At 44.1% G+C, this 230,686-nt stretch carries 212 protein-coding genes, 2 pseudogenes and 2 riboswitches (2 of these 216 only partly in view); of the genes and pseudogenes, 145 read left to right on the top strand and 69 right to left on the bottom strand.

Going from position 1 to position 230,686, the window contains the following annotated elements:
* Window positions 1-702 (bottom strand): annotated as a pseudogene (locus tag E4663_RS12000) (nuclease-related domain-containing protein) (its annotated part extends 87 nt beyond the left edge of the window); the annotation flags it as partial.
* Between the two features lie 241 nt (window positions 703-943).
* Between E4663_RS12000 and E4663_RS11995 the strand changes: the two are divergent.
* The 5 genes from E4663_RS11995 to E4663_RS11975 are packed head-to-tail and all read left to right on the top strand — an operon-like array spanning window position 944 to window position 5,872.
* Window positions 944-1,894: a hypothetical protein gene (locus E4663_RS11995; RefSeq protein ID WP_135327788.1), complete on the top strand. Its 951-nt coding sequence runs from the start codon at window positions 944-946 to the stop codon at window positions 1,892-1,894.
* Between the two features lie 5 nt (window positions 1,895-1,899).
* Window positions 1,900-2,547: a DUF4129 domain-containing protein gene (locus tag E4663_RS11990; RefSeq protein WP_135327787.1), complete on the top strand. Its 648-nt coding sequence runs from the start codon at window positions 1,900-1,902 to the stop codon at window positions 2,545-2,547.
* Window positions 2,534-3,637 carry a DUF4350 domain-containing protein gene (locus E4663_RS11985; RefSeq protein WP_158290487.1) on the top strand — a complete coding sequence of 368 codons (1,104 nt, stop codon included), beginning with the start codon at window positions 2,534-2,536 and terminating at the stop codon, window positions 3,635-3,637. The genes E4663_RS11990 and E4663_RS11985 overlap by 14 nt, the downstream gene beginning before the upstream one ends.
* Window positions 3,634-4,563 carry an AAA family ATPase gene (locus E4663_RS11980; RefSeq protein WP_135327785.1) on the top strand — a complete coding sequence of 310 codons (930 nt, stop codon included), beginning with the start codon at window positions 3,634-3,636 and terminating at the stop codon, window positions 4,561-4,563. Before E4663_RS11985 ends, E4663_RS11980 begins: the two co-directional genes overlap by 4 nt.
* Entirely contained in the window at window positions 4,514-5,872 is a 1,359-nt protein-coding gene (locus tag E4663_RS11975) for a DUF58 domain-containing protein (RefSeq protein WP_135327784.1), read from the top strand. The genes E4663_RS11980 and E4663_RS11975 overlap by 50 nt, the downstream gene beginning before the upstream one ends.
* 194 nt (window positions 5,873-6,066) lie before the next feature.
* On the opposite strand, the gene E4663_RS11970 is transcribed toward E4663_RS11975, so the two are convergent.
* Window positions 6,067-7,047, bottom strand: a complete 981-nt coding sequence (locus E4663_RS11970) for a stage II sporulation protein M (protein WP_135327783.1) — start codon at window positions 7,045-7,047, stop codon at window positions 6,067-6,069.
* Between the two features lie 97 nt (window positions 7,048-7,144).
* Here E4663_RS11970 and E4663_RS11965 point away from each other — a divergent pair, with 97 nt between their 5' ends.
* The 12 genes from E4663_RS11965 (at window position 7,145) to E4663_RS11915 (ending at window position 18,115) form a co-directional block, all read left to right on the top strand.
* Window positions 7,145-7,933 carry an RDD family protein gene (locus E4663_RS11965; RefSeq protein WP_135327782.1) on the top strand — a complete coding sequence of 263 codons (789 nt, stop codon included), beginning with the start codon at window positions 7,145-7,147 and terminating at the stop codon, window positions 7,931-7,933.
* Window positions 7,934-8,094: 161 nt separating this feature from the next.
* Window positions 8,095-8,238 carry a hypothetical protein gene (locus tag E4663_RS19800; RefSeq protein ID WP_158290486.1) on the top strand — a complete coding sequence of 48 codons (144 nt, stop codon included), beginning with the start codon at window positions 8,095-8,097 and terminating at the stop codon, window positions 8,236-8,238.
* Window positions 8,239-8,444: 206 nt separating this feature from the next.
* Window positions 8,445-9,632 carry a carboxylate--amine ligase gene (locus tag E4663_RS11960; RefSeq protein WP_079477675.1) on the top strand — a complete coding sequence of 396 codons (1,188 nt, stop codon included), beginning with the start codon at window positions 8,445-8,447 and terminating at the stop codon, window positions 9,630-9,632.
* 34 nt (window positions 9,633-9,666) lie between these two features.
* Window positions 9,667-11,214, top strand: a complete 1,548-nt coding sequence (locus E4663_RS11955) for a Mur ligase family protein (RefSeq protein ID WP_135327781.1) — start codon at window positions 9,667-9,669, stop codon at window positions 11,212-11,214.
* Between the two features lie 40 nt (window positions 11,215-11,254).
* Complete coding sequence (cuyB, locus tag E4663_RS11950) at window positions 11,255-11,962, top strand: cysteate racemase (protein WP_079477677.1); 708 nt, start codon at window positions 11,255-11,257, stop codon at window positions 11,960-11,962.
* Between the two features lie 26 nt (window positions 11,963-11,988).
* The gene (locus E4663_RS11945; RefSeq protein ID WP_079477678.1) at window positions 11,989-12,189 is read left to right on the top strand and encodes a hypothetical protein; all 201 of its coding nucleotides are present in this window, start codon (window positions 11,989-11,991) and stop codon (window positions 12,187-12,189) included.
* A gap of 402 nt (window positions 12,190-12,591) precedes the next feature.
* Window positions 12,592-13,485, top strand: coding sequence for a permease-like cell division protein FtsX (gene ftsX / locus E4663_RS11940; RefSeq protein ID WP_079477679.1), 894 nt, complete (start codon window positions 12,592-12,594; stop codon window positions 13,483-13,485).
* A gap of 46 nt (window positions 13,486-13,531) precedes the next feature.
* Complete coding sequence (locus E4663_RS11935) at window positions 13,532-14,839, top strand: murein hydrolase activator EnvC family protein (protein WP_241657187.1); 1,308 nt, start codon at window positions 13,532-13,534, stop codon at window positions 14,837-14,839.
* 383 nt (window positions 14,840-15,222) lie between these two features.
* Window positions 15,223-15,588: a rhodanese-like domain-containing protein gene (locus E4663_RS11930; RefSeq protein ID WP_135327780.1), complete on the top strand. Its 366-nt coding sequence runs from the start codon at window positions 15,223-15,225 to the stop codon at window positions 15,586-15,588.
* A gap of 12 nt (window positions 15,589-15,600) precedes the next feature.
* A complete protein-coding gene (locus E4663_RS11925; RefSeq protein ID WP_135327779.1) occupies window positions 15,601-15,960 on the top strand; it encodes a rhodanese-like domain-containing protein in 360 nt (119 codons plus the stop codon).
* 389 nt (window positions 15,961-16,349) lie between these two features.
* Window positions 16,350-17,525: a ParM/StbA family protein gene (locus tag E4663_RS11920; RefSeq protein WP_079477682.1), complete on the top strand. Its 1,176-nt coding sequence runs from the start codon at window positions 16,350-16,352 to the stop codon at window positions 17,523-17,525.
* Window positions 17,526-17,536: 11 nt separating this feature from the next.
* Window positions 17,537-18,115, top strand: a complete 579-nt coding sequence (locus tag E4663_RS11915) for a hypothetical protein (protein ID WP_135327778.1) — start codon at window positions 17,537-17,539, stop codon at window positions 18,113-18,115.
* Window positions 18,116-18,143: 28 nt separating this feature from the next.
* Here the strand turns inward: E4663_RS11915 and E4663_RS11910 are convergent, their stop codons facing one another.
* Window positions 18,144-18,392 (bottom strand): DNA alkylation repair protein, encoded by a 249-nt coding sequence (locus E4663_RS11910; protein ID WP_135327777.1) that lies wholly within the window; start codon window positions 18,390-18,392, stop codon window positions 18,144-18,146.
* Window positions 18,393-18,571: 179 nt separating this feature from the next.
* Between E4663_RS11910 and E4663_RS11905 the strand changes: the two genes are divergently transcribed.
* The 8 genes from E4663_RS11905 to E4663_RS11865 all read left to right on the top strand — a co-directional run bounded on the left by E4663_RS11905 (window position 18,572) and on the right by E4663_RS11865 (window position 26,593).
* On the top strand, window positions 18,572-19,111 hold the full coding sequence (locus tag E4663_RS11905; protein ID WP_135327776.1) for a hypothetical protein: 540 nt from the start codon (window positions 18,572-18,574) through the stop codon (window positions 19,109-19,111).
* A complete protein-coding gene (locus E4663_RS11900) occupies window positions 19,086-19,742 on the top strand; it encodes a response regulator (protein WP_135327775.1) in 657 nt (218 codons plus the stop codon). Before E4663_RS11905 ends, E4663_RS11900 begins: the two co-directional genes overlap by 26 nt.
* A gap of 1 nt (window position 19,743) precedes the next feature.
* A complete protein-coding gene (locus E4663_RS11895; protein WP_135327774.1) occupies window positions 19,744-20,172 on the top strand; it encodes a hypothetical protein in 429 nt (142 codons plus the stop codon).
* Window position 20,173: 1 nt separating this feature from the next.
* Window positions 20,174-21,514, top strand: a complete 1,341-nt coding sequence (locus E4663_RS11890) for a PAS domain-containing sensor histidine kinase (protein WP_193554847.1) — start codon at window positions 20,174-20,176, stop codon at window positions 21,512-21,514.
* A 322-nt stretch (window positions 21,515-21,836) separates the two neighbouring features.
* On the top strand, window positions 21,837-22,310 hold the full coding sequence (locus E4663_RS11880) for a cytochrome c oxidase subunit II (RefSeq protein WP_079477690.1): 474 nt from the start codon (window positions 21,837-21,839) through the stop codon (window positions 22,308-22,310).
* Window positions 22,307-23,965, top strand: a complete 1,659-nt coding sequence (locus tag E4663_RS11875) for a b(o/a)3-type cytochrome-c oxidase subunit 1 (RefSeq protein WP_193554846.1) — start codon at window positions 22,307-22,309, stop codon at window positions 23,963-23,965. Before E4663_RS11880 ends, E4663_RS11875 begins: the two co-directional genes overlap by 4 nt.
* A gap of 196 nt (window positions 23,966-24,161) precedes the next feature.
* Window positions 24,162-24,461, top strand: coding sequence for a YrhK family protein (locus E4663_RS11870; RefSeq protein ID WP_079477691.1), 300 nt, complete (start codon window positions 24,162-24,164; stop codon window positions 24,459-24,461).
* Window positions 24,462-24,694: 233 nt separating this feature from the next.
* Window positions 24,695-26,593 carry an LTA synthase family protein gene (locus tag E4663_RS11865; protein ID WP_135327773.1) on the top strand — a complete coding sequence of 633 codons (1,899 nt, stop codon included), beginning with the start codon at window positions 24,695-24,697 and terminating at the stop codon, window positions 26,591-26,593.
* Between the two features lie 390 nt (window positions 26,594-26,983).
* Here the strand turns inward: E4663_RS11865 and E4663_RS11860 are convergent, their stop codons facing one another.
* The 7 genes from E4663_RS11860 to E4663_RS11830 all read right to left on the bottom strand — a co-directional run bounded on the left by E4663_RS11860 (window position 26,984) and on the right by E4663_RS11830 (window position 31,053).
* Window positions 26,984-27,760 (bottom strand): sulfite exporter TauE/SafE family protein, encoded by a 777-nt coding sequence (locus tag E4663_RS11860; protein ID WP_079477693.1) that lies wholly within the window; start codon window positions 27,758-27,760, stop codon window positions 26,984-26,986.
* A gap of 107 nt (window positions 27,761-27,867) precedes the next feature.
* The gene (locus E4663_RS11855) at window positions 27,868-28,095 is read right to left on the bottom strand and encodes a sulfurtransferase TusA family protein (RefSeq protein ID WP_135327772.1); all 228 of its coding nucleotides are present in this window, start codon (window positions 28,093-28,095) and stop codon (window positions 27,868-27,870) included.
* Between the two features lie 66 nt (window positions 28,096-28,161).
* Entirely contained in the window at window positions 28,162-29,292 is a 1,131-nt protein-coding gene (locus E4663_RS11850) for an MBL fold metallo-hydrolase (protein ID WP_135327771.1), read from the bottom strand.
* Window positions 29,293-29,332: 40 nt separating this feature from the next.
* The gene (locus tag E4663_RS11845; RefSeq protein ID WP_079477696.1) at window positions 29,333-29,899 is read right to left on the bottom strand and encodes a sulfurtransferase TusA family protein; all 567 of its coding nucleotides are present in this window, start codon (window positions 29,897-29,899) and stop codon (window positions 29,333-29,335) included.
* 46 nt (window positions 29,900-29,945) lie between these two features.
* Window positions 29,946-30,242 (bottom strand): rhodanese-like domain-containing protein, encoded by a 297-nt coding sequence (locus E4663_RS11840; RefSeq protein ID WP_135327770.1) that lies wholly within the window; start codon window positions 30,240-30,242, stop codon window positions 29,946-29,948.
* 14 nt (window positions 30,243-30,256) lie between these two features.
* On the bottom strand, window positions 30,257-30,736 hold the full coding sequence (locus E4663_RS11835) for a DsrE/DsrF/DrsH-like family protein (protein ID WP_135327769.1): 480 nt from the start codon (window positions 30,734-30,736) through the stop codon (window positions 30,257-30,259).
* 59 nt (window positions 30,737-30,795) lie between these two features.
* On the bottom strand, window positions 30,796-31,053 hold the full coding sequence (locus E4663_RS11830) for a metal-sensitive transcriptional regulator (protein WP_135327768.1): 258 nt from the start codon (window positions 31,051-31,053) through the stop codon (window positions 30,796-30,798).
* Window positions 31,054-31,246: 193 nt separating this feature from the next.
* Between E4663_RS11830 and E4663_RS11825 the strand changes: the two genes are divergently transcribed.
* Window positions 31,247-31,969, top strand: coding sequence for a DUF421 domain-containing protein (locus E4663_RS11825; protein ID WP_241657186.1), 723 nt, complete (start codon window positions 31,247-31,249; stop codon window positions 31,967-31,969).
* A 23-nt stretch (window positions 31,970-31,992) separates the two neighbouring features.
* On the opposite strand, the gene E4663_RS11820 is transcribed toward E4663_RS11825, so the two are convergent.
* Complete coding sequence (locus E4663_RS11820; protein WP_135327767.1) at window positions 31,993-32,376, bottom strand: DUF302 domain-containing protein; 384 nt, start codon at window positions 32,374-32,376, stop codon at window positions 31,993-31,995.
* Window positions 32,377-32,549: 173 nt separating this feature from the next.
* Window positions 32,550-32,665, top strand: a riboswitch (SAM riboswitch).
* Window positions 32,666-32,751: 86 nt separating this feature from the next.
* Here E4663_RS11820 and E4663_RS11815 point away from each other — a divergent pair.
* From E4663_RS11815 to E4663_RS11775, 9 genes and pseudogenes are all read left to right on the top strand, one after another.
* Entirely contained in the window at window positions 32,752-33,780 is a 1,029-nt protein-coding gene (locus E4663_RS11815) for a methionine ABC transporter ATP-binding protein (protein WP_135327766.1), read from the top strand.
* On the top strand, window positions 33,770-34,432 hold the full coding sequence (locus E4663_RS11810) for a methionine ABC transporter permease (protein ID WP_079477702.1): 663 nt from the start codon (window positions 33,770-33,772) through the stop codon (window positions 34,430-34,432). Before E4663_RS11815 ends, E4663_RS11810 begins: the two co-directional genes overlap by 11 nt.
* Before the next feature lie 12 nt (window positions 34,433-34,444).
* On the top strand, window positions 34,445-35,272 hold the full coding sequence (locus E4663_RS11805) for a MetQ/NlpA family ABC transporter substrate-binding protein (protein ID WP_135327765.1): 828 nt from the start codon (window positions 34,445-34,447) through the stop codon (window positions 35,270-35,272).
* Window positions 35,273-35,285: 13 nt separating this feature from the next.
* Complete coding sequence (locus E4663_RS11800) at window positions 35,286-36,473, top strand: M20 family metallopeptidase (RefSeq protein ID WP_135327764.1); 1,188 nt, start codon at window positions 35,286-35,288, stop codon at window positions 36,471-36,473.
* 68 nt (window positions 36,474-36,541) lie between these two features.
* A complete protein-coding gene (locus tag E4663_RS11795; RefSeq protein ID WP_135327763.1) occupies window positions 36,542-37,285 on the top strand; it encodes a Cof-type HAD-IIB family hydrolase in 744 nt (247 codons plus the stop codon).
* A gap of 137 nt (window positions 37,286-37,422) precedes the next feature.
* Window positions 37,423-38,571: an acyl-CoA dehydrogenase family protein gene (locus E4663_RS11790; protein WP_135327762.1), complete on the top strand. Its 1,149-nt coding sequence runs from the start codon at window positions 37,423-37,425 to the stop codon at window positions 38,569-38,571.
* Window positions 38,572-38,583: 12 nt separating this feature from the next.
* Window positions 38,584-39,744 (top strand): annotated as a pseudogene (locus E4663_RS11785) (thiolase family protein).
* A complete protein-coding gene (locus E4663_RS11780) occupies window positions 39,741-40,508 on the top strand; it encodes a 3-hydroxyacyl-CoA dehydrogenase (RefSeq protein WP_079477708.1) in 768 nt (255 codons plus the stop codon). The pseudogene E4663_RS11785 and the gene E4663_RS11780 overlap by 4 nt, the downstream one beginning before the upstream one ends.
* A 76-nt stretch (window positions 40,509-40,584) precedes the next feature.
* Window positions 40,585-42,141 carry a fatty acid--CoA ligase gene (locus E4663_RS11775; RefSeq protein WP_135327761.1) on the top strand — a complete coding sequence of 519 codons (1,557 nt, stop codon included), beginning with the start codon at window positions 40,585-40,587 and terminating at the stop codon, window positions 42,139-42,141.
* A gap of 142 nt (window positions 42,142-42,283) precedes the next feature.
* On the opposite strand, the gene E4663_RS11770 is transcribed toward E4663_RS11775, so the two are convergent.
* Together E4663_RS11770 and ligD are read right to left on the bottom strand one after the other, a co-directional pair.
* Window positions 42,284-42,532, bottom strand: a complete 249-nt coding sequence (locus E4663_RS11770) for a DUF3953 domain-containing protein (RefSeq protein ID WP_079477710.1) — start codon at window positions 42,530-42,532, stop codon at window positions 42,284-42,286.
* 133 nt (window positions 42,533-42,665) lie between these two features.
* Window positions 42,666-44,426: a DNA ligase D gene (ligD, locus tag E4663_RS11765; RefSeq protein ID WP_135327760.1), complete on the bottom strand. Its 1,761-nt coding sequence runs from the start codon at window positions 44,424-44,426 to the stop codon at window positions 42,666-42,668.
* Window positions 44,427-44,535: 109 nt separating this feature from the next.
* Here ligD and ku point away from each other — a divergent pair, with 109 nt between their 5' ends.
* From ku to E4663_RS11745, 4 genes are all read left to right on the top strand, one after another.
* Window positions 44,536-45,372 carry a non-homologous end joining protein Ku gene (gene ku, locus E4663_RS11760; protein WP_135327759.1) on the top strand — a complete coding sequence of 279 codons (837 nt, stop codon included), beginning with the start codon at window positions 44,536-44,538 and terminating at the stop codon, window positions 45,370-45,372.
* Window positions 45,373-45,474: 102 nt separating this feature from the next.
* Window positions 45,475-45,654, top strand: a complete 180-nt coding sequence (locus tag E4663_RS11755; RefSeq protein WP_079477713.1) for a hypothetical protein — start codon at window positions 45,475-45,477, stop codon at window positions 45,652-45,654.
* A complete protein-coding gene (locus E4663_RS11750) occupies window positions 45,647-46,240 on the top strand; it encodes a Fic/DOC family protein (RefSeq protein WP_135327758.1) in 594 nt (197 codons plus the stop codon). Before E4663_RS11755 ends, E4663_RS11750 begins: the two co-directional genes overlap by 8 nt.
* 154 nt (window positions 46,241-46,394) lie before the next feature.
* Complete coding sequence (locus E4663_RS11745; RefSeq protein ID WP_135327757.1) at window positions 46,395-48,041, top strand: PucR family transcriptional regulator; 1,647 nt, start codon at window positions 46,395-46,397, stop codon at window positions 48,039-48,041.
* 31 nt (window positions 48,042-48,072) lie between these two features.
* Here E4663_RS11745 and E4663_RS11740 read toward each other — a convergent pair whose 3' ends face one another.
* Window positions 48,073-49,827, bottom strand: a complete 1,755-nt coding sequence (locus E4663_RS11740) for a methyl-accepting chemotaxis protein (RefSeq protein WP_135327756.1) — start codon at window positions 49,825-49,827, stop codon at window positions 48,073-48,075.
* Window positions 49,828-49,977: 150 nt separating this feature from the next.
* The gene (locus E4663_RS11735; RefSeq protein WP_135327755.1) at window positions 49,978-50,880 is read right to left on the bottom strand and encodes an aldo/keto reductase; all 903 of its coding nucleotides are present in this window, start codon (window positions 50,878-50,880) and stop codon (window positions 49,978-49,980) included.
* A gap of 320 nt (window positions 50,881-51,200) precedes the next feature.
* Between E4663_RS11735 and E4663_RS11730 the strand changes: the two genes are divergently transcribed.
* The 6 genes from E4663_RS11730 to E4663_RS11705 all read left to right on the top strand — a co-directional run bounded on the left by E4663_RS11730 (window position 51,201) and on the right by E4663_RS11705 (window position 57,252).
* Entirely contained in the window at window positions 51,201-52,406 is a 1,206-nt protein-coding gene (locus E4663_RS11730) for a M24 family metallopeptidase (RefSeq protein WP_135327754.1), read from the top strand.
* A gap of 38 nt (window positions 52,407-52,444) precedes the next feature.
* Window positions 52,445-53,641, top strand: a complete 1,197-nt coding sequence (locus tag E4663_RS11725) for a cystathionine gamma-synthase family protein (protein WP_079477719.1) — start codon at window positions 52,445-52,447, stop codon at window positions 53,639-53,641.
* A gap of 118 nt (window positions 53,642-53,759) precedes the next feature.
* Window positions 53,760-53,966, top strand: a complete 207-nt coding sequence (locus E4663_RS11720) for a hypothetical protein (protein WP_135327753.1) — start codon at window positions 53,760-53,762, stop codon at window positions 53,964-53,966.
* Between the two features lie 533 nt (window positions 53,967-54,499).
* Complete coding sequence (locus E4663_RS11715) at window positions 54,500-55,210, top strand: CAP domain-containing protein (RefSeq protein ID WP_079477720.1); 711 nt, start codon at window positions 54,500-54,502, stop codon at window positions 55,208-55,210.
* A 55-nt stretch (window positions 55,211-55,265) separates the two neighbouring features.
* Window positions 55,266-55,946 carry an SGNH/GDSL hydrolase family protein gene (locus tag E4663_RS11710; RefSeq protein ID WP_135327752.1) on the top strand — a complete coding sequence of 227 codons (681 nt, stop codon included), beginning with the start codon at window positions 55,266-55,268 and terminating at the stop codon, window positions 55,944-55,946.
* Window positions 55,947-56,001: 55 nt separating this feature from the next.
* Entirely contained in the window at window positions 56,002-57,252 is a 1,251-nt protein-coding gene (locus tag E4663_RS11705) for an NAD(P)/FAD-dependent oxidoreductase (RefSeq protein WP_135327751.1), read from the top strand.
* Window positions 57,253-57,277: 25 nt separating this feature from the next.
* Here E4663_RS11705 and E4663_RS11700 read toward each other — a convergent pair whose 3' ends face one another.
* The gene (locus E4663_RS11700) at window positions 57,278-57,496 is read right to left on the bottom strand and encodes a hypothetical protein (RefSeq protein ID WP_241657185.1); all 219 of its coding nucleotides are present in this window, start codon (window positions 57,494-57,496) and stop codon (window positions 57,278-57,280) included.
* A 301-nt stretch (window positions 57,497-57,797) separates the two neighbouring features.
* Between E4663_RS11700 and E4663_RS11695 the strand changes: the two genes are divergently transcribed.
* The 5 genes from E4663_RS11695 to E4663_RS11675 all read left to right on the top strand — a co-directional run bounded on the left by E4663_RS11695 (window position 57,798) and on the right by E4663_RS11675 (window position 63,695).
* A complete protein-coding gene (locus tag E4663_RS11695) occupies window positions 57,798-59,507 on the top strand; it encodes an ABC transporter ATP-binding protein (RefSeq protein ID WP_135327749.1) in 1,710 nt (569 codons plus the stop codon).
* On the top strand, window positions 59,508-61,313 hold the full coding sequence (locus tag E4663_RS11690) for an ABC transporter ATP-binding protein (RefSeq protein WP_135327748.1): 1,806 nt from the start codon (window positions 59,508-59,510) through the stop codon (window positions 61,311-61,313).
* A gap of 60 nt (window positions 61,314-61,373) precedes the next feature.
* Window positions 61,374-62,264, top strand: coding sequence for a vanadium-dependent haloperoxidase (locus tag E4663_RS11685; RefSeq protein WP_079477726.1), 891 nt, complete (start codon window positions 61,374-61,376; stop codon window positions 62,262-62,264).
* A 263-nt stretch (window positions 62,265-62,527) separates the two neighbouring features.
* Window positions 62,528-62,980 carry a cupredoxin domain-containing protein gene (locus E4663_RS11680; protein ID WP_079477727.1) on the top strand — a complete coding sequence of 151 codons (453 nt, stop codon included), beginning with the start codon at window positions 62,528-62,530 and terminating at the stop codon, window positions 62,978-62,980.
* Between the two features lie 64 nt (window positions 62,981-63,044).
* The gene (locus E4663_RS11675) at window positions 63,045-63,695 is read left to right on the top strand and encodes a LysE family translocator (RefSeq protein WP_135327747.1); all 651 of its coding nucleotides are present in this window, start codon (window positions 63,045-63,047) and stop codon (window positions 63,693-63,695) included.
* A gap of 50 nt (window positions 63,696-63,745) precedes the next feature.
* On the opposite strand, the gene E4663_RS11670 is transcribed toward E4663_RS11675, so the two are convergent.
* On the bottom strand, window positions 63,746-65,299 hold the full coding sequence (locus E4663_RS11670) for a PTS transporter subunit EIIC (protein ID WP_135327746.1): 1,554 nt from the start codon (window positions 65,297-65,299) through the stop codon (window positions 63,746-63,748).
* A gap of 77 nt (window positions 65,300-65,376) precedes the next feature.
* Window positions 65,377-66,732, bottom strand: a complete 1,356-nt coding sequence (locus E4663_RS11665; protein WP_135327745.1) for a 6-phospho-alpha-glucosidase — start codon at window positions 66,730-66,732, stop codon at window positions 65,377-65,379.
* Window positions 66,733-66,872: 140 nt separating this feature from the next.
* On the opposite strand from E4663_RS11665, the gene E4663_RS11660 reads away from it, so the two are divergent.
* Window positions 66,873-67,583: a GntR family transcriptional regulator gene (locus E4663_RS11660; RefSeq protein WP_135327744.1), complete on the top strand. Its 711-nt coding sequence runs from the start codon at window positions 66,873-66,875 to the stop codon at window positions 67,581-67,583.
* A gap of 55 nt (window positions 67,584-67,638) precedes the next feature.
* On the opposite strand, the gene E4663_RS11655 is transcribed toward E4663_RS11660, so the two are convergent.
* From E4663_RS11655 to E4663_RS11635, 5 genes are all read right to left on the bottom strand, one after another.
* A complete protein-coding gene (locus E4663_RS11655) occupies window positions 67,639-68,466 on the bottom strand; it encodes a carbohydrate ABC transporter permease (RefSeq protein ID WP_079477729.1) in 828 nt (275 codons plus the stop codon).
* Between the two features lie 17 nt (window positions 68,467-68,483).
* Entirely contained in the window at window positions 68,484-69,800 is a 1,317-nt protein-coding gene (locus E4663_RS11650) for a carbohydrate ABC transporter permease (protein WP_079477730.1), read from the bottom strand.
* Between the two features lie 77 nt (window positions 69,801-69,877).
* On the bottom strand, window positions 69,878-71,221 hold the full coding sequence (locus E4663_RS11645) for an ABC transporter substrate-binding protein (RefSeq protein WP_079477731.1): 1,344 nt from the start codon (window positions 71,219-71,221) through the stop codon (window positions 69,878-69,880).
* Between the two features lie 23 nt (window positions 71,222-71,244).
* The gene (locus E4663_RS11640; RefSeq protein ID WP_135327743.1) at window positions 71,245-72,261 is read right to left on the bottom strand and encodes a LacI family DNA-binding transcriptional regulator; all 1,017 of its coding nucleotides are present in this window, start codon (window positions 72,259-72,261) and stop codon (window positions 71,245-71,247) included.
* A 196-nt stretch (window positions 72,262-72,457) separates the two neighbouring features.
* Window positions 72,458-72,919 carry a GNAT family N-acetyltransferase gene (locus E4663_RS11635; RefSeq protein WP_135327742.1) on the bottom strand — a complete coding sequence of 154 codons (462 nt, stop codon included), beginning with the start codon at window positions 72,917-72,919 and terminating at the stop codon, window positions 72,458-72,460.
* A 117-nt stretch (window positions 72,920-73,036) separates the two neighbouring features.
* On the opposite strand from E4663_RS11635, the gene E4663_RS11630 reads away from it, so the two are divergent.
* The 9 genes from E4663_RS11630 (at window position 73,037) to E4663_RS11595 (ending at window position 84,793) form a co-directional block, all read left to right on the top strand.
* Complete coding sequence (locus E4663_RS11630; RefSeq protein WP_135327741.1) at window positions 73,037-74,344, top strand: lysine N(6)-hydroxylase/L-ornithine N(5)-oxygenase family protein; 1,308 nt, start codon at window positions 73,037-73,039, stop codon at window positions 74,342-74,344.
* Window positions 74,345-74,763: 419 nt separating this feature from the next.
* The gene (gene argC / locus E4663_RS11625) at window positions 74,764-75,801 is read left to right on the top strand and encodes an N-acetyl-gamma-glutamyl-phosphate reductase (RefSeq protein ID WP_079477735.1); all 1,038 of its coding nucleotides are present in this window, start codon (window positions 74,764-74,766) and stop codon (window positions 75,799-75,801) included.
* A gap of 21 nt (window positions 75,802-75,822) precedes the next feature.
* Window positions 75,823-77,049, top strand: coding sequence for a bifunctional ornithine acetyltransferase/N-acetylglutamate synthase (argJ, locus tag E4663_RS11620; RefSeq protein ID WP_135327740.1), 1,227 nt, complete (start codon window positions 75,823-75,825; stop codon window positions 77,047-77,049).
* A complete protein-coding gene (argB, locus tag E4663_RS20050) occupies window positions 77,018-77,821 on the top strand; it encodes an acetylglutamate kinase (protein ID WP_241657183.1) in 804 nt (267 codons plus the stop codon). Before argJ ends, argB begins: the two co-directional genes overlap by 32 nt.
* Window positions 77,822-78,979, top strand: coding sequence for an acetylornithine transaminase (locus E4663_RS20045; protein WP_193554844.1), 1,158 nt, complete (start codon window positions 77,822-77,824; stop codon window positions 78,977-78,979).
* Window positions 78,980-79,100: 121 nt separating this feature from the next.
* Complete coding sequence (locus E4663_RS11610; protein ID WP_135327739.1) at window positions 79,101-80,165, top strand: carbamoyl phosphate synthase small subunit; 1,065 nt, start codon at window positions 79,101-79,103, stop codon at window positions 80,163-80,165.
* Window positions 80,158-83,166, top strand: a complete 3,009-nt coding sequence (gene carB / locus E4663_RS11605) for a carbamoyl-phosphate synthase (glutamine-hydrolyzing) large subunit (protein WP_135327738.1) — start codon at window positions 80,158-80,160, stop codon at window positions 83,164-83,166. The genes E4663_RS11610 and carB overlap by 8 nt, the downstream gene beginning before the upstream one ends.
* Window positions 83,163-84,119 carry an ornithine carbamoyltransferase gene (gene argF / locus E4663_RS11600; protein ID WP_079477741.1) on the top strand — a complete coding sequence of 319 codons (957 nt, stop codon included), beginning with the start codon at window positions 83,163-83,165 and terminating at the stop codon, window positions 84,117-84,119. Before carB ends, argF begins: the two co-directional genes overlap by 4 nt.
* Window positions 84,120-84,301: 182 nt before the next feature.
* Window positions 84,302-84,793 carry a GyrI-like domain-containing protein gene (locus E4663_RS11595; protein ID WP_079477742.1) on the top strand — a complete coding sequence of 164 codons (492 nt, stop codon included), beginning with the start codon at window positions 84,302-84,304 and terminating at the stop codon, window positions 84,791-84,793.
* Between the two features lie 34 nt (window positions 84,794-84,827).
* Here E4663_RS11595 and E4663_RS11590 read toward each other — a convergent pair whose 3' ends face one another.
* Window positions 84,828-86,228, bottom strand: coding sequence for a Na+/H+ antiporter NhaC family protein (locus E4663_RS11590; RefSeq protein ID WP_079477743.1), 1,401 nt, complete (start codon window positions 86,226-86,228; stop codon window positions 84,828-84,830).
* Between the two features lie 134 nt (window positions 86,229-86,362).
* Between E4663_RS11590 and E4663_RS11585 the strand changes: the two genes are divergently transcribed.
* On the top strand, window positions 86,363-86,803 hold the full coding sequence (locus E4663_RS11585; protein ID WP_079477744.1) for an SRPBCC family protein: 441 nt from the start codon (window positions 86,363-86,365) through the stop codon (window positions 86,801-86,803).
* A gap of 97 nt (window positions 86,804-86,900) precedes the next feature.
* Window positions 86,901-88,037 carry a DEAD/DEAH box helicase gene (locus E4663_RS11580; RefSeq protein WP_135327737.1) on the top strand — a complete coding sequence of 379 codons (1,137 nt, stop codon included), beginning with the start codon at window positions 86,901-86,903 and terminating at the stop codon, window positions 88,035-88,037.
* 32 nt (window positions 88,038-88,069) lie between these two features.
* Here E4663_RS11580 and E4663_RS11575 read toward each other — a convergent pair whose 3' ends face one another.
* Window positions 88,070-88,684, bottom strand: coding sequence for a hypothetical protein (locus E4663_RS11575; RefSeq protein WP_135327736.1), 615 nt, complete (start codon window positions 88,682-88,684; stop codon window positions 88,070-88,072).
* Between the two features lie 207 nt (window positions 88,685-88,891).
* On the opposite strand from E4663_RS11575, the gene E4663_RS11570 reads away from it, so the two are divergent.
* Both E4663_RS11570 and E4663_RS11565 read left to right on the top strand, forming a co-directional pair.
* Entirely contained in the window at window positions 88,892-90,112 is a 1,221-nt protein-coding gene (locus E4663_RS11570) for a sensor domain-containing diguanylate cyclase (RefSeq protein WP_135327735.1), read from the top strand.
* A gap of 101 nt (window positions 90,113-90,213) precedes the next feature.
* The gene (locus E4663_RS11565) at window positions 90,214-91,614 is read left to right on the top strand and encodes an amidase (protein ID WP_135327734.1); all 1,401 of its coding nucleotides are present in this window, start codon (window positions 90,214-90,216) and stop codon (window positions 91,612-91,614) included.
* A gap of 355 nt (window positions 91,615-91,969) precedes the next feature.
* On the opposite strand, the gene nagZ is transcribed toward E4663_RS11565, so the two are convergent.
* Complete coding sequence (gene nagZ, locus E4663_RS11560; RefSeq protein ID WP_135327733.1) at window positions 91,970-93,220, bottom strand: beta-N-acetylhexosaminidase; 1,251 nt, start codon at window positions 93,218-93,220, stop codon at window positions 91,970-91,972.
* A gap of 222 nt (window positions 93,221-93,442) precedes the next feature.
* Between nagZ and E4663_RS11555 the strand changes: the two genes are divergently transcribed.
* From E4663_RS11555 to E4663_RS11545, 3 genes are all read left to right on the top strand, one after another.
* Window positions 93,443-94,483 (top strand): ATP synthase beta subunit C-terminal domain-containing protein, encoded by a 1,041-nt coding sequence (locus E4663_RS11555; protein ID WP_135327732.1) that lies wholly within the window; start codon window positions 93,443-93,445, stop codon window positions 94,481-94,483.
* A 114-nt stretch (window positions 94,484-94,597) separates the two neighbouring features.
* Window positions 94,598-94,990, top strand: a complete 393-nt coding sequence (locus tag E4663_RS11550; RefSeq protein ID WP_079477749.1) for a GntR family transcriptional regulator — start codon at window positions 94,598-94,600, stop codon at window positions 94,988-94,990.
* The gene (locus tag E4663_RS11545) at window positions 94,987-96,099 is read left to right on the top strand and encodes a DUF1648 domain-containing protein (RefSeq protein ID WP_135327731.1); all 1,113 of its coding nucleotides are present in this window, start codon (window positions 94,987-94,989) and stop codon (window positions 96,097-96,099) included. The genes E4663_RS11550 and E4663_RS11545 overlap by 4 nt, the downstream gene beginning before the upstream one ends.
* A gap of 132 nt (window positions 96,100-96,231) precedes the next feature.
* On the opposite strand, the gene E4663_RS11540 is transcribed toward E4663_RS11545, so the two are convergent.
* Window positions 96,232-96,852 (bottom strand): response regulator, encoded by a 621-nt coding sequence (locus E4663_RS11540; RefSeq protein WP_135327730.1) that lies wholly within the window; start codon window positions 96,850-96,852, stop codon window positions 96,232-96,234.
* A complete protein-coding gene (locus tag E4663_RS11535) occupies window positions 96,833-98,188 on the bottom strand; it encodes a sensor histidine kinase (RefSeq protein ID WP_241657182.1) in 1,356 nt (451 codons plus the stop codon). Before E4663_RS11535 ends, E4663_RS11540 begins: the two co-directional genes overlap by 20 nt.
* A gap of 194 nt (window positions 98,189-98,382) precedes the next feature.
* Here E4663_RS11535 and E4663_RS11530 point away from each other — a divergent pair, with 194 nt between their 5' ends.
* From E4663_RS11530 to E4663_RS11520, 3 genes are read left to right on the top strand one after another with little or no spacing between them, the layout of a single operon-like run.
* Entirely contained in the window at window positions 98,383-98,976 is a 594-nt protein-coding gene (locus tag E4663_RS11530; RefSeq protein WP_135327729.1) for an anthranilate synthase component II, read from the top strand.
* A complete protein-coding gene (gene pabB / locus E4663_RS11525) occupies window positions 98,973-100,721 on the top strand; it encodes an aminodeoxychorismate synthase component I (RefSeq protein ID WP_135327728.1) in 1,749 nt (582 codons plus the stop codon). The genes E4663_RS11530 and pabB overlap by 4 nt, the downstream gene beginning before the upstream one ends.
* On the top strand, window positions 100,718-101,086 hold the full coding sequence (locus E4663_RS11520) for a thiol-disulfide oxidoreductase DCC family protein (protein WP_135327727.1): 369 nt from the start codon (window positions 100,718-100,720) through the stop codon (window positions 101,084-101,086). Before pabB ends, E4663_RS11520 begins: the two co-directional genes overlap by 4 nt.
* 43 nt (window positions 101,087-101,129) lie before the next feature.
* On the opposite strand, the gene E4663_RS19795 is transcribed toward E4663_RS11520, so the two are convergent.
* Window positions 101,130-101,291 carry a hypothetical protein gene (locus E4663_RS19795; RefSeq protein WP_158290485.1) on the bottom strand — a complete coding sequence of 54 codons (162 nt, stop codon included), beginning with the start codon at window positions 101,289-101,291 and terminating at the stop codon, window positions 101,130-101,132.
* Window positions 101,292-101,450: 159 nt separating this feature from the next.
* Between E4663_RS19795 and E4663_RS11515 the strand changes: the two genes are divergently transcribed.
* On the top strand, window positions 101,451-102,269 hold the full coding sequence (locus tag E4663_RS11515) for an STAS domain-containing protein (RefSeq protein ID WP_135327726.1): 819 nt from the start codon (window positions 101,451-101,453) through the stop codon (window positions 102,267-102,269).
* Between the two features lie 304 nt (window positions 102,270-102,573).
* Here the strand turns inward: E4663_RS11515 and E4663_RS11510 are convergent, their stop codons facing one another.
* Window positions 102,574-103,458, bottom strand: coding sequence for an NAD(P)-dependent oxidoreductase (locus E4663_RS11510; protein ID WP_135327725.1), 885 nt, complete (start codon window positions 103,456-103,458; stop codon window positions 102,574-102,576).
* A 55-nt stretch (window positions 103,459-103,513) separates the two neighbouring features.
* Window positions 103,514-104,524 carry an NADP-dependent oxidoreductase gene (locus E4663_RS11505; RefSeq protein ID WP_079477757.1) on the bottom strand — a complete coding sequence of 337 codons (1,011 nt, stop codon included), beginning with the start codon at window positions 104,522-104,524 and terminating at the stop codon, window positions 103,514-103,516.
* A gap of 123 nt (window positions 104,525-104,647) precedes the next feature.
* Between E4663_RS11505 and E4663_RS11500 the strand changes: the two genes are divergently transcribed.
* On the top strand, window positions 104,648-105,367 hold the full coding sequence (locus tag E4663_RS11500; RefSeq protein ID WP_135327724.1) for a GNAT family N-acetyltransferase: 720 nt from the start codon (window positions 104,648-104,650) through the stop codon (window positions 105,365-105,367).
* Window positions 105,368-105,385: 18 nt separating this feature from the next.
* Here the strand turns inward: E4663_RS11500 and E4663_RS11495 are convergent, their stop codons facing one another.
* Window positions 105,386-105,751, bottom strand: coding sequence for a DUF779 domain-containing protein (locus E4663_RS11495; RefSeq protein ID WP_135327723.1), 366 nt, complete (start codon window positions 105,749-105,751; stop codon window positions 105,386-105,388).
* Between the two features lie 20 nt (window positions 105,752-105,771).
* Entirely contained in the window at window positions 105,772-107,292 is a 1,521-nt protein-coding gene (exaC, locus tag E4663_RS11490; RefSeq protein WP_135327722.1) for an acetaldehyde dehydrogenase ExaC, read from the bottom strand.
* A gap of 177 nt (window positions 107,293-107,469) precedes the next feature.
* Here exaC and E4663_RS11485 point away from each other — a divergent pair, with 177 nt between their 5' ends.
* Entirely contained in the window at window positions 107,470-108,345 is an 876-nt protein-coding gene (locus E4663_RS11485; protein ID WP_135327721.1) for a 5'-3' exonuclease, read from the top strand.
* A 34-nt stretch (window positions 108,346-108,379) separates the two neighbouring features.
* On the opposite strand, the gene E4663_RS11480 is transcribed toward E4663_RS11485, so the two are convergent.
* The 4 genes from E4663_RS11480 to E4663_RS11465 form a co-directional block, all read right to left on the bottom strand.
* Entirely contained in the window at window positions 108,380-109,645 is a 1,266-nt protein-coding gene (locus tag E4663_RS11480) for a helix-turn-helix domain-containing protein (protein WP_135327720.1), read from the bottom strand.
* A gap of 129 nt (window positions 109,646-109,774) precedes the next feature.
* The gene (locus E4663_RS11475; RefSeq protein WP_079478451.1) at window positions 109,775-110,410 is read right to left on the bottom strand and encodes an SDR family oxidoreductase; all 636 of its coding nucleotides are present in this window, start codon (window positions 110,408-110,410) and stop codon (window positions 109,775-109,777) included.
* A gap of 66 nt (window positions 110,411-110,476) precedes the next feature.
* Window positions 110,477-111,442 carry a PD-(D/E)XK nuclease family protein gene (locus E4663_RS11470; RefSeq protein ID WP_135327719.1) on the bottom strand — a complete coding sequence of 322 codons (966 nt, stop codon included), beginning with the start codon at window positions 111,440-111,442 and terminating at the stop codon, window positions 110,477-110,479.
* 20 nt (window positions 111,443-111,462) lie between these two features.
* Entirely contained in the window at window positions 111,463-111,765 is a 303-nt protein-coding gene (locus tag E4663_RS11465; RefSeq protein WP_079477765.1) for an MGMT family protein, read from the bottom strand.
* Between the two features lie 90 nt (window positions 111,766-111,855).
* On the opposite strand from E4663_RS11465, the gene thiD reads away from it, so the two are divergent.
* Together thiD and E4663_RS11455 are read left to right on the top strand one after the other, a co-directional pair.
* On the top strand, window positions 111,856-112,659 hold the full coding sequence (thiD, locus tag E4663_RS11460) for a bifunctional hydroxymethylpyrimidine kinase/phosphomethylpyrimidine kinase (RefSeq protein ID WP_079477766.1): 804 nt from the start codon (window positions 111,856-111,858) through the stop codon (window positions 112,657-112,659).
* Between the two features lie 2 nt (window positions 112,660-112,661).
* The gene (locus tag E4663_RS11455; protein WP_135327718.1) at window positions 112,662-113,285 is read left to right on the top strand and encodes a Type 1 glutamine amidotransferase-like domain-containing protein; all 624 of its coding nucleotides are present in this window, start codon (window positions 112,662-112,664) and stop codon (window positions 113,283-113,285) included.
* A 95-nt stretch (window positions 113,286-113,380) separates the two neighbouring features.
* On the opposite strand, the gene trhO is transcribed toward E4663_RS11455, so the two are convergent.
* The 4 genes from trhO to E4663_RS11435 form a co-directional block, all read right to left on the bottom strand.
* The gene (trhO, locus tag E4663_RS11450; protein ID WP_079477768.1) at window positions 113,381-114,322 is read right to left on the bottom strand and encodes an oxygen-dependent tRNA uridine(34) hydroxylase TrhO; all 942 of its coding nucleotides are present in this window, start codon (window positions 114,320-114,322) and stop codon (window positions 113,381-113,383) included.
* Window positions 114,323-114,420: 98 nt separating this feature from the next.
* Window positions 114,421-115,770: an MFS transporter gene (locus E4663_RS11445; RefSeq protein WP_135327717.1), complete on the bottom strand. Its 1,350-nt coding sequence runs from the start codon at window positions 115,768-115,770 to the stop codon at window positions 114,421-114,423.
* A 153-nt stretch (window positions 115,771-115,923) separates the two neighbouring features.
* On the bottom strand, window positions 115,924-116,472 hold the full coding sequence (locus E4663_RS11440; RefSeq protein ID WP_135327716.1) for a cysteine hydrolase family protein: 549 nt from the start codon (window positions 116,470-116,472) through the stop codon (window positions 115,924-115,926).
* Window positions 116,473-116,522: 50 nt separating this feature from the next.
* On the bottom strand, window positions 116,523-117,716 hold the full coding sequence (locus tag E4663_RS11435; protein WP_079477771.1) for an MFS transporter: 1,194 nt from the start codon (window positions 117,714-117,716) through the stop codon (window positions 116,523-116,525).
* A gap of 329 nt (window positions 117,717-118,045) precedes the next feature.
* Here E4663_RS11435 and E4663_RS11430 point away from each other — a divergent pair, with 329 nt between their 5' ends.
* The 6 genes from E4663_RS11430 to E4663_RS11405 all read left to right on the top strand — a co-directional run bounded on the left by E4663_RS11430 (window position 118,046) and on the right by E4663_RS11405 (window position 124,751).
* Window positions 118,046-118,534, top strand: coding sequence for a PTS sugar transporter subunit IIA (locus tag E4663_RS11430; RefSeq protein ID WP_135327715.1), 489 nt, complete (start codon window positions 118,046-118,048; stop codon window positions 118,532-118,534).
* 18 nt (window positions 118,535-118,552) lie between these two features.
* Entirely contained in the window at window positions 118,553-119,968 is a 1,416-nt protein-coding gene (gene treP / locus E4663_RS11425) for a PTS system trehalose-specific EIIBC component (RefSeq protein ID WP_079477773.1), read from the top strand.
* Between the two features lie 96 nt (window positions 119,969-120,064).
* Complete coding sequence (treC, locus tag E4663_RS11420) at window positions 120,065-121,747, top strand: alpha,alpha-phosphotrehalase (RefSeq protein WP_135327714.1); 1,683 nt, start codon at window positions 120,065-120,067, stop codon at window positions 121,745-121,747.
* A gap of 22 nt (window positions 121,748-121,769) precedes the next feature.
* Window positions 121,770-122,486, top strand: a complete 717-nt coding sequence (gene treR / locus E4663_RS11415) for a trehalose operon repressor (protein ID WP_135327713.1) — start codon at window positions 121,770-121,772, stop codon at window positions 122,484-122,486.
* A gap of 226 nt (window positions 122,487-122,712) precedes the next feature.
* Window positions 122,713-123,228, top strand: a complete 516-nt coding sequence (locus E4663_RS11410; protein ID WP_135327712.1) for a DUF6933 domain-containing protein — start codon at window positions 122,713-122,715, stop codon at window positions 123,226-123,228.
* 116 nt (window positions 123,229-123,344) lie between these two features.
* Window positions 123,345-124,751 (top strand): MBL fold metallo-hydrolase, encoded by a 1,407-nt coding sequence (locus tag E4663_RS11405; RefSeq protein WP_135327711.1) that lies wholly within the window; start codon window positions 123,345-123,347, stop codon window positions 124,749-124,751.
* A 37-nt stretch (window positions 124,752-124,788) separates the two neighbouring features.
* On the opposite strand, the gene E4663_RS11400 is transcribed toward E4663_RS11405, so the two are convergent.
* From E4663_RS11400 to E4663_RS11395, 3 genes are all read right to left on the bottom strand, one after another.
* The gene (locus E4663_RS11400; protein WP_135327710.1) at window positions 124,789-125,430 is read right to left on the bottom strand and encodes a DUF429 domain-containing protein; all 642 of its coding nucleotides are present in this window, start codon (window positions 125,428-125,430) and stop codon (window positions 124,789-124,791) included.
* Between the two features lie 96 nt (window positions 125,431-125,526).
* Window positions 125,527-125,652 (bottom strand): hypothetical protein, encoded by a 126-nt coding sequence (locus tag E4663_RS20265; protein WP_277752113.1) that lies wholly within the window; start codon window positions 125,650-125,652, stop codon window positions 125,527-125,529.
* On the bottom strand, window positions 125,649-126,938 hold the full coding sequence (locus E4663_RS11395; protein ID WP_135327709.1) for a helix-turn-helix domain-containing protein: 1,290 nt from the start codon (window positions 126,936-126,938) through the stop codon (window positions 125,649-125,651). Before E4663_RS11395 ends, E4663_RS20265 begins: the two co-directional genes overlap by 4 nt.
* 225 nt (window positions 126,939-127,163) lie before the next feature.
* Between E4663_RS11395 and E4663_RS11390 the strand changes: the two genes are divergently transcribed.
* Window positions 127,164-128,747, top strand: coding sequence for a M4 family metallopeptidase (locus tag E4663_RS11390; protein ID WP_135327708.1), 1,584 nt, complete (start codon window positions 127,164-127,166; stop codon window positions 128,745-128,747).
* A 155-nt stretch (window positions 128,748-128,902) separates the two neighbouring features.
* Window positions 128,903-130,852, top strand: a complete 1,950-nt coding sequence (locus E4663_RS11385; protein ID WP_079477781.1) for an aconitate hydratase — start codon at window positions 128,903-128,905, stop codon at window positions 130,850-130,852.
* A 42-nt stretch (window positions 130,853-130,894) separates the two neighbouring features.
* Here the strand turns inward: E4663_RS11385 and E4663_RS11380 are convergent, their stop codons facing one another.
* The 4 genes from E4663_RS11380 to E4663_RS11365 form a co-directional block, all read right to left on the bottom strand.
* Window positions 130,895-131,845, bottom strand: coding sequence for a ring-cleaving dioxygenase (locus E4663_RS11380; RefSeq protein WP_135327707.1), 951 nt, complete (start codon window positions 131,843-131,845; stop codon window positions 130,895-130,897).
* A 71-nt stretch (window positions 131,846-131,916) separates the two neighbouring features.
* Complete coding sequence (locus E4663_RS11375; RefSeq protein WP_135327706.1) at window positions 131,917-132,633, bottom strand: YqjF family protein; 717 nt, start codon at window positions 132,631-132,633, stop codon at window positions 131,917-131,919.
* Between the two features lie 78 nt (window positions 132,634-132,711).
* Complete coding sequence (gene sda, locus E4663_RS11370) at window positions 132,712-132,864, bottom strand: sporulation histidine kinase inhibitor Sda (protein ID WP_079477784.1); 153 nt, start codon at window positions 132,862-132,864, stop codon at window positions 132,712-132,714.
* Between the two features lie 25 nt (window positions 132,865-132,889).
* Window positions 132,890-133,417, bottom strand: coding sequence for a helix-turn-helix domain-containing protein (locus E4663_RS11365; RefSeq protein ID WP_135327705.1), 528 nt, complete (start codon window positions 133,415-133,417; stop codon window positions 132,890-132,892).
* Between the two features lie 297 nt (window positions 133,418-133,714).
* Here E4663_RS11365 and E4663_RS11360 point away from each other — a divergent pair, with 297 nt between their 5' ends.
* The gene (locus E4663_RS11360; RefSeq protein WP_079477786.1) at window positions 133,715-134,326 is read left to right on the top strand and encodes a trimeric intracellular cation channel family protein; all 612 of its coding nucleotides are present in this window, start codon (window positions 133,715-133,717) and stop codon (window positions 134,324-134,326) included.
* Between the two features lie 35 nt (window positions 134,327-134,361).
* On the opposite strand, the gene cysK is transcribed toward E4663_RS11360, so the two are convergent.
* From cysK to E4663_RS11345, 3 genes are all read right to left on the bottom strand, one after another.
* Complete coding sequence (cysK, locus tag E4663_RS11355) at window positions 134,362-135,291, bottom strand: cysteine synthase A (protein WP_079477787.1); 930 nt, start codon at window positions 135,289-135,291, stop codon at window positions 134,362-134,364.
* An 86-nt stretch (window positions 135,292-135,377) separates the two neighbouring features.
* Window positions 135,378-136,010: a YpmS family protein gene (locus E4663_RS11350; protein ID WP_079477788.1), complete on the bottom strand. Its 633-nt coding sequence runs from the start codon at window positions 136,008-136,010 to the stop codon at window positions 135,378-135,380.
* Between the two features lie 15 nt (window positions 136,011-136,025).
* Window positions 136,026-136,949 carry a GDSL-type esterase/lipase family protein gene (locus E4663_RS11345; RefSeq protein ID WP_135327704.1) on the bottom strand — a complete coding sequence of 308 codons (924 nt, stop codon included), beginning with the start codon at window positions 136,947-136,949 and terminating at the stop codon, window positions 136,026-136,028.
* A gap of 174 nt (window positions 136,950-137,123) precedes the next feature.
* On the opposite strand from E4663_RS11345, the gene E4663_RS11340 reads away from it, so the two are divergent.
* A complete protein-coding gene (locus E4663_RS11340; protein WP_135327703.1) occupies window positions 137,124-139,397 on the top strand; it encodes an ATP-dependent DNA helicase in 2,274 nt (757 codons plus the stop codon).
* A gap of 66 nt (window positions 139,398-139,463) precedes the next feature.
* Here E4663_RS11340 and E4663_RS11335 read toward each other — a convergent pair whose 3' ends face one another.
* Window positions 139,464-140,912 (bottom strand): Eco57I restriction-modification methylase domain-containing protein, encoded by a 1,449-nt coding sequence (locus E4663_RS11335; RefSeq protein WP_135327702.1) that lies wholly within the window; start codon window positions 140,910-140,912, stop codon window positions 139,464-139,466.
* Window positions 140,913-141,038: 126 nt separating this feature from the next.
* On the opposite strand from E4663_RS11335, the gene E4663_RS11330 reads away from it, so the two are divergent.
* The 3 genes from E4663_RS11330 to E4663_RS11320 all read left to right on the top strand — a co-directional run bounded on the left by E4663_RS11330 (window position 141,039) and on the right by E4663_RS11320 (window position 143,337).
* Window positions 141,039-141,524 carry a carboxymuconolactone decarboxylase family protein gene (locus E4663_RS11330; protein WP_135327701.1) on the top strand — a complete coding sequence of 162 codons (486 nt, stop codon included), beginning with the start codon at window positions 141,039-141,041 and terminating at the stop codon, window positions 141,522-141,524.
* Between the two features lie 120 nt (window positions 141,525-141,644).
* The gene (locus E4663_RS11325; protein ID WP_135327700.1) at window positions 141,645-142,238 is read left to right on the top strand and encodes a biotin transporter BioY; all 594 of its coding nucleotides are present in this window, start codon (window positions 141,645-141,647) and stop codon (window positions 142,236-142,238) included.
* A 73-nt stretch (window positions 142,239-142,311) separates the two neighbouring features.
* Complete coding sequence (locus E4663_RS11320) at window positions 142,312-143,337, top strand: PQQ-dependent sugar dehydrogenase (protein WP_135327699.1); 1,026 nt, start codon at window positions 142,312-142,314, stop codon at window positions 143,335-143,337.
* A gap of 28 nt (window positions 143,338-143,365) precedes the next feature.
* Here the strand turns inward: E4663_RS11320 and E4663_RS11315 are convergent, their stop codons facing one another.
* Entirely contained in the window at window positions 143,366-143,770 is a 405-nt protein-coding gene (locus E4663_RS11315; RefSeq protein WP_079477795.1) for a hypothetical protein, read from the bottom strand.
* Between the two features lie 151 nt (window positions 143,771-143,921).
* Between E4663_RS11315 and E4663_RS11310 the strand changes: the two genes are divergently transcribed.
* The 17 genes from E4663_RS11310 to E4663_RS11230 all read left to right on the top strand — a co-directional run bounded on the left by E4663_RS11310 (window position 143,922) and on the right by E4663_RS11230 (window position 164,192).
* The gene (locus E4663_RS11310; RefSeq protein ID WP_241657181.1) at window positions 143,922-145,010 is read left to right on the top strand and encodes a M24 family metallopeptidase; all 1,089 of its coding nucleotides are present in this window, start codon (window positions 143,922-143,924) and stop codon (window positions 145,008-145,010) included.
* A 191-nt stretch (window positions 145,011-145,201) separates the two neighbouring features.
* Window positions 145,202-147,475, top strand: a complete 2,274-nt coding sequence (locus tag E4663_RS20320) for a nucleotide sugar dehydrogenase (protein WP_338323630.1) — start codon at window positions 145,202-145,204, stop codon at window positions 147,473-147,475.
* Between the two features lie 2 nt (window positions 147,476-147,477).
* On the top strand, window positions 147,478-148,632 hold the full coding sequence (locus tag E4663_RS11300) for a glycosyltransferase family 4 protein (protein WP_241657180.1): 1,155 nt from the start codon (window positions 147,478-147,480) through the stop codon (window positions 148,630-148,632).
* The gene (locus E4663_RS20315) at window positions 148,625-149,845 is read left to right on the top strand and encodes a NeuD/PglB/VioB family sugar acetyltransferase (RefSeq protein WP_135327697.1); all 1,221 of its coding nucleotides are present in this window, start codon (window positions 148,625-148,627) and stop codon (window positions 149,843-149,845) included. The genes E4663_RS11300 and E4663_RS20315 overlap by 8 nt, the downstream gene beginning before the upstream one ends.
* Window positions 149,846-149,857: 12 nt before the next feature.
* A complete protein-coding gene (locus E4663_RS11290; protein ID WP_421803688.1) occupies window positions 149,858-151,003 on the top strand; it encodes a DegT/DnrJ/EryC1/StrS family aminotransferase in 1,146 nt (381 codons plus the stop codon).
* A 13-nt stretch (window positions 151,004-151,016) separates the two neighbouring features.
* Window positions 151,017-152,372 (top strand): tyrosine-protein kinase domain-containing protein, encoded by a 1,356-nt coding sequence (locus tag E4663_RS11285; RefSeq protein WP_158290484.1) that lies wholly within the window; start codon window positions 151,017-151,019, stop codon window positions 152,370-152,372.
* Between the two features lie 15 nt (window positions 152,373-152,387).
* Complete coding sequence (locus E4663_RS11280) at window positions 152,388-153,581, top strand: O-antigen ligase family protein (protein ID WP_135327695.1); 1,194 nt, start codon at window positions 152,388-152,390, stop codon at window positions 153,579-153,581.
* Window positions 153,559-154,815: a lipopolysaccharide biosynthesis protein gene (locus E4663_RS11275; protein WP_135327694.1), complete on the top strand. Its 1,257-nt coding sequence runs from the start codon at window positions 153,559-153,561 to the stop codon at window positions 154,813-154,815. The genes E4663_RS11280 and E4663_RS11275 overlap by 23 nt, the downstream gene beginning before the upstream one ends.
* Window positions 154,812-155,927, top strand: a complete 1,116-nt coding sequence (locus E4663_RS11270; RefSeq protein ID WP_135327693.1) for a polysialyltransferase family glycosyltransferase — start codon at window positions 154,812-154,814, stop codon at window positions 155,925-155,927. The genes E4663_RS11275 and E4663_RS11270 overlap by 4 nt, the downstream gene beginning before the upstream one ends.
* A 123-nt stretch (window positions 155,928-156,050) precedes the next feature.
* Entirely contained in the window at window positions 156,051-157,103 is a 1,053-nt protein-coding gene (locus tag E4663_RS11265) for a nucleotidyltransferase family protein (protein ID WP_135327692.1), read from the top strand.
* The gene (locus tag E4663_RS11260; RefSeq protein ID WP_135327691.1) at window positions 157,096-157,791 is read left to right on the top strand and encodes an acylneuraminate cytidylyltransferase family protein; all 696 of its coding nucleotides are present in this window, start codon (window positions 157,096-157,098) and stop codon (window positions 157,789-157,791) included. Before E4663_RS11265 ends, E4663_RS11260 begins: the two co-directional genes overlap by 8 nt.
* A 49-nt stretch (window positions 157,792-157,840) precedes the next feature.
* Window positions 157,841-159,244, top strand: coding sequence for a nucleotide sugar dehydrogenase (locus tag E4663_RS11255; RefSeq protein WP_206663487.1), 1,404 nt, complete (start codon window positions 157,841-157,843; stop codon window positions 159,242-159,244).
* The gene (locus E4663_RS11250) at window positions 159,241-160,227 is read left to right on the top strand and encodes an NAD-dependent epimerase/dehydratase family protein (protein WP_079477807.1); all 987 of its coding nucleotides are present in this window, start codon (window positions 159,241-159,243) and stop codon (window positions 160,225-160,227) included. Before E4663_RS11255 ends, E4663_RS11250 begins: the two co-directional genes overlap by 4 nt.
* Window positions 160,224-161,372, top strand: a complete 1,149-nt coding sequence (gene neuC, locus E4663_RS11245; protein WP_135327689.1) for a UDP-N-acetylglucosamine 2-epimerase — start codon at window positions 160,224-160,226, stop codon at window positions 161,370-161,372. The genes E4663_RS11250 and neuC overlap by 4 nt, the downstream gene beginning before the upstream one ends.
* 6 nt (window positions 161,373-161,378) lie before the next feature.
* Window positions 161,379-162,476, top strand: coding sequence for an N-acetylneuraminate synthase (neuB, locus tag E4663_RS11240; RefSeq protein WP_135327688.1), 1,098 nt, complete (start codon window positions 161,379-161,381; stop codon window positions 162,474-162,476).
* Window positions 162,477-162,490: 14 nt separating this feature from the next.
* Window positions 162,491-163,396: a polysaccharide deacetylase family protein gene (locus tag E4663_RS11235; protein WP_206663486.1), complete on the top strand. Its 906-nt coding sequence runs from the start codon at window positions 162,491-162,493 to the stop codon at window positions 163,394-163,396.
* A 1-nt stretch (window position 163,397) separates the two neighbouring features.
* On the top strand, window positions 163,398-164,192 hold the full coding sequence (locus E4663_RS11230; RefSeq protein ID WP_135327686.1) for a formyltransferase family protein: 795 nt from the start codon (window positions 163,398-163,400) through the stop codon (window positions 164,190-164,192).
* Window positions 164,193-164,539: 347 nt separating this feature from the next.
* Here the strand turns inward: E4663_RS11230 and E4663_RS11225 are convergent, their stop codons facing one another.
* From E4663_RS11225 to E4663_RS11215, 3 genes are read right to left on the bottom strand one after another with little or no spacing between them, the layout of a single operon-like run.
* Entirely contained in the window at window positions 164,540-165,544 is a 1,005-nt protein-coding gene (locus E4663_RS11225; protein ID WP_158290483.1) for a lipid II:glycine glycyltransferase FemX, read from the bottom strand.
* Between the two features lie 2 nt (window positions 165,545-165,546).
* Window positions 165,547-166,317, bottom strand: a complete 771-nt coding sequence (locus E4663_RS11220) for a GNAT family N-acetyltransferase (protein ID WP_135327684.1) — start codon at window positions 166,315-166,317, stop codon at window positions 165,547-165,549.
* Between the two features lie 15 nt (window positions 166,318-166,332).
* Window positions 166,333-168,138 carry a polysaccharide biosynthesis protein gene (locus tag E4663_RS11215; protein WP_135327683.1) on the bottom strand — a complete coding sequence of 602 codons (1,806 nt, stop codon included), beginning with the start codon at window positions 168,136-168,138 and terminating at the stop codon, window positions 166,333-166,335.
* Between the two features lie 246 nt (window positions 168,139-168,384).
* Between E4663_RS11215 and E4663_RS11210 the strand changes: the two genes are divergently transcribed.
* The 10 genes from E4663_RS11210 (at window position 168,385) to E4663_RS11165 (ending at window position 177,779) form a co-directional block, all read left to right on the top strand.
* Complete coding sequence (locus E4663_RS11210; protein ID WP_079477815.1) at window positions 168,385-168,729, top strand: lmo0954 family membrane protein; 345 nt, start codon at window positions 168,385-168,387, stop codon at window positions 168,727-168,729.
* Window positions 168,730-168,749: 20 nt separating this feature from the next.
* A complete protein-coding gene (locus tag E4663_RS11205; protein ID WP_079477816.1) occupies window positions 168,750-169,391 on the top strand; it encodes a PspA/IM30 family protein in 642 nt (213 codons plus the stop codon).
* 70 nt (window positions 169,392-169,461) lie between these two features.
* Window positions 169,462-170,175 carry a cell wall-active antibiotics response protein LiaF gene (liaF, locus tag E4663_RS11200; RefSeq protein WP_079477817.1) on the top strand — a complete coding sequence of 238 codons (714 nt, stop codon included), beginning with the start codon at window positions 169,462-169,464 and terminating at the stop codon, window positions 170,173-170,175.
* Complete coding sequence (locus E4663_RS11195) at window positions 170,172-171,212, top strand: sensor histidine kinase (protein WP_135327682.1); 1,041 nt, start codon at window positions 170,172-170,174, stop codon at window positions 171,210-171,212. Before liaF ends, E4663_RS11195 begins: the two co-directional genes overlap by 4 nt.
* Complete coding sequence (locus E4663_RS11190) at window positions 171,209-171,838, top strand: response regulator transcription factor (RefSeq protein ID WP_135327681.1); 630 nt, start codon at window positions 171,209-171,211, stop codon at window positions 171,836-171,838. Before E4663_RS11195 ends, E4663_RS11190 begins: the two co-directional genes overlap by 4 nt.
* 265 nt (window positions 171,839-172,103) lie before the next feature.
* Window positions 172,104-172,811 carry a ribose 5-phosphate isomerase A gene (rpiA, locus tag E4663_RS11185; protein WP_241657179.1) on the top strand — a complete coding sequence of 236 codons (708 nt, stop codon included), beginning with the start codon at window positions 172,104-172,106 and terminating at the stop codon, window positions 172,809-172,811.
* Between the two features lie 82 nt (window positions 172,812-172,893).
* Window positions 172,894-174,417, top strand: coding sequence for an RQC-minor-2 family DNA-binding protein (locus tag E4663_RS11180; protein ID WP_135327679.1), 1,524 nt, complete (start codon window positions 172,894-172,896; stop codon window positions 174,415-174,417).
* A gap of 505 nt (window positions 174,418-174,922) precedes the next feature.
* Window positions 174,923-175,567, top strand: coding sequence for a DUF4166 domain-containing protein (locus tag E4663_RS11175; protein ID WP_135327678.1), 645 nt, complete (start codon window positions 174,923-174,925; stop codon window positions 175,565-175,567).
* Window positions 175,568-175,581: 14 nt separating this feature from the next.
* Window positions 175,582-176,418 carry a tryptophan 2,3-dioxygenase gene (kynA, locus tag E4663_RS11170; protein WP_079477822.1) on the top strand — a complete coding sequence of 279 codons (837 nt, stop codon included), beginning with the start codon at window positions 175,582-175,584 and terminating at the stop codon, window positions 176,416-176,418.
* Window positions 176,419-176,516: 98 nt separating this feature from the next.
* Entirely contained in the window at window positions 176,517-177,779 is a 1,263-nt protein-coding gene (locus tag E4663_RS11165) for a polysaccharide deacetylase family protein (protein WP_135327677.1), read from the top strand.
* A gap of 82 nt (window positions 177,780-177,861) precedes the next feature.
* Here the strand turns inward: E4663_RS11165 and metX are convergent, their stop codons facing one another.
* The gene (gene metX / locus E4663_RS11160; RefSeq protein ID WP_135327676.1) at window positions 177,862-178,923 is read right to left on the bottom strand and encodes a homoserine O-acetyltransferase MetX; all 1,062 of its coding nucleotides are present in this window, start codon (window positions 178,921-178,923) and stop codon (window positions 177,862-177,864) included.
* A gap of 71 nt (window positions 178,924-178,994) precedes the next feature.
* A riboswitch (SAM riboswitch) is annotated at window positions 178,995-179,104 on the bottom strand.
* Between the two features lie 138 nt (window positions 179,105-179,242).
* Between metX and E4663_RS11155 the strand changes: the two genes are divergently transcribed.
* The 3 genes from E4663_RS11155 to E4663_RS11145 all read left to right on the top strand — a co-directional run bounded on the left by E4663_RS11155 (window position 179,243) and on the right by E4663_RS11145 (window position 181,229).
* Window positions 179,243-179,440, top strand: a complete 198-nt coding sequence (locus E4663_RS11155) for a DUF2188 domain-containing protein (protein ID WP_135327675.1) — start codon at window positions 179,243-179,245, stop codon at window positions 179,438-179,440.
* Window positions 179,441-179,520: 80 nt separating this feature from the next.
* The gene (locus tag E4663_RS11150; RefSeq protein WP_135327674.1) at window positions 179,521-180,762 is read left to right on the top strand and encodes an NAD(P)/FAD-dependent oxidoreductase; all 1,242 of its coding nucleotides are present in this window, start codon (window positions 179,521-179,523) and stop codon (window positions 180,760-180,762) included.
* An 11-nt stretch (window positions 180,763-180,773) separates the two neighbouring features.
* The gene (locus E4663_RS11145) at window positions 180,774-181,229 is read left to right on the top strand and encodes a hypothetical protein (RefSeq protein ID WP_135327673.1); all 456 of its coding nucleotides are present in this window, start codon (window positions 180,774-180,776) and stop codon (window positions 181,227-181,229) included.
* A 326-nt stretch (window positions 181,230-181,555) separates the two neighbouring features.
* Here the strand turns inward: E4663_RS11145 and E4663_RS11140 are convergent, their stop codons facing one another.
* On the bottom strand, window positions 181,556-182,401 hold the full coding sequence (locus E4663_RS11140) for a TetR/AcrR family transcriptional regulator (protein ID WP_135327672.1): 846 nt from the start codon (window positions 182,399-182,401) through the stop codon (window positions 181,556-181,558).
* Between the two features lie 119 nt (window positions 182,402-182,520).
* On the opposite strand from E4663_RS11140, the gene E4663_RS11135 reads away from it, so the two are divergent.
* Window positions 182,521-185,667, top strand: a complete 3,147-nt coding sequence (locus tag E4663_RS11135) for an efflux RND transporter permease subunit (protein ID WP_135327671.1) — start codon at window positions 182,521-182,523, stop codon at window positions 185,665-185,667.
* A 277-nt stretch (window positions 185,668-185,944) separates the two neighbouring features.
* Entirely contained in the window at window positions 185,945-186,910 is a 966-nt protein-coding gene (locus E4663_RS11130) for an NAD(P)/FAD-dependent oxidoreductase (RefSeq protein WP_135327670.1), read from the top strand.
* 370 nt (window positions 186,911-187,280) lie between these two features.
* Here the strand turns inward: E4663_RS11130 and rarD are convergent, their stop codons facing one another.
* Window positions 187,281-188,231, bottom strand: a complete 951-nt coding sequence (gene rarD, locus E4663_RS11125; RefSeq protein ID WP_421803675.1) for an EamA family transporter RarD — start codon at window positions 188,229-188,231, stop codon at window positions 187,281-187,283.
* A gap of 123 nt (window positions 188,232-188,354) precedes the next feature.
* Entirely contained in the window at window positions 188,355-189,944 is a 1,590-nt protein-coding gene (locus tag E4663_RS11120) for an FAD-dependent oxidoreductase (RefSeq protein ID WP_135327669.1), read from the bottom strand.
* A 143-nt stretch (window positions 189,945-190,087) separates the two neighbouring features.
* On the opposite strand from E4663_RS11120, the gene E4663_RS11115 reads away from it, so the two are divergent.
* From E4663_RS11115 to cls, 7 genes are all read left to right on the top strand, one after another.
* Entirely contained in the window at window positions 190,088-191,332 is a 1,245-nt protein-coding gene (locus E4663_RS11115) for an EAL and HDOD domain-containing protein (protein ID WP_135327668.1), read from the top strand.
* Window positions 191,333-191,474: 142 nt separating this feature from the next.
* Entirely contained in the window at window positions 191,475-192,653 is a 1,179-nt protein-coding gene (megL, locus tag E4663_RS11110) for a methionine gamma-lyase (protein ID WP_135327667.1), read from the top strand.
* Between the two features lie 120 nt (window positions 192,654-192,773).
* The gene (locus E4663_RS11105; protein WP_079477834.1) at window positions 192,774-193,268 is read left to right on the top strand and encodes a PTS sugar transporter subunit IIA; all 495 of its coding nucleotides are present in this window, start codon (window positions 192,774-192,776) and stop codon (window positions 193,266-193,268) included.
* Window positions 193,269-193,426: 158 nt separating this feature from the next.
* A complete protein-coding gene (locus E4663_RS11100) occupies window positions 193,427-194,371 on the top strand; it encodes an aminoimidazole riboside kinase (protein ID WP_135327666.1) in 945 nt (314 codons plus the stop codon).
* A gap of 11 nt (window positions 194,372-194,382) precedes the next feature.
* A complete protein-coding gene (locus tag E4663_RS11095) occupies window positions 194,383-195,837 on the top strand; it encodes a glycoside hydrolase family 32 protein (protein WP_135327665.1) in 1,455 nt (484 codons plus the stop codon).
* Window positions 195,838-195,923: 86 nt separating this feature from the next.
* Complete coding sequence (locus tag E4663_RS11090; RefSeq protein ID WP_135327664.1) at window positions 195,924-196,466, top strand: transcription repressor NadR; 543 nt, start codon at window positions 195,924-195,926, stop codon at window positions 196,464-196,466.
* Between the two features lie 131 nt (window positions 196,467-196,597).
* A complete protein-coding gene (gene cls / locus E4663_RS11085; protein ID WP_193554848.1) occupies window positions 196,598-198,040 on the top strand; it encodes a cardiolipin synthase in 1,443 nt (480 codons plus the stop codon).
* A gap of 123 nt (window positions 198,041-198,163) precedes the next feature.
* On the opposite strand, the gene E4663_RS11080 is transcribed toward cls, so the two are convergent.
* Complete coding sequence (locus tag E4663_RS11080; RefSeq protein ID WP_079477839.1) at window positions 198,164-199,297, bottom strand: S1C family serine protease; 1,134 nt, start codon at window positions 199,295-199,297, stop codon at window positions 198,164-198,166.
* Window positions 199,298-199,537: 240 nt separating this feature from the next.
* Between E4663_RS11080 and E4663_RS11075 the strand changes: the two genes are divergently transcribed.
* From E4663_RS11075 to E4663_RS11065, 3 genes are read left to right on the top strand one after another with little or no spacing between them, the layout of a single operon-like run.
* A complete protein-coding gene (locus tag E4663_RS11075) occupies window positions 199,538-200,218 on the top strand; it encodes a response regulator transcription factor (protein ID WP_079477840.1) in 681 nt (226 codons plus the stop codon).
* Window positions 200,215-201,534, top strand: a complete 1,320-nt coding sequence (locus E4663_RS11070; RefSeq protein WP_135327662.1) for a sensor histidine kinase — start codon at window positions 200,215-200,217, stop codon at window positions 201,532-201,534. The genes E4663_RS11075 and E4663_RS11070 overlap by 4 nt, the downstream gene beginning before the upstream one ends.
* Window positions 201,535-201,590: 56 nt before the next feature.
* A complete protein-coding gene (locus tag E4663_RS11065; protein ID WP_079477842.1) occupies window positions 201,591-202,112 on the top strand; it encodes an acyl-CoA thioesterase in 522 nt (173 codons plus the stop codon).
* 392 nt (window positions 202,113-202,504) lie between these two features.
* On the opposite strand, the gene E4663_RS11060 is transcribed toward E4663_RS11065, so the two are convergent.
* The 3 genes from E4663_RS11060 to E4663_RS11050 all read right to left on the bottom strand — a co-directional run bounded on the left by E4663_RS11060 (window position 202,505) and on the right by E4663_RS11050 (window position 206,158).
* Window positions 202,505-203,218 (bottom strand): ABC transporter ATP-binding protein, encoded by a 714-nt coding sequence (locus E4663_RS11060; RefSeq protein ID WP_079477843.1) that lies wholly within the window; start codon window positions 203,216-203,218, stop codon window positions 202,505-202,507.
* A gap of 1 nt (window position 203,219) precedes the next feature.
* The gene (locus E4663_RS11055) at window positions 203,220-204,803 is read right to left on the bottom strand and encodes an ABC transporter permease (RefSeq protein ID WP_135327853.1); all 1,584 of its coding nucleotides are present in this window, start codon (window positions 204,801-204,803) and stop codon (window positions 203,220-203,222) included.
* Window positions 204,804-205,033: 230 nt separating this feature from the next.
* On the bottom strand, window positions 205,034-206,158 hold the full coding sequence (locus E4663_RS11050) for a Fe(3+) ABC transporter substrate-binding protein (RefSeq protein ID WP_079477845.1): 1,125 nt from the start codon (window positions 206,156-206,158) through the stop codon (window positions 205,034-205,036).
* A gap of 271 nt (window positions 206,159-206,429) precedes the next feature.
* Between E4663_RS11050 and E4663_RS11045 the strand changes: the two genes are divergently transcribed.
* Window positions 206,430-207,872 (top strand): alanine/glycine:cation symporter family protein, encoded by a 1,443-nt coding sequence (locus E4663_RS11045; RefSeq protein ID WP_079477846.1) that lies wholly within the window; start codon window positions 206,430-206,432, stop codon window positions 207,870-207,872.
* Between the two features lie 70 nt (window positions 207,873-207,942).
* On the opposite strand, the gene E4663_RS20080 is transcribed toward E4663_RS11045, so the two are convergent.
* Window positions 207,943-208,098, bottom strand: a complete 156-nt coding sequence (locus tag E4663_RS20080) for a hypothetical protein (RefSeq protein ID WP_206663485.1) — start codon at window positions 208,096-208,098, stop codon at window positions 207,943-207,945.
* A 44-nt stretch (window positions 208,099-208,142) separates the two neighbouring features.
* On the opposite strand from E4663_RS20080, the gene E4663_RS11040 reads away from it, so the two are divergent.
* The 5 genes from E4663_RS11040 to E4663_RS11025 all read left to right on the top strand — a co-directional run bounded on the left by E4663_RS11040 (window position 208,143) and on the right by E4663_RS11025 (window position 215,502).
* Window positions 208,143-210,038: an ABC-F family ATP-binding cassette domain-containing protein gene (locus E4663_RS11040; RefSeq protein WP_135327661.1), complete on the top strand. Its 1,896-nt coding sequence runs from the start codon at window positions 208,143-208,145 to the stop codon at window positions 210,036-210,038.
* A gap of 696 nt (window positions 210,039-210,734) precedes the next feature.
* On the top strand, window positions 210,735-211,979 hold the full coding sequence (locus tag E4663_RS11035) for an aminopeptidase (RefSeq protein WP_421803760.1): 1,245 nt from the start codon (window positions 210,735-210,737) through the stop codon (window positions 211,977-211,979).
* A 148-nt stretch (window positions 211,980-212,127) separates the two neighbouring features.
* Entirely contained in the window at window positions 212,128-213,606 is a 1,479-nt protein-coding gene (locus tag E4663_RS11030; RefSeq protein WP_241657178.1) for a phytoene desaturase family protein, read from the top strand.
* Between the two features lie 60 nt (window positions 213,607-213,666).
* On the top strand, window positions 213,667-213,840 hold the full coding sequence (locus tag E4663_RS19970) for a hypothetical protein (RefSeq protein WP_168927345.1): 174 nt from the start codon (window positions 213,667-213,669) through the stop codon (window positions 213,838-213,840).
* Window positions 213,841-213,981: 141 nt separating this feature from the next.
* On the top strand, window positions 213,982-215,502 hold the full coding sequence (locus E4663_RS11025; protein WP_135327658.1) for a BCCT family transporter: 1,521 nt from the start codon (window positions 213,982-213,984) through the stop codon (window positions 215,500-215,502).
* A 37-nt stretch (window positions 215,503-215,539) separates the two neighbouring features.
* Here E4663_RS11025 and kynU read toward each other — a convergent pair whose 3' ends face one another.
* Window positions 215,540-216,820, bottom strand: coding sequence for a kynureninase (gene kynU, locus E4663_RS11020; RefSeq protein ID WP_135327657.1), 1,281 nt, complete (start codon window positions 216,818-216,820; stop codon window positions 215,540-215,542).
* Between the two features lie 44 nt (window positions 216,821-216,864).
* Window positions 216,865-219,009 carry a DNA helicase RecQ gene (gene recQ, locus E4663_RS11015; RefSeq protein WP_135327656.1) on the bottom strand — a complete coding sequence of 715 codons (2,145 nt, stop codon included), beginning with the start codon at window positions 219,007-219,009 and terminating at the stop codon, window positions 216,865-216,867.
* 118 nt (window positions 219,010-219,127) lie between these two features.
* Between recQ and E4663_RS11010 the strand changes: the two genes are divergently transcribed.
* The 4 genes from E4663_RS11010 (at window position 219,128) to E4663_RS20165 (ending at window position 223,492) form a co-directional block, all read left to right on the top strand.
* Window positions 219,128-220,060: an NADP-dependent oxidoreductase gene (locus E4663_RS11010; protein ID WP_135327655.1), complete on the top strand. Its 933-nt coding sequence runs from the start codon at window positions 219,128-219,130 to the stop codon at window positions 220,058-220,060.
* Between the two features lie 140 nt (window positions 220,061-220,200).
* Window positions 220,201-221,661, top strand: a complete 1,461-nt coding sequence (locus tag E4663_RS11005; RefSeq protein ID WP_135327654.1) for a circularly permuted type 2 ATP-grasp protein — start codon at window positions 220,201-220,203, stop codon at window positions 221,659-221,661.
* Window positions 221,651-222,613, top strand: a complete 963-nt coding sequence (locus E4663_RS20170; RefSeq protein WP_241657177.1) for an alpha-E domain-containing protein — start codon at window positions 221,651-221,653, stop codon at window positions 222,611-222,613. Before E4663_RS11005 ends, E4663_RS20170 begins: the two co-directional genes overlap by 11 nt.
* 21 nt (window positions 222,614-222,634) lie before the next feature.
* The gene (locus E4663_RS20165) at window positions 222,635-223,492 is read left to right on the top strand and encodes a transglutaminase family protein (protein WP_241657176.1); all 858 of its coding nucleotides are present in this window, start codon (window positions 222,635-222,637) and stop codon (window positions 223,490-223,492) included.
* A gap of 179 nt (window positions 223,493-223,671) precedes the next feature.
* On the opposite strand, the gene brnQ is transcribed toward E4663_RS20165, so the two are convergent.
* A complete protein-coding gene (gene brnQ / locus E4663_RS10995) occupies window positions 223,672-224,991 on the bottom strand; it encodes a branched-chain amino acid transport system II carrier protein (RefSeq protein WP_135327653.1) in 1,320 nt (439 codons plus the stop codon).
* A 306-nt stretch (window positions 224,992-225,297) separates the two neighbouring features.
* Here brnQ and E4663_RS10990 point away from each other — a divergent pair, with 306 nt between their 5' ends.
* Window positions 225,298-227,169 carry a cation:proton antiporter gene (locus E4663_RS10990; RefSeq protein ID WP_135327652.1) on the top strand — a complete coding sequence of 624 codons (1,872 nt, stop codon included), beginning with the start codon at window positions 225,298-225,300 and terminating at the stop codon, window positions 227,167-227,169.
* Window positions 227,170-227,215: 46 nt separating this feature from the next.
* Here the strand turns inward: E4663_RS10990 and E4663_RS10985 are convergent, their stop codons facing one another.
* Window positions 227,216-227,398 carry an SE1832 family protein gene (locus E4663_RS10985; protein WP_176140533.1) on the bottom strand — a complete coding sequence of 61 codons (183 nt, stop codon included), beginning with the start codon at window positions 227,396-227,398 and terminating at the stop codon, window positions 227,216-227,218.
* Window positions 227,399-227,511: 113 nt separating this feature from the next.
* On the opposite strand from E4663_RS10985, the gene E4663_RS10980 reads away from it, so the two are divergent.
* The 4 genes from E4663_RS10980 to E4663_RS10965 all read left to right on the top strand — a co-directional run.
* Window positions 227,512-228,366, top strand: coding sequence for a GNAT family N-acetyltransferase (locus E4663_RS10980; RefSeq protein ID WP_135327651.1), 855 nt, complete (start codon window positions 227,512-227,514; stop codon window positions 228,364-228,366).
* A gap of 203 nt (window positions 228,367-228,569) precedes the next feature.
* A complete protein-coding gene (locus tag E4663_RS10975) occupies window positions 228,570-229,127 on the top strand; it encodes a TRAP transporter small permease (RefSeq protein WP_135327650.1) in 558 nt (185 codons plus the stop codon).
* Between the two features lie 30 nt (window positions 229,128-229,157).
* Window positions 229,158-230,423: a TRAP transporter large permease gene (locus tag E4663_RS10970; protein WP_079477860.1), complete on the top strand. Its 1,266-nt coding sequence runs from the start codon at window positions 229,158-229,160 to the stop codon at window positions 230,421-230,423.
* Between the two features lie 36 nt (window positions 230,424-230,459).
* Window positions 230,460-230,686, top strand: partial view of a DctP family TRAP transporter solute-binding subunit gene (locus E4663_RS10965; RefSeq protein WP_135327649.1) — the start only. Its footprint extends 859 nt past the window's final position; the window shows 227 of its 1,086 coding nt (coding positions 1-227); the start codon lies at window positions 230,460-230,462; its stop codon lies off the right edge, out of view.

Genomic DNA, 230,686 nt, shown 5'->3' with positions numbered 1-230,686 from the left:
TCCGCACCACTCATAAACCACACGGGTTCGGGTTCTCATGTTCGGGAAAAGGATTTGAAGTTCTCTTACAGACCTCATCACGGCTTCTGAAAAAGGTTCCCTCCTACCACAACCTCTGCAAATACAAAACCTTCCTTCTGTTACCATAGGCAATGACCGACACCCCACACAACAAACCCCTTTCTTAAGAGAATCGAAATCATAGTCTGGTACATAACGGATAGGCATCTTAGTATGATGCAGCGCGCGCAGTTTATCACCGAGTTTCAGGTGACGAGGCGTCAGAGGATCCAATTTCGACATGATGGATTCAAGAAATGATTCGACTTGAGACGGATAGATGATGGGGAGGCCCATAGGAGCTTGGTACAGCATGAACGAAGGGTTTACAAAAATGACGTAGCTTTCTATTTTCATAGAATAACCGAGCTTCTTCAACAGCTGACTAAACAAGGAGTGCGATCGTTGCAATTGATGAAGTGGGTTCGTAAGTTCGGTATTGGGCATTCGGTGGAATTGCTCCTCTTGGTAAACGTGGTTTCCTTCATAATTCTTCACTTCGAACAAATAAGCTTTCGCAGAAGTCACCAAGACGGAATCGACTTGAAAAATAGAGTGATTGTGCGTCAATAAAAGGTCGTTTAATACATATTGATCGGGCTTTATCATAGGTTGGAGGAGATGGTCGAAAAGCTGCTCTCCTTGGTAGCCCTTATGAAGGTCTAGGTGGTATTTATCTTCCTATGAAGATAATCTCATTCGAGGCTTCAATGTTTCAAAGAGTAGGAGTTGTGGAGGTTTGGTTCGAGGCTTATGTTTCAAGCATCATCTTCCTTTCTTATGGCTTCCCTTTTCATTATATAAAAATGGTCACATTTGTAAAAGTTTAGAAATAAAAATGATAGAATAGCTTTATAGACAAAGAAAAGGAGTGGACACACAAATGGATCAAATTAAAACAAAGCCAAGGTCCGTGGGAGAGAGTCTGGATCAGACGTTCCGATTGGCAAAAGCCAACTTCAAGTCTTATTTCCTCATTCTCCTCTTCTTGATGGGCCCAGGCTTCCTCATTAATTACATATTTCTCTTCATGGGCGGTGCTGGTTTATTAACAGGTGATAAAAGCACAACCTTAATCGCTAGTCTTAATTCCGATACACAGGCGGCGGGTGTAGAACAGTTTGTTTTAGATAATTTGGGAAGCAATATGCATTTACTGTTTCTCGTTCTGACGACGCTCGTGAGTTTTGTGCTTATTCCGATGGCTCATGCTTCTGTCTTAGTCGGTACGATCCGTTCCATGAAGCAAGAGTCGTGGACTGTTTCGGAAGTCATTAAGCTTGCCTTCTCAAGATTTTGGCCTTTGATTGGAAGTACGCTGTTGTTCGGTGTCATCGTTTTTGCCTTTTTCTTCGTTACTTTCATCATTATTTTCTTTGCTGGGTTCAGTACGTTTTCTGGAGGGAACGGGCTAGCTGCGATTATTATCTCGATTATTTTCTTCTTGGCGTTTCTAGTGGCGGCTGCCTTCTTCGCCATTAAGCTGAGCATGTTCTTTGCGGCGACCACTTTTGAAAAATTAGCACCTGGCTTTGCAAAGAGCTGGAAACTGACGAAGGGACGCTTCTGGGCGACGTTCGGTTTCTTTGCGGTAATTCTAATTATCAACTTCCTTGTCTCTGTCCTATTCGAAGGAGTTGCCTCGCTGTTACTTGGAACGAGTGTACTGTCCACGGTACTTATGAACCTCGGAACGATTGTGACGACCTTGTTCTTAATGGTAGGGTATGCCGTCATATATGCAGACTTAAGAACGCGTAATGAAGCGAGTGATTTGAAGGATATGATTTCTGACTACAAATCTGATGATTCAACAGTGTCTACGGAACAGTGATTCCTATGAGTGTCCAATCCGATTCGAAACAGCAGATTGAGAGAATCTTGGAACAAGAGGAATATCAAGCTTATGAAAAAGTGCAGGAAGGGCCTGTCCAGTCACTGAGAGAAATGGTGAGAAAGTGGCTGGAGGACCTCCTTCAAAACCTATTCCCGAATGCTTCGCTCAACTCTCCGGGAGTCGAAGGACTCATATATTTAATTGGCTTATTCGGCATTGGACTGCTTCTTTTTCTGATCGTTCGTCTCGTACAGTCTACGAAGCGTCAATCAGAACTGAAGAATAGCGCTCCGCTCCGTCACAGCAGTCATTTGGAATGGTCCTACTTGGAACATCTGGAAGAAGCGGAAAAATTCGAGCGTGAAGGAGACCTGAAAGAAGCGACGAGGCACGCTTTTCTTGCTCTCCTGCTTAACTTGAACGAACGGAACTACATAGCTGCTCGCGTCTTTAAATCCAATGGCGAATACGTAGAAGAGTTAGCAAAATCGGACCGCACACTCGCGCTTTCTTTCCGAGAACTTGCGGTGTTCTTCGATCAGGTGGCGTATGGGAATCAATCGACTACAGAAGAGCAATACCGTTCTTATGATCAGAAGGTTCGAACATTGATTGAGTCAGGGAGTGAGGATGCTTATGAAAGCCAATAAGAAAACATGGCTCCTCATTGCTCTGGGAATGTTCATTCTTGTGGTGGGAGCATTACTCGCATCTTTTAATGAACCGAAAAGTTACTCCCCTTACTTAACCCAGTCTCCTTCCCCTACAGGAAGCAAAGCATTTTATGAATTTGCGGATAAGGAACATGAAGTGAGTCGCTGGACGGCCCCACCAGAACGATTACCAGATACTTCCGGTGCGGTGCTTTTTATGATTGAACCATATTACACGCTAAGTACCGAGGAACAAAGACTTTATGAGCGCTGGATGGAACAGGGGAATACCATCATTCTCATGAAGCAAAATCCGACCGGCTTGTTTGATAGGAAAACAGAGATGCTCAATCAAGTGGAGGGACAGTCGACGGCTACTGGGTTCGGAGGAACGTATGAGGTGAATGTCGAACAAGCCTTCCGCTTACTGAAAGAAGATAACGATGAAGTCATTTTGAAAGATTCCTATGGTGCTCTCGTTGTTGAACACTCTTATGGAAGCGGGGAGCTGCTAGTTTCGATGAGTCCGCAGTGGTCGCAGAATGGAAGGATTATGGAAAGCGATCACGCCTATATTATGGAGCAATTGTTGACGAGAGGTACGGAACAGATTCTATTTGATGAGTACATACACGGCTCAGAAAATGTCCCTACGGCTTTTACGATTTATCCGAAGTGGATCCTCGTTTTAGCCCTGCAACTGCTCGTATTTGCTGTACTCTGGCTTTGGTATAAAGGGAAGCGGTTCGGTCCGATTTACACTCCTCGGAAGTATGCTGTCCGCTTCGGGGATGAACGCCTCCACGCCTTGTCTGCTTGGTACATGCGAGGAGGGTTCTACCAAGAATCAGTAGATATCCAGGAAGAATACCTTCGTAGAATAATCGAGAGGCGTTATGGAATCAGACAAGATAAAAGTTGGTCCGAAATCCGAGAAGCCCTTGCGAAATATCAAACTACAGAGCAACAGAAACGCTGGAAGGACTACACAGAAGGACTCGATGGCAGCAATTCAATCCAGAAATCAGACTATTTAAAGTGGAGTAAAAAGCTCGATGATCTTAGGAAAGAGGTGGAGCAGTCATGAATGAAAAGTTAACAACTTTGATGGATGAATATGAAAAGCATATCATTGGTCAGACTCACAATATGAAACTGATGCTGTCTTCCATTTTAGTAGGAGGACATGTCCTCCTGGAAGGCGTCCCCGGAACCGGGAAGACACAGATGGTACGAACACTTGCGAACCTGCTTGGAGGAGACTTCAAGCGCATCCAGTTCACTCCGGACCTGCTCCCTAGTGATATTACCGGAAGCATGATTTACAACATGAAAGAAGGTACCTTCGAAACACTCAAAGGTCCCGTCTTCACGAATGTGTTATTAGCGGATGAGATCAATCGTACTCCTGCAAAAACCCAAGCTGCGTTACTGGAAGCGATGGAAGAAAAGCAGCTGACCATTCAAGGAGATACGTATCATTTGCCGGAGCCATTCTTTGTTGTCGCCACTCAAAACCCAATTGAATCGGAAGGAACGTATCCATTGCCAGAAGCGCAGCAAGACCGTTTCTTATTCAAGTTACATATCGACTTTCCTGAATTCGATGAGGAAGTGACCGTACTTAAACAGGCGGTTGAGTCTTTGCGGAGCACGCCTTACTCTTCACCTGTAATGGACTTGGAAACCTTTCTTTCTATCAGTCGTGAAATAGAAGAGGTGTCGATTGAAGCCTCCGTATACGAATATATGATGTCAATTGTCAGACAAACAAGAGAAGCCGATGCTATTCGCTACGGTGCAAGTACACGTGCGGGTATTGCGATTGCAAGGGCTGCTAAGGCTTGGGCTTATTTGAGCAGTAGGGGCTATGTCACACCGGATGATGTCAAAGCTGTTTCGATCCCGGCTTTACGTCACCGTATTATCCTGGCTCCTCACATGGAACTGGAGGGATCGACACATGACCAAGTCATTCAAGGCCTTGTGGGATCTGTTCCTGTTCCGCGATAAAGGATTTGTTCCGACCGAACGATTGTTACTGATTATTGCTGTGCTTTCTGCAGTAAGTATTGGCGCATCTGTACTCGGAAGTTCCTGGTCCGTGATCGCAGCCTTGAACATAGGAGTAATCGCTGTGAGTCTGTTTGATTTAGGCTTGTCTCCAAAAAAGAAAGATTGGACCATTCAGCGGAATGTGGAGGACGAACTGGAGAGAGGATTGGAAGCGGAAGCCGGTTTAACAGTGCATAACCGTTCTATGTATGATGCGCATATCCGAGTCATCGATCAATTTCCGGACACCTTCTCCCATCCTTTTCCCATTCGTGACCGTGTACCTGGAGGGAAGACGTTAACTTTACGCTATCCATTTGTACCAAATGAACGAGGTGATTATTCACTTCGAGAACTGTACGTGCGCTATCGGTCTCGTTTCGGACTATGGGACAAACAGATGAAAATAAAGGACGAAAGTAATGTCAAGGTTATTCCGGACTTGTCAGAGAGTCGACAGTTCCTGGAGGATGCACAGCGCTATCTTTTATATGAAGGAGAGCGTGTTCGTAAACGTAAGCAAGGGGCGGGAGAGTTTTCGAAGATTCGTAACTATGTCGTCGGGGACGACTTGAGGATGATCAACTGGCGTCAGACGGCAAAACTGCAGGAACTGATGACAAATGAATATGAACCAGAACACGGCAAGTATATTACGCTGTTAATTGACTGCGGAAGGATGATGGGGGTAGAGCTTTCAGAAGGGAACCGCCTCGATGTTGCGCTTGAGGCAGCGATTACTGTCGCGACGGCCGCATTGAAAAAAGGCGATGCTGTAGCGGTGATGGCATTTTCGAAAGAACTAGAAGTGTATGTACCGCCAGCAAAAGGCATGAACCACCTTCAGACTATCCTAAAGCAAGTTTACGGCTTGAAAGCACAGAAGGCAGAGTCCAATTACACAGAGCTTTTTCGTCAAGTGGAAACGGTGCAGAAGAAGCGGAGTTTGTTAGTCCTGTTCAGTGATATCGATACGCTCGTACATGAAGAGGCTAATATGTTCTATTTGCAAAGGCTGAGGAAGAGGCATGTGTTTTTGATGCTTGGTGTGGAGGATCATGTAACGAAACAAAAGGCATTTCAGCCACCAAGTTCTACACGAGAGACGATGGTGAAGAGCATGGCGCAAAAGCACTTGCTGGACAAAGCGTCAGAAGTAAGTAAGTGGGAGCGTCAGGGCATGCAGATGATTGAAGCACCTGAGGATAAGCTGGCCGTGACAGCGGTAAGCCACTACATCGATGTCATCAATCGAGGGCTAGTTTGAAGCATGTTTACCGGTTCTGATATATAAAATGTAGAGCCGTGGGGTGGAAAATAGGTCGCGTTCCGGCGGACGCCGAACCTCATCGGGCTAACGCCCTGAGGGGTATCGTCGTTGTCCGTGCACCCCACTCTACGCGGTTTATGAGAACAGAACCTCTCGCTAATGGTACTTTTACACAAGCCTAGGGCATTCTCTTACCTAAATACCGATCGATTATTGACTTGAAGATCTTTCTGACGTCGATACTGTCCGATGCTGATATAAATGGCTAACCCGATCAGGGTGATGAAGGCAACGGCATATTTCGCTTCAAGTGAAATGGCTGCAGGTGTAATGAAGCCTTCGATCAATCCTGCAATAACAAACATCGGGAGTGTTCCGATCAAGAGGATAACGGAGCGATAGGCTTGCTCTTTTAACTGAATGATCCGTGAGAGATGTCCAGGCACAAAGAGTTTGTAACCGGTAAGTAACCCCGCGCCACCTGCAATGAAAATGGCGGTCAGTTCAATGATTCCGTGCGGCACAATATAAGCCCAGAACTCATAGGATTTACCGGCATGCATAAACATTGCGGCAATGGCACCGACGATGACGCCGTTATAGATCAATACATAGACAGTTAGAATCCCGAACGTAATTCCACCTGCGAAAGCGAGGAAGGCGACGCGGATGTTGTTGGTCATGATCTGAACACTCATCATGGATGAATCGACGGCCCCGTCCTGTTCTCCGAGTCTTTCCGGATCAAAGCCTTGTGCCATTGATTCAGGTAGGACAGAATACACGTTCATAGGATCCTGTAATACAGCCAGAAAAGCGGCTGTTCCTCCGAGAAGAAAGAGGAACATGGCGACAAGCACGAACTTCCATTGCTCTACGAAAATGCCGATGAATGTCCTTCCGAAAAAGTGTTTAAGCTGTTTCACGTTTGAAACCCGGTCTTGATAAAGGGTGTTATGTGCTTTGGAGACGAGGTCGTTCAAGTACAACGTCACCTCATCTCCTGGGAAGTACGTCTGACTGTAGGATAAGTGCTGAGCCGTCTTTTGATACAAACGCTGAAAAGCCTCGATGGATTCTGGGGAATGTTTCTTCTTATGTATAGTGGTGAGAAGTTCTTCTAACTGTTTCCACTCGTGTCTGTGCTGTTTGATAAAAGATTTATAATTCATAGACTCACCTTTTGTGTGCAAGAATTTTACATTTGATTTCATTATAAAGAAGCTGTTTCTAGAAAGAAACTGTTTTAACGAAGAAAGGAGTGGAGAGATGAGTCAGGAAGAATGGAATATTGAAACACCTGAACATGTATCGGTTCGTGTCCGGTTGGCTGGTCTTGGCAGCCGTGCAGCTGCGTTGATCATTGACACAGCCTTGATCACGCTCATTTATATCGGTCTTGGCGCCGTTTTGCTGTTCTTCGAAAACAACCTTCGAGTATTTTTCTACGAGAGAGGTAGTATCCTCCTAGCCATCGCTCTCTTAATTATCTTTTTGGTGAACTGGGGGTATTTCTTCTTCACCGAATGGCTCGCAGGCGGGAAGACATTAGGGAAAAGGCTTCTCGGTATTCGGGTAGTCGACGACCAGGGAGGGAGTCCGACGACGCTTTCTATTCTTGTTCGCAACTTACTACGTGTGATAGATATGTTGCCTGCTTATTACCTGCTTGGTATGATTATGGTTTTTTCACACCCGAAACATAAACGTCTTGGCGATTTGATGGGTGGGACCTTGGTCGTCTATGACGGTCATAAGAAGCGGAAAGAATCGAAGTTGGAAAAAGAAATCCAAAAGCGTGTAATAGAAGCGTTCCCGGAAGAAACACTGACTTTACATGCTTTCCAAAAGAAAGAATGGAACCTTTTGAAGACTTATGTGAATCGATTCTTCACTATGTCCTCTTCCCAGCGGAAGGCTGTCACGTATGAAGTCGCAAACCTCCTATTCCCGAAAGTAGGAATTGATGTGGTAGGAAAAGACGAGCAAGAACTCGAGGACGACTTGCTCAGGCTATATATTACCGTACGAGAAGAGTGGCAGATTACTCCCTTTTGAAGAGTAAATGCTCGTACGGAATAGTATAGAGAGGTTAAACAGAGAAATATCAGTTTTCTATTTACAACAGTGTAAATTTTGATATTATATACTAGGATTTAATGAAATTTACCCAATAGTTAAGGAAAGGGGAATATAGCGCTATGCTTACTTCTCTGTATATGTTGTCACTAACTGTTTTGCTTACGTTCCTAGTTATGTACGCTGCAGATAAGGTTGTCCGTCGTTTCAAACGATTCAATAAACAAACGGCATCATCCGAATCGGTTCACACGGAAGTTGAATTCACGCAGTCGTTGAAATAATATCGTCTTTAGTCCTCGGTACCCGAGGACTATTTTTTTGGTTTTCTTTCAAAAGTTTTGAGAACACTGCCCTATTCCAATTTCCTCTGATTTTCCTTATCATTTTTTTACTGTATGGATTATGGTAAAATGAATATGTTTATAGACGGTTAGAAACGGTGTAAAGAAGCCGTTCAAAATAGTATGCAACGTGAAGGAGTTTATTGATGAAAAATAAAGCGGTTGTTCTCGGTGCCAATTATTATATCGGTCTCAGTACCATTCGCTGTCTCGGCGTCCACGATGTTCACGTAGCAGCAGTGGATTATGCTTGGGAAGGTGCTTATGGTTTAGAGTCTAAGTATGTATCGGAAGCATTGATCGGTCCTCATTACAAGGAAGATCCAGAAGGGCTGGTTGCCTTTTTAACGGATTATGCGAAGCAACAGTCGGAGACACCCGTGTTAATTCCGACAGCTGATCCTTATGTAGAGTTTGTAGATGCTCATTTAGTGGAATTAAAGAAACATTTCCTGATTCCACAAACTGAGCAAGGACTATATACGAAAATAATGGATAAAGGAACATTACATACACTGGCTTCGGAGCACGGTGTCGCGGTTCCGGAGACGGTGGAAGTAGATGAGGAGAACTTTGTTCAGAAAGTAAATGAAACCATTCAGTACCCTTGTCTCGTCAAACCAGTGGATTCCCCTTCTTTTGTTTCGAAATTCAGAAGGAAGCTCTTCAAAGTTCATAACGAAGAGGAGCTGCTTGAAAAGGTTGGACAGGCGAAAGACGCTGATATTGAAGTGATTGTTCAGCGCATGATTCCTGGTTTTGACGATCATATGTACACGTTCGATGCGTATTTGAATCAAGAGGCAAAAGTGACGCACTGGATGACGTGTCAGAAACTGCGTCAGTTCCCAGTCAATTACGGTGCTTCCGTGTACACGCAGCAGAAGCATGTCCCGGAGCTGTACGATCTAGGGGCGAAGTTTTTAGAGGGAATCGGTTATAAAGGCTTTGCAGAAATCGAGTTCAAAAAAGATGCAGAGACCGGCCGCTTCTATTTAATTGAAATCAACGTACGAATTACAAACTTAAACAACCTTTTATATAAAGCGGGGTTGAACATTCCTTATATCACTTACCGAGATCTGATAGGAGAGCCACTTGAACCGAAAGCGATACAGGAAGACCAGAACCTTGTATTCTGGTACGCATACGAAGATCTGCTTGCCGTTCGGGAGTATATCAAAACTGGACAGCTATCGCCTAGTCATGTATTCCGCTCCTATTTCCGTCCGAAGGCTCATGCGATTTGGGACCCGAAAGATCCAAAGCCAGCAGTCGCGTTCGGAAAGAAATTGGCAGGGCTCGTGGTAGGGAAAGTCACCAAGAAAAACTAGACAAGCATAATTATGAGCAGGGAAGGTAGATAGTATGGCAAAACTGAACGAGTTGCTACAATCCATTCACGTACTAGAATCATGGAATGAGACAAATTTGGACATTACAGGCCTCGCTTACAACTCAAGAAACGTCGAAGCTGGGCAAATTTTTGTTTGTATTAAAGGTTTTAAAACCGACGGGCATGCGTATATATTAGAAGCCGTATCTAACGGAGCATCTGCAATTATTGTCGAAGATTATCAAGAAGGATGGGACGACATCCCTCAATACCGTGTAGCGGACAGCCGCGCGGCTCTTGCTGCACTGAGCGATGCATTCTACCGCCACCCGTCCCAATCCATGAAAACAATCGGAATCACGGCTACAAACGGAAAGACTTCCACTTCTTTCATGACCAATTCGATTCTGGAAGAGCATGCACTGAAAACTGGATTGATTGGAACCGTAGTTGTGAAATTCGGAGACTATTCCGAGCCTACCAAATTGACTACGCCGGAGTCGCTTGACCTGCATCATTACTTTGCACAGATGAGGGATCAAGATGTTTCTCACGTCACCATGGAAGTGTCCTCTTCTGCGCTTGACCTTAAGCGTGTAGGCAGTGTTGACTTTGACATCGTGACACTGAATAACATCAGCCGGGAGCACATCGATCTTCATGGTTCCTTTGAGGAGTACTTCAACAGCAAGGCGAGTTTAATAAGGGAAGCAAAAGAAGACGCCTGGGCGATTCTGAACTTGGATGATGAATACTCGGCATCTTTAGTAGACGAAACGAAGGCTAATTTGTTAACGTTCAGTGTAGAAACGGGAGATGGCGACTTAGTATGCCGCAATCTCGATCTTTCCACCGGTCGTGCGAAATTCGATGTGGAAATTCGTAAGAGCTTTACCGTCGGTGCGACGACATATGAGCCGATGACTTTCTCGATTGAGTTGTCTACACCGGGGTATCACTCCGTGTACAATTCTATGGTAGCCGTCGCGGTCGGGCTTCTTAATGAGATACCTCTTGAAACCATCCAGAAGGGTCTGAAGGCCTTCGGTGGGGTGGAACGCCGTTTTGAGATGGTGTTTGAAGATGATTTCAAGATTCTTGATGATCACTTTGCAAACTACGGAAACATCAACGTCACGTTGAGTACGTTACAGCAGATGGATTATAATGATTTGAAGCTTGTCTATGCAATCCGTGGGAGTCGCGGAGTCACCGTGAACCGCGAGAATGCCGAAGCTATTGCAGAATGGGCTCCCGAGCTCGGCCTTACCGAGGTGATCGCCACGTTAAGTGATGATTACACAACAGGTAAAGACCGAGTGACAGAAGAAGAAGTGGAAGTTTTCCAAGAAGTGATGAGAGAAGCAGGCATTCACGTTGATTTTTATAAAGAGCTAGATGATGCGATTGAAAAAGGACTATCAGAGGTTAAAGCCGATGATGTTGTGTTGTTAGCTGGTTGCCAAGGGATGGACCCCGGAGCAAAAATCGCACTCGAACAATTAAACAAAGCGAGACCAGAAATGGATGAAGAAGAACTATTCAAGCCGCTGAAAAATAGAGTGGCAGGCATTTCGTAACATCTAAGAACTGTTCAGGTCTATCGCAAGGAGGCATTACATGAACGACAAAATCATAGGCATTCTCGGGGGGATGGGACCTGAAGCCACAGCTGAGTGTTATTTGAAGATCATACGCGCGACGAATGCATCGAAGGACCAGGAACATTTCCGAGTCATCATCGACAGTAATGCAAAGATTCCGGATCGAACTGAAGCAATTGCTGGGAACGGTCCGAATCCAGTACCCGAGATGATAGATGCCGCTAAGAATCTGGAGAAGTTGGACGTCGATGTCGCATGTATTCCTTGTATGACAGCTCATTACTTCATTGAAGAAGTGCAGAAGGAAATCTCGTATCCATTGATGAACGCATTTCTGGAAACGAAGAAATATATCGAAGACATCCATCCGAAAGCAGCAAAAGTTGGTGTGTTAGCGACGACTGGAACATTGGAGTCTGGTCTTTTTGATAAATATCTGAGTGATATGGATGTTGTCTACCCGACATCATTAACACAGCAAAACAAAGTGATGCAGGCGATTTATGGTCCAAATGGAATTAAGAGCGGCAACACAGATGGCGAATCGCTTCACCTACTTCAAGAGGCTTCAAAAGAGTTAATTGAAAACGGAGCGGAAGTGATCATTTCAGGTTGCACAGAGATAGGGCTGGTATTGAAGCCCTACCATGTAACGGTCCCTGTTATCGATCCCATGGAAGTCGTTGCGAATGTTGTGGTGAAAGAAACGGTTTACCAAAAATAATGCTTCACTGACAGGGAGTGCGGAAAATGAAAAAGCAAGATTTCCAACAGTTTCTCTTAGAATCGTTCCGTGATGGCGTGTACAAGCGAGAGTTGCGCTTATCCAAGCAAGAAGTGGAAATGATTCGTCAGTATTACCCTTCTGCTTCTGTAGTGGAAACAGGTAAACAAAAGCAGAAAGCATGGTATGAAGTACGTTTGATAGCCAAAAGTAAACAGACCCAATAAAGATATAATTTATCAAAGACAGCTCGGAAATCGGGCTGTCTTTTTTTATCCCCTCCACCTCTGTAAATAATAGTTATATTAGTGGTTCTAAAGACCTTTACAGCTGTCAAGAAGAGTCGACAATCTCTATAATTATGTAACGTTATGAAACACAAATGTAATAATAAATTGTCTTTTATTAGCGAATTTCTTTGTTATAATGAGAGGGTACTGCACAAAACGACAAGAAATACATAAGATGTACATCTTAGATTGACAGAATGAGCTCGAAAAAGAGAAGTGATGAAGCACATATAAGAACGTATACCTTACAGGTGTAGGTCATCTTGTCGAATTTCGTCATTTCATGTCGATTGATGTCATCTTTATACACGATCGACGAAAGCAAGAGGTGTCCAAAATATGAAAATGAAGACGTTCGGTCGCCACGGAAAAGAAGGATTCAAGAACTTAACTAGAAATTCATGGATGACAGTAGCATCCGTTTCAGCCGTAACAGTCACGCTTTTACTCGTCGGAGTATTTGCAGCCATTTTATTGAACTTGAACGATATCGGAGCTCAGATTGAGGAAGATGTAGAAGTCCGTGTGTTTATAGATTTAACAGCAGATGAAGATCAACGGGATAATTTAGAACAGCAGATAGCGGACATGTCCAAAGTATCTACTGTTGAATTCCAATCGAAAGAAGAAGGCCTTGATAAATTGATCGACAGTTTAGGTGGGGAAGGGAAAGTCTTTGAATCTCTGAAAGAAGAGAACCCGCTTAATGATGTGTTCATTGTTCAGACAGAAGAGCCGGAAGACACGATTGAAGTAGCAAAATCCATAGAAGATCTCCAAAGTGTTGAAAAGGTGGAGTACGCGGAAGAAACCGTCGAACGTCTTTTCAATGTCATGGACATCGCTCGTAATGTTGGACTAGCTATCATTGCAGGATTATTGTTCACCGCAATGTTCTTAATTGCGAACACAATCCGTATTACGATTGTAGCCCGTAAGCGGGAGATCGGAATTATGAAAATGGTCGGAGCCACGAACTGGTTCATACGCTGGCCATTCCTAATCGAAGGAATTCTCATTGGCGTGTTGGGGTCTGTGATTCCTATAGCGATTGTCATCTTCGGATACGATTTCCTTTACACTGAAATTCAAACCCGTTTCCCAACGTTGTTTATAGATATATTACCTGTTTATCCTTTCGTGTTGAGAGTGTCCGCACTCCTCCTTCTAATGGGAGTCACTATCGGATTATGGGGTAGCTTTACGTCGATTCGCAAGTATTTGAAAGTATAGAGACAACAAGACTGGATAACTAATAGATTTGGGGGAGGAAGACCGAGTGAAGTTTAAACTGTTTGTTGCCGTCATGACCGTGAGCCTTGCCATATCCGGGTTCTTCTCAAGCCCTGCACTGGCTAACTCTTTAGATGATAAACTTGAAGAGAACCAGAATAAGCAATCAGCCAACCAAGAGAAAAAGGCTGAAACAAAAGAAGAGCTTGAAAATGTGAAAGAACACCAGGAACAAGTGAATGCTGAAATTGCCCGCCTAGATAACCAGATCATGGAGGCACGTGAGAAAATCAGCACGAAAGAATCAGAGATCAAAAAGACACGTGAGAACATTGAGCAATTGAAAAAAGAAATCGCTGAATTGAAGAAGCGTATTGCAGAACGCGATGAATTATTGAAAGACCGTGTAAGGTCGATGCACCAAAACGGTGGTGCCATCGATTACATAGACGTCTTAATGGGAGCCGAAAGCTTCGGTAACTTCCTAGAACGCGTCGTTAGTCTCAACACCATTGCTGAACAGGACCGCGAAATCCTAGAACAGCATAAAGCCGATAAAGAAGCCGTTGTATCGAAAAAAGCAAAAGTAGAAGAAGAACTTGCATCTCTTGAAGATAAGTTAGATGAACTGAAAAGCCTTAAAGCAGAACTCGATCGTAATAAAGAAGAGAAAGACCAGTTACTACAATCGCTAGAACGTGAAGAAGAAGAGCTGCATAATCACGTTATGGATATTGAAGAAGAAAACGCAACACTCGCTGCTCAAGAGTCAGCTATCAAACAAGAAATCGAACGCCAGCGTAAAGAAGCCGAGCGTAAGAAGCGAGAAGCTCAGAAAGCACGTGAGGAAGCTGAAGCAAGCTCTCAGTCAACCTCAAGCTCTGACTCCAGTAACAGCTCTAGTTCCAGTTCCAGTGCTAGCTATCAATCTTCTGGAAACTCAACCTTTGCATGGCCTGCTAATGCTGGAACGTCATCTGAGTACGGATACCGTGTTCACCCGATTTATGGAACGAAGCGCCTTCACTCAGGTATTGACTTAGCCGGTGGTGGAACAATTCCAATTCACGCATCAGCTGACGGAACAGTTATCCGTTCTTACTATTCTTCTAGTTATGGGAACGTCGTGTTTATTGCCCACCAAATCAATGGACAAACATTCACGACGCTGTATGCTCATATGAGAAGTACGCCAGCAGTATCCGCTGGTCAAACGGTCAAACAAGGTCAATTCCTTGGTAATATGGGAAGTACAGGAGATTCTACCGGACAGCACTTACACTTCGAAATCCACGAAGGGTCTTGGAACGGCAGTCGCTCGAACTCTGTGAACCCACGTAAATACTTGCCATAATCATGGCTATAAAGAGCTGATCCTCCAGAAGGGGATCAGCTCTTTTTTGTCTAAAAACAATTACATAGAGCTTTCACTAGTAGGGATGAAACACAGTAGTATGTTAGACCTTCCGGAGCGACAGTAAGCACAACGTACTAACTTAATAAGGCTTGCACCTTCTTTGAGTTTTTCTTTATTTAAAGGCTACTAGAACGGTTTTGTAGGAGGTTTTAATACTAGACTCCTATAAAAGAGTGTTGAAGCTGTGAAGGACACCTTAGTAAGAATAAATAAACCAAACGAACTAAATGTGCCCATTTATGATGCGAGCAATACCGTTGACACTTATACCCTTGTAGGTATATGATGAATAAGGATTATAGTTAGAAAGGAAGATCTAAATGAGTATTGTTGCAATTGGAATTGGTGTTTGTGTGCTATTGTTCTTCCTAAATCGTTATATGCCCGTTACCGGTGTAAAGCCGTTACAAATAGAAGAATGGGATGATGAAGTGGTGCTCTTAGATGCAAGAGACTATCAGACATCCAGTCGTGATATAGTCCAAGATGCTTACTGCATTCCGCTTTCTTACCTGAATCGTCATCACCGGGACTTACCAGATAAAGAGATTGTCCTTATCGTTCGAGACCATGTAGAGAAAAACTTATGCACGAGATTGTTACGTAGAAAAGGATACCGTGTTGTAGGATATACATTAGCTTGCGATGTGGAAGATCAACAAGTTCCATGCATTTGTGGAGAGTAGGGGGGAAGAATTATGGATTTGTTTCAATGGGTTATTGCTCTAGTGTTTGTATTTCTTATTGTGAAGTGGCTTATGCCTGCTAAAGGGATATCTACTATATCTGGAGCAGAAGTGCAGCAATTAACGAAGGATAAAAAGACGCAGTTCATCGACGTCAGAACGACTGGTGAGTTCAAACGTAACCACAGAAAACCTTTTAAGAATATCCCGCTTTCCGATCTTAATAAACGGTCGAGCGAGTTAAATAAAGAAGAAAGCATTGTTTTACTATGTCAGAGTGGCATGAGAAGTATGAAGGCAGCGAAGCAGTTGAAAAAGCAAGGGTTCACGAAAATTATAAACGTGAGAGGCGGCTTAGGAGGCTGGCAGTAGAGTGAAAAAGACTTCACTCTATTTTTTTTGAAAAAAATTAAGAAAAAAACAAAACTTAGCCCGGCTTCTAATACAGGGAGAATAGAACAAAGTCCGTGATTTTGTGGAGAAATATGTATAATTATTCGGGATAATGTAGACGTACACATATATGTATTCTTGCAAACAAATTGTGTACAATATGTTTGCAAATACGTTTACTTGTGTACAAAAGCGTATGCAGGCTGTTATATCAATGTGTTTGCGTGTTTGTACTCAAGTAAACGTTATTGTACACATGTAAGCAAAATTGGGTACACCGAATGGCGCATTGACTATTTTTTGATAGTTTATTAGATTTAACTTAGTAAGATCCAAAATCTAGTAACTTCTCAAAGGAGAGCTGATTCATGACAAAATCAAGAATTGCTGCGGTTGATGTAGGAAACGATGCGGTGAAGGCAAACTTTGGAAAACTCGAGTCTTCTTTATATATTCCGAACGTTATTGCAAGAGATTTAGAAGACCGACCTGTTATCGGTATAGAAGAATTAGACGAGAAAGATCCACTCGATAATCTACACATTCGAGTGCATTCACCGGCATTAAGAGAAAACAATGCCATCTACCGTGTAGGGAACCTAGCTACGAAGACAACGAACTCGACAGAGCTTGACCCAGGTAGTTATAAGTCGGAGGAAGACCAGACATTAGTAATGTTATTCGCTGCTCTTGCATTAGATTCCGTTTCTTTAAAAGATGCTCAATCAGCCAAAAATAACGTAATTGAATCTAACTATACATTAGGAACAGGGCTTCCTTTACGTGAAGTAAAAGAAGGTAAAGATGTAGGGTACCGCTCTCAGCTGTTAGGCTCTGTCCACCAAGTAGAATTCCTTGTCACGCCGAGATATCAAGGAATCAAAGTGAACTTGAAATTCGATGAAGTGAAGGTGTACCCAGAGGGGTTTGCAGCTTATGTGAACTTAGTAATGGATAACGATTTGAATGTTATTAATAAAGAGTTGATTGATAAACAGATCCTAATTCAAGATATCGGTGGATTGTCTACTGACATAGCAGTAATTCGCAACCGTAACGTCGATGATGACAAGGCTCAAGGCTTCAATTTGGGTGTTTCTGAGTCGCTTGAAATGATCCGAGATGAGATCTTAACTAAACACGGCGTTGAATTAGACAGCCGTCGTGATGTTGTAGACATCATCACGCGTAAGAATGACCGCCATCATATTATGGTGCGAGGCAGCCGGACGAATGTCCATGACATTACGGACCGTATTCTGCTCGAGCTAGCGAAGAAACAGTACCGCTACTTAAGAAACGTATGGCAGAAGAACTCTCAGTCGGAGATCTGCTACTTCGTAGGTGGAGGTTCTGCCGTCTTAAAAGAGTACATTAAAACGTTGAACAATAAGCTGGATGGTTATAACATCGAATTCTTTGAAGATGAGAATGAAAGTATCTGGATGATGGCTAATGCGTATTACAAATTAATTGCTGACTTTATTCGTAAGAGTGAAAAACAAGCGAAAAAAGAACAGCAAAAAGCCTCATCGAATAAATAAGGTGATAGTTAATGAGCCAATCTAGGAAGCGTGTAGAGAGGGGACAATCGATTACATTTCGAGTCCCCTCGGATACACCTGATCATTTATTAAAACAGCTCACTCACTTGAAAGAGACGGAGAGAAGGAATTTTTCGAGTAAAATCGCTCAATTCGTTCTGGAAGGGGTGAACCAGTCCTTATCGAGAGAAAAAGAGACTATTACCGTCCCCCTCCCTAAATCCCTCTCAAAAGAACAGCGGAATTGGATTAAACATGAACATTCCGAAGCCCTCATTGGAAGTATTTTATACCAATTGTTAATGGACCCTATGCGAGCAACTTCATTGCTTGCTTCTCTGAATAGTAATACGGCGGATATCGATGAAGCGCTCTACTTACAAGAGGAGGCGGCTTCTGAGGAAGTCGATGAGCCAGTCATCCCAGATGAGCCTGAAGAACCTCTTTTCACCGATGATAGTCAAGATTTAGATGATGTGAGTTTAGATAGCTTACAAGCTGACCTTCATTCTGCACAAGAAGATGCTGTAGAAGAGGACGACGAGGATGATGATCCGCTAGGGGATTTCCTATCAAGAATGAACCAATAAGAAAAGAAGCCGATTTAGGCTTCTTTTTTTAATCTAAACGATTATGTTCTGCAAAAGCTGCGAAAGACTTCTCATCTTCAATCAATCCGCATGCCCCGCACTGTACTTTGATTTCTGGACCTTGATAAGCAGCGTGAAAGGCATCTTGTTCACCGGGTCCATATTCCTGAACAACGTCCCCGCTTCTCGGATCCATTTTGACGGATTTCGGATTTTGCTCAATGATGTTGAAGCGTGAACGATTCGTTTTACAGCTTGGACACAAATAAGCTGGCATATGTCCCACCTCCTTCCATTAGTCATGCCCAGTTCTTGAAACTTTATGAAGGTTTTTCAGTATAAAAAATAAGGGGAGTCCCTAATAGGGTGCCTTCCGAATTCCTTGTATAATATAGTAAATAAAACGATTTTTGGTGAGGTGAAGAGATGCACTCCTCGTTCGAACCAACAAACTTAATGGGGTATTATGAGCATTCGTTGATGGAAGTGGCAGAGGATTTACATGAAAGGTACGCACAGTTGTTAACCAGCGTATTAGCCTATATGGAAATGGACGAATCGAAGCAAGAAGAAGCGGAGCGTGTAGTACGTTATGTTATAAGTGATATGAGAAACCGTTCGACAGAAATTTTCCCTCATGTTTCTTATCACAAAGAGACATATTTGCATGTAGCCGCGTTCCTCCAGGTATTAGAGAAAAAGCATGGGGTACTTGTCTCCTATAAAGGAGAAAAGCTGCTGCCACTGAGTGAGATGAAATCCTTTCGGCAGCTTCAGCGGGTTGTCACAAAGATGTTTGATTACAACGTTCAGGCAATCGATGTCATGGTTTTAGAAGGAGAGTGGTCTGTTCGGTTCTCATTAGAGGAGGAATTTGTTCCTTGTTTATTGAATGGAACAGACATAAAAGCAAGTGTAGACGTCCAAGCCAAAGAAGTAATGTGGCACTGGGGAAGGGAGGAGACGCGCGATGATCCGAATCATCATTGTAGATGACCATGCAGTGGTACGATCAGGGCTGAAGATGCTTTTGAATGCTCAGAAAGACATGGAAGTGATTGGAGAGGCATCTGAAGGCGATGAAGCATATCAGCAAGTGGAAGATAAAGCCCCACAAGTGGTTTTGATGGATCTATCAATGCCCCACGGTAAAGACGGACTATCTGCCACCTCGGAAATAAAAAAACACTTTCCAGATACGCATATATTGATTTTAACGATGCACGATGACGAAGAGTATTTATTTAGAGGGATAGAGCTCGGTGCATCTGGGTGTATCCTTAAGAGTGCCCCTCATGAGGAGCTGATGAAAGCGATCAGACAAGTGAGTCAAGGGGACGCTTACTTGTATCCTTCTGCAACGAAACGTTTGATGGAGGATTATATGAATAAGATAAAGCAAGGCGGTCAAGTGGATTCTTATCGTTCTCTGACAGACCGGGAACGAGAAGTGCTGGCTCTCGTCGCAAAGGGATATGCGAATAAAGATATCGCAGAGAAATTAATCATCAGTGTAAAGACCGTCGAAGCGCACAAGGCACGCGTAATGGAAAAGCTTCAGTTGAAAACGCGTCCAGAACTCGTGGAGTACGCTTGGAAAAAGGGCCTAATCGGGTATACAAGGTGATATGATGATCCACATCAATGAATTGTTTAAAGAACTGCAAATGGCATCAAACGCTGACTTTCTGGCAATTGCGCTAATGGATCATGATATAGGGAAAATCAAATGGATGTATGCTCATAATGCTTTAAATGAAAAGTATAAAGCTATGGAAATCTCCTATGGGCGCGGTGTTGCTGGTAGAGTGATGCAGGTCGGGACAGCATGGTTGTGTTCTTCCAAAAAGGAATGGACACAGAAACCGTCTGAATACCCTATCTTGATGTCCGAAAAAATCGAGAGTTTTGTTGCCATTCCCTTAGAAACCTATCGTTTTCCTATCGGAGTGTTGCTCATCGGTTACCGTAAGGAGGTCATATTGCCGGAAAGAAAGGTCTTTGAGCCCTATGTAAAGCAACTTGATCAATGGATAAGAGAAGAGGTGAAAGGGTAGTATGAAGCAACATTCTGATCGTGTGTCTACGCAAGTCGACCAAAAAGAAGGGATGATCCTTATTAATGCTGAAGGACTGGTGGAACAGTTGAATGCGAAAGCGGAATCCCTTCTTCAAATAAAGGGTCATCCCCTACATATAGAGAATCTCTTTTTGGATTTTCCACTGGATGAGCTTGAAACATGCGAGAAAGGAACAGTGATCCAGCGCTATATCAAGCCAGCGGATCGCCCTCCCTTTCCTGTCTTCCTAGTGGTCCATCCCCTTTCCATATCAGAACGGGACTCCTATATCATCACCATTCAAAACCTTGTGCAAAGAAGTCACCTGGATCATCAGTTTTATGAACCTTTGAAAGAATTGATAGACGTAAAATATGCTTTGGATGAGTCCTCTATAGTAGCCGTAACGGATCAAAGAGGGGTCATCCGGTATGCGAATAAGAAGTTCTGTGAGGTCTCTAAATACAGTCTTGAAGAGATCATCGGAAAAGACCATCGCATCCTGAATTCAGGACATCATTCCAAAGCTTTCTTTAAGAATCTTTGGAGAACGATCGGGTTCGGTGAGGTATGGAAAGGCGAAATCAAGAATCGAGCGAAAGATGGAAGTTACTACTGGGTGGACACGACGATTGTTCCGTTCTTGAAAGAGAACGGAAAACCTTATCAATACCTGGCCATTCGAAATGAAATAACAGAGCGGAAACGTGTGGAGCAGGAGTTACAACATATGATGACCCGGTTCGTGGATGTACAGGAAGAGGAGAAGCGTAAATTCTCTCGTGAGCTCCATGATGGAGTAGGTCAAGAACTATACAGTCTCTTGATCAGTGTGCACCGTCTGATGCAGGATGTGGATCACCCTTTGCTCGAGCAGCTTGAGGCAGATACGAGTGGTCTTATTCAAAGCGTGAGAGACATGTCTTGGGAATTGAGGCCACCTGCATTGGATGAACTTGGGCTGATGCCTGCTGTTCGCTCCTTCGTAAATCGTATGGACAATTCATATGATATTCGGGTACACCTATATGCCGATTATAGTTACCGTTTGAGCAATGATGTAGAAACGACCATCTATCGTGTTATTCAAGAGGCCCTGACGAATGTGCGTAAGTATGCTCAAGTCACAGAAGCGGTTGTTTCCATCAAGGAAACAAGTGATTCCATACAACTTTCCATCATAGATGAGGGAGTTGGAATCAGAGAGGACGAAAGACGTAAAGGGGTAGGTCTATTCAGTATGGAAGAGAGGGCACGCTCTGTAGGAGGAACGCTATGTGTGACTTCTCCGTTAAATGGTGGGACTAAGGTCGAGTTGGAAATACCTAAGCTACGCTGACTTCACTCTTACACCTGCAATTTGAACATTTATCCTATTCAGTACATGAAAGCCTGAGAAATCAGGCTTTTTTTATGTTCAAAAACGAAATTCAGGGATTACGAGAAGCAACTTGTAGGGGATTCCCCAATCATTTTTGAGACTTTTGCACGATACAATAATGGTAAGTAATTACATAAAGGGGATGGGGTTGGATGAAGAAATCGCAGCAACCTAGTTTGAAAGGGACGCTCATCAGTGTTTTCTTTGTTGGTTTTATTATCGTTTTAATGTGGGTTAGTATTTACTTTCTTTACGTCAGTCGTTTATAGGAGGGAAAGGCATGCATTTGCACAAATATGAAAAGATCTGGTTAGCATTCGGTATTATATCGTTGATCGTTTTTCTTAGTGTCGTCGGCGTCAGTGCTTTTCACCAAGGAAACACCCCATCAGGAGGTCATATGACAATCGATCCTAACAAGGTGAGAGAAACGGCTCCTTTCGACCAGACAGGGTTACATGAGAGGTCGGATGGAACGTATGAAATGGTGATTATTTCACAAGCATTCGGATACGATGCAGGAGATTGGAAAGTACCTGTGGGCAAAGAAATCACCTTCACGTTAACGAGTGAAGATGTTACCCATAGCTTTTCGATCGTCGGTACCAATGTAAACATGATGGCAATACCAGGCCAAGTAAACCACAAGAAGCATACGTTCAAAGAACCTGGTAAGTATTTAATCATTTGTAATGAGTATTGCGGGTCGGGGCATCATTTTATGAGTGCAGAAATTGAGGTGGTCGAGTCATGAATCAATCTATGAATCTACCAAATGATCGTCGATTGCCATTGGCAAATACGGCGGTTGCCTATGCGGCTTTTCTTATAGGAACGCTATGTGGTTTGCTACAAGTCTTTATTCGAAATGATGCGCTAACCCTTCCTGGGTGGCTGGATTATTATCAGATCCTCACAGCACACGGTCTATTACTTGCTATCGTATTTACAACGTTCTTTATTTTTGCCTTTTTCCAAGCGGGAACGAGTAAAGCTTTGGGGCAATTCGGTCCTCGTGTAATCCTGTGGAACTGGATCGGCTTCTGGATCACATTGCTTGGTACGCTACTCGTAGTAGTCATGGTAGTCTCCGGTCAGGCATCGGTGCTGTACACCTTTTATGCGCCTCTGCAGGCTCATGGACTCTTCTATGTAGGGCTAGCCTTGTTCGTCATTGGCACATGGGTTCAGGGGTTTGCTCTAATCGGGCATTATGTGAAATGGAGACGCGCCAATAAGGGACAATTGAGTCCTCTGTTCGCCTTCATGACCGTTGCTACTATTATTCTTTGGGTTATTGCCTGTTTAGGTGTTGTAGCCACTGTATTGTTCCAGTTCATCCCTTGGGCGTTCGGTTGGACAGATGGAATCAATGTGGAACTTAGTCGATCCTTATTCTGGTACTTCGGTCATCCGCTCGTGTATTTCTGGCTGTTACCTGCCTATATGGCATGGTACGTCGTCGTTCCGAAGCTGATCGGTGGAAAAGTGTTCAGCGACTCGCTTGCTCGTCTATCCTTTGTGTTATTTATACTATTTTCGATTCCTGTAGGATTTCACCACCAGCTGACTGAACCAGGTATCGCAAGCTTTTGGAAGTTTCTACAAACGGTTTTGACGTTTATGGTCATCATTCCATCCCTTATGACAGCTTTCTCCCTATTTGCTACTTTCGAAACGAGAGGCCGTCAATTAGGTGGTAAAGGCTTATTCGGGTGGATCACGAAGCTTCCTTGGAAAGACGTACGGTTCACATCGATCTTGATTGCAATGCTCTTCTTCATTCCAGGTGGAGCTGGGGGAATTATCAACGCAAGCTTTCAAATGAATGAACTGGTGCATAACACGCTCTGGGTGGTTGGTCATTTTCACATCACAGTGGGTACACCTGTTGCTATGACGTTTTTCGGCCTAACGTTTTGGTTTATCCCATATTTAACAGGAAGACAGTTCACAAAGAACTTGCAGCGACTTGCATTCTTACAAATCTTTACGTGGTCGATAGGGATGCTTCTGATGAGTACGGCACAGCATATGTTGGGGTTACTTGGTGCCCCAAGACGTACCGCCTACACCGGCTATGCTCATGAAGACGCCCTCGCGTGGTTTGAAGGAGTTTTATCGAATCACGTCATTATGGCTGTGGGAGGTTCGATCCTCTTCTTGTCAGCGTTATTGCTCATTTACATCGTCATTCAACTATGGTGGTTCGCACCTGTATCAGACCAGGAAAGCAAAATGACGTTTCCGATGGCGGAAAGTGATGTGTCTGGTACCCCGGCACTACTTGAAAATTGGAAAGTGTGGATCGGGATTGCCTTTGTCCTTATTGCTCTTGCATACACGATTCCGTTAAGCGAGATTATTCAACATGCACCACCAGGGTCCGGACGTTTCCAAACATGGTAGAGGAGGGGTCGTAATGACATTTGCTTTCGCAGTGACGATTTCATTGACGATTATGTTTGTCATTCTAAGCGCCATCATTGTGGAGCTCCAAACCGAAGAGTAATCAAGAGCCGGGTGAATGCCCGGCTCTTATTTATTGTTGTGAAAGTACATAGAAGTAAAGCGAAAAGGGTATTCCAACAATGGAGGTGATTGGATGGCTGAGCAAGCAGATGCCCAAAAACATACAAAGGACCAGTATGTCGAAATCAAGATGGGAGGTCACGGGATATTTTTCAAAAAGAATTATGAAACGTGGTACACAGTCAACGATTTCCTGCTGGGAGTATGGTTCCTAGTCGGAAGTATCTTCTTTTATTTTGAGGCATTGAAAACATGGGGTGTCACCTTGTTTGTCTTAGGTAGTTTGCAAATGTTGATCCGACCGACCATTCGATTGATCCATCGATTCCATTTGAAACGACATTATGAGAAAGAGTATGAAAAAAGGCAGTAGCTGCTACGGGGGATAGCAGCTACTGCCTTTTTAAGACCTACGAAGGTAAATTACAATATGCGGTACATACTAGTAAAAAATGTATTTCATAGTGCTTATGTTCGATTTTTACGTTACAAACCGTTGATAAATCAGTAACAAATGTGTCAGATTATTTAAACTACATATTTTTTATACAAAAAAGCTGTTTTATGCGTTAAAATTGGGTAATGTAAATTTACGGAGGTTTTACAATGTTTACATTCAAAAAATATATGAACAAACAAACAGCAATGAAATTAGCAATTTATGCCGTCATCATCGGGATTTTCTGGATTAAAATGTCCTATATACAAGGTAACATCTTTTCATTAAAGGTAGAGAATGCGAATGAGGCCTCGATCCTTGCCTTTAACCCACTCAGCAGTATCTTCTTGATCTTCGGTATCGGGATCTTGCTAGGTGGACGTAAAGGAATGTTCGTTTCCTATATTCTTGGCTCTATCCTGCTTTATGTCAACATCCTATTTTACCGTGAGTACAATGACTTTATCACGATACCGATGTTGAACCAAGTAGCGAACTTGGCGGACCTTGGGGGAAGTATCACAACCATCCTTTCTCCGACAGATATCTTTTTATTCGTCGATGTTCTGATTGCAGCTTTTCTATTATTCTACTTAAACCCTGAGAAACTTACACAGTTCATGCCAAAGCGCCGCGAAGGATTGATTTTGGCTATTGTTGCGATTCCCCTGTTCATTGTGAACCTACAGTGGGCAGAGACGGAGCGTACGGACTTACTTGAGCGTACCTTCGACCGTAATATGCTTGTGAAGTATATCGGTTTGATCAACTACCACGTTTATGATGCTGTACTTCAAGGTAAGACGGAAATGACGAAGACTTTAGCTGATAGTAACGAACTGGTGCCTGTCATCAACTACTTGAATGAAAAGAAAGAAGAAGACAGTGATCGATTGGAAGGTGTCGCAGAAGGCAAGAACGTTATTGCCATCTCCATGGAGAGTACACAGACGTTTGTAGTGGACAACACTTTGCATGGTGAAGAACTGACACCATATTTCAACGATATGAAAGAAGAAGGAATCTATTTCGATAATTTCTATCACCAAGTAAAACAGGGGCGTACATCAGACTCTGAATTCCTTTTAGCAAACTCTATGTATCCTCTTAACCGCGGAGCCGTCTTCTTTACACACTCTGAAAACGAGTATCAAGGGCTTCCTAACCTGCTGAGTGACAATGGATATTTCACGAATGTCATGCACGCGAATGATAAGACATTCTGGAACCGTAACGTGATGTATGATTCATTAGGTTACGATGATTTCTTCTCGAAAGAAGATTATGAAATTACTCCTGAGAAGTCGTTCGGGTGGGGCTATTTGGATGAGTACTTCTTCTTGGACTCTTTAGATAAGATGAAACAAATGGATAAACCGTTCTATTCGAAACTAATTACGCTTACAAACCACTACCCATTCGATTTGCCGGAAGATAAGAAGTTGATCGAAGAGGGAGAAACGAATAGTGGAACACTGAACCGTTATTTCCAGACGATTCGTTATCAGGATGAAGCGTTGAAACAGTTGGTAGAAGAATTTAAACAGTCCAATCTTTATGATAATACGATTCTCGTAATCTACGGAGACCACTTCGGAATTTCTGAAAACCACCAGAAAGCGATGGGACAGTATTTGGACAAAGAGATTAACGACTATGAACAGTTCCAATTACAACGTGTTCCGTTGTTGATCTATGGTAAAGGAATCGATGCAGAGAAGAACCATACAGTCGGTGGACAGGTCGACCTTCGTCCGACACTGACGAATCTGTTAGGCATCGAAGACCCGAACCCAGTCCAATTTGGTCATGACCTGATGGACCCAGAGCGTCGTCAACTGATGATCACACGTGATGGCGACTTCGCCAATGAAGACTATGTTGGTATTCAAGGAGTCTGCTACGACCGTGAAACGGGTGAAGAAGTAGAAGCAGATGCTTGTGCAGAAGGATTTGAGAAAGCACAGGAAGAGCTTGAGATGTCTGATGAAGTCATCTACGGCGACCTGCTGCGCTACTTGGACGAAACACAAATGCTTGATGAAGAAGCAACTACGGAAGAATAAAAGGTAGAACAGCCTCCACTATGTGTGGAGGCTGTTTTTTTTGCTTTAGAGACAGTACAGAGGGCGTTTTTTGTATTTGCTAGTGTCATGGTGCCTTTTTGTTTCGGAAAGAGAGTGAGAGTTGCTCTATTAGCCATATTAGAGGAAGTGTTGGTGGAGGAGGTCGAATATCAAGTAGTTGATCGACGTTTCTCTTGTTCAAGGGGCAGTAACTGTCGTATATCGGTTCTAATGGCGACCAAATATAAGAAACCTTATGGCAAAACGTCGATATACTCATTCCAATACGCCGCTTTGAGGAAAGATGTTAATATAAGACATCGTAAAGTCCAATCTTCATCTTGCATAATAAAACAAGCTGCTTCCATTACAGAAGCAGCTTGTTCACACTTACAATACGTCCATCCAAACCTTGATGGTCGTACCGAGAATAAGTAGTGCAAGAATTGTTTGTAGCACTTTCGTATTCACTTTCTTACCTGCCATGGCTCCAAGTGGAGAGGCAATGAGACTTGCAACGACCATGATTGCTGCAGGCAAGTAATCCACTTGTCCAGTTGTGATTTTACCGACGGTCGCTCCGATTGATGAAATCAATGTAATCGCAAGGGAGGAAGCGATCGTCATGCGTGTAGGGATTTTCAGTACAACAAGCATGATCGGTACAAGTAGGAAGGCACCTGCTGCTCCGACGATACCTGCCCCGATCCCTACAATCAGTGCTAGTACAGCGGCTAACCCTTTGTTAAAGGTTACACTTTCGAGATCCTGATCATCCAAGCCTTTTCTCGGAATGAACATCATAACCGTTGCGATGAGAGCAAGTATGCCGTACACAAGGTTAATGCCGTTTTCACTCATGAAGCGAGAACCATATCCACCGATGAAACTACCAATTAAAATGCTCACACCCATATACATGATCAGCGATTTATTGAGATATCCGCCTTTACGATAAGCCCATACGCCACCAATTGTGGCGAAGAAGACCTGTACTGCACTAATGCCGGATACTTCGTGCGCTGTAAAAGCTGTGAAACCTACCATGGGGGGTATATATAAAAGCATCGGATACTTGATTATTGAACCTCCAATACCAAGCATTCCGGAAATATAAGAACCTGCAAAACCTATAAGAAAAATTGTAATGATTAATCCAAACTCCATAATGGTAAACCTCCTTGAAAAAAGGGAACCGTTGCAAGGTTCCCTTTAGTTGATAGTGGAGGCGTGTTGCAGATAGGAATCATTCCTTACGCGCCTCCATTCATTATTTAGCCTTTTTTGATCCAGAATTTATATACACCGTTGTCCTCTTGGTCTTCAAGCAGTTCGTGGCCGCCTGATTTCACCCATGCAGTCAAATCGCTTTTAGCGCCTGCATCTGTTGCGTGTACTTCAAGTACTTCACCAGATTCTACTTCTTTCATGGCTTTTTTAGTTCTTACGATAGGCATTGGGCAAGCTAATCCTTTTGCGTCTAGTACTTTTGCTACGTTCATTGTAAATACCTCCAAAATGTTTGTTGTTGTATTCTTCTTACATTCGAGCGATTTCTAAGCTGCTACTTAGCGTACGGCACAGCGGTTTGGTCCAATTTCCATTTCGCGCTGTTTTTCATCTTCTGGGTTAATTTTACCCATGTTTGTTTCGCGGATCTCTTGGTACGCATTTGGTTGTGGTGGCAAGTTCTCTGTCACCATTTTTCTAAATTCGTCTTGGTCGTCAATGTTCAAACCGTGGTTCTTCTCGAAAAGAACGCCCAGTTTCTCTGCAACAGTTCCGTCCTCGTTCAGCTCATCCATGATCATGAAGTGAGCGGGAAGCACGATGAGTTCGTCAGAAAGCTCTTGGTAACGAGTATAGAGTGTTTCGCGTAGATCCATTACCCAGTCTTCCGCTTTACCAGCAAGGTCCGGACGACCGATAGAATCGATGAATAGGATATCCCCTGTCATCAAGTATTGGTTATCTACAACAAAGGAAGTGGATCCGATTGTGTGACCTGGAGAATAGATTGCGTTGATATCGATTTGTGTGCTACCGATTGTAACGTGCTCTCCATCTTCTAGTTTTGCATAATCGAATGTTACTTCAGTCGCGTCTTTTGGTGGTAGCCAGTACGTGCCACCTGTTTGCTCAGCGAGCGTGCGTCCACCGGAAATGTGGTCAGCATGAAGGTGAGTGTCAAAGATGTGCTTGATTTCAACACCTAGTTCTTTTGCAAAGTTGACATATACATCTGTCATACGTGTTGCGTCGATTACAGCTGCTTCGCCGTTTGAAACGACCATGTAGGATAGGCAGCCTTTACCGATACGTACGAACTGGTAGAGTTCACCGCCGTCCTTCAAATCGTTTACTTTGATTGGCTCAAGGTGTTCACTCCATGCTTTCATGCCGCCTTCTAGAGAATAGACGTTAGTAAAGCCTTCATCTACAAGCATTTCGCCTACCATTTGGGAGGAACCACCTTTGGCGCAAACGACAAGTACGTCTTTATCCTTTGGTAGATCATCCATGATTTCTTCTACACCATCAAGTAGATCGAAATAAGGTACGTTCATATAGTCGAAGCTGTCGCTTTCAATTTTCCAGTCTTGGAATGCATCTTCCGTACGCACATCAAGAATGAACATGTTTTCTTTATTCAATACTTTTTTAGCTACTTCTTTGACCGTCATTTCTTTAATAGCCATTCTCTGTTACCCCCTAAGGTATCTTTGTTTCGAAAAAAATTTATTGATTAGAAGTCTTATCAAAAGCCCATTCGCTCATGCCAGGCACCACGTTATATACTTTTGTGAAGCCTTTCTCTGAAAGCTTCTGAGCAGCCATATCACTACGGTTTCCTGTGCGGCAAACTACGTAGAGCTCTTTGTTTTCATCTAACTCTCCTGCGCGCTCATCTAGTTCGCCTAGTGGAATAGATGTAGCACCAGGGATGTGTTCGAATGCATACTCAGCAGACTCACGTACGTCTACAACGAGTGTGTCTTCACTGTCTAATGCTTTATTTAAATCGTCGTTACTCACAACGTTCGGGTGCTTTTTCTCTTGCGCGTCTTCATCGCCGGATTTACGGACGTAATGCTTCAGCACTTCTCCTTCTTCGATAGTTCCAAGGAATTGGTGACCAGCACTCTTAGCCCAAGCGGCAAGGTCCGCTTTGGAACCTTGATCTGTTGCAAGAACTTCAAGCACTTGACCTGCTTCAATATCTTTCATTGTCTTCTTTGTCTTTACAATAGGCATCGGGCACGCAAGGCCCTTCGCATCTAGAGAAAAATCAGTTTTAATGTCCATTTGTCATCCTCCTACAACCCGTGTGGGTATTAATTTGGTGATACGATTACTTAGTTGGACCTTCCCAGCTCATCATGCCGCCTTCCATGTTTGTCACATCGAAGCCTTTTTGTTCAAGGATTTGATATGCCTTTCCGCTACGTCCGCCAGAACGGCAAACCATAATATAAGATTTAGATGAATCCAGTTCACTAGCACGTTCTTCAATTGTTCCAAGTTTAATGTGCTGAGCTCCAGGAATCATTCCTTCTGCTACTTCTTCATCTTCACGCACATCAATGATGTTCAGATTTTCCCCTTGGTTTAGCTTCTGTTCTACTTCTTTTGGTTGAATTGTATTCATTGTTCATTTCCTCCTTAGATAAATAGGTTTACGTTTCCGTCTTCGGCATCGCCTAGGTAAGCGGCTACGCCAGCATATTCGATTTCATCAAGAAGTTCTGCTTTTTGCAAGCCGAGTAAATCCATAGTCATGGTGCAGGCAACTAGATTTACATCTTGTTCCTGAGCCATTTCGATTAAATCAGGAAGTGGCATTGCATTGTGTTTTTTCATAACGTTTTTAATCATTTTCGGACCGAAACCAGCATAGTTCATTTTAGAAATGCCCATTTTGTCGGCACCGCGAGGCATCATCTTTCCGAACATCTTCTCTAGGAAGTTTTTGTCGGCTTTAATCGGTTCATCCTTGCGTAGAGCGTTCAATCCCCAAAATGTGTGGAAGATTGTAACCTCGTGATCGTACGCAGCTGCTCCGTTGGCGATAATATAAGCAGCCATTGCTTTATCATAATCCCCACTGAACAGAATGATATTCGTTTTCTTTGTTTCAGACATGCTATTTCCTCCTTATATAGTACATATACACGTTAGGGTATTTATAAACGTAAAATTTTTTATCTGCTTTTGACAAGTAATTGAACTGCCTCGTTAATGGACTCTTCAGCGCTTTGGTCTTCCTCAGCATCCTGAATGCACTCCACAAGGTTGGAGCTCACGACAAGACCGACGGTACGATCAATCGCGCTTCTAGATGCAGATAGTTGAGTGATGACGTCTTTGCAGTCTTTTCCCTCTTCCATCATTTTTAGAACCCCGCGAAGTTGTCCTTCAATTCGTTTAATGCGATTTTTCATCGCGTCATTATATTCCATCGTTTGAACCTCCTTTTGTGGAGTGAATTTTTCTGTCCGTCTCGAACAGCACGTTTCTTATGATATACCCCCTTAGGTATAATGTCAACACTTTAAAACAACTTTTTTTAGATGCTAAGAAAAGCTACGATTCGGGCTTTTGTAATAGATGCGCGCATATAAGGAAAGAACTAGAGAAAAGGTGGTGTGTAGAGTGGAGGTTATAGAAGATTCCATTAAAGTAATAGGTAGAATAATTACAATTTTACCGTTATTGTTAGCTCTTACTCTGTACATGGGCAAACGTTCGGTAGGAGAACTTCCTGTATTCGATTTGCTCGTCTTACTAGTACTGGGCTCTGTGGTGGGAGCTGATATTGCGGATCCTGACATACAACATATCCATACTATTGTGGCTATGCTCGTGATAGCAATCTTACAAAAGGTCATCGTCTGGGCTAAATTAAATAACCGAAAGGTAGGGAAGTGGCTGACTTTTGAACCCACGGTGGTAATTTACAAAGGGAAACTAATCGAAAAGAACATCGCAAGCATCGATTATTCTATTGATAACATCTTAGGCATGTTGAGAGAAAAGGATGTATTTTTAGTTGAGAATGTAGAGCTTGCCGTCATTGAAGCAAATGGGATGTTGTCAGTGAAAAAGAGTGCAGAACAAGAAGCTGTAACTCGTTCTGATCAAGGGATTGTACATAGGGGTGGGGGTTATGAAATCCCGCTGATTCTTGATGGGAAAGTAGAAAATAAGGCTCTTCATGAGCTCGGAAAATCGAAAGAATGGCTGGATGAAGCACTTAGAGCTCTAGGAGTACTTGAATGCCAAAAAGTTTTTTATGCAGCTATTACAAATGAAGGGGAAATGACTGTAAACCTAAAAGGAGAACTCTCACCAAACATACCTCCTATAAAACATTAAAAGAGTCAGGCATAAGCCTGACTCTACACGCTCTTGTCCATGCATTCCATTAACCGTTTCTCAATATCTTCAGCAATAGCGTGGATGTCTTCATCCTCAACCATTTCAATCAAAGCGCTCGGTTTTGGCATGCCTATTTTCGTGGTGCCTTTATCATCATATACAACCATCTTACACGGTAGGAAATAACCTGCTAAAATATTTTGGGATAAGACACGCTGTGCTTCTTTCGGATTACAAACTTCAAGAATACGAAAGTCTTGATCGAAATCTAGACCTTTTTCGTTGAGTTTCCCTTTCAAATCAAAGTTCCATAGAACCCCGAATTGCTCTTCCTTCAGACTGGCTTCTAAGCTCTGCACGGCTTCTTCTAAGCCCTTGTCTGTTTCGACTGTATAGTGAAACATGTTCGATCTCCTCCTACAAATGGTTTCGATAGTATCATACCCGGCTTGGTATATAGTAAATCATATCTTTCCCTAATCGTACTAAAAATTAAGAAAATTTAACGATTTAAATTGACAAAGAAATTGATGTGTACTATGATTAGCTTCAACATTTCAAAAAAGAATATTCTTTCTTCTTATCCAGAGAGGTGGAGGGACTGGCCCTACGATACCTCGGCAGCGGGACTGATAATTACATCGGAAACTGTGCCAAATCCAGCAAGTGCAACTAGCGCTTGAAAGATGAGAAGGGACGGTTTCGTATATTACTGTGAAGCCCCTCTTCTACATCAAGTGGAAGAGGGGCTTCTTTTTATATCAAAAGGGGGGGAGACGATGATCGAGTTTCGTGACGTGTCAAAAGTTTATGACCATAACGGTAATGAATTAAGAGCCGTAGATCATGTAACTCTGAAAGTGGATAAAGGCGAGATCTTTGGCGTCATCGGTTTCAGTGGAGCTGGTAAAAGTACCTTAGTAAGGATGGTGAATCAGCTTGAGAAACCTACGGAGGGAAATATTTTGGTGGAAGGAGAGGACTTGACTAAGCTATCTAAACCTGAGGTGCGAAGGGTTCGAAAGCGTATAGGAATGATTTTTCAACATTTTAACTTACTAGAATCCAAGACCGTTCGCCATAACGTAGGATTCCCGTTAGCGCTCGTTGGAACACCTAAAAGGGTAATTCAAAAGCGAGTGACCGAAATCTTGGAGTTCGTGGGACTGGAAGACAAAGCGGATCAATATCCAGAGGAGTTATCAGGAGGGCAAAAACAAAGAGTGGGGATCGCAAGGGCGCTTGCCACATCACCTGATATTCTTCTTTGTGATGAAGCAACTTCGGCGCTTGATCCTGAAACGACTAAATCTATCTTGCAATTGTTGAAGAGAGTGAGGGATGAATACAACCTAACCATCTTAATGATTACCCACGAGATGAATGTAATCAAAGAAGTATGCGACAAGGTGGCGGTAATGGAGAAAGGGGCAGTTATTGAACAAGGTACTATATTCGAGTTGTTCTCTAACCCGCAGCATCAGACGACTCAAAACTTTATTCGAAGCGTCATCGAAAGTGATATTCCAGCTTCCATTCTAAGAGGGATAGAGAAGCGCGGGGCAGGTCGACATATTTATCGCGTTACATTCGTAAATGAGACGGCGGGGGAACCGATTTTATCGCAAGTATCGAAGCGGTTTGATGTTGATGTGAATGTTCTGTTTGGACAGATCACAGAACTACAGGGAATTCCTTTTGGACACTTAGTTGTAGAAATCCAAGGAGAAGATAAGGAAATAGTGAAAGCGATAGACCATATCCAATCAGCTGTAACTGTCCAGGAGGTGTATAGTCATGCAGGTTAACCTTATCGATTTTTGGCCGCGAATTTTAGAAGCTACTTATCAAACACTGTTGATGGTCGGCATATCTCTATTGGTAGCCACGTTGATCGGACTTCCCCTTGGTATAGCGTTAGTAGTGACAAAGCAGGGGGGACTATTAGAAAACAATTCGATATTCAACGGCTTAAGTGCTGTCGTCAACTTTTTCCGGTCCATTCCGTTTATTATCTTGCTCGTTGCTATCTTGCCGCTCACTAGGTTGATTGTAGGCACTTCGATTGGAACAGCAGCAGCTTCTGTCCCGCTTATCATCTTTTCTGCGCCTTATATTGCAAGACTCGTGGAGAGTAGTTTACTTGAGGTGAAAACGGGTGTAATTGAAGCGGCAGAAGCGATGGGAGCTACGCCTTGGCAGATCATTTGGCGCGTGTACATACCAGAAGCACTAAGTTCTATTGTTCTCAATCTAACTATTGCCACAATAGGACTTGTCGGGGCATCTGCCATGGCAGGCTTTGTCGGAGGTGGCGGACTGGGTGATTTAGCGATTTCCTATGGATATCAGAGGTTCGAAACAGACATTATGGTTGTGACCGTTTTGTTGCTTGTATTCATCGTTCAAGCAACCCAAATGGTTGGTAATCTATTATCTAAAAAAGCAAAAAGACAATAGGGGGTATTTTTTATGAAAAAATTGTGGATTGGAATTATTGTTTTACTTACAGTTGCGCTAATTACAGGGTGCTCTCAGACAGGAGATGCAGAAGAAGCGAAAACGATCAAAGTCGGTTTGAACGGTTCTGGGGTTCCGATCTGGGAAAAGGTCAAAGAGAAAGCTTCGGAAGAAAATATTGACATTGAGCTGGTTGAATTTGCAGATTATGTACGACCAAATATGGCTCTTGCGGACGGCGACATCGACTTGAACGCCTTTCAGACCGTTTCCTATTTCGATGCATTTATTGAAGAGCACGATCTTGATCTTGCACCAGTAGGAACGACACTTATCGCACCAATGGGGATTTACTCTGACAAATTTGAAGATGTAGAGCAGATTCCAGAAGGCAGTACGATCGCAATTCCAAAAGAAGCGACGAATATGGGAAGAGCATTGCTTCTCTTAGAGAAAGCTGGTCTCATCGGTCTACCCGAAAACTTTGATGGCAACGGTTCGATTGATAAAGTTCAAGATAACCCGAAAAATCTAACGTTTGAACCCATCGTTGCTGCACAAACACCTCGAGTACTGCCAGACGTTGCAGCTTCAATTATCAATAATGGAGTAGCCGTTGAGGCGGGATTCGTTCCAGTTGAGGATGCGGTCTTCATTGAAGACGACACAGCAGAACCTTATATCAATATTATTGCATCGAGAGCAGACGAAACAGATAAAGAAGTGTATCAGACCATCGTAGATCTATATCAACAAGAAGATGTAGCGAACCATATTAAAGAAGTCTACAACAACTCGTTGATTCCTACATTCGTACCTCTTGAGAATATTGGTTGGTAAAAGGAGAGATAAAATGAGCTCCATTGTGGAAGGTTCTATTCACGAAACAATACTACAATCTATCGAACAGAACAGACAAACGTATATTGAAACAAGCCACTATATTCATGACCATCCGGAAGTCGGCAATGAGGAGTACGTTGCCCAAGACACCTTATGCAGCCTTTTGGATACAGCAGGCTTCTCTATTGATCGAAAGATTCCAGAACACCCGACTGCTTTTAGAGCGGTTAAGAAAGGCACTTCGAATGGACCGAAAATCGGTTTAATAGCGGAATATGATGCACTGCCTGGTCTTGGACATGCATGTGGCCATAATATCATCGGTACAGCTTCTGTTGCGGCAGCGATCGCCCTTGGTGAGGTAGTGGAGGAAACCGGTGGAGAAATCGTTGTGCTAGGTACTCCTGCAGAAGAAGGTGGACCGAATGGTAGTGCCAAAGGAACCTTCGTTAGACATGGATTGGTTCAAGATCTCGACGCATGTATGATGGTTCACCCTCTTAGTCATACGACAGGTTCAGCACCGACTCTTGCTGTTGATCCGGTAGATTTCGAATTCTTCGGAAAGGCGGCGCACGCAGCGAGTAATCCGGAAGACGGGATCAATGCGTTAGACGGGATTCTACACTTGTATAATGGAGTGAATGCCCTTAGGGAGCATGTAACGGATGACGTTCGAATTCATGGAGTAATCCTAGACGGTGGTCAAGCACCTAATATCGTACCGGACTACGCAAGAGCTCGTTTTTTTATTCGTGCAGCAACGCGTGAATCGTGTGACAAATGGACAAAGAGGATCCAACAAATTGCCGAAGGTGCCAGTTTAATGACGGGTGCCGACTGGAAAATGACTCGAATTCAAAATGGAGTCGACAATTTCAAAGTCACTCCAAGCTTCGATAAGATTTTCAAACAAAAGATCGAGGCTCTCGGAGAAACGTATCTTTCCGAACGAAAAGGATTAGGGTCGACCGACGCAGGGAACATCAGTCAGGTCGTTCCTACCATCCACCCCTATATCAAGATTGGTCCGGAGTCGCTCGTTGCACACACGGATGCTTTTCGAGAGGCTGCTCGTTCTGAAGAAGCGGATCAAGCTTTGCTAAATGGCGGAACGGCATTAGCACAAACGGCGCTAGAACTATTACAAAATCCAGGATTAGTAGAGGAATTGAAAAAGGAGCACCAATCTGAATAGTCTATCGTTTTTGATCTTACCTCTTCTTGTATTAAAATAGAGAGGTACAAGAGAGGACGTGTATATAGATGGAAAAAGATATCAAATTAATCGCACTCGACTTAGACGGTACACTTGTAAGTCATGAGGGCGAAGTTTCAGAAGCAAACGAACAAGCAGTGAAAAAAGCGAAAGAAGCAGGCATTCACGTCGTGCTAAGTACGGGACGATCCTTGTCTCGTTGCCGTGATATCGCTGAATCCTTAGGAAGCTCTTCTTATATCGTCACGATCAACGGCGGGGAGATCTACGATCACGATTTCAATCTGGTTGAGCGTAATCGTTTAGATCGTAAGCACGTCAGAAGGTTGTGGGAGCTTAAGAAAGAACATGGACTGTACTTCTGGTCGTCCACCGTTCAAGGGCTGTTTAACGAGGTCGAACCTTTCGATAATGAAGTAGAAGATTATGATTGGTTGAAGTTCGGCTTCGATATTCAAGACGATGACGTTCGCGAAGTCATTTTGCAAGAGTTGAATGCAAACGAACATCTAGAAGTAACAAACTCTAGTCCTACCAATATTGAGATTAATCCAGTTGGTGTCAATAAAGCAGCAGCCTTAAAGAAGGTGACAAAGTTGTTGGACCTATCCATGGATGAGATCATGGCAGTAGGTGACAGCATGAACGACTTGGCTATGATCCGTGAAGCTGGCTTTGGCGTGGCAATGGGCAATGCTCAGGATGTCGTCAAAGAACAAGCAGATTACGTGACGGGATCCAACAAAGAAGACGGAGTTGCACAAGTCATTCATAAAGTGCTGGAAGGATAATAGCCAGGAGTCAGGGGGAACCCTGCCTCCTTTTTTTATATATTTTTGTAAGCGTTTTCCTTTCGGTGGAGGAATCCGCCTATCAAGCAAAGAATACTATACATAGATTTAGATATTTTCATCAGGAGGAGGGCGTTATGAAAGCATCGTACATAACAGAAGAACACGAGATTCTGCGTAAGTCTTTGAAGAAGTTTCTGCAGAAGGAAGCGGTCCCTTACTTCAAAGAGTGGGAGAAGAACGGGGAGATTCCTCGTTCTTTCTGGAGGAAGATGGGGACACAAGGTTATCTCTGTCCGTGGCTAGGTGAAGGGTACGGTGGGTTTGGAGCGGACTTCGGTTACTCTGTTGTCATTGATGAAGAACTTGAGAAAGTTGGTACAGGTACCATCGGGATCGGTCTGCACAACGATATTGTGGTCCCTTATATTCATGAATATGGGACGGAAGAACAAAAGAATCGTTGGCTGCCGAAGTGTACGACAGGCGAATGGATTACGGCGATTGCCATGACAGAACCAGGTGCCGGATCAGATTTAGCCTCGATTAAGACGACCGCTTACAAAGAGGGTGACTACTACGTGGTGAATGGAGAAAAAACGTTTATCACGAACGGAGTTCACGCGGATGCTGTAGTTGTCGTCTGTAAAACAGACCCAAATGCGAAGCCCGCACACAAAGGAATCAGTCTGTTAGTCGTGGAAAAAGGCACGACTGGATTTTCGCGAGGAAATAAGCTAGATAAAGTCGGGCTGCATAGCCAAGATACAGCAGAGCTCATCTTTGAAGATGCCAAGGTGCCGGTGGAAAACTTACTTGGTAAGGAAGGAGAAGGGTTCTACTATTTAATGAATCAGTTGCAACAGGAGCGGCTGATTGTAGGGATAGGGGCTATTGCGTCATGTGAGCGCATGCTGGAATTGACCATTCCCTACGTGAAAGAGAGGCAGGCTTTTGGACAATCGATTGCTTCTTTTCAAAATACGCAGTTCAAACTAGCGGAGCTGGCGACAGAAGTGGAGATTGGTAGAGCATTTCTCGACAGGACGATACAAGCCCACATGGATGGAGAGGATGTGGTGAAGGAAGTATCTATGTCGAAGTGGTGGACGACTGATTTAGTGAAGAAGGTTGCCTTGGAATGTATGCAGCTACATGGTGGGTACGGCTACATGGAGGAATATGAAATGGCGAGACGGTTCAGAGATGCACCTGTCACCGCTATTTACGCAGGATCTAATGAAATTATGAAGTCCATTATCGCAAAGAAATTGGGACTTACATAAGGAGGTTGTCGAATGGAAGAAGTAGTGATTGTTGAAGCAGTTCGTACCCCCGTAGGGAAGCGTAAAGGTAAATTTAGTAATACGAGGCCGGATGAATTGTTTGCCCTCGTATTAAAGGAGCTGATGAACCGAGCAGCTCTTGACCCAACACAAGTGGAAGATGTGATTGCAGGGTGTGTGACTCAGTCAGGTGAACAAGCTGGTGATCTTGCACGTATTTCTGCATTGATTGCTGGCTTCCCGATAGAAGTGCCTGGCGTGACCCTTGATCGGCAGTGTGGCTCCAGTCAGCAAGCTATTCATTTCGGTGCGCAGGCGATTGCCTGTGGGGATATGGACGTCGTCATTGCTGGTGGGGTCGAGAGCATGACGCGAGTGCCTATGTTTTCGAATCGACAAGGTGCTGAAGATAGCAAGAAGCTAACGGATCAGTATGAAATCATCAATCAAGGCATATCGGCTGAGCGAATTGCAGACAAGTGGAACTTATCCAAGGAAGAATTAGATGGGTATGCGGTGGAAAGCCACCAAAGAGCTCTTAAAGCTATGAAAGAAGGTCGCTTTGACCGAGAGTTGATGCCGGTTAAAGTTATGAATGAAAGCGGAGATGAAATGACGGTAACAGAGGACGAAGGTCCCCGTCCAGGAACCTCGCTTGAGGGGCTATCTCAGCTGAAGACAGTCTTCAAAGAGAACGGGAAGATAACAGCAGGAAATGCCAGCCAAATGAGCGATGGCGCGGCTGCTGTATTGTTGATGTCTCGTACGAAAGCGGAGTCACTTGGACTTAAACCGAGGTTCAGGGTTGTTTCGAGGGCGGTTGTAGGTTCCGACCCAACGCTTATGCTGACGGGACCACTTCAAGCGACTTAAAGCGCTTTGCAAAAAGCCGGACTTGGAGTGGAGGATATCGATTTATATGAGGTGAACGAAGCCTTCGCCCCTGTACCTCTATTCTGGATGAAAGAGACAGGTGTGGATCATGCCAAGCTGAACGTGAATGGAGGAGCGATTGCTCTTGGGCACCCATTGGGAGCAACAGGGGCTAAGCTTATGACGACTTTGATTCATGAATTGGAACGAACAGAAGGGCGATATGGCTTACTGGCAGTGTGTGAAGGTCTAGGCATGGCGAATGCGACCATTGTCGAGCGATTGGAGGACTCCAGATGAACCTTCATGAACTGGTAGCAGTTGTATCAGGCGGAGCCTCCGGGTTAGGCGAAGCAACCGCAAGATCTATTAGTGAGCGGGGAGGAAAGGTCGTTCTGGTTGATCGTGACAGACAGAAGGGAACGGCCCTTGCAGAACAGATCGGATCGCAGGCGATTTTCTGTGAAGCGGACGTAACCTCTGAACAAGATATTCGCTCTATGCTCGACCGGGCTTATGAAGTGTTCGGTCGCGTCAATGCACTGGTGAACTGTGCAGGGGTTGTGATTGGGGAAAAAGTGGTCGGACGAGACCAAGTCCACGATTTTGTATCCTTCAAAAAAGTGATGGACGTGAACGTCATGGGCACATTCAATATGATCAGGCTCATTTCGGAGAAGATGCAGCAGAACGAACCGAACGCCTTGGGAGAACGTGGCGTGATTATCAATACTTCTTCCATTGCGGCGTTTGACGGGCAAATTGGTCAAGCAGCCTACAGTGCCTCTAAAGGAGCTGTCGCTTCTATGACATTACCGATTTCCCGTGAGTTGGCAAGGTATGGGATAAGGGTGATGGCCATTGCTCCAGGGCTGTTTGAAACACCGATGTTTGAACAACTCCCGGAATCAGCGCGGGAAGCTTTAGGGCAGCAAACTCCTTTTCCAAAGCGTTTGGGTCAACCAGCAGAGTTTGCTCAACTGGTGTTAAGTATAGTAGAGAACACGATGTTGAATGGGGAGGTGATCCGCTTAGACGGGGCGATTCGTATGCAACCCAAATAAGCAGTCTTTCTAAAAGCAGTCATGTCCTTTGTCATGGGTTTTGAAAAAACTAATGGATATAAAGGAGAAGATAATAATGGCACCAACGTTAAAGAGCATGTTTGAACAAACGGTTAGCAAGTATGGAGACAAGGAAGGCCTGGTAGATGCTCGTTTAGGTACGAGATGGACCTACAAGGAGTGGGACACGGAAGTCAATAGGGTCGCCAATGCCCTTATTACAGCCGGAGTGGAAAAGGGAGATAAAGTATCGACTGTTCTATTCAACACCGCTGAGTTTACGACGACCTTGTTTGCTTGTACGAAGATCGGTGCTGTTTTTAACCCGATCAATTTCCGTCTAACGGAAAAAGAAATCGAGTTCATTCTTGCTGATGCTGAGCCTAAAGTGGTTGTGTTTGAAAAAGCGACGGCTGGTGCCATAGAACCTGTGGCAAAGTCTATGACGGGTGTGCAGTTCTGGTCTATTGATGATCCTTCAGTTCAATATGCTTCTTATTTTTATGATGTTGTATCCAAAGCATCTGACACGAGCACTGCCATCATGGTAGGAGAAGATGACCCGTATGCCATCATGTACACTTCTGGTACGACGGGATTGCCAAAAGGAGTGATCCACTCTCACCGGGATATGATGGACCAAGCAATGATTATGGTGGCTTGCTTGAGATTAACGGATCAAGATAGAGGACTGACGATTGCGCCGATTTTCCACTGTGCAGAGCTGCATTGTGCCTTCTTCCCAAGAGTGATGATTGGCGCATCGAACGTGATCATGCACCATTTTGATGCAAAAGGTTTAATCGAAACGGTAAAACAAGAACGGGTGACGACGATGTTTGCTGCTCCGACGATGTGGAATATGGTTCTTCAAGAAGAATTTACGAAGGAGGACTTCCAAACGCTGAGGCAAGCGTTATATGGAGGAGCACCTATGGCCCCTTCTTTAACAACACGTCTCCATTCCTCTATTGGTGTAGCCTTGATCCAAGCGTACGGTATGACGGAGATGGGACCTGCAATAACTGCATTGACGGAAGAGGAGCAGTTGACGAAAGCAGGGTCAGCGGGGAGAGCTATCTTAAACCATGAAGTTCGGGTTGTGCGTACAAGAGAGGACGGTCCTGCAGAGCCAGAAGATATCTGTAAACCTGGGGAACTTGGTGAGATTATTGTGAGAGGGCCAAGTACCATGCAGGGGTATTACAAGCGGCCGGAAGCAACGGAAGAGGCCCTGTATGGTGGATGGTACCATTCAGGAGACATCGGTTCGTTCGATGAGGACGGTTATTTATGGGTGAGTGACCGGGTCAAGGACATGATTGTATCAGGTGGCGAGAATATCTACTCTAGAGAAGTGGAGGACGCGCTATTCGACCATCCTGATGTGTTGGATGCAGCGGTCATAGGAGAGCCGGATGAAGTATGGGGAGAGCGGGTGGTCGCCTTCATTGTTCGAAAGGGTGACCAAATTACAGAACAGATGTTGGATGAGTTCTGTACGTCTGGCAACCGACTTGCCCGGTATAAACGACCGAGACGCTATGAGTTCGTGGAGGAGCTTCCTAGAAACGCGAGTGGGAAACTCCAGAAGTTCAAATTGCGTGATAAAACAGGTATTGCGACAGAATAAAACGAAAAAGAAGTCCCGCAGGAATTGGCCTGCGGGACTTCTTTTCGTTTGTGGGTTGTTAGTAAGGGTCTCTAGGTGGTTTGAAATGACATTGGAAGGAATGTGTTCCTACCGTCAGTAGATACTCTGATCCGACGCTGTTTTAGGAGAAGACGTTTGAATTCGATAATAAATCGATCAACGTGTACAGCACGATGAACGTTGCTCCGAGACTTAGGTATCCCCAGAAGTTTCGTTTATCCGACCGGATCTCTGAAATCCCAATGACGAATGTAGAAGCTCCTAGCGCGACGAGCATAAGTGGAATCCAATCGAAGTTCTTTGTAATGACTATGTACAACGATGAAATAATGACCAGAATAGAGAAAACAAGTCGACTAATTTTAAGCAAAATCACCGTCTCCTTTATAAACTCAGTTACTATATATACGAATCTCAATTAGAAAAAGTTTCAAAAAAGAGCCGATGATTTTGTCTATCTTTGGAGATTTCCTGGGAAATAATCGACCACATCTGCAGTATCCTTATAAAGTTTTCATGGTTTGTATGGGTTGTTCCTTTCGTGCATGGTCGTAATGGGAGAAAGGGCAGCCCAGCGTCTCAACGCGTTCTATCATTTTGTGAAAAGGGAAGTGTTCCGGTCGTAAATCATCCGTTAACTCATGCCAAAAGAGAGGTGTTGCAACGGCGGCGGATGCTTTAGCGCGCACGGAATAGGGTGCTACAATCGTCTTACCTTCAGCGTGTTGAACATAATCCAAATAAAGTCGCCCCTTGCGATGCTTCTTCAAACGCTCGGTTGTGAATAGGTCGGGGCGTTCCCTTTCCAGTAAACCTGCGAGTGACTCTGTGAACCGACGTGTTTCTTTATAGGTCATTGCACCTTCAGGGATGGGAATGTGTACTTGCAGACCTTTGCTTCCAGAGGTCTTTACAAAGCTTTGGACCCCCAATTCGTCAAGTAAATGCTTTAATAGCTTTGCGGCAAGAACAGCTACTTGAAAAGCTTCTGAATTCGGTGGGTCCAAATCGAAGACGATCTCATCAGGGTCCTTCCCTCCCGCTTTTTGAAAGGGGGTATGGAATTCTATAGATGCCTGGTTACCAAGCCAGAGAAGTGTATTTAAATTAGAACACAACAGATAGGTCTCACCGCTCTCACCCCATGCCCCAACATAGCCGGGGGCATGATCTGGTAAATGCTTCTGAAAGAAGGACGTGGCTTCAATCCCGTCCGGATAACGGATTACCGTGAGTTTCTTTTCTTTAAGAAATGGAAGCATATACGGTGCTATCCTTCGTAAATACAGCAGGTAATTGCGCTTCGATTGTTCTGGCCATAGCATCTTCTCTGAATTGGAAACTTCGACATTGGTTGGAAACATCGCTAAATCCCACTCTGCGCTAAGGTACGTGCATTCTTCAGGCGATAAGTCGAATCGAAAGTCATGGAACAAAGGCTCGCGGAACTCTTTATCTTTCACCTCAAGGCAATCCACTTCTACACAAACACTCGGAGGCAAACTCCAGATGGTGGCTTCTTTTTTACCATTTTCCTTAAAAAATGTCCTCAAGGTATCGCTTTGATCGGAAGTTAATCCATGCTTGAACTTTCCGATAGACACGATTTCGTCTTCTACATAAACGGCACACCCATAGTAGTCGTTTGCTTCATCATACGTTGTTAAGAAACACGGGATAGTACGCCAGTTTTTGAACTTGATCCATTGTTTAGACCGCTGGTCATAGTTATAAGCGCTCTGTTTATGCTTGGCTACAATACCTTCTGCAAGATGCAAGAACACGAGCTGTTGCACAGTTTCCTCTTCATGAAAGGAATCAATTATTCGAAGGCGATCGGTTGTTAGGGGTGTTAATCTTTCCACTAAGTCTGCACGCCTTCTATCATAGGGGGAAGATTCCTCGTGTAGAATGTCAAAAGCTATAAATGTAGCGGGTCTTTTTTCGGCGGCGTCCATAATCTTCTTTTCGTTACGAAGTCTTCCTCGTTGCTGCAGCAAAGGGAAATTTGCCTGGTAGGCCGTATTTAAAATAACCAACTCACCGTCCAATTTCAAAGGCAAATGCTCTGGTTTGTGAATAGCTGCTAATTCCGTGATTTCAGGGAATTTTTCTGTTAAGTCTTTTCCGTTTCGACTCGTCAATTCAATGCCGTCTATCGACCAAGTTAAAATGACACGGAATCCATCAAACTTCACCTCATAGACCCAATCCTTACCCAGAGGAAGCTCGTCCTGCATTGTTAGTTTCATTGGTTGCTTCATAATACCCCTCCTTTAGAACTTAGTTTGAGGCAAATCGTGTTTTCTACCCATAGGAGGAGGATAAGCTGCTGTTATATCGACCAAACTATGCAAAAAGGAGGATCTCACCATGCATACAATGTGGAAAGGGAGTATAAGTTTCGGGCTCGTCAATATTCCGATCAAGCTCCATGCGGCAACGGAGAACAAAGATATTAAATTGCGTCAGCTTCATGAAGAATGTCATTCTCCGGTTGAATATAAGAAGCGATGTCCAGTTTGTGACCGTGAAGTAGAATCTAGTGAGATCGTGAAGGCATATGAGTATGCCAAAAACAAGTTCGTCGTGCTCGATGAAGAGGACTTGGAGCAACTAAAGAAAGAGCAGGAAGATAAAGCAGTCGAGATCATCGACTTCGTCAAGCTGGAGGAAATTGATCCTATTTACTTTGAGCGTAGCTACTTTATGTCCCCGAATGAAGGAGGGACGAAAGCCTATAGCTTACTAAGACAGGCTTTAGCTGATACTGGTAAAATCGGAGTCGCGAAAATAATCATACGATCAAAAGAACAATTGGCGATTGTGCGTGTATATGAGAATACACTAATCATGGAGACGATTCATTTCCCGGACGAAGTGCGAAACGTTCAGGATGTTCCGAATGTCCCGGAAGAATCTGAACTGAGCAAGAAGGAACTAAGTACAGCAGTGACACTGATTGAACAACTGACAGAAACGTTCGAACCAGAGAAATACAATGATGAGTATCGGACAGCTTTGCTCGAATTGATTGAGGCGAAGCGTAACAATGAAGAAGTGAAAACTGCGAAAGACCCTAAGAAACCGGACAATGTGACCAACTTGATGGACGCTTTGGAGAAGTCTCTCGAGAAGACCAAGGGTTCCAAGAAGAAAACGACAAAACGAAAGACCACATCGTCTGGAAATAAGAAAAAAACCTCCTAAAATGCCTGTTCTGTACGGTTTTTGTCGTGTGTAATTCCTGTATTTAGTAGGTGGTTTGTAGTATAATATAAGATAGAAACCTATGGGTCGGAGGGTTAATGCATGAGTTTACGAACGGAAGAACAGGCGGAGAATTTGATGGCTTCAGCTAAAGCATCGATAGCTATTGAAGGGCTGACGTTGGACGAAAGTCAAGAATCACTCGTTAAGAAGTGCCTTACAGGTGCCATCACGCATAAAGAATTCATTAAGCGGGCGCTCGAACTGTCACGCCATGCCTGAGTCCAGGTATGGGAATGGTTCTTCCCGCTATTGTTATGCAGGCACGGACGTCTTGATCAATCATTACGACATCAAAGATGATAAGCAGCTTCAAGTCATGGAGGCGATTCTCTCCACGCAGCGCTTATCGGAACTGCAGGAGAAACCGGTAAAAGGGTATTTCGATTTGCGTCATCTACAGCGGATTCACGAGTATATATTTCGAGATTTATATCCTTTCGCTGGAGAACTCAGAACAGAGAATATCACGAAAGACGGTTTCTCTTTTGCTCAGGCCAGGTTCATCCCTTCCGCTGCTGAAACGTTGTTTAAGCAAGTGATGGCAGAAAGCTGGGAGACAATGAATTTGGAACTACTCTCTGACAAACTAGCTTATTACTTAGCGGAACTGAACGTGTTACACCCTTTCAGGGAAGGGAACGGACGGAGTTTACGTGAGTTCATCCGCTGTTTGGCTTTAGAGGCTGGTTACACTATTGATTGGGCAGTTAAACCGAAAGAAGAAGTTTTTGAGGCAAGTGTCGCCTCTGTATATGACTTAAGGAAGCTCCGTACAGTCATAGAACAATCTCTTATGAAGGCATGAAGCATTCCTGATCAATAAGATAGGAGTGCTTTTTTTTATGGTCTAAGGGAAGACTTACTTTTTACGTGAGCTGGAATCCTCTATAATATACATTAAATAATCAGAAAAATCAGAACTGATGGTCATACACTCTTACTAAAGGGGGGAACCACTTATGGGGGTGCTGGTATCAGACATAATGAACCTACCGATCTTACAAAGAGCAAAACCATTAACGAAGGCATATGACAATGAGGTAGAGTGGGTATCCGTGATTGAAGCGCCTGTAGAGCATTTCGTACGAAATAGAGAATTCGTGTTAAGTACTGGTGTGGGATGTGAAGAAAACACACAAGCGCTCATTAGATATGTCCAAGATGTTGTTGATTCAGGCGCCTCTGCACTGGCGTTCGCAACCGGCAGGCACCTTTATAAAATCCCTGACCAAGTGATTCAAATAGCAGAATCCCATCATCTTGTATTACTTGAATTACCTTGGGAGATACGGTTCGGCGAAGTATTGCAAGATGTACTACGAATGATCACAAAAGCGAAGGAAGGTGAACAACAAAAAGCGGATCGAATACGTCAGGAACTCATTAACTGCGTTCTGAATGGGGAAGGTTTGCAGGAAATTACGTCGATATTATTCAAGGAAACCAAAATTCCCGTAGCTATAAGTGACGACCATAAACAAGTTCGGGCGAATTACTCATTTGACGGGCATTTGATTGATGTCCTCAACGGCAAAGAAAAGGGAGATGTTTCGCTGATTGAAGTGCACCCTCTTAGTGAACATCCACTTTTTCATTTTATTGAGAAGTACGAAATAGGGCCTTCCACTTGCTTTCAGTTAACGATTACCTCCAATCAGAAGAAGCAAGGCTATCTGTTGTTCCAGCCCCAATCAGAAGACGAACTCACATGGTTCGCTTTGACAGTTCTGGAACACGGCTTAACGGCTTGTGCGCTATATTTCGTAAAAGAAAACGCAATTGAAATGACAGAAATCCGGTTAAAAGACAATTTTTTGCTGGAGCTTGCGAGAAAGGATCTACCGATCGATCAGTCAAAAGCTCACTTGCTCGGGTATGATTTAGAGAAGAACTACTTGTGCCTGGTCGGGCAAATAAATCCGGCTGAAAACACTTCTGCATGGAGCAAATCAAGCGATGGGCAAACATCTTCTATGCATAGCCGGAACTACTATGTTCAAAAGGAAATTACGCGTGCTGGAGAGGTATTACGGAACAACGTAATGGCTACTTTCGACGGGGATGAAGTCATCGTGTTCATGGAAGGAAACACAACCACCTATGAAGAAGAAGCCAATCAATTCCTAGACTTAGTGGAGCGCAGACTGCATGATCTACTCGCTGGTTATTCAATTGAATGGGGAGTATCTTCCCTGGTTGAAGAGCGTTTTCTTTTCCATGAAAGATATAAGGAAGCATCAATGGCACGCCGCATCGGTAGGCAGCAAACGGAGTCGTCCCGTACTTTCTACCATCACACGAGAATGAATCGACTACTGATGGCCTTGTCCACAAAAGAAGAAATCGACCAGATCATTGAGGAGACGTTAACCCTTCTGATTGAGTATGATGAGAAAAGACAAACAGATTTAATTCATACATTTATGATTTACAACAAACACAACAGCAACGTAAGCAAAGCAGCAAGAGAATTGAATCTTCATCGTCAATCACTGCTTCACCGCTTACGTAACATAGAACAGTTAACAGGCTTGTCTTTATTGAATGCAGATGACTTGTTTTTGTTGGAGTTATGCGTTCGTTTATGGAAGTTGAAACAGATATAAGCGCGCCTCTTAAAGAGACGCGCTTATTTTATTAGTATTTGAAATGGCTGATTTGTTCTTGTAGTTTACTTGCTTCTTGAGCCAATGTTTCACTTGCGGACGAGATCTCTTCCATCGAGGCGTTCTGTTCTTCTGTAGCCGCTGCTACTTGTTCCGTTTGCTGGGCTGACTGGGAAGATATCATCGTGACTGTTTCAAATGATTGCACAAGGTCCTCAGTGTGCGTATTCATCGATTGAACGGACTCGTTGATTTGTTTCATTCCATTGGATAGCTGCGACACTTCATTTGTAATCGTTTGGAAGGAAACTTCTGCTTCTCCTACAATATCCACCCCAGATTTAACGGCTTGATCGTTTTTGTTCATGTAGTCGACTGCCTCAGAGGTTTTCGATTGTACATCTTTAATCAAATTCATTATGTCGTTAGCCGATTGACTGGACTGCTCTGCAAGCTTGCGTACTTCATCCGCTACCACCGCAAACCCTTTTCCATGTTCACCTGCTCTTGCTGCTTCAATTGCCGCATTCAAAGCGAGTAAATTCGTCTGTTCCGAGATGTCTGTAATGATAGAAATGATTTTTCCGATTTCATCACTCTTCGTCTCTAGAACTTGAATGGTTTCATTTGTCGTTTCGGTGTTGGCATTAATGTCATGCATTTGTTTTAGGGCGGATTGTATCAGCTGCTCGCCTGTACGGGATGTGGCAGCGGTCATGTCCGATTTGTTCGATAGCTCCCCGACTTGTGAAGAAATGGATGACATGCCTTCTGATAGGAATTGAATGGATTGGGCAGCTTGATTTGAACCGTCTAGCTGCTTTTCAGACCCTGCAGCTACTTCCTGAATGGCAATCGTAACTTGTTCCGAGGCATAGGAGTTCTCTTCAGAATTCGCGTGCATTTCTTCTGATGCAGCTGCTACTTGGTTAGATGAATCAGCTACGGATTGTACGAGGTGTTTCAAGCTGTTTTTCATTTGATTAAAATTCGTGACTAGCTGTCCCAATTCATCACTCGACCTTACGCTTAAATCATCTGATGTGAAATTACCATCAGCAATATATGTAGAATGCTCTGCAAGCTGCTTCAGCGGGTTCGTTATGCGTCTTGAGAACCACCAGATGGATATAGCTCCAACAAGGAGTGAGGTGCCAAGTGTAATCAGTAAGGTATTTAATATTTTGTCTGCGCCACTGTTGAAGTCCATCATATAAGTACCGGCAACAACAACCCAGTCCCAGTCTGAGAAATAAAGAGAATAGGATACTTTCGCTGCCTCTGTCTCCTTGTCATTCGGCAATGGCCATTCGAAATAGGTAAAGCCTCCGCCATCTTTTGCGGACTGAACCAGTTCCTGTGCAACCATTACTCCATTAGAGTCTTTTGAGTCCCAGATATTCTCCCCTTCAAGTGATGGGTGGGCAATCTCTTTCCCTTCTGAGTTTAGGACAAAGAAATATCCGTTTTCCCCAAGGTCTACATTGGAATCAATCGGTCTAGTTCCATCTTCTTGTCTTTTGCCTAAGAGTTGCTCTTTGACAGTCTCTTTTGCTTCTTCTTCCGACACGCGTCCTTCTTGGACTGATTCGTGTGACAGTTCAATTAAATCAATCGCTTGGTGTACACTGTTTTCTAAGTTTGTTTTTCCTAAGGCATTCAAGCTGTTCTGGCTGCTTTGGAAACCTAGTGTTCCAACTATTATGGCAGGTACAGCTAATAGAACGATCGAAAATAGGAAAATCTTAAATCCTACTGTTTGTTTGCGCTTCCAAAAATGCTTCATAATATCCCCCTACAATTTCGTTTTCAATTTATTATCGACTGAATTTTCTTTTTTTACAGTCTAAAATAAACGAGAAAAACCAGCCTTACCAAAAAAGTGGTGAGGCTGGTTAATTTGCAGATGATAGGGTTTAGCTTAGTCATGACAGGCTTATGGAACGTCATGTCCCATAGAACTTTGTAACACTTCAAACCATTGATCGTGGTCAAGTTTAATATCGAGTGCATCGATTGCAGCATCAATTCGCTTTGTCTTTCCTGAACCAATGATTGGCATGATGTTCGCTGGATGGTTCAACAACCAAGCATAAAGTACCTGATCAAGTCCTTTTGCACCGACTTCTTGTTGAACTTTCGTAAGTGTATCACGCAATCGTACAGCTTTTTCACTATCGGAGTGAAAGACATCGCCTCCTGCGAGTGGTGACCATGCCATCGGCGCCACACGTTTTTCCTGACAGAGGTTCAATGTTCCATCTTCAAAGTTCTCGAGGTTGTATGCAGATAGCTCTAACTGGTTTGTGATCAAGTCAAAAGGCAGGAAGGATTGAAGCATATTCCATTGATGGTCTTTGAAATTTGAAACACCGAAGTAGCGGACTTTGCCTTCTTCCTTTAGCTTCGTAAACGCTTCTGCCACTTCCGTGCCATTCATGAACGGGTCAGGTCTGTGGATAAGAAGTGTATCAATATAATCTGTCTGTAAATTCTGTAGTGAGTTTTCCACAGACTTTATGATATGTTCTTTGCTTGTGTTGTAATGATGGGTTTTGTGCTGGGGGCGCTGCTCAGAAGGAAGCACGATGCCACACTTCGTTACTAGCTCCATCTCCTCTCGCAAAGAGGGTTTTAAGTTTAGTGCCTCACCGAATAGACCTTCACACGTATAACTTCCATAGATGTCAGCATGGTCGAATGTCGTGATTCCACGCTCTAAATTATGTTCTATTAAAGCAAGAGTATCTTCTTTGGATTGATTCCAATCGTCTAAACGCCACAATCCGTGGACTAATCGGGAGAAAGATAGATCGCTCGTCATTTCAATGCGCTGCATAACAATGCTCCTTTATTGTTTGTTAAAGATGGTTCACTTTTTTATGTACGGGATAAAGCCCGTCTACTTAAGGATACCTTAATTCTTGCTTCTTGTAAGCGATGACGATTGGACGGACAACCTCCCTTATCCACATGTGCATAAGTGAAAAGCAACAGATTTATTCTCTGATTAACCGTGAATATGTGTATATCCTGTTAGTAAATGTCCATTTTGTATTAGGTAAGAACATTCGATTCATACACTTTTTACATTACATGGATAAGTAGAGAAAGATAAAATATAAGTAGTCAGAAAATTAAGTCTTTAAAGTGGGAGGAATGGTTTTGCTTCCTTTTGACATGATGGAGTACCAGCAACGTCTCACGAAAACTAAAGAAAGGATGGAGAATCTCGGAGTAGATGTCTTATTGATAACGGATCCTGCCAACATGAACTATTTATCCGGTTATGATGCGTGGTCTTTTTATGTACATCAAATGTTGGTCATCATTATTGATGAACCACAGCCCTTGTGGATAGGTCGTTACCAGGATGCGAACGGTGCCAGGGTTACGACGTGGCTTTATGATGAGAATGTGATTGCATACCCTGACCAATACGTTCAGTCAGACCTTCACCATCCGATGGATTTCATAGCTACCATACTGAAACAAATCGGTCAGGGTAACCGGCGAATCGGTGTGGAAATGGACCACTATTATTTCACAGCAAAAGCTTTAGAACGCTTGAAGCAAGGACTTCCGGACGCCGAATTTCAAGATGCTTCTTTACTTGTTAATTATGTCCGCATCATCAAATCCGATCAAGAAATTGAATACATGAAAAAGGCTGCCAAAATCGCGGACTTAGCTATGACCAAAGGAGTAGAAAGCATCTACCCTGGAGTAAGAGAATGCGATACTGCTGCAGAAATTTACTATCAGATGGTGAAGGGGACCCCAGAATTCGGTGGGGAATATCCGGCTATTGTTCCACTGTTGCCTACAGGAGACAGAACTTCGATTCCACATTTAACGTGGACGGACCGGCCTTTTGTAGATGGAGATGCTGTCATCATTGAATTGGCGGGCTGTTATAAACGTTACCATGTCCCTTTGGCTAGAACGGTATCTGTCGGACAACCGAATGATCAGCTACAACAAGTGACTCCGGTTGTGCTTGAAGGAATTCAAGCCATCTTCGAAAAGGCAAAGCCTGGCGTTACTTGTGGAGAACTAGAAGAAACCTGGCGTAGAACCATCAAAGCGCATGGTTATGAAAAAGAAGCGAGGCTTGGTTATTCCGTGGGGCTGAACTACCCGCCAGACTGGGGAGAGCATACGGCGAGTATTCGTAGAGGGGACTCCACCGTCCTTCAAACCAACATGACATTTCACTTGATACCGGCCCTTTGGTTCAACACAGACGGTATTGAAATAAGCGAAACCTTCCGAGTCACGGATACCGGCATCGAACGATTCACAACTTACCCACAGAATCTGTTGATACGGGACTCTTTGGATTTAGGTGGACAAATAAGCTGACCACAGTTTGTGGATAAAGTCGGGAAGAGGAGGATTTCATGAGAGAAGCGAATATTGGAACGAAATCGATTTGGGCAGGGGAAAAAGAGCAACTTGCTTTTGGTGCAACACAAGTGCCTGTGGTGCACAGCGTGTCCTTCGGTTATGAAGACATGGATGAGTGGTACGATGTAGCCGTAGGTAAGAAGCCAGGACACATATATGGGCGTAACACGAACCCGACAGTTCAAGCATTTGAAGAAAAGGTAAGGATACTCGAGAATGCCGCTGCTTCGACCAGCTTTTCGACAGGGATGGCCGCAATCAGCAATACTTTAGGAACGTTATTATTCCCTGGTGATCGAATCGTCTCTATTAAGGATACTTATGGAGGGACGAATAAAATCTTCACGGAGTTTTTGCCTAAGCAAAATGTAGACGTGCAACTGTGTGAGACGGGTGACCATCGTGCATTAGAGGAAGAGGTCGCGAAGGGTTGTAAAGTGCTCTATTTAGAGAGTCCTACCAACCCAACCGTCAAGATCACAGACATCGAACGGATGGCACGTGCCGGTAAGGAAGCCGGGGCCGTTGTAATTGTGGATAACACCTTTGCAACTCCTGTTAATCAACAACCCCTATCGCTTGGGGCTGATTTAGTTATTCACAGCGCAACGAAATTTCTTGGCGGACATGCGGATGCCCTTGGTGGAGTAGTCTGTGGAAAAAAAGATCTAGTAGACGCCATTTATCATTATCGTGAAATAAACGGTGCCACATTGGATCCGATGGCAGCATATTTATTACTCCGGGGAATGAAAACCTTGAAATTGCGTGTCGATCGTCAAAATCAGAATGCTCATGCAATTGCTGAATATCTGCAAACTTTTGATATGGTAGAAGGCGTATATTATCCAGGTCTACCTGATCATCCTCACCATGAGGTTGCGAAGCAGCAAATGTCAGGTTTCGGAGGGATGTTGAGTTTTTCCGTGAAGGGAGGAGTCGACACGGTTAGAAAGTTACTACCGAATCTCCAATATGCAAACCGTGCAGCGAACTTAGGATCAGTCGAAACGGTAGTTGGACCATCGCGAACGACTAGCCATGTTGAGTGTACCCCAGCAGAACGAGCAGCAATGGGGATACCAGAAGGGCTCGTTCGTTATTCGGCCGGTATCGAAGATCTAGAAGATTTAAAAGCTGACTTAGCCCAGGCTTTTGAGAAACTTACAGCGTATTCTAAAGCAACATGAAAGGTCTTATTTCCTGGGAAATAAGATTCTTCTTGTAGAAATGTGCACGGTAATGCTTTTGTTTTGTTTTACTAATATTGGAATCGGGTACTCTTCTTTAGCATAAGGAGGAAATCGAATGGCTCAATATTACGTAAACCAAAACCAACAGACGGGTGGAGAACACGAAGTTCATGTAGAAGGGTGCAAATTCATGCCTTTTGAGAAGAACCTACTTGACCTGGGAGGACATAAAGATTGTGCCAGTGCTTTGCAAGAGGCGAAGAATACGTACGATAACGTGAACGGCTGTAACACGTGTTGTCCAGATTGCCATACCAGCTAACATCAAACCGCTATGCTGTTGCATAGCGGTTTTTTAGGTTGTTGAAGAGGTGTAGATTGGTTTTGTTAGGAAGCATAGTGCCAGTGTCTCGTGGTCTGAAAAACAACTCGCTTTCCGTGGGCGAGTGTCGAGCTCCCTCGTTCGCTTTGCTCAATGCGAGATCTCGACTATCCCGTGCATCCCACAGGAGCCTCGTCGTTTTCCAGATCCCTTTTCCATAGTTAGCGCGAACAAAACCATGCGTTTAAAAGTGGAAATCCCCCTTTAATTGTGGACCATAATTGATTGCCCTCTACGCCTGCGGAAAGCGACGCTTCTACAACATCACTTTTCTACACCTGGAACAACCAAATACTTTCTCGACACACTGTCAAACCGCTATGCTGTTGCGTAGACGGTTTTTATTTTGTCCTGAGGTTTTCCGTAACTTCCTAATGCCATCTTTTTTAGTGATATTTGGAACACCCTTGACTAGGATAATTTATTCGGACACGTACATAGTAAGGATGAATGAATTCCTAAGGAGGATCATCATGAAAAAGATGTTTTACTTGTTAGTCGCAATAACCGCTATGCTTCTCGTTTTAGCGGCTTGTAATACAGAAGAAGGTGCGCGTGAAAACCAGCAAAATAACTTGCGCAACGTAAGTTTTGGTCCTGAATCCCAAGGCATCCAGCCCCATCAAGGTGGCGCGGAACGCATGGCTCCTGGACAAAACCGCTTTGATGCTAACATCCCATTTGAAGGACTGAACCCAAATGGAACTTATAGCAACAGCGGTGATTTAGAACCTTATAAAGAAGCGGATCGCTATGCAAAAGGCGACGACAATATGGGTTCAAATAAAGAAAGAATCGACCAAGTAGACGGTTCTTTCAAAGAAGAAGTTGTTCGTTTGACTAATGATGCACGTGAAAAGAATGGTCTCAAACCTCTTAAAATGAGCCCAGAAGTAACAAAAGTCGCTCAGGCAAAATCGGAAGACATGGCTGAGAAAAATTATTTCTCCCATACTTCTCCGACATATGGCTCTCCGTTCGACATGTTAAAAGAATTCGGAGTGGATTATCGTACGGCGGCTGAAAACATTGCTGCTGGTCAGCAAACACCTAAGCAAGTCGTAGATGGCTGGTTAAATTCAAGTGGTCACCGTAAAAACATTATGAATAAAAACGTCACTCATATTGGTGTCGGGTTTGCACAAGACGGCCAATATTGGACACAGATGTTTATTGGTAAGTAAGTCGTAACTGACGCCCGTTTCGACGGGCGTCCTATTTATTTATGGAGAGATAACTATGAAGCGATCATTTCTTATTTTATTATTAATTGTAATTTTTTTGGCTCCTACTCCTACAAGTGCTGAGAGTAAGCAGCTCGTTGCCTTGGGGGATTCTATTCCCTATGGATACCATCTGCCAAGTCCATCTGATCAATCCTTTCCCTCTTTGATTGCGAAAGAAAAAGGCTGGAAACTCACCAACTTGAGCAAACCAGGAATGACGTCTACCCAGTTACTGGCTGCTATTAAACACGAGGAAGAGTTTCAACAGGCTTTAAAAGAAGCTGATATAGTAGTGCTTTACATTGGTGGGAACGACTTGCTTAACTTGCTTAAAGAAAACAAGGGACTAAGTGGATTGACGAAGGGGGAAGTGGGCAAAGTGTCCTCGAAATTAATTCGCAATCTTTCTGCTATTATGATGGAGCTTAATAAACGGACAGATGCAAAGGTGTTATTGTATAACCTTTATAACCCCTATCCAGATGCAGGTTTCTCCATTGATCTGCCCCTTGATTATATAAACATGCAGTATGCCACTGTGGCAGAGCTGTTAGATTACGTAATGGATGTTAAAGTCATCGATGCTTCGAAGGCTTTTCACAAGCATCCGGAGTACCTGATTATCGACGATGTACATCCCACCATTATCGGTCAGCATGTCTTAGCTGACCTAGGATTATCCGCTCTCTCATAGCTCAGGCTTAGTGTTTTGTTTAAGCCATACTATAAAAAAGTAAGGAGTAACTCGTATGAACATACAATCTGGAACGTACTACTGGCCGAATACAATGAAGGAAGTGCCTACTTATCCCTCTGTTGATGAGGACATTTCATGCGATGTGTTGATTGTCGGTGGGGGGAGTTCAGGTGCTCAATGTGCTTACTACTTGTCTGATACGGACCTTAACGTCGTACTAATCGAAAAGAACATGGTCGCAAGGGGAAGCACAGCGACGAATACAAGCCTGCTTCAATATATGGGAGAGAAGAGGTTTACAGACCTCGTTCATACCTTCGGAGACGATTACAGTACCAGGCATATGCAATTGTGTCAGGAAGCCATTGACGAGATCGAAGCGGCCTCCATACGCATTCCATTTGACAGTGAGTTCACTCGTAGAGATACCCTCTATTACGTCAGTGAAGCGGAACATCTTAATGCTCATATGAAGGAATGTGAGTGGCTGCAAGAGCGTGGAGCGCCAGTGGAATGGGTGAGTGAAGAATGGATTTCGAATCATTATTCGTTTGAAAAGCTTGGAGGCATTTACTCTAGGAACGATGGAGAAATTAATTCGTTTATTTTTACACATGGCCTGCTTGAGTTTGCAGCGAAGCAAGGAGTCCGTATATTCGAACATACAGAGCGAGTTGGAGAACACCAGGAATCAGGGTTGCCCGTCGTAACCGTTAACCGCGGACATAGTATTCGGGCGAAGCACGTCATTTATGCAGCGGGTTACGAAGATATGGATGTGAAGAAGGAGAAGAAAGCACGTTTTGTCAGCACCTATACAGTGACCACTAAACCTGTCGAGGCTTTCCCAGGGTGGTATGGACGAACACTCCTTTGGGAAACGGCAAGGCCCTACGTGTATATTCGGACTACGAAAGACAACCGGGTTATTATCGGAGGACTCGATGAAGATACGTCCATTGAAGAAGAAAGAGACAGTAAGCTTCTCCACAAAAGAGATCAATTAATGAAAGAACTTCATGCCCGCTTTCCGGAACTGAAGGCAGAGCCTGACTATTATTGTGCTGCGTTTTATGGCGGGACAGTCGATGGTCTTCCTATTCTAGGGCAGTATAACAATTATCCATTCAGCTACTTCTTGATGGCATACGGTGATAACGGGCTTGTCTATAGTATGATGTTGGCGAAATTGTTAAAAGAGTACTTGCTCTCAGGGAAGAGTGATGACCTGACGCTCTATGATCAAAACCGTCCTCTTAAAAATAAGACTTTGTATCACAAAAAAAGCACTCTATCGTCGTAGAGTGCTTTTTCTATCCTTGTGGAAATTATATATTCTGTTCTTTTTTTTGCATGGCTTTCTGATACCCTTCCATGATTCCTTGTGCATACACTTTGTTTAACACGGTCATCGCTTGCGGAATGACATGGTCATCAGAGGTATCGGACACTTCATTGAGCAAGTCTACCAATTCCAACAGTTCGTCTGTGACTGGAAAAATCGGTTTGATATTGTCCTTCATGACATCACCTTTCTGATCCCACAACCAGGGGTATGATAGTAATATAATATTCGGTTTTTAAGTTAAGATCAGCGTTTTGCTTTGGATAAAGACATAGGCATCTTTTATTATCACTTTAAAATCATTCTTTTTCAATGACTTAGCCCATGTTTTTGTGCTGTTAACTATACCTATTTTCCGTGCAATTGTTATACAAAAGTTATACTGAGAAAATTAGCGTATTTAGAAGGATCAATCTGTACAAACGGTCTCGCTTCTAACTCTAATCATCATCTTGTATAATGATAAGAACTTTCACACAAATCACTAATCGGAGGACAATCATGTGAGGAAAATTTTTACATATTCTCTATCGTATAAATGGTCCGCTATCATAGCTCTTTCATTAATGGGAATTGAATTGATTGTAGAACTTGTCCAACCGTTGATCATGGCTAAAATCATCGACGAAGGAATCGTATCGAAAGACTATTCAGTGGTCTCTCTTTGGGGAGGCCTTCTCTTAGTTCTTTCCCTTCTTGCATTTGCCGCTGGTGTGACGAACTCGTTCTTTGCTGCCAGATTAAGCCAAGGGGTAGGGTATGATTTGCGAAGAGATCTGTTTGAAAAAATTCAATCTTTTACGAACCGAAATTTCCAGTCTTACTCAACGCCTGGGTTGATCACACGAATTACAAATGACGTCGTACAAATTCAGAATCTCCTGTTCATGTTTGTACGGATTGCACTAAGAGCGCCGTTATTTATACTATTCGCCTTGGTTATGGCGTTTACCATTGATGCCAAGCTTGCTTTGATATTAGTCGTTTCCGTTCCGTTATTTCTGGTCTTTCTATCCTTTATTCTGACTAAAGGAGTTAAGTTATTCAAATCTGTTCAGCAGAAAGTCGACGGAGTTAACACCGTGATCCGTGAGAACTTAACTGGTATTCGGTTGATTAAAGGGTTTAACAGAGGACAGTACGAAGAAGAGCGATTCACAAGTGTGAATGATGACTTGATGACTCAAAATAAACGGGCTCTCTGGTTGATGGAAGTCGCAATGCCTGTAGTCATGCTAGGAGTTAACTTGATCATACTTGTCATTCTATGGTTAGGAGCAGAAAGACTTGCCGCGAACACCATTCAACCTGGGGAAGTGGTAGCTCTTGTGAACTATGCGACTCGGATCATGTTCACGTTCTCTATTTTCACCTTTTTGATTATGGTGTTTTCCAGAGGGAATGCGTCTGCTAATCGAATTACAGATATCCTTGAAGAGGAAACGCCATCCTATCTAAAAGAACAACATGGTGAAAAGCATGAACTAAAAGGGGAGGTTCGTTTCCAAGATGTCTCCTTCTCTCATGAATCACAACCTACTCTGGATTCTATAACCTTTAAAGCAGAGGCCGGGGAGACAATTGGCATCTTAGGAGAGACGGGTTCAGGTAAGACCTCTTTATTACACCTTATTCCACGATTGTATGAACGAACGGATGGAGCGATTTATTTAGATGACTACAAAATTGAGGACTTGGATGTGAAAAGTCTGAGAACACAGATCAGCCTTGTTCCTCAAGAAATACATCTGTTTTCCGGCACGGTAAGAGATAATATTGCTTGGGGTAAAGAGGAAGCGACGGCTGAGGAAATTGAAGCGGCAGCAAAACAAGCTCAGATTCACGATTATATTTTAACTCTTCCTGAAAGGTACGAAACACAACTTGGTCAAAGAGGGGTTACATTCTCCGGTGGTCAAAAGCAGCGGCTGTCGATCGCCCGCGCTCTCGTACGAAAACCTAAAGTGCTGATATTGGATGACAGCACAAGTGCTCTTGATGCCCATACAGAGTCCCGCTTGATGGAAGCGCTCAAAGGACAATCCTGCACCGTGTTTATGGTGGCGCAGAAGATCAGTTCTCTGAAGGCAGCTCACACCATCTTGATACTTCATAAAGGAAAGATTGTCGCAGAAGGGTCCCATGAGCAACTGCTTCAAGAGAGCGCCTATTATAGAGAGGTCTATCACTCTCAGTTAGAGGAGGCACAATAGATGGTAACCCGCTCAAATATCCGTCGGCACCAAGGAATTGGGACCGCACCACCAAAGGTTGATGATATCCGTTCGACAATAAAACGGATATTTTCCTATATGGCATCTGAGAGAAAGATGTTTTTTGTGGTGCTTTCGCTCATAGTGGCAAGCTCTGCTCTGTCGCTTATCGGCCCTTACTTGTTGGGAAGAGCGGTCGACTTAGTTGTTTCAGAACCGAATCCGTCTGTCCTTTTTCGAATGCTGCTCTTGCTTCTCTTCGTCTATGCGTTTCAGTCCGGGTTTTTGTGGTTGCAAAACTACTGGATGATCGGGATTGCTCAAAATGCTGTGTATAAGATGAGAAATCATCTATTTTCTCATATGCAGCGCCTGCCCATTTTATTTTTCCAAAAGTATCAGCAAGGAGAGCTGATGAGTCGGCTGACCAATGATATGGAGAATGTGAGTAGAACACTGAATACGGCCGTAGTACAGTTTGTGACGAGTGTTCTTACGATCACAGGAACGCTCGTAATGATGATCTGGCTCAGTCCGTTGTTAACGTTGTTGACGGTCACCATTGTTCCTGTCATGTACTTTGGAATGAAATGGATCACCAAGCGGACCGGAAAGTATTTCAAACAACAGCAGAACCATTTGGGAGAAGTGAATGGCTACGTAGAAGAAATGTTCTCGGGGCAAACGATTGTATCGATGTTTTCCCGCGAAGAGAAAGTAATAGAAGACTTCAAAGCCAAAAATGAAGCACTGCGCGATTCGGGTTATTGGGCACAGGTTTATACCGGGTTCATACCTAAGCTAATGAACATGTTGAATAACGTCAGCTTTGCCATCATTGTCGGTGGAGGTGGGTTGTTAGCGGTCAACGGGTACATCTCGATCGGAATCATCGTCACGTTCACGACCTACTCCAGGCAGTTCACGAGGCCTCTGAATGACTTGGCTAACCAATTCAATATGATCTTGTCAGCCGTCGCAGGGGCGGAGCGGGTATTCGATATCATCGACCAAAGTGAAGAAGAAAAGGACGAACAGTATGCGAACCGTATCTCTAATGTGAAAGGCGATGTGCGCTTTGAAGAGGTAGACTTTTCTTATGAAAATGACCAACCTACTTTGCAAAATATTTCATTCCAAGCGAAGCCGGGAGAGACAATCGCTTTGGTAGGCCCGACAGGAGCGGGGAAAACCACTATCATTTCGCTGCTGTCCCGTTTTTATGAACCGACCAAAGGTGGCATTTATATAGACGATCATCCCCTGCAAGACGTAACAAGGGAAAGCCTGCGGAGTCAGATGGGTGTGGTACTGCAAGACTCGACGATGTTCCATACGACGATTAGAGAGAATATCCGGTACGGGAAGCTTGAAGCGACGGATGAAGAAGTGGAGGAGGCAGCTCGTCTTGCCCATGCAGATGAGTTCATTCGTCAGCTGCCAGGCGGGTATGATACCGTGCTTGATTCAGACGGTCATGGAGTCAGTCATGGTCAACGACAGTTGTTGTCGATTGCAAGAGCGATGATCGCCGATCCTTCTTTACTCATTCTAGACGAGGCGACAAGCAGTATTGATACCGTGACAGAGATGAAAATAAATGACGCGTTAGCGAAGCTCATGAAAAACCGGACGAGCTTTGTAATCGCCCACCGTTTGAATACGATCCGTTCGGCAGATCTAATCCTCGTGTTGCAGGAAGGTCGCATCATCGAAAAGGGCTCTCACCGGGAATTGGTAAAACAGAATGGTTTTTATGCCGACTTAGTGAGAACCCAAATGGCAGAAAACCAAGCCTTATCTTAAGAATATGACACACGCCTCCCTGCTCTCGGACATACCCTATAGTAAAAAAGGGGTATGTAAATGAGTGAACGATATTCATCACTGCCTTCGTGGACGGATGTCCCTTATGCAGGCGCATCCGCTCCTCCGACCATCCGCGGTGGGGTAGAGCCAGAAGCAGGACAGTGGAAGACCTATTTCATTAAACATAGTCGCAGGCACGGATTTAAGAAGCTTGATGGACGTCCAATCCGTTTAGCAATCAAAGATCCAGACACGATTGATTTTCTACATCAACTCAGGTTGGTGCAAGACACACTTGCTCATCTAACGGAAGATCAAATAAAAATAGCAAAATACTGGGGAAGCGGACCACCGTCCAAGCAGTGGATACCGATTGTAGACCGGTTAATTGACACCTATCAGGTGGAAGCACCTCGTGCAGCTAGAATTCTCGGAGCGCTATTCAGCGGCATGAACGACGCCTTTGTCGTATGCTGGTATTTGAAGTATAAATGGCTTGTGCCAAGGCCGAACCAGCTTGACCAAGACCTCGCTACCGTTGTTTGTATGCCGAACCACCCGTCCTATCCATCCGGGCACGCAACGGTATCAGGAGCGGCGGAAGTCATCTTAAGCTACTTCTTCCCTTCAGAAAGAAGAAAGCTGCACCACATCGCAGAAGAGAATGCTGCCTCTAGATTATATGCGGGTGTGCACTACCCAGCTGATAATGAACAAGGACTGCGATTAGGCAGGCAAATAGGGCGCATTGTCGTCGAAGAACTGAAAAAAGATGAAGTCAATGGATTACCATTAGACCGTCCTTTCCGCTCATACAAGGATGCGGATATCTTACCGACTGACTATAAACAAGTCATTCCGTTCGACTATGACACACATTGTGATTCCTTGTTGTTGGATGAATGGGACTACTCTAGTGACGAATCTCATCCGAAATTGTTCTTCTAAGCAAAGGGAGCTTCTTATAGAAGCTCCCTTTTTCAGGTTGTTAAAAAGCGTAGAGTTTGGTTTTGTAATGAAATATAGTGTTCGTGGCATGGAATGCGGACCGTTTCTCCAACGCCACTTTTCTACACATGGAAGAACCGACGATACTTTGTCGACACTCTGGAAAAAGGAACTCCCTTTTGATTTGTCGTTTTAAGAAAAAGTAGACAAGCTCAAGGCATGTTCGCATATACATGAACAAACAAGCCTTAGGGGGAATGTAGATGGGTGCTCTTATTTTATCTGCTAAGAAAATCGGACTGATAGCTGGCGCGCTTGTGATTGCTTTTGCTGCTTATATGATTGTGAATGTCGTTTGGAAAGGGGCTGTTCCGACGATAGGGATGGAAAAAGGGGAGCCTCGCGTCGTAAACCTCGTTACGGGAGAGTTCAAGGCAGAGACAAAGGATGGACAGGAAATAGAGGCTTATCGCTGGGATCCTGGGACCATCTTTGTTGAAAAAGGAGAAGCCGTCCAGTTGAACATTTTCGGTGTGAATGGTCAAGAACATCCTTTCTATATTGAAGGGACAGACATTAAAGGAACGGTTCAACAAGGAAAAGAAACGGTAGTGGATGTCAAATTCGATAAAGAGGGAATTTATCGCCTGATTTGCTCGACGCACGCAGATACCTCAACCAATGGACCGATGATTGCTTATATTGTCGTCGATTAATTCGTGATAGAAGGAGAGGCGATGGTCGTCTCTCTTTTATCTTTCTATGGAGGAGACGTCTTAGATGCTAGGCATGATAATTGGCAATATATTTCTAGGTTTGTCCATAGCTGCTCCCGTCGGTCCCATCAATATCGAAATCGTCAAACGCGGGCTTTCGTACGGTTTCTGGGCAGCGTTATTCGTCGGAATTGGTGGAATGTCCTCTGATTTACTTCTAATGGGGGCAATGTTTCTCGGGATGTCTGCTCTCTTATCAGTAACCTGGGTAAAAATATTGCTCATGATGATGGGGGCGGTAGTTCTCATACATAGTGGGTTAGTGAGCTTGAAAGCCCCGAACTTGATGAGCGATCAATCCGATGAACGTTCTGCCAAACCAACCTACCTTCGCTGGAATTCTTTTTTAAAAGGGTTCTTCATTGCTGGTACTAATCCAATGAATTTGCTGTTTTGGATCAGCATTTATGGCTCTGTTTTAAGTGGTGCCTTTCACGAGGAAAACGTGATGACTTCTTTTTTGCTTAGTGTGCTGGTGTTTGTCGGGATTGGTCTTTGGAATCTGAACTTGGCGTTTACTACTCATTTCGGTCGCTTGTTAGCTTCACCGTTTGTGCTGAGAATGGTGCACGTTGTAGCAAGTTTTGTTCTGATTGGGTTTGGTGTGAAGTTTGGGTATCAAGGGTTTCAGGCTCTTATGATGGTTATTACTTAAAGGAATAATTTAGAAAGAAAAGACTCCATCAGCTGATGGAGTCTTTATGTCTAGGAGGCATTGTTTTCTTTAATAAGACGGTTGATTTCATTCTTATAAAGGTCGGAGCGTCCGCCGAAAATAGCTTGGATGTTGTGATCTACTTTCACGACACCTGCTGCCCCCAATGCTTTCAGTTGATCCTCATCGATTTCACTTACTTGGGAGACTTCTACTCTTAATCTAGTGAAACATGCATCTACATGCTTCAAGTTTTGCTCGCCGCCTAATGCATCCATGATAGCGACAGCAGTCTCTTTGGTTTGAGAAGACTTGTTTGATTTTTTCTCATTCAAGTCTTTGCGGGTATATAACTTATTCTCTTGACCGCCACGTCCAGGAGTTGCAAGATCCCATTTCTTAATGGCAAAGGAGAAGGAGAAGTAGTAGATAACAAAGAATACAGCTCCAACTACGATGTTCATCCACCAGTTTCCTGTACCAGGTAAGGCGTTCACTAAGATGAAGTCGATCAGACCTGAGCCGCCAGCCCATCCAAGGTGAACATCTAACATGTACATAACAGCATACGACACACCAGCTAATAAGGCATGAAAAACAAATAGCAGTGGTGCCACAAATAGGAAGGTGAATTCAATCGGTTCTGTAATACCTGTCAGGAAAGCTGTACCTGCCGCTGCGATGAGCATACCTTTTACTACGGGTTGGTTATTCTTATCAGCACGTCGATACATAGCAAGTGCCGCACCTAATAATCCGAACATGATAACAGGGAACTTACCAGCCATGAACCGTCCAGCTGTAACATCGACACCTTCTGCGATTTGTGCTAGGAAGATGTATTGGTCACCAGACACCATACTCCCTGCGACTTCCGTTGTTCCACCAAGTGATGTCCATAAGAATGGAGCATACCAAATATGATGAAGACCTGTTGGGATCAAGGCACGTTCAAGAAAGCCATATAGACCGATGTATAGTGGATTGGTTGATCCGTTTGCGATTACGTTGGCAACTGCGTTAATACCAGTTTGTACCGGTGGCCAAACGACCATCATCACCATTGCAAGCAGAATAGAAGTGAAAACCATGGCGATTCCAACAGAACGGTCTCCTGCAAAGAAACCTAATACTTCTGGTGGGTCGAACTCGTGGAATTTGTTATAAATCCAAACTGCGAGTAAACCGACGACTATACCTCCAAGAACCCCTGTTTCTAATGTCGGAATTCCTAAGGCCATTCCATATTCGCCACTCTCGGATACCATGTCAGGTGTGATACCGAGTGCAAAAGATATCGTCTTATTCATAATGATGTATCCCAATAATGCTGCTAAGGCTGCAATCCCAGAACCTCCTGTTAATCCAATCGCTACACCGATCGCAAAGATTACAGCTAAGTTGTTAAATATACTAATACCTATATCAGACATTCCATTGCCAATGAATTGAATCGCATCATTTTGCAAGAATGTAAGGGAATCTGCGAGAGGACCTGTCAAGGCTGCACCGAATCCTAGCAGAATACCGGCTGCTGGAAGCAAAGCTACCGGAACCATGAGTGATTTGCCGAACTTCTGTAAACTGCCGAAGTATTTCTTCATCTATTATCCTCCTTTATAAGGAAACGCTTTCTTCGTAAGTTAAGAATAGACCCGGGAACGCGTCCCGGGAGTGGTTATTAGGAAGACTGAGAAACCAACTGTTTATTCTTATGGAGCTCTGGCCAAAATTCTTTGTTCGCATCAATAAGGTCATCTAGAATTTTTCTAGCGCGTGGAGCATCCACTACCGTTCTGTTCAATGTCAAAGCTTGAAGTGCTTTCTCATAACTATTTTCATAGTAAGCATCCACCACGAGTTTCTCATAAGCGAGTTGTCCTTCTATTAATCCCTTGTAGAAGGTGGAAATAGGGCCGACAGAAAATGGTTTCGGACCGCGATTTGTCATCATAGCGGGTACCTCGACCATCGCATCATCTGGAAGGTTTGCAATGGTACCGTTATTCTCCACCATGACGATGAAGATATCTCCGTTATTGTAAGCCATAGAAGCGGCAACCCGAATCATGTACCTTCCGTGAATGTCGACTTCGAGTTCAACATTGGCGGTTGTATCGTCTTTGATGATTTGATCAGCCAATTGAAGGACTCGTGCTTCACGTCCGTTGATGACTTGTCGTGCTCGTGTATTAGCTGGGTCTTCTTTTTCAACCATTTGAGAAGGGTACAGGTAGTATTGCAAATACGTGTTTGGTAAATACTCCGGGAAGTCCGTTACCATCTGTTCTACTTGTTTGAACGTTTTAATCCAAGAAGGATCGTTCGCTATTTCGGCATCTTCAGGAATGAATCCGTCTTCTGTAATGGCACGCTTAATCGTATCTGTGTGGTCGTTACCTTCTTTATCAAGAACCTTTGTAAACCAGCCAAAGTGGTTGAGACCGAAGTATTCAGGTACAAGGTCAAATACGTCTTTTCCTAAAATTCCAGCATAAGACACCATTATGGCAGCTGGCATATCGCAAATGTTAAGCAACTTCTTGTCATGTGGGAACTCGCGGCGAAGTGCCTCTGCGACGATGGCAGCTGGGTTCGTATAGTTCAAGATCCACGCCTCAGGAGAATAGTGGCGTATGTCATTTACAAGATCCACCATGTCTCCTATAGAACGAAGGCCATATGCCATGCCGCCCGGTCCACAAGTTTCTTGTCCGACTGCGTCGTACTGTAATGGGATTTGTTCATCACGTTCTCTCATCGCAAGTCCGCCCGTCCGTATTTGAACAAATACAAAATCCGCATTCGATAATGCTTCCTCTTTATCTGTTGTGTAGGAAAAGCTTTCTAACTCAGGGTATTTCTCACGTAAAATGACTTCTGATGCTTTAGCTATTTTTTCTTGGCGTTCAAAATTCGTGTCATAGAATGTAATCGATTTCAAAGGGAATTGATCTTTTTCGGCGATCAGACTCATAATCATGCCGATTGTATAAGTGCTTCCACCGCCAACAACAACTAAGTTTTGCTTCTTCATTATAACGACCTCCAAAAGGTATTATATTTGTATCAATAAATATTTAATACAAATATAATACATATGTTTGGAAGCGTCAACATGTTGTTTTGTTTTTTGTTATACTTAGAACATCGTTAGACACCAAGGAGGATGCTAAAATGGGGTCTCCTTTATATAGAAGGATTGCACAACAAATAAAGGATGAAATAGAAGAAGGTCGATGGAAAGAAGGCGAGTCGATCCCAACGGAACTGCATTTATCAAAACAGTTCGATGCCTCGAGAGTTACGGTAAGACAAGCTATTAAGTTGCTGGTTGAAGAAGGGCTGCTTGAAAAGATACAAGGAAGCGGTACGTACGTGAAAGAACAGAAGATTGAGCACAATATTTTTGAATTAATAAGCTTTACGGAGGAAATGCGCAGTTTAAACAAGGAGCCAATCAACAAGGTGATGGATTTTCAATTGATTGAGCCTGAAGATCAAGTGAAGCGTATGTTAAAGCTGAAGGACGGAGATCAAGTCTTCTACGTTCGTCGTCAAAGACTTGTAGATGAAGTTCCGTATGTACTGGAAGATACGTATCTACCGGTCGATTTGTTCCCTAATTTATCGTATAAAATAATGACAGGTTCAAAGTATGATTATATTGAGAAAGAAGTAGGGAAGAAGATTAAAGATAGTTTCCAAGAGGTCATTCCTGTTTTGCCTGAGGAAGATATTGCGCGTGCATTGATGGTAGACACCGAAACACCTATCTTAAAGATACGTTCTTATAGTATTTTTGAAGACGGTACGGTCTTTGAGTATAGCGAAAATCACTTCAAAAGTGATGAATACAAGTTTACATTGCGTGCATCTAGACCATGATCGTTTCCATTTGCATAAGAAAAGGAACCCACTGTGGGTTCCTTTTTTTTAGTACTTATTCTTTTACCGCTCCTGACGTCAAACCAGATACAATTCGACGCTGGAAGAGGAGAACCATGATGACAAGCGGAACCGTAACAATGACGGTCGCAGCGGATATCTCTCCCCATGGAATGGTGTACTGTCCTTGGAACATCCCGATTCCGACTGGAACTGTTTTGTACTTCTCCGCTGTGTTGATGACAAGGGCGAAGAGGAATTCGTTCCAAGCTGCGATGAACACAAGGATCGCAGTAGTGAAAATCCCTGGTACAGCAAGGGGCAGGATGATACGGAAGTACGTCTGCATCATCGAAGCCCCGTCCATTTTCGCAGATTCTTCTAAATCGAATGGAATCTTACGGAAGAATGTTACAAGCAACCAGATTGATAGTGGTAGCGCGAAAGTGGTGTAAGGAATGATCAAGCCTAAATGGCTGTTTGTCAGTCCGATGTTTCTTAAGAAAATGTAGATAGGTGAAATCGTTGCAATCTGCGGGAACATCGATACAGAGAGCACAACACCTAAGATGAGCGGTTTGCCTTTAAAACGAAGTCTGGCAATCGCATAAGCGGCGAAAGCGGCAACGAATACTGTATAGACAGTTGTGATCGTCGCTACGACTAAACTGTTCCAAAGGTATAGGTGGAACGGACGGATCGTAAATACGGAAATATAACTTTGAATCGTAGGATTACTAGTGAACCACGTAAATGCTTCATCCCCGAACAGTTCAGATAACGGTTTAACGGAGCTCAACAGAATCCAAAGGAACGGGAACATGATGACGAATACAAAGATGACTAAGAATATATAGAATCCTACACCTGCTTTTTTCTGCATCTATTCTCTCACTCCTTTTAGTCTTTTGCTCCGTCGCCGAGTAAATCGGAACCGAGGAATTTAATGTATATCGCAGAGATGATCGCCACACAGACGAATACAATTACGGCAAGGGCGGAACCTTCACCAAAGTCGGTTTGCTGGAACATCACTTTATAAGCGAGTAAGGAAATGACTTCTGTTGAGTTCGCCGGTCCACCGCCAGTAAGTACGTAGATCAGGTCGAATACTCGGAAGGCATCCAAGGTACGGAACAAGAGAGCTACTAGAATACTAGATTTGATAAGCGGCAGCGTAATCCGGAAGAATTGCTTCCATTTGTTCGCTCCGTCAATAGATGCTGCTTCATACAACGATGTTGGGATCGTTTGCAGACCAGCAAGCAATAGAAGGGCCATGTACGGTGTTGTCTTCCATACGTCCGTCAAGATAACGGACGCCATTGCTCCGACTGGAGTGGTGAGAAGCACACTCATATTCTCAATAATTCCGATTTCTGAGAAGAACTTGGCAATAATCCCGTTTTGTCCATCATACAAGTATTTCCACATCATGGCGGAAACCGCTGTCGGAATGGCCCAAGGAATTAGTATGGAGGCACGGACAAGTCCACGTCCGAAGAACGCTTTGTTGATCAACAAGGCAATTCCCATACCTAATACAAGCTCAAATCCGACGGAGACGAATGTGAATACAAATGTATTCCCAAGTGATCGCCACAGTCGCACATCAGTCAAGTTGTTGGCATAATGCTGAAAACCGATAAAGTTCGGTTCAACAATGCTTTCTGTCAGTCCGCTGGCAAGTCCGGTCAAACGGCGGGCATTCTGCAAAGCATCTTCTGACTCTAACTCAACTAATTGTTTCTCTACTGATCCGAAAGTTTGTTCAAACTCTTCTCCAAAGGATCGGTCGATTTCAACGAATTTCAGCTCATCACTAGGTACTTCGAAGTTGAATAAGATATCGTTCACTTCATTGTAAGGACCTTCAATTCCATCTTTTTGTACTAGTTCTTCATCAAACGATGTAATAGTAGACTTTATGTCCTGCAACTCTTCGCTGACTTCCGAAGGAGCAGTTTCGATTTCGTCTTCCAACGCAGTTATGAGAAATGGTTGGTTGTTTAAGTATTTTTCCAAATCCAAATTATAATCTAGATGAATGCTGGACTTTTGAGGTTCGTTTAATTGGTAGTCAAATAGACTGAAGTAGAATGATTGGATAACCGGCCAGATCGCAATGGCTAGAATTAACACCAAAGAAGGGGCAACAAGTAGGTAACCGAGCCGTCTTTCCTTTTTCAATGAATCACTTAATCCTTTTTTTGCCACGAATAGTTCCTCCTTTATGCAAAAAGGGGATGAAACCCTCAGGTACAGGTCCTGAGGGTCTCATCAGGGAGTACAGGTTACTGCATAACCGCGTTCAATTCTTCTTCCATAGCGGCTACCGCTTCTTCTGGAGTCAACTCACCAGCAATCGCTTTGGATACATTGATTTGGATGACTTCAGATACTTCAGGGTAGTTTGGAGCTACTGGGCGAGATACGGCACCTTCTAGTGCGTTTTGGAAACCTTCTTGAGTAAAGAATGGGTTCGCTTCAAGGATTTCTTCATCTTCGAATAGAGCTGGAAGCGTTGGAGCTAGACCACCATTAATAGCGGAGATCTTTTGTCCTTCTGGGCCAGTCATGAATTTCACGAATTCCCAAGCTTCTTCTTTGTTCTCAGAGTATTTGTTGATCGCTGTCATCCAGCCACCAAGTGCAGCAGCGCTTCCTGCATCACCTGCTGGTAGTGGAGCAACACCTACTTTGTCTACGATTTCAGACTGCTCTTCGTCGTTTGCAAGGTTCCATTGGTAAGGCCAGTTACGGATGTAAGGAGATTGACCTTCGATAAACGCTGTGTGGGATTCTACTTCCGTGAACGTGTTAATGTTACCTGGTACAAAGTCAGCGTTGGCAACTTCAACTAGTTTAGAGATTCCGGCAACCGTTTCAGGGCTGTTGACCGCAACATCTCCGTTTTCGTCTAGGATCTCGCCACCGTAAGACGCGATGAATTCTACAGCGTTACATACAAGTCCTTCATATTGCTTCGCTTGCATTAGGTAACCGAATTCTGCGCCGCCTTCAGATTGGATGTTAGATGCAGATGTCATCAGCTCGTCCCATGTCTGAGGTACTTCGCCTTCTTCCACTAGATCTGTGCGGTAGAATAGCATGCCTGTATCGATGAACTTAGGCATAGCCCACTGTTTTCCGTTGAATTGTGCGGCAGACATAGCACCTTGGTTGTAGTCGCTTGCTTCTACACCGTCACGCTGCATGAAGCGATCAAGCTCAAGTACATAACCCGCTTGCGCGAATTCTGCCGGCCATACTACGTCTAGGTCCATAACGTCAATTTCGGATGATTCTGCGTTCAGCATTGTTACATACGCATCGTGCTGCTGTCCTGTATCAGACGGCATTTCACGGAATGTGACGTTGATATTCGGATGAGAGTCATTGAATTCTTTAATCAGCATTTCAGAAGCTTTCGTTGAGTCTTGTCCACGTGCATAGACCAGTTCAACTACTTCTCCATCGCCTTCTCCGGCAGATTCGCCAGAGTCTCCGGAAGTTTCGGATGTATCTTCATCAGAACCGGTGTCATCCGTTGCTTCTCCGTCTCCACCGCCACTACATGCGGCTAGGGCAACTACGACGATCAACATTAAGGATAGTAACCAATACTTTGCTTTCATTACATAACCTCCTAATAATTTTCTTACTCGACAGCGCGTAAAGGACCTCCAACAGTGGACTCACGAATGATGAGCTCTAGTGGAAGTTCATAACGCTCTTTTGCCGGTTTGTTGTTGGAGTTGATTTGTTCGACAAGAACGTGAACAGCTTTTTGTGCCATCTGTTCAATGGGCTGTTCTACAGTAGAGATCTTGGGGTCCATAATTCTTGAAATCACTTGGTTATCAAAACCGATGACGGAGAGTTCACCAGGAATGTCCACCCCATATTCCCGTGCCCCTGTAAGAATACCTGCAGCGACTTCATCGCTTCCTGTAAACACAGCGGTTGGTGGATTGTCCATCTTATGAATCTCCTTGAACACCTCTATGCCATTCTCGATGGTATAAGCATCGAAGAATCCCAAAGACTCATCAAACCGAAGACCGTGTTCAGCCAGCGCCTTCTCAAATCCGATTTTCCGGTGATTGGCAACCATACTCTTATGTCCACCAGAGCAGTATGCAATCCTCGTATGTCCTTGGCGTATAAGGTGCTTTGTCGCAATGTAACCTCCATGAATCTGATCAAGTTTTATGATGGGGATTTCAGCCGATTCATCGAATTCATTACACATGATCAACGGGCCGTAAGATAAGTATTCCGCAATATTGTTCCATTCGTTTTCAAGTGAAGCGAGTATGATCCCATCTACTTGCTTGGTTTTTAATAAATTAAGATGTCCAAGCTCGGTATCTTGGGAGTACATAGTTTGGCAGATGAGCAGCTGATATCCTTGTTGATTCGCTGCTACTTCCATGGATTCCACTAGTTGACCGAAAAACGGGTTCATCAACCTAGGCACAATCACTGCAATCATCTTCGTCTTTTTATTCCTCAAACTCCTTGCTGAAGAGTTCGGAACATAGCCTAATGTTTCCATTGCTTGATAGACGCGTTCCTTCTTTTCTTGGGAAACGTGAGGGTAGTGATTGATAACGCGTGAAACAGTTGATTTCGACAATCCGGCCAACTCGGCTACATCATCAATGGTGACCACTATCAAACCTCCTCTCTGTCTTTAATGAATCATTGAAATCGTTTTCAAAATTGGTGAAATAAAAAAGTCATGAATCTCGTAGGTAAATAAGTGCATAACTTTGAAAACGTTTTCAATAACTTGAGTAAATTATATGTGAAACAAAAACTATTTTCAACAATATTTTGATAAAATTCTGAATTTTATTTTGGACCTGCTAGGAAAGCTTCATGACAAAGTATATTAAATCTCTGCCCTGGATCCCGTGTTCATAGAATGTATCTGGGTATGCATCGAAGAATCCTTTGTGAATGGAATCAAATCGGAAACCGGCTTTCTGATAAAAAGCGAGGTTCTCAATACTACTATTAGCTGTTCCGACAAACAACTCCGTGAATGACCGTTCTTTGCAGTGATCTGCAATTAATTGTATGACCGTCTTGCCTATTCCAAGCCCCCTGTGGTCTTCAGAAATGGCTATGTTTTTGATTTCTACTGCTTGGGGGGAAGGGAACGTGAGTAGACAGGCTCCGACATCCTTGTGGTTGTACTTTATAGAAAATGGTTCTCCTTCTTCTATATAAGTCCTGACAATCTCCTCGTCTTCATCTGCCATCAGAAAAAATGGCAAGTATGCTTCTCGGTCCATAATCGGTTGAATGGTAACGGATCGACACATAAACATCTAACTCCTTTTGGAATCGCTATTATAGATTTGATGGGATTATGGTACCATAGATATAGTGTGTTAAATTCTGAAATGGCCATTTTTTCAGAAAAAAGGAGACGTGAACAAATGGAACAACATGAGAAGGTTTTTGACTTAATTGGAGTAGGAGTAGGCCCTTTCAACTTGGGACTTGCTGCTTTGCTGGATGAAGTAGACGGAGTAGAGCCTTTATTCTTTGAACAGAATGATGAATTCGATTGGCACCCGGGAATGCTGATCGAAGGGACTAAAATGCAGGTTCCTTTTATTGCCGACCTCGTCACGATGGCGGACCCGACCAATAAGTATAGCTTTTTAAACTACATTAGTAAGAATGAGCGGATGTATCAATTTTACTTCCTACAGCGCTTAGATATCCCTAGACGTGAATACAACGATTATTGTCAGTGGGTTTCTCGTCAGTTGAATAGTTGTCAATTCGGGAAAAGAGTGACGAACATCCGTCCTGTTCGAGATAACGAACAATATTACGAAGTGACTGTAGTCGATACAAAGACGGAAGAAACTACGGTTTACCGATCAAAAAATCTAGTGATGGGTACAGGTAGTACCCCGGTTATGCCAAAGTCATTCCAAGGTTTCCCTGAAGATGAAGTTTTCCATACAGCTGATTTTCTTCCGAATCATGACAGATGCCGCAACGCAAACTCTATTACGGTGATCGGTTCAGGGCAGAGTGCTGCTGAAACGTTCCGAGAGTTGTTGAAAGAACAAAAGGAATGCGGATTCCGTTTAGACTGGATTACACGCTCACCTGGCTTTGCATCCATGGAGGAGTCTAAACTGAGCTTAGAACACTTCTCACCGGATTACGTGAACTATTTCTACCAACTTCCTCAAGAACAGAAGGACGAAATCTTCGCTACACAGGGGTTGTATTATAAGGGAATAAGTAACCATACGATCAATGATATTTATAACCTTCTATATGAATACTCGGTCGGAGGCAAAGAAGCGGATGTTGGAATGCAAGTTCTGAGTGAAGTGAAAGACTTGAAGAAAAAAGCAGATGGTGGATATGAAATCGACTGCTATCACTGGCAGAAGCAAGAGGCATTCACTCATGAAAGTGATATTGTCATTTCTGCTACAGGCTACAAACCACATGTGCCAGACTTTGTACATGAGCTTTCAGATTTTCTCGAGTGGGATGAGAAGGGTCGTTACAAGGTGACCAAAGATTACCGCTTGAAGAAGCAGGAAGATCTCCAGGGCGAAATCTATGTGCACAGTGGTATTTCTCATACGCACGGAGTGGGCTCGACGAACCTCGGGTTGTCTGTCCACCGCAACAAAGTCATTATCAACCAGCTTGTCGGACGAGAAGTATTCCCGATGAATGAAAAGACGATTTTTCAATCCTTTGATATATAAAAGAATACAAACCAAAAAAAGAACAGCCTTTATATTGGCTGTTCTTTTTTGGTTTGAAAAGTGTTCGCATTGGTTTTGATATGAGGAAAGTGTTCCAAGGTCTGGAAAACAACTCGCTTTCAGTGACCGTAGGGACCGAGGAGGCTCGCCGGACGCCTGCGGAAAGCGGACCGTTTCTCCAACACCGCTTTTCTAAACATAAAAGAACCGACGAGCATTTCTAGATACTCTTAGAAAGAACGGACTTTAGATTGGTTGTCCTTTTTTGGTTTGTATGCATGATACTTTGTCGAAATTGTCAACTATATGTAAACAATACTCGAATAGGTAGAATATCGGTTGACAACTTCCACTATAAGGTTAATAATATTGTAAATATACAAGGTTCATCATAATTATACATAGAGGTGAATAATAGAGTGATAGTAGGAATTGTAGGTGCAACAGGGTATGGTGGAATAGAATTGTTTCGTATTCTATCAACCCATCCAAATATAACAAAAATCCAATTGTACTCTTCATCCCAAGCTGGTGAAGATTTTGAAACTATATACCCTCAACTCGAAACGAACGAACGACACACGCTCTTGGCAGTAAAACCGGAGGAGATGAAGGAAGAATGTGACGTAGTCTTTCTTGCTACTCCATCAGGGGTATCTAGCAAACTGACACCGGATTTACGCGGGGGAAAAGCGAAAGTGATCGATGTTTCTGGAGATCTCAGGCTGAAGCAACCGGAGGACTACCGGGAATGGTACAAAAAAGATCCAGCCCCGACAGAGGTACTGGACGAAGCCGTTTACGGTTTACCGGAATGGAACCAGGAAGCCATTAAGAAAGCGGACATCATTGCAAACCCTGGATGTTACCCGACGGCTACCTTGCTTGGATTAGGTCCGGCTATCAGTGGGAAACTCGCCAAAACGGATTCCATTATAGTAGATGCGAAATCGGGTGTTTCTGGTGCAGGGAAAAACCCGAATCCTTTGACTCACTTTGCCCACGCGCAAGAGAATTTCCAAATTTATAAAGTGAATCAGCATCAGCATATTCCTGAGGTCGAGCAGCAATTGCGTGTTTGGGACGAATCATCGGAACCCATTACCTTCTCTACACATCTTGTTCCGATGACGAGAGGGATTATGTCTACGATCTATTTTTCTCTCAAGGAAGAAGCGAATACAGAAGAACTGTTACAGCTTTACAGAGACTATTATTCCGACCATCCTTTTGTCAGAGTAAGAGAAGAAGGGCAATTTCCGTGCACGAAAGATGTCTACCACACCAATTACTGCGATATCGGATTGACAGTGGACCGTCGTACCAAACGAGTGACGGTCGTATCTGTTATTGATAACCTAATGAAGGGAGCCGCTAGTCAGGCGGTTCAAAATATGAATCTATTATTCGAATTAGAAGAAACAGCAGGTCTTCCTGAGAAACCTGTTTACCCATAATTCCAGAAAGGGAGAGTTGGTTTGATTCAAACAGTGAAGCAATTTCAAGTAGAAAAAGTGGACGGAGGAAATCTCTTGACACCTGAAGGGTTTCAAGCTGGAGGTATGCACAGTGGACTTCGCTATAAGAAACGAGACTTCGGCTTGTTGATGAGTGATGTACCCGCATCGATTGCTGCGGTCTATACACAGAGTCACTTTCAGGCGCCCCCATTGAAAGTAACCCAGGAAAGTATTCGTCAGGACAATAAAATACAAAGTATCGTCATCAACAGTGCGGTCGCGAATGCATGTACAGGGAAACAAGGACTTGAAAATGCTTATGAAACAAGAAGTATGATTGCGAATCGATACAACATTCCCGAATCCTACGTGGCGGTCGCGTCAACTGGTGTCATCGGTGAGCAGCTTCCGATGGACAAGATCACGTATGGCTGTGAAAACGTAGATGTAACAAAAGATGGTGCAGATGCCTTTCAAGAGGCAATCCTGACGACAGACACGTGTCAGAAGCATACGTGTTATCAACTGAAGGTGGATGGACGCACTGTAACGATCGGCGGGGCTGCTAAAGGCTCTGGTATGATCCATCCAAATATGGCGACAATGCTCGGTTTCATTACAACGGATGCAACGATTGAATCAACCGTATTGCAGAAAGCATTAAGCAACTGCATCGATCGTTCCTTCAACCAAATTACAGTGGATGGGGAAACCTCAACGAACGACATGGTGCTTGCCTTAGCTAATGGCCAAGCTGATCACGATACACTCGATGAGGACCACCCAGATTGGGAAGGTTTCCAACTTGCATTGCAACTCGTGTGCGAGGACTTGGCGAAGCAGATCGCTCGTGACGGAGAAGGAGCGACGAAGTTGATTGAGGTAAACGTTTCCGGAGCTCATTCCAATGAAGATGCAAGAACCATTGCGAAGAAGGTAGTTGGCTCAAGCTTAGTGAAAACAGCTGTGTATGGTCACGATGCCAACTGGGGACGTATCGTCGGAGCGATTGGTCATAGTGATGCCAACGTGAACCCAGAAGGATGCGATATCTTTATAGAAGGACAGCTCGTGTTCAGCGAAGGAACGCCATGTTCCTTTTCAGAAGAACAAGCAACCGAAGATATGAGTAAAGAAAAGGTAATCATCGAAGTCCGTCTTCATGAAGGAGACGGGGAAGGAACAGCTTGGGGGTGCGACCTGACGTATGACTATGTCAAAATCAATGCCAGTTACAGAACATAATAAACCTGTCGTCGTCATTAAATTAGGTGGCAGTATGATCGACCAATTGACCGACGACTTCTATGATAGTTTCAAAGAACTTGTAACCCATTATCACTGCTTGGTTGTTCATGGTGGTGGCCCTGCCATTACTAAACTGATGTCCAGATTGAATATTGAAGGAGAATTTCACGATGGACTACGTAAAACAACCGCTGAGACGCTTGAAGTAGTCGAGATGACACTAGGAGGTAAAGTGAACAGCCAAATCACATCCAGGTTGTCGGCACGCGGTCTTTCGTCTGTTGGAGTGAAAGGGACGGATGCGAACCTATTGACTGCTGATATTGTTGATGAAGAGCGTCTGGGATTTGTAGGCGAAGTGCAGGCAGTGGATGCTGGCTTCCTTAACCAGTGCCACCAATCCGGGTATCTTCCTGTTATTGCCCCGCTTGCTAAGACGAAAGAAGGGCAGACAGTAAATGTGAATGCTGACCTTGCAGCATCAGCTATCGCAAAGGCCGTTGGTGCTGAGAAGTTGTTATATGTAACAGATGTTCCCGGCATATTAAAGGACGGGGAATTGATTGATGAAGCGACTCCAGACGAGATCGAAGCGCTGATTGAAAATGGCATTGTGTACGGAGGAATGATTCCGAAGGTTGAGTCAGCCATGCAAGCTTTATCAGATCAATTACAAGAGGTCATGATTGTTAGTGGAGAGCGTCCACTCATCCAGAATGACCAAATGCTCGGAACGAAGATTCTTGCTAAGCGAAAGGAAGGCGTCTGAATGAGTTTATTCCCAACGTACAACCGTTTCCCTCTTACTATTGTTTCCGGAGAAGGGACGAACGTGACGGATGACAAAGGAAATACGTACTTGGACTTTGTTTCAGGGATTGCGGTTTGTAATCTTGGACATCGTCCTCCTGAAGTGCAATCAGCACTGGAGAAGCAACTAGGGGAACTATGGCACGTTTCGAATTTGTATCAACTTCCGAAGCAGGAGCAAGCTGCAAATCTGCTGACAGAAGCGACGAATCTTGATTATGTGTTCTTCTGTAACAGTGGTGCGGAAGCGAATGAAGCAGCCATTAAACTTGCTCGAAAGCATACACAAAGAGAGACGATTGTAACGTTCAAACAGTCCTTCCATGGACGGACGTTTGCGACGATGAGTGCAACAGGTCAGGAAAAGATCCAACAAGGTTTCGGGGCTCTGCTCCCGACGTTTGAATATCTTCCTTTCAACGACGAGAAGGCCGTCAATGAATTAGAGGGCGATGACATTGCTGCGATCATGGTCGAAGTCGTTCAAGGGGAAGGGGGAGTCGTCCCAGGAACGAAAGCGTTCTTAGAGGCTGTCCAGCAGAAGTGTGAAGAGCTCGGTGCGCTTCTCATCATTGATGAAGTGCAAACAGGCATAGGTCGTACAGGAGCTCCGTTCGCCCATCAGCTATACAATCTTGACCCGGATATCGTAACTTCAGCAAAAGGGCTTGGGAGTGGGTTCCCTGTCGGAGCCATGTTAGGTAAAGAGAAGCTTGTAGACGCTTTCTCGGCTGGCTCTCATGGCACAACGTTTGGTGGAAACCCACTTGCTTCTACCGCCGTTTGCGCAACCCTTGAGACGATCTTTGATGAATCCTTTTTGGAGGATGTTCAATCCAAAGGCGAATGGCTGCGCTCCCAGTTAGAAGAGGATCTTCTGCCGCTGTCACTTGTTAAGGAAGTACGCGGTAAAGGTCTTATGATCGGTATCCAACTTGAAGAAGAAGCGCTCCCGCTTGTTCACAAGCTGCGTGAGAATGGATTGCTTGCTGTAGTGGCAGGACCTAAGGTACTGAGGCTGCTTCCACCTTTAAATGTAACGAAGGACGAGATGACAAAAGCAGTTTCTATTATGAAACAGGTCTTGCAAGAGCATAGTAGTCTACAAAATGTTTGAGAAAATGTCTTGAATCGTAAGGTAAGAAAAAAGCGGTGAATTATCACCGTTTTTTTCTTGCAATCTATTGTATAAAAATTCATAGTATATTATAATTATTCAACATGAAGGAGATGGTGATGTGAAAGGTTATCTGTGTTTACAAGATGGTCAAACATTCGAAGGAAAAGCATCAGCACATTGGAAACAACCCATTCAAGGCGAAATCGTCTTTTTTACAGGGATGACGGGATATCAAGAAGTCCTGACTGATCCCTCTTATAAAGATCAAATCGTGGTCTTCACCTATCCGTTAATCGGAAATTATGGTGTGAATGAACAGGATGATGAAAGCGACGAAATCCAAGTGAGCGGCGTCATTATGTTCCATTGTGCTGATAAAGCCAGTCATTATGCAGCAACCAGTTCGTTGAAAGATTACTTGGAAAAACAAGAAGTTCCGTTCCTCACAGGAATCGATACCAGACAAGTTACGAAAGCGATTCGTAAGGGAGGGTCTCATCAAGCAGTGTTGAGTTCCCAGCACGTTAACACTATTGCACCTGCGAAAACTGGCCAAATGCAAAAAGTACAGGGCCGGCAAGTGGAAACCTACGGATCCGGAAAAATGCATATCGTACTCATAGACTTCGGATGGAAGAAATCGATTTTGAATGCGCTCCTTTCGTATGATGCGAAGGTGACAGTAGTTCCTTTTACGAAAATCAAAGAACTTGAAGGTACTGATTTTGATGCGGTTGTGTTATCCAACGGTCCTGGGAACCCGAAAGATGCAGAGAGCTACTTGCCTCAGCTGAAATCCATCACAGATCGCTACCCGACGTTTGGAATTTGTATGGGACACCAAGTGATTTCTTTGGCCTATGGAGCGGAGACAGAGAAGCTTCCATTTGGCCATAGAGGCGCTAATCATCCCGTCAAAGATATCAAGACAGGTAAAGTCTTTATATCTTCTCAGAACCATAACTACGTAGTGAAGGCATCTAGTTTGGCTGACACGCCTCTCTCCACTCGTTTTTATAACGTCAACGACGATACTGTCGAGGGGATTGTTCACGACCAGAAACCAATTATGACAGCCCAATTCCACCCAGAAGCCCACCCAGGGCCATCTGATGCAGAATGGCTGTTCGATGACTTCTTTACACTCATTCAAAGCAAGAAAGAGGAGGGCGTGTATGTCTAAGAAAATATTAGTGATCGGTTCTGGTCCGATCATCATTGGTCAAGCAGCAGAATTTGATTATTCCGGAACACAAGGGTGTCTCGCCCTTCGTGAAGAGGGGCATCAAGTCATTTTAGTCAATCCGAATCCAGCGACGATCATGACCGATCATGCGATTGCCGATCAAGTATATTGTGAACCTTTAACCCTAGAAAGTGTTACAGCGATAGTGAAACAGGAGAAACCAGATGCTTTACTCGCAGGTCTCGGTGGGCAGACCGCTCTTAACTTAGCTGTCGAGCTGGAAGGCGCAGGAGTGCTTGAGCAGTATGGTGTGGAACTTTTAGGTACTAGTGTTGCTTCTATTCAACAAGGAGAAGATCGCGAGCTGTTCCGTACATTGATGGATAAGCTTGATCAACCTGTTCCAGAAAGTGAAGTCATTAAAAACGTCGAGGAAGCCATAACTTTCGTTCAGAAAGTTGGCTACCCTGTTATTAGTCGCCCTGCCTATACACTGGGAGGACGTGGCGGTGGGATAGCCCACAATGAAGAACAGTTGGTAGAACTGATGGAGAATGGGTTAAAAGCTAGCCCGATTCAACAAGTCATTATGGAGAAGAGCATAGCTGGCTTTAAAGAAATCGAATATGAAATCATGCGAGACCAAAACGGAACATGTATTTCGGTTTGCAACATGGAAAATGTAGACCCAGTGGGTGTACATACTGGGGATTCGATCGTTGTCGCGCCTTCGCAGACGTTGACGGACTCCGAGTACCAAATGCTCCGAACCGCGTCCTTTGAAATCGTCTCTGCTCTTGAAGTTATTGGGGGATGTAACGTTCAACTCGCTCTCAACCCCTACAGTAAGCAGTATTACGTCATAGAGGTTAACCCTAGGGTCAGTCGTTCCTCTGCACTCGCATCCAAGGCAACAGGGTACCCGATTGCGAAAATGGCGACGAAGCTGGCTCTTGGGTACTCGCTCGACCAATTGATCAATCCACTTACTGGTCACACATATGCAAGTTTCGAGCCAGCGCTCGACTACGTTGTAGTGAAGTTCCCTCGCTGGCCGTTTGATAAGTTCCCAGAGGCAGATCGGTTGCTCGGGACGAAGATGAAGGCGACAGGAGAAGTGATGGCAATTGACCGCACGCTCGAAGCTGCTTTCCAAAAAGCGATTCAATGTTTGGATACGAAAGCTCCTGTCATCCGTAATGTAGAGGACCATTTGAAAGAAGCGACTGATTTGCGCTTTTTCGCTATCATGGAAGCATTTAGACAAGGGCACAGCCAAGAATGGGTACACGAACAGACCAAAGTGGACTATTTCTTCTTACAAGCCATCCACCAGATCATTGATATCGAAAATGCTCTAGAGGTAGAGGGGCTGTCTCAAGCGACCGTTCATCGTGCCAAGTGGTTCGGATTCTCGGATCAACAGATTGCTCTTTATGCAGGAGTAAAAGAAGAGACAGTGAAGCAATATCGAACGGAACAGAATATCCATTCAAGCTTTAAAATGGTGGATACTTGCGCTGCGGAGTTTGAAGCGGAAACCAACTATGTGTACCGCACATTCGCTGGGGCGAATGAGATCGAACCGCTGACAGCAAATAAAAAAGCCTTGATCATTGGATCAGGCCCTATCCGAATCGGCCAAGGTGTTGAGTTTGATTACAGTGCTGTTAAGGCAATTGAGAGCTTAAAATTATTAGGCTGGACGACCATCATGCTGAATAATAACCCAGAGACCGTAAGTACCGACTACGAAACAGCGGACCGCCTCTATTTCGAACCAATTACGAAGGAAGTAATTGAGGATATTGTCACACAAGAATCTGTCGATCTCGTATTCACATCATTTGGTGGTCAGACAGCTATCAATATGGCGGAGGAATTGGAACAAGCAAGACTTCCAATTGCCGGAGTCAGTTTTGATGTATTGGATGCACTTGAGGATCGTGATCGGTTCTATGCAGCGTTGGATGAGTTGGGGATTCCCCATGTTTCTGGTCAGACATGCGCCAGTGAAGAAGAAGCGCTACGCGTCGCCGACCAGTATGAGTATCCATTGTTGTGCCGTCCTTCTTACGTCATTGGCGGTCAAGGAATGGTGAAGGTCCAAAATAAGCAGGAATTAATGCAAGCACTTAGTAAGATGGAACAACGCCACTTCCCGGTGATCTTGGATCCGTTCGTTATAGGGAACGAAGTGGAAGTCGACCTTGTCGGAGATGGCAAACACGTCTATATTCCAGGATTAATGGAACACATCGAGCCCGCGGGCGTCCATTCTGGGGACAGTATGTCTATATTCCCTGCAACATTGCCTGAAAGCATCGAGGCGCATGTGAGAACGTACAGTCAAAAAATTGTGGAACACTTCGGTTATAAAGGAATCATGAATATCCAGTTCCTTTGGAAAGATGAGCATGTTTATGTGCTAGAAGTGAACCCACGCGCCAGTCGTACAGTGCCAATCATCAGTAAAGTATCGACACAGTCCCTTGTAGATTTAGCTATCCGAGTGGTGGCTGATGGGCTCGATTTAGAACATGTTACCATTCCGGAGATAGAACAAGTGGCGGTAAAATACCCATTGTTCTCCTCTCATGCCTTGCCGGAGCTAGATCATACACTCGGAGCTAATATGAAATCGACAGGAGAGGGCATGTGTATCGGAAAAACGGTTGGAGAGGCAATGGCTAAAGTTTTCTCCCATTTACCGAATCTGCTTGAGAAACCGGAAACAGCATTTGTTGAAATAGACACGGATGTAGAAGGCTCTACGTTGCCATTTGATAAGTGGGTGCAGACAAAAGACGCGAGTGTATATGTCAACGACAAGAAGACAGCGGAAGCGAAGCGTAGAAGAATCCAAGCTTTGAAATATGGAATGACGGTTTTCAGTGAACCGACTACATTCCAAGCCTATGTAGAATCGATCCCGTATGCTAAAGCTTTACCAGTAACACTACCTAAAACTATCATGCAAGGAGTGCAGAGCCAATGAATTTGATGGAACAAATGACGTCATCTACTACGGACCTTAAGGGAAAGCATTTATTGCACTGGGGAGATTTTTCTCAGTGTGATGTCTCCCGTCTCTTAGCCCAAGCACAATATTTGAAGGAAAATCCTCACTCCTCCTATCTAACAGGGAAGACGTTAGCTATGGTGTTTGAGAAGTCGTCCACCCGTACCCGTGTTTCCTTTGAGACGGGGATGGTGCAAATGGGAGGGCACGCTTTGTACTTGAATACTCGCGATATTCAAGTTGGGCGTGGCGAATCCATTGCTGATACGGCTAAAGTGCTGTCAGGCTATGTGGATGCGATCATGTTCCGCACGACCTCCCATGAGAAGCTTCAGGAGCTTGCGGAACATGCGACGGTTCCTGTGATCAACGGCTTGTGTGATATTTACCACCCATGCCAGGCACTTGCTGATATTTTCACGATCCTGGAGCATAAAGGTCGTCTCAATGGCTTGAAGGTTGTCTATATCGGAGATGGAAACAATGTCGCTCATTCGCTGATGATGATAAGTGCCATGATGGGGATGGACGTTACGGTGGTTACGCCAAAGGGATATGAACCTGATAAAGGTGTAGTAGCCCAAGCGGAATCGCTCGCTAAGAACTATCAAGGATCGGTTACCATCAGTCATGATCCAATCCAGGCATCCGTGGGGGCAGACGCTATTTATACGGATGTTTGGGCATCCATGGGGCAGGAAGAGGAGCAAGAAAAACGCATGAAAGACTTCCAAGGGTTTCAGGTCAATCAAGAGGTGTTGAAGCAAGCGAAAGAAGACGTGATTTTTCTTCATTGTCTGCCTGCACATAGAGAAGAGGAAGTGACAGCAGAAGTAATTGATGGTCCACACTCAGTTGTGTATCAACAGGCAGAGAACCGTATGCACGTCCAAAAAGCAATTCTACAAGCTTTGATAGGATACCGCTAAAAAAGTCAGCATAATCATAGGCGCGATGAAAGTAGGATAGAGGGGCATGGTTTTTTTATACTTTGTTAAAGTGGAACGAATCACTTCTAGTTTTGTCGAATGGAAAAAGGTTACAAGGGATTTGTCAGTTTGTGTGGAAGTAGTAAAGTGAGCTAAAAATGATAAAAAGGAGTGGCCCCTTCATGAGTGAGCAAGTCCAAACGGCCGTCCAACCTAAGGTCGTCGAGAAATCGAACTTCAAAGTTGTCGGAACTTACTGTCAAACGATGATGGATGAGCGTCACGTGAAAATACCGAGGTTGATGGAGCATTTTCACACGTCCAAACTTCACAAGGTCAAGAATCGGATTAATGCCCCGTGTTCCATCGGAATGTTTGTGGATCCGCCGAACTGGAATGAAGAAACCGACAAGTTCTATTGGATGGCTGCTGTAGAAGTGGATAGCTATGAGAAGGTACCGCCTGATATGATCACAAAGACAATCCCGAGTCACCTATATGCCGTATTGGAGTATGACCCTTCTATACACGATTTCAATCCGTACCCTTACCTTTTTGATTGGATTGTAGAGAAAGGGTACGAACCGATCGAAGGTTTTGGCTTTGAAGAGTATCAGCCATATACCGGTAAGAATACGAAGTACACCCTTCACTTACCGATCAAGACCGAATAAAGAGAAAGGCACCTGATGAAGGTGCCTTTTGTTATTAGAAAAAGGATATGCCGAAGTATAGTAAGGCTGCTACTGTTGCCGCAATCAATGCCGGTTTCAATTTGAATTTAGCGTATTGGACAGCATTTAAATTTAAAATGCCGGCGGTCGTATTCGTGTCATCACTTAAAGGGGAAGAGAAGGCTCCGAATGTTCCGCTGGCAAATACGGCTCCGATGACAATAGGAAGAGAACTGCCGGCAACTGTTGCAATGGAAATACCAACCGGCATTAATATGCCCCACGTTCCCCAAGACGAGCCGATGAAGTAAGACAAGCCGCACCCTACTACGAAGATAACCGCTGCCACAAATCCTGGTGGTACCCAGTCGAAGGATGAGGAGATAGTTGAAGCGAATTCCAGTGCTTCCGATCCTTTGCTCAATCCCCAAACCGTCGCCAACAATAAGATGACACCCATGATTTCATTCCCACCATAAATCAGTCCGTCCATCGTTTTTTTCAGCGATTCCTTTTGAATAGTAAGGTAGACGACAAATCCGATTAACGTAAGGACAACTGCAAGTACCATAGCATCGAGGACATTAGGATTGATCAACGCACTGAATCCTGTTTCTCCATTTCGAACCCCGACCTGATACATAAGGAAAAAGGTAAGCACGATGACGCTTATTAACGGAACAATCAGGCGCCAAGGTTTCGCAGGCAAGTCTTGAGTTACGGCCGGATGACAATCTTCCCATTGGTCTTCCTTTTTGTCTGGTTCCTCTTCTTGCACATCTGTCTGGGACTTCTTGCTTCGGTGGAAGAAGCTGAGATAAAAGCCGATAATGATCATAGCAAAGGCGAAGAAGTTAAAGGGAATGCTCTGAATATAGAGCGAATAGGAATCCCCAGATGTACCTGCTTGTTCAAGCGAGAGGTCTATGACAGAGGTCATATATCCGACGAACGCAGTGGCAACCGGGATGAGCACGACAAGTGGGGAGGCGGTCGTTTCAATGACAAACCCCAGTTCTTGCTTGGTCATCGGAATCTTCTTTCTCATCGCTTTCATAACAGGGGCTATGGTGACGATTCGGAAGCTGGGAGCGGCGAATGTTCCGACAGAAGAAAGCCATGTAAGCATGAATGCTCCGCGTTTTTCTTCAATGCGTTCCGTTGCCTCTTGCACGAAACCTTTGATTCCTCCTGACATTTTCACAATACCGATCAGTGCTGAAAATCCATAAAGGAAAACGATGATCTTCAAATTATTCTCATCCATCAGACCTTCATAGATGAACGAAAAACCTTTCATCATCCCACCGAGCCAATGTGGATCGACCAAATATCCTGCAACAATTACGCCGAATAATAGGCTTGGAATGACTTGCTTTGTCCAGATAGCTGAGATGATGACGACGCCAAAAGGAATGACGGATATCCATTCCATCCTGAGTTCCCCCGTTTCTTATGAGCTTCGTTTAGGTTGTGATTCTTTCCGTGTCCTTATTCGAGAATGGCGAACAAGGGATTTGAGTTTGAATCACGAATACATAAGGTAACGTAACTCTAGGGGGAACTGCCATGACTTTTATGACACAGACGATTGTGATCAAGAAGCCGGTCGAAGAAGTATTTGAAGCTGCAACAACTTTTGAAAATAGTCCGCAAATCATGGATGCCGTAGTCGGTGTAGAATTGCTATCGGACGGCCCGGTCCAAGAAGGCTATCAATTCAAAGAGACAAGAGAAATCAAAGGAAGAAAGGTCTCTTCTGTGATAACGGTGACCCATTTTGACAAGAATAAGGCGTACTCTGTGAGAAGTGTCCAGCAAGGGCTGGATCTACGGTATCATTACACATTTACAGAAACGACCGAGGGGACTCGTGTGGATTTTCGGGGAGAGATGATTACAGAAGGGCTGCGCAATAAATTGGCAAGCCCCTTTCTCAAAAAAATCATTCAGAAAGAAGACCAGGACCATCTGAAGCACCTGAAAAACTTTATCGAAACCTCGAACTAATGGTGCTATAATAGAGGTAAGCTATGGATTTTTATGGAGACCTCTTTATTTATAGAGAGGTCTTTTTTTCATTATAAATAAAAAGGATGAGAGTCTAATGATGAATTTAGAAGGTTTACCGGAATGGTCTTCGTTTATTGAGAAGGCATGGGAAGAAGCGGGATATGAGTCCTTTACTTCTGTACAAGAAAAAGCCATGCCATTCATTTATAAAGGCGGGGATGTAGTGGCAGAGGCCCCGACAGGTAGCGGGAAGACGCTTGCCTATCTCATGCCGCTTCTTGAAAAGGTCGACCCGGATGTAAAACGTACGCAGGTATTGATCATGGCATCTTCTCATGAATTGGTCATGCAGATTCACCAGGAAGTACTGGAATGGACGCAAGGGAGCGGAATCGGCAGTACTCCACTTATTGGCGGGGCGAACATTAAGCGCCAAATCGAGAAGCTGAAGAAGAAGCCAGCCGTACTTATCGGAACTCCTGGGAGAATCCACGAGTTAATGGAACGGAAAAAAATAAAAGCGCATGAAATTCAGACAGTAGTGATGGATGAAGCGGACCAACTTCTCGTTCCAGAACATTTGCCGACGGTTGAAACGATTCTGAAGGCGATGAAGCAGGACCGACAAATCCTATTGTTCTCCGCAACCTTACCAGAAGAAGTGATTGAGGTTGCCCAGACGTTCATGGATGCCGAAGCAGAAGTCGTGCAAGTGGAATCAGAAGTGATGAAACCGAAAGTGGACCATGTATATATTGCCTGTGAGGACCGGGATAAAATTGAATTGCTGCGTAAACTTGCGCACGTAGATGGGTTCAAAGGGCTTGGGTTTATGCAGGATATCGCTAAGCTGAATGTGTTTGCGGAAAAACTGATCTACGGAAAACTAGACCTTGGATTACTTCATAGTGATGCAAAGAAAGAACAGCGTGCGAAAGCGATAAAGGAATTCCGAAAAGGTGAATACGACTTGTTGCTTGCGACAGATGTAGCGGCGCGTGGACTGGATATTCTGGATATCACCTTTATCGTGAACTTAGACATTCCAAAAGACGAAACATCGTATGTTCACCGTGCCGGTCGTACGGCGCGAATCGGCGCACAAGATGGAGTCGTCGTTTCTCTTGTGAATCCTGTGGAGGAGAAACGGTTGAAGAAGTATGCTCGTGATCTTGATTTTGCACTGACGAAGAAGAACCTCTATAAAGGGAAATTGGTTGATGCCAAATAAAGAAACGGCCTGTTCACGAGGAACGGGCCGTTTTATTTTTTCTCTTGTTGGATTGGCTGGATAAACCCTTCGACCGTTATACGATCTACAGATGCTTCCGAATTTGCCCAACGAACGATTAAGGACAGTAACAATAGAAGCATCGCTGCTATACCGACAATCATATATAGAAATGTAGGCTGAGCTTGATAAAAATAAAAGGTCATTTGATGATAGGTGAAGAATACTATACTAGTGATTACAAAATAAGAAAATTGATGCATAAATGGTACAGGTTTACAGAAGGGGCAACGTAGCATAAACGGGGACCAATAAATAACGGAGCCGATACTAAGCAGGATTAAATGAACCAGGAAACCATAAGGGATTTGGTTCAAGGCGTCATAGCTCACCAAAGTAAAGACAAAGAAGAGTGCCGCGCTACGAAGAGGGGATTGACTAGTTCGAACGACCCAACGGAAGTTCTTTCTGAACCAAATGTGTTTTTCGTTTGCAAGATGAATAGCAAGAGGGGCGACAAAGAAAGATACGATGCCTCTCAGAATCATTTCCATGCCCGAATGAACGAGCCAATAGCCGACTCCGAGAAGAATGGTTAAACTAAGAAGCGCCGACATCAAGCCTTTTTGTCCGGACACTCTTTTCACCAACTCCCGATTTATTTTTTTATAAAATTCCCTCCCCCTCTGAAAATAAACACAAATGCTCTGAGCTTTAATTGTAAAGAAAAGTTTAACAAGGAAAAATAATCTAATAATTATAGGTAATAGGTTATGGGAATGCTATAATTTAATTAGTAAAATGGATGTATTCTGTGCAGATTTTAGATTATTAAAGAAAGAAGTGGCAGAAAGATGCAAGGGATTGCTCATTTATTAAATACTCCATCCTTACTCGAAGAATGGTTGCATGCTGTGGACTTGCCCATAGGCATTGTCGAACAAGAAGAGCACTTTTACACTTATACATACATGAATAAAACAATGCAACGGGTTACCTCAAGGAGCGCGGGTCTGTTGATCACCGGCGTTCATAATGAAACGGAAGCGTCGATGTTAGAAGAAGGTCTTCATAAAGCGCTGCAGACTGGCTGTTTTGAGCACGCAACCCCACCTTTTCTATTCAAAATTTATGCTATACCAACAACTGGATCCTTTCTGATACAGTTTCAAAGAGATGGCTTACGTAAGCAGAAGTTGGAAAACTACGAGTCGATCGTCCACAATTCGTTAGACTCGATCTTCATTCATGATAAGAATGGACATATTGTCTATTTGAATCCAGCTGCCGTGACTCTGCTTGGTGCAAAGAACACTTCAGAATGTTTAGGGAGAAGCGTACGTGGCTTGATTCAAGATGAACCGGAATCCGATGTGCAAAAACGTTTGCGCCTTATCCTAGAGAGTAAGTGGAGTAAGACTGCTCCTATCGAAAGGAAAATCAAGCGCGTGGATGGGGAAGTCATAGAAGTAGAACTAACAGGAAGCAAGGTAACATTTGACGGGAAGCCTGCTGTCCAGACAGTATGTCGTAATATTAGTGAACGGCGCAGAAAACAATCGCGTCTTGAGGAAATGGCTTACTACGACCAGCTTACTCAAGTATCGAACCGTCGCTATTTCTTTGAGCAGTTGAAGTCGGAATTGGAAGCTTGCGAGGAAGCTGATACAATCTTGTCCGTCCTGTTTATTGATTTAGATAACTTTAAAGATATCAATGACCAACACGGCCACCATGTCGGAGATGATGTACTCATCATTTTTACGAAGCGTGTGAAGCAGATGTTAAGGGAGACAGACACCTTTTCCAGACTTGGGGGAGATGAGTTCGTTGTGTTGTTAACTAATCTTCACTCAACTAACGCACCGGAACAAGTGGCAGAGCGGATGATCGAAAGAATCACTCAGCCGATTGTGGTCGGTGGCAAGGAACTGCATATCAGTGTTTCTATCGGTATCGCCATGTACCCAGGTCATGGAACGACTAGGGACAACTTACTGACGAAAGCAGATCAAGCCTTGTATGAAGCGAAAAACAACGGCCGGAAGTGCGTTTCCGTGTACCACCAATCATGACTGTTAGAGGAGGTCAGAACCTTAGTGTTCTGATCTCTTTTTTTCTTTCTACACCTTATATTTGATATATTGAAATCAAAGAAGCGAAAGGAAGGGTTTATATGGAGCTGAACGAAATACGACAGTGGGACGGTACAGCGTTGAAAGAGAAGATCGATCAAAAGGAATTGAGCATAGAGGAAGTCATCGCTCACTATCAAGCCGTGATTGAGCGAAAGAACCCTGAGCTGAATGCTATCGTACATAAAACTTATGAGGAAGTGGCCACTGCGAATTCCAACACGCCTTTAAGGGGGCTACCTTTCCTAATCAAAGATTTGAATGCTATGAAAGGCTATCCTCTCTCATATGGTTCGAAGGTGATGGAAGGGTTCACAGCGCCCCAAGATGATGTCATCGTAGAGCGGTACAAGAATGCCGGACTCACGATATTGGGAAAGAGTAATACACCAGAATTCGGATTCACACCAGCCACTGAATCGAACTATCTAGGTTACACGAAGAATCCGTGGCATAGAAAATATTCTCCAGGTGGGTCAAGTGGAGGAGCAGCAGCTGCTGTTGCTTCTGGTATGGTCCCCTTTGCACACGGTAGTGACGGAGGAGGTTCCATTCGAATCCCTGCTTCCAATTGTGGTGTATTCGGTCTGAAGCCGACTAGGGGACGGACTCCTTTTTCTACAAGGTTGAACAGTTTTGCAGCAAGTCATGCCATTACACGTTCCGTGCGGGATAGTGCCTGGCTTCTCGATGTATTGGAAGGACCGCAAGTAGGAGACCTTTTTGCGACTCCCGCAAGAGGTAAACCCTTCAGAGAACTCATGCAGGAAGACGTCCGTCCATTAAGAATCGCTTATATGGCAGATTTCAAAGACTTGATGGACATAGATCAAGAAGTCCAGACCGCAATCGATGATACGGCACACTTGCTCGAGTCGCTTGGTCATAAAGTGGAAATCGCCTTCCCTGACTTTGACCTCCACCGTTTCATGGATGCATATGTGACGGTCTGGGTTCTAGGGGGAGCACTCGCTGTCCAGGAAGCGGCTGCCGCAAATGGCAAGGACGTTACATCTACTAGTGTGGAGACCATGCTTTCTACTTTAGTGGAAAAAGGGACAGGTTTCTCTGCTATGGAGTATGAACAAGCACGTAATTTCTTAGCCTCAGAAAGTGTGAAGGTTCACCAATTCTTTGAAAAGTATGATGTGCTACTGCATCCTGTTACCATGAAAAAAGCTCTACCACTCGGGTGCTATGACGGGGAGAAGAATACGATTGATGAGATATTAGCCGTTTCCGCTCAATACGCGCACTTATCACCTATTGCGAATGCTACCGGTCAGCCGGCGATGAGCGTCCCGCTTTATTGGAATGACGAAAATCTGCCGATCGGATCGCATTTTATGGCGCCGTTCGGAGACGAAGCAACGCTCTTCCAATTGGCACGTCAGTTGGAAGAGGCGCGTCCTTGGTGGAGTAAATATAAAGAAATTGAGTGATGGTTAGGGTGGATTGGCCGTATTAGAGTAGGAGGAGGTAGCGTTCGTCGAATAGGGAGGCAGAATTGACCGTAATAGAGTAGGAGGAGGTAGCGTTCGTCGAATAGGGAGGCAGAATTGACCGTAATAGAGTAGGAGGAGGTAGCGTTCGTCGAATAAGGGTGCATAATTCGCCGAAGTAGAGCAGGACGAGGTCATGCTCGTCGAATAAGAAGGCATAATTCGACGAAAGAGAGCAGACTGACATCATCCCCGTCGAATAAAGAACCACAATTCGACCAAAACGAATAGAGGAACTCCCAATCCGTCGATAAAGCGACCTTCGATCCCCGGGCAGCCCAACCCCCATGCTCAATTATTCGCGAACCCGTTCTCTAATCGTAGAAATCGTTGATTTGAGCTTTTCTTCGTTCACTTCTTCAGGAGCGGAGGAGAGCTCATATTTTTGTTTGAGTGAAAGAATCCGCATCACACTTTGGTTGATTTGTTCTTCGGCAATTTTTCCTTTTTCCACGGCGTTAACAAGCCCATCATGGACGTCCTGGAATTGGTTCTGTCTTGTATCTGTCAACATCACCATATCCACGCCTGCTTCTACGGCCTGAATGGCTGCTTCTGTTGTTCCGTAATTATTTGCAATTGCCCCCATCGCCATGTCATCTGTAATGATGAGTCCTTGATAATCCATTTGTTCTCTCAAAACACCGCTGATGATTTCTTTGGAAAAAGTGGCTGGAACTTCTTCATCCAATGCCGGGAATAAGATGTGAGCGGTCATGATTGCGTCTGCTCCTGCTTGAATGGCTTTCTGAAATGGGACCCATTCAAAAGACCTCAAAGTATCTACAGATTTATCGATCACAGGTAGTTGAGCGTGGGAGTCTACGGACGTGTCCCCATGTCCAGGAAAGTGTTTGACGACAGGGACGACTCCTTCTGATCGGATGCCATTCATCGTCGCCATCCCTAGTTTTGAGACTTTTTCCGGAGTGGAGCCGAAGGAACGGTCGCCAATGACTTCGTTATCTGGATTGTTGTTAATATCCAATACGGGGGCGAAGTCCATATTGATTCCGTATTGTTTCACCTTCTGGGCTAATGCTTGTCCTGTTTGAAAAGAAAGGTCTGAGTCCTCTTGCTCTCCTATTTGTTCACTGGAGGGAAGGTTGGGTAAGGTGGAGGGGATACGGCTGACCCGACCGCCTTCTTCATCGATACCGATGAACAGAGGTGCGGAATTTGTGTTGGCGCTTCTAATAGAGGTAACGAGCGATTGTAGTTGTCCTTCGGATTGGACGTTCCTCCCGAGCAGAATGACGCCCCCAACATGCCCTTGTTGGATCATCGCTTCTTCCTTTTTGCTTAGAGTCGATCCTTCAAACCCTACCATAAGTAGTTGAGCGGTTTTATCCTCGAGACTCATTGCTTTTACTTCTTTTTCTAAAGTATCTACTGAGTGTTTCTCCAGGTGTTGTTTGGAAGTGCTGAATGCTGCTTCCTTCTGTGTGTGGGATGACTTAGTAGTCACTTGACTGTTCGCATAGATACTCCACCCCAGGATGGCGCCTGCAGTAAGACTGATAATAATTATGGCTGCTTTTTTCATCGAATGCCCCCGTTAATAAGTGGTTTTTCTTATTTTGGACGAAAATTCGTATTTATAAAATAGGTCCTTATTAGTTCAGTTGAAGTTTCTGCACCTGTTCCCTTTATTCAATCATATCATGCGAGGCTTTTTTATTATGAATGTCATAATTTACTTTAAAGCGAAAAATAATTGCTTTCAAACGTAAATTATTGTACTGTAAAAATAAGTAGGAGGGAAAAGATGGAACCATTACAATTGAATGTCGCACTTTTGAGAAGGCGCGTTCCCCAGTTAACGAAGGCCGCTCGTTCTGTCGGCCTACGTCCAGCAACTGTTTCCAATCTCACCACAGGGAAAATTTCTATCGCCCGAACAGAAGTACGAACCTTAGTCGCTTTGGCAGACTTGGCTGATTGCAGTTTGGATGATCTGATTATTCGAGGGGAGAGGTATGAAATGATTGAGACAGGTATCAAAACAATTGATTTATTTGCTCCGTTAGCAAAAGGTGGAACGGCTGGTCTCGTAGCTAGGCCGGGTATGGGGCAACTCGTCGTTCTTGCTGAAATCTTTCATAGGTTGAAAAAAGAAGACTACCAGGTTGTCGTGTTGAAGCCGGATGGGGATTTTCCGGAGGTCAATGATATAACAGAGGACGTGGAGTTCGTCTATGAAACAGTGGAAGAGGCGGATCTTAAAGTGCAAGAGATAGGGACGGAAAGGGATGTCATCTTTGTAGCAGATCGCTCTCATGTCCAAAATGGCAATATCCTGAGCCTCTATGAAAAGTGGTCTTCCCTCCAGTCGGTTACAACGTTTCTTGTAGATTTTAAAGGAGAGGCGGTAGACGAGGAATTTCCATTCGGGCCTCTGGAAACAGTTTGGCAGTTTGATAGTGAGCTGTCCGCACGTCATCTCTATCCAGCGATCCACCCACTTTATTCTACTTCTACAGTTCTAGAGGGGACGAATTTGGATCAGCATCACTTCAAAACCCAACAGAAAGCGAAGAGGCATCTTCGTCGGTATCGAGAGCTTCGGTCGATTGTCCGAGTGAGTGGTCTGGATTCACTACCGGAACAAGAGCAGCGTCTATATAAAAGAGGCGAAAAATTGGAAGCCTACTTAACGCAACCATTGTATGTTGCCGAAGCATTTACTGGCCAACAAGGGGAATCGGTTCCTTTAAAGGAAATGTTAGAAGACGTTCAAAAAATAATAGACGGTGCAGTAGATGATCGATCCGTGGAAGTATTGACCTCGATTGGAGCACTTACGTAAGGAAAATAAACCAGAAGGACAGCAATCCGTCCTTCTGGTTTATTTTTTTGTTGCACATTTTTGTGTAACTGTTATATTATAAGTATAACAGACAAACAGGAAGGGGTTGTGGTCGTGTTTATCGAATTGGATTTCGAGTCAAAGACGCCGATATATACACAGCTCAAGCACGAAATCATAGCAGGAATTGCAAGAAATGAGATTGCGTTAGGTGAGGGTTTACCGTCCGTCCGCTCGTTAGCTGCGGATCTCGGCATTAACTTACACACTGTTAATAAAGCTTACCAACAGCTGAAGCAGGAAGGTTTCATTCTCATCCATAGGCAGAAGGGGGTCGTCGTCAATCCAGACGGGGTCACCCCAGCAGACGAAACTTACTACGCTGACTTGAAAGAGACGCTGCGCCCTTCTATTGCAGAAGCTGTCTGCCGTGGAATGAGTGAAGAAGACTATGTGTCATTGATTCAAGACATATTTAAAGAATTCAAAAAGGGGGAGAAAAAATGAGTGGATCATTCGTTGTTCTGATGTTTCTTGTCATCATGGTTCCTGTTTTCGCTATCAGTATGTTTATGCCGTATTGGACGAGAAGGACAGAAAGCTTCGGGGTATCGATTCCGGAACGTGTTTACAACACATCTGAATTAAGAGCATTGCGTAAATCGTATTTGTTTAGAGTGTCCGCTATAAGTTTAATTGTTACCGTACTCTTTCTTGCAATTGGAGTTGGAGGCATGGATAGCGACGAAGCCTTCAGCTGGTTGTTCGGCAGTACTTTGGTTTTGTATCTAGTAGGCAGTTTCCTCATCTATTTACAATTTCACAATAAAATGAAAGCGATGAAGAAGCAGCAACAGTGGCAGAAAGATCAGCCTCAGCGTACAGTTGTCGACACTTCATTCAGAGAGGAAAAGCTCACTTATTCTAATGGCTGGTTCCTAGTTCCGTTCATCCTATCTATTGTCACCTTTATTGTTACCTTCAATTTCTACGACCAAATCCCGGACAGAATACCGATGAATTACAATTTTGAAGGGGACGTTACGAATTGGGTCGATAAGACGTACCGTAGTGTGATGCTCATGCCGGCGATGCAGCTGTTCATGACGGTGCTGTTCTTATTCGTCAATGTGGTCATTGCAAGGGCGAAGCAGCAAGTCAGTGCAGAGAATCCTGAAGAGTCGAAGCGGCAAAATATTGTTTTCAGGCGGAGATGGTCGCTGTTCATCATTTTCGGAAGTGTTGGAATGGTAGCCTTATTTGGATTTGCTCAAGCCTCCTTTATTTTCGACGTTCCAGGAGAACTAATGCTTTATGTTCCAATCATTTTCGGAGGATTGATTACAATTGCTTCTGTGCTTCTTGCATTTACAACTGGGCAGGGTGGAAGCCGTGTACACGTAACACAAGAAGTCGACGGAAAAGTGATCGATCGAGACGACGATCGATACTGGAAGCTGGGGCAATTCTATTTTAATAAAAATGACCCAGCAATATTTTTAGAAAAGCGCTTCGGAGTTGGGTGGACGGTCAATCTTGCAAGACCTCTTGCATGGGTGATCTTCGCTTTGATTATTGGTATCGCCCTGCTGCTTCCGATGTTGCTTGGTGCTTAAATGCACGAAACACCCCATTAGGAAGAGGCCGGTTATCTGACCTGGCCTTTTTCTAATGGGGTGTTTTAAGTAATGTCTTATGTTATTGAAAAGCTAAGATTAAAATAAATGCAAAAGAATGTAAGAAACGGATTAGTGAGTGTACCACTTGTATAATTTTTTCGGTCTGCCGATTTTCTGGTGGCTGACGACTTGTTTTACTTTTCCTTCTTCCAATAAATACATCAGATACCGGTAAACAGTAGGGTAGGCAAGGCCGATTTCTTTCGAGATGGCATCAACCGGATAAGGGTCTCGGTTTTTCTTCAGGAATTCTGCGATTTGTTGAAGGGTCCCTTTGCTGATTCCCTTTGCGGTAAAGACGTCTTCTTCTTCTTTTTTGACATGCTTCATATTCGCAATTTGTACATGCAGGCGAATGCGCGAAATCAAATCAGGTGCTTTGACTGGTTTAAGGGCGAAATCGGTAGCTCCTTCCTCGATGAATCGATCAGCGACTTCTTGGCGTTCGTCGACCGTCAAGACGAGGATAGGGATATTCTCATTGTGCTTTCGGATTTCTCTGACAGTCTGCAAACCATCCATTTCAGGCATGTGGTAATCTACCAAAATGACATCATAGGTCCCTTGCAAAAATTTATCGACACCTTGTCGTCCGTTTTCTGCAGTATCGGATTCCCAGTTCGCATGCTTGCAAAATTCTGTAAGCATGTACCTTAATGATTCATCATTGTCAATTATCAGAATCTTCATAGCGTACTCTCTCCTTCGGTAAATGGATCCAGAACGTCGTTCCCATTCCAGTCTCACTGTCAATCGATAAGGTGGCGTCATGTTCATGAACAACGTTTTGTACAAACGTCAATCCTACACCTGGGTGAGATTTCGTACTGAAACCTGCTTTCCAGATTCTTTGTTTATTCTCTTCACTGATGCCGTCTCCATTATCTTCTACTCCGACAGAAACCTTACCATCCGCTACAATCGAGCGAATCGTGACGGTTGCGTGCTCTCTTCCCTCGACAGCGTCGCTTGCGTTATCGATCAAATTCACTAAGGCTCTGGTCATTCGAATTTTGTTAATGTGTATTTCGATGTTTTCGTCTGCTTCTAACTTGAATTGGTAGAGTGTATCGGAGTCAGATAATTTATTAGCGCGCACGTATTCGATGAAGGTTTTCATCGTGCACCAATTTTTCTTTTCGTGATACAGGATTTCAGAGACCATATCATTCGTAGATTGGATTGAATTCGCGATTTTATTGGTATATTGCAAGATTTCCGGGTCGCTTGTTTTCATTTGGATTAACGAATTCAAACCCTCCACTAAAGATAGAGGGGTTTTTAAATCATGAACGAGATGGAGTGCTTCTCTTCCGGATCTTGATTCTGCTACTTCATCTCGTGCTCGGTGCAAGTCCTGCCTGATCCGCCATTTTTGTTCAGAAACCGTCAAGTACACAGCCAAGACCAATGCGTTGACTATGAAGATGCCGCAAAAAAACAAACTGTAAAACGATAAAGTAGAGCCAAAGCCTAGTTCTTCTGCAATCAGCTTCACTTCAGTGGAAACTGGGCCGCCACCGAATCCGAAGGGGCTAAGAAATAGGACCATATCGAGCCACTGGATTCCGAATAATAGTTGGCCAAGCACAAAGGACTTGAAGACAGGTCTTAGCCGCCCTTTATCAAGTAGGTGCAATATGGTAATAGATAAAAGTAATAAGAGTGCTGGACCACCGAAGTGATAATTCATACTATTGTAACCATTGATGATGAGATAGACCAAAGGAATGATCGTTAGTGGAACTGCAACTTTCAGCCATGATTTATCCAATCGTGTTCCTAGTTCATCTCCTAGTAATAAGGCTCCTAAGTAGTGGGGGAGAGCACGTACAGTATTCAACATGACTAAAGCGAATACTACCATCATCAGTGTGCTTCCAGAAGGTTTCTCACGCAGATCCTGAAGAAGCGAAGCAAGCCCCGAGCTCTCGACATTAAGCCAGATCGGCATTGTAATACCAATGACGATAAGAAGTGCTTTGATCCATATACTTTTCTTACGAATCCAAGATTCAGCTATCATTTGATCATCCTAACGGCGTAAAAGCTTTCCCTTATTCTAATACAGTTGAAGGAATTTTTCGATTCTTTTTCACACAAACGCACTAAAATATTTGTGCGATATGGGGGACCCCCTGTTACGAGGCTTGTCTTTGTGTAAAATAGGGGTAGGCAACCAACGAACGAAGAAAAACTTACAAATGAAGGTGCTGTCCTATGATTTTAATCATCGATAACTATGATTCATTTACCTATAATCTATTTCAATATTTTAAGCAAATGACAAGTGAGGTCCTTGTGGTTCGGAACGATCAACTTACAATGGAAGAAGTGGAAGAATGGAAGCCTGCCCTCATTGTCCTATCACCAGGTCCCGGCAACCCTGGAGAAACGGGAGTTAGTGTAGAGGTACTTCGAGTGTTCAGTGGCCGCATTTTTATTCTCGGGATATGCCTTGGTCATCAGCTGATCGTCGAATTCTTTGGTGGTGACGTGGTGAAAGGCAAGCAACCGATGCAGGGGAAAGTGACCACCATATCCCATGATGGAAAGACGATGTTTGATGGATTACCAGCCCCATTGAAGGTGACACGCTATCATTCCCTGGTCACTCCAGAAGCGTCGTTACCGTCTTGCTTAGAGGTAAGCGCGCGGTCCCAGGATAACGTCGTAATGGCTGTGCGCCACCGGATGTTACCAATAGAAGGTATTCAATTTCATCCTGAATCGATCATGACCGAGTGTGGTTTTGATATGTTGAAGCAAGCTTATGAACAGGCCCTCCATTATAGAAAGGAGAAGGTCCGATGAATGAAGATGTATTCTTGCAATTCGAATTTCCCGATGAGAGTGGTAAACAGAGCCCGCATACTTTCACTGAACCCTTGCACATATTGACCTCTTCAACAATAGAAGGTGTCCAACAAGTTTTTCAAGACGTGGATTGTTACCTAGAAGAGGGTTTCTATGTAGCGGGGTATGTATCCTACGAAGCTGCACCTGCCTTTGATCCAGCACTCAACGTGCACGATAATCCGAACTGGCCGCTAGTTTGGTTTGGAGTCTTTAAGGAACCTACCCGATCAGATGTGCCAGATGAAGCCCCTTATCAAGCATCAGAATGGCAGCTGAAAGGGGACTTTGCTTCGTATCAACAAGGGATTGAACAAATCAAAGAAGCGATTGAACGAGGCGATACCTATCAAGTCAATTACACTACCCGTTTGGAGACTGATTTCAAAGGAGATGATTGGAGTTTCTATCGTCAATTGACCAGGAACCAGCAATCTTCTTATAGCGCCTATTTACGTATGGGACCGAGACGTTTGCTTTCTGCTTCCCCTGAGTTGTTTTTCCGGATAGATGAGGGACGGCTTACGACGAAACCGATGAAAGGAACTGCCAAACGGGGTAGGACAGTTCAAGAGGATCAAGAGCAGATAGAACACCTTCTCACTTCAGAGAAAGAACAGGCTGAAAATTTGATGATCGTAGATTTGCTTCGGAACGACGTTGGGCGGATTGCGAAGTCCGGTACAGTGCGAGTCCCGAGATTATTCGAAGTAGAGACTTATCCGACCGTTCACCAAATGACCTCGACTGTTCAAGGAGAGTTATCTGAGGAATATACTATGTATAACGTCTTTCGTGCCCTTTTCCCGTGTGGGTCGATTACAGGTGCTCCGAAAGTACGCACGATGGAATATATACGAGAATTGGAAGACTCCCCACGCGATGTATATTGCGGGGCTATCGGCTTTATGACACCAAATAGAGAAGCTGTCTTCAATGTTCCAATCCGGACCGTCATGGTTGATCAGGAGGCAGAGGAAGCGGTGTATGGAACGGGTGGTGGTGTTACGTGGGACTCTACTTCCAAGGGAGAGTATGAGGAGATTCTTACGAAAGCACGGTTGTTAACCGAATCAAGACCGGTTTTTTCTTTATTGGAGACGTTGAAACTAGAAGAGGGAGTGTATCCACTTCTTGATAAGCATCTTCAACGTGTCCAATCCTCTGCGGTTTATTTTGGCAGAGCATGCCCGGTGGATGACATACGTGACCATTTGGAAAAGCTGGCGAGAAAACATCCGACTGGTGCTTATAAAGTGAGATTGCTTGTTGAAGAGAAAGGCAGCTGGAACATTTCTGTAGATGAAATAGCAGATCCGCCAGCCAAGATTACGTGTAAGTTGGCCAAGTCTCCTGTTGATGAACAAAACCCTTTTCTATTCCATAAGACCACGCACCGCTTGGTATATGAAGAACATTATGACCCGGATGCCTATACAGTACTCTTGTGGAATACGAGACAGCAGCTCACGGAGTTCACGATAGGAAATCTAGTAGTGAAGATGAACGGTCACTACTTCACCCCTCCGGTTAATTCAGGTTTATTAGCGGGTACCTTTCGGGAGCGCTTGTTAGAGGAAGGAGCCATTAGGGAAAGGGTATTACACCTTCATGATCTGCTTGAATGTGAAGAAGTTTGGTTCATCAATGGCGTGAGAGGCTGGATTGAAGTCGAACTATCATGGGAAGGGGATCTCACATGAAACATGTCGTATTTTATGATGCGCAATGTCCATTTTGCTTTTACTTTAAAAAAACATTTCGATTGTTCGATTGGGCGAATCAAATTAAATGGGTTGCCGTGCAAGAAACAGAGAGGGAAGGGCTGTATCCCTATCTGGATGGCCGCGACACGTTAGCTGAAATTCACATGCTGACAAAAGAAGGGGAAATTAAGCAAGGGTTTTATACGATCCGGAGGCTGCTCTTAGCACTCCCGATGTTTGCTGTACTTGGACTTTTGCTTTATCTTCCAGGAGTAAGTAGAATTGGCGATCCTTTATACAAGTGGGTATCTGACAACCGCCACCAATGGTTCGGGCGTTATGACTTGCCAAGATATGCGTAATAGGGCAGAATCTCGTTCCCTGCCCTATTCCTATATTAGCCAGTTATTTATTTTGCTTTTTTATTAGACGATAACCACCGAAAATGATGACGACGATTGCCAAGAGAAGAGAAATCCATTGATCTTGGACTAGTCCCCGATATAACCCGTTCGCAATGAATGCGATACATAGAAGGGTGAAGAGAATCAGTGTACCTTTATTCATCGTGTACCTCCAATTTCTTTTGATAATTCTATTGTAAAGGAAAAGCGGACTGTGTCGTAAAATAAATTCTATCTCTAGTATAGTCCTAGTATGATTTTACAAACATCGAATAAATGTATATTATACAAGTATAATGATATTCGGTGAGGGGAACGTACTATGAATAAAGAGGAAATGTACATAGGCAATAAATTAACACTGAATCCAAGTGTATTGGCTGAGAAAGTAGAGTTGTTAGATGATAATCCTTGGACTCTGCAAAGTCTCAGAGAGAAGCGTGACGAGTTCTTTGGTCATGTAAGTTTTCTGCTCTCTGGTGAATTGGAAAAAGAGGAAGCTGATCGTGAAGTGAAGCAGTGGTGTATCGAAATGGGGAGCTTGGCAATACAAGAGGATATCAAATTAGATAAACTTCTACATATGTTCAGCTTAACACGAAAAGCCATTTGGTCTATTTTTGAAGAAGAATGGACGGAGGATGAGTGGACACCTTCTACTATCATAGACGTGAACAAAAAAACGATGCCGCTGATCGACAGTGCCATTTATAACATCACGAAAGTATATCTCAAAAAGCATAAAGAAGAGTGGGAAGAGACACAAGTCAAGATTGCTGAATTGTCGGCTCCTATGGTACCAGTTGCAGAAGGAGTTGCCGTTTTAACCGTAGTAGGAGAAGTGGATAGCAGTCGAGCTCAAAGCTTAATGGAGAGTTCGTTGAAGCAGGTAGCTTCGCTTGATCTGAATCATCTCCTCATCGATGTATCCGGTGTTCCTGTGATTGATACCGTAGTTGCCTCTCATTTGTTCCAAGTTATTCAGGCGATGGAGCTCGTAGGGGTCGACACCACACTGACGGGTATGAGAGCAGAGATTGCGAGAGCCGTTGTAGACATGGGAATCGAATTCAAGAGTGTGAAAACGAAGGCAAGTGTGCAACAAGCCTTGAGTAGCATCGGCTTTGAGAAAAAGGAATAGAATAAAGTCTGAGTTATAAAGAATACAACTACTACAAAACCCGAACTGTTCGTTCGGGTTTTGTCATGCAATAAGACGTCCCTGCGTCGCTCCGGCAACATACTTCGCTTTCCGCGGGCACGGCCTCAGTCTCCTCAGAAAGCAAAACACGCTTTCTTCCGGGGCCTTCACCTCGTGCTGTTCCCGCAGGAGTCTACGTATGTTGCCTACGCTTGATGGGGTAGGTTCTACTTTATTGATCGTTATTGCATTGGGGGTTCAATATTGTCCAATCTCTTTGGTGATTATCGGTAAAATATTATTCTTAGAATTCTTTCATCAGCTGGTAGTACTTGTAAAGTGCTTGAGTACCATCATTATCGCCGCCGTTTTTACTCAATTCTTCATAAAGCTGTTTGGCGAGCACTAGTCCCGGAACAGGTACTTTCATTTGTTCTGCTGATTCAATTGCTAACGTCATATCTTTGATAAAATGCTTTACATAGAATCCAGGCGAAAAGTCTTGATCGATCATGCGAGGCGCAAGGTTGGAGAGCGACCAGCTGCCTGCTGCTCCTGATTCGATACTTTGCAAAACTCGTTTAGGATCTAACCCAGCATTCTCCGCATACAGAATAGCTTCAACTACACCCATCATGCCTGCTGCGATGGCAATCTGGTTGCACAATTTCGTATGTTGGCCGGCTCCTGCTGGACCTTGATGTACGATGTTGCTTCCCATCGCTTCGAAAACTGGTAGTACATGAGAGAACGTTGATTCTTCATCTGCTCCTACCATAATACTCAGCGTTGCGTTCCTTGCACCGATATCTCCGCCAGAGACAGGAGCATCAAGGGCATGAATCTGTTTGGCTCGTGCTTCTTGATTGATTCTTTCAGCGAGAGACGGCGAAGAAGTCGTCATATCGATCACATACGAGTCTGGTCTTGCATTGGCAAGGATACCTTCTGTTCCGAAATAAATCCCCTCAACATCGTGAGGATAACCGACAATTGTAAGGATTATGTCTGATTGTTGAGCCAACATTGCCACAGAGTCTTCCCATACAGTTCCTTCATCTACCAAATCCGATGCTTTACTTTTAGTACGTGTGTAAATATGAAGCGGGTAGCCTTCTTTCATTAGGTTCCGCCCCATACTTTTACCCATCACACCTGTTCCGACAAGACCGACTACTGGTTTAGACATAATGCCTCTCTCCTTTTATGTAAGCGAACGCCGGCTCGGCGCCCGCTGCTTTCACTTATTTTTCTTGGCTTGGTTCATTCACTTTGACTAGTTGTTTTCCTAGGTTTTCGCCTGTGAAGAGACCGAAGAAGGCGTCAGGGATATTGTCGAACCCTTCTTTTACTGTTTCTTCATACGTTAGCTTACCTTCTTGGAGCCATTTAGATAGGTGTTGGAATCCTTCTTGGAAACGATCTTGGTAATCTCCGACGGTAAAGCCTTTAACAAGAGCACTGGACTTGATCAGGTGCATCTGCATTCTTGGTCCTTGATCATTTGGAACATTGTAAGATGCAATAGCTCCACACTGTGCGATACGTGCGAATTTATTAAGGCGAGGGTAAACTGCATCAGAAATATCGCCACCTACGTTATCGAAATAAACATCAATACCGTTAGGGCATGCCTTGTCTAAAGCTTCCGCTACGTTTTCTGTCTTATAGTTGATCGTTTCGTCGACACCTAACGTTTCTTTCAGGTAAGACGTCTTCTCATCAGATCCAGCGATTCCGACAACGTGGCATCCCACGATTTTACCTATTTGTGCAACGACTGTACCTACAGCTCCAGCTGCTCCGGACACAACGATGGTTTCGCCCTGTTTAGGTTGTCCGATATCCATTAGACCGAAGTATGCCGTAAGTCCTGGCATTCCTAGTAAACCTAGAGAATACGTAATTGGTCCAAGAGAAGGGTCGATTTTTCTTAACTGGTCTCCTTTAACTGTGCTGAATTCCTGCCAAGGAAGCATACCTGTAACGATGTCTCCTTGGTCCAGTCCACTAAAGTGAGATTCAACAACTTCACCAATCACGCCACCCTGCATAGGCTCGTTCAAGGCGAATGGAGGAATATATGACTTGGTATCGTTCATTCTCCCGCGCATGTAAGGGTCAACGGATACATACAACAGTTGAACAAGTACTTCGCCTTCCTTAGGTTCAGGCTTTTCACCTTCTACGATTTGTATGTGTTCGTTCGTTGGTGCAGCTTCTGGTCGTTTTACAAGATGAATTTCTTTGTTCATCGTCTCATCACTCCTCTTCATTTTGAATTCATATTCAGTTTAACGCGCATGCCGGGTAAAAAGGAAATGAATTGATTTTTGTCTTACAAAAAATGTAGATTAATAGAAAAGGGGGAGTAGAGCATGATTTATGAGAAAGTGAAGTTTGTAGAAGGGGAGAACTTTATTACGATAGAAGAAGGAGACCAGCTTTCTGAACAGGAAATGAAAGAGTTGATCGATCAAGCGGCACAAGATGATTCGTTTCGAAAAGTGGATCACCTCACCATTCTATTAGACGATACATTCTCAACAGAGAGGGAAGTACAACTTCAGGCACACGGTTTTCGGAGGCACGATGAGGTTATATTCGTTAGTCGCGATCTCCGTCAGTTACCTGAATGGACAGAAGTGTATGAGATGAAGTCGCTTCGAGAGATTCCTAAAGAAACATTTAAAGATGTCTGGGAAAAATCGATGAAAGGCTCCTTGAATGCTTCCTCTTATCTGAATATGGACGAACAAATGCAAAGCGTAGAAAAAGAGCTTGGTCCTTCTTATATAGATACTTGTAACGTTGCGTATGAGGATGGGGTGCCAATCGGCGTTGTATTACCCCATATCGAGCCGGGGACAGAAGATGAAGGACGTATTTTTTATTTCGGGCTGGTCCCAGAGCAACGTGGGAAACGAAAAGCGGAGCCCCTTTATAAACAAGGGTTAATGATGCTGAAAGATCAATTCTGTGCCTCTTATAGTGTAGGGGGGACGAGCGTGAATAATCAGCCTATGCAGAAGGTGTTTGCTGCTTGTGGCTGCGTCGTCACGAGCCGAGTAAAAGTGTATAAAAGAAGCCGGAGCTAATGATAGCTCCGGCATTCATTATGATGTGTTCGTTTGCAGCCATTCCCGTTCCTCTTCGGTGAAGGCTCGCGAACGTGTCAGAAAACGCTTGCCTTCCACACCTTCTACAGAAAACATTCCACCTCGCCCCGCGACGACGTCAATGATGAGCTGTGTATGTTTCCAATAGTCGTATTGTTTTTTGTTGATATAGAAAGGTGTGTTTCCAATCGTTCCAAGATAAACGTCTTGGGAGCCAAGCATAAGATCGCCTTCTGGGTAACACATTGGTGAACTTCCGTCACAGCAGCCGCCTGATTGATGAAAAATCAGTGAGCCGTGCTTTTTCTGAAGCTTTTCAAGCAAGTCAATTGTCTCATCAGTGGCGGTTACCCGTTCCACCATCTCTATAACCTCCTCATAGATTAAAAGAATCCAAGTTTTTGAGGGCTGTAGCTGACGAGCATGTTCTTCGTTTGCTGATAATGGTTCAACATCATCTTATGGTTTTCCCGTCCGATTCCAGACATCTTGTATCCACCGAACGCTGCATGTGCTGGGTAAGCATGGTAGCAGTTCGTCCAAACACGGCCAGCCTCAATACCACGGCCGAAGCGATAAGCCGTGTTCATGTCACGCGTCCATACACCAGCACCTAGACCATATAACGTGTCATTAGCAATTTGCATCGCTTCTTCCTGGTCTTTGAAAGTAGTGACGGATAAAACAGGACCGAAGATCTCTTCTTGGAAAATCCTCATGTCGTTGCTTCCTTTAAAGACAGTTGGTTGTACATAATAGCCGTCTTTCAGGTCACCTTCCAACTTATTCTGCGCTCCTCCAGTTAAGCATTCTGCACCTTCTTCTTTTCCGACTTCCAGATAAGAAAGAATCTTTTCTAACTGCTCAGAAGATGCCTGGGCTCCCATCATCACTTCTGGATCAAGAGGGTTTCCAACCTTGATTGCTTTGACTCGTTCAATGGCGCGCTCCATGAACTCATCATAAATAGACTCTTGGACCAGGGCACGCGAAGGACAAGTACATACTTCACCTTGGTTCAATGCGAACATGACCATACCTTCGATTGTTTTATCTAAGAAATCATCATCTTCCCGCATGACATCTTCAAAGAAAATGTTAGGGGATTTACCACCAAGCTCTAATGTGACAGGAATGATGTTCTGGGAAGCGTATTGCATAATCATTCGACCCGTTGTCGTTTCACCCGTGAATGCTACTTTTTGAATGCGAGGGTTCTGGGCAAGCGGCTTACCGGCTTCTAATCCGAAGCCATTAACTACGTTCAGAACACCGGCAGGTAGGATATCCTCTATCATTTCTAATAAAAGAAGAATGGATGCAGGCGTCTGCTCTGCTGGCTTCAATACGATTGCATTTCCTGCCGCTAATGCAGGGGCGATTTTCCATGTAGCCATTAATATCGGGAAGTTCCACGGGATAATCTGGCCAACAACCCCAAGTGGTTCATGGAAGTGATAGGCAACCGTGTCGTTATCGATTTCCCCGATCGTACCTTCTTGGGACCGGATGACGGAAGCGAAGTAGCGGAAGTGGTCAATCGCTAAAGGGATGTCCGCATTTAATGTCTCACGTACTGCTTTTCCGTTCTCCCAGGTCTCTGCTACGGCTAACTTCTCTAAGTTCTCTTCCATACGATCGGCTATGCGATTAAGTACAAGGGACCTTTCTGTTACAGACGTTTTCCCCCAAGCATCCTTTGCTTCGTAAGCGGCGTCGATGGCAAGTTCGATATCATCTTCTGTCGATCGTGGCACCTTACAGAATGCTTGTCCTGTGACGGGCGTTACGTTATCGAAATACTCGCCATTTACAGGTGGCGTCCACTTACCTCCAATGAAATTCTCATACTTTTCCTTATACTGAACAATGGATCCTTCTGTGTTTGGAAATGCATATACCATCTATATTCCTCCTAGGATATCTGTAACCGCTTACAAAATTCTATGTAAATGTAAGGGGTTCTAGTTAAATCTACCATTTCCGAGTTAATTTTTCAATAATCAGAAAATGGTGCTGCGTTTTTGTCAGAGGAATAGTTTGATATACTAATAGTATCTTTAAACGAAGGAGAACGAATAATGACCACAACAAACCGAGTCATGCTAGTAGACGGAATGGCCCTTTTGTTTCGCGCTTTTTACGCTACAGCCATGAGCAATTATTATATGATCAATAGTAAAGGGATCCCTACCAACGGGGTATATGGCATGGTGAAACATTTATTCACAGCAATTGAGACCTATCAGCCGACCCATGTCATTTGCTGTTGGGATATGGGAAGCAAGACTTTCCGTAATGATCTTTTCCCTGAATACAAAGCGAACCGAGGCGGGCCACCTGAGGAATTGATTCCACAATTTGATCTCGCTAAAGAGGTCGTCGCATCCCTGGATATTCCTAACGTCGGACAAGTAGGCTTTGAAGCGGACGACTGTATGGGCACCTTAAGTCGTGTGTACAGTGAAGATTCCGAGGTCTTCCTTTTGACAGGAGACCAAGATCTTCTTCAATTGCTGAAGCCTAACGTTAATGTTGTTCTATTGAAAAAGGGGTACGGAAACTATGCCGAATATCATGAGGGCTCATTCGTTGAGGAAAAAGGAATCACACCAGAGCAGATGGTCGATTTGAAAGCATTGATGGGGGATTCTAGTGATAACTACCCTGGCGTCAAAGGAATCGGGGAGAAGACCGCACTGAAGTTGTTGCTTCAATATGGCTCGATTGAAGGGATTCTTGAGAATATCGACCAGCTTACTAAGGGACAGCGTACTAAGATTGAAACCGATCTTGAAATGCTCCATCTTTCAAGGAAACTTGCCCGTATTCATTGTGAAGCAGATGTGGATTGTTCACTTGAAGATGCATTGTTTTATATAAATGATGATAAAATGGCTGCGAAGTTCAATGAGTTGGAGTTTCGTAATTGGGAGAAGAATCTTGTGAGGATGTAAAAGAAGAGCAGGGCCCTTGGGGGTCCCTGCTCTTTTATAATAAATCCTCGTGTCTAGATAAACTGAATTTATTTGCTTCTTTATAACAACCGGAAGCTTTTTTGTACATTCGCTTCTTGTAATATATGTCTCCGAGCATTTCTAAATATTCTTTATACCTTCTAAAGTTATCCATACTCTTAACATAAGGGATGATTTCTTTCTCGAACTTCTTAATAAACTCCTCAGTAGAAGTTTGGTCTTCGATAACATTCTTTAGCACATAAAATTTATACGTGTGGAAAATAATATCGTATTCTTCAGCTAATTTTTCCCCTATTTCGATATACGTCCAGCATTCATCCATCTGATTTAATCTATAGTGACAAGTCGCTAATAAATAGTTAGTGTTTACTTCGAAATATTTATCTGGAGTCTCTATATTGTAAGCTTTTTCTAGGTGAATAATACTTTCCTCGTACTCTTCTTTCTTCAAATGTCCAAAACCGATATTCTCATAAATTCTTCTTTGAGTATCAGAATCCAAATCTTTTTCTGCGAAATTAAGGATTTTAACATAGTATTCCTCAGCTATATCATAACTTTTGAGGTAGTCATAATTGATTGCAATTATTAGATATGTGTCGATAATCCGTTGGTAGTTTAATTCTTTCATATATCCTTCAAGAGCTATTTGTCCGTAATAGTTAGACTCGACTGCATAAGTAACCAACTTAGAGTAAGTCATGCATAAGTGGAAATACGTTTCAGTATCGCTGAAGTGTACATACTTTAATAAAGAATGAGTTTTCTTGAAATGATGTAAGGCTTCTTGTAGGTCGTCAGTTAGTAAAAAGTGGATACCAAGAGTTTTGTGGAACAAAAATTGGTATTCTTTAGTAGAGTGGTTATAGATATTAGTTAGTGTTAGTAGAGTATCCTCATGCAAAGGTTGATATTTAAGTTTCATATCATTACGAGCTTTAACTATCTTGTAAAGATTATTCAATTCTGAGTTTTGATTATCAGGTAGACCCAGTTCATACTTTTGGTCGTAGCTTGTCATTAAGTCTACATTCCGTGACTGTGCAGCTTCATGCCATTTTAATAGATCTTGATAGATCGTTTCATCGAATTCCTCATTGATATCGACAAGTTTAATGTTCAATCTTTCTTCCAATAAACGATAGATCTCATCACTAGCATTGATAGAGTCGTGTTCAATCTTACTTAGATAAGATACGGAACAAATTCCATCAGCTAATTCCTCGAGTGTCATATTGTTGAGTTTGCGATGTTGTTTAATCATTGTTCCCTTCAAAATATCACCCCTTTAAAGCGTCTCACGACTATTATATCAAAGTCTAGATAGGAGAGGAGGTATTCAGAAAAGGAAGATATATTGAGAAAATAAAAAAGCCACTCTTTTTCAGAGTGGCTTCATTTTGCTTTAAAGTGATTTCAGTGCTTCTTCGATAGGGGTGTCTCCCTCGATCATTTCAAATGTCTTATGGTAGGCATTTGGTTCTTCCAATGCAGAGATCATCGTTTTCGCAACGTCTGCACGGGAGATTTGCCCTGCTTCTACCGTTTCGCCTACTTGGATTTTCCCAGTGCTGTCATCATGGGTTAAACCACCAGGTCGAACAATCGTGTAATCGAGCTCTGTGGATTTCAAGAACTCATCCGCTTCGCCTTTCATTTTCAAGTAGTGCTGTAGAGATTCTGGACCTCTTTCCGGGTTACCGGCTGCGATACTACTTAACATGACGAACTTCTTAATGCCGAGTTCCTCAGTCGCTTTTGCGAGGTTGATAGCTCCATCGCGGTCGACGGCTTCTGTCTGTTCCGCTCCTGTACTTGATCCAGAACCAGCTGCGAAGATGACGGCATCCATACCTTTAACGGCATAACCAACATCGCTGTGCGTAATGTCCGCTAATACTGGAGTACCTCCAAGTTCCTCGATTTTAGCCTTTTGCTCTTCTTTTCTTATTAACCCAAACGGCTCATGGCCCGCTTCTTGTAGGAATTGAATGAGTAGTCTACCTGTATGTCCATTTGCTCCTGCTACTAGTACTTTCATAGATGCCATGCAACTCCTTCCATTTTATGTTTAACACAATAATTAAATATCCGTTTTAGGAAAGGCTTAAACATTAGAAGACTGGGATGCATACACCTCAGGAAAGCAAAGCTCCTGATAATTACACCGTGAACAGACGCGTGGGTCGTCTTGAAGGGGGAACTGCTCTAAAGGTAGCGGCTCGTTTTTGGACGTGTCATTCAAATATTCTTTCATTCGTTCGATACTGATCTGATAAAGATGCTGTACATTAATCAAATCTTGTTCCGTCAACTTATGTTCGAGGCTTTCACCTTCAAGTAGATATTCGTTCCGGATGACGATATCTTCAATAGACTCAATCTTGTATTTTTGCTGAAGGTAAAGAGCGTACAAAGCAAGCTGGTTGCGGTCTTCTTCTGATTTCTTTCCGGTTTTCCAGTCGACAATGACCCATTTGTTCTGATTAAGGTCTTTGTACACCAAGTCCATGACTATAAACACTTTTACGCCACCGGTTTTCATAAAACGGAACTTCTCTGAATCAATGAATTGCATGTCTTGCTGGTTCAGAACGTCGGCGAAGGAAGTACTGGCGAAGAAGTTCTTCACCGTTGTGTTCAGACGATTTGTTATCTTTTGGACCTTATCTTCCGGCAAAGAATTCGTTTGGCTGTAGTAGATCTCATGGAGCATTGTGTAATGCTTAGGGCGGTTCCTCCATAGGTGTTCTTTACGAGTGGATTCTACAAAACCACGATTCAAGTGATGGCGGATTTCGTCAACTAAGGATTCTTCAGTGGGGATCTCTCTGCCTCGTAAAACACGCTGGATTACTTGATAGATTAAATCGTGCACAACGCTTCCGAAGTGCATTTCCAAGTTTGTGATTTTCTTTAGGCGATAGGCTTGTTGAGCGAGAGTGTCTGCGCTGCTCAGCCAACCATTGTGTGACGTGTAATAGTCATAGGCATACTTCCGCAAGCAAGTCAGCATGGTCTTGTGTCTTGATAGAGACCATGATAATTCAGGGTATGGTTTTACTTCAAACACGGTGAATTCCATCCTTTCTATTATGATTTAACTTGATAGTCTGATAGGCTAACTCGACCATTTATAACAGGAATGCCTTCACTTTCGAGCGACATTCTTTGGATTTCATATCCTTCTTCATCACGTATTGCCACCTTACCTTGAGCATTAATAACGCGATGCCAAGGGAGGTCGTGTTTTGCACTCATGGAATGAAGAGCCCTGGCAACTTGTCTAGCGGCCCGTGGGTTTCCTGCGAGTCTTGCAATTTGGCCATACGTCATCACTTGTCCTTCTGGAATATGTTGAATGATATCGATGATTTGTTTTGTGAAAGGTTGCAATCTTATAACCTCCTAGTCTCTTTATTTTATCGTAAATAGATTCATAATGAACAGAAGTGATACAATTAGTGGAAAGAAGGAGAGGATAGAATGACTATTTCACGTGTATTGTCTATTGCAGGCTCTGCCGCGCAAGGAAGTGCAGGAATACAGGCTGACTTGAAGACATTTCAAGAGTTTGATGTATATGGTATGACGGCTATTACAGCAATCGTCGCCAATAACGAGAAAACCGAACAGGGCATCTTCACTCAACCGACAGAGTCGATTGAGGCACAAGTATATGCCGCACTCGAACATGTAGGGGTAGACGCCTTGAAAACCGGAATGTTATTCACGGAAGAAATTATTCAACGTGTAGCGGAACTGATTGAAGAATCGAACGTTCCATCCGTTGTCATCGATCCTGTCATGGTCGGGAAAATGGGTTCTCAATTGTTGAAAGATGAGGCAATCGATGCTCTGATTGAGCGGATAGTTCCTCTTGCGACAATTATCACTCCGAACTTGCATGAGGCAGCAAGAATGTTGAAGGCACCGGTTCCGGAAACACCAGAGGATATGAAAACGCTGGCCCGTGACTTGCATCAGCTAGGCGCTGAATATGTATTGGTTAAAGGTGGAGCGCTGAAGGGGTATCCTGCCGTAGATATGTTATACGATGGTAGGTCGGTTATGGAACTGGAAACAGAGCGTGTCGATACAATTCATACGAGTGGAGCGGGCTGTACGTATTCTGCTGCTATTACAGCAGAACTTGCTAAAGGGAAAACAGTGGAAGAAGCAGTTAGGAGAGCGAAGTCGTTTGTAACAACTGCTATTCGTCATGCCCTTTCATTTGAACGAGGGATCGGTTCTACCTATCACGCTGCTCACCGTACAGAGGAGCGATAAGGATGGGTACACACCTGTTTTTGTTTGGTTCATCGCCTCCGTTCAATGAACAATTGTCTGATACATTTTATCGTCATCTTAGCACTTCTAAGGTGGCTGTTCTTTACATAGAACGAGAAGGGTCTGATGCGTACATCCCCAAATACCTGGAAACGTTCCCTGAAGAGGTTTCTTTATTTCCGCTTGCATTGAAGCAGCATTATACAAATGAAGAAATCAAAGAGCTACATCAGTGTGGGGGGATCATTATAGGTGGGGGAGATACATTAGCTTACCGTCGATTTATCGTGGAGACGGAGCTTAATCAAGTCATTCGCTCCCTTTTTGAACGAGGAGTTCCGGTTGCGGGTTTTTCAGCAGGTGCCCTAATTTCTCCTGACACTTCTGTTGTGTCTCCCAAAGATAATGTCACAGAAGAACAGCTTTTTGAGAAAGGTCTAGGACTTCTGCCTGATGCAGTGCTTTCCGCTCACTATTTGGAGTGGGAAGAGCAGTCCTGCTTGAAACAGGCCGTGGAAAAGACGGAGGTTTCAGTGGGATATGGAATTGCAGACCGTTCTGGAGCTTACTTTTTCAATAGTCGACTGACGTCAATAGAGGGATACGTACATATAGAATATATATAGGAGTCAACCACAACAGACCGTACTTTCTTAATACAATTGGATTAAGTAAATAAAAAGACAAGCACCTAGTACAGGAGCTTGTCTTTACACAAAACTTATTGATGGATTCGATCGTATTTATCGATTTGTTTTTTACGTTCAACATCCCAGCGGTTTTCTGGGTGTTCTTTACATTCTGTTGTACATGCAGCATGTTGCTCTTCTTCACATTCTTCACAGCATACATACTGACGGTTACATACAGGGTTAGAGCAGTTGATCATGCGGTCTTCTGCTTTTCCGCAGTGTTCGCATTTTGCAATGACTTTCTCTTCGACCTGGTTAACTGGTACAGAGATGCGCTCATCAAAGACGTACATCTTACCATCGAACAGTTCACCCTTCACTTCTGGGTCTTTACCGTACGTTGTAATACCGCCTTCTAATTGATAAACATCTTCCACACCATTCTTCTTCAGAATACCTGTCAGTTTTTCGCAACGGATTCCGCCTGTGCAGTAGGTCAGTACTTTCTTATCTTTCCATTGGTCTGCATTCTCAGCAATCCACTCAGGGAATTCACGGGAATTATCCACGTCTGGACGGATCGCATTACGGAAGTGGCCAATACGGTATTCGTATTCGTTACGTCCGTCGATAACGATGGTATCTTCATCTTTCAACATTTCGTTGAATTCTTTTGGCTTCAAGTGCTGGCCGCCAAATGTTTTGGGGTCGATATCATCGTTCTCGATACTCCAGTTGACAAGCTCAGGCTTCACGCGGCAGTGCATTTTCTTGAATGCGTGACCTTCGTGTTCGTCAATCTTGAAGTGGATATCTGCGAAACGCTCATCGGAACGTACGTAATCCATGTACTGTTCCACTTGTTCCACTGTACCTGAAACGGTTCCGTTAATTCCTTCATGGGACACGATGATGCGTCCTTTGAGACCAAGGTCTTTACAGAATTTCAGGTGGTTTGCACAGTATTCTTCATAGTCAGGAAGGTCAACATACTTGTAGTACAACAGAACTCGATAATCTTGTGAGCTCATTGGTGATTCCTCCTATTATATTATCTATATCATTAGTTACATCATTAATTAAACCATACTCCATCATAATCGATTTCCAATTAAAATTCAACTGGCTTTTACTGAGCCGCTCTTTTCCTCTTTCTAAGTCCGAGCGTGTACAAATAAAGGACCATGCTAGATACAGCCATTAAGCCAATTAGCACTCCGAAGGGAAGCATGAAGTTGCTGGCAGTATAAGGTTGGGAGTAAATCTCCAGTAGTATCCCTGCCAAAACAGATCCAGATGCGCTTCCGATAAACTGCGTCTGTTGCTTCAATCCGATACCGGCTCCGATTTGTTCGCTAGGTAAGATGCGGGAGACTTCATTGGTAGAACTTGAAGACAAACTTGAGAACCCGAAGCTTGTAAACATGTAAGCAACCATAATGCCGTATGGACTCATACCAGCAAAGAAGAAAAAGACAAGCGCTGAAGTCATGAGTAAAATTTGGGATAAGAGCAGTATTCGGATGTTGCCATAAGCATCGATTAAACGTCCTACATAAATCGCAGCGACAGCAGACAACATCGCACCCGGGAAGATGATAAAGCCGATTGCAGCAGCTCCGTGATCATAGACTTGTTCAAGCATAATCGGCATCAAGAATAGCACCGCAAAGTGCAGAGTGAAGCCTACATAGCTCATGAAAACAATTCGGCGGTAGTGCCGGTTTTTGATGATCTCAGGTTGGATGAACGGAGCAGGCGTCCGGTGGATTCGAAGCCAAAGAAACGCAGCGGTCACAAGTCCGCCTAACAAATACCACGTCGTGAAAGTGGAGGCATACAATAGAAGCAGTGTCACGCTCGTCCCGGATAATAGGGCACCGATAATGTCAAAGCTTCCCTTAGTAGTAGTCTCTTTGGGCATCATCTTGAAGAGGACTGGGATCACAATAAAAACGAGTACCGTAACAAGGAATAAGTAATTCCAGCTAAGGTAGTCCGTAATTAACCCACCAACGACCGGACCAAGACCAAATCCAAGCGATGTAGCAGAAGCAATCAAAGCGAACGCGCTACCGCGACGCTTCATTGGTATATACCTGCCTGCAAAGACCATTGATAACCCTGGTATAGCGGCAGCACCGGATGCTTGGCAAAGACGGGCGATAAGAAGTACAAGATAACTATCAGAGAAGAACCCGATAATGGAAGCTGTACTGAAAATTAGGATACCAATCGTTAATAGGTTGCGGATAGGAATATAATCGGACAAACGGGTGAAGGTGATGGTGAATATAGCCAAGACAATGGAATAGCCGGAAACGATCCATGCTCCTTCTGATGGCTGCAGGGAAAAGTCGCGTAGTATATTGGGTAAAGCGATGTTGAACATCGTTGTATTCATAACAACTATTAATATCGAAGCACTAAGTAGAAAAACAGTTTTGAAGTACTCCATAGAAGGACGTACTTGTTCCATAAATCGATCACTCCCTTGAATTTGAGACATCCGAGATACTATATCATACCCCCAAAGGATTGAAAAATGTCAGTCTATTCGTTGAGAAGGGGCATCACAGACTTAAAATAATAAAAGCTCTGTTCCTTCCCTTTAAGGAACAGAGCTTTTATTTTATCGAACGGTAGCACCTAGTACGGACTCAAAATGCCCTAGCGCCCATTCATGACCAGCTTCATTGAAGCTGGCGACGCCATCTTTGTGGATGACGATGTCATACCCCGCATTATAGGCTTCTACAGCGGTGTGCAGTACGCATATGTCTGTACACACTCCGACAAGGTGAAGCTCAGTGATTCCCCGCTCACGAAGCTTCAGTTCTAACTCTGTTCCTGCAAATGCACTATACCGGGTTTTATCCAGGAACATAACATTCGGGTGTCCTTTGTTCGCTTCATAAGAGAGTCTCACATTCCCATATAGCGTCCTTCCGTCCGTTCCTCGAATATTATGAGGGGGGAACAGCTTAGATTCCGGATGGAAGGGATCGTCTTGTTCGTGTACATCTACAGCAAAAACGACGAAGTCCCCATCTTTAATAAACTGGTTGGTCAGCTCTGCTACATACGGTTCGATAACTTGACCAGGTTTGCCGCAAGTCAAAGCTCCGTCTTCTGCTACGAAATCATTTGTATAGTCAATGTTCAGTAACGCACGCTTCATTTAGATCCCCTCCAAGGTGTATTTACACCTATCTTAACAGTTTCTGGAGGTTAATGGGAGTAAGAATGTCTTGATTGTGCTGCGCCTGGATTTCTTTGGATAGTTAGGAACATCATTAGACCTGATATCAACAACAATGCACTGGTTATGAAGAAGACTGCCGAAAATCCAAACGCTCCTGACAGCATGCCACCCATCGCCGGACCGATGATGTTACCAAGAAAACGAACGCTGGTATTATAGCCGAGCACTTCCCCTTGCATAGCAACAGGAGCGGCTTGTCTGATATAAGCGGTTCTGACAGGAATGATCCCACCAATTGAAACGCCTAACAGAAAGCGAAGGGCGACCAGTTGCCAAATATTTGTTACGAAAGCTGCAGGAATATACACGGCGCCAGCCATGAAGAGTAGGAACACAAGGATTTTAGCGTACCCTTGTTTATCCGCTATTTGACCCCAGCGTTTTGCCATCATCAAGTTTCCAAGCCCAGCTGCTGAGAAGGCGATACCGGAGAAGAGAGCCAGGTTTTCAGGTCCGTGAAGTTCTCCTACAAATAAAGACAGGATCGGCTGAATGCTGAAATGCGCAATCTGGACGATTAATGAAATCAACATCACCATTAAAAGGACGGGGTGCTTCAGGATATGTCCAAGCACTTCTTTTGTTTCGTAGCTCGTCTTCTCGTCCTCATCTTCTTTTTCCACTTTTTGTTCATGAATCCCGAAGAATACAATTACGGCAGAGACGGCAACGGTAATCGATACGAATTGGAATGTCGTCGAGTAACCGATTTGATCAGCGATGAACCCACCGAGCATGGGGCCAAGTAGACTCCCTGTGATGCTGCCGGTTTGTAAAGTCCCTAGTACTTGTCCAGCTATATGCTTCGGGGTTTGAGTGGATATCAAAGCTTGGGACATCGGAATGAAACCGGTGAAGACTCCCATGAACAACCGAAGCAGGAACAATTGCCACACAGAAGTGACAAATCCCATTAATAAGACGGAAACAGCAAGCCCCGTCGCGGAAAAGATTAAAATACGTTTCCGTCCATATTGATCCCCGATTCTACCCCAGATGGGAGAGAAGAGGAAAGCTGTAACGAACGTAATTCCGAACACCCATCCAGACCAGGTCTGAACGAATGATGCGGAGAAATCTCCTAATTCTTCTATATATAAGGATAGAAAAGGTAGCACCATCGTGATGCTTCCCGCAATGAAAAAGTTTGCAAACCACATGATCCATAAATTTCTTCGAGCCCTTTGTTCTTGTGTAAGGATAGAAATCCCTTCTTCCTTTATTTTCGTTTCATTTATTTCGACACCCTAAACTTATAACACAATTTCCAATTCATGAAAAGAGATTGGCTTCTGTTTTACCATTTTATGTATAAGTAACTGCAGAGGAGGGAATGGGACTTACGAGACCTCTACTATTCTCCATCGTTTAATTTTTTTGTGTTAACGGTTGCAAAACATGTATATACAAATTATAATCAAGTTAAATTCATGTATATACATGTTAGCGATAGCTTGAAATAAATGAAAGCGTTTGAGGAGGAGTAGTAATGTTTAAGAAGTTATTCGGCAAGAAAGAAACATCATCGGAAGTGTATTCACCTGTAACAGGAAACAAGGTTGCTCTGGAAGGTGTGCCAGACCCTGTCTTCTCACAAAAAATGATGGGGGAAGGAATTGCGATTGACCCGACAGATGGAGTGGTTGTAAGCCCTGTTGAAGGAGAAGTTGTCCAAGTATTTCCGACGAAGCATGCTGTAGGTTTGAAAACGGCTAGTGATGCAGAAATCCTAATCCATATTGGCTTGGAAACGGTGAGCATGGAGGGGGAAGGTTTTGAAGCGTTCGTCTCCCAAGGAGACAAGGTAAAAGTCGGCGATAAACTCATCACATTTGATTTGGATCTTGTGAAAGAGAAAGCCAAGAGTACCGTTACCCCGATTATTGTAACCAACAGCGATGATTATGCCGTAGAAGTAACGGCTGGTGATCAACTCTCAGCAGGAAGTACGAACTTGATGACCGTCAATAAAAAGTAACCCCATCAAGGAGGAGTAATCATGGACTTAAAAAAATCAGCAGCTGAGATATTGGAAGCGCTCGGTGGTAAAGAGAATATCCAGGCTGCAACACACTGTGTCACTCGTTTGCGACTAGCTCTAGTCGACGAAGGTATCATAGACCAAGAGAAATTGAATAATATTGATGTTGTAAAAGGTTCCTTCTCTACCAATGGACAATTCCAAGTTGTCATTGGACAAGGAACAGTAGATAAAGTATATAAAGAGTTTGCTCCACTTGCTGGTATTAGTGAAGAAACAACAAAAGAAGATGTAAAAGAAGCATCGGCAGAGAAAATGAACCCTCTTCAAAGAGCCATCAAGACGTTAGCTGATATTTTCATTCCCATTCTTCCAGCGATTGTAACAGCAGGTTTATTGCTTGGTATTAACAATATCCTGACAGCGACCGGAATCTTCTGGGACGATCAGTCCATCATTGATGTGTATCCGCAGTGGTCTGACTTTGCCAATATGATCATCATTATAGCCAATACAGCCTTTGTGTTCTTACCAGGGTTAATTGGTTGGTCCGCGGTTAAGAAATTCGGTGGTAGTCCGATCTTGGGTATTGTAATTGGTTTGGTTCTCGTACACCCAGACTTGTTAAACGCTTGGGGTTACGGAGAGGCTGTCCAAAATGACAGTGTACCAACATGGAATTTATTCGGTTTGACTATTGAAAAGATTGGTTATCAAGGACAAGTACTGCCCGTATTAGCAGCTTCTTACCTATTGACTAAGATTGAACTATTCTTGCGCAAACACATCCCTGATAACATTCAGCTCTTGTTTGTCGGTCCGATTTCTTTACTTGTTACAGGTTTCTTAACGTTCATTATCATTGGCCCGGTTACTTTCCAAATTGGTAACTGGATTACAGAAGGCTTGGTAGCAACGTTCGATACCTTTGCTTGGTTAGGTGGACTGATCTATGGTGGCTTGTATGGAGTTCTTGTAATCACCGGAATGCACCATACATTCTTAGCAGTAGATATCCAACTAGTCGGTAGTACAGGCACCACGTTCTTGTGGCCAATGCTTGCACTATCCAACATTGCTCAAGGTTCTGCGGCCTTTGCCATCTGGCTTGCATCTAAAGACGATAAGCTGAAGGGTCTTGGATTGTCTACAGGAATCTCCGCTTGGCTTGGAATTACAGAACCTGCTCTATTCGGTGTAAACTTACGTTTCAAATATCCGTTTATCTTTGCGATCGCTTCATCAGCCATCGCAGGCCTCTACATTTCGTCCCAAGGGGTTGTAGCAAGCTCCATTGGTGTAGGTGGTGTACCAGGTATATTCTCTATCGTCGCTGAATACTGGGTAGACTTTATGATCGGTATGGCGATTGTAATCGTTCTACCTCTATTAGGCACATATCTATATGCCAGACGTAAACGAGACGTTTAATAGGACAAGTATGGATTCCGTGGGTTCTCCCACGGTTTCTTCGTTATTTAAATAGATTCAGAAATAACAAATTTTTAAAATGGTGGTGCAATCACAATGACAAATCAACCATGGTGGAAAAAAGCAGTCGTCTATCAAATCTATCCAAAAAGTTTCAATGATACGACGGGTAACGGTGTAGGCGATATCCAAGGAATTATTGAAAAGCTGGATTACTTGCGTGAACTAGGAGTGGATGTTCTTTGGTTAACGCCAATGTACAAATCCCCTCAGAATGACAACGGCTATGACATCAGTGATTATTACGACATCCATGATGAGTACGGAACGATGGAGGACTTTGATCGTCTTCTGGAAGAGACGCATAAGCGAGACATGAAGCTGATCATGGACATCGTTGTAAACCACACTTCAACCGAACACGAATGGTTCAAACAAGCTCAACAGTCCAAAGATAATCCATTCCGTGATTATTATATTTGGAAAGCCCCTGTCGACGGAGAAGAACCAACGAACTGGCAGTCTAAATTTGGCGGGAATGCGTGGAAGTATGATGAAGAGACAGGCCAGTACTACCTTCATCTTTTTGATGTCACACAGGCCGACCTGAACTGGGAAAATGATCAGATGCGCGGTGATATATATGAAATGATGCGTTTCTGGGCAGAAAAAGGCGTTGATGGATTTCGGCTAGATGTTATCAACCTAATTTCGAAAGATCAGGACTTTCCGAATGATGATGGAAGTGTCGCACCTGGAGACGGGCGTAAGTTCTATACGGATGGACCACGGGTACATGAATTTATGAAAGAAATGCATGACGAAGTATTCGGGCCACACGACTTGATGACGGTGGGGGAAATGTCCTCTACAACAATCGACCACTGTATTAAATATACGGCACCAGAACGCAACGAGTTGAGTATGACGTTCAACTTCCATCACTTAAAGGTCGATTATCCGAATGGACAGAAATGGACGAAAGCGGACTTTGATTTCATTGAATTGAAGAATATCCTATCAACTTGGCAGAAAGAGATGAACGAAGGTGGGGGATGGAATGCATTGTTCTGGTGCAACCATGACCAACCACGAGTTCTCTCTAGGTTCGGCGATGACGTCAACTACCCGGTCGAATCTGCAAAAATGCTGGCAACTACGATTCACATGCTTCAAGGGACTCCTTACATCTATCAAGGGGAAGAATTCGGTATGACAAATCCTGGTTTTGAAACAATCGATCGTTACCGTGATGTGGAGTCCTTGAATATGTATAAAGAATTCAAGGCAAAGGGGTATAGTGAATCAGAAATCATCGAGATTCTTAAACAGAAATCTCGTGATAATTCTCGTACACCTGTTCAATGGAACGACAGTGAGAATGCTGGATTTACAAATGGAACACCATGGATTGATGTCGCAGATAACTATGAAGAAGTGAACGCAGAAAAAGTGATGAGAGAAGAAAATTCCGTTTTCTCGTTCTACCAGAATCTCATTCAACTTCGGAAAGAGTACGATATCATCACAAATGGGGACTATCAGCACGTGACACCAGAAGATAAGCGGGTATTCGCCTATGTACGGGAAGCGGACGGAGAACAATTGTTAGTAGTGAACAACTTCTATGGAGAAGAGACGGAGTTCACTGTGCCTGACAAAGTAAGAACAGATGAAAATGCAGATGTTCTAATCAGTAACTATGAGCCTCAAGAGTTAGAAAACACGTTACATCTGCGCCCTTATGAGTCTGTCGTTTATTACATCCCTTCGAATTGATATACTGTACTAGGTGATGGAAATGAAAAATAAATTTTTGTTTATCTATAATGAGCTCGTTCGTTTGATTCAGCAGGGGAAAATCCACCCTGGTGAGACACTCCCATCCGAACATGATCTCTGTCGTCAGTACGATACTTCCAGAGAAACGGTTCGCAAAGCTTTGAATCTTCTTGCCCAAAACGGTTATATCCAAAAGGTTCGTGGGAAAGGATCCGTTGTTCTCGATCACAGCAAATTTGAGTTCCCTGTCTCTGGCCTGACTAGTTTCAAGGAATTGTCCAATCAGCTGGGACAGGACTTCAAAACAATTGTGCATGAACTATCTCTTGGACTTCCCAAAGGGGGAGTCGAGAAGCATTTGCAATGCAAGCCGAATCAAAAATTGTGGAAAGTCGTGCGTTCCCGGGAAATCGGAGGCGAACGGATCATCTTAGATAAAGATTTTATCAGGGAAGATATAGTGCCGGAGCTATCGACTTCTATAGCAGAAGAATCCCTTTATAGCTACATCGAAGGGGAGCTCGGACTAGATATTAGTTTTGCAAAAAAAGAAATTGTTGTGGAAAGGGTAACGCAAGAAGATCAAGAGTATTTGGATCTTCTTGATCATGAGCAAGTTGTGGTCATTCGGAGTTATGTGTATTTGGCTGATGCTACGTTGTTCCAATATACAGAATCTAGACACCGCCCCGATAAATTTCAGTTTGTAGACTTTGCAAGGCGAACTAAGGCTTGAGGTTTATTACCTCAAGTCTTTTTTTTATGCCGTGGGCTAGGCTTATGAAACTTGTCTCTACTGTCACGTCATATTATAATCGAATTAAATATTCTGAAAATTCATGTCTTATGCTAATGAAGAATGTATTTAGGAAGAGTAGAAGGTAGTATATGCCTTACTCCCTTCAGTAGAACGGAAGACATGTTACACTAGAACTAGTTTATAAAATGTCGAGGTGAATACTGTGTTTGTGATTGGAGCAACAAAGAAAGTTCAAAATGAAATAAGTTATACGATCGAAGACGACAAAGATTATCAGGATGTACCGGCCATCTTTCAGTGGCATGCCAATATCATCAGTATCTATAATCGTAAGTGTCTACTATTGATGAATAATCAAACAGGCCTGAATTTGACTCTGTTTGACCTCAGAGAGCAACAATTCGAACATTTGGATAGTGTAATCAAGGGCTCTCTACGCCAGTTGTTACAAGCATTAGAGGTGGATCAAGCAATTATTGATCAGATGGAGAAGCAGTCTAGTCAAATCGTATATACGAAGACTGCAAGCAGGCAAATACTAGGGATGATGAACGAAATGAAATCCATGGTGGAAGCTAAAACGGAAGATCAAAGCTATGATGAGATCGATGCAGTGGAAATCAACAAGTTTATGAATAAGAATATGTTGTTTACGCCCTTGAAACATACGTATCCTCTTGAAACATTTGTAAAATATTTTGAAGAAAGTAGTGCGTAACTTTACGCACTACTTTTTTTGTATATACTAAAGGTGAAACGTAGCGATCATGATGTTTTACATATACCCTTAAGGGTATTATAATGGAGTCAAATCTTTTAGTGGAGGGTCCTTACATGTATTTCAAATCGTTCTTTGATGAAAACCTAGCTCAAATGTCTTATATGGTAGGCTGTCAGCGTACTGGTGAGGCACTGGTCATTGATCCGGCGCGTGATGCTACCCCATACTTGGAAACTGCTGAGAAAGAGGGCTTTACGATAACGAAAGCTGCAGAAACGCACATCCATGCAGACTTCCTCTCTGGAGCTCGAGAGCTTGCAAACAGTAATCAAGTAGAATTACTTGTATCTGGCGAAGGAGGAGAAGATTGGTCTTATCAATATTTAGATGAGACAAAGCATCAGCTTTTAAAGGATAACGATCAGTTCTACGTTGGTAATATCCGTATGGATGTCATGCATACACCAGGACATACTCCTGAGAGTATCTCGTTCCTTCTGACGGATGAAGGTGGAGGGTCGGAAGTGCCGATGGGCATCTTTACAGGAGACTTCGTATTTGTCGGGGATGTAGGGCGACCAGACTTATTGGAAAAGGCAGCCGGTGAAGAAGGCACGTCTGCTGAAGGTGCGAAGCAAATGTTTGCTTCCCTGAAACGATTCAAGCAATTAGGTGATTATGTTCAAGTATGGCCTGGACACGGTGCAGGAAGTGCTTGTGGTAAATCGTTAGGAGCGGTACCTTCTTCTACGGTAGGCTATGAGAAATTGAATAACTGGGCACTACAGTTTGACGAAGAAGAGGCCTTTACAGAGCAGTTGCTTGATGGGCAACCAGAACCACCCAAATACTTTGCTATGATGAAAAAGCTGAATAAGCAAGGACCATCCTTAGAGAAAGATCGCGACATGAAGCAACTTACGCCAGAAGCGTTAGAAGCATACAAGACCGATGATTATGTCATCTTAGACACTCGTTCAAAGGAAGAATTCAAAGAAGGACACTTACCTGGCACCATTAACATTTCTTATGATAAATCCTTACCGAACTGGGCGGGGTGGATCATTGGTTATGACCAGTCGATTGTATTGATTAGTCGAATGGACCAAGTATCTGACGTCAAGAAAATGTTAGAGTCCATTGGTCTCGATGACGTAATAGCATATGTTGACGCGGGTGAAATAGAGAAACAATCTTCTCTCGAAACGTATCAAAACATTTCACCGAGAGAATTAGAAGCACAATACCGTGAACATGAGGATTACGTAATTGTGGATGTAAGAAACCAGAACGAATGGAATGAAGGCCATATTCAAGGAGCCGAGCGCATTTTACTTGGAGAGCTGCAAGAGAACCTGGACCAAATTCCTACTGGGAAGACACCAATTGTGCACTGCCAGTCGGGTAAACGTTCGGCAATCGCAGCAAGTGTACTGCAAGCGAACGGCTTCAAAGATGTACTAAATCTGACAGGTGGTTTCAGTGCGTATCAAAAAGAATACCAACCAGTAACCCCTTAAACGAAAAAACTCGACACTTTGCTAGTGTCGAGTTTTTTTAAACAGTAATCGGAAAAGGGTGATGAGGGGGCTTGGCTCCCATGCACCAAGGAATATTAGACTCTGTCGCCCAGTGCCAGCAGGCAATAGCAGCTAAAATAGAGTCTATCTCATGGGAAGTATGGGCAGGAGGTAAAAGCCGACTTATGTAGGTCGACAAGAAGTCTTGCACCCAATCTAGACTCTCATCCCTTTTCTTATAGTGTAAGACATGGTGCATCTCATCAGCTGGGACTCGAGATGCCAGTGCTACCCCAGGGTGTACTTCAGTTACATTCACGTTCTCCATGGAGGAAAGGGTGTGCGCCAGGTGGATCCCCCTAGCTGTTAAATAGATCATCCTCGTCAGGGTAGGCGTCATAATGGACCCTGATTTCATACCAAGTCCTTTGGCAAAACGTCTTAACTCCCGATCATACGGGCGATCTCCTCCGCCATCCTGATAGGAGAGAGGAGAATCAATCCCAATGAAAATCGGCTTGTCTGAAGGCAGGGATGAAACGAACGAAATCATAGCTTCATCCGAAGCCCCTAAGATCCTGTTGTCAAAAGTTAAATGATGATTGTCTACGATGAAAGAAGTAAGGACAGTATCTTGATGGTTAGAAGGGCCGGATAAATCGATGCCGATGATATACATATAGATCACCTCATAAAAAAAAGACCTCTACCACAGGCCGGGTAGAGGTGTAATAGTTTGTATAAGTATAGGATTAGGGGAGTTAAAATAAATTAATTAAGACTGTTGTGCGTAGCCGAACAATGGTGGGTAAGCATCTTCAGCAATATCTTGAGTGCCTGGCACAAATGCCGAAGCTGCTAAGAAACCTACGATACCTAAAACTACTAGGAATTTTTTCATAATAGAATACCTCCTAAGTGAGAATGTTTATTTAACAATTGAATTGCTAACCTTAGGTATTCAGAAGACTTCTTATACATCCGCTTTTTTTCTAAAAGGTCAGCAAGAACCATCGAATAGCGGATAATATAATTGTATTCCCTTCTTTGCTGAAAGTAAGGTATCAATATGTCCTCTAAATGACTTTCTAAACTATCATCATTATTAATCAACAATTTGTAGAAGTTGAAATGTAGATAATAAGATTCGGATTTTAAATACTTAAGTTCCTCATTGCCCTTCTGTATCCATTTAGAAGCACCATCATAATCACCTATCCGATAATGTTCTAATATTAAGCCATGAATTGTGGGTAATAGTGAGGACTTTTTATACCGAGTATCATCATAATCAAAATAATTAATACTTTTAATGTAATTACTTATGGCAGATTGACGGTTTCCTAGACGTGATTCCAGTGTTCCGATGTTAGTGTAAACTAAATTCAGTTGCTTTCGGCTATTCGTTTGCAATGCAATCTTTCGAGCAACATTGTAATTCTCAAGGGACTTGGCATAGTTTTTTAACTTACTATAATTAATCCCTTGTAAAATGTGACACTCGGCGCTTTTTTCCAAATCATATCTGGATTGGTAAATTTCTAAGGCTTGATCAATATAGAACACAGAAGCAGATATTTGGCTTGCTTGGCTAGTGCTCAAACCTAATACATAGTATAAATCACTTACTTCCCAATCCATTAACATCAATGTTATGGAAGCGCTGTGATTTTTAGCTTGCATTAACGATTGGAAGGATTCTTCAAACCTTCCGCTAGAATACTGTAATAATCCTACAACCAAGTGATAGTAAAACTCCATCTCTTCATCAAATGTATCTCTATGTTGCTTTAAACTTTTCCAGACTTCATAAGCCTTCTCTACTTCATCTTCTAAAAGTAAGTAGCGAATGCGGAAAAGCTCGAAGTATATATACAAGTGATGATTATTATGCGTCTCTTTCTCTTGAAGAAGCTCGTCTTTTAAAGCGCGGGCTTTTTCTTTGTCTTTGAAAACGATCGCTTCATACCATTCCTTCAGCTTCTCCTTGGATGGATGGCTGTTGGAGGAGTCATGAAAGTCGAGGCCAAGACGTTCATAGAGGAGTTCAAGCACCTCGAACGCTGGGACCGTCTGATCATTCTCAATCTTAGAGAGATACGCGGGCGAGATAATTCCCTCGGCAAGCTGGTTCTGTGTCAGACCCTGCTTTACCCGGTGGAACCGAAGCACTTTGCCATATTCCATTTTAAACACACCTAGTCGATCAACTAAGATTCACAAGCATTACCTGCGAGTAAATCTATTTTTAGAATACATGTTCGACTAGTAAATTTCAACTACATCGATAGGTTTCCCAAGTCACCTGTTTTAGAAGGCTTTAAGAGAAGATTTGAGAGATGACTTTCCCAGACATTTAGTCAGAAAATTGTGATACATTGGATTTGCGTTAAAAAATCTAGGAGGGATTCAATGAATTGGAAATCAGTAATGGCGACTTTTGTTTTAGGGACTAGCATTGTTGCGGGAGGGACTACCGTAAGTGCGGACGTTTCAGCAGACCTTGATCAAGGTAAAGAAGCTTCTCAATTTATCAAGAAGAACTTTGACGTGAAGAATGTTGTGTCAAATAAAGCCGTTGATAAGTTTCTTAAAGCGAATGAATCTACTTTAAATCTAAAAGTCAACAAAGATCTGAAACTAGTAAAAACAGAAACAGATGAACTTGGTATGACTCACTACGTGTACAACCGTGTCATTCAAAATGTACCGGTTGCTAATTCGAAAGTTGTCGTACATACCGATAAGAAAGGGAACGTTGCAGCAGTGAACGGTGAGTTTCACAGTGACGCACCTGACAAGGTTCGCCAACAAAAAGCGTTCAATAAACACCAGGCGGTTGACTACGCTTGGGATCATATTGACGTAGACCGTGAAGATGCTGACAAAGTTCAAAAGAGTGAACTTGGGGAAGATTTCAATACATTAACAGAGAACTCTGACCTTGTTGTGTACAATGAGGACGGAGAGTACACCCTTGCTTATCATGTAGAACTTCAATTTGCCCAGCCTTATCCAGCGAACTGGCAAGTTTATATCAATGCAGAGACTGGCGATGTGTTGAAAGCATCTAACGTCGTCCACGAGGCTACTGGAACGGGAACTGGTGTCCTTGGCGATACGAAGTCATTGAACACATATGCTTATAACAATACTTATTATTTGTTTGATACGACGAAACCGATGAATGGTGTTATTGAAACGTTTGATAACTATGGTGGTCAATACAGCAGCCTTCCTGGCTACTATGTAACGGACAGTGGCAATACGTTTTACAGTGAGCGCCAAAAAGCAGCAGTTGATGCTCATTACTATGCGGGTGAAGTATTTGATTACTACTACGATACTTTCAATCGTGTAAGTTATGACAACAATGGTTCAGACATCCGTTCTACGGTTCACTATGGTTCCAACTACAATAACGCAGCTTGGACAGGGAATCAGATGATTTATGGTGACGGTGATGGTTCGACCTTTACGTACCTTTCTGGTGCCGATGATATCGTTGCTCATGAATTGACGCACGCAGTAACAGATACGACTGCTGGACTAATTTACGAAAACCAATCTGGTGCACTTAACGAATCTTTCTCTGATGTATTCGGATACTTTGTCGACTCCGAAGATTGGTTGATGGGTGAAGATGTGTACACACCTGGAGTGAGTGGAGATGCATTGCGTTCTCTATCTAATCCTAATGCCTACAATCAGCCAGATCACATGAATGAATACCAAAACCTTCCGAACACAGAAGCGGGCGACTGGGGCGGTGTCCACATCAATAGTGGTATCCCGAACAAAGCCGCTTACTATACAATCAACAGCTTGGGAATTTCAAAAGCACAACAAATCTACTATCGTGCATTGACGGTTTACTTGACACCATCAAGTAACTTCCAGAGTGCCAAAGCAGCACTTCAACAATCGGCACAAGATCTCTACGGATCTTCTGCGAAGAGTGCGGTAACGCAAGCATGGAGCAATGTAGGACTATAATAGCTGAATTACTAAAGGAAGAGACTTCGGTCTCTTCCTTTTTTTGTAGAATCCTCCGAGTAAGGTATCCAGATTAAGGGTATAAAAGGTATAGGAAAAGTTACGACCATCATGACTGACAACCTTTATATCTGTATAAGAAGGAGGAGTTTCGTGTGAGTCTTAACGTCACACAAAAATTAATCAAAGATCATCTAGTAGAGGGAGAAATGACTCCAGGTACGGAAATCGGCTTGAAAATCGACCAAACGTTAACTCAAGATGCGACAGGCACAATGGTAATGTTGGAATTAGAAGCGATGGGAATCGAACGGGCGAAAACAGAAGCTTCGGCGCAATATGTAGACCATAACTTAATACAGGAGGACAGCAAGAATCCGGATGACCACTTGTTTCTTGAGAGTGCTGCCAATCGATTCGGATTATATTTCAGTCGTCCAGGTAACGGTGTAAGTCACCCGGTCCATATGCAACGCCTTGCGAAACCAGGTAAAACACTACTTGGTTCCGACAGTCACACGTGCGCAAACGGATGTATGGGAATGCTTGCAATGGGAGCTGGTGGTATTGACGTCGCCATGGCCATTGCTGGAGAACCGTTTTATGTAAAAATGCCGAAAGTATGGGGCGTAAAGGTGACAGGGAAAATGCCGGATTGGGTCAGTGCCAAGGACGCCATTCTGGAAATGCTGAAACGTCATGGTGTAAAAGGCGGAGTCAATCATATTTTTGAATACTATGGTCCGGGTCTAGAGAACCTGACTGCTATGGACCGTCACGTCATTGCCAACATGGGAGCAGAGCTCGGAGCGACAGGCACGGTTTTCCCATCAGATGATGAAACGAAGCGCTTCTTGAAGCTTCAAGGACGGGAAGAGGATTGGATAGAATTGAAGGCTGACGAAGGCGCAACATATGATGTCCACGACGAGTTGGACCTTTCTTCTCTAGGACCTATGGTTGCGAAGCCATCTAGTCCAGGCAATGTAGTGCCTGTTGAAGAGGTAGAAGGGGAGTCCATTTACCAATCGTATATCGGATCTTCTGCAAACCCAGGATATCGTGACTTTGCAATTGCCTCCAAAATTGTCGAAGGCAGACATATCGAGGATGGCGTCTCATTTGACTTGAACCCGACTTCAAGGCAGATGTTGATCGACCTTTCCCAAGAGGGGCACATTGCTAACTTCTTACAGGCGGGTGGACGTCTTCACCAAGCTGGCTGTAACGGCTGTATTGGCATGGGACAAGCACCGGCAACCGGACGTAACAGTTTAAGAACAACTCCGCGTAACTTCCCTGGACGCTCTGGTACGAAAGAAGATAGTGTCTTCTTGTGCAGCCCTGAAACAGCAGCAGTGAGTGCCTTGCACGGCAAGATTATGGATCCTAGAAAAGCAGGGTTCGATTATCCTAGTGTACAGGAGTTGGATCAGCCGACTGTTGATACAAGGCTACTCGATGAGCCTCTGCCATTTGAAGAAGCGAAGCAGGTTGACCTGGTAAAAGGACCGAACGTAGCATCCATCCCAGAAATGGATGAGCTGCCGGATCAGTTGGAAGTACCTATCTTGTTGAAGATGGGAGACGACATATCAACGGACGAAATTCTGGCAGGTGGTGCAAGGGTTCTTCCATATCGTAGTAACTTACCTGAAATCAGTAAATTCACATTCGAGATCGTCGATGACTCCTACTATGACCGAGCGATGGATATCCGCGATCAAGGAGGTCATGCGGTTGTTGCTGGTGCAAACTATGGACAAGGATCCAGCCGTGAGCACGCAGCATTAGCTCCGAAGTATTTAGGGTTGCGAGTAGCTATCGTGAAAGATTTTGCTCGTATCCACTGGCAGAACCTCGCAAACTTCGGTGTCTTGCCGCTTACTTTCACCAACGAGTCTGATTTAGATGAACTTGATCAAGGTGATGTGCTTGTCTTCCGTGACCTGCGCAACACCATCAAACAATCAAATCAAGTGGAAGCGGAAGTGAAGGACAAAGGAAAAACAATCACGCTTGAACATGCTCTATCTGAACGCCAGGTTGAAATCATGCAAATGGGTGGATTAATCAATTGGGTTAAGAATCGTTTAGAAGACTAAATAGAAGAAGAACCGGCCAAACGGCCGGTTCTTTTTAATGGTTCACTTCTTTGTATTCAGCGGTTTTAATTCTGCTTCAATTTCTGATCTTCTATCCTCTAGGAACGGTGGAAGAGCTAGGGTTTCACCTAATTGTTCCGGATTCTCATCTGTAGCAAATCCTGGGCCGTCAGTTGCTAGTTCAAATAAGATGTGATTCGCTTCCCTGAAGTATAACGACTTAAAGTAATAACGGTCGACAAGACCTGAATTTGGGAATCCAGCTTCTTGGATTTTACTATGCCATTTCTTTAATTCTTCTTCATCTTCCACACGAAATGCAACATGGTGGACACTGCCACGACCGGGCTTTTCACGATTGGCCTCTGGTTGCTCTTCAACATGGACTTCGGCTCCTGTGCCGCCTTCACCGGTTGAGAACACTTTATAAGAATCATAAGATCCTATTTCATTGAAGCTTAGCAACTCCGTTAGTACTTTCTCAGTAGCATAGAGGTCTTTTACTGTTAAATAGACAGGTCCGAGCCCTTGAATACCAACATCTTGGGGTACAGAGGATTTATTCCAAGGTACACCAGGTTCTACTCCTTCGTTCTTTTCATCTGAAACGAGCATGAGACGTTGGTCTTCATGATCACGAAACGATAGAGTATTCCTTCCCATTCTAGGTTGGATAGGGTCTTGGTCCACTTCATACTCCTCGAAGCGTTTTTGCCAGAATTCTAAGGCTTTGTCATTTTTAACTCGTAATGAAGTAGTAGAGATGCTTTGGTTTCCTGGGTAGGTATGACCTGCCCGATCAATCTCGAAGAAGGTTAAGTCTGTTCCAGGGGCCCCGTTCTCATCAGCGTAGAAAAGGTGGTACATAGATGGGGCGTCTTGGTTAACGGTTTTCTTTACAAGTCTCATGCCTAGGACTTCGGTATAGAAATCATAATTACGTTTGGCGTTGGCAGTGATGGCGGACACATGATGTATGCCTTTTAGGTGCATTGTGATCACCCTTTCCAATTATCTTGAATTCAAGATAATTGTATAAAAAACGAAAGAGAATGTCAAATGCTTCAATTCCGAGGTATTCTTCCTTTCTTCTCGAAAGGAAAGATATAGGTTTCCAACGAAGCGGAATAGTAAGTCATCGGTTTGCTTTCGAAAATAGAAGGGGGGAGAAAATCAACTAAGCTGTTGGTGAAGATAGTAGCTTCTGATTTCTGTAGAGACCAGTTGTGGTGAAAGATTGGCCCTTTGTAAATGTAGGAACCACGGACAACCCATAAACAATAACGTTCTGTAAGCCAATAAATAAGGGAGCCGGGTTCTGCGGGGAAAGGAGGGGAAATTGGGTTGATGGTCGCATGAAAATGCGCAGTAGGGTAACCGTCGTGGGTTCTTCTGCTCAAATAATGAACGGATGAATCATTTTGCTCAAGTCTCATGTTAGCATGTACGTAAGGAAGCCCAAAAACAGTGCGGGCTAAAAAGACACCAAGAGGATGATTGGCATCTAGAGTGATAAAATATACACCTGGTTCTCCGTTGTAGGTTACATAGGTACGCACATTCAACTCAAGGAGATGGTTTCCTGCCTTCACCTTAGGCAAACCTTTGAAGTGAATGTTGTTCATTCGAAACGGGACAATAGCAATCCAAGCTTGACCTTCGAAAAGATCAAGCTCAAAGGCGTCCGGAATGAATGGTCTAAGCTCCTCTTCAGATACCGGCCAGTGCATAAATACGAGTTCTTCCCAGGTTTGGTGCATAATCCACTTATTCAATCTCATAACGACACTCCTTTTAAAGTGTTTTACCCACTTTATCAGGAGTTCATGCGAATAAACGCTCAGGGGAGTGCATGGGGTCTATTCGGCCTTTCCCTCTAAGGGAAGGTCCTCTTGTTCTCTCTGAGTGACTTCCTCCTCTAGAATTTCAATGAATTCATAGTCAAGTTTTAGTTCACGTGCTCTATGAAGAGAAAGTACAAGGAGTTCGTAGTTAATTTTGTTTACGATCATCAGGAAGCCCTCCTTGTTCAAAAAACTAGTTCTCTAGCTCAGTGGCTGCGGTGGCTGCTCCAATTATATTTCCATTGGAATCGTACAAAGGCTGAGCAAATACATCGTATTGAATTAAACCTTCTGATAAAGGAAAAGCGATTCTTTTCCTTACAATGCTATTTTGTTGGATAGCCTTCTGCTTAATATCCATTAAAGCTAGTGTGCCTGGGTTCTCATCTATTTCATCATCTCTCTTTCCGATCACCGGGCTCATCTTGAAGTCTGGATGAGGATTGAATATCCAAGTGTAGCGCAAATCCAGGTCGCAGTGTGCAACTACGATCGGTGAATTTGTCAAAGCTATCTCAAATGGTTCACTTAAGTGATCAGAGAAAAACAATGACGGATTGATGTGTAAGAACGCTGCGATTTGAGTGGCGACGGCCATGCTGGGATTCCTAGTGCCGTTTTCAATTTGTGCGTAATAGGCTCTGTCTATATGAGCCCCATCTGCGACTTGCTGCTGTGTATAGTGTTGTTCTTTGCGTAGTTTATTTAGCCATCTTCTCAACTTTCTTCACAACTCCTACTTGATGGTGTCCTTTTTCTCTATCTAGATGCTATAACTTAATAAATTCGTCCTAGGTACAATAAATCCTTGTGGCACATTGCAACAATTTGAATGTTATTGAAATCAGGGTGGGTTATTATATGAATATAGTGCTATGAAAGGCTTCAGAAGGGCTTCCTGACAAGAGAATTTTATCATTAAGCTTCTTAAAAGGAAAAAAGCTTTCCAATAGTCAAAACGTCTGATATTTTAGGTAAGGACTTGAAGGAAGATAAACGAATGGAAGGTGAGTAACAGGTGGCATGGGAGTTTTTAAACATATTAGCAGTCAGTGCCTTTGCATTTAGTGGGGCAATTGTCGCATTGAATGAGAGGTATGATATATTTGGCACATTTATTCTAGGTATTGCGACACCTTTTGCAGGGGGCATTGTAAGGAATATCGCGCTGGATGTGCCTGTCGTTCACGTCTGGGAGCAAGGTTATCTTTTATATGTTGCATTTATAACGATTAGTATCGTCTATTTCTTCCCGAAAAGCTGGGTTATGTCATGGGATCGGTGGAACATTTATTTGGATGCAATCGGTCTGTCTGCTTTTGCTTTACAGGGAGCTTCTTTTGCAATAGCAAACGATTTCCCACTCGGAGGTGTCATTTTTGCCAGTATCTTAACTGGGGTTGGGGGAGGTGTGACGCGTGATGTGCTCGCTCAACGGCGTCCGATGGTGCTTCATCAGGAAATCTATGCTGTATGGGCGATGGTGGTCGGAGTAGTAACAGGTCTTGGCATTATTGATATTGACAATGTGATCCAGGCCTATATATTGTTCGTTGCGATTATTATGTGCCGTGTTCTCTCTTATCATCTAGGATGGCACTTGAGATTTCGTGATTTGTATAGATTATAAAGAAGACCGCTCATTTGAATGAGCGGTCTTTTGATTTAATATCTGAATAGGTCTCCGGACAAGTAACGTTCCCCTGTATCGGGTGCGATACAAACGACTACTTCTCCAGGTTGCTTGCGCTTCGCAACCTCCATTGCAGCCCAGCACGAAGCTCCGCAGGACGTTCCTAGCAGCAATCCTTCTTCTCGTGCCAGACGGCGTGTTATATCATACGCATCTTCGTCCGTCACTTGAAAGATTTCATCATAAACATCTTGGTTAAGGATATCCGGTACGAACCCAGGGCTTGTCCCTACCAATTTGTGCTTTCCAGGTTTTCCACCAGAAAGGACAGGGGAGCCGGCTGGCTCTGCGACGTGTACGGTGACGTCGTCATAGTGTTTCTTCAATTCTTCACCGGTTCCTGTTACTGTTCCGCCTGTACCAGCAGTTGCTACAAAAGCGGATAAGGGTTTCCCGATCTCATCCATCGCTTCGATGATTTCGGTAGCAGTTGTATAGCGGTGTGAATCAGGGTTAGCGTGGTTTTCGAATTGCATCGGCATGAAGCCGCCTTCGATTTCTTCGACTAACTCTTTTGCTTTTGCTATGGCTCCGGGCATTTTTTCGTCTCCAGGAGTGAGAACGATTTCCGCGCCGTATGCTTTCAAGAGGTTGATTCGCTCTTGGGTCATTGTATCAGGCATCACAAGAATCGCGCGGTATCCTCTAGCTGCAGCATTCATAGCAATTCCGATTCCGGTGTTACCGCTTGTCGGCTCAATGATAGTGGAGCCTTGTTTAAGCAATCCGTCTTTTTCAGCCTGCAGCATCATATTGTAAGCGGCACGGTCTTTGACACTTCCGCTCGGATTGTATTTTTCTAATTTCATATAAATATCCGCTCCGCCTTCAGGAGCGAGACGGTTCAATTTGACGAGGGGTGTATCTCCGATCAGATCGGCAATGTTGTTTACAACACGCATGACCTCACATCCTTTTAATAGCATTCTTGATGTAATTTTACCATAATACCTCAGCCTCTTTCATCTGAGGAGATTGTGCGTGACAATTAGAAGTTCTCCTGAACCACTTTTTGGGCAAGCTCTAGAGAATCCTTAGGTACCGATACTTTGAATGCCAATTGGTTGGAGTTCAAGTTGAATCGATCCACTCGTACCTCGATGTTTTTTGGTGGGTCCATCTGAGTCACCGCCACATAAATCGTTTCCTCTTTTGGATTCACCACAACCCATTCAGGAAATTTATAGTTATCTTTGACAAAATCAAGTACCTTTTTGTTTGGTAGTGGCAATTGCCCAAGGGAGATGCTTTCTTGTTCTAAGATAAGATCACCGTTCTCTTGGACAACGGGATTAAGTTCGACTTTAATAGGGATCTCTTGATCGAAAGCGCGTATATTACCAGTCAGCATGACATTCTTCTCTAGAGAAATAGAATAGTTGAACACTGTCTGGGTGGAGAGTTCTTGTAAATATTCATTCGTAAGCTGTTCCAAATTTTCTTTTGTAGAAACAATGGTGAATTCAGCATCTGACGTGGTCTTCTCCTGATCAACGTTCACTAGGGTATAAGAACTAGGTAAGAACACAAGAGAAAGAAGCACAATGATAATGATTGCATTCAAGACAGCCAAGGCGAAAAAAGAAGTTCGCCATTTATTTTCAAAAAGAAGTCGTTTCATGTTCTGCATTCCGCCTTATTGTTCAATATCTTCTCTAATATATTCTAACACTCGTTCCGCAATCCGTTTATACCCCTTTTCGTTGGGGTGGAAGTGGTCTTCATCCCAGAGTAGGTCGTCTGTCGTATTCTCAAAGATATCACGGACGGGAATAAAGGTGGTCCTATTGAAATCGTTGACGACCATTCGGCTCGTTTGGTTCCAGTCACCAGCTATCTGCCCCACTTCCGGAACATTCCGGAAATAGCCCTCAAAAGGATTATAGAGTCCAATGAGGTAAATGGATGCATCAGGGTTTTCTTCATGAACTATGCGGAGAATTTCGCGCAAACGTTCTTCATAACCCTGCTGAGCATCCACAAACGCTTGGTAATTCAAATTGGTTATATTTTCTTCCACTACTTCAATCAAGTCATTGGCTCCGATCGTAATCAAGACAAGGTCGGATTCCTTCACAGATTCTCTCATATCTTCTTCGTCCTGTAGCCGCTTCAAGAGTTGGTCGGTGCGATGGCCTATTTTCCCGTAATTATCAATTGTAATATCACCGGCATTCGGATTTTCGGCAAATGTTTTCTCCAATATACCGACATAACCGCCTTCTCCTGTCCCGTCACCGATTCCTTCTGTTAGGGAGTCTCCAAGCGCTGTAATATGAAGGTCTTCACGGATGAAAATGTCTTTGGCACTTTCAATGACACTTGTAAAAACGTCCCGGAGTCCTTCGCCTAAAGTAGGATCCTCCGTTTCGGTTGGTTCTTCTTTCTCTTTCGGTTCGCTAGTCTCGTCAGGTTCTTCAGAAGGTGTTTTTTCTTCCTGAGTGGATTTCTCAGGAGGCTGTACAACGGCGTCTTCTGGAGAATAGATGAAAGCTGCGACGATGAAAAATCCAATGGTAATCGCTAGTACGACAGAAGCAATCCATCTCCATATCTTCATAGGGTCACCCCTGATTTAAAAAATTCAGTTTGATATCATTATATGATGATACCTCACATTAGGAAATTAAAACGACCTTATAGTTATTCTTTCATTTTCCTTATATAGACATACGTGTATTGATGAGGTAACTTGAGGGTAAGTGACGATTTTTCGGAAGAGAGGTGCGGCTTCATGGAGAATACAATGACCATTTCGGTTCGGGACTTGATGGCCTATATTCATCGGTCTGGAAATATTGATAACCGATTCCGGTCTAATACCACATTAACGGAAGGTACGGCAATCCATCAAGACGTACAAAAAACGTATCAAGAGGAAGATCAAAAAGAGGTTGCTCTAGAGCATACTTTCGTACGGGAGCATCTATCTATCCATCTTCAAGGACGCTGCGATGGACTGCTTCAGTCGGACGAAGGGCCAATCATTGATGAAATCAAATCGACTGCTCGGGACCTGAGTGAGATTACAGAGGAGAGTGACCCTGTTTATTGGGCACAAGCAAAAGGCTATGCTTTCATTTATGCTCTCCAGGAACAACTCCAAGCCATCCAAGTCCAGCTTACGTATGTCCAGAAGCAATCGAAAGAGAAGAAAAAATTCCTTCATACATTCAGCATGGAAGATTTGACGCTCTTTATAGAAGAGTGTATTGATCAGTATATGTCCTATGCTCGTATTCTATTGCATATACGCGAGCAAAAGGAGTCTTCGATACCCGACTTGTCTTTTCCGTTTGACTCATATCGGGATGGACAGAGGAAGCTTGCGGGAAGTGTATATCGGACGATCGAAGAGAAGCGTGATCTTTACGCTCAGGCTCCGACCGGAATTGGCAAGACAATTTCTACCCTTTTTCCAGCTGTAAAAGCAATGGACCTCGATAGGATGGAGAAAATATACTACTTAACAGCTAAGACGGTAACGCGTGCAACGGCTGAAGAAGCATTGAAATTAATGGGAGATAAGGGGCTGACGCTGCGTTCTGTTACGCTAACAGCAAAAGATAAGATATGCTTCCAGGAAGAAACGATCTGTCAGCCAGACTACTGTGAGTACGCAGATGGATACTACGATCGTATCAATGATGCATTGGTCGATATTATGATGAATGAGACGCAGATGACTCGGCCCATCATAGAATCTTATGCAAAGAAACACAAGGTTTGTCCTTTTGAATTCTCACTCGACCTAACGAACGAAGCGGATGTCGTCATAGGGGACTACAATTACATTTATGACCCAAGAGTTGCCTTGAAGCGTCTGCTTCCAGATCAAAAGAAAAAGACGACGTTGCTGGTTGATGAGTCGCATAACCTTGTAGAGCGCGCTAGAGAAATGTATTCAGCGCGTTTGCCTGAGAGAGAATTCCTATTGATCAGTGAAGATTGGATGTATGAGAATGAGAAACTCTCAAAGTCGGCAGAAGCCATTTACAAGAGCTTGATTCGATTAAGAGGAGAAGCCAAACAGTCCTTTGTCCTAGAGGATTTGGATGGCGGTTGGGAAGAAGCGCTCGAGCGTTTCATGGAACAAGCTGAACAACAGCTACAGAATGAACCCGTAGATGATCAATCAGAGCACTTACTAGAAACCTATTTCACGACCCAGAACTTTATGAAAATATTAGAGCTGGTGGATAAACATTATAAAATTATCGGGGAGCTTGAACAGGGAGAATTCACTCTGAAATTATTCTGTCTGGACCCTTCACATGTATTACAAGAAACAACGAAAGGATTCCGCTCGAGTATCTTCTTTTCAGCCACTTTATCGCCGTTCGGCTATTACAAAGATATGTTAGGAGGGAAGAAGGATGATTATATTTTACAGTTGCCTTCTCCTTACCAAACATCCCAAATCGATCTTGTGATTGCGCCGCTATCGACCAGGTACAAGAGCCGTGAACAGACTGCCGAGCGCTTGGCTGAACTTCTGTTCGATCAAACACAACAACGGAAAGGAAATTACCTGTTCTTCTTTCCGTCCTACCAGTACATGAACCTTGTGTATCACCATTTCAAAGAGTATCCAGTGAACATTGCTGTGCAGGAGCAGGGAATGGATGAGGAGCGGAGGGAAGACTTTCTCGCTCAGTTTTTACCAGGAGAAGAATTGGTAGGCTTTGCTGTGCTCGGTGGAGTATTCTCCGAAGGTGTCGACTTGCGAGGAGATAGATTGAATGGTGTGGCAGTAGTTGGCATCGGACTCGCTCCTAGAAGTTTTGAAAAAGAGTTGATTAAAGATTATTTCCAGAAGAAGGGGCGGAATGGCTATGACTATGCATACGTCTACCCGGGGATGAACAAAGTGTTGCAGGCGGGTGGCCGACTGATCCGTTCCGAAACAGATCACGGATCGATTCAGCTGATTGACGATCGCTTCTTGTCCCCTAAATACGTCCAACTTCTTCCGGAAGATTGGGGGGATTACCGGGTTGTCCGCTGATGTCATTTCCCGGGCAATAATGTCGAGGAAATGAAAAAAAGGTTCTGCACGGCAGAACCTTTTTTATCACAGCTGTTCCAAAACATCGTCGCAGAACGCTATTACGTGACCCCTTTGTTTTTCTGAAATTCCATAGACATCAAATATGATAGTGTCTATTTTCTCGTGAAGTTCTTGAGTAGGGAAATCAGGGTTGTTTTTAACTCCATTTACTAATTGGCGAACGGATTTATTAACTGAATCCTTCTTTTCTCGTGATGGAGCTATATAGGGAATCTTTTTGATGTACCCGGAAGTAACCATATTAGTTCGATTCAGTACTTTTCTAAGGATGTATTTAACGAGGCTGCTGTTCAAAAAGCCTAGTAAATAGTATAGGTCATCTCTGTCTTCTGGAAATAAATTTGCGTTCACACCGAACAAACTGCCCTCCGGAAGGTAAGCAGCGGAGAACTTCACTCCCATCGAAGAGCATGTAATCCCTTCTCTATAGAAATAAGTTGGATTTCGGAGTGTGAATTTCTCGTATTTCTTACTGTGTGTGTCCCAGTCACGGTGGAGGTAGAATTTAGGTGGATAGTACCAAGCGTCTTTGGCACCTCCATTTTTATAGAATGGAATCCACTCATCCAGGTCTTCGATCTCTTCCTCCCTTTTTAAAAACTGCCCATCGTCCCCTGTGGAAATGCCTGTTTTAATAGGGACGACTTTCTCCAAAGGAGTGTATCGAACTTGGAAGAGGTGCAAGATCTCCTCCGGTACATTGACCGCAAAGTTATAGTTGGGAAGCTTATTGAATGTTGTCTGTGCTAGATACTGTACTCGTTCTTTTGGAGGATTGGAGTACTCTTGCTGTGATAAGCGATCGACTAAGCGAACAGTGTGCTCGCTGTCGACATGCCCCTTTTTCTTCTGAAGAGTCAGTATCGCGGTCCTGACGTCGGCTTTGCCATGGTGAAACAGCCTTCTTGGAGCAAGTATGATTTCTTTCAATTCTGTATGTGATAATAAATACTTTCTAAAATGTTTATAATAAACATTTGTTAAGAATGAATCTTGAACAATCATGGATAGGATGCCATTATCCTTTAACATTTGCAGGCCTTTATATATGAATAAGGAATACATGTTATGTACTCCTATTTCACGGAACTGTTCTGCTAAGAATAATTTGTTATCTGTAAAATAAGTGCTCTGCCGTTTGGATTTATATGGTGGATTACCTATGATAGCATCAAATTTCTCTTCTTGATCGACCTTCAGAAAATCTTCGTGAGAGAAGTGTATTCCATCGTAAGGTGAAGGAATGGAAGGGTCTATGTCATAGGAGTGTACCTGTCTTGCAGGAACACCCGAACGGACAAGTGTTTTCACAAATATTCCATCACCAGTTGAGGGATCTAATATGTGTGGGTTATGATGACTCTCAAGATGGTTCAAGGTTAGGTTGACCATGTAATCGACGGTATCTTGAGGAGTACTGTACTGACCCATCGCTCGCCGCGGAGATAACATCCAAATCCCTCCAGTTTTTTATGTATACTTTATATTATTTATAGGGATAAGTCACTACAATAATATGTTTTTGTTATTAAAAATTTCTTTAGAAGTAAATCTATATTACTATATGAGGTGAGAATTATGCCATGGGTGAAACCTATTCGCCAACATCAATTCAAAAATCAATTTGAAGGACAGGCAGCAACCGTTTTCGATCGACTGCTTGCAAATGCTCCAGATATTTACGACTCCTTCGTACCTTTGCAGCAATCCATAAAACAAACGTCTTTACCAAATGATTTAAGGGAAGCGATCATCACATTTGTTTCTATGAAAAATGGCTGTGAATATTGTACGAAAAGTCATGTTGAGCTACTTCGAAGCTATATAGAAGAAGAGGATCTGCTGACATGGTTGGAGCACTACAAAGATTCGAATATGCAAGAGGAGTGGAAGGCTGTTTTGCAGTATGCTGAACGATTGATTGCTAAGCCTGTTCAAGTGACCAAAGAGGATATGGTCCGTCTGAAAGAATTCGGATACAGCTCTGAACAGTTAGTGGAGATCAACCAGACAGTTGCCTATACTTCATATACCAACCAGCTTTCAATCGGCTTGGGGTTGTAAGAGAAATCACCTTTCACGAGGTGGTTTCTTTTTTGTTAACCAAATATTTTGTAGGTTGACATTGGGTTGCTTTTTCAAGTACTTTATTAGTAGATTGTAAAAGTAGGGAGGAATTTCAAGATGAAAGGTTCACGTATGTCAGCCTATGACATTGTTATAGGCTCTTTATTCGTTGCCCTAATGGCTGTAGGGGCAAATATTACTTCTATTGCTCCGTTTCTATCTGTGCTAGGTGTTCCGCTTACTCTCCAAACTTTCTTTGCCATTTTGGCTGGAATTATCCTTGGGAGTCGATTAGGGACATTTTCTATCATGGTGTATGTCATTCTTGGGTTGATCGGTGCTCCGATTTTCGCTCAATTCTCAGGTGGTCTAGGAACCATTTTCTCCCCGACATTCGGATTTATACTATCTTATCTAGCTGTTGCTTATGTATCTGGTAAGATTGCGGAAGCAAGAAGAAGTTCGGTTGTTTATATTGCAGCAGCGCTTGCTGGTGTAGCGATGAATTATTTGATTGGTGTGAATTTATTCTACGCAGCTATGAACTTCTGGGTAGGTGGAGAAGGTATTAGTTATGTTGTTGCATGGTCAAGTATGCTTTTATTCTTGCTTAAAGATGTGACCCTGGCCGTCGTTGCAGGCCTGTTTGCCCACCGATTGGAAAAGACATTCCTACAGCGGACTTCGTTAAGGCAGGCGAAAGCATCTTAGAAATGGTTTCATGCCGGTTATTCCTTATTAACTTGCTACAATAGAAGGTAAATAGTTATGGAGGAGGAGCTGGATGAAGTCAATTGCTTGGTTGTTTCTGGTGGTTTTTCTCGTGAGTTGCCAGCCGACAGTGGAAGAAAAACAAACGGGTAGTTCCGTTGTGGTGGATCAGTTGCAGTCTCCGTGGGATATAGAGCACCATGATGGACAATTCATGATTTCTGAGCGCGATGGAACCATTGTTACGTGGTCTGAAGGAACCCAGTTACAACGGGATGAAGTTCTGACAAATGAGGAGATTTCTCAAATTGGAGAGGGTGGATTGCTAGGATTTCGCCTTCATCCTCAGTTCGCGACGAATCAACTGGCGTTCGCTTATCACAGCTATATGAAAAACGATGAAGTGAAAAACCGTTTTATTGTACTAAAAAAGGAGACGGAAGCGTGGCGTGAAGTAGAGGTATTGCTGGATGACATCCCTGGTGCGAGATTCCACAATGGAGGAAGGGTCGAAATCGGTCCGGATGAAAAGCTTTATGTTACGACGGGAGATTCACTGGTCGAACAATTGGCGCAACAAAAGGATTCATTAGCGGGTAAGATCTTGCGAATGAACCTAGATGGTACGATTCCAGAAGATAATCCTTTTGACGATTCGTACGTCTTTTCTTTCGGTCATCGTAACCCTCAAGGATTAGCATGGTCAGATTCAGGTGAGCTGTTTGCATCGGAACATGGGCCAGATGCTCATGATGAAATCAACCTGATTGAGTCTGGACAGAATTACGGATGGCCGCTATTCGTTGGGGAAGAAAATGACGAGTCCGTTACAGCTCCTATTTTCCAAACGGGAGACAAAACGTGGGCTCCTTCGGGACTGGCCGTATACAAGGATAAACTTTGGGTAGCCACTTTGAGAGGGACAGCAGTTCGAACCCTTTCCTTTTCTGGTGAAGACCCGACCGTTGTTTCTGATGATAACGGTCGCGTTCGAGATGTAGAACACATCGACGGTGAACTGTTCTTTATAACGAACAACACGGATGGAAGAGGTAATCCTGTAGATGGGGATGACCGTCTTATCCGGTTATCCAAATAAAAAAACAGGTGCCTTGGCACCTGTTTTTTTATTGCGCGTCTTCTGAAATGTGTTTTCCGTGAACGAATGCCATGATGGCGAATACGACGAATGCAATCAGAAGAACTGTTCCGCCGACAATGAAGAATACAGTGTTGAATGCTCGCATACCTTCAATTGGCTGTGTATAGTAAAGCCACATTCCAGCCGTCAATCCAAGAACCCCGAAGAATGAACTCCAGACATGAACCTTGGATAATTTAGATTCTTTCGGAATATTGAAGACGCGGTAATAAATCGCAAAAGCAAACAGGGACAGCCATCCGACAACTAGAATGTGCGCATGGATAGCGCTCAATTGAAGTCCCCCGCCACCTGCCATATGAGAGCCGAGGAAAGCTCCGATCAGAGCATAAATCGACGCGACTCGAACGAAAAATCGTGTGCGGTCCAAAGAAACAACCTCCTACATAAGTAAATCTACCAACTCTATTATAACGGAACACACATACTGCACCAGTCTTCCTCCTCAAATGTCGCAAAACGTTCACCCGTTTGGATTCTTTTAGAGGGTGCGATATGATATGGGGGAAGGAGTGATTGTTTTGGAAAAAAGATTGAATGACTTTTCAACATATCTTAAAGCACAAAATATAGATGTTGCGTTCATCAATTCACCGGAAAATTTCTTTTACCTGACAGGTTTTCATACTGATCCTCACGAGCGCCTGCTTGGGTTACTCGTGTTTAATGATGCAGATCCAATTGCTGTAGTACCAGGGATGGAAACAGGCCAGTTGAAAGACGCAGGGTGGCAGTATGACATCATCGGCTATGCCGATCATGAAGATCCATGGGCACTTATGAAAGAACGTGGCGTGGATACGGCAAGCATCGTAGGAATCGAGAAAGAAGTCCTTTCTTACGGCCGCAGTGAATCTTTCTTCAGCCTGTTTACTGACGCTGAAGTGGTTGATGTGGAAGGACAGCTGAACGAAATGCGTGTAGTGAAAGATGAGCAAGAGGTCGCAATCATGCGCGAAGCTGCCGAACTTGCCGACTTCGGTGTGAAAACTGGCGTGGAAGCTCTCCGTGAAGGGATTACGGAGATGGAAGTGCTTGCTACCATCGAATATGAATTAAAGAAAAAAGGCGTATCGGAGATGTCATTCTCTACCATGGTTCTCTTTGGTGAGAAATCTGGTCAGCCTCACGGGAACCCTGGAGACCGGACTTTGAAAGCGGGGGACTTTGTCTTGTTTGATCTTGGTGTCGTGTGGAAAGGTTACACTTCTGACATCACTCGTACATTTGCTTACAAATCGGTAAGTGATGAACAGCGTAAGATCTATGAAACCGTGAAGTCCGCACTGGAAGCATCACTTGCTATCAGCGAACCTGGTACTCGTATCGGCGATCTTGATCAGAAGGCTCGCGATATTATAACAGATGCCGGATACGGGGAGTTATTCCCGCACCGCATTGGTCACGGACTTGGTATCAACGTCCATGAATTCCCGTCTATGAGTCACTTGAATGATGGCGTTCTTCGTGAAGGGATGACGTACACGCTCGAACCGGGCATTTATGATCCAGCAATCGGCGGGGTCCGATTAGAAGATGACGTACTTGTTACAGCAGATGGGTACGAAACGCTGACGAAGACACCTAAAGAACTTCAGATCATCAAATAACTTCAAATGAAAGAGCCATCCAATCGGATGGCTCTTTTTTTTGTTGTAAAGAGTCGGCTATGGGACTATTTATCAATCTATCAGCCTAATTCACCCCCGCCATGCCTAAATTCGGTAGAACCGAGAACTCCTTTTTTTAATGAACATAAGTTAAATAAATATGACATTAAAGAAGGGATAAGGAATCTCATATGGGTGGTAAAGACATTTTAGTGACGGGATGTGCCGGGTTCATAGGATTTCATTTGTCGAAGCGATTGCTGGAAGAAGGATTCCGAGTGATCGGCATAGATAGTATGAATGAGTACTATGACGTTCGATTGAAAGAGGATCGCCTCTCTATGATAGAGGCTTACGATAAATTTACGTTTTATAACGTTCATCTGGAGAAGGCAGAACAAGTGAAGCAAGTGTTCGAGTCGCATGACATTAGTGTTGTCGTCAATCTTGCAGCTCAAGCAGGTGTCCGGCACAGCATTGATCAGCCTCTGGACTACATTGATTCCAATATCTATGGGTTTCTCAATATTTTAGAGGCTTGTAGATATCATAAAGTCGATCATCTGCTCTATGCTTCTTCCAGTTCGGTTTATGGTTCGAATACGGAACTCCCTTTTTCGACTAAACAGCGTGTCGATGAACCTTTGAGTTTGTATGCTGCAACGAAATCGGCAAACGAGTTGATGGCGCATACTTACAGTCATCTGTTCCAACTCCCAACGACCGGCTTGAGGTTTTTTACAGTATATGGTCCGTGGGGTAGGCCGGATATGGCGCTGTTTAAATTCACAAAGTCGATTTTGGATGATGAACCGATTGATGTCTATAACAATGGAAAGATGAAAAGGGACTTCACATACGTAGACGATATTGTCGAAGGGATCTTTCGTCTGCTATATGAAGTGCCGACAGAAGAACAGAAGAAAACCCACGAGAGCTTGGCCCCTGCTTATGTGTACAACATAGGCAATAACAAACCTACAGAACTTATGAAGTTCGTTTCGCTGATTGAAGAGAAAGTTGGAAAGAAAGCGAAACGTAACTACCTCCCGATGCAACCTGGTGATGTTCAAGAGACGTATGCAGATGTATCGGAACTTGCAGAACGGGTGGGTTTCCAACCGTCGACCCCGATAGAAAAAGGAATCAGTGAGTTCGTAGATTGGTACATGGACTACTACGGCAAGAAAGCGACGAAAGTTGGAGTAGTTGGCCTTGGATATGTGGGCCTTCCAGTGGCTCATGCTTTCGGTGAGAAAGATGATGTCATCGGTTTCGATATTAATGGAAAGAGGATTTCACAACTTCAGAAGAATTTTGATGTAACGGGCGAATTGACAGAAAATCAGCTGAAGCAAAGCAACATAGAATTCACCTCCAACCCAGAAAGATTAAAAGAATGCAATTTTATCATTGTGACGGTTCCTACTCCGATTGATGAAGCGAATCAACCGGATCTGACACCTTTAAGAGAGGCGTCCAAACTTGTCGGCACAAACTTGAGCCGTGGTGCGACTGTAGTCTATGAGTCGACGGTGTATCCAGGGGTCACAGAAGAGGTGTGTCTTTCTATCTTAGAATCTCATTCTGGACTGCAAGCAGGTAGGGATTTTCACGTAGGGTATTCACCGGAACGTATTAATCCGGGCGATCCTCATCATTCTTTTCGAACGATCACCAAAGTCGTGGCAGGGGAGAATGAAGCTATTACAGAACAGATTGCCAAAAAGTATGAACAAGTAGTAGACAAAGTATTTCGTGCCGCGTCAATTAAGGTGGCGGAGGCTGCGAAAGTCATAGAGAACACGCAGCGTGATTTGAACATAGCATTGATGAACGAACTGGCCATCATTTTTGATCGCCTTGGTATCCGCACGCAAGATGTATTGGAAGCTTCTGGTACAAAATGGAATTTTCACCCCTACAAACCTGGACTAGTAGGTGGGCACTGTATTGGAGTAGATCCGTATTACCTTGTTCATAAGGCGGAAAGCATCGGTTACCATCCTCAAGTCATCCAGGCAGGCAGAAGAATAAATGATGGTATGGCAGATTTCGTAGCACAATCGCTGGTCAAACAGCTGATTAAGAAAGATATCAAAGTGAACCAAGCGAAAGTTACGGTCTTAGGAGCGACATTCAAAGAAGATGTGCCGGATATTCGGAATTCCAAAGTAGAAGATCTTATAGTCGCTTTGCAGTCCTTTGGGTTGACGGTGCAACTTCATGATCCTTTAGCTGATCGAGAGCTAGTCAAGAATCAGTGGGGACTCGACATATCACATGTCGAAGATCTGGAAGAAGCGGATGCATTGATTTATGCCGTTCCTCACCGCTTCTACCAAGATAAGAATCAGGACTTCTTCCTTGGGCTTCTCCAGTCTTCCGGTGGGGTGGTCGTCGATGTGAAAAATGCACTCCCTTTCAATAATTGGCCGGATACCGTCAGTCGCTGGGGGCTATAGGTATGGGGAAAATCCTACAAATATGCGGTGTCGATGAAACGGCAGATAAGCTATTGCGCCCCCTTGTCATGAGGTTGAAGCAGGAGGGGCATGAGGTCCACATTGCATGCGCAGATACGGGCAGGGTGGATAGGCTCAGAGCAGAAGGATTTGAGGTCTTTACGATACCGATGAAGCGCAGTCTTGCTCCTATTTCAAGTGGCAAGTCATTGTGGAAGCTTTTTCGTCTTATGAGAAGGGAGAAGTATGACATCGTTCACGTCCACACACCAGTTGCTGCAGCATTAGGAAGAGTAGCTGCAAAGATGGCTGGAATAAAACACATCGTCTACACGGCTCACGGCTTCTATTTTCACGACGATATGGGAAGGGTTCCGTATTACTTCTGGTTCACGATTGAGAAATGGCTGGCTAGGCACACGACCGATTATATACTCCTTCAAAGCAAGGAGGATTATGAACTTTGTTTGCGTGAAAGGTTTCTGCCCGAGGAAGAAACCTTTCACCTAAGCAATGGGGTAGACATCGAAGGTACCTTCCGACCAAGCAAGAAAGTCCGCGATACGATGAGAGATTCTCTCCATCTTCAGGAAGAAGAACGAGTCATTTGCTTCATCGGACGTCTCGTAAAAGAAAAAGGAATCTTAGAGTTACTGGAAGCCTTTAAACAGGTGAAGCAAGTGCGAAAGAACGTAAAACTCCTTGTAATCGGCAGCTTATCTCAAAGTGAACGAGATCAAGACACCTATCGAATGTTGCAAAATCACCTGAGAGATCCTGATGTATTGGCCCTTGGTTATCGGAACGACATTCATCAATTATTGGAGGCTGCAGATATCTTCGTGCTTCCTTCTTACCGGGAGGGTCTCCCTCGTTCCATTATAGAAGCGATGGCGATGGAGAAAGCGGTTGTTGCGACTGACATTCGCGGGTGCCGTGAGGAGGTCATAGACGGAAAGACTGGATACCTCGTTCCTAAGGGAGACAGCAATGTCCTGAGAGACCGGTTGTTACGGCTCGTGGACGATGCAGCATTAAGGTCCTCCTTTGGAAAGGAAGGAAGACGCTTTGCAGAACAGTACTTCAACGAACGGAAAGTGTTGGATCTACAAGTGGAATTATTCCGTAAAACGCTAGAGGGAGAGGCTCATGATTAAGCGAATTCTTGACCTCCTATTTGCCGGTGTGGCGATGATTATCCTCTCGCCAGTGTTTGTCGTGATCGCTGTTTTAGTTAGAACCAAACTCGGCTCGCCTGTTCTCTTCAAGCAACAAAGATCTGGGTTGAACGGCAGGCCTTTTGTCGTCTATAAATTCCGGACCATGACAGAAGAGCGTGACCAACAGGGAGAGCTTTTGCCAGATGAGGTCCGACTCACATCGTTCGGTCAGAAGATGAGGGCATCGAGTTTGGATGAGTTGCCGCAACTGTTGAATGTTCTGAAGGGGGATATGAGTTTGGTAGGTCCCCGTCCGCTGCTGATGGAGTATCTATCACTGTACTCAGAAAGGCAGGCGCAGCGTCTCAAAGTGAAGCCGGGAGTTACTGGATGGGCACAAGTGAACGGAAGGAATACGTTGGACTGGGAAGAACGGTTTGAACTTGACGTTTGGTATGTCGAGAACCGCTCTTTGCTTTTGGACGCACGGATCATGTGGCTGACAGTGAACCGTGTTTTGACTCGTAAAGGCGTGTCACATGAGGATGCAGCAACTATGCCCAAGTTTGAGAAAGACCCTCTGATTATCATTGGGGCGGGGGCTCAGGGAGGGGAAATGCTGGAGACCGCGCTTGAGCTTGAGAAATACAACATTGTAGGTTTTGTGGATGATGATGGAAGCTTGAGAGGTCAACAAGTCAATGGAGTTCCTGTGCTTGGCCCGGTGAACACTCTAAATGCACCTGAATATAATAATTCGAATGTCATTTGCGCTATTGGGCAGCCCCGAATAAAGAAGAAAATCCTAGCATCTTTAGCAGAAACGGACGTTACATTCGTTTCATTGATTCATCCGACAGCGTACATTGCTCCGGATGTAAAGGTTGGCGTAGGTTCTTATATTGCTCCCCATGCAGTTGTGTCTAATCAATCTGTGATCGGGAGTCATGTGCTGCTCAATTATGGATGTACAATCGGGCATGATTGCAAAATCTCAGACTATGCTTCGATTTACCCTGGGGTCCATTTGTCGGGGCATGTGCAGGTGAAGGAAGCGGCGGAAGTTGGAAGTGGAGTGGTAGCAATTCCCGGAACCACAATAGGCGAAGGGAGCGTCATCGGAGCAGGAGCGGTTGTGATCCGGTCTATACCGTCTTGGACGACTGCGGTCGGCTCTCCGGCACGAGTCATCAAGATTCTAAAACGTTAGGGGATGAGAAAGGTGAGTAAGGAAAGGATTTTCTTATCTTCCCCTCATATGAGTGGGAAGGAGCAGGCCTATATAGACGAAGCATTCCGGACGAATTGGATTTCGCCTTTAGGACCGCACGTAACTGCATTTGAACAAGAGGTGGCGGATTTGATTGGACGAAAAGGCGGCGTAGCGTTGAACTCGGGTACTTCCGCTCTTCATTTAGCATTGAAGCTGGTAGGGGTGAAACCGGGGGACGTGGTGTTATGCTCCTCTCTCACGTTCATCGCAAGTGCCAATCCGATTTGCTATTTGCGTGCAGAGCCTATCTTCATTGATTCGGAACCGCGAACTTGGAATATGTGTCCTGATGCATTAGAACGCGCTCTGAAGGAATGCGTGCTGAACGACGAGAAGCCGAAAGCGATTGTAGTCGTCAATATCTATGGGCAAAGTGCCGACTACGATAGGATCCGAGCTATTGCGGATCGATATGGGGTGCCGATTATAGAAGATGCAGCAGAGTCCCTTGGGGCGACATACAAGAACAGACCAAGTGGTTCCTTCGGAGATTACAGCATTTTATCCTTCAATGGCAACAAGATGATCACTACTTCTGGTGGAGGGATGCTGCTTGGGGATGACTTAGAAAAGCTGGATAAGGCTCGGTTCTGGTCGACTCAAGCGAGGGAACCGGTCATTCACTATGAACATAAAGAGCTTGGCTACAACTATCGTTTGAGTAATTTGCTTGCAGGAGTCGGGAGAGGGCAGTTGGAAGTGCTAGCAGACCGCGTTGAAGCTAGGCGGAATGTATTTCGGAATTATGAGAAAGCACTTGGGGGGATAAAGGGTGTTGCCTTTATGCCTGAAATGAAAGGCACCGTGTCTTCCAGGTGGTTGACCGTGATGTTAGTGGACACTAGAGTCCAAAGGGTCAAAATCACAGACATTATTCAGAAGCTTGCACAAGAGAATATCGAAGCAAGGCCAGCTTGGAAACCTCTACACCTCCAACCTTTGTTCAAAGGCTGCAGATTTTACCCTCATCAACCTAACCAAGATGTAGCTGAAACGCTTTATCAGCATGGAATCTGCCTGCCTTCAGGATCCAACCTGACTAAGGAACAGCAAGATCGAGTCATTGATCAGTTAACTTCCATTTTAAAACGGTAAGGAGGTCATGGAATTGAATAAAGATCAGATTGATTTAAGGGATTTCTTAGAAGCCATAAAGAAAAACATTTTGTACATCTTCTTGGGAACATTGATCGCTACATTTCTGAGCGCGTTTATTACTTACTCCTATATGAAGCCTGTCTATGAAGCGGAAGCGTTGCTGATTGTTCATGAAATACCGAAGAAGGATCAAAAACTGGAGACATCGGACATCGATGCCCAGCTCAAGTTGATCCCTACCTATAAAGAAATGATGGAAAGTCCGATGGTGATGGATGCTGCTGGTTCGGAAGCAGGGATGACTGGTGGGGAATTGAAGAAACACATCTACATCAGTGCAGACCCGTCGAACCAAATACTGTCTATCAGGGCAGAATCAAATGACCCGAGAAACGCCGCTTTTCTTGCAAACTTAGTTGCCTACACGGCAAAAGAGGAAATTCAATCCTTTTTGACGATCAGCAACATCTCCACGCTTAGTCGCGCGGAGGCGAGTGAGGAACCTATTCGTCCGAAACCATTCTTGAATATCGGCATAGCTTTCATTCTCTCCCTGTTTTCAGGCTGTCTAGTAGTTTGTATGAGTCGTTTCTTCTTTGCAAAATTCAGAAGCTCCAATGAAATTCAGTCTGCTTTGAAAGTGCCTATATTAGGAAGAGGATTGAAAGTAAACACGAAGCCATATACGCTGTACCGATCGAAGCACGACTTGGATGAGTCGTGGGACACCCATCCACTTTACCGTAAACTCGTGGCTCGATGGGCGAACACTTCCAAACCGAAAGAAGGCTATCGCAAGCTGAAAACCAATCTAGTCCTCCTGAATAAAACGAAGGAAGCACGAGCTATAGTTATTACGGGCTCAACTCGCAAAGATGGTTCAACGCTGACTAGCGGTAACTTGGCTGTTTCACTTGCTCAATCCGGTAAGAGAACCGTGTACGTCGATGCGAACCTCTATACACCAGCCGGACACTTAATGTTTAACAGCAGTAATCGAGTGGGATTATCGTCTTACTTAGCTGGGGACAGCAATCTCGATCGGATCACGCAGTCTACTTTTCACTCCAATTTAGATATTTTGACGATCGGGAGAGATATAGCGGAACGTGCCGATTATTTTACACTCTCTCAAGTTACAGCCTTGATACAAGATCTTAAGAGGAAATACGAGTATGTCATCATTGATTGTGCTCCTACTGAAATATCAGCAGACACCAACTTGTTCGCTAACCAGGCAGACGGTTGTGTGTATGTCGTCAACTATAAGGAAGGGAAGTTGAGTCAAACGTTATCCTCTTTCAACCAGTTGAAGGAATCGGGAGCAACTATTCTTGGCACTTTCGTCAACTGGTATAAGCCATAGAAGGGGGGAGAGTGTATGAGTCCTATACGTGATCTAGCTGAGCAACAAAGTATTTTCCTGTATAACCGCAACTTCTACCTTCCTATTCTATCTTTCTACTTTCTACTCTCTCCCTTCTATTTTTTTGACAGTGGGTTACCGCAGCTATCGGATTTAACACTCATGACCATGTTTGTTTTCCTGATCTTCTCTAGACCTCTTACTGTCTACCGCTCCTACAATTTACTCGTATTTACTGGAATTTGCTTTGTCAGTTACATCATCATCGTCAATTCGTTCTGGGCGTTTTGGTTGTCGGACTTCACAGTTCTCTATGCCTCGCTGTTCTACATGTTTAATATCATGACGGTGATTTTGTTTTTGTTGTTATATGAAAAGCTCGGGCCACTTCTTTTCAAAGTCGTGTATGTCTCCATTACGACATCGGTCATTCTACAATTTGGACTCTCTTTCTTCTTTTCGAGTGGGTCGTACCGGGAGAGTCTGTTCTACAATAACCCGAACCAATTGGGCTATGCGAATCTCGTAAGCTTAGCCATCATACTGATTACGTATCAGTCAGTAAAGAGGGGCAGGATTTGGTTTTTCGTGGCTGTGACAGGGTGTCTTGTACTGATCGCAGCTTCTCTTTCTAAGGCTGCAACGATCAGTGGTGCGGTCATGTTCGTCACGTGGCTCCTGCTCTCCAAGCATTGGTCTGTGAAAATCAATACGATGCTCATCGCTGTTGTATTTGCGTTCTTATTTGTAACGGTGCCGTCTTTTCAAGAGTCGTTTAAAGAAAATGAACGGGTCACAAAGCTAGAAACCCGTCTGAATGATATCGGGCAGGCTAATGATGACAACCCTGCCAACCGTGGATATGACCGGATCATCAATGATTCCGAGTATCTTGTTTTCGGAGCGGGAGAGGGCGCATATACGAGGTTTGACACCAAACTTTCCGGTTATGAGATCCATTCCACATTCGGAAACCTCTTATTCAGTTATGGCGTTATAGGGATGGTTCTGTTTATAGCTTTAATAGTGCTCAGTGTCTATAGGAGACCTCTTGCTATGAGTAGTCCGCTATTCTTCATTCTGCTCTATGGTATCGCGCATAACGGGATTCGAAATACTATCTTCTGGATTTTTTTATCTCTATTGTTTTTGAGCCGTATCTACGTAAAAGAAGGTAAGGAAGGCGATGATCATGCAAACGTCCACTAAGAAGTTTTTCCGTGACGCCTTTCTTTATATGGCAGCAACTATGATGACCCCGGCTCTAGGGGTCATTCTTATTCCTGTATTTACAAACCAGCTTACACCAGCTGAATACGGCATTATGACGACGGTTCATGCTCTCGTAGGGTTTTTACAGCTTTTCATGGTGTTGTCTTTGCATGGAGCGATCACGCGTCTATACTACGATTTCTCTAAAAAAGAGCAGCAAAAGGCGTACTTAGGAAGTATCTTGCTGTTCGTGACAGGATTTGCGGTGGTCGTGTCTTTGCTATTGTTATTGTCTCAAAAATGGATTGCGCCGTTGTTGTTCAAATCGATTCCGCATGAACCTTATTACGCTTATCTAATCGTTTTGTCTTTCTTGATGGCTTGGCAGTCGATCCCTGCAACCATCTTGAGAATAAAGGAAAGAGCGAGGACTTATTTCGTTATCTACAGTGTGAAGAGTGTGTTGGTACTCTTGCTTACGTTGGTTTTCTTGTATTGGGGAGGGTTGGGAGCTGCTAGTTACTTGTTAGCAATGGGGATAGCAGGAGCCGTCACGTTAATACTGTTCCTCTGGAGTATCCGAAAAGATGTGAGCTTTAGCTTCTCTAAGCCATTCGTCAGCATGAGTCTTGCCTTCAGTCTTCCACTCCTTCCACATGTACTGAGCAATTGGGTCATTACAACATCGGACCGTGTGCTGTTAGAAAAGTTCATATCTCTGGATACGATTGGGGTCTATGCCTTGGCGGTTCAAATGGCTATGGTCGTCCGTATGGTGTTCATGAGTGTGAACAGTGCGTTCGTGCCAAAGTACAATCAATTATCCGCCTCATCCAATCATCGCGAAGCAAGTCGATTATTGCGTATTTTCTTGTATCTGATCTTAGCTGGGGGATTGGTCGGCTGGGGAGGAGGTTATCTGTTTCTGGAGTTGGTGGGGGCGTCTGGATACCAGGAGGCTACTCGGTTTGTGGGGGTCCTGATAGGGGCAGAAGTCATCTTCGGGTTGAACTATCTCCTGATTGCTAAACTATCCTTCATGAAGAAGACAGGGAAACTCTCAATCTCAAGTTCAGCCGCAGCAGTTATTAATGTACTGATCAATTTATCTTTAATTCCGGTAATCGGCGTTTGGGGAGCGGTGGTGTCGACGTATTTGGCAGAGATTGCTCGCACCATGCTGAACGTAATTTGGACGAAACGATTGCATCATAGGAGAGGATTCGATTGAAAAAAGAAAAAGTTTGTTTTGTCGTCAGTTCGAACTATCAGATTATGATCTCGTACTTTATTCAACAATACGCAGAATTCGATTGCGGTGTCATCTCCTACTCGATCAATGAACAAGTCAATGGAATAGCAGAAGCAGTTTTTGATGATTGCTTGGTATTGCCGCGACTTAAGAAAGATTGGAAAAGCTTAATGTGGCGGAACCGGAAAGTCTTCCAAAAGGCAGCAGAATTTGTACGGGAGAAGCAACCCGATAAAGTGATCGTCTTCAAAGATAATGATTATATCAACGCTTCTATCATAGAAGAAAGTGTGGAGATCGGCTCGAAAGTCATGATGATACAAGAAGGACTTGGTGTCTACACCCACCATCGAGTGAATCGATGGAAGAAATGGATCCGGAGGGGGTTGCGTTTATTCGGATACCCGAAGCTTTACAGTGAACAGCAAGCCATGAATCCCAATGTTGAATGGATAGCCATCAACGATCAAGAACAGTTCCCCTCTTATAAAAAAGAAGGAAGAGAGATTGTCGACCTTCCTCATGCTCTACCTGACCATGAGCACATTCAAAAACTTGCCCGACAAATAGGTGTCAGCATCCCATATAGGGAGTCCTCTAACCCATGTCTGCTTTTTCTAGGCCAGCCACTTTCTGAAATAAACCTTGTGGAAGAAGGGGAGGAACGTACTTATTTGAGCAAAGTGTTCGAATGCATTAGAGCATCGGGTTACGACCTTTATATCAAACCGCACCCTAGTGAACAACGAAGTAAATATGAATCTACACATGAGGCGACCTTGCTTGGAGAATCGATTCCAGCCGAACTGCTGCCTGCCTTCATCCCAATTTCTATGATTGTGACTTCTTCTTCCTCCGCAGCAGATAACATCGCCCTTGCCCATCAAATTCCTGCCCTTTATCTTCACCATCTAACGATCAAAGAGCCATTAGATTATGAGAAGAAAATGAATGGTTCCTTCATCAACTCTTACGAGGCTTTAGAAGAACGGCTCGTCAGGCATCGCTCTGGTCAACGGACCGTAAAACAACAGCTGACTCGTCAGAAGAGTTCCTTTAGAGATTTTGCAGAGTCGATCATGCGCTATTAGAACTGCCTATTTTTGTTCGGATGACCTGATTCAAACGTTTGTCCGTGTCAGAATCTACCTCTCTGAATACTACTATTATAACCCTTTACGGTTATAGATGTTATTCAGAAAGGAGACCGAGATGTGAGTACGTTTGAAAACAATCTGATATCCCCGGATACGTCCATTCGGGATACGCTGCAAATAATAGATTCCACAAGTTACCACGTGGCGTTCGTCATCGATTCTCAGCAGAATTTGCTTGGGACGGTGACAGACGGGGATGTACGAAGAGGTATGCTCAGAGGGAAGACGTTGAGCGATGAGGTTGCGACGGTGATGAACAAGGCACCAGTGACAGGTCATGAACAAATGACGAAGGCGGAAGCACAGCACGTGATGAAGCAACATGAGATCAAGCACCTTCCCATTCTCAATAGCGAAGGGAAGATGGTTGATCTTGTCGTTAAGGGAGAGAAGAAACACGTTAAGCGGAGTAATTGGGTCATGATCATGGCAGGAGGGCTTGGCACGCGCCTGCATCCTCTTACAGACAATTGTCCGAAACCCTTACTGAAAGTAGGGGATAAGCCTTTACTAGAAACGATTATTTTAAACCTCATGGATTGCGGGTTCCATAAATTCTATCTATCTGTGAATTACAAAGCAGACATGATTGAATCGTATTTCGGAGATGGATCGAAATGGGGCGTAACAATTGAATATGTAAGGGAAAATAAGAGACTCGGAACAGCTGGAGCATTGAGCTTACTCCCAGAAAAGCCAGAAGAACCCGTTATTGTCATGAATGGAGACATCCTGACCAAAATGGATGCAGAGAAACTGCTCGATTACCATGATAAGAATCAGGCAGCTGTCACGATGTGTGTAAGGGAATATGATGTCCAGATCCCGTACGGTGTGTGCAGGATTGAAAAGAATCGTTTGAAGAGCATCGAAGAGAAACCACGGGAGCGCCACTTCATCAGTGCAGGGATCAACGTCTTGAGTCCAGAAGTGCTGAATTTTATTCCGGATGATCAATTCTTCGATATGCCGACACTTTGTGAGGATCTTCTCGCTGATCAGAAGCGAATCGTTATTTTTCCTATCAGGGAATATTGGCTGGATATTGGACGTATAGCTGATTATGAACGGGCGAATGTCGAGTACTTTGAGGTGTTCGGCAATGATTGATGGGAAGAAGGTTCTTGGAATCATCCCTGCCAGGGGTGGGTCGAAGGGAGTTCCTAGAAAGAACATACGCCCTATCGCTGGCAAGCCACTGATCGCTTGGACGATTGAAGCGGCAAAGAACTCCGTATATATTGACCGGCTTATCGTTTCCACAGAGGATTTGGAAACAGTGAGAGTCGCCCAAGAGTGGGGCGCGGAGGTGCCGTTTGTACGCCCGCGTGAATTGGCTCAAGACGACACTCCTGGTGCGGCTCCTGCCCTTCATGCGCTGTCGGTCTTATCTGATTATGAGTATGTCGTTCTCTTGCAGCCTACGTCACCTTTGAGAACTGCTGAGGATATTGACGGATGTATCGCCGCTTGTATAGAGGCGGATGCTCCTTCCTGTTTAACAGTAGTAGAAGCAGATCAACACCCACAGTGGATGTATGGAATCAATGACTCCTCTTACCTTACAAGTCTGACCCCTGATAAAGAGCGGGTGATAAGACGTCAAGACCTTCCTAAAGTCTATGCTGTGAACGGTGCCGTTTATATAGCGGAAGCCGGTTGGCTAAGACAAACGAAGGATTTCTTTAAAGAAGGGCACACTCTCGCTCACATTATGGAGCCTGACCGATCGTGGGATATTGATACGCCATTAGATTTCTCGATATGTGATTTTCTATTAAGAAGGAAAAGAAATTAAAGGGAGGTCGTGGCCCTAGTCAGATGGGAAAGAGAAGGAGGTATCGATGTTGGGAAATCAACCTAGCAACCGAAAAAAAGTGTGTGTTCAAGGCTTAGGCTTTGTAGGATCTGCAATGGCTATTGCAATTGCGAATGCATCGAGTGATAAAGGAGAACGGCTTTACGATGTCACCGGGGTCGACTTGCCGACAGTAGAGGGGAACCGCCGAGTTGCCGCGATTTCTAAAGGGGAGCTTCCTTTTGCGAATAGTGACGACTTATTGAAGGATGCGCTTAAGAAAGCTTTTCAAGCTGGTAATATATCTGCCACGACGAACCCAGACGTTTATAAAGAAGCAGATGTCATTATAGTCGATATCAACTTGGATATTGACTATCAACCAGGTGGTCCCACTGTACCGCTGGACGGTTTTAAAAACGCGGTTCGGACCGTTGGGGACCTAGTGAAACCGGGAGCACTTGTCATAGTGGAAACGACCGTACCACCGGGGACGTGTGAGAAAGTTGTCGTTCCTGTTCTTGATGAGGCATTGGCAGAGCGCGGACTACCAAAAGGATGCGTTCATGTAGCTCACTCTTATGAGCGCGTGATGCCGGGGAAAGATTATTTAGCTTCGATTATCCACTACTGGCGTGTCTACGCCGGGGTAAACGAAGAAGCTGGCAACCATTGTGAGGAGTTCTTGTCCACCATCATCAATACAAAGGATTATCCTATGACGCGCTTACATTCCACAACAGCCTCGGAAACATCCAAGGTGCTGGAAAATAGTTACCGGGCAGCGACGATTGCATTCATGGAAGAATGGGGTCGTTTTGCGGAGGCCGTGGGTATTGACCTCTTCCAAGTAATCAACGCGATACGTGTAAGGCCAACCCACTCGAACATGAGGCAGCCAGGTTTCGGAGTAGGTGGTTACTGTCTTACCAAGGATCCGTTGTTTGCACAGATTGCAGCTAAAGAATATTTCGGTCTCTCGGACGTGGATTTTGCTTTTTGCAAGAGAGCGGTTGAAGTCAATAAAGAGATGCCACTGGTCAGTGTCGGAAAATTAAATGACTATTTTCAAGGGGATTTGAAGGGCAAAAAAATTGCCCTGTTCGGGGTCAGCTATCGTCAGGATGTCGGTGATACGAGATATTCCCCGTCAGAAACATTCGTGAAGGCTTTACAGCAGAAGGGGGCAAGAGTCGACTGCCACGATCCATTAGTCGATTACTGGCACGATTTGAACCGTCCGATCGAACAAGAGTTACATGCAGACCGGTACGATGCGGCCGTGTTTGCCGTCGGTCATAAAGAGTATAAAGAGATGAACGTACGACAGTGGCTTGGGGAACATACCCTTCTTATCCTGGATGCGAATGACGTATTGACGGACCAACAGAGGAGCGAATTCCGAGCTGAGGGGTGCCATGTCGTCAGTATCGGTAGGGGAGAGTTGTTATGAAAAAGGTATTAATAACAGGAGGGGCCGGGTTTATCGGCAGTCATCTCGGCACTTATTTTGCAGATAAAGGGTATCAGGTGGAGCTAGTGGATAATTGGGCCAGAGGAGTAGAAGACGATTTCATCAAGAGGCTTATTCAAAAGCCGAATGTGACGGTGAAGACAGTCGATTTACTAGAACCGGGAGCAGTGGAGAAGCTGAGCCGCGATTATCATTATATCTTTCACTTTGCAGCCATTCTAGGAGTATCGAAAGTGCTCAACCAACCATATCAAGTGCTTCAGAACAATTTGCTCATGCTGTTTCATATGATTTCGTTCGCTAAAGAACAATCGCAGCTTGAGCGTTTTGTTTTTGCATCGACAAGTGAAGTGTATGCAGGGACATTAGCTCATTTCAAGCTGCCGATCCCGACGCCAGAGACAACACCGATTGCCTTAACGGATCTCTCTCATCCACGCACTTCTTATATGCTGTCCAAACTTTACGGCGAAGCATTGATCCAACAATCGGAACTTCCGTTTACGATCATCCGTCCACATAATATTTACGGTCCACGAATGGGGCTTTCACACGTGATCCCGGAACTTTTGAAGAAAGCGCATGAAAGTCAAGGTGAGCTGGAGGTCTTTTCGGTCGATCATAAGCGTACCTTCTGCTATATCGATGATGCGGTGCGTCTCGTGTATGGAGTGACGACCAATAAAGCGGGAGAGAATGAGGTGTTTAATATTGGTACACAGGACCCGGAGATCACCATCGGAGACTTAGCGAAGCAAATCATTAATACCGTTCAAAAAGACTTGAAGGTGATTGCTAAGCCTCCTACGGCTGGTTCGCCGGCAAGAAGGTGTCCAAATATTGAAAAGGCAGTGAAAGCGGCCGGAGAGTCCCCGAGCGTCTCTTTATCAGAAGGAATAAAGCGTACCTACGAATGGTATAAACACCACGTGTTCTCTGGAAAAGGACCATCCGCGATATGAAACGTAATATCTGTGTAGTTACTGGGACGCGTGCAGAATACGGGTTGCTCTACTGGTTGATGAAGCAGTTGAACGACCATGATCAGTTTCAACTTCAAGTGATCGCAACTGGGATGCATCTATCTCCTGAGTTCGGTCTGACTTATCAAGGGATAGAAGAGGACGGCTTTCTTATCGATGAAAAGATAGAGATGCTGCTTTCTAGCGACACACCTAGAGGCATTGCGAAGTCAATCGGACTTGGGACGATTGGTTTTGGTGATGCCTTTGCTCGTTTACAGCCCGATCTTGTTGTAGTTCTAGGAGACAGGTTTGAACTGCTGGCAGCTGCTCAGGCGGCATTGGTAGCTCGGATTCCCATTGCTCACTTGTGTGGGGGAGATACGACAGAGGGAGCATATGACGAGTCGATTCGACACTGCTTAACGAAGATGTCTCATCTTCATTTCGTAACGACGGAAGCATCTCGGAAGCGTGTTTTACAAATGGGAGAGAACCCCGATCATGTCTTCAAAGTCGGCTATCCAGGACTTGATTATATTAGAAAAATGAAGCTGTTAACCAAGCGGGAATTGGAGGGGGAGTTAGGGTTTCAGTTTCGGTATCAGAACCTTCTCATTACATTCCATCCAGTCACATTGGAGGCTGCCATGGCGGAGAAGCAATGTAGAGAGTTGCTGGAAGCCCTAGCCTCATTAGATGAAGAATACGGGTTGCTTTTCACCATGCCGAATGCAGACAACGAAGGAAGAGGGGTCATTCAGCAAATTCAGGACTTCGTCTCCAAAAGGGAGAATGCCGTTGCTTACACGTCACTCGGTCAGAAGCGTTATTTGAGCGCAATGAAGTATGTGGATCTCGTCGTTGGGAACTCCTCAAGTGGACTGTCGGAAGCGCCGTCATTCAAGATTGCCACGATCAATATCGGTGAACGGCAGAAAGGGCGCTTACAAGCAGAATCAGTTTTGAACTGTGCGCCTATAAAGGACCAAATTCTTTCTTCTATTAAGGAAGGGCTGAAGAAAGATTGTTCGCAGGTCATCAACCCTTACGGGGACGGTTACAGTACGGATCGAATCATTCATCACCTTGAAGCGTTCCCTTCCTTCAAGGGACTATTGAAAAAACATTTTTTTGAGAGGTGAGGCAAGGTGACGAATTCCTCGGTTTTTATTATTGCAGAAGCGGGTGTGAACCATAATGGGTCCATAAAATATGCCTTCGAGTTGATTGATGCTGCAGTGGAGGCGGGAGCGGACGCGGTGAAATTCCAATCTTTCCGGGCAGATGCATCCGTTAGGAAAACAGCACAAAAGGCGAATTATCAAAAAGGGCTGACGGACGAAGAGGAAACACACTATGAAATGTCCAAGCGGCTTGAGTTATCTGAGTCCGATCATCAACAAATTGCGGAATACTGCTTGAAGCAGAACATTATGTTTTTATCTTCCCCATTTGATTTGGAAAGTGCACGGATGTTGAGAGAACGTTTTAAAATGAATGCCTTCAAGATTCCGTCTGGTGAGCTGACGAACGCTCCTTTGCTATATGAGATAAGCATGAACCATGCACCTGTCATATTATCGACAGGAATGAGTAGTTTACAGGATATCGAAGAGGCGCTAGGGGTTCTTGCTTATGGATATCTCGGAGGGGAAGCTCCATCCAAGGAAGCTTTCCAGAAAGCTTTCTCATCACTCGAAGGACAGAAGTGGCTGAAACAGAAAGTCGCGCTGTTGCACTGTGTTTCGGAGTACCCGACATCACCGAAAGATGTTCATTTGAAGGTGATGGACCTTTTACGAGGAGAGTTCGGATTGAGAGTGGGCTTTTCGGATCATACGCTCGGTATAGCGGTTCCGATTGCAGCAGCAGCAAGGGGCGCATCCATCATCGAAAAGCATTTCACACTGGATAAACAGATGGAAGGGCCGGACCATAAAGCTTCTTTGTCTCCAGTTGAACTTCGGGAAATGGTCGAGGGGATACGAACGGTGGAAGCGGCAATAGGGTATCCGGATAAAACAATATCAGACGAGGAGAAGTCGAATCGAACCGTTGTACGTAAAAGTGTTGTGGCGACAAGGGACATTCGGGCTGGCGAACCATTTACTTCTGACAACATCGGCTGTATGCGCCCTGGTAATGGAGTGTCGCCCTACCGTTATTGGGACTTCATCGGAAAACGTGCTTCCAGGGCTTATCTGGCAGAAGAAGAGTTGGATGATCAAGTGGGTGATGCGAAGTGAAAGCTCATGGACTTATGTTTCATCATTTTCACAATGACGAGCATCAGCCGGGCCAAGGCTCTATTTCAGCGGCTACTTTCGAAGACATGTTGCACTATGTTGGAATCGACCGCTTTCTATCAGCGGAGGAGTGGTACAGACGGGCGCTGGAAGGAAAGCTGAGTCCCGACGATCGTTGTATTACATTCGACGATAATCTCAAATGCCAGTTTGATGTAGCGTATCCTGTTTTGAGGAAGTACAATTTAACGGCATTCTGGTTCGTCTATACGTCTCCGTTTCAAGGGAGTCTGGAGAAGATCGAAGTGTATCGCCATTTCCGTATTTCAGAATTTCCTTCTATTGAATCGTTCTACCAGTGCTTTTATCAAGCGGTAGCACAGTCGCCGTATGAAAAGATTGTAGAGACAGCCTTGAAAACATTCGACCCGGACACTTACTTGGTAGAGTTTCCTTTTTACACGAAGGAAGATAAAGTCTTCCGCTATGTGCGCGACCGGGTGCTTGGTGCAGAAAAGTATTATAACGTGATGGACCAGATGATTCGGGACGCAGGGGTAGACATTCAGAAGTTAAGAGGCAAGCTTTGGATGGAAGTCGATCATTTAAAACAACTGGATAAAGAAGGACACATCATCGGATTACATTCTCATTCCCATCCGACGTATTTGGGCAGGTTGCCGTTGAAGGAACAGAAGGAAGAGTATGAAACGAATGCGTCTGTATTGGAAAACCTCTTAGGGAAAAAGCCGACCACCGTTTCCCACCCTTGTAATTCTTATAGCGGAGATACGTTGAAGATATTGAAAGGCCTTGGTGTTGAAATGGGATTCCGCGCAAATATGTTTGGTGCTTTGGCGAGCCCTTATGAATATCCGAGGGAAGATCATGCGAACCTTTTGAAAGAAATGGAGGGGTAGGGTGAAGATAACAGTCTTTACAAGTAATCAGCCCAGGCATGTAACGTTGATCAAGCGCTTGGCTGATATTGCAGATGAAGTGTACGCCGTGCAAGAATGCCATTCTGCTTTTCCGGGGAAAGAGAAAGGCTTTTATAAAAAGAGTGATACGATGCAGGAGTATTTCTCCCATGTGTTGAACGCGGAGGAAGAGGTGTTCGGTGGTTTATCATTCACTCCCGAAAACGTACGGACGCTTGCTTTGAAGGCGGGAGAATTAAGTTTAGTAGACCTGACTTCCCTGAACGAAGCGTTACAATCTGACTACTTTATCGTGTTCGGTGCAAGTTACATTAAAGGGGCGCTTTGTGATTGGCTAGTCTCACGGGGCGCAATCAATATTCACATGGGAATCTCCCCTTATTACCGTGGGAATTCTTGTAACTTCTGGGCCATCCATGACGGTCGTCCGGATCTTGTAGGAGCGACCATTCATCGTCTCGGCAAGGGGCTTGATTCAGGCGAGATGCTGTTTCACGCTTTGCCTCCGGTTGGGGTGACGGATCCTTTCAAGCTTGGGATGGAAGCAGTGAACAGTGCGCAGAAGTCACTTGTCCACACGATTGATACAGGGAAAATCCATCAGTTCCACCCAGTGAAGCAAGATTCAACTTTAGAAATGCGCTATACTCGCAATCAAGATTTCACAGACCAAGTCGCCCGCTCTTATCTAGACAATCTTCCTTCGAAGAAAGATATTCTAGATAGTGTAAAAAACAGAGACACCACCCTTTTCACCAAACCTATCATTATGTAAGGGGTTCTGTTACATGTATAGAGAACAGCTGGTTGGAAAATACCTCGCTTTCCGCGGCGGACGCTGAGCTACCTCCGGCTACGCCTTCGGGAATCTCACCGTGGTCCGTAAATCCCGCAGGAGTCTCGGCATTTTCCAACCAGCTGCACGAGAAGTAGCAGGAACGAAACCAATCAATGTACCGGTATTTCTTTATGCAAGTACGCTTTCTCTCTTAATCTCTAACTGAATAACAGTAGGAAAAAGCGAAGTATGTTGCCGGAGCGATGCACGAACTTACTATTGTATAAACAAAACCCGAACCAATGGTTCGGGTTTTGTAGCGTTTGAATCCTCTATTTCTTTTATTAGTACCTATATCCCGGGAAGAAGTGTTGTTGTTGGGATGTTTTATTTTTGGTCAGTTGACGGTACAAATCCTGATCAAGGACATGCTTCGCAATCTTGAAGTCGAAATGGTTTCCATTCGTAAAAGAAGATTTGAAGCGGAACAGTCCATCATTTCCCCCTGTACCACCCCCTAGATGTAGGAGAGAGTGTCCTTGTTTTTGGCAGTACTGAACCATTTCATCAAATAGTAGGTTATTAGCACGTAGCGGAAGGAATTCGCTGCTCGATGCCCCTAGATGATAGTGCGCCCACTGTTTGCCGAGTAAGACAATAGCGCCTGCAATCGTCTTACCCTCGTGTCTAGCAATGAGAAGTTTTGGTTCATATAAGATGGATTCTTTCATCTGTTCTTCATAGTAGACATCTGGAAAATAAAATGAAGTATCTGCCTCGTTTCGAGTCATCGTTTCTTCATATAGATGTTGGAAATCTTTCAAGTATCGTAAGTCTTCGTCGACAATCACCTGAACCCCTTTTCGCTTCGCTTTATTGATGTTGCGCTTGTTCGAGCTGGAATAGCCCTGCCGGATTTCTTCGTAGCTTGATGTGAGGTCGACAGCTGTTGTTTGCTGTACGTTTTCAAGTTCCATGATCTCTGAAAGTTCTTTTGCCGGGGTTAGAAGTGGGTGGCATTTGATTTTCTCTGTGATGATCCCTTGCTCCTTCGCCAGTTGATTAATGTGAGAGTAGAAGTCTTTCAATAGAGAAAGATCCCCCTCTACAACAGGTCCTCCATACCCGTAAGGCGTTACGATATCGAAGAATTCCAAATAAGGACATTTAATGAAAGGATAGAAAATACGTGTTCCGTTCTTTTCAAAGTACACGGCTTCCGCTGTTCCTTGATCTTTGGCCGCCATGAGTTTTACATAAACGGGGTCGTAGTACGCATCTAAATGTTCAAATAGCTGGACAAAGGGCTTCCAGTCATCGTTCTGCTTCAAGTGAATAAACTTCGCCATATTCATGTCATCTCCTTTCCGTTCCAGTCGGATATCGAAGCCTTCATGTGTACACTTTCGCTTACTAGGGAAGGACTCTTTTTCCAATCAGGGTGAGAATGAATGAGGGCCAGTTCTCTAGTCGGGTCTATGTGATGAAGTGCGGAAACCAAAACAGGGTCTAGCACAGATTCTTGATAGGAAGTACGGAAAAGTCGATCACCTAATAATAGAACGCCATATTCGTTGGTTGGCGTAAGAACCGTAAGTCTACCAAAACCGTAGCTTTCCACGCCTGCTATCGCGTCCGGAAGATGACGTATGACATACGTATTCGTACTGGTGGGCTGAGGGAGCTGTTGTTTTGTCCAGTAACGATGCTGGACAGTCTCGAAACCTAGTTTTTCGTACCATTGGTGCGCCTTGCTATTCCAAGCAAAGACGTCTAAAGAAATGGTGCTCACCTTTAACGAGCGGGCGATCTTCATGCCGTAATCCATTAGAGCTGTACCGACCTTCATTCCGCGGGCAGCCGGGGCGATGTAAATGTTGTTCAGATGAAGGTTTTCATGCCCATGAGTCCACTCTGCAAAGCCTACTAGTGCTCCATCATCTGTGGCACCGATGAAAATGCGTTCGTTATGCGGGTGACTTACAGATAACAGCCTTCTTAAAAAAAGAGGGAACCCCTTATAAGGATAAGGGGTGAGGGTTAATAGGTCCTTTCTCATGCCGTTCTTCAGGATCTGTACAATCGATTCGCTGTGACTCTCATCCAGGATGTGGACCTCCATAAGTGGTCTCCTTTCCTAATAGTGTTTAGGGTCGAAGGGGGTATAGTTTGGAATGAACCGCGCTATCGTCTCTTTATACGTATGCGCCGGAACGTCTTGGTTTGAGTGGACAAGTTCATTTAGATCCTCGATTGTCTTCTTCCAAATTTTTTCATCGAAGGATTTTAACTTCGCTTGATAAATCAGGGAGTGTTTTGTGGAGCTCGTGCCTTCTTCGGCATGCATCATTTCTTCGAAAAGCTTTTCTCCGGGACGTATGCCGGTGAACTCGATCTTGATATCTACGTCAGGCTCTAGACCTGAAAGTCGAATCAGATCCGAGGCAAGGTCCACGATTTTCATCTGCTCTCCCATATCCAAAAGAAAGATCTCTCCGCCTTCTGTGTAAGAGCCTGCTTGCAGTACTAATTGAACGCCTTCTGGAATCGTCATGAAATAACGGATCATATCCGGGTGGGTGACGGTAACAGGACCTCCGGCTGCGATTTGTTCTTTGAACAGGAGTACAACACTCCCTCGAGACCCCAGGACATTCCCGAACCGGACAGCGGAGAACTTTGTTTCACTATGCTGGTTATAGTGTTGAATGATAGTTTCAGCAAGTCTTTTCGTCGCTCCCATTACACTGGTCGGGTTTACAGCCTTGTCTGTCGAGATGAGGATGAACCGTTCGGTACTATATTTATGAGCTAAAGCAGCCATGTTCTGTGTCCCGAAGATATTATTTTTGATGGACTCTTCCGGTTGTTTTTCCATAAGAGGAACGTGCTTGTGGGCAGCTGCATGGAAGACAACATCGGGGCGGTATTTCTTGAAGACACGTTCGATACTCCACTCGTCCTGAACATCGGCGATGATGCTGGTAACGGATTGGGTAGGGGCGGACTTCTTAAGTTCGTTCTCAATCATATAGATACTGTTTTCCCCTCTGCCTAATATTAATAGTTGTCTTGGGGAGAATTGGGTCACTTGTCTGCAAAGCTCTGATCCGATAGATCCGCCGGCGCCAGTAATGAGCACCACTTTATCTCTCATATAGTCGGAAATCGGTTTAAGATCCAGTTGGATTGGTTCACGGCCAAGTAAGTCCTCTACTTGAACATCGCGGATCATATTGATGGAAATCCGGCCTTCGATGATATCCACTAATTTAGGGACCGTTTTCACTTCTACATTCATCTTTCTACATTTCTCCACGATGTCTTTGATCGTCTGTCTGGACGCTGAAGGAATGGCGATCACAACAGTCTTTATTTGAAGCTGCTCGATCAAGTAGGATAGGTCTTCAACACCTCCGAACACTTTCAAGCCGTCCAGCCTTTTAAATTGTTTGTTTTCATTGTCATCGATAAAGCCGACCGGATTCAAAGTGGAGTGAGGGGAAAAGCGTAACTCATTGGCGACGATCGCTCCGGCACTTCCTGCTCCGATAATTAGGGCATTCTTTCTTTTCCAGCGATATCTCTGGTAGGCAGGTGGTCTGTAGTTTTTCTTTACGATGTTCGCAAACCATGACACGAACAGCGCAATAGAAAGAAAAATGGGAAAGGATGGACCTGTCAGGAAACTGGTCTCAATGGATAGGGCGTATAGTAAACCTAGATAGGAAACGAACGCTGCTAGGCTGACATACAGGTAATGAAGGGCGTCTTCCTTCATTCGAAATGCAATTCCACAAAGTCCGACTAACGATGCGAAATAGAATGTGGAGTTGTATTCTCCCATACTTAATGACCAATCTTCCCTGAATACAAGCAGGCTTGCCGTTGCAGCAAAGAAAGCGATCCATAAAGCACGATTTATAGTAGGTAACGTTGTCATTTGAACACCTCCTTTATTTAGAATTTGTTGTTGGAAGGTTCTTAATATCATATTATCTGGAAATAGAAATGTCGCGATATAGAGGGAAGATGGGCAATCTCGAGGAAAAATAATGAAACAACCTATACGAAGTGTAAAGAAGCGCCTAAGCCCCTGGTCCTATTTCAAAATATAGCCCTGGCTCATTACGACAAATTATGATCCTCGGTAAGATAGAGATAAGAAATCAGCAAGGAGGGAAAATCATTGAAAAAATTTCTGTTGTTTATTGCAGGTCTCGTAGCACTGACCGTTTTACTTGCAAACCTTGGCCCGATGATCTTGCTTGGTGTAAGCGTCTGGTTGTTGTATGTCGTGTTCAAGCAGTTCATGAAAACTGACTCAACGGCTGGGAAGATCGGTTGGGTTGTGCTTGGGCTCATCATTCTGAGTGTTGCGGTATCGAATATTTACGCCGTACTAGGCCTAGCAGCCGCTTATGGCTTGTACCTCATTTATAAGAGTTGGACAAGCAAGAAAGAGTCCGTCGTAGTCGAGTCAGATGATCCGTTCACAAATTTTGAAAGACAGTGGGCAGATTTACACAAATAATAAAAGGGAGCGATTTACACATGGCTAATCTATTCACTCGTTTAAAAGATTCTATCTCATCCGATTTGCATGAAGTACTGGATCACAAGGAACAGAAGAATCCCATTGCAATGCTGAACCAGTATCTTCGCGAAAGTGAAAAAGAAACAGAGAAAGTAAGAAAACTTGTCGAACGTCAATACCGTTTGAAAGACGAATTCTCCAGGGAATATCAGAGAGCGCAGGACATGGCGGAGAAGCGGAAGCGTCAGGCTGATATCGCCAAACGTGCCGGTGAGGACTCCATGTACGAATTCGCTTATCAAGAACAACAAGAATACGAAGCGAGGGCTGAGCGCCTGCAGGCTTCCAGAAGAGACGCTATCGAGCAGCTGGAAACATTAGAACGCAAGTATGAAGAGATGAAACATAAGCTGAAGGATATGCACTTGAAGCGCATGGAAGTAATGGGGCGTGAAAACATTGCTCGTGCCCATCACCGGATGAACCAGGTGATCGAAGACACAGCGGACAAGCCGTACTCCCGATTCCAAGAAATCGATCGTTACATCGAGGACTTAGAGTATAAGGTCAACAGCGCTTATTACCGTAATACATTTGACAGTAAGATCGCCAAGCTTGAGAAAGAAAGCAAAGAGCAAGAGGACGTTACGGTGAACTAAAGAACATGGTATGATAAAAGGCGCAGTGGACTGCGCCTTTTACTTACTTTCCGAGAGGAGGATGACCGGTATGTTTAAACGGATTTCAACAGACACCATCAACACTATTTTAATCATAGGGGTGATCCTCCTTATTGTAGAAGTCGTTTTCTTCGAAGGAGGTCTCGTCTTTTCTTTGATCTTCTTCGGATTCATGCTCTATGTAGGGTGGAAAAAGTATCGCAAAACGTGGGGGAAGATTTTCTTTTGGCTCGGACTTATTGTGCTTGTTTTCACCGTGCTCAGCATGATTGCTGTCCGGTTTCTAATTGTTGCGATTATCTTCTTGTTCGTTCGGGATTATTACAGAACAAAGAAGACTCCGGAGCGCATAACGCCTGAAATTATCGACCAGGAAATTCCGGATCATACAGAGCCAATCTTGAAGCAGAAACTGTTCGGAAACGAGTCTACCCCTAATTCTTACGTGTGGCAGGACATCAACATCCATGGTGGGTTCGGAGACAGAGTGATCGACTTGAGTCAGACTGTGTTGCCGAAAGATGAGGCAGTCATCTCCATCCGTCACCTTGTCGGAAACCTCGTCATTTACGTGCCTTATGACGTCGAAGTATCAATACTTCACAGCTCCGTATTCGGAAGATCAGCTATTTTCCAATATCAGAAATCAAAGGTCTTGAATCAGGTCGTGTCTTATCAAACGCCTGGTTACAGCAGTCAGCGTCCTCGTGTGAAAATCGTCACCTCGCTGCTTTCTGGTAATTTAGAGGTGAAACGAATATGAGTGCCTGGCAGAGACAAACAATTGTTGGAGTCCTCACGTTTCTAGGGTTCACCTGTGTTCTCTTAGGGTTCACATTCATCGCTTTTCCTTTGGATGAATGGTCTGACTTATGGACGCATACAGTGCTCGATCTTCCTTATGTATTCCTTGTATTGACGTTCTCCATTTCAATTGGGATCCTGGTTGGATTAACACAAGGGTGGATTTGGAAGCGTACACTCCAAGCGGTCGAGTATCAGCTTGGAGAAATAGGGAAAGGGAACCCTGTCGTCTATGGTCAATCAGAAGTCAGCGAAATGAATGAAATCGAAGCAAGGATGAAACAGATTGAAGAGAAGTTTGAACAGCAGACAGCACTCGCTCAAAAAGTAGCGACGGAGAGGGCAGAAGACAGAGAGAAGAGCTTGCAAGAGGTCGTCGTTCAAGAGCGAAACCGGCTTGCAAGAGAACTGCATGACTCCGTCAGCCAGCAGTTATTCGCAGCCTCGATGATGATGTCAGCGATTAACGATTCCGAAGCCCCAGCTGACCCTGCTATGAAGAAGCAGCTGGATATGGTGGAGAAGATGATCCACCAATCGCAACTGGAAATGCGGGCGTTATTGTTGCATTTGCGTCCTGTAGCATTGAAGGATAAGGCATTATCAGAAGGGATAGAAGAACTTCTCTATGAATTGACCCAAAAGGTTCCGATGGAAGTGGATTGGTCGATTGAAGAGGTGGCCCTTGAGAAAGGACTCGAAGATCAATTATTCCGTATCCTTCAAGAGTCTGTATCCAACACCTTACGTCACGCGAAGGCGGAAGCTTTGAGCGTTTCCCTGATGGAGCGGGAACAGAACATCATTTTGCGAGTGATTGATGATGGGATAGGGTTCGATGTAGAGGAAGCGAAATCAAGCTCTTACGGACTTCAGAATATGCAGGAAAGGGCGAGTGAAGTCGGAGGTTCGCTGAAAATCGTCAGCTTGAAAAACCAAGGCACGCGTCTTGAAGTGAAAGTTCCTTATCGGAAGAAGGAGGAGACATACTCGTGATCAAAGTATTATTCGCCGATGACCATGAGATGGTACGGATCGGAGTTTCGGCTTATTTATCAGCTCAACGAGACATTGAAGTAATTGCAGAAGCGGATGATGGGACAGAAGCCGTAGACCTTGCGCTTGAGCATAGACCTGACATCATCTTAATGGATTTAGTGATGAAAGAGATGGATGGAATTGAAGCGACTCAGAAAATCGTCGAACAGTGGCCGGATGCGAAAATCATTATCGTCACAAGTTTCCTGGACGATGAAAAAGTCTATCCTGCGCTGGAAGCAGGCGCAACCAGTTATATGCTGAAGACATCGAAGGCAGAAGAAATTGCCAAGGCCATTCGAGCTACATACGAAGGCCAGTCCATTTTAGAGCCGGAAGTAACCGGTAAAATCATGACCAAAATGCGAAATTCAGGTGATATACCATTGCATGAACAGCTGACAAATCGTGAAATGGAGATCCTGCTGCTAATGACAGAAGGGAAGACGAATCAAGATATTTCTGATGAGCTCTATATTGCGCTGAAGACAGTGAAGGTACACGTCAGTAACATCCTTGGTAAATTACAAGTCCAGGACCGGACCCAGGCTGTCATTTATGCATTCAAGCATGACCTTGTCTAACCCCTCCCGAACGAAGGTGAGGGGTTTTTTTCTACAGGAGAATGAAAAAAAGCAAGGCGGATATCAGGATGAGGTAAAAAGCCAACAGTTTGAAATAAATGCGGTTCATTCATTATCCTCCTTTATGTTCACCCTATGTAAAGAACGAGTAAAAGATACATGGGATAGAACAGGAAGAGACCGGAGAACAGAGAACTTTGATACACTGAGGTTAGAAACAGTGTGCTTGTTTTTCAGTGTTTTCGGGAATAACAGTAGTAAAGAGGTGAGGCTTTTGAAATGGAATAACCGCTTAGCGAAGAAAGACAGTTGGTCTGGTGAAATATCGAATAAGGATGCGAAGCAGAGAGTGGCAGATGAAGTCAGTCGTTTCGTAAAGAACGGTGACACGATCGGAGTCGGATCAGGATCCACTTCCTTTCTTGCCCTCCAGTCTATTGCGGAGCGGGTGAAACAGGAGAACCTCGAGGTCCTGGCGATCCCGACGTCCCTAGAGGCCATGATGAACTGCTCCAAACTAGGGCTGAAGACAACAACGTTATCAGCAGCTAGACCTGACTGGGGATTTGATGGGGCGGATGAAGTGGACGGGCAGAACCGGCTGATCAAAGGGAGAGGTGGCGCATTATTTGCCGAAAAGCTTGTCATGGCAAGCTCACCTAAGACGTATATTCTAGTAGACGAAAGTAAATTTGTCGAAAGACTCGGTGAGAAGTTCGCCGTCCCGATAGAAGTGGATCCTCGAGCGGTTCATTTGGTGGAGACGAGCCTTGAGCGTTACGCTGCAAGAGAAGTGACCATGAGGATGGCTCAGTCTAAAGATGGCCCACTTATCACGGAAGCAGGAAATATTCTCTTAGATGTCCGGTTTGACCATATAGAAGACGGGATGGAAAAAGAACTCAGCTCCATTCCAGGTGTCATTGAGACAGGCTTATTTATTGGGTATTCCGTGGAAATCTTAACGGTCTGAGCCCATTTTGCTTATATTCATTGGTACTTTTTAATACTTTTTCTATAATAGTAGTAAATCCTTCATTCAAAGGAGAATCGTTATGGGACTGCCAGAGAGGATTACTTATCAAGACGAACGTTATCCGCTACTTGCCCTTGCGCCGATTGGGAAGAAGAATAAACAGATCAGATCGATCGGACACAAGTTTGAGCGAGGGTTACTGTCTAGACTCAATGATACGATTATGGACCACATCTATGATAACGAATGGGATGTAACAAAAATACGCGCTTATTTGAACTTGACAGGTGAAGCGGTACTACCCGTTTCCTTGCAAAAAGACGAAACGGTATATCCTCATTTACTACGCCCAGAACTGTTTCTATGGAGGTCGCTCCCTGCAGAACATGGACTACCTCTGAAAGAAGAGTTCCTTTATCATAAAGACTTTACGCACTTATCAGCAGAACAATTGTATAGACATATCGGCCATGTGCTGGAGGACTACATGTTCTTAGCTGATGTAAGCAAGCATACTCGAGAACATTGGCTGAAAAGAATCGCTGATGCTTTCCACAACGATCCGCTGATCCGGTTGATTCATGAGAAGCGGGAAGTGATTGAGTCGGTGGAGACGATGAATCAATCAGCTTTACTGTCTGTATTAAAATATCCGGAAGACATTTCGTATTGGAGACATCGTGTCGAAATCGTCATGCGACCTTACCGTGCGATGCCGGAAGACTGGCTCGATGGCGAGAAGGGAAGTTGCTCTCATGAAAAGGAGCTTCACTTCGATTCACACCATCGTACGATATGTTGCAGCTGTGAAATCTGTGATTTCCACCTGTACTATCACGTCGATCATCATTGCGTCAGCTTTGAAGAAGACTTCGATGTGGAGCGTGCAGAGAAACGGATGAATACGATCGAGAAGCAGTTCAACGAAATCGCCGAACAAAACACTCGATTACTGGACCAGCTGGACCAACTCCGAGCATTGAGGAAGAAATTAGCTGCAGCAGCTAACACTCTCGATGAGAGTTTAGATACCGTTCAATTGATCGAGCGATACCAACAACAGCGAATAGACTTGCAAGAATATCCTGTTTTAGATATGTACAACAAAATAAAGCACATTACCATTCCGGCTCGCAAAGCATCCCATCTATTATGGTTATCGGATGTTGAGCTAGAAGATGTCACGATTTTCAAAGAACTTCCGAAATGGTTGGAGGTTCTCCCTAATCAAGTATATCCGCTGACCCATCATGTCTTAGATGAGCTGCAGGAGAAGCTTGAAGAGGTTCGGTACGGCGAAGAGGATATCATCTTAACCGTCAAAGGGCACTCGCTCACTTATGCGAAAACCCAGCAAATTCTCGATTTGATCCACTATTATGGAACCGATTATCCGGCCCATACGCTTACCCAAGTGTTGTCTGGCAAAGCGACTAATAAATTGAGAACGTTGAAATTGCATGAAACGCGCTGGTTCGGATTGCTATCCGATTGGCCGGAGAAACATGTACAGAAGCTTTTCAACCAGTTGGAGAAACAAGGATGGTTGATGAAGCAGCAAAAAGGATACTCCGTCAGCGATTATGCAGAAGAAGTCATGTGAAGAGTGGACTGGAAAAGATAACTCTATTGTTAGAAACCCCGAACAAATCGTTCGGGGTTTCTTTATGTTACGTGCATGGACCGCTTCGGCAACATACTTCGCTTTCCGCGGGCACGGCCTCAGCCTCCTCAGAAAGCAAAAACCACTTTCTTCCGGGGTCTTCACCTCGTGCTATTCCTGCAGGAGTCTACGTATGTTGCCTCCGCTTAATAAAGTGGGTTGTACTTGATTGTTTCGTTTAGTGGAAGATAAAGTTTTGTCCCAACCTCTTTCCTAATGCAAATAGTCCATGCACAGCTCCAACATACTTCGTTTCCGAAGGCTGCCAAATAGTGACTGGGAGAGGTTCCTATGAAAGCACGGCTAGGACACCAACATTACTAGATAGCTTTCTTATGAGTAGGAGAGGTGTGTGAACATTTTTCTAAAAGCATAGACACACCCATAATGCAACCGTTTTCTTGTGTTATAATTCTTGTAAACAGCAAAGGAGAGGGGAATCGGAATGCAGTCGATTTATCATCAAGCACTCGGTAGTGAGTTTCATCGCTTACATCCAGAAATGCAGAAGAAGTACGGATTGACAAGCAAACAAAACTTAATGGCACTTGGCCAAGGTCGAATGACTGAAATCAGAGGAATGAATCCGCTCCTAAGACCGTTCCTTCAAGCCGGGGTAATCGATCATCTTATCTTTGGCGAGCGGGGGAAGAATGTCCCGTTTACGTTAGAGAACTTCGCTTACCAAGATGACCAAGGACGCGAAACGGTTAGCTGGATTCGCCGCTTTTTCTTTCCCTATGCGATAAGAGGCTTTGACGCATCGATGCGTTACGATGAAGAAAAGGGAACAATTGTAGATGACATAGGCAAATCCGGAGCCCTGCAAGTGGAGTTGGATTTGCATGTGACGAATGAAGGTGGTCTGTTTATGAAGTCTAAGGGGATGACTTATCAAGGTAAGGTACAATTGCCAGGTCCCCACACTTCTGTTTATGAACATTACGATGAGGAAAAAGAAGAGTTTCACGTCCATGTTCACGTAGAACACCCTGTTTTCGGAACCGTCTTAATGTATGAAGGAACGTTTTACACGGAGTTCTTACCTATGACCTACAGTAACATTCCAGAACGCGGCATCTTAGTATAAGGAGCGTATTAGAAATGAACCCAAAAGATTCAAAAGAAAATGAGAAGGTCCATACAGACTTCAAAGAAAAAATGACGTACGGAGAGTACCTGCAGCTTGGCGATCTCCTTTCAAGCCAGACGCGTCTCTCCTCCCACCATGATGAAATGTTGTTCATCATCATCCACCAAGTAAGTGAACTGTGGATGAAGCTGATTCTGCATGAACTACGTGCTGCCATCGATAATATTCGAAAAGGCGATATTCAAGAGGCTTTCAAAATGCTTGCGCGCGTATCGAATATCCAAAATCAAATCATACAAGCTTGGGACGTGCTATCCACATTAACTCCGGCGGAATACATCGAGTTCAGAGACTCGCTTGGACAAGCATCTGGGTTCCAATCGTATCAGTATCGTATGGTAGAGTTCGCACTCGGATATAAGACGCCTCACGTATTGAAGATCTATGAGAAAGACCCTGCATTACATAAAGAATTGAAAGAAGCATTCGAAGCGCCGAGTATTTATGATGCAGCAATAGAGAAGCTTGCGGAAGCAGGTTTTGCCATCAACCCGGATGTTCTAGCTCGTGAGTACACGGAAATCTATCATGCTGATCCATCAGTAGAAGCTGCCTGGAGCAAAGTGTATAAAAATGTCGATCAGTATTGGGATTTATACCAGCTCGCTGAAAAGCTTGTGGATATCGAGGATCACTTGCAGCAGTGGCGATTCCGTCATATGAAGACAGTGGAGCGGATTATTGGCCACAAGAAAGGTACAGGTGGCTCATCTGGAGTGGGGTACTTGAAGAAAGTGTTGGACCATCGCTTTTTCCCAGAATTATGGGACGTTCGTACTTCATTATAATTTGAATATACTGAATATAACGAATCAATTAAAACAATATTACATTTGTGTTACAATAGATCTCAGACGACTAGTGCTAAAAAAAGAGGTATAAATTAATGAAACAACCTTTGATCTATATTGTAACACTGACGTTGATGTTCCTAACCGCTTGCTCCTTTATAGCGAATGCAAGCAGCTCTGATCAAAAGCGTGACACTTTGCAACCAGAATATGAGATTGATATGGCGACAGATATTACAGAATTTCAAGCCTATCACATGACGATTCATTACCCACAGACACCAAACAATCAAATCGATCAAACGATTATAGACTATAAAAATGAAAAAAAAGCAGAATTCAAACAAAAAAGTTATCAAGCTTCCAGAAATCAGGATGCAGAAAAAGTCCATGAACTGCATATTGATTTTGACATCTTACACCAGGATGAATATTTCTTTGTCGTTCGTTTCACTGAAACGATGGATACTGGTGATGGGGATCCCATTACAACAGAGACAATTATGAACTTCGGCAAAGAACAGGGAGCGAGACTTGAAATCAAGGATTTCTTCAAGAACGAACAGTCTGAATGGATAGATGAGCTTAAAGGAAAACAAGTGGCATGGAATGGACAAGGGTTCACCGTATATCAAGACGGTGACGAGCGTGTCATAGGCGAGAAGGCAATGAAGCAGGAATTGAAAGACGAGTATGCTGAGCTGACAGAGCAAACACAAGAGCCATCTAATCAGACTAATATGGAGAAGCCAGAATCACTGGAAAGCTTCTCAAGTAATGCTTCTGCCAAAAGGACAATGGAGGAGAAGGATGGCAAGAAGCGGGTAGCCCTGACATTTGAGAATGGGCCACACCCTAAAGTCACTCCTGACCTTTTGAATGTCCTTGAGAAGCATCAAGTAGAAGCGACCTTTTTCATGTTAGGGAAAAGAGTCCAATACTATCCGGAAGTGGCACAAGCCGTTTCTCAAGCTGGACATGAAATCGGAAATCATACGTGGGATCACCCTCGTATGTCCAGGTTGACTTCTGACGAAATTGATCGCCAAATTGCGGCTACCCAAAAAGTGATCGGAGAAGCTGTCGGATATAAGCCTTCTCTGATCCGTCTCCCATTTGGTGAGCAGATCACCTACAATCAAGAGCTGCAATCGGTCGGCTACTCTGTAGGTGTAGAAGACGAGAAGAATAAACAAGCATTCGAAATCGCTCAAACAGTCCTTTCTGAGGTGGAAGATGGATCGGTCATCGTGTTAAGTGATCTTCATCCTTCCGTGATTAAAGCGACAGACCTCATTATAGAGAGCTTAAATGAGCAAGGTTATGAATTCGTAACGGTAAGTGAAATGAGTAAATAGAAAAAAAGCCTGTGACTAAACGTCACAGGCTTTTTTAGGCTTCCTCGCTCGCTTTGGGATCCCAGGCTAGCAAGGTTGCCACCTATCCTAAGCTAGCTAGTTTCTCCCTTATCCACTCCCCCCAACGATCGAACTCTACTAAGAAACCATCGTGTCCATAATCGGTAGACACGTGGCGATGTTCTCCTTGAGGTACATTCGTTGAGAATTGCTGCATCAAATCTTCAGGATATAACAAATCATGTTCGAAGCTCATTGAATAAACGGGCACTTGGTATTGCTGAGCTGCTTTTTTCCAGTTCCCACGATTGCGTCCGATATCATGGTGATTCATCGCGTTGAGTAGATATAGGTAGCTGTTTGCATCAAAGCGTTGTTTGATTTTTTCCCCTTGATAATTGAGGTAGGACTGGATCTTGTACTGGCTGGAAGGTTGGAGACCTCGGTCGAACCTCTTTTCGAAAAGCTTGTTACTTCTATAGGTGACCATTCCTGCCATTCTAGCAAGCTCGAATCCTCTCAAATCTTCATTGGAGTTATACTGTCCTTCTTTGTAAAAGGGGTCGTCTTGAATGGCGCGTGCCCCGATATGATTGAACGCAATGCCGTAATCCGATAGATAGGGGGTGGCAGCCAAAATGAATAGAGCGTGCATGAACTTAGGGTAAAGCAACCCCCACTCACATACTTGCATCCCACCAAGGGAGCCTCCTACCACACTATGAATGTGTTTGATATCGAGTTTTTGGAGAGCTAAGTATTGAGCATGCACCATATCCCGAATCGTGACAGTCGGAAATGATAGTCGGTACGGTTCTTGTGTTTCTGGGTGGAGGCTGGCGGGTCCAGTCGAGCCATGGCATCCCCCGAGCACATTGAAGGTGATGACTTGATACTTTTCTGTATCAATTGGAGCACCCGGACCGATCAAACCGGACCACCAACCTGGCGATTCTGGCAGACCAACAGCATCTTGGTTCCCGGTTAAAGCGTGACATACGAGAATCAACGGGGCATCAACCGGCCCGACACGCTCATAAGCAAGTTCCACCTGTTGAAGTTGTTCCCCACTTTCGAACGTAAACGGCCCAATCTCAATGGTGGCGGACGTTCGATCAGAAGCTGTCGGGTTTTGTATAGACATGAAAGCCCTCCTCTGGAACAATAAAAAAACCTCTTCCGAATAAGAAGAGGTTTTTGTTTGAAAGATTCCTCCCCTTATCTGCCAGACCGTTCGATCTGTAGGAATTAGCACCTTTTCAAGCATCTGCTTGAAGGTTGCCGGGCATCACAGGGCCTAGTCCCTCTGCCGCTCTCGATAAGAGTATTTTTACTATTCCGATTATTTAATTGATAAAAATTATATCGAGCATTGAGCTGAATGTCAAACGAATCTTTTGTAGGTTTGAATCGAAATGGTGGTGGGAATGGTGTACCAATGAACAAAAAGGAGTGTTTGAATCATGAAAGAATACAGTGTAGTACCTAATAAAGATGCAACAGGCTGGGTAGTCAAGATTGAAGATGTTGCCCCGACTGACCAATACGATGAAAGAGACCAGGCGGTGGAAAAGGCAGTAGAGATCGCTGAAAAGAACAAACCAAGTCGCGTATTGATCATGGACAAAAACCACGAAGTAGAATCAGAGCGTACGTTTTAAACCAGAGGGGACAGGTACATTGTCCCTCTGGTTTTCTTTTTGGTACGATTAAGGAAAAACAAGAAGGATGGGAATCGAAGATGAAGCAATATGACGTGGTCATCGTAGGAGCACGTGTGGCGGGGAGTAGTCTTGCCATTCGTTTGGGGCAGCAGGGGAAAAGCGTCTTGCTTATAGATAAAGCCTCTTTTCCGAGCGATACTTTATCTACGCACCATATGTCTCACACAGATTACTTAGAACAATTAGGTGTTTTAGAGGAAGTAGAAGCTACTGGGCTTAGGAAAATCGAGCGGATGCGTACATATATCGGAAGTGCGTTCGTGGAAGGGCCGCGTCCGAATTACACGATTATCCCCCGGCGCGACCATTTGGACTATGTATTGCTTCAGAAGGCGATGCAATATGATGGAGTGGTAGTGAGAGAACAGCATTCAGTGAAAAGTTTACTGTGGGACGATGGACATGTAGTCGGGGTGGAAACGGAAAATAAAAAAGGGGAGCAAGAACAGGTCCGCTCCAGTTGGGTCGTCGGAGCAGACGGGAAGCATTCGAACATTGCGAAGTGGGTGGATGCTTCAGAATATGAAACCCATGAGCCGTTACGTCCGGTTTTATATGGATATTACAGAGGAATTGAACCATTATCGAAGCCGACGACGGAAATTTTTCTTCATGAAGGCAGAATAGGCTTCTACTTCCCGATGGAAGAGGGGAGGGACTGTTTGGGTCTCGAAATCCATCCGAGTGAATTCAAAGAGATGATGAAGGACCCGAAAGCGCAATTCGAAGCAATATATAAAGAGCTATATGATATGGAAAGACGTATGGAAGGGGCTGAACTGGAAGGGAAGATCATCGGGACGAAAGGGATGCCGAACCATTTCCGAGAGGCTTATGGTCCTGGATGGGCTCTTGTTGGAGATGCAGGCCACAGTAAAGATCCGAGTACAGGTCTTGGCATCAATGATGCATTCATGCAATCTTTCCTGCTAGCAGAAGCATTGACGAGTGAAGATGTTGAAGGAGCGCTTGAAGCTTTCCGTGTGAAACGAGATGAACAGCTGTTACCTGGCTTCAAGCTTACTATAGACTATATAAAATCGCTCAGGGAATGGACTATGAATGAAGTAGCTTTATTCCAAACGATGGCTGCGAATCCGATGGTCTGGAACAAGCTCGTTCCACGTCTTGCAGACCATTTGAAGGAAGACACTAAAGAAATGCCTTTACTGCACGGTTCTGTTCTGATGGAAGCGGAATCATTTGGTTACCAGGAAAAGCAGGAGAGTGTGCGTCGTTTATCGAAACCTAATGAGTGAGGTGATGAACGATGAATTGGACGAAGGAACAAGCCTACGCCAAATTACAAGACATCTATACAGATCGTGTCATGCAGGATGAGAAGCGTAGGATTTTTCAACAAGTGTATCGGCATTTACATGAGCATTTAGGAGATTTAGCGGTCCCGAGTGGTCTGACGGAACAAACGGAAAAGCAACTGAAATTCTTTAAGGAATACACGTTTATGCCTGGCGATAATCTGTTCCAATCGATGCGTTTTGTCTTTTTCCTCGCTCGTGGGGAACGAAGAGGTGACCAGGCGGAAACCGAACAACACTTGAACCGGATCTACAAAGCCCTATTCCAGCCCGCCGGCCTCAAAAACCCATACATTCCCGATACTTTCTGGGAAACACCGCTCGGGGTGGCGTGTTTAGTAGCAGAACATGGTGTAGAAGCCGTCTACCCTATGTTAGATGAGATTCTAGAAGTAGAAAAAGTATAGAGCTTTTACAACAGCATAATTGATTAAAAAGAAACGGAAGCAGTAATAAACTGCTTCCGTTTTTAGTCTATAGATGTACGATTCTACTATTTTTTTAGTTTCTAACGCCTTCTGTGGCAGGTAATTAATAATGAATTGGATTGCATGGAGCGTAGACAACAAACGTAGACTCCTGCGGGAAAAGCACGAGGTGAAGACCCCGGAAGAAAAGCGTTCTTTGCTTTCTGAGGAGGCTGTGGCCGTGCCCGCGGAAAGCGAAGTATGTTGACGGAACGGTAGCGGCGGTATCCGTATAAAAAGCCGAACGGAGAAGTTCGACTTTTTTATTAAAGTTGATAGTATGTGCGAATCTGGCCGGCAAGCCCTTGATGTTCCGCATGCTCTTCCAAGTTGGATAACATGCCCTTGATCATCGCAGGTCGAGGTTGATTCTTCTGAATCTCATCAAGCAGAACCGTCAAGGTAACCTGAAGATCACCATCTGCTTTATGTTTTGCCTCATCTAAAGCTAGAATCATGTCCTCAAGTTCTTTTGCATAATAATCATGAGGGATGATGCCATTCATGAATTCCTCCGTAATGACCGGTTGGTCACCAGTGTTTTTGAAACCCTCAACGATATAATCCGCTCGCCGCAAAATCACCTTTGAGATTTCTTCAAAATCAAGTTTGGCGTCCTCGATGATAATAAGGTCGATAAACCCTTTGAAAATCCCCTGCAAGATCAGGCTCACTTCCCATACAGCGGAGTCTATTGCCTTTCCGTAGATCGACAGCAGTTGCCTTTTATAGAAAAGGTAAGTATTAAAACGCATATGTTTTAAAAATTCATCAATGTGGTCATTGAAAGGGATGGCCTGTTCTCTGACCTGCATGATAATAAACTCTCGGTGATCTGCGATTTCCTGAAAAGTTATACGAAGCTGCTCGGTGAACTTGGTACGAGCGTCCAGTTCATCTGACTGAACTTCATCTATTCTACGTTGCATGCGTTGATAGAAGTGATTGAACACTTCGAGTAACAGGGCGTCCTTTGACTTGAAATGCAAGTAGAATGCGCCCTTGGAGATACCGCATTCGTCCGCGATTTCCTGGACGGATGTAGAACTGAAGCCTTTTTTGGCGAATAACTTGATTGACTCTTCAATGATGTGGATGGATTTTTCGTCCATAAAGCGAACTCCTTTTTTAGATCGTTCTTTATGTTTACTCTTTCACTTGACTTATGACTATATGGTCATTAATATTGTAGATGATTATGACTAAACGGTCAACAAAGGAGAGAGAAGCGATGAAAGGGATCATCAACTTTTCGATGAACAATAAGTTTGCGATCTGGTTAATGACAATCATTATCACGATAGCAGGCTTATATGCGGGTCTCAATATGAAATTAGAAACCATTCCTGATATTGAACCACCTATTATAACAGTTACAACAGTATATCCAGGTGCGACACCTCAAGAAGTCGCAGATGAAATATCAGAACCGTTAGAACAACAAGTGAGTAATTTGAGTGGTGTGAAGACGGTAAGTTCCACATCCTTCCAAAATGCATCATCCCTTCTGATCGAATATAGTTTCGACAAGAGTTTGGATGAAGCAGAAGATGAATTACAAGATGCTGTAAACGGCACGGAACTTCCTGAGGAAGCACAAGATCCGTCTGTTTCACGATTGAACTTCAACGCCTTTCCGGTTGTGAGTCTCAGTGCATTAAATGGGGACCAGTCTCTAGAACAACTGACGACAACGGTTGAAGACCAAATCGTACCGGCATTAGAAGGACTAGAAGGAGTTGCGGATGTTCAAGTATCCGGTCAGCAAATCCAGGAAGTCCGTATTGATTTCGATGAAGAAGCGTTATCCGAATATGGCTTAGATCAAGACACGGTATCGAATTTGATTAAAGGTCAAGATGTCAAATTCCCATTAGGACTTTATACATTTGATGATACCCAAAAATCGGTCGTTATAAATGGAAACATAACAAGTGTGGAACAGCTTCAGGAGCTTGAACTTCCTGCCGTTCCAAGTAACAGTGGGGCCCAAGGGCAGATGGGTGGATCACAAGGTTCTTCCGCTCAGCAAGGTCAAACACCACCACAAGCGCCTGGTCAGGGACAAAGTCCATCAGCTGATCAGCAGGTATCGATTCCAACCGTACAGCTTGGGGAACTCGCTGATGTAGAAGTAGTAGGGGAAGCAGAGTCGATCTCTCGCACAAACGGCGAAGATTCTATCACGCTTCAAGTTGTGAAATCCCAAGAAGCCAATACGGTTGATGTCGTCAACCTAGTGAAGGAAGAAACAGCGAACTTTGAAGATGAACTAGATGGCGTAGAATTTGTCTACTCCTTTGACCAAGGGGAACCGATTGAAGAATCTGTCAGCACTATGCTGAATAAGGCCCTATTTGGTGGATTGTTCGCAGTTATCGTTATTTTGTTATTCCTGCGTAACTTTAAAACAACGTTGATTTCGATAATCTCGATTCCGTTGTCGCTGTTGATTGCGATTTTATTCTTGAAGCAAATGGACATCACGTTGAACATTATGACTCTTGGCGCCATGACGGTCGCGATTGGTCGTGTAGTCGATGACTCCATTGTGGTCGTTGAAAACATATACAGACGAATGTCCTTACCGGGCGAGAAGCTAGAAGGAAAAGCACTCGTAAGGGAAGCGACACGTGAAATGTTCATGCCGATTCTTTCCTCTACTTTAGTAACCATCGCGGTATTCCTGCCGCTTGGACTTGTAGAAGGAACGGTAGGGCAAATCTTCCTACCATTTGCATTAACCGTTGTTTTCGCTCTACTTGCATCCTTGCTTGTAGCGGTAACGATTGTGCCGATGCTGTCCCATTCTCTCTTGAAGAGCGACAAAGTGAAAAAAGGCCACGAAGAGGGGGGCGGACGTTTAGCCAACCTTTACCGTAAAGTCTTGAACGCTACATTGAATCATAAAATAATCTCTGCAGTAGTGGCGATCGCTGTACTTGTAGGAAGTGTAGCGCTTGTACCACTTGTCGGAACCAGCTTCCTGCCTGAACAAGAGCAGAAGATGGTCATGGCGACATATAACCCTGAGCCAGGACAGACGATTGAAGACGTGGAAGAGGTAGCAATGAACGCTGCTGAGATCTTTGAAGGACGCGAAGGGGCAGAGACTATCCAATATTCTGTTGGTGGCGAGAATCCGATGAGCCCCGGAGCCTCTAATCAAGCAGCATTTTTCGTAGAATATGCTGATGATACAGAGAACTTCTCTGAAGAGACACAAGAAGTAATTGACGCCTTGAATGAACAGACGGAAAAAGGCGAGTGGATGAACCAAGACTTCTCCGGCACAGGTGGCGGTAGCGGCTTAGAAGTACTTGTGTATGGTGAAGATACGGAGCAAATCAAACCGGTAGTAGCTGAGGTGGAAGAGGTATTGTCTCAGCAAGACGACCTGCGGAATATTGACTCCAGCTTATCCGAATCATATGAAGAGTACACGCTCGTAGCCAACCACGAGAAACTGAGTGAACTTGGCCTAACAGCTGCTCAGATTGGCATGGCACTGAATGAAAATCGTGACCAACCTGCACTGACGACGTTAGAACTCGACGGGGAAGAAGTGGATGTCTTCGTACAAGTGAGTACTCAAGAAGCGGAAGGCATTGAAGATTTGACAGATCGTGAACTTCAAACACCGACAGGACAATCCGTTCCAATCAGTGAAGTGGTAGAAGTAGAAGAAGGAACAACGGCTGACACCATCACTCGTCGTAATGGAAGCGTCTATGCGAGTGTCAGCGCTGAAATTACAGTAGATGATGTCGGATCTGTTTCCCAAGAAGTGAATGAGAAAGTACAAGATATCGAAACACCGACAGGCGTAGACATCACTCAAGGTGGTGTAGCACAGGATATTCAAGAATCCTTTACACAGCTTGGTCTCGCTATGCTTGCGGCGATTGCGATTGTGTACTTGATTCTCGTTATCTTCTTCGGTGGAGGACTTGCACCACTGGCAATCTTGTTCTCCTTACCGTTTACCATCATCGGAGCGGTACTTGGTCTGTTGATTAGTGGAGAGACGCTAAGTATTTCCGCAATGATCGGAGCATTGATGCTGATCGGAATCGTAGTGACGAACGCAATCGTGCTCATTGACCGTGTCATTCATAAAGAGAATGAAGGGCTTTCTACTCGAGAAGCGCTGGTCGATGCAGGTATGACAAGACTTCGTCCGATTCTGATGACAGCCTTGGCGACAATCGGTGCATTATTGCCGCTAGCATTAGGCTTTGAAGGTGGATCTATTATTAGTAAAGGACTCGGTGTGACAGTTATCGGCGGACTAGCAAGCTCAACGCTTCTAACGCTATTGATCGTACCACTGGTCTATGAATTCTTAAGCAAATTCAGACGCAAGAAAAAAGCATAATTGGTAAGCATAGAGCATCTCTTCCTGAAGAAGGGATGCTCTTTTTTTATGTATTAGAAGGAAAACCGGGGTTGGTTGTGTAATTTAATTGAAATGAAGAAATTCTAGTAAACTATGCTAAAGTGAAAGGTAACTGGTGCTTGAACCATTCGAATGGGGTGCTTATGAACCCACCTTTTGATAAGAGTTCGGTTGATAGATTTTGGAAAAGGGTAGACCTTACATAACAGGACATGTGTAGGTGACGTGAAGGTAATTTAGCATTGGAGGTGCGCTGATGGAAAAATATGAAATTACAATTGTGGGAGCGGGCTTGGCTGGACTTACGGCTGCAAGAAGGCTTAGTAAGCAAGGACGCAACCAAATTCTTCTTGTAGATAAAAGTAAGAGTGTAGGTGGTCGGTTAGCGACAAGACGAGTAGCGAATGGGAAGGCCGATCATGGCGCGCAGTTTTTCACTGTCAGAACAGATGAATTAGAAGAAGATGTAAACGAGTGGCTCAATCAGGGATGGATCAAACCTTGGTTTGGGGAAGACCACACACGGTACACAGCAGTGGAAGGAATGAACAAGCTTGCTAAACACTTAGGAGATGGCTTTTCTAGTAAACTGCAGTCCGAAGTATCCGTTATCAGGAAAGAAGAGGGATACTATCAGTTGGAAGATTTGGAAGGGAACGTATGGCAATCGGAAAAAGTTCTGCTGACCATGCCAGCACCACAAATTGTGCAATTGATCAATCAAAGCTCTATTTCTATCCAGCCGAAGGTAGTGAAGCAGTTGAAGGCGGTCAAATTCGAACCAACCTATGTAGGTATCTTCCATTTCAAATCAGGGACGACATTGCCGGAAAGTGGGCAACTCGACCATGATTTACCGGATGGAATGGAGCGGATTGTCGATCATCAGAAGAAGGGTATTTCAGAGGATGTCATTGTCACTGTCTATATGACAGGAGACTGGTCACGTCGTCATTTCGGAGAAGATTACGTAATGGGTCTGATGAAGGAAATGGCAGAACCTTACTTGGACTGGGAAGACCTAGAATCTGAGCAGTTGAAACGCTGGCGTTATGCGCAGGCTAAACAAGTACTTCGAGAGCCTTATGTGGATTTGACCGGAGATGGCACGCTCGTTGCAGCCGGAGATGCATTCCTACGGTCGAACGATCCGGCTGGAAGAACCAGGTTTGAGAGTGCTTATTTATCAGGAAAAGATGCAGCCGCTTACCTTAGCTGGTAGACTTATTTAAGATATCGAGAATTATTTAAAGCTTAGCGCTTGAAGCGCTAAGCTTTTTTGGATTGTTGGAATTTTGTTCATCAACGAAAAGTGCATCCGTATCGCTCGCGTTCGAGCGAATACCTGCGAAAAATGTGCTGCATCGATCAATTGAAGCGTGAAATCAATTGAATTGCCGGAGGAATCGCTCAACTTTCGCCTTTTATCAATCAACGAAATACGCGCTGTTATCGCTCACATGCCTAGCAGTTATCTGCGAAAAAACGAACGTATCACTCAACTTTAGAAAGGAATCAACGAAAACGAGCTGGGAATCGCTCATATGCGACTATTTATCAATCACTGAAACCTGCACCATTTTCCAATAACTCTAAGCTCCTTTGGTGAGTTTATTCTCATACCGTCGCAGCCGCTTCATACGTGCCAAAGTATAAACAGCCAGTCCAGCCCAAATTAAAGTGAAGGAAATCCCATGTACTTGAGTGAACGATTCATCATATAGGAAAACCCCGATCGCGAGCATAATGGTCGGTGCAAAATACTGTAGAAAACCGACCATAGAAAGTGGAATTCTCTTCGCTCCTGCAGAAAATAGTAAAAGCGGTATGGCCGTCACAATCCCAGCGCCAAACACGAGAAGCGAAGTCAGGGATACCAATTCGATTTGTCCCCACTGACCAGTTTGTTGATTCAATAAATAGATCAGCGCAACAGGTGTCACAATCATCGTCTCAATTGTGAGCCCGTACATCGCGTTCAAAGGAACCAATTTCTTTAACAATCCATAAGTGCCGAAGCTGAATGCGAGCAGCAGGGCAATCCAAGGTACAGATCCAAAATGGAAGGTCATGTAGGCAACTCCGCATCCTGCTAGAAGAAAAGCGAGCCATTGTACTTTGGAGAAGGTTTCTTTCAGAACAATCATCCCAAGTAGAATGCTGACAAGTGGGTTGATGTAATAACCCAAGCTTGCTTCAATGACGTGGTCTGTGTTGACGGCCCATATGTACGTTACCCAGTTGATGCTGATTGCGACCGAAGCGAGCGTGATACCAATCAGCTGTTTCTTATCTTTGATGATCTCTCGAACTTGTTGAGAGAAGCCTTTTCTCTTTCTGGCTATCAGGACGATTGCTCCCATGAAGACGAAGGACCAGATGATCCGGTGCGCCAGAATTTCAAAGGCGGGAATTTGTTGAATCAGTTTCCAGTAAATCGGCAGAACTCCCCAGAGTATGTAGGCACTGGCAGTATAAAGGATGCCTAGTTTTTGGTTTTGTATCATGACGGAAGATTCCTTTCTATAAGTATGGATATCCATCATTGTACTCCTCTTTGTTTGCGTTGTGTTAAAAAACGATTGATTCGAAGCACCTCACACCAGCAATGTTTAAGTATATAAAGATAAACAACCAGAGACCTGTTAGATCTCTGGTTGTTGTTCTTATTCGCTTTCTTCTAATTGATCTTCCTGTCCTTCATGATTATGTTCATCAAGAGGCATCAATTCTTGGGACAAGTCGGGTAGTGGTTGATCCGCAGGACCTTCCATCACGGAGCCGTCAAAAGAGAATCGCGAACCGTGACATGGACAATCCCATGACCTTTCCGCACCATTCCATTCCACTTCGCACCCCATGTGGGTGCAGGTAGTGTCGACCATATATAGCTGACCGTCGTCATCCTTGAATGCTCCAGCTCTTTCACCTCTCCATTGAATGACTTTCCCTTCCCCTTTTCGAAGTCGCTCCGGACGATCGGCGACAAGCTCAAGCTTTCCATCGATCAAATGGTTAGCAACGTCGAAATTCTGCGATAAGAATTGCTTCATACTAGGGTCGGTCTTGAACCGGGATGGTTTGAAGAGTTCATGGAACAACGACTCTTCGCCAAGAACGTAGTCGCTGATGAGTTGTGCAGCAAGTGTTCCGTTGGTCATGCCCCATTTTCGGAACCCTGTTGCGATGAATACGTTCTTATTACGACGGGTGATAGGGCCGATATACGGCACTTTATCCAATGTCGTTAAGTCTTGTGCGGACCATTGCGCCAGTTTTCGTTTGATACCGAATGTTTCAGCGGCGAATTCTTCGATGATCTTGTAATGAAAGGAGGTGTCGACTCCCTCACCTGTTTTATGGCTTTCTCCACCAACTAACAATATCGGTTTCCCGTTGTACTCTGCGGTGCGAACGGTTCGTTTTGGCTCATCGATGGAAACGTACATCCCTTCAGGAATTTCTTTCTCTGGTTCAATCGCCATCAAATACGAACGCTCTGCGTACATACGGCTGAAATAGAACCCTTTTCCGTCGTAAAAAGGGAAGTGGCTGCATGAGATGAGTTTGTCACATGTAATGGTGTGATGATTATTAGTCGAAACGTAGATGCAATCTTCTTCTTTCACATCTGTCGCAGTCGTCTGTTCATAGATAGCGCAGCCCATTTCTTTCAGTTCTTTAACGAGGACTGCTAAGTATTTAACTGGATGGAAACGCGCTTGGTCTTTCATTTGTAAGGCTTTTGTCGCTTCCATATCGAATGGTAGGGCTTCTGTTAAGGCCCCTGGAATATCTAAATACAAGTAAGCATCGTATTCTTTCTCGAGCTTGATGGCCCCTTGCTTCGTAGTTGCGAATAGATTGGCATCTTCCTTGACCCAGTCACACTCGATCGAGTGCTCGTCGATCAATTCTTCCATCAAGCGGAGCGCCCCCATTTGAGCTTGGTAATACAAAGAAGCGTCTTCATCTCCGAAGTGTTTCCGGAATTCGTGGTAGATGAGACCGTGCTGGGCGGTAACTTTTGCGGTCGTATGTCCTGTCGTACCATTCACAAGTTCGTCAGCTTCAACCAGTGTCACTTGCTTGCCGGCTTTCGTCAGTAAATAAGCCGTGGTAATACCGGTTATACCACCTCCTACGACTAAGACGTCTGTCGTAACGTCTTCAGTTAATGGATCGAATGAATCGATGGTGCAATTTTCACGCCAAATCGGCTCGGGTTGTGTCCAATCCTGATGATCTCGGTTCATAAAAGTCCTCCTCAAATAGACGCTTTATTAACAGTTTTACCGAGATCAAATATTTCATGTAAAAATTAGGTATTAAATTAACATACCCCTGGTTATGTAGTATAATTGACCTGATATTGTCGGGAGGTTAAGGGGGAGAAATAATGGAAGTGTTTGTGGCGAGACAGCCGATCTTGAAGAAGAACGATGAAGTGTATGGCTATGAGTTGCTCTATCGAAACAGTCTCGAAAATCATTTCGTACCAATGGATGGGAACCAAGCTACATCGGAAGTGTTGAGGAATACGTTTCTGACAATCGGATTGGATCGAATGTCGCAAAACAAACCCTGTTTCATCAACTTTACGGAACAACTTCTATTGGATAAAGTTCCAGAGTATTTTTCCCCTCACCAGCTTATTGTAGAAATATTAGAGGACGTGTCCATCAGCCGCGAATTGACCGCTGTCTGTCGTGGTCTGAAGGAGAAAGGTTATAAGATTGCATTAGATGATGTCGTGAACTTGAGAGGTGACGATTACACAGAATTAATCCGATACATAGATATTCTAAAAGTAGACATTTTTGCAGCGTCAGAAGAAGAGCGGATCGAAATGGTCCAAATTGCGAAGCGCCTCGGTATCACCTTACTCGCTGAAAAAGTAGAGACAAGAGAAGATTATGAGCGCTGCAAGCAAGAAGGGTTCGACCTATTCCAAGGGTTTTACTTCAGTAAGCCTGTAGTGATTACAGGGACGGATATCCCGTTTTTTCACAGCACCTACTTTCAAATGATACGGGAACTGTCTCTTCCTACAGAGGAAATTGATATTGAGAAGGTTACTGAAATCATCGGTCAAGATATCGCGTTGACTTACAAACTGCTCCGTTTGATCAATACGACAACGAAACAAGGGTCCGTACCTATCCAGTCGATTCGTCAAGCGGTCATGCTGCTCGGCACAGAGTCGCTTAAGAAATGGTTATACGTATTATCGATTGAGGAAGCGGCCCCTTCCATCGGTCAGACTCCCCAATTGGTCACAAAGACAAGCTTAGTCCGAGCTAAAATGTCTGAACAAGTCGCCGTTAGGTTGCAGTGCCCTGGAAGAGCGGATGGCTATTTTCTAGCTGGATTCATGTCTTTGATTGATGTCATAACCAAAAGACCGATGAGTGAAATCGCGAATTCCCTGCCGCTCGACACGGAGATTCAGAAGGCTCTGAACAACGAGAACAATCTTTACCGGAACATTTTAGATGTAGTGATTGCGATGGAACAAGCGGATTTCGAGTATTTAGAGCAGGAACTTACTTCATTCGATCTTCCGTTGAATGAAATCTTTGAGATTTACGGCCAATCGATTGCTTGGACGGATCAACTATATCAAGAGCATTTCACCTCTTAATCATCTAATTCCGAAGTTAGTTGGTTTGGAGAAGGGTACGGATCGTTTTCTGTTGTTTCTATAGGAGCGATCCTTTTTATTTCGCTTGTAATGTAAGCGTTTTCTTTTAATATATTTAGATAATAGAAGGGAGAGCTTTTCTATGAAAAGACGAATTGAATCGGAAATGATCCATGGGGGTAACAAGCAGCACGATTATGACGGAAGTCTAACCACTCCGATTTTCCAAACTTCTACTTTCGCTTTTTCAACAGCAGAGCAAGGAGAGAAGCGTTTTGCAGGTGCGGAGGATGGGTTTATTTATTCGCGCCTTGGCAACCCGACTGTCCGAATGCTGGAAGAGAGAATAGCGGTGTTGGAACAAGGAGAGAAGGGACTAGCCTTTGCATCCGGTATGGCGGCAGTATCCGCTGTGCTCACTTCTCTGACGAAAGGAGGCGATCACATCTTGTGCAGCAAGGGTGTGTATGGTTGTACGTATGGTCTGCTTCAATGGTTAAAAGAGAAATATTCGATTACTCATTCCTTCAGTGCTCTTTCATCAGAGGATAGGTTGAATGAGACAATTGCTGAAAAAACACCAGCTTGTATATTTATCGAAACACCGATAAATCCCACCATGACCGTATTAGATTTGGAGATGATTGCACGTGTTGCCCACTCGTCTGGTATCCCGGTTGTCGTCGATAATACATTCTGTTCCCCTTATCTGCAACAACCGCTGACGCTCGGTTGCGACATCGTGTTACATAGCGCGACGAAGTATATAAGCGGCCATGGTGATGTTGTCGCTGGACTTGTTGTAGGAAAGGACTCATATATTTCGGCACTAGCTAAGCAGGAACAAAAAGATAGCGGAGGGGTTCTAGCTCCATTTGATGCTTGGCTATTGTTAAGGGGACTGAAGACTTTGCACATACGAATGGACCGCCATACTTCCAATGCTACCTGGATGGCTGAAAAACTTCTGCAGCATCCCAAGGTAGATCGGGTCTTTTATCCAGGGAATTTAACCGGAAGCGAAGGAAACATTGTTGAGAAGCAGATGCGTCAAGCTGGTGGTGTCCTGTCTTTTGACGTGAAAGGGACGAAGCAAACAGCTCAGCAAATGATGAACCATTTGAAAATGATCAAGATTGCAGTCAGCCTTGGTGATGCAGAAACCTTAATCCAACATCCTGCAACGATGACCCATGCAGTCATACCAGAGCATGATCGCGTCAAGATGGGAATATCGGATACGATGGTGCGTCTGTCTGTAGGGCTAGAATCGAAAGAGGATATTTGGGCTGATATCGTTCAGGCACTGGATCGTATGTAATAAAAAACGCATGCTCTTTAAATTAAGAGCATGCGTTTCGTTGGTTTATCAGAGAAGTCTAGGGGAATGGAGTAGGTATATGCTTCACTATACTTTTCTTCTTAGAAAGGAAGGATACACGTGTTAGAGAAATTATTCGGTAAGAAAAGCACAGAAGAAACGCTCCTCGCACCGGTAAATGGTAAAGTTGTCTCCCTTGATGAAGTGGACGACCCCGTTTTCAGTCAGCGTATGATGGGAGACGGAGTGGCAGTGGAACCTGCTGATGGTAAAGTGGTCAGCCCTATATCAGGTGAGATCGTCCAAATCTTCCCGACCAATCATGCGGTTGGAATCAAGACGAAGTCCGGAATAGAAGTATTAGTGCATATCGGATTGGAAACCGTTTCGATGGAAGGGGAAGGATTTGAAGGACACGTGAAACAAGGGGATAAGGTGAGTGCTGGAGACCATTTGATCACATTCGATCCTGAACTGGTGAAAGAGAAAGCAAAGAGCACGATTACCCCTGTTATCATAACGAACTTTGATGATGCGGTAGAAACATTCGATCCTTCTTACTCAGATGAAGCACAGGCTGGAGAGACTTCCATTGCTACGGTGAAAACGAAATAACGAAAAAAGATCCTGAAGCGAAAAACTTCAGGATCTTTTATGACTTCACATGTCTGTGTGTAATCGATTCCCTATTTACTATAAGAATATTGGAAACCGCCCCCTGATTACGGGTATAATGGAGAAAATATCTACATAAACGGAAAGGTTGGTTCATGATGAAAAAAGGCGTAATTAGTTTAGGGGAAGCCCTGATCGATTTCATTCCGTTAGATGACGAGAATATCAATTTCCAGAAAAGTCCCGGGGGTGCACCAGCTAACGTAGCGGTTGGATTGTCCCGTTTAGGTGTCCGTTCTACGTTCCTAGGGAAAGTAGGCGATGATGTACTGGGCCGTTTTCTTTACGACACGCTTTCCTCTTATGGAGTGAACACAGAGCACATGCTGTTTACTAAAGATGTCCGGACCGGAGTCGTTTTCGTCACATTGGATGACAATGGGGAACGGAGCTTTGACTTCTATATTGACCCAAGTGCGGATCGTTATTTGGAGAAGGAAGAAGTGGTCCCTGCGTTATTCGAGGAGCATAACGTCTTCCATTTCGGTTCTATTTCTATGATCAATGAACCGGCACGTACGGCAACGAAATTCGCAGTTCAACAGGCTAAAACGCAAGGTGTCATTGTTTCCTACGACCCGAATCTTCGCCTCGGATTATGGAAATCAGAAGATCAAGCGAAAGAAACGATTGAATCGATGCTGGGAGAAGCAGATATTGTGAAAATCTCAGAAGAAGAGCTCGAGTTCCTGACTGGGGAAACGGATATTGAAAAAGGAGTAGAAAAGCTCGCTGGATTCGATATTCCTGTTCTTTATGTAACGCTTGGTGCGGATGGGAGCCATATTTTCACTAAAGAAGGACACACCACTGTTCCAGCGATGAAAGTACAAGCCGTCGACACGACTGGAGCGGGTGATGCCTTCGTTTCTGGAGTATTGTATCAGTTGAGCGAACGAGACAAATCTACAGACCAGTTGACTTTATCCGAGTTAGAAGAGATTACGAAATTCGCGAGTGTATCAGGGGCACTTGCAGCGTCGACCAAAGGAGCTATGACAGCACTACCAACACGCGCTGAAGTCGATGAGTACTTGAAATAGGAGGGGACCGTATGTCAGAGAGAAATCAAGAGTTACTACAACTAGCCGCGGAAGAAGTCGAACAGCATAAAGAAACAGTGGAAGCTGATCCATACAGGCTTAGCTACCACCTGATGCCACCGGTCGGTTTGTTGAATGATCCGAACGGTTTCGTCCAGTGGGGGGATACGTATCATATTTTCTATCAATGGATGCCGTTTGATACGGGGCATGGTGCGAAATTCTGGGGTCATTACACCACGAAAGATTTCGTCCATTATACGCATGAAAAGCCGGCTCTGACACCATCAGACTGGTTCGATAAGAATGGTGTCTATTCTGGTAGCGCGATTGTACACGAAGATAAGCTCCACCTCTTTTACACAGGAAATGTGAAAGACGAGAACGGAAATCGCGAAACGTATCAATGTCTTGCTGTGTCAGAAGACGGGATCCATTTCGAGAAAAAAGGAGTAGTAGCAGAGCTTCCGGACGGGTACACTGCTCATTTCCGCGACCCGAAAGTCTGGAGTCATGATGACCGGTTCTATATGGTGATCGGAGCACAGAGCGAGGACGAACAAGGGAAAGCTGTGCTTTTCCGTTCCGATGATTTGTTGGAATGGACCTTCCTCGGACCGATTGCAGGAAGTAAGGAAAACGGTATGGGTTCATTCGGTTACATGTGGGAATGTCCTGACCTGTTCGAATTAGATGGTACGGATGTGCTCATCGTCTCTCCTCAAGGCTTGGAAGCAGACGGTATGAAATATGCGAATGTGTATCAAAGTGGTTACTTCACTGGTCAATTAGATTACGATAAGCCGTATTTGGACCACGGGACTTTTACAGAACTAGACCTTGGGTTTGAGTTTTACGCTCCTCAAACAACGGTAGATGACAAAGGGCGTCGTATATTGATTGGGTGGATGGGTGTACCAGACCAATATGAACAAGCCCACCCAACAGTTGAGAACGAGTGGATCCATTGTTTGACCTTACCTCGCCAATTGACATGGGACGGAGAACAGATCATTCAGCAACCGCTGGAGGAACTGAAGGAAATGAGAGGTCCTGTTCTGCTTCATTCTTCTATCACAATCGAGAATGATCAAAAGGCGATTCGTGGTATTCAAGGAAAAGCCATTGAATTGAATATTGATCTCGAGACAACCGGCGAACAATTCTCAATTGAACTGTTCCAATACGCTTCCTTAAGTTACAAAGATGGTGTTATGACCTTATCGAGACCACATTTGGAAGATAAGTCGAAAACAGAGTTTCGCCGGACGGAATTAAGAAGTGAACTGAAGAACATCCATATGTTTCTGGATCACTCGACGTTAGAGATCTTTGTGAACAACGGTGAAGAGGTCTTTACATCAAGAATCTACCCTCAACCTGAAGAAGAACATATTTTGTTTACTTCGCTAGGGTCCACAACTTTTTCTGTGGAGCAGTGGAAGCTTTCCGGATTTGAAGTATAGGTGAGAAGTTCCCCCTATCTCTTCCAGAAGTCCCATCTCTTGTGGTAAGATAATCTTATGTAAATCGCACGAAGGAGCCGTTTTAAATGAGTCAATCATTCAAAAAAATGAAAGCAAGTGAACGTAGAGAGCACATCCTATCTTTGCTAAAACAACGTGGAACGCCCGTCACCGGAAGCTCATTAGCTGAAGAGATGAATGTTACGAGGCAAGTGATTGTCGGCGATGTTTCGTTGTTGAAGGCACGGAATGAACCGATTGTTGCGACAAGCCAAGGGTATCTTTTCATGACAGATGCCAAAGATGAACTTGCTTATCAGCGTACGATTGTATGCCAGCATGGTTCGAATGAAACAGAGGATGAGTTGAATATACTAGTCGATCATGGTGTCTACGTACAGGACGTCGTTGTAGAGCATCCGATTTATGGTGATTTGACTGCTCAGCTCAGGATTTCGAATCGCAGGGATGTAAAGAAATTCATCGACCAAGTGCAAACGACCAAAGCGTCCTTCCTTTTGGAACTTACGGATGGTATTCATACGCATACCATCGCTTCAGATAGTGAGGATGCGTTGGAGGAAGCGATTGAAGCCTTAGGCGATGCTGGGATCTTAATGAAAAATTAATGGACATTTACACGAAAAGAGGTATGCTTTTGAATAAGGAGCATATCTCTTTTTTGTGAATGTAATTCGAAATAATAGCTGAAGAATCGGCGATAACACGGATTCGCCTGAGTAAAGGTTGGTGTGTCATGGTGAATATTTTTCCGTATATAGTTAGTATCATTCTTTTCCTGAACGTACTGTTAGCTTTTGCCATCATTTTCTTAGAACGAAGAGATGCAAGCGCGACATGGGCATGGCTGATGGTCTTGTTATTTATTCCGATTGCAGGATTCATACTGTATTTAATATTCGGGCGCAGACTCAGTAATAAAGAAATTTTCACTTGGGACAAAAAGAGCCGTTTGGGGCTGCTGACAGCTGTCCAGGAACAATTGCATGCGATCAAAGAGGATACGCTCGAGGTCCATCACCCGGCGATGGTGAAGTATGAAGATTTGATTTATATGCATTTGAAGAACAACGATGCGCTCTTGTCGCAGGATAATGATGTCGAACTCTTTACAGATGGGCAGAAAAAATTCCATGCCTTAATTGAAGATATCGAGCAGGCAGAGGACCATATCCATCTACTCTATTACATTGTACGTCATGATAATTTAGGGGAGCGATTGGCGAATGCCCTGATTGCGAAAGCGAAGCAGGGAGTTGAAGTGAAGCTTCTATATGACGATATGGGCTCTCGGCTACTGAGTCGTAAGTATGTAAAAAGGATACGAGAAGCTGGAGGACAAGTAGAATCCTTCTTCCCATCATGGATTCCAAAAGTAAACTTCAAAATCAACTACCGTAATCACCGTAAACTGGCAATCATAGATGGGAAAGTCGGCTACATCGGTGGATTCAACATTGGAGATGAGTACTTAGGATTCAATAAGCGTTTCGGCTACTGGCGTGATACACACTTGAGAGTCGAAGGTGGATCGGTCAGGCACATGCAAACACGCTTTATACTGGATTGGAACCAAGCATCCCGAAAAGATATCGTCTATGAAGATCGCTATTATGCGTCTGAATCTAAAGGGGAGGTAGGGATGCAGATTGTCTCTAGTGGCCCGGATTCCGATTGGGAGCAGATTAAGCACGGGTATATGAAAATGATCATGTCCGCTAAAGACTACGTCTATATCCAAACACCTTATTTCATCCCAGACGACAGTCTGCTTGATGCCTTGCGTATCGCCGTTCTCTCGGGTGTCGATGTGCGGATAATGGTTCCGAATAAACCGGACCACCCTTTTGTATATTGGGCGACTTATTCGAATATTGGAGACCTCCTCCAAGCCGGGGCTACGGTATATGTGTATCAGAAAGGATTCCTTCATGCTAAGACGATTGTGGTAGACGGAGAGATTGCATCGGTCGGAACAGCTAACATTGATGTTCGGAGCTTCCGTCTGAACTTTGAAGCCAATGCTTTTCTTTATCATCCAGACATTGCAGGACTACTTGCCGATCGTTTCCATGAAGACATGGTCGATTCGACAGAACTGACTTATAAATTATATCAATCCCGTTCGAAATGGATCCGTTTCAAAGAAGCGATTTCCAGGTTATTGTCACCTATTTTGTAATGAAAATAGAAGAAATAAAAAAGAGCGCTTGGCTTATGCCGAGCGCTCTTTTTAGAGAGAGGTTGTATGGGTTTTTGAGAGGGAGGGAAGTCCCTCTCTTAAGTTAATTCTTTCCGATCTATATCACTGGGAGGAAAGAGTGAGCTCTGTTGTTGTCGGTTGACCATTGCGGTAAACCGTCAACTCGATGGAATCGCCTTTCTCTGTTTTGTTATACAGATATTGACGAAGCTCCATCAGTGTTTCTACCTTTTCACCATTGATTTCGGTGATGACGTCATACTTTTCAAGACCTGCCTTAGCAGCAGATGAACCTTGCTCAACTCCTCTGACAATCACACCGTGTGTGACATCAGCAGGAAGGTTCAATTGTTGCTCTAGGGCAGCACGTGGCACTTGGTTGACGTCTTGAAGAGAAACTCCCATGTAAGGACGTTCTACTTCACCTTTTGTTTCTAAATCCTCAATGACCGGCTTAGCAACGTTCATCGGGATAGAGAAACCAATACCTTCGACTTCTTCTTTGGCAATCTTCATAGAGTTGATGCCAATTACTTCACCTTGTAGGTTGATCAACGCGCCGCCACTGTTACCAGGGTTGATGGCTGCGTCGGTTTGGATCACTTCGGTTTGCCAGTCTGGTTGTTGGTCACCGTTAATATCTACCGGAATATTACGGTTAAGACCACTGACAATCCCTTTTGTAGCGGATCCTGCGAATTCCATGCCTAGTGGGTTACCAATCGCAATGGCTGTTTGGCCGACCTCTACGTTATCGGCGTTGGCTAAATCAGCAACTTTTTCGACATGTTCGCTATCTATTTTTAAAACGGCCAGGTCTGTAAGGGGGTCGCTACCTAATAATTCAGCATCGACTGTCGTCCCATCACTCAGGATAACTTCCAGAGAAGAAGATCCCTCTACCACGTGATGATTCGTTGCGATGAATGCTTGATCTCCATCTTCCTTGTAAATGACCCCGGACCCAGTGCCGGCTTTTTGGGAACCTTGAATATTGCTAATTCCTACAACTGCTTTAGAAGCTTCATCGATCGCTTGTGTTACAGCGTTTTGATTTTCTCCTAGATGCAGCTCGTCTGCTTGTGCAGTCGGTTGACTTGTATTAATATCTACAGAAATGCCTTGCCATTGGAAGACCGTCGTAATGGTGAACACAGCGACAATTGCTCCAAGTACACTAAAGGCTAATCCAGAACGCTTATAATTGCGGTGTTGTTTTTTCTCTTCATTTTGCATAATAACTTTGTACTCCTTTCAGAGATAGAGTGAAGAGAATCTTGAGATGGAAGCGAGAGCTTATGATTCATAGCTGCTAAAAGCTCTCGGCTTTTCTTCGGTGTGTCTCTCTGACAATTCTTATTCTACGTATCAGGTATGGAATGAGTTTGGAGAAAATGTGGAATAAGTGTGTAAAAGGGGAGAAGCCTTAGATTGTATGAGAAAATAGGAGAAACGATAGGATAGAGGGGGAGAAGGATGGACCAATTGATTGGGCTAGTGGAAGACGATCCGAATATTCGAGATATCGTAGAAGCTTACTTGAAGAAAGAAGGCTACGAGGTAGAAGCTGTCGATACAGCGGAAAAAGCCTGGGAGATATTCGAACAAGAAGCTCCTGATTTATGGGTGCTGGACATCATGCTTCCTGGTATGGATGGATATGAATTTTGTAAACGCGTCCGCCAGACATCAGAGGTTCCCATTATCATCATCTCTGCCAAGGATGATGAGGTGGATAAGATCTTGGGTCTTGAGCTTGGTGGAGATGATTACTTAACTAAACCCTTCAGTCCAAGGGAACTTGTAGCAAGGGTGAAGCGCCATTTGAAAAGATGGCAGGTCATGCAACCTGAGCAGGACACCGATACGATCCAGGCTGGAGATTTACAGCTGAGTGAGTCGGAGCGAAGGGCCTATTTCCAAGGGGCAGAAGTCGATGTTACGACGAAAGAATTCGAACTACTGAAGATTCTCGCTTCCCAAGAAAATAGAGCTTTCTCTCGTGAGGAACTGCTCGTGCGTGTTTGGGGAGATGACTACTTCGGCAGTGATCGTGCTGTCGATGATTTAGTGAAGCGGATCCGTAAAAAGATGAAAGAACTGCCGATTGAGACGGTTTGGGGACATGGCTATAGACTGAGAGGTCCATCATCATGAAGTTGCTGTACCAATTGAACGCTGCCTTCACAGCGTTGATTCTTGTATTAATGTCGATTACCGCGTTTTTTATCTATTCCTTATTAATGGATATGTTGATTCAAGATGAACAACGTCAGCTAGAGGCTCGTGCGGATATATTGGTCGATGTCATCAACGACCAGACGCCATCCAGCGGGCCCACACTATCTCAGCTGATTCAGGACCGCAATTATCCCATTTTACTTTTTGACCGTAGTGAGGACATCGTACTTTTCCGTACGATGCCAGCCAGTTTAGCGAGGGAATGGATGCTTCGTTATGATGAAGAGCTTGTGAATCAGGAAGTATGGGGAGGTCTGGAGGAACGCTACGTGGTCTATGACTTCCCACTTTCTCCGCAGAGTGACCAGGTACTCGTGATGGCGACACCTCTCAACGACTTACAAGCCGTCCAGTCGGTGTTTGCGTTTCGGATGATTGTGGTAATTTTCATCGGACTCGTCTTAGCCGTGTTGATCAGTTACTTCTTAACCAAAAGACTCGTTACGCCGCTCTCAAGGTTGAAGCTTGAACTCAAGAAAATAGAGAAGCGTCAATTCGATCAATTAGAACCTGTGGAAGCTACAGGAGAGATTAAAGAAGTGGATCAAAGCGTGCGGCAAATGGCGAACGAGCTATCTCGATATATTCATTCTCAAAAACAATTCTTCCAAAATGCTTCCCATGAACTGAAAACGCCGTTGCAGTCTATTCAAGGCTATGCAGAAGGCATTCGGGATGGCGTGTTTGAAGGGGAAGCGGCCGAGAAAGGGTACAACGTGATGGTCAATGAAACGGAGCGCTTGAAGAAAATCGTGAACGAAATGATTTTACTTGCCAAGTTGGATAGTAGTGAAGATGTGTACCATCCGGAACAAAACGATTTGATCCAGTTGGTTACGCAGGCATACGATAGGCTGTTACCGCTCGCACAAGAGAAGGGCATCGAATTGAAAGTTGAAGCAAACGATTCTTTCTATGCGAATGTCGACGGGGAGAGGGTCCTGCAAGCATTCATCAATATCATCAAGAATGCTATTCGCCATGCAAACCAGCATGTCAAAGTTGAAACGATTGTGAGAGAAAGAGACGTTGTCGTGAAAGTAAGCGATGATGGGGAAGGAATTCCAGAGGAACTTCTACCACAGTTGTTTGAACGCTTCATAAAAGGGAAAGAAGGAGAAACGGGGCTCGGTCTTGCAATTTCAAGAGCAATTGTCGAGCGTAGTGGCGGCTCTATTCAAGCTTATAATGAACAAGGAGCTGTATTCGAAATCGAATTACCTAAGGGCTAGCATGGTATAATAGACGTAGCTAACCATTATCAATCATCACAGAGAGGACGATCTATATGGACCAGAAACCTTGTATTGAATCATTAACAGTAAAAAACTCACACGTGCTTCCACCTGATACAAATAGTCATGGCACGCTATTCGGAGGGAAGTTGATGGCTTATATCGATGATGTTGCGGCGATTGCTTCGGTAAGACACTGCCGCAAACCGGTCGTTACAGCATCTACGGATTCCGTCGACTTCCTAGCTCCCGTTCAAGAAGGGGACACGATTTGCTTGGAGGCGTTCGTTACCGCAACGCACAATACCTCAATGGAAGTTTTCGTCAAGGCGATTACAGAGAACTTGCTGACAGGGGAACGAAAAGTGTGTGCAACGGCTTTCCTATCCATGGTAGCTGTAGATGAAAACAGTGAACCGTCTCCTGTACCTGGAGTGTTTCCAGAATCAGAGCAGGAAAAATGGCTTCATGAAGGTGCAGAAAGACGACGCCTGCACCGTAAGGAAAGAAGAAAAGAATCAAAAGAACTTGCTGAGAAATTCGGAACCGGCCTACCTTGGCTGCCACGTGACTAATAAAAAAGACTCTACTGTTTACTTAGCAGTAGAGTCTTTTTTATTAGTGGGGGAAAGCACGATCGGTGCGCTCAAACTTTGCGGAGTGGTGTTGGAGAAACGAATAGCATCCACTAACAGCACTATTTAGGGGATAGGAGAGGGGAACCTCTATTATCGTTAGGTTCTGTTCTGACACATCTAAGCAAAGTGGGGTGGAAAACCGCGATACTCCTGCGGGATGCACGGACAACGGCGAGACCCCACAGGGCGCTAGCCCGAGGAGGCTCGGCGTCCGCCGCGGAAAGAGAGCTGTTTTCCACCCCACGGTTCATGTACTTTTTAACAGAACCGTTACTCCTATTTTCTAACAACCCAAAAGCTCTACTGCCAAGTTGGCAGTAGAGCTTTTTTTACGATATTGTCATCGGCTGTTCTTCGGGAAATTCTGATTTAATCGTACAAATAGAATCCCAATCATAGGCAGAACCATCCCGCATGGTAATGATCCGATCTGCAATGGCTTTGGAGTCTTCACGGTCGTGCGTCACGAAAATCGAGGTAATGCCCGTCTTCTTGATGATATCTCTCAGTTCACTTCTTATCTTGATCTGCAAATCAGCATCCAAGTTACTAAAAGGTTCATCTAACAATAAGAGCGAAGGTTTCGGTGCAAGTGCACGAGCAAGAGCAATCCGTTGTTGCTGTCCACCACTTAGTTCATGTGGATAACGCTTGGAGAAATCCTTCATATTGACGAGGTCGAGCACTTCTTCCACTCGTTGTTTTTTAGCCTTTCGACCGAATCCTTTCAGTCCGAACTGGATATTTTCAGCTACCGTCATGTGCGGGAAGAGAGCATAATCTTGGAATACCATACCGATTCCGCGTTTCTCAGGTAACACGAAGCTGCGGTCATCTGTCACGGTTTTTCCGCCGATCGATATGACTCCTTGACTTGGGGTCTCTAGACCGCAGAGCAGGCGAAGAATGGTGCTCTTACCACTTCCGCTCTCTCCTAGAATCGAAACAATTTGGCCTTGGTTGACGGACAGGTTGAAGTTGCGAATCGTGTTCATCTTAGAGTTTCCATAACGAAAGCAAAGGTCTTTGATTTGAATGTACATATCAGTTTGGCTCCTTTTCTAACACTTGATGGAAAATATAAATCGCTATCCCGCTGATAATCACAATGATAATGGAAGCGAGAGAGGCTTCGTGTATTTGTTCATCACTTGCGTACTGAAACGCTTTGGTGGATAACGTGTCGAAGTTGAATGGACGTAAAATCAAGGTCAATGGTAGTTCCTTTAGAATTTCAATGAAGGCGAGGATGAACCCGCTGATCAAAGAACCACGGATCATTCTGGCATCGACTTTGAAAAATGTTTGGGTGACATTCATGCCGAGCATTCTGGAAGCTTCCGTGAATTGATGGCCAACTTTGTCAAAGCCAGATTCGATGGAGTTATACCCAATTGCTAAGAAGCGGATAACGTACGCCGAAATTAGCATGAACAGGCTGGTACTCAAGACTAGCGTCGGGTCCATCCCGACCCAGTCATAGAACCCGAATAACCACTGATCTATTTGAATGAAGACCGTACTGATCCCAACCGCGATGACAGCACCAGGTATCGAGTAGCCAAGTATCGTTACCCGTGCAGCAGACTTAGATACAATACTCTGGTGCATGCGTGCAAAGTTGGCGATGATCACAGCGAAAACCACAATCATTGCCGCACCAACGAACGAAACGAGTAAAGAATTTGTCAGTAGAGACGTGAATTCTGGTGATGCGATTTTGTCAAAGGTTAAGAACATCCAATCAACCAACTGAATGAAAGGGATGAGAAAGCCTAATGAAAAAATGACAAAAGCGTAGCTGAAGGCAGTCCAAGCTTTCACACCTTTCAGTCTAACGGGTGTCAAAGGGCGTACCTTCGCACTTGCATAACTGTACTTCTTTCGACCGCGGAGCACTTTTTCCAGAATAAGAATGCCGAAGACGATGAACATCAATGTCGCAGAAAGCTTAATAGCAGAAGTCAGGTCGTTCATTCCGAACCATGTTTGGAAAATGGCAGTGCTGAACGTCGGGACTCCGAAGTACTGGACTAACCCGTAGTCATTCAATACTTCCAGTAAAACCAGGCTGACACCACCAACAATCGCTCCTCGGGAGATCGGAAGCACGATTCGGAAATAGACTTCCCAAGCATTGCGCCCGAGTAAGCGTGCATTCTCCACTATAGAAGCAGACTGGTTCGCTAAGAATGCTCTTGTAATGGTGTACACGTATGGGAATAAGAAAAGCGTAAAGATGAACACAGCTCCCGGCAGAGTCAAAATATCAAAATATTTTTGGTCCACCTCAATGCCCCACTGATTGCGAAGAGTTGTTTGGATCACTCCGGTATAATTCAATATGCCGTTATACGTATAACCCGCTATATAAGGTGGAATCGCGAGAGGAAGAATCAGTGCCCATTTAAAAAATCGTTTCATCGGAAAGTCGTAAGCTGATACCAACCAGGCAAGACTGGTTCCAATTAAGATGGATAAGACGCCTGTGAATACCATTAGCAGACTAGTGTTTTTAAGAAGATCGGGTAAAATGAATTCTTGGATATGTCCCCAATTCTCTGCCTTCTCGGTGAAAAAGTTCAGGAGAATCGTGATGTTCGGCATCAAAATTAAAACGACAATCATCAGACTGAGCCATGACCATATATTTGCGTATCCAGGGAGTTTTCGAAAAAGCTTCAATCCATACACGTCCTTACCTACATAAAGGTTTACTCAACCTTGAACCAAATCCACCTGTAGACAAGATAGACTTGGTTCAGCGTTGAGTTCACACTCATCATGATATCAATTCTCAATTAATTTGTATATATAGACAGCGCCGCTCTCTTAAGAGCGGCGCTTTATCTTTATGCTTATTTCCAGCCAACTTCGTTCATGATTTTGATCGCAGCATCATTGTTCTCACCAAGCTCAGCCAAGTTGATATCTTGAGCTTTGAATTCTCCCCAGCTTTGAAGCAGTTCAGAAGCTTCCACATTAGGATTTACAGGGTATTCGTAGTTCGCTTCTGCAAATTGCTTTTGAGCTTCTTCTGTTGTTAAGAATTCCATAAGCGCTTGGGCTTGCTCATTGTTTTTAGAGCTTGCTGTCATTCCGATTCCGCTGATGTTTACGTGTGCACCCGTAGAGTCTTGGTTAGGGAAGATGACACCAAGTTGCTCTCCGACTTTTACTTCCTCTGGGTCTTCTGAGTTAATCAGTTTTCCAAGGTAGTACGTATTCATGACAGCGACGTCTCCTTCACCAGCTACAACCGCTTTCGCTTGATCACGGTCGCCACCTTTCGGATCACGTGCCATGTTATCAACGATTCCTTCTGCCCATTCTTTCGCTTTTTCTTCACCTTCAAGTGCAATCATAGAAGCTAGAAGGGATTGGTTGTAAATGTTAGAAGAAGAACGGATTAAGACTTTGTCTTGGAACTCATCTTTAGTTAAGTCCATATACGTTTGAATGTCTTCTGCATTCACAGTTTCTTTGTTGTAAGCGATGATTCGTGCACGTTTTGTAAGTCCGAACCATTGGCCGTTCTCTTCTCGAAGGTTTTCAGGTACGTTCTCATTTAACACGTCACTGTCTACAGATTGTAGAAGGTCTTGGGATTGTGCCCGATACAGACGACCAGCGTCTGCAGTGATTAGAAGGTCAGCCTGGGAAGCTTCCCCTTCGCGGGCAAGGCGGGCAATCAACTCATCGTCGTCTCCTTTGATGACATTAACTTTGACACCTGTTTGTTCTGTGAAAGTATCATAAAGTTCTTGGTCTGTTTCATAGTGGCGACCTGTGTATAGGTTCACTTCACCACCGATTTTCTCTGTTGCTGCTTCTTCATTTTCGCTCTCTGTGCTTTCACCGCTTTGTTCTGTTTCTTCTTGATCTGTCGTGCTGTCAGCTTGTTCTTCTGAATCTTCTGTATTGCCGCATGCAGCAAGAATACTTAATAAGAGAACAAGGCTTAATAGAAACCATTTTTTCATTTTGTAAGTCCACTCCTTATGTACTGTTTAATTGAGATTGATTTTCAATACCAATTTCAATTGTAATGAAAATCATTCTCAAGTCAACCCTTATTTTTTGAAAAATGTGTCTGCTTTTTGAAATGGTAAGAATTTTGCATTGATTTTAGCGCTTTTTATTAGTAAAGTGTTGAGTGGGAATTTTAGATCATCTTTTTATAATGAGTTTTGAAATATAGAATAAGGGAACAACATTCTAAATTGGTAATAAATAGAATTTGGAGGTGTAACAATGATTCAAGAGGCTTTAAATTGGATCAATAACCTGTTCTGGGGATGGATCCTAGTGTATGCCTTGCTGGGACTTGGATTATGGTTCTCAATCAAGTTTCGGTTTGTGCAATTTCGTTACATTCCGGAAATGGTTCGTGTCTTATTTGATAAGCGGGCTATTTCTGCTGAGGGGAAGAAAGGGACCTCACCCTTTCAAGCATTTGCTATTAGTACGGCATCCCGTGTCGGTACAGGGAACCTAGCTGGTGTCGCAGCTGCCATCGCAACCGGTGGTCCGGGTGCTGTATTTTGGATGTGGATTGTCGCAATGGTAGGGGGAGCGTCCAGTTTCATTGAGAGTACGCTTGCCCAAATCTACAAAGTACCAGAGAAGAACCAGTATCGTGGCGGACCGGCTTATTATATGGAAAAAGGGTTGAATAATCGGAAGTTAGGAATTGCCTTTGCTGTGGCGATTACATTCACGTACGGTCTTGTCTTTAGTGCAGTACAATCAAACACGATCCGCTTAGCATTTGAGAATTCATTCGATGTAAACAGACTGCTGATGGGATCTTTATTGGTTGTTTTTTCTGCTCTCATCATTTTCGGTGGACTGAAGCGTATTGCACAAGTAACGCAGTACATTATCCCGTTCATGGCCATTTTTTACATTATTCTTGCTGTATATGTACTTATTAATAATTTCAGTGCCATACCGGATATGTTCGGGCAAATTTTCCAAGGCGCCTTCGGATTGAGAGAAGTTGCTGGCGGGACATTCGGTGGAATGATTCTGATTGGTGTTAAACGTGGTTTGTTCTCCAACGAAGCAGGTATGGGTAGTGCTCCAAACGCAGCTGCTACATCTGAAGTCACGCACCCAGTCAAGCAAGGTTTGATCCAGACGCTTGGTGTATTCACGGATACAATTTTGATTTGTAGTGCAACTGCAGTCATTATCTTGTTCTCAGGCAGTTATCTAGAAAACCCTGGCGCAGACGGAATTGTCATTACACAAATGGCCTTCGAATCCCAGCTTGGAACATGGGCTTCGATCTTCATTGCGATAGCCATTCTTCTATTTGCGTTCAGTTCAATCATCGGAAACTACTATTACGGAGAGACCAACATCGAGTTCATCAAAGCAAGTTCCCGTAATATTTTCATTTATCGCTTAGCAGTCCTGGGCATGGTCATGTTCGGTGCGCTTGCCAAGTTTGATATTGTTTGGTCACTTGCTGACTTATCGATGGGGGTTATGATTCTGATCAACCTGTATGCCATCACCCGGCTTGCGCCTGTCGCTTTCACAGCGATGAAAGACTATGCGCGTCAGCGGAAAGAAGGGAAAGATCCCGTTTTCTACCAGGATCACCTTCCAGGTGTAAAAGGTATGGAATACTGGCGACGTGATCAAGATATCGCCTCCCACGAAGAACAAAAACGTATGGGCGAATAATAAAAACCCCTGAACATTCCAAATGTTCAGGGGTTTTCTGGTTGTTGAAGATGTATAGGGAGCGAGGAAGCTAACCGGACGCCTGCGGAAGACGGACCGTTTCTCCAACCCCATTTTCTACACATGGAAGAGCCGACAGTACTTTCACTACAGTCGGAAGTAAACGTAGCATCACACAATTTTCTACTAGGTTAGCGAATGCTGGGAAGACGTGGACACCAACCATCTATGATATGATAGGTTCAGGATTTTTCAAAAAGGATGAGCGTAATGAGTATGTTACAAGTTGATCAACTAAGTAAAAGTTTTGGAGATAAAGATCTCTTTCACGATATATCATTTACAGTAGCAAACCACCAGAGAATTGGTTTGATTGGAGTGAATGGAACAGGTAAGTCTACCTTACTTAAAGTACTCGCGGGGATCGAAACAGCTGATGCAGGAACGATGGATCATGCTAAAGATTTCACTGTCGAATATCTTCCTCAAGAGCCGGAATTGAATGATAAATTGACGGTGTTAGAACAAATTTATTATGGCGATTCGGAAATCATGAAGACAATGCGACAGTACGAGCAGGTATTACAAGAACTTGCTGTTAATCCTGAGGACACTAAGGTACAGGAACGGATGCTTACGCTTCAACAAAGAATGGATGAAACAGAAGCTTGGGGGGCAAACACTGTAGCCAAAACCGTTCTATCCAAGCTTGGTATTGAAGGGTACCAGAGAAGAGTGAGCGAGTTATCAGGGGGGCAGAAGAAGAGGGTAGCCATTGCCAAGGCATTGATTCAGCCAGCGGACCTACTCCTTTTGGATGAACCGACTAACCACTTGGATAATGAGACGATCGAATGGCTGGAAGAGTACCTTTCTTCTTACAAAGGTTCGCTAATGGTCGTCACACACGATCGTTACTTTTTGAATCGTGTGACCAACCTTATCTATGAATTAGAACGAAGCAACCTACATGTCTATGAAGGAAACTACGAGACATTTCTAGAAAAGCGTGCGGAGCGAGAAGAGCTCGAGAAGCAAGCGGAACAGAAGCACAAGAATACCTTGAAGAAAGAACTGGCGTGGCTGAGGGCGGGCGTGAAAGCTCGCGGTACGAAGCAGAAAGCCCGTATTCAACGGGTAGAGGAAATGAAGGAAGAAACTTTTAACACCAATCAAGACCAAGTAGACATTGCGATCGGTTCAAAACGTCTTGGCAAACAGGTACTAGAGCTTGAGGGCATCACTCACGCTTTCGGAGAACAACAAATCGTCGAAAACCTCGACTACCTTGTAGTGCCTGGCGAACGCCTTGGTATCATTGGTCCAAATGGTTCGGGTAAGACGACGCTTCTTAATATTATGGCAGATAGAATCAAGCCGGATAGTGGGGAAGTACAAGTAGGTTCAACTGTTAAAATCGGTTACTACACCCAGGACCATGAAGAGATAGATGGATCACTGAAAGTAGTCGAGTATATTAAAGAAATAGCAGAAGTGATTTACACCCAAGACGGGGATGAAATCACAGCAGAACAGATGCTGGAGCGATTCTTATTCCCACGCTCTCAACAATGGACTTATATCCGCAGGCTTTCTGGCGGGGAGCGACGCCGCTTGTACCTGCTTCGGGTGCTGATGAGTGAGCCGAACGTACTGTTTCTGGATGAGCCGACCAACGACCTTGATACAGAAACGTTGAGTGTACTAGAAGAATACTTGGATCAGTTCCCGGGTGTTGTCATTACAGTCTCACATGATCGTTACTTCCTTGATCGTGTCGTTGACCGGTTGCTTGCCTTTGAAGGAAAAGCCCAAGTACGCCGCTTCCACGGAAACTATTCAGAGTACCTGGAAACTAGAAAAGAAGAGAAGAAAGCAATCGAAGAAAAGAAAAAAGAGGCTTCGGCTCAGGAACAAACACGAAGAAACAATCGCAAGCGCAAGCTCTCTTATAAGGAAAAGCGTGAATGGGAAACAATTGAAGACGATATTGCATCTCTGGAAGAACAACTCGAGCAACTTGCAGAGGATATCGAAACGAACGCAAGCGACAGTGAGAAAGTACAAGAACTCTATGCGAAACAAGAGAAAGTCGAGCAGGAGCTCGAAACGAAGATGGAACGATGGGAAGAGTTGTCGGAGATCGTAGAAGAGATGAACCAATAACCATCAAATAAATGAGGCTGAGTCAAAAGAATTCATTTACTAGAAACCCCGAGCGAATTGTTCGGGGTTCTTTGTGAAGTAATATGTCCGTGCCCCGCTTCGGCAACATACTTCGCTTTCCGCGGGCACGGCCTGAGTCTCCTCAGAAAGCACAAACCACCTTCCTTTTCTTTCGAAGATATTGTACGGGAGGTAGTAACCCATTCTCGCTTGGTTCTGTTAAAACAAATTCTCACAAAGGGGGTGGAAAACAGTGAGACCCCTACTGGATCTCTACTGTAAAGGAGTCTCTTCGTTTACTAGACCACTTTACTGGTGTACACGAACAGAACATTGCGCTGATGTATTGCTGATTCCTCAAGTGTGGACATTTATGGGCCGCTCATCATGGAGCTGAATGATAAGAGGTTCATACTTCATTTGAAAAGGTGTTGGAGAAACAGGTAGACTCCTGCAGGGGCGGAGTACAGCGTGAGACCCCACAGAGACCGTAGGGAACGAGGAGGCTCACCGGACGCCTGCGGAAAGCGGACTGTTTCTCCAACACCGTTCTTCTACGCATGGAAGAACCGAAGGGACTTTCTGGACATCCTGTAGAAGACTCAAGAACTCTTGAGTCTTCTTTTTGTGCATCTAAGGTAAATATGGAATAATGAATACGGATACATTATCAGAAGGAGGATATTTACAATGTATATGCCAAGCCAAGATATGCTTGAAAAATATGCTGATTTGGCCCTGCGCACAGGCGTCAATCTGCAAGATAACCAATACTTAATGATCAACTCCACAATTGAAGGTGCAGAGTTCACTCGCGTTATTGCTAAAAAAGCGCTTGAAATGGGAGCGAAAGATGTTCATATCAACTGGAGCGATGATGAACTCACCCGAATGAAATACGAACACGTAGACAAAGAAACGCTGTCTGAAGTTCCTGAATGGGAGAAGGACAAGTTAACGTATTTCGCTAAGAACGGAGCGGCGATTTTGTCTGTCCGTTCAACAGATCCTGACTTATTGAAAGGAATCGATGCTGGGAAAGTAGCGGCTTCTCAAAAAGCACGCTCCCAAGCGATGTCCGAGTTTCGTGGTTACACAATGAACGACCGCATCCAGTGGTCAATTGTCAGTATTCCTATTCCAGCATGGGCCGAGAAGATCTTTCCTGGAGAAGACGAAGAAACAGCGGTTAAGAAACTTTGGGATCAAATCTTCAGTATCGTCCGCGTAGATCGTGAGGACCCGGTTGCGGCGTGGGAAGAACATAACCAAACCTTGATTAAAGCGCGTGAATACTTGAACAAGAAACAGTATCAGAAACTGATTTACAAAGCACCAGGCACCGATTTGGAGGTCGATCTCCCGAAAGGGCACATCTGGAAAGGCGGACCTTCTAAGACGGTAGGAGAGGGTGTTAGATTCAACCCGAATATGCCGACAGAAGAAGTGTTCACTGCACCTCATAAATATGGTGTGAACGGAACAGTATCGAGTACTAAACCATTAAACTATGGTGGTAACGTAATCGATAACTTCACTTTGACGTTCAAAGAAGGAAAGGTCGTCGACTTCAAAGCGGAAGAAGGAGAAGATACGCTTCAACATCTTCTTGATACGGATGAAGGAGCACGTCGATTAGGGGAGTTGGCTCTAGTTCCGCATGCGTCTCCAATCTCTCAATCTGGATTGATTTTCTATAATACGTTGTATGATGAGAATGCGTCCTGCCACTTGGCACTCGGTAAAGCGTACCCGAACAACATGCAAGGTGGCTCGGATATGAATGAAGAAGAGCTGGATAAAGCAGGCGTAAACGACAGCTTGACTCACGTCGACTTCATGATGGGGTCTGGTGAAATTAACATTCATGGTCTTCTTGAAGACGGAACAACAGAACCAGTTATGCAAAATGGTAGCTGGGCAATTTCTTTTGATGATTAAGACAGGTAGAGCAGTGCGATTGATATCGCACTGCTCTTTTTTTATGTAGTCGGTTTATCACTAATCGGCGCAGCTTCTCATGCAATGTGCAAATTTGTATTTGATATAGGTCGACTAGGGGGAATACTGAAAGAAAGGAGGGTTGAGTATGGTATATGATGTAGCGATTGTTGGGGCGGGATTCGGCGGGCTTGCTGCAGCTGCTGAATTATCTAAATACGGCAAACGTGTAGCAGTGTTCGAAGCATCGAACGAGCTCGGAGGCAGTGCGGGGAAATTCGAAAGAGGAGGCTACCGCTTTCAGTCCGGGGCTACAGTAGGGATGGGATTTGAAGAAGGGGGTGTACTCGACCAACTGTATGAATCTTTACAGCTCGAGAAGCCACAGATGACATTGTTGAATCCGATCATGGACATTCATATGCCTGATCGAGTCATCCATTATTATAGGGAAAAAGTAGAGTGGTATAAGGAAATTGAACGTCATTTCAAAGAAGCGGCTTCATCTATTCAAGCTTTCTATGAGGAAGTGTTTCGTGTCGGATCCCTCGTCGACAACCTCCTTGATTATAGACCTGTTTTCCCTCCTAAGACGATAAGGGACATTACGCAACTGTTTCCGATGATCAACCCCTCATCGATCAAACTGCTTCCATACTTAAATCAGACGGTTTATGACCGTTTAAAGAAATTCAACCTTCACAAGCACGAAGGATTCCAGACTTTTTTGAATGGCGAGTTGATGGACAGCGTACAGACGAGTGTGGAAAACTGTCCAGCCTTTCTCGGATATGCGGCCTTACAAACTTTTCATAAAGGCGCTTATGCCGTACATGGGGGACTCGCTACCGTTGCGGAGCAGCTGGCTGGGTATGTAAAAGAACAAGGTAATGAGGTCTTCATGCGATACCCGATCCGCCTCATCGAGAAGAAGGAGGACAGGTTTGTCTTACATTCCAAACGAAACAGCGAGTTTGAAGCGAAGCAGCTGGTTCTCAATCACTCTGTCCATAACTTACAAGATACATTATCGGAAGACCTGATGAACCAAAGCTCTATTTATCCTGAAAAAGAAGAAAAGCGGGACACGTGGGGAGCCTTCATCATTCATGCAGGAGTAGAGGAATCAGTATTTCAAAATACAAATGTCCTCTACCATCAATTCATTGATCAAAATCACCCGAACGACCTGCATGATGGTGGGCAATTCCTTATGTCACTATCTGATCCACAAGACCAGCAAATGGCACCAGAGGGCAAGAGATCGCTGACCATTTCTACGCATACCAATCTTGAACAATGGTGGGAAGCAGAAGAGTATGAACAAAAGAAGCAAGAAATGACGGATCGACTGTTGGCTACTGTCGACTATTACTTCCCAGGGTTTCAAGCTAACCTCGACCTCGTTCTACCAGGTACACCAGTTACATTTCAAAAGTGGCTAAGAAGATCTAAAGGGAAAGTCGGGGGCTATGCTCCTACTGGAAAATACAGTTGGTTGAATAGCTATTCGATTCGTTCCGGGATCCCAGGTGTTTATTTGTGTGGAGACACCGTATTCCCAGGGGCAGGGACGCTTGGTGTGACATTGTCTGGGTTGACTGCGGCTCGTGAACTCTTGCGATGATTGAGAACACAAGCTTTGGGGAATAAAAAGATAAATTCAGTTACGAAAGGATGGTTTTGTATGCCAGGTCCAGAAAACGAACTACCAGGATTTCAGGCCAACCCGAACGAATTCGGGAAATGCGGTAATTGCGGTCGTCTCTTGACATCCAAGAAAGAAGCAGAAGTAAAGCTTTGTAAAGATTGTCAAGAACGCCATAAGGATAAAGGAATCGAGTATGATGAGGCAGAATAAAGCGAATAATAAGGTCACGTGGATGCACGTGACCTCTTTTGGTCTCTGGTAAATCTTTTCCCTTTACACGCTAATTAACCAGTGTTAGCATCAAACATTGTGATTTTAAAACAAAGTCTAAATACAAAAGGAGATCATACTTTGAATCAAAAACAGACAGGCCGCATCGACTGGCCGGTATTTGGGATTAGCGGAGGACTACTTGTCTTATTCGTTTTCTTAGCACTTATTGATATTAATCTTATTGAAACCGTTGTAAGCAACAGTTTCGCATGGTCAGCTAAATATTTCGGAGCATTCTGGCAAGTTCTAATGCTTGCGACCTTCTTAGTAGGGTTATATTTAGCGTTTTCGAAATATGGAAAAATCAGAATGGGTAACATGGAAAAGCCGGAGATCGGACTCTATAAATGGTTGTCGATCATCATGGCTACATTACTTGCTGGTGGCGGTGTCTTCTGGGCAGCTGCAGAACCAATGTGGCACTTCTTGACGGTACCACCTCATCAGTCTGGAATTGAAGCTGGAACGCAAGCAGCCATTAATCCAGCTTTAGCACAAAGTTTCATGCACTGGGGATTCCTTGCATGGGCAATCCTAGGAACAATCAGTGCCGTTGTAATGATGTATGGTCACTATCATAAAGGGATGCCAATGAAACCACGTACGTTGCTGTACCCGATTTTCGGGGAGAAGCTTCGTGATAGTTGGTTCGGTACAATCATTGATGCATTCTCTGTCATTGCAGTAGCGGCAGGCACAATTGGCCCAATCGGTTTCTTAGGTCTTCAAGCAAGCTACGGTTTACAAGAGATTTTCGGAATTCCTAACAGCTTCAGCACACAGTTTACGATCATTCTCGCTGTAGTAGTTATTTCCACGATTTCTGCCGTAACAGGTCTTTATAAAGGTATTCAATATTTGAGTAGCTTCAACGTCCGTTTGGCCCTTGGATTGATGATTTTCATCGTCATCTTCGGCCCTGGTGGCTTTATCATCAACCACTTCATCTCAGGCTTCGGATTTTATGTCGATCAGTTCATTCCGATGAGTACGTTCCGCGGGGACTCTGATTGGTTGAATCTTTGGACAGTCTTCTTCTGGGGTTGGTTCATTGGATATGGTCCGATGATGGCTATTCTAGTCAGCCGTATTTCACGAGGACGTACGATTCGCGAAATCATTGTGGCTATCTCTATTTTCGCACCAGTCATCTCAACGTTCTGGTTCACGGTTCTTGGCGGATCTGGTATCTTCTTCGAACTGCAGAACCCTGGTTCCGTATCAGATGCGTTGAATGCTGCCGGAAACCCAGCGGCGATGTTCGCGATTACAGAACAATTCCCACTCGCAGTCATTGTCTCACCATTGTTCTTAATCTTGACGATCCTATTCGTTGTCACAACAAGTGACTCGATGTCGTACACGATTGCAATGGCCGTTACCGGTGAAGGAAATCCGAAACCTTGGTTGCGTGTCTTCTGGGCAATTCTTATGGGTGCCATTGCCGTTATTCTCCTGATCACAGGTGATAGTGGTATTACGCAGTTGCAGAACTTCATTGTTGTAACAGCGGTTCCTGTATCCTTGCTGTTGCTTCCAATGATTTGGTTAGCACCACGCGTTGCACGGAATATGTTCAAAGATCAATTCGGCAAATAAACAAAAAAGATGCTGCGCTTCTTGCGCAGCATCTTTTTTATGCGATTATGCCTCGTTCGTTTTTGAATTGCTTATGTTTCTCTTCTGTCATCAGTTTCTTTAGTATCCCGATCATTTCATAAACATCTTCAAAGGAAGAGTAAAGAGCGATCGGCGCTAACCGGATGACGTTAGGCGAGCGGTAATCTGGTGTGACTCCTTCGCTCTTTAATGCTTTACAGATGCTTGCCGCTTCAGGGTGCACAAGACTGACGTGGCCTCCACGACGCTCGTCTTCAAGAGGGTTCATGATCTGAAAGCCGAAATCGCTGAGTTCCTGATGAATGAGATTCATGAGTAGGCGTGTCATTTGGAGCGATTTCGATCGTATAGTTTCAATTCCTGCCTCGTTGAACATTTCCAGAGAGCCTACTAAGGGAGCAGAACTCAAAATATGAGGCGTGCCCATTTGGAAGGCGCTTGCCGTTTCGGAGTGGGTCAATGTGTGTTCCATGTCGAATTGCTTCTCTTTTTTTGAACTGAACCATCCTGCAAGTCCTGGCTTCTGGCCAAGATGCTTTTCATGGACGAACAATCCGCCAACCCCGCCGGGGCCGCTGTTCAAATATTTATAGGTACACCACACGGCGAAGTCTACGTTCCACTCATGTAGTTGGTGGGGGATGGCGCCGATAGAGTGTGCTAAATCAAAGCCGACAATGATTCCTCTTTTATGGGCTTCTTCCGTCAGTCGCTTCATATCGAGTAGTTGTCCGCTGCGGTATAGGACAGAAGGGAGCAGCAGAACGGCGGTCCGTTCATCCATCTGAGCTATGATGTTGTCTTCTTTTAATGTGTATCCATCTTTACTCTCGACTTGAATCAACTGCTCTTCATGCTTCAACCCTTTTTGTTCGATCTGACTTTGCAGCGCATAGATATCAGACGGGAAGTTCAAGGAATCAGCTAGAATTTTGGTTCTGTTTCCCTCTGGTTTATAGAATGTAGCCAATAGTTGATGTAGGTTCGCAGTGATTGAACCTGTGTTAATGACTTCCTCAGGCTCAGCACCAATCAACGGAGCTGTCATTTCTCCGATTTTTTCAGACATATAAAACCATGGCTCTTTACCTTCTGTCCAACCATCGATACCTTGTTCTTTCCAGTCTTGTAACGAGGTAAGAACGGCGGCTTCCGCACGTTTAGATAAGAGACCAAGGGAGTTGCCATCCATATAATAATGATCGTCTTGCGTGTAAAACTCAGATTTGAAATGAGATAGAGAGTCCTTTTGATCCATTGTCTGCACTATTTCTCTCGTGATTCTTTCCTTCGTCATCTAATCCCTCCTGTTTTTATTGTAAACACGGACAGGCTCAGGTGCTATGTCCATCGTTCGTTCTTGTGCAATACGGCTTTTATTGTGGAATATGTCACATCCGGAAGCTTTTCTTTCACTGGCTTCAATTTCTTTTCTTCAAGCTCGTCATACACTTCTAAAATTTGCTGCTCTTCTTCTTCGTTGAACCAGTGGTTCCAATCGAAAGGTTCTCCTTCTTGAGCGCATCGGAATAAATGACTTTCAATGGTCTGAGGGCTGATGCCTCGTTCCTTTGCAATAGTTTGAACATCTTTCTGTTCGTCTTGCCACATACGGTAGCTGACCAAATGGCTTGGTGTCCCATCTCCAGGTCGTGGTGAGCTGGTCGACTTTACAGTGTGTTCTTCCTCGGTGGGTTTTGGCTTGTTTTCTGCCGCTTGAGACCAAGGCTTTATAAGTTCTAAGAATCTCTCTCCATACTTATTCCACTTCTGTTCGCCGACTCCTTTGATCGAAAGCATTTCTGACTTCGTTTCAGGTAAGTAAATAGAGAAAGCTTTCAATGTCGAGTCAGGGAATATGACGTAAGGTGGCAAGCCCGCTTCGTCTGCCATTTCCTTTCGTAAGTTCCGTAATTCGTTGAAATACTCGACGTTGTAATTTTCTTCTACGTTTGTGGTCGTGGATTCAATTAACATAATGACCGGTTTTTGTCCCTTCAATACCTCAACGGATTTTGAGGTCAATTGCAGGGTAGGGTAGCGACCGTTACCGGGGTTCAAGTATCCTTCAGCAGTAAGGAAGTGAATGAATCTGGTGAGTTGCTTTTCCGTATAGTGAGAAAGAAGCCCATAGGTCGGTAAGTCTTCGAACTGGAACTGTCTGACCTTCTTGTCTGAGGAGCCTTTCAACACTTTAGCAGTCAACCCGGCACCAAATGCCTGACCCATCCGTTTTACACAGGAGAGGACCATTTGTGCTTCTTTCGTCATGTCCTGTTCCTTACCATCGTGCGTGCAATTGGAGCATTTTCCACATGGTTCTGTGCTGTTAGGGTCTTGGAAATACTCTAAAATATATTGCTGCAGACACATGGATGTATGGCAATAGTTGATCATAGACTGAAGCTTTGCATATTCTTCTTTTTTCTTCTCTTCAACAGGCGACTGATCGATCAGGAATCGCTGCAGTTGGATGTCTTGGCTCGAGAATAATAAGACGCAATCTCCGGGTTCCCCGTCACGTCCTGCGCGTCCTGCTTCCTGATAGTAGGACTCGATATTCATCGGCATCGAATAGTGTATGACATAGCGGACGTTGGACTTATCAATCCCCATTCCGAAAGCATTTGTCGCAACGATCGTCGTAATCTCGTCTCGGACGAACTTTGTCTGCATCTCTTTTCTCTGATTTTCACTCATGCCGGCATGATACTTACCGGTCGAGTAACCTTCTTTTTCTAAGTACTGCTGAAGGTGATCCGCGTCTTTTCTTGTAGCGGTGTAGATGATACCTGCTTCTTCCGGTCGGCTTTTCACATATTCTTTCACAAAGTCGCGCTTGTCCCGCCCTTTGATCATGCGGAAGGATAAGTTCTCTCTTGCGAACCCTGTGTTCACAATGGCGTCCGGCTCGACGTGAATAAGGCGTTGGATATCCTGAATGACTTCCTGCGTGGCAGTCGCAGTCAATGCCATCAGAACGGGCAGGTTAGGTATTTGGTAAAGTGTCGGAACGATAGAGCGGTAGCTTGGTCTGAAATCGTGCCCCCATTGAGAAATACAGTGGGCTTCGTCAAAAGCAATCAGTGACAGCTCCATCCGCTGAAGGGTAGCTAAGAATGCACCTGAATCAAATCGTTCTGGAGCTACATAAACGAATTGATAGCGCCCTTTTTCCATATCACGGATGCGTTCCCTTTGTTCTGTTGCAGAAAGGGAACTGTTTATATAGGTTGCTGATATCCCGTAAGCGACCAATGCATCTACCTGGTCCTTCATTAAAGATATAAGTGGTGAAATAATAATCGCTGTTCCCTCAAGAGCTAAACCGGGAATTTGGTAACATAGTGACTTTCCTCCGCCAGTTGGCATGACGGCGAGTGTGTTTTCATTTTGTAAGACCTGACGTATGGCTTGCTCTTGTCCTTTTCGAAAGGAGGAGAAGCCATAATAGGTTTGCAGTAAGCGTTCGGCTTTTTCGATCATTGATTCCCATCCTTTGTATGTGCTGTGCTTACGTCTTTTCCCATCTTATCATGTTTGTTCTCCTACTAGAGGGGAAAAATACGTAGGTGCAGCTATTTAAAATGAGGAGCGTGACAACATGAAAGCAATCGTAATAGATCAGTATGGTGGTCGTGAACAGTTGGTCGAAAGGCAACTGGAATCACCTCAACCTGAAAGTAATCAGGTTGTCCTAGAGATGAAGGCTACTTCCATCAACCCGATTGACTGGAAGGTAAGAGAAGGATACATGAAAGAGGCTCTGCCGCTTGAATTCCCAATCACTTTAGGATGGGATGCAGCAGGGATCATTAAGGAAGTAGGCTCAGATGTGAAAGGGTTCAAAGTCGGAGATCGTGTCTTCGCCCGCCCGGCCACTACTAATAAAGGCACATATGCAGAGGAAGTGGTAGTGGATGAGCATCTACTGGCTCATTTACCTGAAAATATACCGTTCCAAGATGCAGCGGCAGTACCTTTGGCAGGATTGACTGCATGGCAATGTCTTTTTGATTTTTGTAACATGCAGGAAGGAGAAAAGGTGCTCATTCATGCTGGTTCTGGCGGGGTAGGGCATTATGCAATACAAATAGCGAAAGCATTCGGAGCTCATGTTGCTACGACTGCAAGCGGAAAGAACCGGTCATGGGTAGAAGAGTTAGGTCCAGACAGGTTTATCGATTATAAAGAAGAGGATTTCACTGAAGTACTAGAGGATTATGATATCGTCTTGGACACACTTGGAGGCGACATTCAATCTGAAAGCTATCGTGTCTTAAGAGAAGGCGGACGTCTCGTTTCGATTGCTCAGCCTCCTAATGAAGAAGAGGCATCGAAATACGGAGTGACAGCCGGATTTGTTTTCCTTGATCCGAAAGGGGAACAATTAGCGAAACTGGCGGATATGATGGTCAACGGACAATTAACGTCCGTCATCGGTCATCAATTTGATTTAACAGAACAAGGGCTACGTGATGCACATGAGGTAAGTGAGAGTCATCATGCTAAAGGAAAAATCGTCATTAATATTTGATGCTTGTAACATAAGGCCACCTCAAGAGGTGGTCTTTTTTTGTAGTTTAGGGTAAAATTTTAAATATTCTAACATTTTTTAGTGTAGGGAAGATGAGAGAGGGTACGTAACTATTATACAGTGGAAAGAGGGGGAAGCAAATGCTAAAACAATACGATACAGGTATATTCTATGACGAAATGATGAATACCAACGGGACTCCGAAGCGTCATTATCAATGGTTTTACGAGCTGGTTGAAGATTTTTCTGAGAATGAACTTCGTGAAAAACACGAAACTGCCCAGTTGAACTTTTTGAGAAAAGGAATTACCTTTACGGTATATAGTCAGGCAGGTGGTACAGAACGCACCATGCCTTTTGATTTTGTTCCTATCATTATTCCAAAGCCTCAGTGGAACAAGATTGAAGAAGGGATGAAGCAACGTCTGAAAGCTCTGAATCATTTCTTGGAAGATATTTATCATGACCAGGAAATCATCAAAGCGGGGGTGGTACCGAGGGGCCTAGTTGAAAATAACCCTTATTACTACAAGCAGGTACAAGGGTTGGATGTTCCTCTTCGTAATCATGTGTTTTTAGCTGGTGTGGATTTGATCAGGGACGAAAATGGTGAATACAGAGTGCTCGAGGATAATTTGCGCAACCCATCGGGTATGAGTTACGTATTCCAAAACCGCTATGTGATGAGACAAGTGTATCCTGAACTGTTTTTCCAACACTCGATTGAAACGCTTGAGCACCAACTCTCAGAGCTTCAACAAACAGTGATGAGCCATGTTCCGAAACAGTCGGAAGGGAACCGGTCTCTGACGGCTGTACTTTTGACACCTGGTATGTACAATTCAGCTTATTATGATCACGTCTTCCTTGCCCAGCAAATGGGAATCGAATTGGTGGAAGGACGAGACTTGGTTGTCAAAGACGATGTCGTCTACATGAAGACGATCAGAGGGCTTAAGCGTGTCGATATCATCTACCGTAGGATTGACGACGACTTCCTCGATCCAGAAGCATTCCGTCCTGATTCCGCCCTTGGTGTAAATGGGCTATTGAGAGCGTATAAGGCAGGTAATGTATCCATATTAAACGGCATTGGAAACGGGGTTGCCGACGATAAAGCTATGTATGTGTATGTACCTGAAATGATTCGCTTCTACTTAGATGAAGAACCAATTATACCGAATGTCGAGACGTATTTCTTAAGTGATCCGGAAAGAATGGATTATGTATTAGAGCACTTGGATGAGCTTGTCGTGAAGAACGTCGGTGCCTCAGGTGGCTATGATATGTTGATTGGACCTCAATCAAGTGAGGAAGAGCGGGAACTTTTCAGAGAAAAGATTATAGAAAAACCGAATCAATATATTGCCCAGCCCACCATCAAACTCTCCAGAGCCCCGGCTTATCAAGACGGTCGCTTCTACCCTTGCCACGTAGATTTGCGCGTCTTTGTGATGAACGGGGAGAAGACACACGTATTACCAGGTGGTCTATCCAGAGTGGCACTGAAAGAAGGATCGCTTGTTGTCAACTCATCACAAGGCGGTGGCGGTAAGGACACATGGATTTTAAGTGAAGGGGGAGAACCGCATGCTAAGTAGAGTAGCTGATTCGTTATACTGGTTGGGGCGGAACATGGAACGTGCAGAGAATAATTCAAGAGTGTTAAGCACCCAGCTCATTCATATGCTGGAAGCTACAGATGAACAAGCATTGAATCGTGACTGGGAGGAAGTCATTGAAATTTGTGCTTCTATCGAGGACTATTATGAACGGTATGGTCGAATTGATAGAGATACCGTGATTCAATACCTTTCCATCAGTCCATTGAATATGAATTCTTTTATGAACTGTATGATTTATGCCCGTGAAAATGCAAAAGCAACACGGGATATTATCCCTGAAGAGCTATGGGAAGTATTGAATGAGTTTTATCTGGATCAGAAGGAATGGGAGGAACAACCTTCGACCAGGCAGCATACAGAACGTTACCTCAAAAATGTCACTACAACCTCTATGACCGCACAAGGAGTAATTGAATCCTCCATGAGCAGGGATTTACCTTATACATTCTTAAAAGTTGGGAAGTGGCTGGAGCGCGGAGAGAAGATTTCAAGAATCTTAAATGTCTTTTGCGAAAAGAATCGCAAGGATCCGCAGTCCAGTAACAATACGTATTACTACTGGCTGACAGCCCTGCAATATACGAATGGCTACGACGCCTATCTGAAAAAAAATCCGCCCACGATGCAACCTGAGAAAGTGCTTAATTTCTTAATTAAGGAACCGACTTTCCCTAGATCGATTCGTTACTGTATCAATCATGTGAAAGAAGCAATAGACCGCATCGAGGATGGGAAAATTTCTCACTATTCAGCGGACTTATTTGATATGATTGAACGTATACAAGTAGAGATAGAAGACACGGAAATTGAGAGCATGGATATGGAAGAACTCATGCAGTTTCTGGACCACTTCCAAGACCGTTGTTTGACGCTCAGCCGAATGTTCTCTGAAACGTATTATTTAGTGGAACCGGCCCACGTCAAGTGAAAGCTCACCAGGAGGAGTAACATGAAGTACCGAATAGAACATACGAATACTTTCTACTACGAGAATTTCGTGGATCAAAGTATGAATCATGTGAGGCTGAAGCCGCGAACGGATGAATGCCAGCGTCTACTTGCGTATCAAACCGAAATCAATCCATCTTCCATGACAAAGGAACATATCGACTTGTGGGGGAATCATGTAGAGACCTTTTTCATCCCGGAAAAGCATGAACACCTGACGGTTAAAACAACTTCAACGGTAAGTATTCAGAAGAGCCCTTTAATAAAAATGATCTACTTCAGTGATGAGATGAAAGAAATCTTCCATTCGGAGCTATTCAGAAGCCACTATTTGGCTTACTTGAATGAGACGCCGTTTACCTTTCTTTATAAAGAGCAGATACAAGAAATCGTCGCAGCGGTGGGAGACCCATCAGATCCCATTCAATTTTCTATCGATTTAATGGCTTACTTGCATCAATCAATACGCTATGACACGGCAACCACTCACGTAAATACAAAAGCCTATGAGTCATGGCCATTACGTTCTGGTGTATGTCAGGACTATGCCCATACAATGATTGGCGTATTACGCGACAAAGGTATTCCAGCAAGATATGTAAGTGGATACTTGTATGTAGGGGAAGATTCAGCGTTAATCGGTGATGCCGCGACCCATGCTTGGGTGGAGGTAATGGTTCCGGGCATTGGTTGGGTCGGTCTTGATCCGACAAACAATGTAGAAGCTCTGGAGCAACATATCCGAATCGGTACAGGGCGAGATTACGCAGACGTCAGTCCGTTGCAGGGAGTGTACCGTGGCGGAGGACAAAACTTGACGGTGAAGGTCAGCGTTCAACAGATTGATAAGGGACTTTGAGTGAAAAACAGAAAGGAAAAGCGCCCTAAACAGGAGCTTTTCCTTTTATTTTTGTAGTCTCTTTAACGCTGTATGCTTGGAAAAGAACATCTCTTCTTCGTATGCCGCTAAAGTCTCTTTATTACATAAAGAAAGAGCAGGCGCTTAGAAGCGCCTGCCCTCTATAATTCGTTTAACCTTCAGCTTTCTTGATAGCCTTCTGAATGACGTGGATTTCCGGAAATGAAATCAACAAGGAGACCAATAATGGCTCCGACAAGAGCAGGAACAACCCAACTCAAACTATAATTGAATAAAGGGAGCTGGCTCATCAAGGAAGTGACCGCCGGCATCTTAAGTCCGAAAGCGACCAGTCCGTCGTACAATCCGATCAGTGCCGTTAAGAAGATAGCACCTCTATATACATTCGGAGAGTGTCGGAACAATCTGCTTAAGAAGGTAAGAACAATCAGCACAATGGTGATCGGATACATAAAGACTAGAACCGGTACAGAATAAGAGATGATCTGATTCAGTCCGATATTGGATATAGCGAAACTGATCAGCGTCACAATCGTAATCACCATCTTGTATGACAGAGCCGGCACGCGCTTGGAGAAGAATTGGCCACACGCGACAGTAAGTCCTACACAGGTTGTAAAGCAGGCAAGCCCGACGATCACACCAAGTAACAATGTTCCTGGTTTTCCGAACATGACGTTTGCTGCCCCGGCAAGAATGGCACTTCCGTTATCATAGGAGCCTTCTGTAGCCATTTTGGTTCCGATCCAGCCGATGGCGACATACACACTTGTAAGACCGACAGCCGTTACGAGACCTGCTTGTAGGGTACGCATAGTGAGTTGTTTTTGACCTTCTACGCCTCGCTCACGGAATGAACTGACTACGATGATGCCGAATGCCAATGCTGCTATGGCGTCCATGGTCAGATAACCTTCTAGAAATCCTTTAACTAACGGCTGGGATTGATATTTTTCTATAGGAGCAACCGTTTCCCCGTCCAATAAGAAGAAACTTCCGATCACTAACCCTAGAATCGCCAAAAATAAAGCGGGCGTGAGAACTTGCCCAACACGATCAACTAGTTTTGACGGGTTTAAACTTACCCAGAAAACGAGAATAAAGAATATAATAGAATATATGAATAGCGTCAAGGAAGAGCCATTAACAAAAGGGACGACTCCTGTTTCAAATGCAACGTTAGCGGCCCTTGGAATAGCAAAGAAAGGTCCAATGACTAAATAGACGAGTGACGTAAAATAAAGGCCGAACTTAGGGTGTACTCTCCCGGCAAGCTGTGTCGCCCCATTTTTGAAAAACGATATGGCAGCAACGGTTACGATGGGAATGCCGACACCTGTAAAAACAAAGCCTATTATTGCTGGTAAATATGAAGTTCCGGATTGGTAACCTAATGTGACAGGGTAGATCAAATTACCTGCACCGAAGAATAAAGCGAAAAGCGTGAAACCGATAAATACGGTGTCGCGTGCTTTCATGCCTGGTCCCTCCTCTTTCGATGTCTGTTTATTGTAAGTTAAAAACGCTCTTCCTATACTAGGGAGAAAAGCTTGTAGAGTTCGACAAGAATTGACGTATTTCTTATACAACCGTCGTAATACTATCAATGTCAAAAAATTATGTCAACACATTTTTAGAAAATTTAAAAGGTTAATACTGTCATATAAGTAAACGCTTTCAAGAAGTTAGATTATAATAAGGATAAATTCAATATAGTTTACATTCGTCACGCCGCCATATAGAATATGGCTACACATAATTGTGGAGAGATGAGGGAGCCTTTAATGATCGATTCACTACTATTGGAATTCATGATAATAGGTACATTGGGAATTGCGTCACAATGGATGGCTTGGCGTTTTCGCTTACCGGCGATTGTCGTCATGTCAATTGTGGGGTTACTGGCAGGTCCGGTATTTGGTTTGTTCAATCCCGAGGAAGATTTCGGAGATTTATTTAAGCCGATCATATCGCTGGCGGTAGCCGTCATCTTATTCGAGGGAAGCTTGAACCTTGACTTTAAGGAAGTGAAAGGGCTTGGGCGACCTGTATTCCGTATTGTAACCTTTGGCGCTTTTATAAGCTGGATTCTTGGGGCGCTTGCTGCCCATTACGTAGCTGGATTGTCTTGGGCTGTAGCCTTTGTTATTGGTGGACTTTTCATTGTAACAGGACCGACCGTCATTCTACCGTTACTCAGACAGGCGAAGCTCAAGCCGCGTCCAGCGAAGATATTAAAGTGGGAAGGCATTATTGTCGACCCAATCGGCGCGCTATTGGCTGTATTTGCTTTTGAAATTATCGTGTTCATACAAGGTACGGATGTGAATCCATCCTCCCTTCTAATGTTCTTCCTTGCTTCCATCTTTGCCGTTATATTAGGTATTGCCTGTGGTAAGGGAGTAGGATGGATGTTTGAAACAGGATACGTACCTGAATTCCTCAAATCTCCTGTCGTCTTTACAGTCGTCATTGCCTGTTTCACTATTGCTGATGAAATCACCCATGAAACGGGACTTCTTTCCGTTACAGCGATGGGGATGACACTTGCGAACATGCATATTTCTTCGATAGCGGATATGAGACACTTCAAAGAGAACATTTCTTTGTTGCTGATTTCCACGATCTTCGTAATGCTTACGGCATCCTTGACTCAAGAGACGCTGCTTGAGATCTTCAACTTCCGGACGATCGCATTCGTCTTGTTGATGCTGTTCATAGTTCGACCGCTGTCGATCTTCACCTCTACGTGGGGTACAGACTTATCGAAGTCTGAGAAGCTTCTAGTAGGGTGGATTGCCCCGCGGGGAATTGTCGCTTTGACCGTAGCGAGTTATTTTTCTAGTGTCCTCTTGGATGCTGGATTTGAGGATGCTTCGATTCTCATTTCGATTACGTTCGCTCTCGTGTTTACTACGGTTGTTGCGCATGGCTTTACCATCGGATGGTTATCGAAGAAGCTTGGTCTTTCCGTAGAGGGCCCGCCTGGTGTATTGATTTCAGGAGGAAGTGCCTTCTCTACAGGCCTTGCTAAAACATTAGAAGAGCTGAAAGTACCTGTGTTGATTTCAGATTCTTCGTGGGAACGCCTTTCTAGTGCGAGATCGAGAGGAGTGAAGTCCTACCATGGAGAAATTCTGTCAGAACAGACAGAGTACTACTTGGATATGACACCATATGAATATCTGATTGCTGCGACAGAGCTAGATTCTTACAATGCTCTTGTTTGCACGACCTTCGTCCCTGAATTCGGGCGCAACAACTCGTTCCAGTTGAGCCTGAGTAATCGGGAAGGCGATAACCTAGAGGACTTGGTCCACACGATTGGTGGTAGGATTCTTTTCGAAGAGGGAGCGTCCTTTGAGGAACTGAATACGATGGTAGAGAACGGCTATGTATTCCGGAAGACGAATATCACGGAACAATATACTTACCAGAAGTATTTAGCCAATATCGATGATGCAGCACTCCTTTTGTTCATCAAGAAACCGACTGGGAAAATCGACTTCTTCAGCCATGACATCGAACCGAAAGCGGAGACTGGTGATGTTGTCGTTTCCTTGACGCCACCTAGCAAAGAGTTCGAACGAATCCAAGAAAAGTTAGAAGAACACCGTCATGAAAAGAATAAGAAGCAAGAGCAAGATAAAGAATGAAAAAACGTCCAGGGGTTCCCTGGACGTTTTTTCATTCTTATACTATTTAAGCCTCAGCTGCAGCTAACTGCTTCTTCAGTTCTTTTAATTCATTTTCCATACGCTCTAGCTGTGCTTCCGCTCTTTGGACATTCCCGCCTGCAGCTTCGAGCTTATCTAAATCGCCTTGAATACGGATGTAGTCCGACTTCAAAAAAGTAATTTGATCCTGAATTTCCTTTTTGGTCACGACAATCACTCCTTTCTTCTATTGTAGGGGATGTGTCAACATACTATAATAGGTTTACATTTCAGAATTTTACCAAAAAAGGTTTGAGTTCGAAAGGGAAGGGGAATGTAGAGATGAATATAATTGAAGAGTCAAATGTGAACAGGTTCAAAGCGGAAGTGAACCATCTATTAGTAGAGAGGGAAGCGGAGAACAATTTGCCGCTGGGTCTTCTCAGGGGAATGGATCAAGAAGAAAGCAGTCTTGCCCCTTATTTGCTATACATAAAAGAAGCAGGAAAGACTACTTGCATGACGATGAGGACCCCTCCACATCTATGGATTCTTCCATCTATTTCAACGGCATCGAAAGCTGGAATAGAGCACCTTGTGCAATACTTGCTAGACCACGAATATGATATCCCTGGCGTTCTTGGGGAGGAACAGGCCGTCGAGTGGTTCATCGAAGCTTGCCATAGCAAAGGAAACCTCGAACCTAACCTGCATATGAGACAGGGAATCTACAAGTTGGAGAAGCTCGCCACACCACCAGATAGAGAAGGGAATTTCGTAAGGGCTGAAAAGAGTGACCTTGCCCTCGCTAAGAAATGGTTCTTACAATACGGGAAAGAAGTAGGGGAAGCGCATATCGAGGAGCAAGCATCGGATTTAGCAACAGACATGATCGAGAAGGAGAAGATGTTTTTCTGGACGGTCAATGGTATACCAGTCTCTATGGCATGTAGAGCTAGGGAAACGCTGAATGGTGCTACAATCAACGCTGTGTTTACACCGGATGAACATAAGAGGAAAGGGTATGGGAGTCTGGTGACTTACCACCTATCCAAGTACCTCCTCGAAAAAGGATTTCTATTCTGTTCTTTATATACAGATATGGATAACGCTACATCGAATTCCATCTATCAGAAGATCGGATACAGATGGGTTGGAAACTCTATTGTCTACCATTTACATTCGAGAAAAACTTGAAATGACTAAATTTGGAGTATTTTGTATTATAACGTAGGGATTAAGACGATAATGCCATCTACTGTCTAAAAAGTTTTCGAAATGTTCTTTTTTTGACAAAGAAAACAAATTATTCTGTATAAACTTGTTTGAGTGTTGGATAGGACTTTCGATATGATGTTTAGTAACTGACCTTAAATTCAACATATAGGAGGCGTACCTCTTTGAAAGCCTTAAAGCTTTTGGACAATGCAATTGTAAAAATTGAAGAATTTATTCTGAGTTACGCTGTGATTATCATCGCTGTCATGGTAGTAGGAAAGGCTCTGAGCCGGGCAATCTTCAGCTATACACCACCTTTTGCGGATGAAGTGAGTCAAATTGCTATCGTCATTGCGACGTTTATGGGTATTAGTTATGCAGCTAGGAAAGGGCGCCATATCAGCATGTCGGCATTCTATGACTTGGCCCCGTTTAAGCTCCGTAAAGCACTTGCGATCCTCATTTCATTGGTTACAGCGGTCATTCTATTTGTACTTACATATTATTCGGCTCTGTACGTACAAAATGTCTACCAGGATGGAACGGTAACCTCAGCTTTGCAGATGCCTAAATATTACCTCTATCTATTCATTCCAATAGGGTTCTTCCTAGGAGGTGTACAGTTCCTCCGCAATATGTGGATCAATATTCGAGACCGGGAGGCTGTATATATAGGCACAGATGCAAAGGATTATAACGACCAAGACAAAAAAGACATCATGGAAGAAACGCACTTGTAATTAAAATCTAGCAGTAGAAAGGATAACGTTATGGTTGCGACTTTACTAACCATCATGGTGGTCCTCTTACTATTGAATTTCCCGATGATGATTCCATTGATGATTGCTCCACTGATCGTCATGTTCATCTATTTCCCAAACTTGGACCCTATGATTTTAATGCAGCAATTCTCTACAGGAATTGAACCATATGTTCTGCTCGCTGTACCGCTTTTCATTTTTGCAGCAGATATTATGACGACAGGGAAGACATCCAATCGTCTCCTTGACTTTATCGGTTCATTCATCGGTCATATTCGAGGTGGATATGCCGTCACGACTGCCGCAGCTTGTACTTTGTTCGGAGCGATTTCAGGCTCTACACAGGCAACGGTTGTAGCCATCGGTAAACCAATGAGGGAGCGTTTGCTCAAGATAGGGTATAAAGACCCGACGGCAATGGCTCTAATTATCAACTCAAGTGACGTGGCGCTACTAGTTCCACCAAGCATCGGGATGATCATTTATGGCCTTGTATCCGGAACTTCGGTGGGGGACCTGTTCATCGCAGGTATCATCCCTGGAATCATTGTCTTCTTGAGCTTTGCTATCTATAGTGTCATCTATGCCAAGATGGCTGATATCCCACTTGCGAATAAGGCATCTTGGAAGGAGAGGATCGAGCTTACGCGTAAGGCATTACTTCCTCTCGGATTTCCGATAATCATTATCGGAGGTATTTATTCAGGGCTGTTCAGTCCCACAGAGGCAGCGGGGATGTCGGTTCTGTACGCATTCATCTTGGAAGTCTTGATTTACAGGTCGATCCATCTGAAGGAGTTACCTAGAATCGCACGCTCTACGGGACTTGTCACATCCGCTGTATTCGTGTTGGTAGCAGGTGGACAAGCTTTCACTTGGGTCATTTCTTTCGCGCGTATCCCGCAGATGATATCAGAGACGGTACTTGGGACAGACCCTAGTGCTGTATATGTGCTCCTTATGGTGACAATCTTCTTTTTCGTTGGGTGTATGTTCGTCGACCCGATTGTTGTCATTCTCGTATTAACACCTATTTTCTACCCTGCTGCCATGGATGCTGGGATCGACCCTGTTCACTTAGGTGTCGTCATCACATTCCAAGCGGCATTGGGATCAGCAACACCACCGTTCGGCGTTGACATATTTACCGCCAGTGCGGTGTTTAATAAGCCATACTTAGAAGTTATCAAAGGTACACCACCATACATCATCATGATGGTTGCTATTTCTATATTATTGATATTCTTTGAACAACTTTCTCTCATTCTTTTGTAAGAAGAGAGGAGTATTCATAAAAATACTGGGGAGGTCATGATCATTTTTAAAACTAAAAATGTTTGGATTCTTGCGATCCTAATCGTGTTGAGCACGGTTCTCGCAGCATGTGGCGGGGACAGTGGAAACGGAGACAGCGGCGAAAGCGCTGATGGAGGCGACGGTCAATCGTATAACTGGCGCTTTGTAACAGAAGAAGTGGATGGCCAGGTTCAATATGAATATGCAGAAGAGTTCGCTAAGCGAATGAAAGAGAAATCGGA

This window comes from Halobacillus salinus, from assembly GCF_004684905.1.
GTDB classification, from domain to species: domain Bacteria; phylum Bacillota; class Bacilli; order Bacillales; family Halobacillaceae; genus Halobacillus; species Halobacillus salinus.
This window is presented reverse-complemented; position numbering and strand designations above follow the sequence as displayed.

Bases quoted from the DNA above. Each gene is read 5' to 3' on its own strand.
- E4663_RS11755 (WP_079477713.1), top strand. From the start codon at position 45,475: ATGAGTTTACGAACGGAAGAACAGGCGGAGAATTTGATGGCTTCAGCT.
- E4663_RS11165 (WP_135327677.1), top strand. From the start codon at position 176,517: ATGAAACAACCTTTGATCTATATTGTAACACTGACGTTGATGTTCCTA.
- cysK (WP_079477787.1), bottom strand. From the start codon at position 135,291: ATGCGTGTTGTAAACAACATTGCCGATCTGATCGGAGATACACCCCTC.
- E4663_RS11380 (WP_135327707.1), bottom strand. From the start codon at position 131,845: ATGCACCTAAAAGGCATACATCATGTGTCCGCCATCACTGCCAACGCC.
- E4663_RS11745 (WP_135327757.1), top strand. From the start codon at position 46,395: ATGGGGGTGCTGGTATCAGACATAATGAACCTACCGATCTTACAAAGA.
- E4663_RS20265 (WP_277752113.1), bottom strand. From the start codon at position 125,652: ATGAAAAAATTCCTAGTAGTTTTAGGTATCGTAGGTTTCTTAGCAGCT.
- E4663_RS11135 (WP_135327671.1), top strand. From the start codon at position 182,521: ATGAAAGGGATCATCAACTTTTCGATGAACAATAAGTTTGCGATCTGG.
- E4663_RS11970 (WP_135327783.1), bottom strand. From the start codon at position 7,047: ATGAATTATAAATCTTTTATCAAACAGCACAGACACGAGTGGAAACAG.
- E4663_RS11865 (WP_135327773.1), top strand. From the start codon at position 24,695: ATGTTTACATTCAAAAAATATATGAACAAACAAACAGCAATGAAATTA.
- E4663_RS11390 (WP_135327708.1), top strand. From the start codon at position 127,164: ATGAATTGGAAATCAGTAATGGCGACTTTTGTTTTAGGGACTAGCATT.
- E4663_RS11540 (WP_135327730.1), bottom strand. From the start codon at position 96,852: ATGAAGATTCTGATAATTGACAATGATGAATCATTAAGGTACATGCTT.
- E4663_RS11960 (WP_079477675.1), top strand. From the start codon at position 8,445: ATGAAAAATAAAGCGGTTGTTCTCGGTGCCAATTATTATATCGGTCTC.
- E4663_RS20165 (WP_241657176.1), top strand. From the start codon at position 222,635: ATGAAGTACCGAATAGAACATACGAATACTTTCTACTACGAGAATTTC.
- E4663_RS11505 (WP_079477757.1), bottom strand. From the start codon at position 104,524: ATGAACAAAGAAATTCATCTTGTAAAACGACCAGAAGCTGCACCAACG.
- E4663_RS11150 (WP_135327674.1), top strand. From the start codon at position 179,521: ATGAAGCAATATGACGTGGTCATCGTAGGAGCACGTGTGGCGGGGAGT.
- E4663_RS10980 (WP_135327651.1), top strand. From the start codon at position 227,512: ATGAATATAATTGAAGAGTCAAATGTGAACAGGTTCAAAGCGGAAGTG.
- E4663_RS11660 (WP_135327744.1), top strand. From the start codon at position 66,873: ATGGGGTCTCCTTTATATAGAAGGATTGCACAACAAATAAAGGATGAA.
- E4663_RS11900 (WP_135327775.1), top strand. From the start codon at position 19,086: ATGATCCGAATCATCATTGTAGATGACCATGCAGTGGTACGATCAGGG.
- E4663_RS11350 (WP_079477788.1), bottom strand. From the start codon at position 136,010: ATGAAACGACTTCTTTTTGAAAATAAATGGCGAACTTCTTTTTTCGCC.
- E4663_RS11090 (WP_135327664.1), top strand. From the start codon at position 195,924: ATGAGTCAATCATTCAAAAAAATGAAAGCAAGTGAACGTAGAGAGCAC.
- E4663_RS11690 (WP_135327748.1), top strand. From the start codon at position 59,508: ATGGTAACCCGCTCAAATATCCGTCGGCACCAAGGAATTGGGACCGCA.
- E4663_RS11820 (WP_135327767.1), bottom strand. From the start codon at position 32,376: ATGTTTCACTATACAGTCGAAACAGACAAGGGCTTAGAAGAAGCCGTG.
- E4663_RS19795 (WP_158290485.1), bottom strand. From the start codon at position 101,291: ATGAATAAAGGTACACTGATTCTCTTCACCCTTCTATGTATCGCATTC.
- E4663_RS11725 (WP_079477719.1), top strand. From the start codon at position 52,445: ATGAGAGAAGCGAATATTGGAACGAAATCGATTTGGGCAGGGGAAAAA.
- E4663_RS11175 (WP_135327678.1), top strand. From the start codon at position 174,923: ATGCAGTCGATTTATCATCAAGCACTCGGTAGTGAGTTTCATCGCTTA.
- E4663_RS11845 (WP_079477696.1), bottom strand. From the start codon at position 29,899: ATGGACATTAAAACTGATTTTTCTCTAGATGCGAAGGGCCTTGCGTGC.
- E4663_RS11975 (WP_135327784.1), top strand. From the start codon at position 4,514: ATGACCAAGTCATTCAAGGCCTTGTGGGATCTGTTCCTGTTCCGCGAT.
- rarD (WP_421803675.1), bottom strand. From the start codon at position 188,231: ATGGATATCCATACTTATAGAAAGGAATCTTCCGTCATGATACAAAAC.
- pabB (WP_135327728.1), top strand. From the start codon at position 98,973: ATGAATGAAGATGTATTCTTGCAATTCGAATTTCCCGATGAGAGTGGT.
- E4663_RS11235 (WP_206663486.1), top strand. From the start codon at position 162,491: ATGTTTCATCATTTTCACAATGACGAGCATCAGCCGGGCCAAGGCTCT.
- E4663_RS11805 (WP_135327765.1), top strand. From the start codon at position 34,445: ATGAAAAAATTGTGGATTGGAATTATTGTTTTACTTACAGTTGCGCTA.
- E4663_RS11140 (WP_135327672.1), bottom strand. From the start codon at position 182,401: ATGGACGAAAAATCCATCCACATCATTGAAGAGTCAATCAAGTTATTC.
- E4663_RS11965 (WP_135327782.1), top strand. From the start codon at position 7,145: ATGAGTCAGGAAGAATGGAATATTGAAACACCTGAACATGTATCGGTT.
- E4663_RS11330 (WP_135327701.1), top strand. From the start codon at position 141,039: ATGCCATGGGTGAAACCTATTCGCCAACATCAATTCAAAAATCAATTT.
- E4663_RS11870 (WP_079477691.1), top strand. From the start codon at position 24,162: ATGGCTGAGCAAGCAGATGCCCAAAAACATACAAAGGACCAGTATGTC.
- E4663_RS11180 (WP_135327679.1), top strand. From the start codon at position 172,894: ATGGGACTGCCAGAGAGGATTACTTATCAAGACGAACGTTATCCGCTA.
- E4663_RS11530 (WP_135327729.1), top strand. From the start codon at position 98,383: ATGATTTTAATCATCGATAACTATGATTCATTTACCTATAATCTATTT.
- E4663_RS11095 (WP_135327665.1), top strand. From the start codon at position 194,383: ATGTCAGAGAGAAATCAAGAGTTACTACAACTAGCCGCGGAAGAAGTC.
- E4663_RS11260 (WP_135327691.1), top strand. From the start codon at position 157,096: ATGATTGATGGGAAGAAGGTTCTTGGAATCATCCCTGCCAGGGGTGGG.
- E4663_RS11850 (WP_135327771.1), bottom strand. From the start codon at position 29,292: ATGGCTATTAAAGAAATGACGGTCAAAGAAGTAGCTAAAAAAGTATTG.
- E4663_RS11580 (WP_135327737.1), top strand. From the start codon at position 86,901: ATGATGAATTTAGAAGGTTTACCGGAATGGTCTTCGTTTATTGAGAAG.
- E4663_RS11680 (WP_079477727.1), top strand. From the start codon at position 62,528: ATGGGTGCTCTTATTTTATCTGCTAAGAAAATCGGACTGATAGCTGGC.
- E4663_RS11585 (WP_079477744.1), top strand. From the start codon at position 86,363: ATGACTTTTATGACACAGACGATTGTGATCAAGAAGCCGGTCGAAGAA.
- E4663_RS11100 (WP_135327666.1), top strand. From the start codon at position 193,427: ATGAAAAAAGGCGTAATTAGTTTAGGGGAAGCCCTGATCGATTTCATT.
- E4663_RS10970 (WP_079477860.1), top strand. From the start codon at position 229,158: ATGGTTGCGACTTTACTAACCATCATGGTGGTCCTCTTACTATTGAAT.
- E4663_RS11565 (WP_135327734.1), top strand. From the start codon at position 90,214: ATGGAGCTGAACGAAATACGACAGTGGGACGGTACAGCGTTGAAAGAG.
- E4663_RS19970 (WP_168927345.1), top strand. From the start codon at position 213,667: ATGCCAGGTCCAGAAAACGAACTACCAGGATTTCAGGCCAACCCGAAC.
- E4663_RS11440 (WP_135327716.1), bottom strand. From the start codon at position 116,472: ATGAAGCGTGCGTTACTGAACATTGACTATACAAATGATTTCGTAGCA.
- exaC (WP_135327722.1), bottom strand. From the start codon at position 107,292: ATGGTATATGCATTTCCAAACACAGAAGGATCCATTGTTCAGTATAAG.
- E4663_RS11985 (WP_158290487.1), top strand. From the start codon at position 2,534: ATGAAAGCCAATAAGAAAACATGGCTCCTCATTGCTCTGGGAATGTTC.
- E4663_RS11080 (WP_079477839.1), bottom strand. From the start codon at position 199,297: ATGCAAAATGAAGAGAAAAAACAACACCGCAATTATAAGCGTTCTGGA.
- E4663_RS11120 (WP_135327669.1), bottom strand. From the start codon at position 189,944: ATGAACCGAGATCATCAGGATTGGACACAACCCGAGCCGATTTGGCGT.
- E4663_RS11065 (WP_079477842.1), top strand. From the start codon at position 201,591: ATGGACCAGAAACCTTGTATTGAATCATTAACAGTAAAAAACTCACAC.
- E4663_RS11280 (WP_135327695.1), top strand. From the start codon at position 152,388: ATGAGTCCTATACGTGATCTAGCTGAGCAACAAAGTATTTTCCTGTAT.
- E4663_RS11895 (WP_135327774.1), top strand. From the start codon at position 19,744: ATGATGATCCACATCAATGAATTGTTTAAAGAACTGCAAATGGCATCA.
- E4663_RS11430 (WP_135327715.1), top strand. From the start codon at position 118,046: ATGTTTAAGAAGTTATTCGGCAAGAAAGAAACATCATCGGAAGTGTAT.
- recQ (WP_135327656.1), bottom strand. From the start codon at position 219,009: ATGATCGAAAAAGCCGAACGCTTACTGCAAACCTATTATGGCTTCTCC.
- E4663_RS11535 (WP_241657182.1), bottom strand. From the start codon at position 98,188: ATGATAGCTGAATCTTGGATTCGTAAGAAAAGTATATGGATCAAAGCA.
- megL (WP_135327667.1), top strand. From the start codon at position 191,475: ATGAAAAGACGAATTGAATCGGAAATGATCCATGGGGGTAACAAGCAG.
- E4663_RS11275 (WP_135327694.1), top strand. From the start codon at position 153,559: ATGATCATGCAAACGTCCACTAAGAAGTTTTTCCGTGACGCCTTTCTT.
- E4663_RS11955 (WP_135327781.1), top strand. From the start codon at position 9,667: ATGGCAAAACTGAACGAGTTGCTACAATCCATTCACGTACTAGAATCA.
- E4663_RS11040 (WP_135327661.1), top strand. From the start codon at position 208,143: ATGAGTATGTTACAAGTTGATCAACTAAGTAAAAGTTTTGGAGATAAA.
- E4663_RS11815 (WP_135327766.1), top strand. From the start codon at position 32,752: ATGATCGAGTTTCGTGACGTGTCAAAAGTTTATGACCATAACGGTAAT.
- E4663_RS11435 (WP_079477771.1), bottom strand. From the start codon at position 117,716: ATGTGGTTTGCAAACTTTTTCATTGCGGGAAGCATCACGATGGTGCTA.
- neuC (WP_135327689.1), top strand. From the start codon at position 160,224: ATGAAACGTAATATCTGTGTAGTTACTGGGACGCGTGCAGAATACGGG.
- E4663_RS11780 (WP_079477708.1), top strand. From the start codon at position 39,741: ATGAACCTTCATGAACTGGTAGCAGTTGTATCAGGCGGAGCCTCCGGG.
- E4663_RS11475 (WP_079478451.1), bottom strand. From the start codon at position 110,410: ATGAAAGTACTAGTAGCAGGAGCAAATGGACATACAGGTAGACTACTC.
- E4663_RS11145 (WP_135327673.1), top strand. From the start codon at position 180,774: ATGAATTGGACGAAGGAACAAGCCTACGCCAAATTACAAGACATCTAT.
- E4663_RS11670 (WP_135327746.1), bottom strand. From the start codon at position 65,299: ATGAAGAAATACTTCGGCAGTTTACAGAAGTTCGGCAAATCACTCATG.
- E4663_RS11795 (WP_135327763.1), top strand. From the start codon at position 36,542: ATGGAAAAAGATATCAAATTAATCGCACTCGACTTAGACGGTACACTT.
- E4663_RS11740 (WP_135327756.1), bottom strand. From the start codon at position 49,827: ATGAAGCATTTTTGGAAGCGCAAACAAACAGTAGGATTTAAGATTTTC.
- E4663_RS11915 (WP_135327778.1), top strand. From the start codon at position 17,537: ATGAGCCAATCTAGGAAGCGTGTAGAGAGGGGACAATCGATTACATTT.
- E4663_RS11715 (WP_079477720.1), top strand. From the start codon at position 54,500: ATGAAAAAGATGTTTTACTTGTTAGTCGCAATAACCGCTATGCTTCTC.
- E4663_RS11405 (WP_135327711.1), top strand. From the start codon at position 123,345: ATGTATTTCAAATCGTTCTTTGATGAAAACCTAGCTCAAATGTCTTAT.
- E4663_RS11005 (WP_135327654.1), top strand. From the start codon at position 220,201: ATGCTAAAACAATACGATACAGGTATATTCTATGACGAAATGATGAAT.
- E4663_RS11215 (WP_135327683.1), bottom strand. From the start codon at position 168,138: ATGACAACGTTACCTACTATAAATCGTGCTTTATGGATCGCTTTCTTT.
- E4663_RS11195 (WP_135327682.1), top strand. From the start codon at position 170,172: ATGAGTGCCTGGCAGAGACAAACAATTGTTGGAGTCCTCACGTTTCTA.
- E4663_RS11595 (WP_079477742.1), top strand. From the start codon at position 84,302: ATGAGTGAGCAAGTCCAAACGGCCGTCCAACCTAAGGTCGTCGAGAAA.
- E4663_RS11720 (WP_135327753.1), top strand. From the start codon at position 53,760: ATGGCTCAATATTACGTAAACCAAAACCAACAGACGGGTGGAGAACAC.
- E4663_RS11665 (WP_135327745.1), bottom strand. From the start codon at position 66,732: ATGAAGAAGCAAAACTTAGTTGTTGTTGGCGGTGGAAGCACTTATACA.
- E4663_RS11515 (WP_135327726.1), top strand. From the start codon at position 101,451: ATGAATAAAGAGGAAATGTACATAGGCAATAAATTAACACTGAATCCA.
- ku (WP_135327759.1), top strand. From the start codon at position 44,536: ATGCATACAATGTGGAAAGGGAGTATAAGTTTCGGGCTCGTCAATATT.
- E4663_RS11325 (WP_135327700.1), top strand. From the start codon at position 141,645: ATGAAAGGTTCACGTATGTCAGCCTATGACATTGTTATAGGCTCTTTA.
- E4663_RS20315 (WP_135327697.1), top strand. From the start codon at position 148,625: ATGATTAAGCGAATTCTTGACCTCCTATTTGCCGGTGTGGCGATGATT.
- E4663_RS11250 (WP_079477807.1), top strand. From the start codon at position 159,241: ATGAAAAAGGTATTAATAACAGGAGGGGCCGGGTTTATCGGCAGTCAT.
- E4663_RS11730 (WP_135327754.1), top strand. From the start codon at position 51,201: ATGGTTTTGCTTCCTTTTGACATGATGGAGTACCAGCAACGTCTCACG.
- kynU (WP_135327657.1), bottom strand. From the start codon at position 216,820: ATGACGAAGGAAAGAATCACGAGAGAAATAGTGCAGACAATGGATCAA.
- treC (WP_135327714.1), top strand. From the start codon at position 120,065: ATGACAAATCAACCATGGTGGAAAAAAGCAGTCGTCTATCAAATCTAT.
- E4663_RS11340 (WP_135327703.1), top strand. From the start codon at position 137,124: ATGGAGAATACAATGACCATTTCGGTTCGGGACTTGATGGCCTATATT.
- E4663_RS11810 (WP_079477702.1), top strand. From the start codon at position 33,770: ATGCAGGTTAACCTTATCGATTTTTGGCCGCGAATTTTAGAAGCTACT.
- E4663_RS11860 (WP_079477693.1), bottom strand. From the start codon at position 27,760: ATGGAGTTTGGATTAATCATTACAATTTTTCTTATAGGTTTTGCAGGT.
- E4663_RS11945 (WP_079477678.1), top strand. From the start codon at position 11,989: ATGAAAAAGCAAGATTTCCAACAGTTTCTCTTAGAATCGTTCCGTGAT.
- E4663_RS11920 (WP_079477682.1), top strand. From the start codon at position 16,350: ATGACAAAATCAAGAATTGCTGCGGTTGATGTAGGAAACGATGCGGTG.
- E4663_RS11155 (WP_135327675.1), top strand. From the start codon at position 179,243: ATGAAAGAATACAGTGTAGTACCTAATAAAGATGCAACAGGCTGGGTA.
- E4663_RS11400 (WP_135327710.1), bottom strand. From the start codon at position 125,430: ATGTATATCATCGGCATCGATTTATCCGGCCCTTCTAACCATCAAGAT.
- E4663_RS11910 (WP_135327777.1), bottom strand. From the start codon at position 18,392: ATGCCAGCTTATTTGTGTCCAAGCTGTAAAACGAATCGTTCACGCTTC.
- E4663_RS20080 (WP_206663485.1), bottom strand. From the start codon at position 208,098: ATGGTTGGTGTCCACGTCTTCCCAGCATTCGCTAACCTAGTAGAAAAT.
- cuyB (WP_079477677.1), top strand. From the start codon at position 11,255: ATGAACGACAAAATCATAGGCATTCTCGGGGGGATGGGACCTGAAGCC.
- E4663_RS11685 (WP_079477726.1), top strand. From the start codon at position 61,374: ATGAGTGAACGATATTCATCACTGCCTTCGTGGACGGATGTCCCTTAT.
- E4663_RS11645 (WP_079477731.1), bottom strand. From the start codon at position 71,221: ATGAAAGCAAAGTATTGGTTACTATCCTTAATGTTGATCGTCGTAGTT.
- ftsX (WP_079477679.1), top strand. From the start codon at position 12,592: ATGAAAATGAAGACGTTCGGTCGCCACGGAAAAGAAGGATTCAAGAAC.
- E4663_RS11840 (WP_135327770.1), bottom strand. From the start codon at position 30,242: ATGAATACAATTCAACCAAAAGAAGTAGAACAGAAGCTAAACCAAGGG.
- E4663_RS11630 (WP_135327741.1), top strand. From the start codon at position 73,037: ATGGAACAACATGAGAAGGTTTTTGACTTAATTGGAGTAGGAGTAGGC.
- E4663_RS11510 (WP_135327725.1), bottom strand. From the start codon at position 103,458: ATGTCTAAACCAGTAGTCGGTCTTGTCGGAACAGGTGTGATGGGTAAA.
- liaF (WP_079477817.1), top strand. From the start codon at position 169,462: ATGTTTAAACGGATTTCAACAGACACCATCAACACTATTTTAATCATA.
- E4663_RS11220 (WP_135327684.1), bottom strand. From the start codon at position 166,317: ATGGAGGTCCACATCCTGGATGAGAGTCACAGCGAATCGATTGTACAG.
- E4663_RS11710 (WP_135327752.1), top strand. From the start codon at position 55,266: ATGAAGCGATCATTTCTTATTTTATTATTAATTGTAATTTTTTTGGCT.
- ligD (WP_135327760.1), bottom strand. From the start codon at position 44,426: ATGAAGCAACCAATGAAACTAACAATGCAGGACGAGCTTCCTCTGGGT.
- E4663_RS11070 (WP_135327662.1), top strand. From the start codon at position 200,215: ATGAAGTTGCTGTACCAATTGAACGCTGCCTTCACAGCGTTGATTCTT.
- E4663_RS20320 (WP_338323630.1), top strand. From the start codon at position 145,202: ATGGGTGGTAAAGACATTTTAGTGACGGGATGTGCCGGGTTCATAGGA.
- E4663_RS11225 (WP_158290483.1), bottom strand. From the start codon at position 165,544: ATGGCGAAGTTTATTCACTTGAAGCAGAACGATGACTGGAAGCCCTTT.
- E4663_RS11520 (WP_135327727.1), top strand. From the start codon at position 100,718: ATGAAACATGTCGTATTTTATGATGCGCAATGTCCATTTTGCTTTTAC.
- treR (WP_135327713.1), top strand. From the start codon at position 121,770: ATGAAAAATAAATTTTTGTTTATCTATAATGAGCTCGTTCGTTTGATT.
- E4663_RS11035 (WP_421803760.1), top strand. From the start codon at position 210,735: ATGCCAAGCCAAGATATGCTTGAAAAATATGCTGATTTGGCCCTGCGC.
- E4663_RS20045 (WP_193554844.1), top strand. From the start codon at position 77,822: ATGAGTTTATTCCCAACGTACAACCGTTTCCCTCTTACTATTGTTTCC.
- E4663_RS11115 (WP_135327668.1), top strand. From the start codon at position 190,088: ATGGAAGTGTTTGTGGCGAGACAGCCGATCTTGAAGAAGAACGATGAA.
- E4663_RS11980 (WP_135327785.1), top strand. From the start codon at position 3,634: ATGAATGAAAAGTTAACAACTTTGATGGATGAATATGAAAAGCATATC.
- thiD (WP_079477766.1), top strand. From the start codon at position 111,856: ATGACTATTTCACGTGTATTGTCTATTGCAGGCTCTGCCGCGCAAGGA.
- argF (WP_079477741.1), top strand. From the start codon at position 83,163: ATGAATTTGATGGAACAAATGACGTCATCTACTACGGACCTTAAGGGA.
- E4663_RS11055 (WP_135327853.1), bottom strand. From the start codon at position 204,803: ATGATTGTCGTTTTAATTTTGATGCCGAACATCACGATTCTCCTGAAC.
- E4663_RS11375 (WP_135327706.1), bottom strand. From the start codon at position 132,633: ATGAGATTGAATAAGTGGATTATGCACCAAACCTGGGAAGAACTCGTA.
- E4663_RS11735 (WP_135327755.1), bottom strand. From the start codon at position 50,880: ATGCAGCGCATTGAAATGACGAGCGATCTATCTTTCTCCCGATTAGTC.
- E4663_RS11875 (WP_193554846.1), top strand. From the start codon at position 22,307: ATGAATCAATCTATGAATCTACCAAATGATCGTCGATTGCCATTGGCA.
- E4663_RS11635 (WP_135327742.1), bottom strand. From the start codon at position 72,919: ATGTGTCGATCCGTTACCATTCAACCGATTATGGACCGAGAAGCATAC.
- E4663_RS11655 (WP_079477729.1), bottom strand. From the start codon at position 68,466: ATGCAGAAAAAAGCAGGTGTAGGATTCTATATATTCTTAGTCATCTTT.
- E4663_RS11835 (WP_135327769.1), bottom strand. From the start codon at position 30,736: ATGTCTGAAACAAAGAAAACGAATATCATTCTGTTCAGTGGGGATTAT.
- E4663_RS11705 (WP_135327751.1), top strand. From the start codon at position 56,002: ATGAACATACAATCTGGAACGTACTACTGGCCGAATACAATGAAGGAA.
- E4663_RS11855 (WP_135327772.1), bottom strand. From the start codon at position 28,095: ATGAACGTAGCAAAAGTACTAGACGCAAAAGGATTAGCTTGCCCAATG.
- E4663_RS11890 (WP_193554847.1), top strand. From the start codon at position 20,174: ATGAAGCAACATTCTGATCGTGTGTCTACGCAAGTCGACCAAAAAGAA.
- E4663_RS11075 (WP_079477840.1), top strand. From the start codon at position 199,538: ATGGACCAATTGATTGGGCTAGTGGAAGACGATCCGAATATTCGAGAT.
- E4663_RS11800 (WP_135327764.1), top strand. From the start codon at position 35,286: ATGAGCTCCATTGTGGAAGGTTCTATTCACGAAACAATACTACAATCT.
- E4663_RS11445 (WP_135327717.1), bottom strand. From the start codon at position 115,770: ATGGAACAAGTACGTCCTTCTATGGAGTACTTCAAAACTGTTTTTCTA.
- E4663_RS11485 (WP_135327721.1), top strand. From the start codon at position 107,470: ATGACCACAACAAACCGAGTCATGCTAGTAGACGGAATGGCCCTTTTG.
- E4663_RS11750 (WP_135327758.1), top strand. From the start codon at position 45,647: ATGCCTGAGTCCAGGTATGGGAATGGTTCTTCCCGCTATTGTTATGCA.
- E4663_RS11495 (WP_135327723.1), bottom strand. From the start codon at position 105,751: ATGGTGGAACGGGTAACCGCCACTGATGAGACAATTGACTTGCTTGAA.
- E4663_RS11345 (WP_135327704.1), bottom strand. From the start codon at position 136,949: ATGAAGATATGGAGATGGATTGCTTCTGTCGTACTAGCGATTACCATT.
- E4663_RS11045 (WP_079477846.1), top strand. From the start codon at position 206,430: ATGATTCAAGAGGCTTTAAATTGGATCAATAACCTGTTCTGGGGATGG.
- E4663_RS11775 (WP_135327761.1), top strand. From the start codon at position 40,585: ATGGCACCAACGTTAAAGAGCATGTTTGAACAAACGGTTAGCAAGTAT.
- trhO (WP_079477768.1), bottom strand. From the start codon at position 114,322: ATGAGCTCACAAGATTATCGAGTTCTGTTGTACTACAAGTATGTTGAC.
- E4663_RS11455 (WP_135327718.1), top strand. From the start codon at position 112,662: ATGGGTACACACCTGTTTTTGTTTGGTTCATCGCCTCCGTTCAATGAA.
- E4663_RS11905 (WP_135327776.1), top strand. From the start codon at position 18,572: ATGGGGTATTATGAGCATTCGTTGATGGAAGTGGCAGAGGATTTACAT.
- kynA (WP_079477822.1), top strand. From the start codon at position 175,582: ATGAACCCAAAAGATTCAAAAGAAAATGAGAAGGTCCATACAGACTTC.
- carB (WP_135327738.1), top strand. From the start codon at position 80,158: ATGTCTAAGAAAATATTAGTGATCGGTTCTGGTCCGATCATCATTGGT.
- E4663_RS11395 (WP_135327709.1), bottom strand. From the start codon at position 126,938: ATGGAATATGGCAAAGTGCTTCGGTTCCACCGGGTAAAGCAGGGTCTG.
- E4663_RS11555 (WP_135327732.1), top strand. From the start codon at position 93,443: ATGGAACCATTACAATTGAATGTCGCACTTTTGAGAAGGCGCGTTCCC.
- E4663_RS20170 (WP_241657177.1), top strand. From the start codon at position 221,651: ATGCTAAGTAGAGTAGCTGATTCGTTATACTGGTTGGGGCGGAACATG.
- E4663_RS11675 (WP_135327747.1), top strand. From the start codon at position 63,045: ATGCTAGGCATGATAATTGGCAATATATTTCTAGGTTTGTCCATAGCT.
- E4663_RS11050 (WP_079477845.1), bottom strand. From the start codon at position 206,158: ATGAAAAAATGGTTTCTATTAAGCCTTGTTCTCTTATTAAGTATTCTT.
- E4663_RS10990 (WP_135327652.1), top strand. From the start codon at position 225,298: ATGATCGATTCACTACTATTGGAATTCATGATAATAGGTACATTGGGA.
- E4663_RS11205 (WP_079477816.1), top strand. From the start codon at position 168,750: ATGGCTAATCTATTCACTCGTTTAAAAGATTCTATCTCATCCGATTTG.
- E4663_RS11590 (WP_079477743.1), bottom strand. From the start codon at position 86,228: ATGGAATGGATATCCGTCATTCCTTTTGGCGTCGTCATCATCTCAGCT.
- E4663_RS11545 (WP_135327731.1), top strand. From the start codon at position 94,987: ATGAGTGGATCATTCGTTGTTCTGATGTTTCTTGTCATCATGGTTCCT.
- E4663_RS11320 (WP_135327699.1), top strand. From the start codon at position 142,312: ATGAAGTCAATTGCTTGGTTGTTTCTGGTGGTTTTTCTCGTGAGTTGC.
- E4663_RS11010 (WP_135327655.1), top strand. From the start codon at position 219,128: ATGAAAGCAATCGTAATAGATCAGTATGGTGGTCGTGAACAGTTGGTC.
- argB (WP_241657183.1), top strand. From the start codon at position 77,018: ATGTCAAAATCAATGCCAGTTACAGAACATAATAAACCTGTCGTCGTC.
- nagZ (WP_135327733.1), bottom strand. From the start codon at position 93,220: ATGAAAAAAGCAGCCATAATTATTATCAGTCTTACTGCAGGCGCCATC.
- E4663_RS11500 (WP_135327724.1), top strand. From the start codon at position 104,648: ATGATTTATGAGAAAGTGAAGTTTGTAGAAGGGGAGAACTTTATTACG.
- E4663_RS11130 (WP_135327670.1), top strand. From the start codon at position 185,945: ATGGAAAAATATGAAATTACAATTGTGGGAGCGGGCTTGGCTGGACTT.
- brnQ (WP_135327653.1), bottom strand. From the start codon at position 224,991: ATGAAAGCACGCGACACCGTATTTATCGGTTTCACGCTTTTCGCTTTA.
- E4663_RS11030 (WP_241657178.1), top strand. From the start codon at position 212,128: ATGGTATATGATGTAGCGATTGTTGGGGCGGGATTCGGCGGGCTTGCT.
- E4663_RS11335 (WP_135327702.1), bottom strand. From the start codon at position 140,912: ATGTTATCTCCGCGGCGAGCGATGGGTCAGTACAGTACTCCTCAAGAT.
- E4663_RS11570 (WP_135327735.1), top strand. From the start codon at position 88,892: ATGCAAGGGATTGCTCATTTATTAAATACTCCATCCTTACTCGAAGAA.
- E4663_RS11990 (WP_135327787.1), top strand. From the start codon at position 1,900: ATGAGTGTCCAATCCGATTCGAAACAGCAGATTGAGAGAATCTTGGAA.
- sda (WP_079477784.1), bottom strand. From the start codon at position 132,864: ATGATCGTAAACAAAATTAACTACGAACTCCTTGTACTTTCTCTTCAT.
- E4663_RS11830 (WP_135327768.1), bottom strand. From the start codon at position 31,053: ATGGAATATAATGACGCGATGAAAAATCGCATTAAACGAATTGAAGGA.
- E4663_RS19800 (WP_158290486.1), top strand. From the start codon at position 8,095: ATGTTGTCACTAACTGTTTTGCTTACGTTCCTAGTTATGTACGCTGCA.
- E4663_RS11995 (WP_135327788.1), top strand. From the start codon at position 944: ATGGATCAAATTAAAACAAAGCCAAGGTCCGTGGGAGAGAGTCTGGAT.
- E4663_RS11925 (WP_135327779.1), top strand. From the start codon at position 15,601: ATGGATTTGTTTCAATGGGTTATTGCTCTAGTGTTTGTATTTCTTATT.
- E4663_RS11300 (WP_241657180.1), top strand. From the start codon at position 147,478: ATGGGGAAAATCCTACAAATATGCGGTGTCGATGAAACGGCAGATAAG.
- metX (WP_135327676.1), bottom strand. From the start codon at position 178,923: ATGTCTATACAAAACCCGACAGCTTCTGATCGAACGTCCGCCACCATT.
- E4663_RS11060 (WP_079477843.1), bottom strand. From the start codon at position 203,218: ATGTACATTCAAATCAAAGACCTTTGCTTTCGTTATGGAAACTCTAAG.
- E4663_RS11790 (WP_135327762.1), top strand. From the start codon at position 37,423: ATGAAAGCATCGTACATAACAGAAGAACACGAGATTCTGCGTAAGTCT.
- E4663_RS11930 (WP_135327780.1), top strand. From the start codon at position 15,223: ATGAGTATTGTTGCAATTGGAATTGGTGTTTGTGTGCTATTGTTCTTC.
- E4663_RS11880 (WP_079477690.1), top strand. From the start codon at position 21,837: ATGCATTTGCACAAATATGAAAAGATCTGGTTAGCATTCGGTATTATA.